Raw genomic sequence first — 217320 nt, 5'->3', positions numbered from 1 at the left:
AGTTGGGCCAGGCGAGTTGGGCCAGGCGAGTTGGGCCAGGCGAGTTGGGCCAGGCGAGTTGGGCCAGGCGAGTTGGGCCAGGCGAGTTGGGCCAGGCGAGTTGGGCCAGGCCGGGTGGGTTGGATTGGCCGGGCGACCCAATACCAAGACCGGCCCTAGCCTGAGCCAGGACCGGACCGGGTTGGGTTGGACTCAGCCGAGCTGAGCTGGCACCGAGCCGACCTGCGCCAGGATCCGGGGCCGGGCCGGGCCGGGCCGGGTTGGGATGGGCTGGGGCTGGGCCTGATGGGGCCGAGTTGAAAAGGGCCGGGTCGAGGTTAGGCCGGGTCTGGGGCAGAGGCCAGGCGCGCTGAGTCAGGGCCGGGGATCGAGCCGGAACCCGGTCCCCTGCCACGGCTGGGCCAGGTTCGGGCCGAGCTGAGCGGGACCCAGGGACCGGGCTGGGCTGGGCTGGGGCGAGCTGAGCCAGGACTGAGGGCCGGGCAGGGCCAGGCCAGGACCGGCTGAAGCTAGTAGCGCGGCGGCTAGAAACGTTCACCGGGCCGGCGTCGGAGTCCCGGCCACCATTTGGACAGGAGTCCCGAACAACAGACAGCCGTCTTAACCACCGGGCCAAAGCTCCCAACCCTCGGACCGTCGGCCTCCCAACCCGAACAGCGGGCGGCCGCGGTTCGTGGGTTTGGTTTTGGGGAGCACGGACCTGGCAGGGTGGGGGTGGCCGCTCATGAGCCGCCAGGCGATTGGCCGCCCCCGCCCGGTCTCGGCGTGAGCGACGGTCAGCACCCTGCACCCAGGCACGACATGGTCCTGCTGTTATGGGTCCTGCCGTTGATCTTTACCGGGCGGCCCTGACTGTCGATCTTCGAAGCCTGGCCGTTGATCTTCATTGGGCGGATACGAAAAGGCCCGGCCTGGAAGGAGCCAGGATCCGGGCCTTTTGCGGTTGTCGGTTAGCGGACGAACTGGGCGGCGTCGTTCGTGAGATCCAGGAGGGGTGCCGGGACGACGCCCAGGATCAGGGTCACGACTACGCCGATCACCAGGGCGGCCGAGGTGAGGAAGCCCGGGATCGAGACCGACGGCGTCGTCTCGCCTGGTTCGGAGAGCCAGACCATCACGATCACGCGCAGGTACGGGAAGGCCAGCACCATGCTGGTGATCACGCCGAAGATGACGAGCCAGGTCTGGCCGCCGTCGACCGCGGCGCCGAAGACCGCGAACTTGCTCGTGAAGCCGCTGGTGAGCGGGATGCCCGCGAAGGCCAGCATGATGAACGAGAACGCGGCGGCGAACAGCGGGCTCTTGCGGCCCAGGCCCGCCCAGCGGGACAGGTGGGTCGCCTCGCCGTCCGCGTCGCGGACCAGGGAGACGATGCCGAAGGCGGCCAGGACCGAGAAGCCGTACGCCACCAGGTAGAACATCGTGCTGGACAGGCCCTCCTTGTTGAGCGCCAGGACGCCCACCATCAGGTAGCCCGCGTTGGCGATCGAGGAGTACGCCAGCAGCCGCTTCATGTCCGTCTGGGTGACCGCCAGGACGGCGCCGACCAGCATGGTCAGGACGGCGATCACGCCGAGGATCGGCTGGAAGTTCCAGCGGACGCCCTCGAAGGCCACGTAGAGGACGCGCAGCAGGGCGCCGAACGCCGCGACCTTGGTGCACGCCGCCATCAGGGCGGTCACCGAGGTCGGCGAGCCCTGGTAGACGTCCGGGGTCCAGACGTGGAACGGGACCGCCGCGCACTTGAAGAGCAGGCCGATCGACACCAGGGCCAGGCCGCCGAAGAGCAGGGCCTCGCTGTGTGTCGGGTTGGCCACCGCCGCGTGGATGGCGGCCAGGTCGATCGCGCCGGCGAAGCCGTAGAGCAGGGCGACGCCGAACAGGAAGAACGCCGAGGCGTACGAGCCGAGCAGGAAGTACTTCAGCGCCGCCTCCTGGCTCAGCAGGCGCCGGCGGCGGGCCAGTGCGCAGAGCAGGTACAGCGGCAGGGAGAAGACCTCGAGGGCCACGAACATGGTCAGCAGGTCGTTCGCGGCCACGAACAGCAGCATGCCGCCGAGCGTGAAGACGGCCAGCGGGTAGACCTCGGTCGCGCCGGGCTCGCTGCTCGCCTGCTTCAGGTCCTTCTCCGAGCCGACGGTGATCGCCGCCTGCGAGACGAACGCGCCGCCATTCTCGACGGAGCGCTCGCCGATCAGCAGCAGGGAGACGAGGCCGAGCAGCAGGATCGAGCCCTGCAGGAACAGGGTCACGCCGTCGATCGCGACCGCGCCGCCGATGGTCAGCGTCCGGGTGTCGCGGCCGATGATCACCGCGATCAGCGCGGCGACGACGGCGACCAGGGCCAGGATCAGCTGGATCATGTTGCGGCGGTGGCGGGGCAGGATCGCCTCGAGCAGGATGCCGAGGCAGGCCGCTCCGAAGAGGATCAACATCGGCGACAGGGCGCCGTAATTGATCTCGGGTAGTTGGAGGTCTCCCATGGCTACGGCGCCACCTTTCCGTTCGCGACCGCCGTCGGTGCGGGATCGGTCGTGCCGACGTCCTGCATGGTTGCCTCAACCGCCGGATTGATCACATCGGTGACGGGCTTCGGGTAGAAGCCCAGGACCAGCAGCAGGATCACCAGCGGCGCGACCACGAACTTCTCGCGCAGCGTGATGTCCTTGTGCATGGCCGGGTACTCGGTCAGTGTCGGGTTCAGCGTGCCCTGCGTGGTGCGCTGCACCATCCAGAGCACGTACGCCGCGGCGAGGATGATGCCCGTGGTGGCGATGACCGCGTAGGTCTTGTGCACGGTGAACGTGCCGATCAGCACCAGGAACTCGCTGACGAACGGCGCGGTGCCGGGCAGCGCCAGCGACGCGAGGCCGGCGAAGAACAGGATTCCCGCCAGCACCGGAACCAGCTTGCCGGCGCCGCCGAAGTCGCTGGTCAGGGCCGAGCCCCGGCGGGCGACGAACATGCCGACGACCAGGAAGAGCAGGCCGGTCGCGAGGCCGTGGTTGACCATGTACAGCACCGAGCCGGTGCCGGCCTGGGTGGTGAAGGCGAAGATGCCGATGCCGATGAACCCGAAATGCGCGATCGAGGTGTACGACACCAGCCGCTTCAGGTCGTTCTGGCCGACCGCCAGCAGGGCCGCGTAGATGATGCCGATGACGCCGAGGACCAGGGCCGCCGGCGCGAACCAGCGCGACGCCTCCGGGAACAGCGGCAGGCAGTACCGCAGGATGCCGAAGGTGCCGACCTTGTCGAGCACGCCGACCAGCAGCGCCGCGGCGGGCGCCGGGGCCGCGACACCGGCGTCGGGCAGCCAGGTGTGGAACGGGAAGAACGGCGCCTTGACCGCGAACGCGATGAAGAAGCCGAGGAACAGCCAGCGCGCGGTGTTGGTGTCGAACGCCGCCGAGACGTCGCTGAGCTTCTGCCAGTCGAACGTGTGCCCGCCGATGACCCAGAGGCCGATCACCGCGGCCAGCATGAAGAGGCCGCCGACCAGCGAGTAGAGGAAGAACTTGACCGCCGCGTACTGCCGCCGGGCGCCGCCGTACGAGCCGATGATGAAGTACATCGGCACGAGCATGACCTCGAAGAACACGTAGAACAGGAACACGTCGGCGGCCGCGAAGACGCCGATCATCGTGCATTCGAGGACCAGCAGCAGGGCGAAGTACGTCGGCACGCTCCGGGTGGTTTCGTCGACGTCGTGCCAGGACGCCAGGATCACGGCCGGCACGAGGATCGCGATCAGCATGAGCATCACCAGGGCGATGCCGTCCGCGGCGAACGTGAAACGGACGTCCCAGGTCGGGATCCACGGCTTCGACCAGTAGAACTGGAAGCGGTCGCCGCCGACCTCGAAGGCGATCCACATGACGATGCTCAGCAGGAGCACGACCAGCGACCAGCCCAGGGCGATCGTCTTGGCCAGTTGTGCCTTGGCCTTCGGGATGCAGGCCACCACGGCCGCCCCCACCAGGGGGAGCACCGTCAAGATGAGCAGAAACGGAAAGTCGGTCACGCCAACCATCCCAACTGAATTGCGAGGAAGGCACCGACGACCAGGACTACGCCGGTGAGCATGGACAACGCGTACGAGCGGACGAAACCGGTCTGCAGCCGGCGCAGGCGACCCGAGCTGCCGCCGACGGTGGCCGCGAGGCCGTTCACCGCGCCGTCGATGCCCCTGTTGTCCAGGAAGACCAGCGCGCGGGTCAGGTAGATGCCGGGCCGCTCGAACACCGCCTCGTTGACGGCGTCGGTGTAGAGGTTGCGGCGCGCGGCCGTGACCACGACCCCGGCGGGCTGCTCCTGCAGCGCGGTGCCCCTGCGGAACAGCGCGTACGCCAGGCCCGCGCCGGCGACGGTGAGCACCAGCGAAAGGACGGTGATCACGGTGTGCGACAGCACCGGCTCGTGCTCCGCGACCTCCGGGCCGAGCACCGGCTCCAGCCAGTGCGGCACGCTGGTCTTCATCAGGAAGCCGGACGCGATCGAGCCGACGGCCAGCAGCATGAGCGGGATGGTCATGATGTAAGGCGACTCGTGCGGCTCCTTGATGTCCTCGGTCCACCGCTTCGGGCCGTGGAAGGTGAGGACGAAGAGCCGCGTCATGTAGAAGGCGGTGAGGCCGGCGCCGAGCAGGGCGGCCCCGCCGTACAGCCAGGAGGTCCAGTCGCCGCGCTCGAAGGCGGCCACGATGATCGGCTCCTTGGTGAAGAAGCCGGACAGCGGCGGGATGCCGATGATGGCGAGCCAGCCCATCATGAAGGTCAGCCAGGTCCAGCGCATGTACTTCGACAGCGCGCCGAAGCGCCGGATGTCGACCTGGTCGTGCATGCCGTGCATGACCGAGCCCGCGCCGAGGAACATGTTGGCCTTGAAGAAGCCGTGCGCGAGCAGGTGGACGATGGCCAGCGAGTACGCGCCGCCGCCGAGCCCGACGCCGAGGAACATGTAGCCGATCTGGCTGACCGTCGACCAGGCCAGGACCCGCTTGATGTCGTCCTTGGCCGCGCCGATGATGCAGCCCATCAGCAGCGTGAGCGCGCCGACGCTGACCACGATCGTCTGCAGCGTGGTGTTCGCCGAGAAGATCGGGTTGGACCGGGCGATCAGGTAGACGCCGGCGGTGACCATCGTCGCGGCGTGGATCAGGGCCGAGACCGGGGTCGGGCCCTCCATCGCGTCGGGGAGCCAGGCCTGGAGCGGGAACTGGCCGGACTTGCCGGCCGCGCCGAGCAGCAGCAGGATGCCCAGCACCAGCACGGTGCCGCCGGACAGCGCGCCGACGCCGTTGAACACCTCGTCGTACTGGGTGGTGCCGAGCGTGGCGAAGAGCAGGAAGATGCCGATGGCCAGGCCGGCGTCGCCGACCCGGTTCATCAGGAACGCCTTCTTACCGGCGGTGGCCGCCGACGGCCGGACGTACCAGAACGAGATCAGCAGGTACGACGCCAGGCCGACGCCCTCCCAGCCGAAGTAGAGCATCACGTAGTTGTTGCCGAGGACCAGCAGCAGCATCGCGGCGACGAAGAGGTTGAAGTAGGCGAAGAACTTCCGCCGCTCCGGGTCGTGCTCCATGTAGCCGACCGCGTACAGGTGGATCAGCGAGCCGACACCGGTGATCAGCAGGACGAAGACCGCGGCCAGCGGGTCGAAGAGCAACCCGAATTCCACGTGCAGCCCGCCGACCGCGATGAAGTCCCACAGGCTCTGCTCCGCGGCGCGGGTCTCGGGGTCGAGGCCGCGCAGGCTGAAGAACATCGAAAGGCCGAGGACGAACGGTACGGCGACCGCCAGGACGCCGAGCCAGTGCCCCCACTTGTCGGCCTTCCTGCCCAGCAGGAGCAGGACCGCCGCGCTGGCGAGCGGGATGGCCACCAGCAGCCACATCCCGCTCAGCAGCCCGGTCGCGTGGGCATACTCCACTGTCTGTTCCACGTGAAGGCCCCTTTAGTACTTGAGGAGGTTGGCGTCGTCGACGCTGGCCGAGCGCCGCGTCCGGAAGATGGACATGATGATGGCCAGCCCGACCACGACCTCGGCCGCCGCGACCACCATCACGAAGAACGAGATGATCTGGCCGTCGAGCGTGCCGTTGATCCGGCTGAAGGTCACCAGCGCGAGGTTCGCGGCGTTCAGCATCAGCTCGATGCACATGAACAGCACGATCGCGTTGCGGCGCACGAGGACGCCCGCGGCGCCGATGGTGAACAGGATCGTGGCCAGCACAAGGTAGTAGTCAGGTGTCACTTCTCTGTCCTCTTCGGTGCGGCCTCGCCGGCGGTCAGCTCGCGCACGGGCAGGATCGGCGAGATGCTGCGCTCGGTGCCGTTACCGTCCGGCAGCCGGGCGGGCACAGCGACCGACATCGTGTTCGCGTAGACGCCGGGGCCGGGTTTCGGTCCCGGATAGGTACCCGGCCGGAAGCGCGCCTTCATGCGCGTGACCTGGTCGGCGATCTCTTCCTTGGCGCGCTCGACGTGCGCGAGCACCATGGCACCGACGGCCGCCGTGATCAGCAGCGCGGAGGTGACCTCGAACCCGAACACGTACTTGGTGAACAGCAGCCGGGCGATGCCCTGCACGTTGCCGCCGTTGGCGCTGTTCGCCTCGGCCAGGCCGACGAACTCGGCGCCGCCCAGCGAGCGGGCGAGGCCCGTCGCGACGAGCACGCCGAAGGCGACGCCCAGCAGGATGGCGGCGATCCGCTGCCCGCGCAGGGTCTCGATCAGCGAGTCGGACACGTCGCGGCCGACCAGCATCAGCACGAACAGGAAGAGCATCATGATCGCGCCGGTGTAGACGATGATCTGCACCGCGCCGAGGAACGGCGCCTCGTTGATCACGTAGATGAAGCCCAGATTGAGCATGGTGACGATCAGCCACAGCGCGGAGTGCACTGCGTTGCGCGCCATGACCATGCCCAGCGCGCCGATGACGGCGAGCGGAGCCAGGATCCAGAAGGCCCACGCCTCGCCGGTGGAGACCTGACCGGCGGCCTCGGCCGCGATGGCGATCATCGGGCCACCTCGCCCAGCGCGTCCTTGACGACCGCCGGCGTCAGCGGCGCCCGCTCGGCGCCGGCGGAGGTGCCCGGGTTGGTCAGCGCGCCGAGGTAGTAGTCCTTGTCGGTCTCGCCGAGCCGCATCGGGTGCGGCGGCTGCTCCATGCCGGGCAGCAGCGGCGCCAGGAGCTCCTTCTTGGTGAAGATGAGGTCCTGGCGGCTGTCGCGGGCCAGCTCGTACTCGTTGCTCATGGTCAGCGAACGGGTCGGGCAGGCCTCGATGCACAGGCCGCAGAAGATGCACCGCGCGTAGTTGATCTGGTAGATGCTCGCGTACCGCTCACCGGGCGAGAAGCGCTGCTCGTCGGTGTTGTCGCCGCCCTCGACGTAGATCGCGTCGGCCGGGCAGGCCCAGGCGCACAGCTCGCAGCCGATGCACTTCTCCAGGCCGTCCGGGTGCCGGTTGAGGATGTGCCGGCCGTGGTAGCGCGGCGCCGGCTTCGGCGGCGAGAACGGATAGTCGGTCGTGATGACCTTGCGGAACATGTGCGCGAAAGTTACGCCGAAGCCTTTGAACGAGCCCGTGAAAGTTCCCACGTCACACCTCCTTGTCTGACGTGTCGGCCGGGCTGGGGGTGGTGCCGCCGACCGTGGCCGGCTGGCGTTCCGCGACCGCGCGGCGCGCCCGCGGGCTGGGCGGCACCTGCAGGTCCATCGGCGGCACCGGGAAGCTGCCCGGTGGCCGGGCGGCGAGCTGTTCCTCGATGGAGTACTCGCGTGGCTTCTTGCTGGCCGGCCAGAGCAGCGCGATGCCGAGCACCAGCACCGCCGCGACCAGGTAGACCACCCAGCGGGCGCCGCCGTCGACCCGGGTGTTGGTGACCCGGACGCCGGCCAGGAAGAGGATCCAGACCAGGTTGACCGGGATCAGCACCTTCCAGCCGAAGCGCATGAACTGGTCGTAGCGCATCCGGGGCAGGGTGGCCCGCAGCCAGATGAAGCCGAACAGCAGGATCAGCACCTTGCCGAGCCACCAGAGCAGCGGCCAGTAGCCGGAGTTGGCGCCCTCCCAGAAGGTGGTGATCGGCCAGGGCGCCCGCCAGCCGCCGAGGAACAGCGTCGTCGCGAACGCCGAGACGGTGATCATGTTGATGTACTCGGCGAGGAAGAAGAGCGCGAACTTGAACGACGAGTACTCGGTGTGGAAGCCGCCGACCAGCTCGGACTCCGCCTCGGGCAGGTCGAACGGCGCCCGGTTGGTCTCGCCGACCGCCGCGATGCAGTAGATGATGAAGCTGGGCAGCAGCAGGACCGCGTACCAGCTCGGCGGCGTCGGGTTCCAGCCGAGGATGTCGAACCGCGTCGACGGGTCGCTGCCGGCCTGCGCGGCGACGATCTGCGAGGTCGACATCGTGCCGGCCGTCATGAAGACCGCCACGATGGACAGGCCCATCGCGACCTCGTACGAGATCATCTGCGCGCTCGACCGCAGGCCGCCCAGCAGCGGGTACGTCGAGCCCGACGCCCAGCCGGCCAGCACGACGCCGTACACGGCCATCGAGGAGCAGGCGAGCAGCACCAGCACCGAGACCGGCACGTCGGTGAGCTGCAGCGCGGTCTTCTGCCCGAACATCGTCACGACCGGCCCGAACGGGATCACCGAGAACGCGGTGAACGCGACGGTCGCCGAGATCACCGGCGCGATGAAGTAGACCACCTTGTCGGCGGTCTTCGGGATGATCTCCTCCTTGAACGGCAGCTTCACGCCGTCCGAGAGGCTCTGCAGCCAGCCCTTCGGCCCGACCTGATTGGGGCCCGGGCGGACCGCCATCCGGGCCACGACCTTGCGCTCGTAGTTGATCGTGAACAGCGTCAGCAGCAGCAGGATGACGAAGACACCCAGCAGCTTGATGAGCACGATCCACCAGACGTCGTTCTCGAACGTCTCGAGCGTCGGGTCCTGTGCGTTGGCGAGGAACGCCGAGGTCATCATGAGTTCGCCCCCTGAGCGAGGATCGGACCCGGCTTGCCGGCGCTGAGCCGGACCACCGCACCCGAGGTGACGCCGAGGCTGCGACGCAGCGTCGAGCCCGGCGAGTTCGTGGGCAGCCACACCACCTGCGGGGGCAGATCGGTGATCGCCGCCGGCAGCGTGATCGCGCCGCGGTCGGTGCCGACGGTGACGGTGTCGCCGTCGGCGATGCCGAGCGATTCGGCGAGGTCCTTGCCGATGCGCGCGAGCGGGGCGCGGGCCGTGCCGGCCAGCACCTCGTCGCCGTCGAGCAGCGAACCGAGGTCGATCAGGTGATGCCAGGTCGCGAGGACCGCCTCGCCGGCGCCGGGCCTCGCCGGCTCGGCCGCGGCGACGGTCGGCGCGGCCGGACGGCCGCTCTGGCTCGCCGGGATGCTGCCCAGCTCGCGGCGGATCGAGGAGACGTCGCCGGTACCGAGCGCGACGTCCATCAGCGCCGCGATGGCCTCGAGCACCCGGCCGTCGGTCATCGCGGTGGTGTTGAGCACGGCCTCGAAGGTCCGCAGCCGGCCCTCCCAGTTCATGTAGGTGCCGGGCTTCTCGGCGGCGGGCGCGACCGGCAGCACCACGTCGGCGCGGCGGGTGACCGCGCTCTGGCGCAGCTCGAGGCTGACCACGAACGGCACGGCGTCGAGCGCCTGCTCGGCCAGGCGCGGATCGGCCAGGTCGGCCGGGTCGACGCCCGCGACCAGCAGCGCGCCGAGCGTGCCGTCGGCGGCGGCCGCCACGATCGCGTCGGTGTCGCGGCCGGCTGCGCCGGGCAGCGCGCCCTCGTCGAGGCCCCAGGCCCGGGTCAGCTCGGCCCGCGCGACCGCGTCGGCGACCGGGCGGCCGCCGGGCAGCAGGTTGGGCAGGCAGCCGGCGTCCACCGCGCCGCGGTCGCCCGCGCGCCGGGGCACCCACACGAGGCGGGCTCCGGTCCGGGCGGCCAGCGCGGCGGCGGCGGACAGGCCGCCGGGCGCGCTCGCGAGCCGCTCGCCGACGATCAGCAGGGCGCCGGGCTCGCTGAGCGCCCCGGTCACCGTCGCGTCGGTGGCCAGCAGCCGGGCCTCGTCGCCGGGCACGGCCGCGACCAGGGTCGCGCCGATCTTCTCAAAACCGCGGCTCAGGTACGGCGCAACGGCCGTGACCTTGAGCTTGTTCTTGCCGTGGCCCTTGCGCAGCCGCAGGAAGAGGATGGGGCACTCCTCCTCCGGCTCGAGGCCGACGATGACCGCCGCCGAGGCGTCCTCGACGTCCTCGTAGGTCACGTCGCTCCCGGCGGCGATCGAGGCGGCGAGGAACTGCGCCTCCTCGTCGGTGCCGAGGGAGGAGCCCGCGGCGCGCAGCGGGCGGGCCCGGAAGTCGATGTCGTTCGTGCCGAGCGCGACCCGGGCGAACTTCGCGTACGCGTACGCGTCCTCGACGGTGAGGCGGCCGCCGGTGAGCACGCCGACGCCCCGGTCCTTCGCGGCCTTCAGGCCCTCCGCGGCGGCCAGCAGCGCCTCGCTCCACGAGGCCTCGCGCAGCTCGCCGGTGCCGGCGTCGCGGATCAGCGGGGTGGTGATGCGGTCGAACGCGGTGGCGTAGCGGAAGCCCCACCGGCCCTTGTCGCAGTTCCACTCCTCGTTGACCGCCGGGTCGTCGCCGGCGAGGCGCCGGAGCACCTTGCCGCGCCGGTGGTCGGCGCGCTGTGCGCAGCCGGCCGCGCAGTGCTCGCACGACGTCGGCGAGGAGACCAGGTCGAACGGGCGGGCCCGGAACCGGTACTGCTCGCCGGTCAGCGCGCCGACCGGGCAGATCTGGATGGTGTTGCCGGAGAAGTACGAGTTGAAGGGCACGTCGCCCGGGTCCTCGCCGGCGTCGCCGTCGCCGTAGCCCTCGCCGCCGAAGAAGTCGTCGCGGTAGACGTTGATCTGCTCGCCGGACGAGCGGTCCATCAGGTCGATGAACTTGTCGCCGGCGATCTCCTCGGAGAAGCGGGTGCAGCGCTGGCAGAGGATGCAGCGCTCGCGGTCCAGCAGCACCTGGCTGGAGATGTGGATCGGCTTCTCGTACTCGCGCTTGTGCTCGTGGAACCGCGAGTCCGCGCGGCCGTTGGACATCGCCTGGTTCTGCAGCGGGCACTCGCCGCCCTTGTCGCAGGTCGGGCAGTCCAGCGGGTGGTTGGCGAGCAGCAGCTCCATCACGCCGGCCTGCGCCTTGGCGGCGACCGGCGAGCTGAGCTGGGTCTTGACCACCATGCCGGGCGCCACCGTCTGGGTGCAGGAGGCGACCGGCTTGCGCTGGCCCTCCACCTCGACCAGACACTGGCGGCAGGCGCCGGCCGGGGCCAGCAGCGGGTGGTCGCAGAACCGCGGGATCGCGATGCCCATCCGCTCGGCGACCCGGATGACCAGCTCACCCTTGGCGGCGGTCACCTCTACACCGTCGACGGTCAGCGTGACCAGTTCGGTCTTCTTGGCAACGTCCGTCATATCAGTGCGCTCCTACCAGGGCCTTCTCGGACAGCCGCGGAGCGGTCCGGCCCTCGATGTAGTCCAGGTAGTCCTGGCGGAAGAACTTCAGCGTCGACATGACCGGCGTCGCGGCACCGTCACCGAGGCCGCAGAACGAGCGGCCGAAGATGTTGTCGGCGGTGTCCAGCAGGGTGTCCAGATCCTGGTGGGTGCCCTGGCCGGAGAGGATCCGGCGGTAGGTGCGCACCATCCAGTAGTTGCCCTCGCGGCACGGGGTGCACTTGCCGCAGGACTCGTGGTGGTAGAACTCCAGCCAGCGCCAGGTCGCGTAGACCGGGCAGTCCTGGTCGGAGAAGATCTGCATCGCCGTCGTGCCCAGGATCGAGCCGGCCGCGGCGACGCCCTCGAAGTCCATCGCGGTGTCGATGTGATCGGCGGTCAGCAGCGGCGTCGACGATCCGCCCGGCGTCCAGAACTTCAGGTTGTGGCCGGGCTTCATGCCGCCCGCGAGCTCGATCAGCTCGCGCAGGGTGATGCCGAGGCCGCACTCGTACTGGCCCGGGTTGGCGATCCGGCCGGAGAGCGAGTAGATCATCGGGCCGGACGACTTCTCCGTGCCCATGCTCTTCCACCAGTCCGCGCCGCCCAGCACGATGTACGGCACGCTCGCGATGGTGCCGACGTTGTTGACCACCGTCGGGCTCGCGTACAGGCCGGCGACCGCGGGGAACGGCGGGCGCAGCCGGGGCTGGCCGCGGAAGCCCTCGAGCGAGTCGAGCAGCGCCGTCTCCTCGCCGCAGATGTACGCGCCCGCGCCGCTGTGCACCACCAGGTCCAGGTCGAACCCGGAGCCGAGGATGTCCTCGCCGAGGTAGCCCTTGGCGTAGGCCTCCTTGACGGCGTTGCGCAGCCGGCGCGCGGCGTGCACGGCCTCGCCGCGGATGTAGATGAACGCCCGGCTGGCCCGGATCGCGTAGGACGCGATGATCGCGCCCTCGATCAGCGAGTGCGGGTCGTAGGTCATCAGGGGCAGGTCCTTGCAGGTGCCCGGCTCGCCCTCGTCGGCGTTGATGACCAGGTAGTGCGGCTTGCCGTCGCCCTGCGGGATGAAGCTCCACTTGAGGCCGGTCGGGAAGCCCGCGCCGCCGCGGCCGCGCAGCCCCGAGTCCTTGATGAGCTGGATCAGGTCGTCGGGGTGCACCGCGAGGGCCTTGCGGACCGCCGCGTACCCGTCGAGCCGCTCATAGGTGTCGATCTTCCAGGCGTCCGGCGAGAGCCAGCGCTTGGTGAGGACCGGAGTGAGCTTCTCGAGAACCTCGCGCCGTGGCTGGGTCACTTCTTCTCCTCGTTACCGACGCTGTCACCGGCGGGCTTGCCGTCGCCGGCGGCCGGGTTGTCGGCGACGCCGGCGGCCTCGGCGGGATTCGACGGGACGGCGGTGGCGTCCGTCTTCGTCGCGTCCGGTGTCGGCGTCGACGCGTCGGGGTTGCGCTGCTCGGCGGTGCGTACCTGCGGGTCCTTGACGTCCCCGCCGCCGGTGCTGGTGCCCGCGGCGCGGTGCTCCACCTTGTCGGCCACCGTCGCGGCCACGGCCTTGACCGCACCGGCCGCCTTACGCCCGGCGGCGGCGAGCTTGCCGGTCTGCGCGGGCTTCTCCCGAACCGGCCCCGGGTCCTTGACGGCCTTGGCCGACTCGTCGCGGGCCGGCTTGGTCGTCGTGATCGGGGCGTCGATGTTGAAGTTCGCGACCGCGATGCCGTGCTCCCGGGCGAGGTTGACGCCGCGCAGCGTCGGCGCGCCGGCCGGGCCGTCGGCGACCGCGCCGTCCCGCTCGTCGGCGAACCCGGCCAGCTGGTGCTGCATCTGCTTGAGCGAGCAGATCCGCGCGCCGCGGATCGGCGCCGGCCGCTCGTCCTTGCGCAGCTGCTCGACCAGGTCGACCGCCGCCTGCGGCGTGGTGTTGTCGATCGCGAAGTCGTAGTTGACCGTCACGACCGGCGCGTAGTCGCAGGCCGCGAGGCACTCGGCGTGCTCCAGCGTGATCTTGCCGTCGGCCGTGGTCTCGTCGTGGCCGACGCCGAGGTGCTCGACGAGCCCGTCGTAGACCTCCTGGCCGCCCATGACGTTGCACAGGGTGTTGGTGCAGACGCTGACCAGGTACTCGCCGGTCGGCCGGCGCTTGTACATGGTGTAGAACGTCGCCACCGCGCCGACCTGTGCCTTGTTGATGCCCAGGACCTCGGCGCAGAACGCGACGCCGCGGGGGCTGACGTGCCCCTCCTCGGTCTGCACCAGGTGCAGCAGCGGCAGCAGCGCCGAGCGCTGGCGGCCCGCCGGGTAGCGCGCGATGATCTCGAGAGCCGGTTCCAGGAGCTTCTCGGCCAGCGGTGCGGCGGCCGGGGAGAAGTCCACCGTGGTTTCTGACATTTAGCGGTCACACCCACCCATCACGGGGTCCAGGGACGCGCCGCCGGCGATGACGTCGGCCAGCAGCGCACCTTCCGCCATCGCGGGGATGGCCTGGAGGTTCACGAAGCTCGGGTCGCGCATGTGCACGCGGTAGGGATGCGTGCCGCCGTCGGAGACCGCGTGCACGCCGAGCTCGCCGCGCGGGTGCTCGATGCCGACGTAGACCTGGCCCGCCGGCACCCGGAAGCCCTCGGTCACGAGCTTGAAGTGGTGGATCAGCGACTCCATCGACTGACCCATGATGTTGGCGACGTGCTCGAGCGAGTTGCCCAGGCCGTCCACGCCGACGGCGAGCTGGGCCGGCCACGCGATCTTCTTGTCCGCGATCATGACCGGGCCGGGCTTGAGCCGGTCGATCGCCTGCTCGACGATCTTCAGCGACTCGCGGATCTCCGCCATCCGGACCAGGTAGCGGCCCCAGACGTCGCCGGTCTGCGCGGTCGGCACGTCGAACTTGTACGTCTCGTAGCCGCAGTAGGGCATCGTCTTGCGCAGGTCCCAGGCCAGGCCGGCCGAGCGCAGCACCGGGCCGGTAACGCCCAGCGACAGGCAGCCCGTCACGTCCAGCACGGCGACGCCCTTGGTGCGCTCGTGCCAGATGACCTGGCCGGAGAGCAGCGCCTCGTACTCCTTGAGCTTCTTCGGCAGGTACTTGATGAAGTCGCGGATCTTCTTGATCGCCGAGTCGGGGATGTCCTGCGCGACGCCGCCCGGGCGGATGTACGCCGCGTTCATCCGCAGGCCCGAGGTCTCCTCGAAGATGTCGAGGATGTACTCACGCTCGCGGAAGCCGTACAGCATCATCGAGATCGCGCCGAGCTCCATGCCCGTGGTGGCGATCCAGACCAGGTGCGACGAGATCCGGTTGAGCTCCATCATGAGCACGCGGATCGTGTTGGCCCGCTCGGTGATGTCGTCGGTGATGCCGAGCAGCTTCTCGACCGCCAGGCAGTACGCGGCCTCGTTGAACATCGGCGCGAGATAGTCGGCGCGGGTCACGAACGTCGTGCCCTGCACCCAGTTGCGGTACTCCGTGCTCTTCTCGATGCCGGTGTGCAGGTAACCGACGACCGGGCGCACCTCGGTCACTGTCTCGCCTTCGAGCTCCAGGACGAGACGCAGCACGCCGTGCGTCGACGGGTGCTGGGGACCCATGTTGACGACGATCTTCTCGTTGCTGAGCGGGTCGACGCCGGCGGTGATGGTGTCCCAGTCACCGCCGGTGACGTTGAAGACCCGCCCCTCGGTGGTCTCCCGCTCGGTCGCGTATCCCGATGTCGTCATTGGTAGACCCTCCGCTGGTCCGGCGGCGGAATTTCGGCGCCCTTGTACTCGACGGGCACGCCGCCGAGGGGGTAGTCCTTGCGCTGCGGGTGGCCCTCCCAGTCATCCGGCATGAGGATCCGGGTGAGGTTGGGGTGGCCGGTGAAGATGACCCCGAACATGTCGTAGGCCTCCCGCTCCTGCCAGTCGGCGGTCGGGTAGACGCCGGTCACGCTGGGCAGGCTGCCGCCCGCCGGGATGGCCGCCTCGAGGCGGACCCGGCGGCGGTAGGTCATCGACAGCAGCTCGTAGCAGACGTGCAGCCGGCGCGCGTCGGAGGCGAGATAGTCCACGCCCGACACCGACGAGCAGAGCTCGAAGCGCAGCGACTCGTCGTCGCGCATGATCTGGGCGACCTCGGCGATCCGCTCCGGCGCGATGTGCAGGGTCAGCTCGCCCCGGTCGACCACGACCTTCTCGATCGCGTCGGCGAAGGCGGGGTACGCCTCCTCGAGGGCGTCGTGCACCTCGTCGAAGTAGCCGCCGTACGGCCGCGGGGTACCCGCGACGGCCGGGTGCGGGCGGGCCAGGCCGCCGAAGCCGGACACGTCGCCGGTGCCCGCGATGCCGAACATGCCCTTCTGCGGGTTGTCCGGCAGCTCCGCCGGCGAACCCAGGTGCGCCCCTTCAGGATTCTGCGAGATGCTCACTTGCCACCCTCCCGAAGGTGCGGCTGCAGCTTCATCCAGTTCTCGATGCGGAGCTGCTCCTCGCGGCCCTCCTTGACGGCCTGCGTCCACTCGGCCCGGCGTACCTTGTCCGCCCGGTACGAGGACGGCATCGCGCCGGGCGCGACGATCGGCAGCTTGCCCTCGGCCCGCCGGGCCTCGAGCATCTTGCGGCCGTTCGGGCCGAGCGGCGCGGCCATGACCTTCTCGCGCATCTTGAGGATCGCGTCGATGAGCATCTCGGGGCGCGGCGGGCAGCCCGGCAGGTAGATGTCGACCGGCACGATGTGGTCAACGCCCTGCACGATCGCGTAGTTGTTGAACATGCCGCCCGACGAGGCGCAGACGCCCATCGAGATGACCGAGCGCGGCTCGGGCATCTGGTCGTAGATCTGCCGCACGACCGGCGCCATCTTCTGGCTCACCCGGCCGGCGACGATCATCAGGTCGGCCTGGCGGGGCGAGGCCCGGAAGACCTCCATGCCCCAGCGGCCGAGGTCGTAGTGCGGGCCGCCGGAGGCCATCATCTCGATGGCGCAGCAGGCGAGCCCGAAGGTGGCGCCCCAGAACGACGACTTACGGGCCCAGTTGGAGAGCTTCTCTACAGACGTCAGCAGAACGCCGGCCGGCAGCTTTTCTTCGATTCCCATAGCCCGCCCCCTCTCAGTCCCAGTTGAGTCCGCCGCGTCGCCACACGTAGGTGTAGGCGATGAAGACGGTGACGATGAACAGGACCATCTCGACGAAGCCGAACAGGCCGAGCGCCTCGAAGGACACCGCCCACGGGTAGAGGAAGATGGTCTCGATGTCGAAGATGATGAAGAGCATCGCGGTCAGGTAGAACTTGACCGGGAAGCGGCCACCGCCGATCGGCTGGGGTGCCGGCTCGATGCCGCACTCGTAGGCCTCGAGCTTGGCGCGGTTGTACCGCTTGGGGCCCACGATGGGCGCGATCGACACCGAGAACAATGCAAAGAGCGCACCGAGGATCAGCAGACCGACGATCGGTACGTAAGGATTGAGCGTCATGCCGTCTCCTGCTCGACTGTTAGCCGCTTCACACTATTAATCCGGTTTCGCGTGGCCCCGACCGGGGTGGGCTGGTTTTCATACCGCAGGTGCGACCTTCGTCAAACCGTTGATGATTCGGTCCATGGCGTCTCCGTCCCGCGGATCCGTCAGGTTGGCCAGGAGCTTGAGCACGAAGCGCATCAGCGTCGGGTGCGGCATGCCGTGCCGGGTGGCGATCCGCATGATCTGCGGGTTGCCGATGAGCTTCACGAAGACCCCACCGAGCCGGTAGTACCCGCCGAATCGATTCTTCAACTCCGCCGGGTAAGCGCTCAGCGCGCGCTCGCGGTCGGCGCCGGCCGGGCGGGCGAGCGCCTGGACGGCGACCTCCGCGGCCAGTTCGCCAGACTCCATCGCGTACGCGATGCCCTCGCCGTTCATCGGGTTGACCATGCCGCCGGAGTCCCCGACGAGCATCATGCCCCGCGTGTAGTGCGGCACCCGGTTGAAGCCCATCGGCAGCGCGGCGCCGAGGATCGGGCCGTCCGCGTTGTCCTCGCCGCGCATGCCCCAGTCGGCCGGCGTGGTGTTGAGCCAGTCGGTGAGCATCGCCCGGTAGTTGGTCTTGCCGAAGGCGCTCGAGGAGTTGAGGATGCCGAGGCCGACGTTCACCCGGCCGTCGCCGAGGCCGAAGATCCAGCCGTAGCCGGGCAGCAGCCGGTCGCGGTCCTGCGCGCTGCGCAGCTCCAGCCAGGACTCCAGGTAGTCGTCGTCGGTCCGCGACGGCGAGTGGTAGTAACGCCGCACGGCGACGCCGATCGGCCGGTCGTCGCGCTTGGCGAGCCCCATGGCCAGCGGCAGCTTGCCGGACACGCCGTCCGCCGCGACGACCAGCGGCGCGAGATACTGGACGGGCTCCTTACCGGGGCCGACCTTGGCCTGCACTCCGATCGCGTAGCCGTCCGCGTCGAGCACGGGACCGGTCACGTTGACCCCGGTACGCAGCAGCGCGCCGGCTTCCACCGCGCGCTTGGCCAGCATGTCGTCGAAGTCGAGGCGGGTGCGCACGAGACCGTAGTCGGGGAAGCTGGCCAGCTCGGGCCAGTCCAGCTCGAGGCGCACGCCGCCGCCGATGACCCGCAGCCCACGATTGTGGAGCCAGCCGGCCTTCTCGGAGGTGTCCACACCCATCCGGATGAGCTGGCGGGTCGCACGTGGAGTGAGGCCGTCACCGCAGACTTTCTCGCGCGGGAACTCGGTCTTCTCCAGCAGCAGGACACGCAGGCCGTGCCGCGCCATGTGGTAAGCGGCGGCGGAACCACCCGGCCCGGCCCCTACCACGATCACGTCGGCCTCGTCGGCGACGGTTCCTCCTGTGTAAGCGAGGTCGTTCACGGCTCACCTCCGTCAAGCGCAGGCTCGTGAAACAGTTCACAAGCTAGCCCAGTCCGGAGTCTAAGACGGCCATTGAAGCGAATAGGGGTTAGGCAACCCTAACTGTTCTAGGCGGTGAAGTGGCCGCTTCGTGGCCGTTCCTGCTCTTCAGGATTACCCGCTCCGCGGCCTCGCGGGCGGCTCCGTCCAAGTGCTCCGAAAATGTACCGCCCAACGCGACGTCAAGCCGGACGATCAGCTCATCCACCAGCCGTTGTGCCTGTTCCGGATCCACGAGGGCCACCGTCCGGATACGATGCGCCAGCTCCTGCGCCCGGCGCTCGCCCTGGTCCCGGTCGTCGATGGGAACGTCGATATCGGAATCGACGATGTCGGAGTCGTCGACAAGATTGTCGATTGTCGTCATACGTCCGAGCTAAACAGTCTCCACCGGAGAGAATCGGGCAAACGCCTTTTTTCAGCTCTTCGTGGCCCGGTGCAGGGCGACGATGCCGCCGGTCAGGTTGCGCCAGCCGACCCGCGACCACGGGCCCGCCGCGGCGATGCGGTCGGCCAGCCCCCGCTGGTCCGGCCAGGCGCGGATCGACTCGGCCAGATAGACGTACGCGTCGGGGTTGCTCGAGACGCCGCGCGCCACCGCCGGCAGGCTGCGCATCAGATAGGACAGGTAGACCTTCCGGAACGCCGCGCCGGTCGGGTGGCTGAACTCGCACACCACCAGGCGGCCGCCCGGCCGGGTCACCCGGGCGAGCTCGCGCAGCGCCGCCGGGGTGTCGACGACGTTGCGCAGGGCGAAGGAGATCGTCACCGCGTCGAACGCCTCGTCGGGGAACGGCAGCCGGAGCGCGTCGCCGGCGACCAGCGGCACGTCCCGTCCGCTGCGCCGGCCCGCCCGGAGCATCCCGGTCGACAGGTCGGCGCCGACGGCGAAGGCTCCCGAGCGGCGCAGCTCCTCGGTCGAGACCCCGGTGCCCGCGCCGACGTCGAGGACCCGCTCGCCCGGCCGCAGCGCCAGCGCCGCCCGGGTGGCCCGGCGCCAGCCGCGGTCCTGCCCGAAGGAGAGCACCGTGTTGGTCAGGTCGTACCGCTCGGCCACGCCGTCGAACATCTCGGCGACCTCGTGCGGCTGCTTGTCCAGGTCTGCGCGCGTCACGCCTGCCTACTCTGCCCCATCCGGGCGCACGCAGAGCGGGCGGGATGGATACCCATCCCGCCCGCGCCTTTGTGCGTTATATATACGACCGCCATCGGTCGGGTCCGACCCCGCCGCCGACGGTCATGAGTCGTGGCGACGCTTCAGAGTTGCGGTGTTACGCAGGCAACGTAACAGCGCAAACACGCCTGGCCAGGGACACGCGCAGCTCGTTACCGAGGAGCAATCCTCCCCTGCACGCTCCGCCGAGCCTCACCTGACCGATCGGCCGATCCGGACGGTCATACGGCCCATCGACACCCCTCAGTCCGGGGTCGGCTCAGTCCCACCAGAAAGACCAGTGATCGGCCGGCACCTGCTTGCGCGCGACGTCGATGGAATCGCCGACCAGCTGCCCAAGATCGCCACAGTAGACGAGCTGCTCCACCGCGCACCGGGCAACCTCGTCCGGTTCGACCGGCGGCCGGGTCACCGCGACTTCGAGCTTCGAACCATTGGCGAAGTAGAGATCGGCGCCGTGCCGCTCGTGCCACAGCCGCAGCACCGCGAAGTGGTCGGCCGGCTCCAGTTTCGGGTGGGTAGGTCCGCCGAACCAGTTGGCGGGCTCGATCAGGCCGGGTACCAGGATTGGCACCTCGTAGCCCGACTCGGCGGGCACCAACAGCACCTCGTCCGGCGGGTAAGCCGAGGTCTCCCGACGGCGACCGGGCGGCGGTGCCGTGACCGGCGTCAGCCGGCGGGCCAGGGAGATCACGTCGTAGGTCTCCGCCCAGGCCTCCGCCCGAAGTGCCGGGTCGAGATCGCTGAGCTCGTCCTCCCACCGGGACCGGGTCAGCACCGCGACCCGCTCGGCCGGATCCAGTGCTCGAACCTGCCGGAGCGCGTCGACGCCCTGCGCCTCCACCGAGTAGTCGTAGGTGGTCCGGTACGCCTCTCGGGCCGACCAACTCAGCACCGGCCACATTCCCGTCCGACCATGGTCCGCCCGTAGCGCGCGCCACACATGGTCGTGGTCCTGCGGGGGTAGGGCCGCGCTGAGCAGCCGTACCCCACCCGCCGTCGACGACTCCCTGACCTCCGTGAGCCCGTAGCCGGCTAACAACCGAGCACCCAGTCCCAACCCTCGCAATCGAGGTCCTCGTTGATCGCCTGCAGCGGCGCCGACACCTCGCCCATGATCTGGACCTCCCGCAGCGACTGCACGTCCCTGTTTGCGGACATCCGGTAGAAGTCCCCGTGCACTCGCTTCACAGTCTCTGCCTCCGTGTCCTCGCCAGTGTAGAGGTAGAGGCGGGTGGCGTGTTGTTTGTTCGCCGAGCTGTAGATGTTTCTGAGCGTATTCTTGCTGTTCGAATTGGTGCTCTTGAACTCCGACCGGACGTCATCGACGTAGGCGTCGAACACATTATCGTCAGGATTACCGACGGTTTTCAAACTCTCGTCCCGCGACTCCACGATCCGTCCCGTATCCGCGAGTTGGAAAGCGATGATGAACTCATCGTCGTCGAAGGCGACGCTCCCCCTGTTTTTGTGCTTGCTGTCGTGCCGGGACTCGTCGATCCGCGCCAGCGCCGCGTCGATCCAGGCCTCCACCAGCGTGTTTTCCTGGAAGTGTTCCAGGATCTCCTTGACCCCTTTCCCCAAGCCCGTCTGCTGCTCGCTTCCCAGGGTGTTCCTTTCCGCGGCGTCGTTTGCCGCGTCTGCCCTCTCCATCAGTGCGACCAGGATGCCGAACCTACCCTTCATGATCTGTCGCTTCCGCAGGGCCCGGATCCGTTCCGCCTCGGCGGGGTTGCCGGTCGCCTGGCGCTCGTCATAGTCGCTCTTGTAAGGGTTGTTTTTCTTCTCCCCTTCCTGCGGACTACTGCCCTTGCGGAAATTGTTGCCGCAGCTCTTCGGCGTACACGGTTCGCCGTCGCCGACCGTGGGCATCAGGCCGCTCGGGTCACTCTTGGTCACCGGGCTGTTGTTCGCGTACGAGTAGCCCTGGATCTGCTGCGGATCGCTGAAGTCGACGATCGGGTCGACCGAGACGAACCGGCCGATCGCCGGGTCGTACATCCGGGCGCCCAGGTGGGTGAGGCCGGAGTCGTCCTTGGTGCCGCCGACCAGGCCCTTGTCCATCGCGCTCGGCCACGCCGTGCCGGTCACCGCACCCCGCGCGTTGCCGTACGGGTCCTGCCGCCGCAGCGAGAACGCCTGCGACACCGCGTCGATGGCGATGTTCGACGTGCCCTGATGGTCACCGGCCAGCCAGGTGACACCGGCCAGAGTCCGCATCGCGACCGAGGTACCCGCGTGCTGGTAGTAGCGGGTGCAACCGAGCCGCTGCCCCTGCGGGTTCACCCGCAGTTCCTGGCCGGGCAGGTAGAGCGTCGTGCCGCTCGGATCCTTGCGGATCAGCCGGCCACCGTCCGCGTCGTAAAGGTAGGTGGTGATCCCCGTGCTGTCGGTGCTGCTCTCCATGCGTCCCTCGGCGTTCCAGCCCAGGGTCTGAGTCCCGGTGGCCGCCGGGCGGGTGATGGTGTTGCCCGAGTTGTCGTAGCCGTAGGCCGCCGTCTTTGTGCCGGTGTTGTCGGTAGTCGTCGTACCGGTCATCGCGTGCGGCCGCGCGGCGGTCTGCACCGGATAGGTGTACGTGGTGGTCCGCTCCCCGGCCGCCGTCCGGTGCTCGATCTGCGCCGTCCGGTTTCCCGCCGTGTCGAAACGCCAGGATGTCCAGTACGGCGCCGGGCCGGCGAGCTCGGTCGAGGTCGACGGGGCAATCTTGCAATCCGGGTTGGTCGGCGTCCAGGCCTCGGCCAGGCGGGCGAGGTAGTCATACGAGAAACACTGGTTCTCGGCACCGGCGGTGGTCGACGACTCCTTTGCCGAGATCACGTTGCCCATGTCGTCGTAGCCGAAGTACAGGTCCGAGACGCTGGCTGGGTTCTGTTCCCGCGTGGTCCAGATCCGGTTCAGCCTCCGGGTCTTCGACTCGTAATACCTGCCGACCTGGGCCGTCCGGCCGCTGGCGTTGCGCAGCGTCATCAGCCCGGTCTCGCCGTACTCGGTGTAACCGGTCGAGACCACGTAGCTCGAGCCCAGCGTCGTGGCCAGGGTGGTGCCCAGTCCGGTGGCCTGGTAGCCGTACGTCAGCGTCTCCGTCCCCAGGCCGCCGCTCCCGCCGATGGCGGGCAACCGGGTGGTCGCCAGCGAACCGTCGGCCTTGAAGGTCGACTGGTACTCGTAGGTGCCCGCCAGGCCGGTGGCGGCCGAGGGGATCGTCACGGTCGACTTGCTGGCCCGGCCCGCACTGTCCAATGCGGTCGTCGCCTTGCGATAGGCAGCGCCGCCGGCGGCACCGCCGACGTAGCGGGTGCTGGACGTCTGCATGCCCCGCGAGATGCTCTGGCCAGCTGTGTCGAGCACCTCGTCGTAGGCCCAGGCTGCCAACTGCTTGGCCGGGGTGATCTCGGTACCGTCGTAGAGCCCGGTCCTGCGGCCCAACGGGTCCACGTAGGTGTGGGTCAGGGTACGTTCGCGACCATCTGTCGTCGTGACAACACGACTCTCATCGTCGTAGGTTGTGTGCGACTCACCCTTGTCCGGGTCCGCCGCGGAGGTCTGCCTGCCCCGCACGTCCCAGCCGAACCTCCACTCGGTACCCGCCTGGTTGCGGACCTTGGTCTGCTTGCCCTTGCGGTCGTATGAGTAGACGGTGCGGTCGTAGCCTCCGACGAGGTCCCGTGACTTGTACTGCCACAGCTCCGAGGTACGGCCGGACGCGTCGGTGACCGTCGCGGTCGCCGTGCCACCCAACGGCGGGACGATCGTAGTCCGGTCACCCGCGTACGTCGTGGATGTGCGCCACGTCTCGGTCAGCCGGCTGAACTGCACGTCCTGGCTGACCCGGCCGGCCGCGTCGTAGAACTTGCGGTTCCAGATGTCGATCTTTTCGCTTGCGTCCTCCGGAACCCACAGGGTGCGTTCGACGGCCTTGGTCTCCTCGTGGTACGGCCCCCAGGTCAGGTATTGCCGGCCGGCCGAATCGTAGAAGGTGTCCGACACGATCCGGCCGATCCCGGTCGCCGAACCGTACTGCCGCTGCCGCACCCGCAGCAGAGCGTCGTAGAACTCGACCATCGGCACCTGCGCCCCGGCCGGGTTCAGTGTCTTGGTCTCAACCCAGCTCGCCGAGGTGTTGTTGATGCCATAGGCGTGCGCGTAGTTCGGCGTTGAGCCGGTGCTCCGGCCCGGCAGCCAGACATCGGTGAGGCGGCCCAATCCGTCGTACTTCTTGGTCGTCACCCGGTCGTTGGCATCCTGGATCCGGGTGGCGTTACCCATCGGGTCGGACTCGGTCGTGTCGGTCCATCCCATCGGGTTGGTCACCACGACCTTGCTGAGGGGACCGCCGACGGTCGGGGTGTACGCGGTCCGGGTGCGGCGGCCTGCGACGTCATACAGGTCGGTCACGCGGCCGTAGTCGTCGTAAACCGCGGTCTTGGTCGTCAGGTACTCGGGGGCGTTGTTGCGCCAGGCCTTCAGCTCCTCGACCTTGGTGGTCTCACCGCGCGTCGGCGCGACGCCCCAACCCTCGTCGTCGAAGTACGTACGCACGTCACCGATGACATCCGCCTCGGTGAGCACCCGTCCGGACTGGGTCGCCTCGTCACAGGTCAGGGCGATTTGCCGTTTCCGGGACGGATATGACACCAGCCAGGCCGCCGTCGTGTTGCGGGCATAGTCGGTGAGCGTGCACTCCTCGTCGCCCGAGGCGCCCGTGTCGCCATGGTCGGTCGATCGAACCACCATGCCGAGGTCGTCGAACTCCTGAACCGACCGCGTCCATCGATCGGGGCGCCCACCGTCCAACGCGGCCCAGGAACGGGTCTCTCCGGTGCCGACGAATCGGGCATGGACGGTCTGACCCTCGAGGGTGCGCGTGGCGGTCGGCTCGCCGCGCTTCGGCCACTCGAGCTCACCCGAGATCGGCTTGCCGGGGCCGTTGTAGGTGATGCTCTCCCGCCGCATCCCCGCGTACTCGTCGAGGTCGTCGAGGGTTGCGACACCCTTCGAGTCGGTGATCTGGGCGACCTTGGTGCCGCCGTTCTTGTCCTTGCGGTCGCCGTGCATGCCCCGGAAGTAGCGGCTCTCGCTCATGTTCTGCTCACCGGCATCACCGATGGTCGTACGGACCCGTTCGTAACCCCGGAACTGGTTCCAGGTGCGGCGGTTGCTCTTCGTCAAGCCGTCGTCGTCCGCGTACCGCCAGGCGGCGCCGCCCTCGTAGGCGAAACTGGTGGTGGTGGCCAGCGGGCTGCCGGTGGGCCCGCTGGTGGCGTCGTTCTCGATGACGTTGTCGATCACGTACTTGTGGAACCAGTCGGTGATCTCGGTGCCGGGTGCCTGGCCCAGATCCTCGGGCGCCCAGCGCACCGGGTAACACCTCTTGGTGTTCGTCTCCGGGGTGGGCAGCGAGCCGGCCACGCAATCGACCGGCTTGTAGTTGACGTCGATCTTCGCGCCGGTCTCGGTGACGATCGTGTCGATTCGCGGCCTGCGCATCGGGCGTAGGCCGTTCTGCAGTGACGTATCGACCCGGTTGTCCATCGCCACCGGGTTGAACACGATGTTCGGCACGGTGGCCCGGGTGCCGAGCAGGCCCTCGTGCGCCAGTTCGCTCAGCCAGAGGCTGCCCGGGGTGCCGTCACCGTTGTCGGGGAAGCGGTGGGTGAGTGTCCAGCGCTCCACCTCCCGGTAGTCCGAGACGGCCGGGTTCCAGACCTTCGTGGTGACGGTCGACAGCCGCTTCGTGGACCAGAACGTCGGGCTCCAGTTCAGACATTGTTTGCCGGTGACGCACTCCTGGTCGTACGGCGTGTCCTGCCAGTTGGCCCGGTCGGTACAGGTGGTGAAGCATCGGTCCGCCGGTACGAAGACGACCTGCATCGGCGACTTGGTAGCGGTGTAGACGGTATCCGTGGCGATGCCGCCGACCTTGTCGCGCTGGTGAGTGCCGTACTCGATGCGCTTGAGGTAGCCGTCGCGGTCGTAGGTGGCGAGATCGGTCTGTGACTTGATGCGGCCGTACTTGTTGGTGTCCTTGCCGTACCACATCGACATGGTGTTGCCGTGCTGGTCGACGACGTAGTCGAGGTTCCACCGGTAGGCCTGGTTGCAGGCGGAGGCGGCGAAGGTGGCCGCCCGGCAGGGCTCGTCCGGATTGTTGCCGTAGACCGGCGACGTCTGCACGGAACCGGTCTCGGCCTTGTCCGCGGTCCAGCCCTGCAGGCGGTTCAGCCCGAAGTAGTACTTGGTGCCGTCGGTCGTCGTGACGACCCAGTACTCACCCTTGTCGCCTTCCTTGCCATCCTTGGCGGCCTCACCGTCGTCACCGTTGACGGCACCGACCTTGCGTTCGATCCGGGCGCCGTTCTCGTTGCGCCCGTGCCAGCGCTTCTCGCTGCTGTTGTAGATCAGCTCGGTAGCCAAGCCGTTGAGCGCCATCGTGGCGTTGTCGGTCTTCCAGCACTGGTCGTACACCTTTTCGGTGTTGTTGTGCTCACCCGACATGTCGTCACTACAGGAGACGTACCGGCGCTCGATGAAGCCGGGTGAGTAGTCGAAGCCCTCGCCGGCCCAGGACGCCTGGTTGTTGGTCGCCACCATCCGGCCGTCGACGGCCTGCGAGGAGTAGCCCAACTTCACCTCCGGCGCGGGACCGCCCAGCGAGGGCGACGTCCGCATCGCGTATGACCAGGTGAACCCGCCGGTCGCGCCGCCGACGGACCAGGCCGCCGACGGGGAGAGCGAGGTGGCCGCATAATCGCCTGAGTTACCCGAGGAACCGGACACAAGCGCTACGACGGTGCTCCCGCCGGCCACCAGGCTCACCGGGGCGGAGACGCTCGAGTCGCGGTTGACGGTCGGTAGCGGCTCGGCCGAGCATCTCGCCGCAGCGGTGAGATCACACTCGGAAACCTCAACCAGGCGGAGCCGGTCGGCCCAGTTCGCCCCGTACGCCGCGGCAAAGGTGGAGTAGTCGATGCGGACATCGACGGCATTCGTACCGCCGGATGCGGACAGCCGTACGGCCAGTTCGTGACCCGCCTTCATCGACGTGTCCCGGGGCAGCATCTCGACCCGGACCTTGGTCGGCTCGGCGGCCGCGGTCTTGGCCGTGCCGCTCGTGGCCTGCTTCACCGGCGTGAGGTAAACCGGCATCGACCCGGCCCGGGTGCCGGCCGCGTTCGCAGCCTTTACCGCCGGCCCGGACGCCGGGGCCAGTTCGACCTCCGTGACGGCCGCGGCCGGCCAGACCACCTTCGGTGGCGTGAACTGCTTGAGCCTCGGCGAGATCACCGACTTCGGCCGTGCCGGCGAGCCCGGAACGGAAGGGATCTTCTGGTTGTACTGCTTGGGTTGATCCGGCTTTGCGGCGTACGCCGGGATTTCCGGGGCGAAGGTCACCGCAAGCAGAGCGACCAGCCCTGCGGCCAGCCGACGGGTGGTCGTACGCATCAGAGCTGTCCATCCATGGTGTCGTGAAGGCGGGCGACGAGGCTCGGGGTGAGGGCGCCGGCGTACACGCGGGTCGCGTCGACGCTCCCGCTCAGGAAGTCGGTGTTGTAGGGAGCGGTGTTGTACCAACGGGACCGGCCGACGGTGAGCGCGCCGGCGGCGTTCCAGCGGGCCGGCCTGGCGATCGACTTCGCCAGTACCCCGTCGACGTACAAGCGGATCTGACCGGCCGCGGCGTCGTAGACGCCGACCAGGTGCACCCAGGAACCGATGTCTTCGTCAACCAGCGGCGAGGCCCCCTCCGCATGCACCATCGGGCTGGACGCGGTGGTGTCGCCGTCGATCAGAGAGAAGGACCACTTGAACCCAGCGGTGCCGAATCCGCGCACGCCCAGGTAGAAGCCGGACCGGTTGACACCGTCCTGGGCCACGACTGTCCGGTTGCCGTTCGGCATCTTCGACAGATTCACCCAGCTCGCGACGGTGAACGACTGGTCCGTGCGGATCGGCGACGGGGCGGCGGCCAGCGACCGGGTGCCGTCGAAGCGGGCGGAACCCGGATCGCTCTCCAGGTGGCCGACCTCGAGCCACCACTCGTCGTTTATCGCCGGGTCCTCGAGATCCCGGGGCGCCGGCATGGACGACATGTCCAGGCCGTTGCCGTCGAGCTCCCACCGGCCGGCCTCGGTGACGGCCCCGGCCGCGATCTCCTCGGGGTGCAGCGTGCGGCTCCACACCCGGACATCGTCGATCTCTCCCTTCCAGGAGCCGGCACCGAGACTCACCTCGGAAGGCCACGGCTGAAGCGGCACCGCCGCGCGGGCAGTGCTGGACACACTGGCCTTCACACCGTTGACGTAGAGGTCGAGCGTGCTGCGGGAGCCGTCGAACGTCGCAGTCAGGTTGGTCGAGACTGAGGGCAGGACCGGCACGCCGGAGCAGACGGTGGTCGCTGAGGTCCAGGTATAGGTCGGGGCAGGCAGGAACTCGGGACGCGTCACCTCGGAACGCTGCGCACACCACCGGTCGAACCCGGTGGCATAGAAAATGAAGAAGAAGGCCTGGCGGCTGCCGCGTTGCACACTGTGCCTGAAAATCACTCGGTTCACGCTCTTGTCGCTGCTTATCCGGACATCGGCACTGACCGTGTGGTTATCCATAATGTCCAAGAAGTCGGGCACTGTGCTGCGGCCGGTGGTCCCGTCGAAGGTGAAGGCGGTGCCACCGTCGCCCTTGGTCAGGTTCGTCTTCGTCACGCCGCCACTGATGGTCAGGTCCCGGTTGTTGCCCGAGGAGTCGACCATCGTGGTGCCCGCCGGATCGTCCATCCTCCAGCGCGCGACCTCGTTCTGCGCGGTGCCGACCAGCATGTTGTAGCCGACCGCCTCGTCCGGCTGCACCAAGCTGCGGTACTCGGCGCTGCTGCGCCCGGCCTGGTCGACGCTCTCGACGTGCAGCACGCGCTGACCACCGATCCCAAAGTCCTCGATATGCAGGGCGTTCGGCAACGGCGGCGGGGCGACGCGCACAGGCACCCGGACGTCGGTGCCGGACACAAGCGCGGTCTCGATCTTCGGCTGACCGTCGAACCAATAGCGGAACTTCTTCACGTCCGAGACGCCGTTCGCGCCGAAGATGAAGGTTCCACTGGCGCCCACGCTGCCGGCGGTGTCGCAGACGGTCGGCAGGCACTCCGGATACTCGCTCGAGACGACCGTGGGCGGCTTGGCGGGCCCGGCGCTGTCGATCGTGAACTCGCAGGTCGCCGACCAGCCCGAGGTGTCCAGCCCATCGGCGGTCGATGCCCGTAGCACGTAGGTGACGTTCTCCTTCAGGCCGAAGTCACTGCGGATCGCCTTGGACGCGAACGTGCCGTTGGTCGCCGTGTCCGACATGGTTGGTGAGGTGGGGTAGGCCGTGCCCTTCTCGGCGAGGTAGAAATTCCCGGTCAGGGTGCGCTCGCTGCCGTCCGGGTCGGAGACCTTGGCCTGCACGGTCGGGTAATACGGCGTCCGCGAGACGAAGACCTGCGGATCGCCGGGCTCACAGCTCTTGCCGCCGATGGTGACATCGGTGGGCGCGTTCGGCTTCGAGTTGTAGGTGATCGAGACGTACGGGTCTTTCGCGCCCTCGGCGGAGGAGAACTTCTTCCAGGTGCTCTGGTTTCCGTTGTCCTCATCAGCCTGGGTGGCCCGGATGCCCGTCGTAAGGGTGGACACGTTGTTCTCGGCCGCCCAGGTGAAGGTGCTTTTGACGTTGGCGGTGACCCAGCCGTCGCCGCAGTTGCCGGTGCCGTAGCCCTTGGTCATGGTCGACTCGACGACCGGCTTGCCTTCGCCGCCCCAGGCGGGCTGCCTGTCCCAGTTCGTCGAGGTGCCGACGCCGCCGGTGATCCAGACCTGCCACTTGGCGGCATTGCAGGAGTACGACCAGTGATTCCAGAGGTACATCGTCGCCGCGGTAACCCGCTTGCCCTTGAACGCGGAGGTCGACCAGCGCAGGAAGGAGCGAGCCTTGAACGTCCCGTTCTCCTCGACGTAGCCCAGCTTGAGCTCCTTGTCCGAGGATTGGTCACTGTTGAAGCTGTTCTGCACGAACGCGTCGAAGCCGGGCTTCAGCGTCGGGGACGGGTCGATGATGACCGGGTACTTCGTATCCGGGCTTTCGAGGAAGTCGGGCTCCGGGGCGAGCGCCAGCGCGGAGGCTCGCGCGGCCTTCTGCACCGCCATCCCCACCGGCGCCCGCCGGATGTGGTCGCCGGTCTTCCTGCCCACGGTCGAGTCCCACATCTCGGCCGCAGGAACGTGCCCCACGTAGCGGCCCTGCGCGTCCTCCAGGTTGAAGCCACCGTCCGGCGTCGAGACCGGTGTCATGCCGTCCGTGCGCCAAGGCATCGTGAGGTTCTTGACCGCGGCGGCCGCCGCCCGGTTCTTGACCACCAGGAACTGCTCGAATCCGGTACGGGTCACCTCGACGACCAGGTCAATGCCGGGCCGGACCTCCGCGTATGTGGCCTTCTCACCGCTGAGCACCGGATCGGGCAGCGTGCCGGTCCAGCCCAGCGACAGCGCGGACGCACCGCTGGCCAGCCGGGCGAGGTCGTGGTCGCCCGGGCCGGCGGCGCCGGACAGGACGAGGCCGCGGGGGTGCGCCTTCGGCGCGACGGTGCCGTCGGCGCGCTTCTCCAGCGCAAGGTCGACCGCGCGCCACGCGCCGTCCGGACCCCGGAAGCGGCTCGGCCCGACGTGGACGTCGGCGGTGAAGCTGCCGTCCGGGTTTGCGACCACCCGGGTCGACTCGGTACCCAGCGCGTCAACCTCGACCGACTTCCCGCTGGCGCGGGCTTGGAGGGATGCGATCGTCTCGGGGTCGGTGGCCGCTGCCGGTGTGGCCGGCGCGGCTTGTGCTGGGGAGCCGGTGGAGGTCCCGGCGAGAGCGGGGATCAGGGTGACGACAAGGGCCGACACGACGGCGGACGCGAGGCGAGGCTTAACAAACCGGATCACGGCTCGCGACGATACTGGTCAATGTATTCGCGTGCCGCCCCGTTACGCGTCCGCTACATCCGCTATGGGCGGCCTGGCACCGGTTCCGGTTACCCTCATCGGGGGCTTCTGGATCCGTCAAGATGATCTTTGTGGCCGACCAGCCGAACTTCGCCTCGACCGAACGGCCGATCGAGGCGGAATTCGGCTACTTAACGTCAACCAGCGGGAGCTCGGTGCGGGCGGCGCCGCCGCCGGGGATCGCGATCGACGAGAAGTGCGAGACGACGCGCTCGTCCGTCGGGTCGTCGGCCTCGGTCGCGTGCACCGCGAGGTGCCGGTAGAGCGTGTCGCGCTGCGCCGGGATGCGGCCCGCCGTGCGGATCATCCAGATCAGCTCGTGCAGGTTCGACCGGTGCCGCGCGCCCGCGGAGGAGATCACGTTCTCCTCGAGCATGATCGAGCCGAGGTCGTCGACGCCCAGGTGCAGGGCGAGCTGGCCGACGTCCTTGCCGGTGGTCAGCCACGACGCCTGCAGGTGCGCCACGTTGTCGAAGAACAGCCGCGAGACCGCGATGAAGCGGAGGTACTCCAGGGTCGTCGCCTGGGTGCGGCCCTTGAGGTGGTTGTTCTCCGGCTGGTAGGTCCACGGGATGAACGCCCGGAAGCCGCCGACGCCGCCGTCGGCCTCGACGGCCGAGTCGACGTAGCCGTTCGCCACCGCCAGGTCCTGCACCTCGCGGATCATCCGGATGTGCTCGATGCGCTCGGCGTTGGTCTCGCCGGTGCCCATCATCATCGTCGCGGTGGAGCTCAGGCCGTTGCGGTGCGCGACGGCCATGACCTCGAGCCAGCGGGCGCCCGACTCCTTGAGCGGGGCGATCGCCTTGCGCGGCCGGTCCGGCAGCATCTCGGCGCCCGCGCCGGCGATGGAGTCGAGGCCGGCCGCCTTGATCCGGACCACCGCCTCCTCGATCGAGACGCCGGAGACCTTCGCCATGTGCAGGATCTCGCTCGGGCCGATCGAGTGGATCATCAGCTGCGGGTAGGCCTGCTTGACCGAGGAGAAGAGGTTCTCGTAGTACTCCACGCCGTAATCGGGGTGGTGACCGCCCTGGAGCATCACCTGCGTCGCGCCGAGGTCGACCGCCTCGGCGCAGCGGTGCAGGATCTCCTCCATCGGGTGCGACCAGCCCTCGGCGTGCTTCGGCGCCCGGTAGAAGGCGCAGAACTTGCAGGCCGTGACGCACACGTTCGTGTAGTTGATGTTGCGGTCGATCAGGTAGGTGACGATCCCGTCCGGGTGGCGCCGGCGCCGGACCGCGTCCGCCGCCTCGCCGAGGGCGTGGAAGGGCGCGTCGGTGTAGAGCAGCAGCGCCTCCTCGGGCGAGATCCGCCCACCGTCGGCACCGCGCTGCAGGATGCTGTCGATCTCCTGATTCGCCGTCACGCCCCGAAGCCTACGTGCCGCCTGCCGCGGGCGTCAGCGGCGCGGGTCACTGGTCCCGCCCCAGGCGTCACATCGTTAACCTCGACAGGTCGATCGGAAATCGGAGTGCCAGTGCTCGTAGTGCATGGGGTGTGGATCGCCGGTGAGGCCGCGCCCGGGCGGCTCGCCCTCTGGGCCGAGGATCCCGCGCTCCCGCTGACCACCTCCTCGCGGGCCCGTCGCCGCCCGCACCCCTTCGCCGTGCCGGCCGAGGCGCTGACCGCCGCGCTGACCGGCTCGTCGGACGAGCTTCGCGACGCCCTGGCCAAGGCGGCCGGCGCCGCGGTGACCCTGCACCTGCCGGGCACCGCGAAGGGCCCGCTCCCGTCGCCCGAGACCGGCAGCGAGGTGCCGGGCCGGGGCCTCCGGCTCGGCGCCTGGGAGACGCCGGCGCTGGTCCTGCCCGCCGAGAGCGCGCTGGCCGCGCTGGGCGCGCTCGCCGATCCGGATCCCGAGGGGCCGTGGAGCGCGGCGGCGTCGCTGCGCTACCTGTGCGTGCTGGCCGGGCACGCCTGCGACCTCGCCCGCCGCGGACGGATGCTGCCGCAGCTGGTGACGGAGTCGGGCGTGCCGGCCGCGCGCTGGCGGCCGGTGCTCACCGGCGCCGACGCCGCCTCCTACCGGGACTTCGCCACCGCGTTGCCGCCGGTCTGCCGCGCGGCGTCGACCGGCGGCGCCGCGGACCAGGAGGCGTCGGGCGGCGCCGGGGTCGGGCGGACGCTGCGGGACGCCGTCGAGGTGCTCGTCGACGCCGCCGCGCGGGCGCTGCTGCCCGAGCGGCTCCTGGTCGGCATGCGACCCGGACCCAAGGCTCCCCTGCCCGACCGCTGGATCGCCGCGCTCACCGCCGCCGACCCCGCGCTGCCGCAGTCCCGGCCCGCCGACGTCGCCGCCCTCGCCAAGCCGCTGGTCGCCTGGCTGCGGGCCGCGCACGAGGCCAACGGCCCGATCCGGGTCAGCTTCCGGCTGGCCGAGCCGCCGGTCGGCGAGGACGACTGGGCGCTGGACTTCGCCCTGCAGTCCGCCGACGACCCCAGCCTCTACCTGCCCGCCGCCGGCCTCTGGTCCGGCACCCGGATACCCGGCCTGCCGGCCCGTCCCGACGAGACCCTGCTCGCCGGGCTGGGCCGCGCGGTCCGGCTGTTCCCGGCGCTGCACGAGGCCCTGCTGCTCGCGCAGCCCGAGGGGATGTCGCTGAGCACCGGCGAGGCGCACGGGTTCCTCCGCACATCCGCTCCCCTGCTGCAGGCGGCCGGCTTCGGCGTGCAGCTGCCGGCCTGGGCGGGGCGCAAGGCGGTCGGGCTGAAGCTGACCACCCGGACCCGCGGCAAGACCCCGTCCGGCAAGGCCGCCGCCGACTCCGGCTTCGGCCTCGACCAGCTGGTCGACTTCCGCATCGACCTGGTGATCGGCGACGGCACGGTCAGCGCCGACGAGCTGGCCGAGCTGGCCCGCCTCAAGGTGCCGCTGGTCCGGGTACGCGGTCAGTGGGTCGAGCTGGACGACCGCCAGCTCAAGGCCGCGCTGAAGGCCGTCGGCCGGCGCCGCGAGGGCGAGCTCACCGCGGCCGAGGTGCTGCAGCAGGTGGTCGACGGCGGCGAGGAGGACCTGCCGCTCGTCGAGGTGGACGCCGACGGCGCGCTCGGCGACCTGATCTCGGGCCGGGCCGCGGAGCGGCTCACGCCGGTGCCGACGCCGCCGGGCTTCCAGGGCACGCTGCGGCCGTACCAGGAGCGGGGTCTGTCCTGGCTGCACTTCCTGGCGCGGCTCGGGCTGGGTGGCATCCTGGCCGACGACATGGGCCTCGGCAAGACGGCGCAGACGCTGTCGCTGCTGCTCGCCGAGCGCTCCGATCCCGGCGCCGAGGTCGCGCCGACCCTGCTCGTCTGTCCGATGTCGCTGGTCAGCAACTGGCAGAAGGAGGCGGCCCGCTTCGCGCCCGCGCTGCGGGTGCACGTCCATCACGGCGGCGGCCGCAAGCGCGAGGACGACTTCCGCGCCGCGGTCGCCGCGTCCGACCTGGTCATCACCACCTACGGCACGGCGCTGCGCGACCTCGACGCGCTGCGTGAGGTCCAATGGGGACGGATCGCGTGCGACGAGGCGCAGGCGATCAAGAACGCCGGCACCCGGCAGGCGCAGGCCGTCCGGGCGATCCCGGCACGTACCCGGCTCGCGCTGACCGGCACGCCCGTCGAGAACCACCTCGCCGAGCTGTGGTCCATCATGGAGTTCTGCAACCCGGGCCTGCTCGGTCCCGCCAAACGCTTCCGGCGCCGGTTCCAGGAGCCGATCGAGGTGCGCGGCGACGCCGACGCGACCGCCGCCCTCAAGCGCGCCACCGGCCCGTTCGTGCTGCGCCGCCTCAAGACCGACAAGTCGATCATCTCCGACCTGCCGGAGAAGAACGAGATGAAGGTCTGGTGCACGCTCACCGCCGAGCAGGCGACGCTCTACCAGGCCGTGGTCGAGGACATGATGGCCGTCATCGAGAACAGCGAGGGCATCCAGCGGCGCGGCAACGTGATCGCCGCGATGACCAAGCTCAAGCAGGTCTGCAACCACCCCGCCCACCTGCTCAAGGACGGCTCCCGGCTGCCGGGCCGGTCCGGCAAGCTGGCCCGGCTCGAGGAGCTGACCGAGGAGATCATCGAGGACGGCGACAAGGCCCTGATCTTCACCCAGTACGCGGAGTTCGGCACGATGCTCCAGCCCTACCTGGCGGCACACCTCGACCGCCCGGTGCTGTGGCTGCACGGCGGGCTCAACAAGGCCCGGCGCGACGAACTGGTCGAGCGCTTCGAGAGCGACACCGAGCCGCTGCTCTTCCTGCTGTCCCTCAAGGCGGCCGGCACCGGCCTCAACCTGACGGCCGCCAACCACGTCATCCACGTCGACCGCTGGTGGAACCCCGCGGTCGAGGACCAGGCCACCGACCGCGCGTACCGGATCGGGCAGTCGCGCAACGTGCAGGTGCGCAAGTTCATCTGCACCGGCACCCTCGAGGAGAAGATCGACGCGATGATCGAGCGCAAGAAGGCCCTGGCGTCCGCGACGATCGGCACCGGCGAGGACTGGGTGACCGACCTCGACACCGACCAGCTGCGCGAGCTCTTCTCGCTCGACACCGCGGCGGTGAGCTGACATGCCCGTCGACCCCGAGGGGCGCTGGTTCGAGACCAGCGGGCCGATCCGCGTCGACGGCGGCATCGCCGTGCGGGCCAAGCGCGGCAAGATCGGCGAGCAGTGGTGGTCGCGCCGCTTCGTCGACATCCTCGAGCAGACCTGCGACGGCGGCCGGCTGGCGCGCGGGCGCGCGTACGCCCGCAAGGGTCAGGTCATCGACTTCGAGCTGACCCCGGGCCGGGTCGCCGGGCGCGTGCAGGGTTCGCGGCCGGAGCCGTACCGGGTCGTCATCGGCATGCCGGCGTTCGACGAGCCGGAGTGGACCCGGATCCTCGCCGCGCTCGGCTCGCAGGCCCTGTACCGCGCCGCGCTGCTCGCCGGCGACATGCCGCACGAGCTGGTCGACCTCTTCGACGAGCTGGGGCTGCCGCTCTTCCCGGCCCGGCTCGACATGGACTGCTCGTGCCCGGACTGGGGCAAGCCCTGCAAGCACGCCTCCGCCGTGCTGTACGTGCTGGCGGAGGCGTTCGACGACGACCCGTTCCTGGTGCTGGCCTGGCGGGGCCGCGGCCGGGCGGAGCTGCTGGCGGCGCTGCGCGGCCTGCCGGAGCCCGTCGAGACCATCGATCCGCTGGCGGTCGAGGAGGCGCCGCTCGACTCCCGACTCGGCGACTTCTACACGCCCGCCATCTCGCTCGGCCGGCTGCGGGAGCGCCCCGGCCGCGTGACGGTCCCGCCGGAGCTGCTACTGAGGGTGCTGGACTCCCCGCAGGTCCGGGTCCGGCACATCCCCCTGGTCGACGTCCTCCGCCCGGCATATCGGGACCTCGCCGCCGGGTCGTGATGAGCTAATGTCCGTCCGCCCAATGTGGAGGTACGGACATGATGAGGCACGGTGCGGCGGCGGCCCTTGGCGCCGTCTTCGGCGTCCTTCCGGTCAGCCCGGTCGAGGCGGCGCCGCCGGCCAGCCACGACGAGACCCTCTTCGTCGAGGAGGACCGCCAGGGCAAGATCGAGCCCGGCGGCTTCATCAACCTGGTGGTGGCGGCGTCGTACTACCCGTCGACCGTCGCACAGCACCGGACCGTCGTGCTGAAGCTTCCGGCGGGCGTCACGTTCCGCAGCGCGGAGAACGACTACGCCGCCGGCCCGTGCGTGCCGGACGCCACCAAGCGGGTCGTCACGTGCACGACCCAGGACCCGGTCGACGAGCGGCCAGCGCTCAACGCCACCTGGTTCGTGACCGCGGACCTCGCCGAGGATCTGCCGGCCGGCGAGTACGTCACCGTCAAGACCACGATCAACACGGAGATCCCGGACCCCGACCTGTCGAACAACGTCGGCACCTGGAAGTTCTTCGTGCCGGGCCCGGGCGACATGTCCGCCGCCGTCAGCGCCCCGCCGGGACCCTGGCAGGCCGGCTCCGAGTTCGACGCGAAGCTTACGGTGCGCAACGACAGCCGGTACGGCTCGCCCGCGCAGCTGTACGTGCGGGTACAGCCCGTCCAGCGTCACCCACAGCGGCTGGCCCACCGAGTGCAAGCCGATCCGGGGCACGATGAGCTGCGACGTCGCCATGATCAAGGCCGGCGCGACCATCGAGTTCACCGCGCACTTCAAGGTCACGAAGTACGACGCCGGTGGTCTGGAGATCGTCTCGACGGTCCTCCCGGTGGCGCGGGACACCGACAAGGGCAACAACGACGCGGCCTACCGCGCCGACCTGAAGCCGTCCGGTTCGCCCACGCCGACACCGACCGGCGGCACCGGGGGCGGCGAACCGTCCCTGCCGATCACCGGCCCGCCGACCACCCTGCTCGCGCTCATCGGGCTGGCACTGCTCGTCGCCGGCGCGGGCACCCGGTTCCTGCTCGCCGGCACGCCTGACGAAAGAAGCGGCGGGCCCGACCGGGCCCGCCGCCTCATCGCTATCTGTACCGGGACCTGGCCGAGCCGGGCGCCTGAAGGCCGGTCGACGGCTGCGGTGTCTCGCCCTCCTGGTAGCGGGCGCTGGCCGCGTATCCCGGAACGCGCGGAAAGGGCGCGGGAGCCTGTCCGCTCCCGCGCCCTGACCGTCAGCGTGCCCCTCGGCCGGCCGTCACGCGGCCTTCACGAAGTACTGTGCGCCCGATCCGTTGCAGTCCCAGATCTGCAATCGCGCGCCGTCCGCCGTCGAGCCCGACGGGGAGTCCAGGCACCTGTTGGAGTTCGGGTTGCGCAACCGGTTACCTTCCTGGACCCAGTTCTGTGCGCCGCTGCCGTTGCAGTCCCACAGCTGCACCAACGTGCCGTTGGCCGTACCCGCGCCGTTGACGTCGAGGCACCGGCCCAACGTCCGCAGGGTCTGGCCGTTCCAACTCCACTGCTGGTCCTTCGAAACAGAAGGCCCCTGGCACGTCCACAGCTGCACGGCCGCGCCATTGCCGCCCGTGTCGTTTCCGGCCACGTCCACGCACTTGCCACCCGGCCCGTTGACCTGCGTCGCGGGTCCGCCCGTGGAAGGCGGCGGCGTGGTCGGTCCGCCGGCGCCGAACGGGGTCAGGATCAGGCCCGCGGAGCGGGGGTCGCCGTCGTGCACCAGCGACTCGAAGGCGCCGACGTCGTCGAAGGCGAACGCGTACGCCTTACCGTCCGCCATGTTCTGGTGGATGATCTTCGCGTACTGGTTCGTCGGGCTGTTCTGGTAGAACTGCGCCGCGTTCGTGCTCGGCTGGGTGTCGACGGTGCCCAGCGTGCCGCGGTTCAGCGCCGCGCAGAGCGTCCGCGAGATCGGGCCGACCACCAGGTCGTTCGGGGCCGGCAGGTCGCCGTCGCAGCCCCAGACGCTGGCCGACGACGGCTTGTTGAACGACGCCACCCGGGTACCGGCGCTGTTGGTGAAGTTCATGACGTTGCCCGACGTGCGGCCGAAGTACTTGGTGTTCGGCTGGTCCCCGAACGGCACCACCGTCAGCGTCTTGGTGGTGTACGCGTTCCACGCCGACGTGATGTACGAGTCCAGGTAGTTGGCGCTGAGCAGCCCCGCGCCCGCGGCCTTGCCCGGCGCCAGGGCCCGCAGCACGGTCCCGTCGGAGCGGGTGTAGACCGTGTTCGCCCAGCCCGGCTGCGCCTTGATCGCGTTGATCACGTTGTTGCGGCCGTTGTTGACGGGCTCGCCGGTCTTCTTCGTCGCGCCCGAGGCACCCGTGACGGTCACCGCGTGCGGCACGGAGAACATGTCGACCTGCGAGCTGTTGAGCCACAGGCCGGCGTCGTTGTACGTGAACTCGCTCCAGTCGAACAGAATGTTGTAGTTCGCGTCGCCGCTGGCCCACGGCGCCGGCTGGACCAGGCCGTCCGGCGTCAGGAAGAACTTGAGCTTCTCGCCGAGCGAGAAGTAGACGCGGCCGGAGAAGCCGCGCGGGAAGTTGACGGTCGTCGCGCCGCCGTTGCCGGGTCCGCCGATCGCCACGTCGGGTGCGGGCGTCGGCGGTAGCCCGCCGGCCGGCCAGGGCGTGAACGTGCCGCCCTGGTTCACGTAGCCGAGGCGGTTGGTGTTGAGGTTGATGCCGATCACGTACAGGTAGACGGCGTCGCCGCGGCCGGTGTTGTTGGTGACGGTGACCGGCAGCAGGGCCGGGCCGATGGCCTGCGCCGGCGCGGCGGCCGAGACGGCCGCCACCGGCGCGGCCACCACGAAAGCGGCCAGCAGGTGCAGGAGTTTGGATCTGGTACGCACGAGGACTCCTCGGGGCGCAGGAGGTACGGGGGAAGGCCCCGCGGCGGGCTGGGGACGGCCCTCCGCGGGGTTGGAGACGGGTGCGCCAGAGAGCGCTCTCACAGAGTCGAATAGTTAACTCGGTGTGTCAATAGAAAGCAGCCGATGTGTTAACGGATTATTTCCGGCCCCCGGCGCGACGTAGGGTTCCGAATCATGAGTGACATGACCTACCGCCGCCTCGGCACCTCCGGACTGGTCGTCTCGGTCGTCGGCATCGGCTGCAACAACTTCGGCCGCAAGCTGGACGTCGACGGCACCCGGGCGGTCGTCGACGCGGCGTTCGACGCGGGGATCACCCTCTTCGACACCGCCGACATCTACGGCACCCCGCACGGCGGCTCCGAGGAGTGCCTCGGCGCCGCCATCAAGGGCCGGCGCGACGAGATCGTGCTGGCCACGAAGTTCGGCATGGACATGGAGGGCCTCAACGGCGCCGACCGCGGCGCGCGCGGCGCCCGCGGCTACATCGTCCGCGCGGTCGAGGCCTCCCTGCGCCGGCTCGGCACCGACTACATCGACCTCTACCAGATGCACGAACCCGACCCGGCGACGCCGATCGAGGAGACCCTGTCGGCCCTCGACGACCTGGTCCGCAGCGGCAAGGTCCGCTACCTGGGCAACTCGAACTTCGCCGGCTGGCAGATCGCGGACGCGGACTGGACGGCCCGGACGGCGGGCCACACGCCGTTCATCAGCGCGCAGAACCAGTACAGCCTGCTGCACCGCGAGGTCGAGGACGAGGTCGTGCCGGCCTGCGAGCGGTTCGGGCTCGGCCTGCTGCCGTTCTTCCCGCTGGACAGTGGACTGCTCAGCGGCAAGTACTCCCGCGGCCAGGCGCCGCCCGCGGGCACCCGACTCGCCCAGGAGCGATACCAGCGCTGGCTCGACGGCGCCGACTGGGACACCATCGAGGCGCTGACCGCGTTCGGTGAGGAGCGCGGGCACGGCCTGCTCGACGTCGCCATCGCCGGCCTGCTCGCCCAGCCCGCGGTCGCCTCCGTGATCGCCGGAGCCACCTCCGCCGAGCAGGTGCGCGCCAACGCCGCGGCCGGCGCGTGGCGGCTGAGCACCGCGGACGCGGTGGCGCTCGACCGGGTCTTCGCCGGCTGACCGTGGCCGGGTCGACGCACGAGGAGACGGCCCGGACGGTCCTGCCCGCGGCCGTCTTCGCCTACTACCGCGACGGGATCGGCGACCAGGTCAGCCGGGACGAGGCGGCGGCCGCGTGGCGCGACTGGCGGTTCGTGCCCCGGCTGTTCCGGGACGTCTCGCGGGTCGACACCGAGATCGAGCTGTTCGGCGCGCGCCTGGCCGGGCCGGTGCTGGCCGGGCCGACGGCCCTGCACACCCTCGCGCGGCCCGAGGGGGAGGCGGCCACCGCCCGCGGCGTGGAGGCGGCCGGCTCCCTGCTGGTGCTCAGCTTCCGGTCCGGCCGGCCGCTCGAGGAGATCCCGCTGACCCGGCCCTGGTGGTTCCAGGCCTACGTGCTGCGGGACCGGAGCGTCACCGAGCGAGAGGTACGCCGGGCGGTGACGGCCGGGGCGCGGGCGATCGTGCTCACCGCCGACGCCCCGTACGTACCTCGGCGGGGCGTACCGGAGGCGGGTCCGCTGGCGCCGGCGAACCGGCCGCCCGGGCTCGAGCAGGATCCGGCGCTCGGGCCGGACGCGATCTCCTGGCTGGCCGAGGTATCGGGCCGGCCCGTGCTGGTCAAGGGCGTGCTGCGACCGGAGGACGCCGTCGCGTGCGTGGCCGCGGGCGCGGCCGGGGTGATCGTCTCCAACCACGGCGGCCGCCAGCTGGATCGGGTGGTCGCCACCGCGCACGCACTCGGCCCGGTCGCCGAGGCGGTCGGCGGGCACGTCCCGGTGCTGGTCGACGGCGGCATCCGGGACGGCGCCGACGTGCTGACCGCGCTGGCGCTCGGCGCGCGGGCCGTGCTGATCGGCCGGCCGGTGCTGTGGGCGCTGGCGACCGGCGGCGCGGACGGCGTACGGGATCGTCTGGATTCTTATCGCGAGGGCCTGGCGCGGGCGATGGCGCAGGCCGGCCTGGCGACCCTCGCGGACGTCGACGCCACGACCGTGCGGTACGTCTCTCCGGTACGGGGCCACCAGGGCCCCGTACCGGATCCGGGGTCTATTCGGCGACCGTGACGATCCGGCGGCGCCGGGCCAGCACGAAGGCGATCACCCCGCCGATCAGCAGCAGGGCACCGCCGCCGGCCAGCAGCCCGGCCGGCGCGCCCGTCACGGGCAGGCCGCCGCCGGAACCGCCGCCGGAACCGGTGACCGACACGTCGATGAACGCCGTGTTGTTGGCGGTCTTCGGGTCCTGCGCACCGCCGTTGACGCTCAGGACGCCGCCGTCCTCGTTCCGGCCGTTCTCGATCTTCGCGGTGAAGGAGAAGCGAGCCTCGGCACCCTTGGCGAGGCCCTGCCGCGGGACGCAGGCGTAGTAGTGGCCCGAGATCTTGCCCCACTGATCCCAGTCGGGCTCGCCGTCGGCGCTCGGGACGCAGTTCCTGTCCACCTTGGTCAATTTCAGGCCGGACGGGATCGTCACCGATGTCGACAGATACCCGCCGGGGACCGGCTCGACGCTGTCCGCCGGGCCGTCGTTGCGGACACCGACCTTGATCGTCCTGGTGTCACCGATCTCACCGGTGAACGTGCCGCCGATCGCGACGAGGTCCGCCGGGTTCGCGGAGACCTTGACCAGGAACGAGGTGACGTTGTCCCAGTCGTTCAGATCGCTCTCGTATACGGTCACCGCCTTGGCGGAGCGGGCCGGAACCAGCACCAGCCGGTCGCCGGACCGCTTCGCCGCCGACTTGCGCGCCGCCGCCACGGCGGAATCGGGCCGGTCGACGTCGAAGGCGAACACGCCGGCGAGGTAGTCGGCCGGGCCGGCCGCGTTCGCGGCCACCTTGACGTTCATCGGCTTCGACTCGTCGAAGGTGAGCACGTCGCCGGGTGCGAGGGCCTGCTCGAAGAAGCAGATCACGCCGGCCAGCTCCTGCTCGTCGACGCAGTTGCGGTAGCTGTTCGGGAAGCTGAGGTAGCGGTCGCCGGGGAACGCGACGACGAAGCCCTCCACGGCCTTGTTGCCGTTGTTGCGCACGGCCAGCGGAATCGGCGCGGACTTGCCCGGCGCGAGGCTGACGTCGTCGATGTCCGCGACCTCCAGGTCGACGCCCTGCGCGGCGCGGACGACCGTGATGGTGGTGGACGAGCGGGACGCACCGGAGCCGTCGCGCACCGAGATGTCGAAGCTCGAGCCCAGAGCGGGCAGGTCGGCCGTTGGGTCGACGGTGAAGTGGTAGCGCTTGCGGGTGCTGGGCGCCATGTCTCCGAGCTCGCAGCTGTCCGCGTCGCATCCCGCCGGCGCCGCGAAGCCGACGCTCGGGTCGATCTTCGAGTCGACGCCGTTGTATTCGACGACGAGGCCCTCGAGCCCGACGTCGCCGTTGTTGAACACATCGAAGAGCACGGACTTGGCTCGGCCGTCGGTCGTGACCACGCGAGTCGGGGCGACGATCACGACCGACGCGATGCCGGAATCCGGGGCGGCGTGCGCGGGGGCGGTCGCGCACAGGCCGGTCACGCCGATCATGGCTACGGGCAGGACTAGCCGGCCCACCAGGGAGTGCAGACGCATGGTCACCACTTCGAATTCGTCCAGGCGAACAAGGTTCGCAGAGACTAGGTAGGCACCCGGGCCCGGCGCCACCCCCCGAAGATCAAAGTCGGCTATACCTGGGCAAAAGCAAGACCGTCGGCGGGCAGCGCGGGTGCCTCGCCCCGCGCGGCGGCCCGGCGGGCGAACTCGCGGATGCCCGCGATCTGCCGCTCGCCGAGCGAGAAGTCCAGCGCCCGGAAGTAGGTGGCCAGCGTCGCGGCGTCGAACGGCTCCCAGCGGGCGGCCGCCTCGGCGACGTCGTCCAGCTCGCCGAGGCACAGGTCGCGGGAGCGCTGGAACGCCTCGTGCACGTCCTTGACCACGCCCGGGTTCGCCTCGGCGAACTCCCTGCGTACCGCCCAGACGGCGAAGACCATCGGGAGGCCGGTCCACTCCTTCCAGGCCTGCGCCAGGTCGGTGACGTGCAGGCCGAGCGCCGGGGCCTCGTACAGGGCGCGCAGGGCCGGGTCGCCGATCAGGACCGCGGCGTCGGCCTCGAGCAGCATCTGGGTGAGGTCCGGCGGGCAGCGGAAGTACTCCGGCTCGGCGCCGTGGCGGTCCGCGAGCAGCATCTGGGCGAGCAGCACGCCGGTCCGCGAGGTCGAGCCGAGCGCGACCGGACGCGCGTCGAGTTCGTCGAGGGGCCGGGTCGAGACCAGGTTGACCGAGAGCACCGGGCCGTCGCTGCCGACCGCGAGGTTCGGCAGCAACAGCAGGTCGTCGGCGTTGCGCAGGTACTCGACGAGCGAGATCGGGCCGATGTCGAGGTCGCCGGCGACCAGGGCGGCGTTGAGCCGGTCCGGGGTGTCCTTGCGCAGGTCGACGTCGAGCAGGGCGCCCGAGCGCATCAGCCCCCAGTAGATCGGCAGGCAGTTGAGAAACTGAATGTGCCCGACCCGAGGTCGCTGTACTACGTCGCTCATGCCGGAACGCTATCCGGGCCGAGCGCTTCCCGCGGAACTTCCGGTTGCGGTAAGGGACCTATCTCACGTCCGGCGCGCCGCACGGCCGGCAGGCAGAACACGACCGCGACCAGGCCCGCGAGGCCCGCGGCGGCCGGCACCATGAGGCCGGTGGCGGGATCCGGGCTGAGCCGACCCGCAGCGGAAAACCCATGCAAGATCGCTATTCCCGCGTATCATCGAACGCTCGCCCGCGGGGACCGCGCGCGCCTCAGCCGGGCACAGCCGATACCGCTTCCGCAGCCGGAGAGTCGGGCGGCCCAGGTCAGCCGAACAAAGACACCGATGCCGAAAGGTCGCTCGGATGACGCTGCCTGCCCAACCCGATCTCGATCACGAGCTGCACGCCGAACGTACCCATCTGAAGGAGTCCCGGGCCGCGCTGGGCCGGATGCGCGGCCGGGCCGAGTCGCTCTTCGCCGCCGGCGCGGACGTCGCCGGCGACTCCTACGGCGCGGAGGCGCTCGGCCGCACGCTCTCCCGCCGGGTCGCCGAGCTGGCCGACGACCCGTCCACCCCGCTCTTCTTCGGCAAGCTCGACATCGAGGAGGCGAAATACCACATCGGACGGCGGCACGTCACCGACGACGCCGGCGAGCCGATGGTGCTGGACTGGCGGGCGCCGCTCTCCCAGTCCTTCTACCGGGCCAGCGTCCGCGACCCGCAGGGCGTCTCCACCCGTAGGCGGTTCGGCTTCGTCAGGGGCGAGCTGACCAGCTTCGAGGACGAGCACCTGGACCGCGGCGAGGAGCTGGGCACCAGCAGCCGGATCCTCACCGCCGAGATCGAGCGGCCCCGCGTCGGCCCGATGCGCGACATCGTCGCCACCATCCAGCCCGAGCAGGACGAGCTGGTCCGCGCCGAGCTCGAGGACTCGATCTGCGTGCAGGGTGCGCCCGGCACCGGCAAGACCGCGGTCGGGCTGCACCGGGCCGCGTACCTGCTCTATCTGCACCGCGAGCGGCTGCGCCGCTCCGGCGTGCTCATCGTCGGGCCCAACACCGCGTTCCTCTCCTACATCTCGGCGGTGCTGCCGGCGCTCGGCGAGGTCGAGGTGCAGCAGGCCACGGTCGACGACCTGATCGCCCGCGCCCCGGTACGCGGCCGCGACGACGAGGCGGCGGTGCTGCTCAAACACGACCCGCGGATGGCCGAGGTGCTGCGCCGGGCGCTGTGGGGCCGGCTCGGCAAGCCGGTCGAGCCGATCATGGTGTCGGACGGCTCGTACCGGTGGCGGATCGACCCCGAGCCGCTGCGCCGGATCGTCGACGAGGCCCGCCGCGAAGGGCTGCCGTACTCGGTCGGCCGCGAGCGGGTCCGGGCCCGGGTCGTCGGCCTGCTGCAGCGGCAGTCGGAGTACCGCACCGGCAACTCGCCCGGCGAGACCTGGCTGCGCCGGATGAGCAGGATCGCCCCGGTCCGCGACTTCCTCGACTCCTCGTGGCCGGCCGTGACGCCGGAGGCGCTGGTCGTCGCGGTGCTCACCGACGCCGAGCTGCTGGCCTCGGCCGCGGCGGGCATCCTCAGCGACGCGGAACAGGCCGCCCTGCTCTGGCACCGGGTGCCGCGCACGGTCAAGGCGGCGAAGTTCAGCCAGGCCGACCTGGTGCTGATCGACGAGGCGGCCGGCCTGCTCGAACGCGAGTCGAGCTTCGGCCACGTGGTCGTCGACGAGGCTCAGGACCTGTCGCCGATGCAGGCCCGGGCGATCGCCCGGCGCAGCGAACACGGCTCGATCACCCTGCTCGGCGACCTGGCCCAGGGCACCGCGCCGTGGGCCGCCGCCGACTGGCGCGACACCCTCGGCCACCTGGGCAAGCCCGACGCGGTCGTGGTGCCGCTGACGGTCGGCTTCCGGGTGCCCGCGGTCGTGGTGGAGCTGGCCAACCGGCTGCTGCCGGCGCTCGGCGTCGACGTGCCGGCGGCGGTCTCGCTGCGCCGCGACGGCACCCTCGACATCGTGCCCGCGGCCGACGAGTCCGCAGTGGACGCCGCGATGCTGGTCGAGGTGACCGCGGCGCTGGAGCACGAGGGGTCGGTCGCGGTCATCGCGGCGGACGCGTCGGTGGGCCGGCTGCGTGCGCACCTCGAGGCCGCCGGCCTGACGGCCGCGACGCCCGACGAGGTCGACTCCGAGGCGCGCGTGACGGTGGTGCCGGCCACGATCGTCAAGGGCCTCGAGTACGACCACGTCATCGTCGTCGAGCCGGCCGAGATCGTGGCGGCCGAGCCGCGCGGCCTGCACCGGCTGTACGTGGTGCTGACCCGGGCGGTGTCCCGGCTGTCCGTCGTGCACGCCGGACCGCTGCCGGGACCGCTCGCGCCGTGACGCTCAGAGCGCCCTGACCCAGCGGGACCACTCTTCCTGGCGGCGATAGCCGCCGGCCGCCCAGCTGCGGTGCGCCTGCTCGTTGTCGTCCAGGACCATCGCGTCGATCCGGGTGGCGCCCAGCGCCCGGGCGCGGTCCTGCGCCGCCGCGATCAGGGCCCGGCCGATGCCCGCGCGGCGGCGGTCCGGGTGCACGGCCAGGCGGTACAGGTGGCAGCGCCAGCCGTCCCAGCCGACGATGATCGTGCCGACGATCCTGTCCCCCTCGACGGCCAGGATCAGGGCGTCCGCGTCCCGCAGGTGCAGCGCCGCGACGGCCGCCGGGGTGTCCGCCGAGCGGCCCGCGTTCTCGGCGGCGATCGCCCAGAACGCCATGACCGCCGCCAGCTCGCGGGACTCGGCGGACCGCAGCACAAGATGATCACTCACGCCCGCGATGCTAATTGAGTTGAACTTCCGACTGATTGAGGCCGTACCTCGCATTGCGGTGCAACGATCTATCTATCGTCTGCCGCAGTCCCCCTGAGGAGCAGGTCATGAACCCACCGACGCCCGGTGTGCCAAGCTGGGTCGACCTGGGTACCGCCGATCTCGACGACGCGATCCGCTTCTACTCGGCGCTGTTCGGCTGGGAGGCCGAGGTTTCCGGCGAGGAGTACGGCGGCTACACCACGTTCCGCCTCGGCGGGCGCGCCGCGGCGGGCGCCGGGCCGCTGTACGGCGAGGGCCAGCAGACCGCCTGGAGCACGTACATCGCGGCCGACGACGCCGACCTGATCGCGGCCCGGGTCGAGGCGGCCGGCGGAAAGGTGCTGGTCGCGCCGTTCGACGTGATGTACCAGGGCCGGATGGCGGCGTTCCTGGACCAGGCCGGCGCGCCGTTCAGCGTCTGGCAGTCGGGCACGATGCGCGGCGCGGACGTCTTCGACGCGCCCGGCGCGCTGACCTGGAACGAGCTGACGACCCGCGACGTGGAGGGCTCGGCGGCGTTCTACGGCGAGGTGTTCGGCTGGGTGGCGCGGGAGAGCGCGATGGGCGACGGCACGCCGTACATCGTGTGGGAGCTGGACGGGCACCCGATCGCCGGCATCAAGCCGATGGACGGCGACGAGTGGCCGGACGACCTCCCACCACATTGGATGATCTACTTCGCGGTGGCCGACTGCGCCGACTCGGCGGCGTACGCGCAGGCGCTGGGCGGCCGGGTCCTGCAGCCACCGATCGACCTGCCGATCGGCTGCTACGCGGTGCTGTCCGACCCGCAGGGCGGCACCTTCTCGATCCTGCAGAGCGCCGCCGGCGCCTAGCGGACCGGCACCACCAAGGGGCCCTGCTCGCCCTCGATCACCTTGACGCGTACCCGGTAGTGCTTGGCCAGTAGTTCCTGGGTCAGCACCTCCCGGGCGGTCCCGGCCGCGACCACCCGGCCGCCGGCCAGCAGCACCATGCGGTCGGCGTACTCGCCGGCGATCGACAGGTCGTGCATGGTCGCCAGGACGGTCAGGCCCCGCTCGCCGCGCAGCCGGTCGACCAGGTCGAGGACCTCCTGCTGGTGGCCGATGTCCAGGGCGCTGGTCGGCTCGTCGAGCAGCAGGGTCCGGGCGCCCTGCGCCAGCGCCCGGGCCAGGAAGACGCGCTGCCGCTCGCCGCCGGAGAGCGTGTCGAGCCGCCGGGCGCGCATGTCGACCAGGTCGAGCGCGGCCAGCGCCTCGTCGACCGCGGCGAGATCGGAGGCGGACTCCCTGCCCAGCGCCGGCACGTACGGTGTGCGGCCGAGCAGCACGTAGTCGAAGACCAGCATCCCGGGCGGGACCACCGGCGACTGCGCGACGGTGGCTACCGTGCGGGCGCGTTCCCGGCGCGGCAGCCGCTCGAGGGCGGTCCCACCGAGGCTGATGTCGCCGTGGAACGGCAGCAGGCCGCCGATGGCCCGCAGCGCGGTGGACTTGCCGGCCCCGTTGGGTCCGATGATCGTGACCCATTCCCCGTCGGCGACGTCGAGGTCGATGCCGTCGACGATGACGGTGCCGCCGAGCAGCACCCGCAGGCCACGAACGGTGATCACGACGAGATCCTGCTCTTGCGGAGCACTACCGCGAAGAACGGGGCGCCGAAGAACGCCGTCACCACCCCGATCGGTAGCTCGTTCGGGCTGGCCACCGTGCGCGCCACCAGGTCGGTCAGCGCGAGGAAGGCCGCGCCGAACAGCACCGACAGCGGCAGGATCGACCGGTAGCTCGGACCGGCCAGCAGCCGCAGCGTGTGCGGCACGATGATGCCGACGAAGCCGATCAGCCCCGACACCGAGACCGCGGCGGCCGTGCCCAGCGAGGCCGCGACGATCAGGAGGTACCGGCTGCGCTGCGGATGCAGCCCGAGGCTGGCCGCCTCCTCGTCGCCGACGGTCAGCACGTCGAGCTCGCGGCGCTGCGAGAGCACGATCGCACCCGTCACCGCCGCGTACGGGAGCACCAGCAGCACGTCGTGCCAGCCGGCGGTGGCCAGCCGGCCGAGCAGCCAGGAGTACACCTCGCGCAGCGTGTCGACGTGCTGCTGCATGAGGTAGGTCTGCGCCGCGGCGAGGAAGGCGGAGACGGCGACGCCGGCGAGGATCAGCGTGGCCGGCCCCCGGGCCCGGCCGCCGGCCGCGCCGAGCAGCCAGGTCAGGATGACGGCGACGATCGCGCCGACGAAGGCGGCCAGGGGCACGCTCATCGGCAGGTTCGCCGTGGCGTCGCCGGTACCCGAGCGGAGGGCGATCACGGCCGTCACGCCGAGCCCGGCGCCGGCGGCGACGCCGAGCAGGTGCGGGTCGGCCAGCGGGTTGCGGAAGACGCCCTGGTAGGCGGCGCCGGCGAGGGCGAGCATCGCCCCGACCAGCAGGCCGAGCACGACCCGCGGCAGCCGCAGCTCGGTGATGATGGCGACCTCGCGGGCGTTGAGGCCGCTGTCGATCCGCACGCCGGGCAGCAGGTTGAGCAGCTCCGCCGCGACGGCGGCCGGCGGCAGGCTGACGGGCCCGAAGGCGATGCCCGCCACCAGCGCGAACAGGACGGCGACGACACCACCGGCGAACCAACCGGGCCGCAGCCCGGCGGGTCGCATCCGCGCCGGGCCGCCGGTGGCCGCCGGCGTTGGGGCGGTCGGCCGCCCTACGGTCACGCCGGGACCTTGGCCACCGAATCGGCAACCGACTGCACGAGGTCGACGACGCGCGGGCCCCACCGCGACGCGATGTCGTCGTCCAGCGCGACGATCTGGTCCTTCTGCACCGCCGTGATCGCCGACCAGCCGGTGCGGGCCTTGACCGTCGCGGGCGACTGCTTGCAGCAGTTGGCGTCGGCCAGGAAGATCAGGTCCGGGTTCGCCTTGATCAGGGCCTCCGGGGACAGCTGCGGGTAGCCGCTCTTGGCGCCGTCCGGGTCGGCGGCGTCCGCGACGTTCTTGAGCCCGAAGAGCGAGAAGATCGAGCCGATGAACGTGCTCGACGTGGCCGAGTAGAGCGTCGGGTCGAGCTCGTAGTAGTAGCTGAGCGGCGCCCTCCTGGCCGGCACCGACTTGACGATCTTCTCGATCTGGGTACGCATGCGCTCGGTGAGCGCCGCCGCCTCGTCGCCGTTGCCGGTCAGCGCGCCCAGCTCGTCGATCTGCCGGTAGGTGTCGTCGAGGGTCTTGGCGGCGGGCGCCAGCAGCACCGGGATCTTGAGCTTGGTGAGCTGGTCGACGATCTTGTTGAGGTCGTCGGAGAGGACCACCAGGTCGGGGTTCTTGGCCGCGATGGCCTCGGCGTTCGGCTTGAAGCCGGACAGCTCGCTCTTCGGCGCGTCCGCCGGATAGGTCGACTGGTCGTCGACGGCCGTGACCTGCGGCCCGGCGCCGATCGCGAACAGCATCTCGGTCGCCGTCGGCGCCAGCGACACGATCCGCTCGGGCCGGCTCTCCAGCGTGACGCCGCCGGCGGTCACGGGATATGCCGCGCCGCCGCTGGGCGCGGTGCCGGTCGGCTCGTCCGATCCGCCCGCGCACCCGCCGAGCAGCAGGGCGGTCGCCACGACGGCAGCCGTCAACATACGTTTCATTCTGGTCCTCCTGTCGGCCGAGGCTGTGGTGCTTCGCCGACCGGAGTGAAAAACCGGCCTGCGAGGCGCCCCTCCCCGAGAGCGCTGAATCGCGACCGACGCCCAGGCGACCTGGCTTAACCCCCGGCCACGCGGGGGTTCACAGTTGCGGGACAGCGCCGGAATCACACCGGCTTCGCTGCGACGCGGTCGAGACGAAACTAGCTCACGGTCCCGGCGGACAGCGGATCGCGGTCCCGAAGAGAAATTAAGATCACCTGCTCAAGGGCGGTCGCCGCCGCCGGCCGAGATCTGAGCCTCGTGGGCGGCGAAGTTGGTGATGTTGGCCCGGAACTCGGTGAGCCACTCGGCCGTCTCGCCGTCGATCAGGTCGGCGACGTCGGCGGCGAACTGCTCGATCAGGTCGAGACCGGCCTTCACGGTTGTCGCGTCCGCGCCGAACGCGGCGTCCGCGTTCACCGAGGTCCAGGCGAAGCGGAACCGCTCCAGCCGGCGCTCCAGCGCGCGGGCCGTCGTGATGTCGCGCATCCAGCCCGACGACAGCCCGAAGAAGTGATCGAACGCCACGCAGCCCGCGGCGAGCGCCAGCATGACGTAGCCCCAGTTCGCGCTCCGGCCCTCGGTGGCGGCCAGCAGCGGCGCGACGCCGCCGACGATCGCGAAGAGGATGGCGAGCGCGCGCAGCGACCGGGAGCCGACCCGCTTCGCCGCCTTGTCCCGCAGGTACCAGTCCCGCGCACCGGCGGCGTTCGCCTCGGCCCAGACGCGCAGGCGTTCCAACGTCGCCGCGGGGTCCCGCCATTCATCCACTGTCGGCACCGGCATTTCTCCGGGCTGCAGATCCCGCTTGCGACGGTCGGCCATCGGGCACCACCCCTTCCCATCAGGGATTGACTCACGTCAACCTAACCCGTGACAAGACAGGCGCCCTTGGCAACCTTCCGTGTACTGGCGCCTACTCTGTGCAAACTCTACGATTGTCTGCACGGAAAGCGAATGGGCGAACTCGGAGGGTGACATGAGCTTCATCCTTCACCTCTCCGACCTGCATCTATCCCCGCCCGACGATCGCGAAACGGTCGGTGACCACAAGATCAACCTAATTCCACTTCAGGATCGGGTACGCCGGACCGAGCTGATCCGGACGACGCTGCGTGAACTCGGCCGCGCACTCGAGAACGGGCGCCGCCGGCTCGACGCGGTCGTGATCAGCGGCGACGTCACCTATCAGGGCCGCGCCGACGGCTTCGACCTGTTGCCACGCACCCTCGCCGAGCTGGGCCGCGTCCTGCCCGATCCCGACAAGATCCTCATCGTGCCGGGCAACCACGACGTCCGGTGGTACACCGCGCCCTCCAGCGAGGAACGCTACGAGCAGTTCCTCCGGCTGCGGCGGCACGGCTACCGCACCCCCCTGCTCGAGGGCATCGACTTCGACCGGTACGGCGAGATGCACCGCGCGCCGCCCGGCCCGCCGACGGTGGTCGCCGACGACGACAGCTTCATCCTCGTCGGGCTGAACACGGCCAACCACTGCGGCGTCGAGATGGAGGTGCCGCCCGAGGTGCAGGCCGCCTACGACGCGCTGTCCGGCCGCGCCCACACGGACCCGCACCTGCGGACCATCCTGGACGACTGGCGGCTGCGGGGCCGCTTCGACGTCGCCCGCCTCGGCCCGCACCAGCAGCGGCACGCCTCGGACGCGCTGCGCGAGTACGCGCCGCCCGGCGCCGTGCGCATCGCCGTCATGCACCACCAACTGCTGCCGCTGAGCCCCGACGAGGAGGTCAAGCCGTTCGAGTCCCTCACCAACCTCGGCGAGGTGCGTGACTTCCTGGCCGGCAACGACATCGATCTGCTGCTGCACGGACACAAGCACGTCGAGCACATGTACGCCGACCGCTACCGCCCCAACCTGCGCGGGCTGAACGACGGCGAGATCCGCAAGCTGCTGGTGTGCTCGGCCGGCACCATCGGGCTCGGCCAGTCCTACACCGGCGAGGTCGCGAAGCTGCTCACCATCGACGCCGGGCACGTCGCGGCCCGCCGCGTGACGATGGAGAGCGTGCCGGCGACCCGCAACGGCATCCCGCTCAAGGTCAGCGCGTTCCGCAGCCAGTCGTACCGGATCGCCAACGACGAACCGGCCGAGACCGGCGAGATCGTCGGCGCCACCGCGCAGGACGTGCACGAACAGCTCATCGACCTGTACGTGAAGGGCCGCGTGCCGCCCCGGTCCCCGCTGATCTGCCGGTTCACCGACGGCCGGTCCGCGCGGGCCCGGCCGGCCTCGTACCCGCCCCTGCCGCTCGGCCGCGCCGACAACGACGACTGGTTCGAGCGGATGACCGGCCTGTGGCAGCGGCAGACGCCGATCCGCGGCATGCCGTTCAACCACGGCTCGCGCATCTACAACTTCGGCGGAAACCGGGACCAGCTCAGCGCCGCGGCGGAGACCCTGGCGCGGGATCCCGCCAGCGGCAAGGCGCTCGTGATCCTGCTCGACCCGCTGCGCGACCACGCCGAGGGGCAGGACCAGCGCTACCCGGCCTTCTGCCTGGCGCAGTTCGTGGTCAACGGCGAGACGCTCGAGGTGGTCGCCTACTTCCGCAAGCAGGAGATGCGCTACTGGTGGGCGATAAACGTTGCCGAGCTGGCGATCCTGCAGGAAAGGATGCTCGAGGAACTGCAGGCCCTCGACGCCCACTACGGCCCCGGCGAGATCACCACCATCACGGCGATACCGGTGGTCGCGGAGAAGGTGCCCCGGGTCGCCGTGCCGCGGATCGACCAGGTCGCGGACGAGCAGCCCGGCGAGCTGGTCCGGCTCGCGCTGTCCGTCTGCGCCCGCGACCTGCCCGGCCGCGAGACGTTCGTCGACCAATGGTCCGCGGTCGTCGACGACTGGAAGCCGGGCATGACCGCGACCGTGGACGGCGATCCCGTCGCGACGTTCGGCCTGCGCGCCCTCGCCGAGGTGATCGAGAACGTCTCGAAGGCCATCGGCACCGAGGACCGGGTCGAGGACGTCATCAGCTGCCTGAAGCAGATGCATCAGCACAACGTCGACTTCGCCACGAAGATGCAGAGCAAGACGAACTACAAGCGCACGCACGAGGAGTGGCGACGGGAGGTGCAGCCGCTCGTCGCCCGCCTGCTGCGCACGGTGAACCACATCCTGCGGGGCCCGGACCACCCACATCTGGTGCTCGGCCAGGACCTGCCGCCGCCCGAGCTCGGGCGCGGGCTCAGCGCCTGACGGGTTCCTACACGTCGTGTCCGGCGGCCCTCAACCGGTCCACGACGGGCACCTGCCCCGGAGGCCGCAGCCGGTACTCCCGCTTCTCGTTGATGACTATCAGGTACGCCGAGACCCGCTGGCCCACCCGATAGTCATCGTCGTCGTCCACGTAGAGCACGTCGATCAGCCCGACGCGGGAGTCGCCGAGATCCACCACGATCCCCCACCGAAACACCGCGGTCACGATGCCCCGCATCAGCGTGCCGATCAGCGCCTGTTCCTCGGATTCGGACATGCTCACCATCGTTCCAGAGGGCATCGTCATATAAGATCTTGAATCCGCGCGATGCTCCGATCGCCGGATCTACGGGGGTCCCTCTTGTTGCGTTCCGCCTGGCTGACCAGCGTCGGCACCGTGCTGCTCACCGCGATCTCCGCGGGCGTGCTCGCCGCCCCCGCCCAGGCGGCGACGGCGGGTGTCGTAACCGTCGTCGAATCGACCAAGGTGCGGTATCAGGCGGCCAAGGGCAAGCAGAACAGGGTCGTCGTCACCCGCTCCGGCAACACCATCACCGTCGACGACAAAGTCGCCGTGAAGGCCGGCAAGGGCTGCAAGGCGGTCAAGGGCGACAAGACCAGGGTGCGGTGCACCACGAAGAAGGCGCCGACCCGGATCCGGGTATACACCTACGACCGCAACGACTCGGTGGTCAACCGGACGGGTCTGGGGATGACCGCGGACGGCGGTACCGGCGCCGACGCGCTCACCGGCGGCCCGCGCAGCGACACGCTGCGCGGCGGCTCAGGCGCGGACAAGCTGTACGGCCTCGGCGGCACGGACTGGATGACCGGCTCGGACGGCAACGACCGGCTCGACGGCGGGGACGGCGACGACTCGCTGGACGGCGGCTCCGGCAACGACACCCTCGTCGGCCGCAACGGGCACGACCAGCTGCTCGGCATGGACGGTAACGACAAGGAGTACGGCGGCACCGGCGTCGACACCTTCTACCAGGACTACGACCCGTCGCGTTCGGACGCCGACCTGTTCTCCGGCGGGAGCGGCGAGGACACCGTCACCTACATCTCGCGCGCCAAGGCGGTGGTCGCCGACAACGACGGCGCGAAGGGCGACGATGGCGCCAAGAACGAGCACGACAGCATCGGCGCCGACGTCGAGAACATCGACGGCGGCGACGGCAACGACAGGTTGACCGGCAACTCCGCCGGGAACGTCCTGCGCGGGCTGGGCGGCAACGACAAGCTGATCGGCGGCGGCGGGAACGACGCCCTCGACGGCGGCATCGGCAAGGACCACCTGAACGGCGGCGCCGGCGACGACGGGCTCTACGGCGACGACGGCTACGGGGGCGCCCGGGCGGCGGACGTGCTGCTCGGCGGGGCGGGCCGGGATCTGGTCAGCTACCTCGGCTACACGAAGGCCGTGACGGTCGATCTCGACGGCTCCGCCGGCGACGACGGGCAGTCCGGCGAGCGCGACACGGTCGGCGCGGACGTCGAAGACATCCACGGCGGCACCGGCAACGACCGGCTGACCGGCAACGCCGCCGACAACCTCATCTACGGCCATGAGGGCGACGACATCGTGCGTGGCGGCGCGGGCGACGACGAACTGGACGGCTTCGACGGCCGTGACCAGCTTTACGGCGAGGCCGGCGACGACTCGCTGAGCGGTGCCGACGGATACCGGTACGACGTACCGGACCGGCTGGACGGGGGCGCCAACTCCGCGATCGGCGACATCTGCCAGCCGCTGGAGAACGACGAGACCGTCGATTGTGAACGCGACCGACCCTAGGGCCTGTCCTAGGCGCCGATGACCTCTTCGGACAGACGCTCGTTGGCGACTGTCGAGATCTTGATGCCGAAGATGAAGATGTCGGCGATCCGGTTGTTGATGAAGTCGTCGCGCTCGTGGCCCTCGATCGCGTCGAGCAGCAGCGCCGTCAGCTTGGTCAGGTGCAGGGTGAAGTGCCGCAGCTGGGCGTACTTGGGCATGCCGGCGACGTCCGGGTGGTAGACCATGTCGTGCCCAAGCTGCGCCCGCTGTAGCTCCAGCAGGGTTTTGCTGACCCGGACGGCGTCGCCGCCGTCGAAGGCGCCCCCGCCCGCCAGCGGGTGCCGGGACTCCAGCATGTCGAGGCGTTCGGCGTACCGCTGGCGCAGGTCGGCACCGGAGGCCGCGGCGAGTCGCCATCCCATGGCGCGCAGTTCGGCGGCGGCGCCGAGCAGTTTCGCCCGGTCGACCTGTTCATTGTGTTCGGCGCGATCACAATGGCGGGCCAGCTCGGCCGCCGTACGGATCAGGACCGGGAGCTCGGCTTGGAGCGCCAAATCGCCATTGACTGACACGTCTGACATTATTCGCCTAAGAGTGAGGTTTACGACTCAACTTTGCGGATGTCCGGGGGAGTACCACTCGGCTGAATTACCGGGCGGCGCGGCGGTCGATCGCCTCCGCCCACGCGACCGCGACGGCGGCCACCTGAATCAGCTCGTTCCGGAGGTCACCCGGCTCCGCCTCGGCCGCGGCCTCGGCGACCTCCTCGAGCAGGATGTGCCGCCAGCTCAGGCTCCCGGTCTCGGCCGCCTGCTCGCACTCCTTGCGGGCCAGCGCCGCGTCCGCCGCGTGCCAGTGCCCGGTGCCGTCGGGGTGGTTCTGCTGGCCCCAGCGCTCGTCCTGGCGCCGGCGCTCGGCCGCGACCTCGGTCAGCACGGCGGCAAGACCTTCACCGATTACCTGAGACGCCACGACACGAACTCCTTCTCGCCGTAACTCCCCCACCTGGGGAGAACGAATGGTAAACCCCTTCCGCCGCATCGCGGTTACTTCGTCGCCCACATGAGACTGCGAAAGGCGCCCCACCAGCAGAGCCGGCGGGGCGCCTTTACGTGCAGACAATGATCAGCAGTACGTCGACTGCTTACCGATGACCTTGTAGGGGCAGTCCGCCGCCTCGGCGAGGAGCAGCACCGCCTCCTTGTTGCGGGTGGTCTCGCGGGTGATCACGCTGGCCGGCGGGTAGAAGCCGCCCGCCGACGAACTGGTCGGGTACATCTCGAAGACGTACCCGAAGATCTTGTGCTGTCCCCACAGCCAGTCGAGCGAGTCACCGTCGGTGATGTAAAGGTCGCTGGACTGCTGCGGCGTGTACCGGTTCGTCGCCGCCAGCTGCCGGCCGAGCGTCGCGAACGTGTTGTTCTGGTCGGCGGTCATGCCGGTCCCGGTGTCGGCCGTGGTGTGACCGAACGGCCACAGCACCAGCTCGGAGTAGGTGTGGAAGTCGATCGCGGCCTTGATCTGCTGCACGCCGCCGACGACCCGGCTGTTGACGAAGTCGCGGATGACCCGGGTCTCCGGCGCGGAGAACGCCGCGGTGCCGCGGTAGGTGTCCGACGAGGTGCTGCCGGACGAGCCGCCGCAGCAGCCCCACCGGTAGCCGTAGTTGCGGTTCAGGTCCGTGCCGACGTACGAGGAACCGGAGTTGGGCTGACGGTTCTTGCGCCACGAGCGGTAGCTGCCGGTCGCGACGTCGTACTCCGAGCCGTCCGGGTTCACCGACGGGATGATCCAGATCTCGCGGCTGTTGACCACGTTGCGGATCCGGGTGTCGGTCGCGTAGTTGTCGGCGTACAGGTGGAGCAGGTAGACGGCCATCTCCACGGTGAGGTGCTCACGGGCGTGGTGGTTGGCGTCGTAGAGGACCTCGGGCTCGCTCTCGTCGGTGCCGACGTTGTCGGAGATCTTCACGGCGACGATGTTGCGGCCCTGGTAGGTCTGGCCGAGCACTCGCTTGCTCGCGATCGCCGGGTACCGCGCCACGATCGCGTCGACCTCGGCGACCATCTCGGCGTAGTTGTGGTAGGCGGCGTCCCGGGAGGGGAAGTCCAGGGTGGACACGTCCTCGGTCGGCAGCGGCACCGTGACGGCGTTGACCGTGAAGCCGAGCGCGCGCAGGGCCTTCACCTCGCTGCCGGTCGCGGTGATCTCCACGATCGAGTGCTCGGCGCCGTTGATGGCCGCGCCGGTGCTCGCGATCGCGTTGCGCTGGGCGAGGGTTCGCACGTCGTAGACCTCGTACTGCGCCGAGGTGTCCGCGCGCGCGACCGCCGTGGCGGGCGGCGAGGCGGCGGATGCGGCGATCAGGGCCAGGCCGACCGTTGCGGCAGAGACCAGGGCATTGAGGCGTCGTCGTCTCATGAACGACCTCCGGGGGGTGTCAGAGGGGTTCGGGCCCCGTCACTGCACCACTCGGAATCGATGTTTGGCAATGAATTCGGCCTCGGCCGACCATGCCAAAGTGCCCCCTACCTCGGCGTGATGACCGCCGAGCGCAGGTCAGGAGGCCTTCTTGCCCTCACCGTTCTCGGCGGATCCCGCGGCGGCGTGGCCGGAGCCGGCGGCGCGATCGTCCGCGGCGCGGTCACCCGCGGCGGCCGCCGCCTCGTCGCCGGCGAGGGCCGCGCGCAGCCGCCGCTTCTCCGCCTGGCGGCGCTCCGCGACCGAGCCGAGCTGCTCGGCCATCTCGTTGCGCCACTTGGCCAGCAGGAAATAGGAGAACGCCGCCGAGGCGACCAGCGCGATCATCGCCTTGACCAGGAAGTTCAGCGGGACCGGCAGCAGCAGCGCGAACACGACGACGAAGAGGCCGATGCGGCCGAGCGTGTACTTGACGGCGGGACTCATTTTTCGAACTCCTGTCAGCCCGCGCGGTGGCTCAGCCACCGGAGGCCGTAGAACCAGATCAGGCAGTAGACGACGGTCAGGCCGAGCGCGCCGACCGCGCCGCTGACCAGCGGCGGGAAGACGGTGGCGGCGAGGCCCGCGAGGGTCATTCCGACCGCGACGCCGAAGCCCGCGCCCAGCCCGGCGACCACGAACCGGTACGCGCCGTGGCGGGCCGCGCGGAACTCCTCGGTGAACAACCACACCGGCAGGATCAGCGCGAGCCAGCCGCTGGAGTCGCCGAACTCGAACGCCTCGGCCAGCGACATGACCGCCTCGAAGACGAGCAGGACCACGACGCCGGTGACGAGGCCGGCGAAGGCCACACCGAGCAGGTCGCCGATGGTCACCAGGCGTCCGTCGGCGTCGCGGCGGGGGCGGCGCTCATTTCTGGTCTCGGCCATAACAACGAGAGGGTACGCCGAGGCGCCCGCTCCCTACGCCCAGACCTGCTGCGGCTCGCTGCGGCGCTCCGCGAGCGGGGTCGGCTTGGCGTACTCCCGGACGACCTCGTAGCGGGTGTTGCGCTCGACGGGCTGGAAACCCGCGTCCCAGATGATGTTGAGCAGGTCGTCGCGGTGCATCGTGGTCGGCGTGCCGTAGTCGTCGGCGTCGTGGGTGATCTTGTACTCGACGACCGAGCCGTCCAGGTCGTCGGCGCCGAAGTTCAGCGAGAGCTGAGCCACCGACAGCCCGTGCATGACCCAGAAGTTCTTCAGGTGCGGCACGTTGTCGAACATCAGCCGGGAGACCGCGAACGTGCGCAGCGACTCGGCCGGCGAGGCCATCGTGGTGCGGGCCTGGATCCGGTTACGGATCTTTCCGTCCGCCGAGTCGACGAAGTCGTGCTGGTAGCGAAGCGGAATGAAGACCGCGAAACCACCCGTCTCGTCCTGCAGCTCGCGCAGGCGCATGACGTGGTCGACGCGGTGCCGCGGCTCCTCGATGTGGCCGTACAGCATGGTCGCGGGGGTCTTCATGCCCTTGGAGTGCGCGAGCCGGTGAATCCGGGACCAGTCCTCCCAGTGGCAGGCGTGGTCGACGATGTGCTGGCGGACCTCCCAGTCGAAGATCTCCGCGCCGCCGCCGGTCAGCGACTCCAGCCCGGCGTCCATCAGCTCGTCGAGGATCTCGGTGGCCGGCAGGCCGCTGATCTTCTCGAACCACTGGACCTCGGTCGCCGTGAAGCACTTGAGCTTGACGTTGGGCAGCGCCGCCTTCAGCTCGCGCAGCACCTTGGGGTAGTAGCGCCAGGGCAGCGTGGGGTGCAGGCCATTGACGATGTGCAATTCTGTGAGTTGTTCATCTTCCATCTCCTTGGCCTTGCGAACGGCCTCGTCGATGCGCATGGTGTATGCGTCCTTCTCGCCCGGCTTGCGCTGGAAAGAGCAGTACGCACAGCTTGCGGAGCATACGTTGGTGAGGTTGAGATGGCGGTTGACGTTGAACATCACCCGGTCGGCGTTCATCTCAGTCCGCTTGTGATGCGCCAGCCGGCCGAGCCAGGCGAGATCGTCGGACTCGTAGAGGGCGACGCCGTCCGCACGGGTCAGCCGCTCCCCCGCGTAGACCTTGGCCTCCAGCTCACGCTTCAGTCCGACGTCCATGTGTGCCCCTCTCGCATCGCTCACCGCCGAGCCTACGTCCTGCCACCGGCGGCGATGGGAGCGCGGCGGCTTCGGGGCGGCGCGGATCACGTAGTCGGGCATACGATTCTCAGGCTCCTCTCAACTGGAATCGATCGACAACGGTGCACGAATTGGGGTAAGAACCTAGAAGGACGACGCGGACCGGGGAGCGCACGTTGACGAATTGGCAGCACGGCCGAGGAGGCTCGCGGCGAACGCGCCCATGGTGGCGCCCGCTGGCGTACTCCGCCGCGACCGCCGCCGCCATCGCCATGTTGTTCAATCCGCTGCCGGCCTCCGCCGCACCGGGGACACCGCCCGCGGTGCCCGACGCCGGCTCCCGGCCGCTGCCGCTCGGCACGGTCACGATGCCGGGGCAGACGGGCCTCACGCCGACCACGACGACGCCGATCGTCTCCACCGGCGTCGCGATGACCCCGCTGTACGCCAAGGTCGAAAAGGGCCGGGACGAGCTCGCCACCCTCGGTGAGAAGCTGACCCGTACCAAGGAGGACTTCGACCTCGCCACCCAGCAGCTGACGACCGCCGATCAGAAGGTCGCGCAGACCTCGGTCACGCTCGCGGCGGCCCAGCAGGAGGCCGCGGACGCCGCGGCCGCAGCCGTGCGTGACGCCGCCGCCATGCCGCCCGGCACCATCGGCTCCGGCCTGGAGGATCTCGACTCGCTCGCCCGGATCAACCGCGGCGACTCCGCCACCGAGCAGGCCGCCGGCCGGCAGCTCGCGATCGCGCAGGACGCCAACACGGGCGCGCTCGCCGAGCAGCAGTCGGTGCGGGCGCACCTCGACCTGGTCACCGTCGACCGCAACAAGCTGCAGGCCGAGGTCGACAAGAAGTCGGCCGCACAGCAGAAGCTCGAGCAGAAGCACGCCGACGAGGTCCGCGCCGCCGACGCCGCTCAGGCGGCCCGCGACGCCCAGGCCGGCGCGGGCTACCTCGGCGGCGAGAACGCCGGCCGCGGCGCCGACCCGCGGGCCATCGCCGCGCTGACCTTCGCCCTGGCCCAGCGCGGAGACCCGTACGTCTGGTCCGAGGAGGGCCCGGACGAATACGACTGCTCCGGCCTGATGTACGCGGCCTACCGCTCGAACGCCGCGGGCAACTTCCCGCTGACCCGGGTGTCGAAGGACCAGTACTACCAGACCCGCGCCAAGGCCGTTGACCGCTACTCGCTGCTCCCGGGCGACCTGCTCTTCTTCAGCTCGAACAGCAGCTGGACGGGCATCCACCACGTCGCGATGTACGCGGGCGAGGGCATGATGGTCGAGGCGCCGCGGACCGGCCTCAACGTCCGCCTGACCCCGGTCCGCTGGACCCGGCTCTTCGGCGCGACCCGCATCTACGGCTCGATCGAGGGCGAGGTCGAGGGCCCGGTGCTCCCCGACCCGGACCCGGAGACGCCGAGCGACAACCCGCCGACGACGAAGCCGCCGACCACCAAGCCGACGACGAAGCCGCCGACGACCCCGCCGACGACGAAGCCGACCACGAAACCGACCACAAAGCCGCCGACGCCCTCGACGGACCCGACGACCCCCAGCACGCCGCCGACGAACCCGGACCCGGACCCGACCGGGACCCAGTCGGCCGCGCCGACGCCGACCGGGTCCGCGGCGCAGTCCTCGGACAGTTCGCCGTCGCAGTCGCAGGGCAGCTCTTCGTCGGCGTCAGCGGCGGCCGCCTCGAAGTCGGCCGCGCCTTCGTCCGGGTCCTCGGGGTCGGCATCGGCCTCCGCCTCGAGCGACGGCGACTGACCCGGTTTCGCGATCTTCGGCGCGGGGAAACGCCTAACCGCTGGATGCGCTTATGTGCGCTGATATGGCACCGTAGTCAGCAGCGCCCGGCCCCACCTGCCCGGCGTTCGGTATTTGGCGTCGTCACGCGGGTGACGGCGATCGGGAGGATCCATGGACGAGCAGCAGGCGAAACCGGACAGCGACGGCGGGAAGCCGCACGCTGCGCGGACGCCCGCGAGCAGCGCCGGGCCTCAGAACGATCAGGGATACGAGCCGCCACCGCCGCCCGCACCCGGTGCCCTGTGGGCTCCGGCCGCCGCGAGCACCCCCTCCGCCCCGTCCGGCAAGGCCGCGGCGAGCGTCGCCGTGCCGGCTGCGTCGGTGAGCTCCCCTCCCGCCGCCACGGCCTCGGCGTCCGTGAGCTCTCCGCCCGCCACCAGCGGTTCGACCGGTGGCGCCGCCCGACCGGTTTCCGTTCCGCCCGGCGCCAACGCCGCCCGCGCCGCCGTGCCCGGCTCGATCGATCCGGCCGCCGCCCGCGCCGCCACCTGGCCCAGCGGCCAGGCCAAGGTCTACGGCGCCCGCAGCTCGGACCAGGTCGCCGAAAAGCCGGCCGCCGACAAGCCGACCGCCGACGACAAGCCGGCTACCACCGAAAAGCCGGCCGGCGCCGCCGAAAAGCTGGCCGCCGTTCTCGCCGCCGAAAAGCCCGCTGCCGCCGCTGAAAAGCCGGTCGAGGCGGACAAGCCCGCGGCCCCGGCAGTGCCCCAGGAGGCCGGCAAGCCGGCCGGTGTCAGCTGGATGAGCGTCGCCGAGAAGCGTCAGGCCGCGCCGGAACCGGATCTGCCCGAGCCCTCGACCCCGGAGCCGCCGAAGCCGGCGCCGCCCAAGCCCGAGCCCACCCGGCCCGAGCCCGCACCGCTGCCGACGCCGACGCCGACCCCGCCGCTGCCTCCGCCGCCGGTGCCCGCGCCGAGCCCGGCCCCTCCCGGCCCAGTTCCGCCCGGCCCGGGACCCAGCCCGGTGCCACCCGGACCCGGTCCTACGCCCGTGCCGCCCGGACCCGGCCCTTCGCCCGTGCCGCCCGGCCCGGGACCCGACCCCGTCCCGCCGGGACCCGGCCCCTCACCCGTGCCCGGCCCGCCGCCGGCTCCGTTCCCCGGCCCGCCGGTGATCCCCGCGGCCGGCAGCGCCCTGCCGGCGTACACGATGCCGCCCTCGGCCGGTTCCGCCGCCGCGGGCGGACCCATCCACGTGGGCGGCGGTGCCCAGCACGACCACCAGCCCCGCAGCGGTTCGACTCCGTACGGGTTAGGCGCATCGGGCGGTGCCGGGCAGCCGTTCGGCGGATCGGCCGCGCAGGCCGGCAGCGCCCCGACACGGCCGACGACGTATGGGTCGGGATCCGGACAGCAGCCGGCCGCCGTGCCGCAGCAGCGGATGCAGGGCACCGTCTACGGCGGCCTCGCCGACTACGCGCCGGCCGACATGACCATGCCCGTGAGCACCAACCCGGTCGAGAATTCCGGCTCGCTGACCGGCCACATCCTGGCGCAGGGCTGGCGCGACGGACCCGACACCCAGCGGCAGAGCAACGTCAAGGTGATCATCGCGATGCTCGTGGTGCTGCTCCTGCTGGTCGGCGTCAGCCTGGCCTTCCTCTTCACCGTCGGCGACGCCTTCAGCGACATGATCGGTGGCGTTTTCAAGGATTAGGTTGTCGGAATCCGCCCGGCCCCCTAAGCTGGCGAGGTTGCGCCGAAGGGTGAGCCTGCCCACTACCGGCGCGGAATGCGGGCGATGTCGACCACGTTGACCCGTACACTGATGGAAGTAATTGACCTGGCGTGCCCTCAAGGGGCACGCCACGGGCGTTCTTGCGGTCATTTCAGCGGCCGGCTGTTCGTAGCCGCGGCGGGCCATTCGCGAGCATGCGCCCCCGTAGAGAGGTTCTCTTGACCACTTTCGCTGACCCCAGCACGTTCCCGTCCGTCTTCGAAGTCCCCACCGAGGCGGCCGAAACCCCCAGTACCGACGCCATCGAGGCCGCGCAGGAGACCCCCGCCGCCGCCGAGGTGGAGCTGACCGAGACGGTCGTCGTTCCGACCTTCGCCGAGCTGGGTCTGCCCGCCGAGCTCGTCCGCGTGCTCAGCCGCGAGGGCATCAACACCCCGTTCGAGATCCAGGCCGCCACCATGCCCGACGCCCTCGCGGGCCGGGACGTGCTCGGCCGTGGACAGACCGGCTCCGGCAAGACGCTGGCGTTCGGCCTGCCGCTGCTCGCCCGGGTCGCCAAGGGCGGCCGCGCGCTGCCGCACCAGCCGAAGGCCCTGATCCTGGTGCCGACCCGCGAGCTGGCCATGCAGGTCGCCGACGCGCTGATGCCGCTCGGCCGCTCCGTCGGCGTCTTCCTGAAGACCGCCGTCGGCGGCGTGCCCTACGACCGGCAGATGGACGCGCTGCGGCGCGGCGTCGAGGTCATCGTGGCCACCCCGGGCCGCCTCGGCGACCTGATCGAGCGCGGCGCCTGCAAGCTCGACGCCGTCGAGGTCACCGTCCTGGACGAGGCCGACCAGATGGCCGACATGGGCTTCCTGCCCGAGGTCACCGAGCTGCTCGCCAAGACCCCGGCCGACGCGCAGCGGCTGCTCTTCTCGGCGACGCTCGACGGCGACGTCGACGCGCTGGTCAAGCGGTTCATGAACGACCCGGTCACGCACTCGACGGCGCCGGCCGAGGCGAGCGTGTCCACGATGGAGCACCACATGCTCCTGATCCCGCCGCACGACAAGTTCCCGATCACCGCCTCGATCGCCAACCGGGACGGCAAGACGATCGTCTTCGCCCGTACCCAGATGGGCGTCGACCGGCTGGTCGACCAGCTCGCGGCGGTCGGCGTCCGGGCCGGGGCGCTGCACGGCGGCAAGACCCAGCGGGTCCGCACCCGCACGCTGGCCGAGTTCAAGGAGGGCCGGACGAACGTGCTGGTCGCCACGGACGTCGCGGCCCGCGGCATCCACGTGGACGGCATCTCGCTGGTCATGCACGTCGACCCGCCGAAGGACCCGAAGGACTACCTGCACCGCGCCGGCCGTACGGCCCGCGCGGGCGAGTCCGGCGCGGTCGTGACGCTGGTCCTCCCGAAGCAGCGCCGCACCACGGCCTCGATGATGCTGAAGGCGGGCGTCACGCCGGCCGAGTTCCGGGTGCGCCTGGGCGACGAGCAGCTCGCCAAGGTCACCGGCGCCCGCGAGCCCAGCGGCGTCCCGGTGCGGCTCGAGCCCGAGCCGCGCGAGCGCGGCGACCGGCCGCGTCGTTTCGGCGACCGCCCGCAGCGCGGCGGCTACGGCGACCGGCCCCGCAGCGGCGGCTACGGCGACCGGCCGCAGCGCAGCGGCGGCGGCGACCAGCGTTCGTTCGGCGACCGCCCCCGCAGCACCTTCGGCGGCGGCGAGCGCACCTACGGCGACCGCCCGCGCGGCGGCGAGCAGCGCTCGTTCGGCGACCGTCCGGCGCGCCCCTACGGCGACCGCCCGACCGGCGACCGCGGATACGGCGACCGTCCCACCGGCGGCGGATACAGCGACCGTCCCACCGGCGGCGGCGACCGCGGGTATGGCGCCCGGCCCACGGGCGGCGGCGACCGCTCCTACGGTGACCGGCCCGCCGGCGGCGGCGACCAGCGTTCGTTCGGCGACCGGCCGGCGCGCAACTACGGCGACCGTCCCGGTGGCTTCCGGCGCGAGGGCGGCCGCAACGACCGCTACTCGACCGGTCGTCCGGCACACACCCACTGATCGACCGCCGTTTGACAAGGCCCCTGGCGCTCCCCCGCCGGGGGCCTTTCGGCGTTTGCGGCCCGGCTCAGACCTGGTCGCGGATCCAGGCGACGCAGGCCTTGTCGACGGTCGCGAACGGCTTGCCGAACGCCTCCCAGGAGGCGGGCTCGAGGTCGCGGTCCTCCCGGAGATAGAGCCGGACGAAGTCGAAGAGCGCCCGCTGGCCGTACTTGCGGGCCATGCAGTCGGCGGCGAAGTGGCCTAGCCCGTAGAACGCGTCGCTGGCGTCCGGGCTGGCGTCGCCGGCCAGGGCCCGGGCCGCGATCGACTTGGGCCGCTTGCTGCTCTGCACCACGGAGCGCACGCTCGAGCGCCGCCAGCTGGCGGTCGCGGGCTTGGGGTACCAGCCGATGTACTCGGCGATGCCCTCCTCCAGCCACATGTCGCCGCCGTCGCCGGAGCGCTCGGCGCCGCCGAGCGTCACGACGTGGCCCAGCTCGTGCTGGATCGTGCTCGCCATGACCGTCGAGTTGTTCTTCACCTGGGCGACGTTGACGACCACGTCGCTGCCCGCCTCGTTGAGCGGCATCGCGTACGCGATCACCCAGTCGTCGTTGACGCCGCCGTACCAGCTCTTCCACTGCTTGGCGCCGGCCAGGTAGATCCGGTACTTCTTCTGCGGGTTGCCGATCATGCCCGCGAAGCGGTCGTTGACGGCCGCGGCTTTCTCGGCGACCGGCATGATCCGCTTGAAGTACTTCCGCTCGCTGCTGCTGCCGATCAGCGTCACCCGCTTGCCCTGCTGGAAGACCAGCTCGCCGGACTCCCACGGGGTCGGCTGCTGCTCCGCGCGGCTCTTCTTCACGCTCACGGCGGTGATCAGCCACTTGCCGCCGACGGACTTGAAGGTCAGCTCCTGCTTGATCCAGGGTCGGCCCTCGGAGCCCTCGTCGGGGCATCGGTCGGTGCTGAAGCAGTACTCGGTGTGCGTGGTCAGGGCGATCGTGCCGTTCTTGCCGCTCTTCGTGTCCGAGCTGGTGTGGTATTCGAAGCGGCTGACGCCCAGCGCCCGCAGCGACTTGTACATCGAGTGGTACTTCGTCCGCAGCTTGGACTGGCTCGGGTCCAGGGCGGCGATCCAGCCCTTCTCCTCGCCGCGCAGCAGGGCCTCCGACTGGGCCTTCAGCGTGGCGTCGGCCGCCTCGTGCGGCGTCTGCGGCTTGGCCTTCGGCTTGTCCGTCGCGGCGGCGCCCTCGGCCAGCGCGTCACGGGCGGCGACGACGTAGGCGAAGCCGGCGCCGACGCAGAGCACCGCGACGAGCGCCAGCACGCCGCCGACCAGCAGGGCGGTGCTTCCCCGGCGCCGGGGCGGCGGGGGCGGCGGCAGCGGAATGCCGGGCGCCAGGACCATCGGCGGCAGCTGGCCGAACCCGACGGGCATGCGCTGGTGCGGGATCAGTGGGCCGGGTGGTGCGACCGGGTAGTCCTGCGGGGCTGGGTATTCTTCGGCGTCGCGCACTGTGCTCCTTGAGCCCGAAGCGAACCCGAGTCCCGTTCGCTACCGTCTTGATTTTCGCAGGTTCCCGCGCGCGACGCTGCCCCCGGTTTTTACGAGCCCGGCCACCGCCCCGTCGCCAGGAAGGCGTCGATGGCGGCGCGGTACGGCTCGAGGTCCAGGCCCTGCCGCGCCACCCAGGCGTCCGAGTAGTACGTGTCCGCGTACCGCTCGCCGCCATCGCAGATCAGGGTGACCACCGATCCGGTACGCCCGGCCGCCAGCATCTCGGCGATCAGGGCGAACGCGCCCCACAGGTTCGTACCGGTCGAGCCGCCGACGCGGCGGCCGAGCACCGCCGAGCCGGACCGCATCGCCGCCAGGGACGCGGCGTCGGGCACCGCCATCATCCGGTCCACGACCGCGGGCTGGAAGGACGCCTCGACCCGGGGCCGGCCGATGCCCTCGATCCGCGAGCCCCGGCCGGTCGAGAGCGTCCAGTCGCGGGCCACGTAGGCGGGCCAGAACGCCGAGCCCTCCGGGTCGACGACGCAGAGCCGGGTGGGGTACCGCCGGTAGCGGGCGAACCGCCCGATCGTCGCGCTGGTGCCGCCGGTGCCGGCTCCGACGACGATCCACGCCGGTACGGGATGCCGCTCGAGTGACAGCTGCGCATAGATGGACTCGGCGATGTTGTTGTTGCCCCGCCAATCAGTGGCCCGCTCGGCGTGGGTGAACTGGTCCATGAAGTGGCCGCCGAGGTCGGCGGCGAGGGCGCGCGCCGTCGCGACGACGGCCGTCGGGTCGTCCACCAGGTGGCACTTGCCGCCCTGGAACTCGATCAGCGAGATCTTCTCGGGCGACGTGCTCGCCGGCATGACCGCGATGAACTCGAGCCCGAGCATCCTGGCGAAGTAGGCCTCGCTGACCGCTGTCGACCCGGAGGACGCCTCGACGACCGGGGTCTTGGGGCCGATCCAGCCGTTGCAGAGGGCGTACAGGAAGAGCGAGCGGGCCAGGCGGTGCTTGAGCGACCCGGTGGGGTGCGAGGACTCGTCCTTGAGGTAGAGGTCGATGCCCCAGGACCGCGGCAGCGGAAACGGCAGCAGGTGGGTGTCGGCGGAGCGGTTGGCGTCCGCCTCCACCAGCGCGATGGCGACGCGTTCCCATTCGCGGGCTGCGTCGTCGCAGCGGTCGAGCTGTTCCATGGTTCAACCTACCGCCGGATCGAGGCCCGGCTGCGGTCGGTTCTCCCACTTGGTGGAGAGCGCGATCGCCGTGCGCGTCGAGGCGACACCCGGCGTGCGGTTGATCCGGACGATCAGCTGCTCGAGCTTGGCGATGGTGCCGACCCGGACCGTGAGCTGGTACGACTCGACGCCGGCCATGAAATAGCAGGATTCGATCTCGGGCATCACCCGCAGCGCGGCGAGCACGTCGTCGGTGTCGGCGCCGGAGTCCTCGACGATCCCGATGAGCGCGGTCACGCCGAGCCCGATCGCATCATGATCGATCTCGGCCCGGTATGCCCGGATCGTCCCGGCAGCCTCCAGCTTACCGACCCGCTCGTGCACGGCGGGTGCCGAGAGGCCCACCTGCCGGGCCAATTCGGCGTACGACGAGCGGGCGTTGTCCCGCAGCAGGTCGATCAGGCGCAGGTCGATGGCGTCCATGGGTTCAGAGGTTAGTGCGACACGTCCGGGTACCTCACGCCCGGTAGCGAGCGCGGATGCCTTGGCGGGCGCAAGGATAATGGTCAACGTCGCAATCGGGGCTTTTTCCGCATTTCAACGACTTGCTGTTTTTGGCGATGCTCTAATGGCACTACGTCCCGATCGAGCACGCCGACACTCACCGTGACCACCGGCGCTCCAACACGACGCGAGGAGAGGGCCGTGGACACAGGAGATCGACTGCTTACGCCTGGGGAGGTGGCCGCGCTGTTCCGGGTGGATCCGAAGACGGTCACACGCTGGGCGGCCGCCGGACGTATCGGCAGCATCCGTACTCCGGGTGGCCACCGCCGGTTCCGCGAATCAGAGGTGCGCGCTCTGCTCGAGGGCGACGGAGTGGTCGAGGAAATGCGCGAGGACGACGCCGCGAACCGACCGCGCAACGGCGGCCCGGCGAACCCGGGCACCAGTTACGGACCGCCGAACGGACTGCGCTGAAGCTTCGCATAGGGCATTAATACCCCATTAAAGGCAGCTAGTCCTGGCGTCCGGACCCGAGATCACCGGTCCAGCGGGTAAAAAGCTCATGGGGTACGCCGAGAGCGTCGAGTACCTTGCCCGCCACGAAGTCCACCAGCTGCCCCGCGGTCGCCCGCGCGCCGGCGCCGTAGAAGCCCGGGCTGGCGGGCAGAACCACCGCCCCGGCGTCGTGCAGGGCGATCAGATGCTCGAGATGGCTCCGGGTCACCGGCGTCTCCCGCGGCACGATCACCGTTCGCCGGCGCTCCTTGAGGTTGACCTCGGCGGCCCGCTGCAGCAGATCCTTGGAGAGCCCGATCGCGATGCCCGCGCACGCGGCCGTACTGGCGGGCACGACGGCCATCCCCCGCGCCGGATACGAGCCGCTGCTCGGACCGGCCGCCAGGTCACCCGCCGGCCAGTAGGCCAGATCGCCCAGCTCCCGGCCCAGCCAGGCCGCGACGTCGTCCTTCCAGTGCGCGTCCCGTACGGTCGCGCCCGTCTCGTCCAGCAGGGTCAGCCGGGCGGCCCTGGAGACCATCAGGTCCACCGGCTCGCCCGCGTCCAGCAGCGCCCGGATGACGGCCCTCGCATAGGGCGTTCCGGAGGCTCCCGAGACGCCGACGATCCAGGGGGTCCGCATCTCGGCCTACCGCAGGAACAGGTCTAGGACGGCGAAGACGAACAGCGCGATGCCCACGAAGCCGTTCGCCGTGAAGAACGCCCGGTTGACCTTGGAGAGGTCGTCGGGCGTGACGACGACGTGCTGATAGCCGAACGCCACAGCGGTCAGCGCCAGCCCCACCCACCACAGCCAGCCGAGGCCGACAAGCTGTCCGAACCAGACGAAGAGGGCGAACGTCACCACGTGGGTCGCGGTCGAGATGTGCAGCGCGGTGCGTACCCCGAAGCGCGCCGGCGTCGAGTGCACGCCGATCCGCCGGTCGACCTCGACGTCCTGGCAGGCGTAGATGATGTCGAAGCCGCCGATCCAGAGCCCGACCGCGACGCCGAGCACCCACGCGGGGCCGGAGCCGGCGAAGGTGCCGGTGACCGCGAGCCAGGCGCCGACCGGCGCGACGGCCTGCGCGAGCGCCAGCACGTAGTGCGGGAAGTTCGTGAACCGCTTCGCGTAGGGATAGACGATCAGCGGGATCACCGCGAGCGGCGACAGCACCAGGCAGAGCGGGTTCAGCAGGCCCGCGGCCAGGAACAACACGACCAGGGAGATGGCCGCGCCGGTCCAGGCCGTGCGGACGCTCACCGCGCCGGTGACCAGCTCACGATTGGCCGTACGCGGATTCTGCGCGTCGATCCTGCGGTCCAGGATCCGGTTGGCCGCCATGGCGAACGTGCGCCCGGACACCATCGCGATCGTGATCAGCAACAGGTCGACCCAGTGCACCCCCGTGCCCTCGCGGTCCATCGCGACCAGCGCCGACAGGTACGCGAACGGCAGCGCGAAGACGGAGTGTTCGATGGCCACCAGGCGCAGGAAGGCCTTGACCCGGCCCGGCTGCTCCGGTGCGGACGCGACGGCGGTCACGAGATCCCGTACTCCTTCCAGCGCTTGTCCACCAGGGCGGTCACCTCGGGTGCCATGGTCATCTCCTCCGGCCAGCCCCGGGTGTAGCCCTCCGCAGGCAGCTTACGGGTGGCGTCCAGGCCCGCCTTGCCGCCCCAGAACTGCTGGTAGGAGGCGTGGTCGAGGTGATCGACGGGTCCCTGGGTCACCAGCAGGTCGCGGTCGTAGTCGACGTTGCCGAACGCCCGGAACGCGACCTCGTGGTAGTCGTGCACGTCGCAGTCCTCGTCGACGACCACGATCAGCTTGGTGAGCGACATCAGGTGCGCGCCCCAGATCGCGTTCATGATCTTCTGCGCGTGCTTCGGGTACCGCTTGCGGATCGAGACGATCACGCAGTTGTGGAAGACGCCCGCGGCCGGCATGTCGTAGTCGACGATGTCCGGGATCAGCATCTTGAGCAGCGGCCGGAAGATCCGCTCGGTGGCCTTGCCCAGGCCGTGGTCCTCCTGCGGCGGCTTCGACGTGACGATCGAGTGGTAGATCGGCTGCTTGCGCATCGTCATGCACTCGATGTGCAGCACCGGGAAGGGCTCGACCGGGGTGTAGAAGCCGGTGTGGTCGCCGAACGGCCCCTCGGGCATCCGCTCGCCCGGCTCGAGGTAGCCCTCGAGCACGACCTGCGCCTGCGCCGGGACCTGCAGCGGCACGGTCAGGCAGTCGACCATCTCGACCCGCTCCCCGCGCAGGAAGCCCGCGAACAGGTACTCGTCGATGTCGCCCGGCAGCGGGGCGCTGGCCGCGTAGCTGACCACCGGGTCGCAGCCGATCGCGATCGCGACGGGCAGCCGCTCGCCGCGCCGCTCGGCGACCGCGTGGTGCGCGGTCGAGTCCTTGTGGATCTGCCAGTGCATGCCGAGCGTGTTCTTCGAGTGCTGCTGCAGCCGGTAGAGGCCGAGGTTGCGCTTGCCGGTCTCCGGGTGCTTGGTGTGCGTCAGCCCGTAGTTGTGGAAGATGCCGCCGTCGCCGGGCCAGACCCGCAGGCCGGGCAGCTTGTTCAGGTCCACCTCGTCGCCCTTGAGCACGACCTCCTGGCAGGGCGCGCTCTTGACCTTGCGAGGCGGTACCGACTTGAGCTGCAACACCTTGCCGATGCCCTCGCGGATGCCGGACCAGCCGACCGGCAGCTCGGGCTGGATCAGCGAGCCGATCCGGTCGCCGACCTCGTCGAGCGAGTCGACGCCGAGCGCCATGGCCATCCGCTTCTCCGTGCCGAAGAGGTTGACGACGATCGGCATCTCGCCGCGGGTCGGGCGCTCGAAGAGCAGGGCCGGCCCGCCGGCGCGGACGGTGCGGGTGACCACCTCGCTGATCTCCAGCGTCGGATCGACCGGCACGCCGACCCGGCGCAGTTCGCCGGCCTGTTCCAGGGCGGTGATGAAGCTTTGCAGGTCGTGGTACGGAAAGCCCTTCGAAGCCATGAACCCAGTCTCGCACCACGGGACGGGCAGTGATCACCGGGCGGGAACCGTCACCGGAAGATCTGCTCCGGCGTTGAGCCAGCGATTCGTTATCGGGCTGGGCAGGGCGAGGTGGGCGACGTGAATTTCCGGTCCGTGGCGCGGTGGAGCGCCCTCGGCGGCCTGGTCACGGCCCTCACCCTTGCCGCGCCGGCCGCGTCGCACCGCCGCTACCTGCTGCCGGCGTGCCCGGCGGGTGCGGCGTCGACCACACCGCCGACGGGGCCGGCCGGACGGGACGCGCCCGGCGCCTGCCGGGCGACCGGGCCGATCCTCGAGTCCGCGGTGCGGCTCGACACGATGCGCTCCAGCGCCACCCCGAGCGGCTACCACCACCTGGGTGCGGGCACCGCCGGCGAGTGGCGCGGCGTCTCCGGCCGCATCTCGATCGTGGACGGTGGGGTCCGGCCGAACACGTACGACTTCGTGGCCGGCCGCTTCATGGTCAAGCGCGACATGGGCGGCGGCAGCATCGCCTGGCTGGAGGCCGGCTGGGCCGAGACCGGCTGGGCGGGCGCCGGCCGGCAGCACATCTACACGTTCAACACCAACACGAAGACCTGGCAGTTCTACGACCAGTACCAGCTCAGGCCGGGCGACCGGGCCTGGCTGGACCTGCACACGGACGCGGACAACGTGTGGCAGGCGTGGCTCTGGTGGAACGACCGCTGGAACCTGCTCACCGCGCAGCGGCTGCCGATCGGCGCGAGCGCGTACGTCGAGCAGTACGTGGAGGTGCACGTCGACTCGAGCCGGGCGGCACGGGTGCCGGTTCCGCCGGTGACCGTGGACAACGTGCAGCTGCGGGCGACGGGCGACGGCGCGCCGCGCTACTGGCGCGAGGACGTCGCCACCCAGATCGGCGGCACGGCCCAGCAGCGCTCCGCCGGCTTCTGCCTGGACTGGGTGACCCAGTACGACACCTGGCGGGCCGGGGACTGCCCGGGCGGCATCGGTGGCGGTCTCGGCGACGGCCTGGTGGCCGACCCGCTCCCGGCGACCTCCGGCAGCGCGGTCGTCGTGTCGGATCCGGAGCCGGCGGCCTCCGCCGGCGCGGACGCCGTGGCGGAGCCGGCGGCCTCACCCAGCCCGAACGTCGTCGGAAACCTCCTCGGCCCGGTGCTGGGAAGCTGAGCGACACTCTGCGTATCGGACCGGGCGGGACGTATCACACCGCGGAGTCGGGGATACGACACTCGGACACACCCGTCATGGCTACCGGAAATTTTCCGCAACAGTCTCACTTCAAGAACGCGACACCTCACCCTGAGTGACATTCGGTTGCGCTATTCGGGATTAGACCTTCATGATGACTTTACCGTTCAAAGACGCCATAGCGGACCCACGCAGCCTGTCTTGATCAGCCCCGAAACAGCACGACACTCAAGTGTCCGAGATGGCGAAATAGAGCGTGCAACCGGCACCACGGTTCATTGACATTGCGAGTTAGCCCTGGTGGAGACGTTTCCCGAAGCGATTGAGTGGCCGACGACGCGTGCAATTACGAGACGCCGACTCCTTTATCAAACCCACTCACGGGTAGGCCCCTTGGTAAATAAACTTCACCGTGACTCCCGCATGCAACTTGCATCTACAGGCCACCCTTAACCCTCGCAATGTGACGACGGAGAGTGGTGGAATACGTCGACGCCCTGGGGCACAATCAATCTCGACTATGCGACCTGCTCAACCATCACGTCGCATCAGCTCGCCGGCTCCAGGCCCGAGATCACGTCATTCCCACCACTTGCCGAAAGAGGCTCATCGGTGACTTGCAGTTACATTGACCACAGACCGGCGTCGCAACCCGGACGGCCGGTGTGATGACCCGCGCAGCCGACGGACCGGGCGGGACCCGCGGCGGCCGGCACCGGGCCGAGTGCTCCACCCCCGGAACGCAGACCGATCCGGCCGGCACGACGGGCCGCCCGTCGAACGCCGCCCTCGCCCGCGAGCACGAGCTGGCGCGGATGCGGGCCAAGCTGATGGACCCGGAGACCGCCGCCCGGGAGCTGGCCGAGCGGCTGACGTTCGCGCACGTGAACGCGGGCAAGCCGGCGCTGGGCGCGCTGGGCGAGGCCGTGCACTACAGCAAGGCGACGCTGTCCAAGGTGTTCGCCGGCAAGATGGTGCCGTCCTGGCCGCTGGTCGAGAACCTCGCCGTCGCGCTGCGGGTGCCGCCGCAGACCGTCGTGCAGGAGTGGCTGCATCTCTGGACCGCCGCCAACACCCTGCGCCGCGGCCCGGACCCGGCCGCGCCCGGCACCGCGGAGACCGAGTCGACCCGGACCGGCTACACCTGCCCGAAGTGCGGTAGCTGGGTGGTCGACACGGCCCTGCACACCGCATGGCACATGCAGATCGAACCGTCCGGCCGGGCCGCGCCGGCGCGCGAGTCGATCGGCGGCTGGAACGCGGAGTCCCACGAGATCAGCCTGATCCAGGAGGCGCTGGCGCCCGAGGCCGAGTGAACCCAGGCCCCGGCGTCAGCCGGCGTTGGCGTAGGAGTGCAGACCCTCGAAGAACAGGTTGACGCCGAAGAGATTCATCAGCATGGTCGCGAACCCCACGAGCGCGATCCAGGTCGCCGTCGTGCGCTTGACGCTCGGGGTCGCGCGGGCGTGCAGGTAGGCCGCGTAGACCACCCACGAGATGAACGCCCAGACCTCCTTGGGGTCCCAGCCCCAGTAGCGGCCCCACGACGCCTCGGCCCACAGCGGGCCGGCGATCAACGCACCGAACGTGAAGAGCGGGAACGCGAACGCGTGCAGGCGGAACGTCAGCCGCTCGAGCGTCGCGGCGGCCGGAACCTTGGCGCCCAGCGGGTACGGGAAGCGGCGCTTGCCCTGGTCGTGGCCCGCCTTGATGAGGAACATCGCCGCCGGCACCGCACCGATCAGGAAGATGCCGGAGGACAGGATGATCGTCGAGACGTGCACGATGTACCAGTACGAGTTCAGCGCCGGCACCAGCGGGCCGACCGGCGTGTAGGCGATCAGTCCGGCCGCGCCGAGCAGCACCACCAGCGCGAGCATCGCGAACAGGCCCAGGTGCCGGACCGCGGGCCGGCGGGTCAGCACGCCCAGCCAGACCGCGGAGCCGACGAGCGTCACCGCGAGGATGAACTCGTACATGTTGCCCCACGGCATGCGGTCGGCGGCGAGGCCGCGGGTCACCGTGGCGCCCAGGTGCAGGGCGAAGGCCAGCCAGTTGATCCCGACGCCGATGAGGCCGAACAGGACGCCCCGGTCGCGCCGCGGCGGCGCCCCGGTCGTGGCGTCGTCCGCGGGCGGTTCGACCGGCGCGCCGGCGCCGACCAGCTGCCGGGCCGGGCGCGTGGCGGCGCGGCCGATGTGGCTGCGGTCGCCGAACGCGTACTCGGCCGCGTAGCAGATCATCGCGGCCAGGTACGCCACCACGGTCAGCGCCATCAACTGGTTGGACCAATCCGCCATCACGGCGTCCTCTCATCCCGCACCGCGGCCACGATCTGCTCGAACTCCTCGGCGAAGCCCGGATAGTCGGTGCGTGGCAGGCCACCGGCCTCCATCAAACTACCGCCGCCGCCCGGCTCGGACGCCTCAGGGTGCGAGACCCGGAACCACACCCGGCGGCGATGCCCGGCCAGCGACAGCATCAGCCCCAGCAGGCCGACGGCCGCGCCGCCGAGCACCAGCGGCTGGGTGGGGTCGTAGCGGACCGCGAGGGTGGCGAACTGCAGGGTGCCGAGGAACTCGAGCTTGCTGCCGTCGTCCAGCGTCCACGACTGGCCGGCCGTCAACCGCTGCGGCCGCTCGCCGCTGACCTGCTTGAGCTGGCCGTTGGCGAGCTGCCCGCGGTCCAGCGCGTACACCGACCCGGGCAGCCCGGCGTCGACGCCCAGATTGCCCCGGTACGCCGTCAGGAACAGCGCCGGCGAGCGCTCCGCCGGGAACACCGACGTCGGGCCGCCGTGCGGGTCGACCGTCGGCAGGTAGACGCCCTCGAACGCGACCTGCAGGTCCTCGTCCCGCTTGTTCGTCTTCGGGTCGATGTTGACGTCCGGGAACTGGACGACGCCCTCGCTGGTCAGCATCTGGTCGCGGGGCAGGAACGGCACGGTCTTGGTCTGCTGCTCGCCGTAGCGGTCCGTGTAGCGCAGCACCGGCGCGTAGCCGTGACCCAGCAGGTGCACGTTGGCCTGCGACAGGCGCAACGGATGGTTGACCGTGAACTCCGTCGGTCGCCACGGCCCGTCCTGCTCGGTCTGCACGTCGACGTGCGCGCCGAACGACCTGGGCATGCCGCCGTCCTGGTAGCTCGCGGAGAAGTCGGTCAGCCGCAGGCAGAAGTACGGCAGGTCCGACGCGTCGATGCGCGGGCCGAGCGAGGACTCGTCGTACTGCGTCACCGAGTTGCAGAAGCCCCGGTCGGCGCCCTGCACCAGCAGGCGGTTGCCGTGCCAGCCGTACCAGTGGCCGAAGCCGACCCCGACCAGCACCGCGAGCAGCGCGAAGTGGAAGAGCAGGTTGCCGGTCTCCTTGAGGTGGCCCTTCTCGGCGGAGACCGTCCAGGTACCGTCCGGCCGCTCGCGCACGACCGTGCGGAAGCGCCGGCGGCGCAGGATCGCCGCCGCCGCGGCGGCAGCGGCGGCCGGGTCGTCCGGTCCCGCGACCTGCGCCGCATGCTGCGGCAGCCGCTCCAGGCGGCGAGGAGCGTCCGGGGGTACGGTGCGCAGCGCGCGCAGGTGTTCGAGCAGGCGCGGCACCACGCAGCCCACCAGCGACGTGAACAGCAGCAGGTAGATGGCCGCGAACCAGGGCGAGGCGTAGACGTCGAACCCGCCGAGCCGGTCCAGGAACGGCGCCAGGTCGGGGTGATCGCGGAAGTAGCCGGCGACGTTCTCCGCGTTGACCGCGCGCTGCGGCAGCACCGAGCCCGGAATCGCCGCGACGGCCAGCAGGAAGAGCAGGACCAGCGCCGTACGCATGCTGGTGAGCTGCCGCCACGAGTTGCGCAGCAGGGCCCAGGCCCGCCAGGGCCGGCGCGGCGGCTCGGCGGCGGGCGCCGGGCGCTCTTCGACCACCGTCACAGCAGGGTCCCCGCGTCGAAGTTGAAGGTGGTCACCAGCCAGATCAGGAACGTGTTCCAGCCGCCGGTGACCAGGGCGATCCCGACGCCGATGAGCAGCGCCCCGCCGATCCGGGTCACCCACCGGCTGTTGCGCCGGACCGCCTTGAAGACGCCGAGCAGCCGCCGGAAGAAGAGCCCGAACAGCACGAACGGAATGCCAAGGCCCAGGCTGTACGCCAGGGCGAGCACCACCGCGCGGTCGGTCTGCCCGCTGGTGGTCGCCAGGCCGAGGACCGCGCCGAGCGTCGGCCCGGTGCACGGCAGCCAGGAGAGGCCGAAGAGCGCGCCGAGCAGCGGCGCGCCGGCCAGGCCGGCGTTCGGCAACCAGGTGATCCGGGCCTGCCCCTGCGTGCCGGGCAGCACGCCGAGGAACATCAGGCCGAGCACGATCACCAGCACGCCCAGCACGACGTTCAGGGCACGCTCGTGGGTCTTGAGCGCCAGGCCGATGTTCGCGACCAGCGTGGCGAGCAGCATGAAGACGACCGCGAAGCCGACCACGAACAGGACGGTCCCGGCGAGCACCCGGCCCCGGCCGGCCCTGACCCGCGGCGGCCTGGTCGCCACCGCGACGGATCCGCCCGCGGGCTCCGGCTTCGGCGCGACGCCCAGCGCGGCGTCGAGGTCCGCGCCCGCCAGCCCGGTCACGTAGGACAGGTAGCCCGGCATCAGCGGGAGCACGCACGGCGACAGGAAGCTGACCAGCCCGGCGATCGCGGCGGCGCCGATGGCCAGCAGCAGCGGCCCGCTGCTCGCCGCGTCGGCGAAGGTCTCGCCCATCAGCCGTTCCGTTCGGCGGCGATCCGCTCGACCAGCGGCTGCAGCTCGCCGACCGTCGTGGCCCGCCGCATGCCGGCCGCGATCCGGCCCTGCCGGTCCAGGATCAGCGTCGCCGGGGTGCCGACCTGGGTCACGTCGAACTTCAGCGCGACGCTGCCGTCGTCGTCGAAGATGCTCGGGTAGGTGACCCGGCCGCGCTCGAACGCCTTCGCCGAGTCCCGGTCGTCGCGCGAGTTGACCCCGATGAAGGTCACGTTCTTGTCCCTGGTCGCCTGGTATGTCCGCTCGAGGTCGTCCGCCTCGGCGCGGCACGGGTTGCACCACGAGCCCCAGAAGTTGACGACGACGACCTTGCCACGGTCCTGCGACACGTCGTAAGTGCCGCCGGCGAGCAGCTCACCGGTGACCTCGCGGGCCTCCGGGCGCTTGTCCGGGGTGCACTCGATCACGCCCTCGGCGTTCGTCGTGCACTGCTTCTCCCAGCTCTCACTTCCGCAGCCGGCCAGCGCGCCGGCCGCCAGAACGGCCACCAGTGCGCTCGTTGCGACCAGCCGGCGCGGCATCACGCCCCCTTGGCGGTGCGGGCGCTCGGCGACATCGCGATGAGGGCGGCGGCGGGCTCGGCGTACTCGATCCCGACGATCTTCGCGTCCTCGAAGACGAAGGACGTCAGGCTGGCCAGGCCGCACTGGCGGCGGCGCGGGTCGTGCCAGAGGCGCTTCTTCTCCACGTACCGGCGCAGGGTCCAGATCGGCAGCTGGTGCGAGACGCAGACGGCCTCGTGCCCCTCGGCCGCGACCCGGGCGGCCTGCACCGCCGCGAACATCCGCTGCGCGATGACCAGGTATGCCTCGCCCCAGGACGGGGTGATCGGGTCGCGCAGCACCCACCAGTGACGCGGATTGGTGAACGCGCCGTCGCCGACCGACACCTTCTTGCCCTCGAAGTAGTTCGCGCTCTCGATCAGCCGGGTGTCGGTCGCCGTCTCCAGCCCGAACTGGGCCGCGAAGGGCTCGGCCGTCTCCTGCGCGCGCTCCAGCGGGCTCGCCACCACGTGGGTGATGTCGCGGTCGGCGAGCGCCTCGGTGGCGGCCTTCGCCATCTGCACGCCCAGCTCCGACAGGTGGAAGTCGGGTAGCCGGCCGTACAGAATCTTGGCCGGGTTGAAGACCTCGCCGTGCCGCAGCACGTGCACCGTCGTCCTGGTCGGCTTGCTCATGCCTTCTCCCCCGATGCCGCTGCCGCGGCCGCCCGCGCCGCCGCCGGCAGCGCCGCGCCGATCTGCTCCAACGCGGCGTCGTCCAACGCCGTCGACACGAACCACGACTCGAACGCGCTCGGCGGCAGGTAGACGCCGCGGGAGAGCATCTCGTGGAAGAACGCCTTGAACGCGGCCGTGTCCTGCTTCTTCGCCGAGTCGTAGTCCACCACGTCGGCGTCCGCGAAGAAGATCGAGAACATGTTGCCGGCGAACGACAGCCGGTGCGGCACGCCCGCGGTGTTCAGCGCGTCCGACGTGAGGGCGCCGATGGTCGCGGAGAGCTCGTCCAGCCGCTTGTACACCGCGTCGTCGGCGAGCCGCAGGCTGGTCAGGCCGGCCGCGCAGGCCAGCGGGTTACCGGAGAGCGTGCCGGCCTGGTAGACCGGCCCGGCCGGCGCCAGCCGGGACATGATCTCGGTGCGGCCGCCGAAGGCCGCGGCGGGCAGACCCCCACCCATGACCTTCCCGTACGTGAACAGGTCGGCGTCGACGGGCTCGAGCCCCGCCCAGCCCCCGGCGGAGACCCGGAACCCGGTCATCACCTCGTCGACGATGAGCAGCGCACCGTGGGCGTGCGCGATCTCGGCGATCCGCTGGTTGAACCCGTCGCGCGGCGCGATCACGCCCATGTTGCCGGCCGCCGCCTCGGTGATCACCGCGGCGATGTCGTCGTTCTCCCGGAACGCGGCCTCGACGGCGGCGACGTCGTTGTAGGGCACCACGATGGTCTCGCTCGCCGCCGCCCCGGTCACCCCGGGCGAGTCGGGCAGCCCCAGGGTCGCGACGCCGGAGCCGGCCGCGGCAAGCAGCGCGTCGACGTGCCCGTGGTAACAGCCGGCGAACTTCACGATCTTGCTGCGCCCGGTGAAGCCCCGGGCCAGGCGGATCGCGGTCATCGTCGCCTCGGTGCCCGAGCTGACCAGGCGCACCTGCTCGACCGGCGTACGCCGGACGATCTCCTCGGCCAGCTCGACCTCGCCCTCGGTCGGCGTGCCGAAGCTGGTCCCGCGCGCGGCCGCGGCCTGCACGGCGGCGACGATCTCCGGATGCGCGTGCCCGTGGATCAGCGGCCCCCACGAGCAGACCAGGTCCACGTAGCGGCGCCCGTCGGCGTCGACCATCCACGGGCCCTCGCCGAGCGCCATGAACCGGGGCGTCCCGCCGACGGCCTGGAACGCACGCACGGGTGAATTGACCCCGCCGGGAACGATGGCCTTGGCGCGGTCGAACAGTGCCTGGGAGACCGGGGCCTCGTCCGGGTACGGACTGCCCGCGGTGCGGTATGAGGTGGTCACGGTGGATCCTATTCTGTCAGCGCCGTCCGGCGACCGCCTTAGCAGCCCCGGACCAGGGTTGTACAGGTCACGATCGGGGCCCGGGCGCGCCGCACCGGACCGTGTCCCACAAGCCTGGTTTCTCCTCTCGCGATAGGCTCGTCCGGTGGAGCGACCGGAGCTGTCCATCGCGGTTCAGCGCGCACCCGACGAGGTGGTCTTTCAACTCGCCGGGGAGATCGACGTGCTCACGGTGGCCAATCTCACGGCCATGGTCAACGAGGTCCTCGTCGAACCACCGGCCCGGATCACGCTGGACATGTCGGGCGTGACGTTCTGCGACTCGCAGGGCCTGGGCACGCTGGTGGTGCTCAGCCGCAAGGCCCAGCATGCCCGCGCGGTGCTCTCCCTCGCCAACGTCGGCGACTTCCTGCTCCGCGTCCTGGACATCACGGGCCTGCGCAGCGCCCTGATGATCTCCACCCCGACCGCACCGGCCCGCGAGGCGGGCTAGTTACCCCAGCGGGCCTTCTCGAGCAGTTCGAGCGCCTCGCCCGCGGCGTCGTCGCCGCCGACGCGCAGGGTGCGGGCCGCCTCGTCCACCAGGTCGGTCAGGCGCTGCCACTGGGCGTCGCGCTCGCGGCTCGCCTCCGCTTGGGCCTTGAGCTGCTGGGTCTTGGTCCACAGCTCGACGAAGACGGACACCTTCGCGCGCAGCACCCACGGGTCGAACGGCTTGGTCAGGTAGTCCACCGCGCCGACCGCATAGCCACGCAGCGCAAGCTGGGCATCACGGTCCGCAGCCGTCAGGAACAGTATCGGCACGTGCCGGGTGCGTTCGCGGCGCTTGATGTGCCCGGCCGTCTCGAAACCGTCCATATTGGGCATCTGCGCGTCCAGCAGGATCACCGCGAAGTCGTCGACCAGCAGCTGCTTCAGCGCGGCCTCGCCGCTCTCCACCGCGACCGCCTGCACCGGAAGGCCCTGCAGGATCGCCTCCAGCGCCAGCAGGTTGTCGCGGCGGTCGTCGACCAGTAGGGCCTTGGCTCGCTCAGCCACCCCGTCCAACCTCCCCGCCCTTGACCCGACTAAAGGCCATGCTCACTCTCCGTCCCGGAGCTGTCGGAGGCGTTGACCCACCGGGCCATCAGCTCGATCAGCTCGTCGAGGTCGACGGGCTTGGTGATGTAGTCACTCGCGCCCGCGGCGAGCGCCGACTCACGATCGCCGGGCATCGCCTTCGCCGTAAGGAACACTACCGGCAAGTCCGCAAAGCGCTGGTTGCGGCGGATTCCCCGGGTCGTCTCGTAGCCGTCCTGCTCCGGCATCATCGCGTCCATCAGCACGATGTCCACCTCGGGGTGCTCGGCCAGCAGCCGGACGCCGTCGACGCCGTTGTCGGAGTAGAGCACGTTCAGGCCGTGCATCTCGAGGGCGCTGGTCAGCGCGAAGACGTTGCGGACGTCGTCGTCGACGATCAGCACCGTTGCGCCGTCGAGCTGGCGGCTGGCCGGGCTGACCTGGTGGCTCTCCCCCTCCGGGTGGCTGGTGATCAGCGGCAGGTCCAGGGAGGTCATCGTCGCGCGGCGCGGCGGCGTGGCCGGCGCCGGCGACAGGTGCGGCAGGGTCGGTGCCGGGATCACGTCGGCGACCAGCGCGTCCGGCATGTAGAGCGTGAAGGTCGAGCCCTCGCCGGGCGCGGAGGAGACCACGATCGTGCCGCCGAGCAGCGCCGCGAACTCGCGGCTGATCGACAGGCCCAGGCCGGTGCCGCCGTACTTGCGGCTGGTCGTGCCGTCGGCCTGCTGGAACGCCTCGAAGATCAGGCTGAGCTTCTCGTCGGAGATGCCGATGCCGGTGTCGGACACCGCGAACGCCACCACCTGCCCGGCCGCGGCCAGGCCCGGGATGTCGAAGTCGAGGTGCTCCGGCGCGGGGTAGATGCTCAGCGTCACCGAGCCCTGGTCGGTGAACTTCACCGCGTTGGAGAGCATGTTGCGCAGGATCTGCTGCAGCCGCTGCGCGTCCGTGACGATCGAGTCCGGCAGGTCGGGCGAGACGTCCACCCGGAACTCGAGGCCCTTCTCCTCCGCCTGCGGCGTGAAGGCCTGCTCGACGTAGCTGCGTACGCCGTCGAAGTCGACCTGGTCGGGCTCGACGTCCATCCGGCCCGCCTCGATCTTGCTGAGGTCCAGGATGTCGTCGATCAGCGACAGCAGGTCCGAGCCGGCACTGTGGATCGTGCGGGCGAACTCGATCTGCTTCTCGGTCAGGTTGTGGTCGGAGTTGTCGGCCAGCAGCCGGGCCAGCAGCAGCAGCGAGTTGAGCGGCGTGCGCAGCTCGTGGCTCATGTTCGCCAGGAACTCGGTCTTGTATGCCGACGCCCGGGACAGCTGCTGCGCCTTCTCCTCGAGGCCGAGCCGGGCCAGCTCGATCTCCCGGTTCTTGGTCTCGATGTTCGCCTTCTGCTCGCTGAGCAGCTGCGCCTTGTCCTCCAGCTCGGCGTTGGTGCGCTGCAGCTCCGCCGACTGGTCCTGCATCTCGCGGGCGAGGCGCTGCGACTGCGACAGCAGCTCCTCGGTGCGCCGGTTGGCCTGGATGGTGTTGAGCACGACGCCGATCGTCGCGACCAGCCGCTCGAGGAACGTCAGGTGCAGGCCCGAGAACGCCGCGACCGACGCGAACTCGATCACGCCGAGCATCTCGCCCTCGAAGAGCACCGGCAGGACCACCAGGTCGTTCGGCGGCATCGCCATGAGACCCGAGCGCATCGTCAGGACGCCGTCGTGGGTGGCCCGGACCCGGATGGTGCGGCGGGAGACGGCGGCCTGGCCGACCAGCCCCTCGCCGGGACCGAACGTCACCTCGTGGTTGCGGGCCACGTATCCGTACGAGGCGGTGAGGCGCAGCCGCATCACGGCCTCCTCGTGGTCCACCATGAAGAACGCGCCGAGCTGCGCGTCCACCAGCGGCGTCACCTCAGTCATGATCATCCGGCAGACCTCGCCGAGGTCGCGCTGACCCTGCAGCAGGCCGCCGATGCGGGCCAGGTTGGAGTCCAGCCAGCCCTGCTCGGCGTTCGTCTTGGTGGTCTCCCGCAGCGTCACGATCATCTGGTTGATGTTGTCCTTGAGCTCCGCCACCTCGCCCTGCGCCTCGACGGCCACGCTCTGGGTCAGGTCGCCGCGGGTCACGGACGTGGACACCTGCGCGATGGCGCGCAGCTGGATGGTGAGCGTCGAGGCGAGCTGGTTGACGTTGTCGGTGAGGTCGCGCCACGTACCGGAGACGCCCTTGACCTCGGCCTGGCCGCCGAGCTTGCCCTCGATGCCGACCTCCCGGCCGACCCGGGTGACCTCGCCCGCGAACGAGGAGAGCTGGTCGACCATCGTGTTGACGGTGTCCTTGAGCTCGAGGATCTCGCCGCGGGCGTCGACCGTGATCTTCTGCGACATGTCGCCCTTGGCCACGGCCGTGGTGACCGAGGCGATGTTGCGGACCTGGGCGGTCAGGTTCGAGGCCATGTAGTTGACGTTGTCGGTGAGGTCGCGCCAGGTGCCGGCCACGCCGCGCACCTGCGCCTGACCGCCGAGCTTGCCCTCGGAGCCGACCTCGCGGGCCACCCGGGTCACCTCGTCGGCGAACGACGACAGCTGATCCACCATCGTGTTGACCGTCGACTTCAGCTCCAGGATCTCGCCCTGCGCGTCGACCGTGATCTTCTGCGACAGGTCGCCGCGGGCGACGGCGGTGGAGACCTGCGCGATGTTGCGGACCTGCGCGGTCAGGTTCGAGGCCATCGAGTTGACGTTGTCGGTGAGGTCGCGCCAGGTGCCGGCCACGCCGCGCACCTGCGCCTGACCGCCGAGCTTGCCCTCGGTGCCCACCTCGCGGGCCACCCGGGTCACCTCGTCGGCGAACGACGACAGCTGATCCACCATCGTGTTTACCGTCGACTTCAGCTCCAGGATCTCGCCGCGGGCGTCGACCGTGATCTTCTGGCCGAGGTCGCCCTTGGCCACCGCGGTGGTGACCGAGGCGATGTTGCGGACCTGGCTGGTCAGGTTGGAGGCCATGTAGTTGACGTTGTCGGTGAGGTCGCGCCACGTACCGGAGACGCCCTTGACCTCGGCCTGACCGCCGAGCTTGCCCTCGGAGCCGACCTCGCGGGCCACCCGGGTCACCTCGTCGGCGAACGACGACAGCTGATCCACCATCGTGTTCATGGTGTTCTTCAGCTCGGCGATCTCGCCGCGGGCGTCGACCGTGATCTTCTGCGACAGGTCGCCCTTGGCCACCGCGGTGGACACCTGGGAGATGTTGCGGACCTGGTCGGTCAGGTTGGCGGCGAGCTGGTTGACGTTCTCGGTGAGGTCGCGCCAGGTGCCGGAGACGCCGCGCACCTGCGCCTGACCGCCCAGCCGGCCCTCGGTACCCACCTCGCGGGCCACCCGGGTCACCTCGTCGGCGAACGACGACAGCTGATCCACCATCGTGTTGACGGTGTCCTTCAGCTCGAGTATCTCGCCCTGCGCGGCCACGGTGATCTTCTGCGACAGGTCGCCCTTCGCCACCGCGGTCGAGACCTGTGCGATGTTGCGGACCTGGCTGGTCAGGTTGGACGCCATCGAGTTCACCGAGTCGGTGAGGTCCTTCCAGGTGCCGGCCACGTTGGGCACGTCGGCCTGGCCGCCGAGCTTGCCCTCGGTGCCCACCTCGCGGGCCACCCGGGTCACCTGCTCGGCGAAGAGCCGCAGGGTGTCGGTCACGCCGTTCATCGTGTCGGCCAGCTCGGCCACCTCGCCGCGCGCGGAGACCGTGATCTTCTGCGACAGGTCGCCGCGGGCCATCGCGGTGGCGACCTGCGAGATCGAGCGGACCTGGTGAGTCAGGTTCGACGCCATCGTGTTGACGGAGTCGGTGAGGTCCTTCCAGGTGCCGGCGACGCCGCGGACGTCGGCCTGGCCGCCCAGCTCGCCCTGCGTACCCACCTCGCGGGCCACCCGGGTGACCTCGTCGGCGAAGGAGGACAGCTGGTCCACCATCGTGTTGACGACGCGCCCGATCCGGAGGAATTCACCCCTGAGTGGTCGCCCGTCCATCTCGAGTGCCATGTGCTGCGACAGGTCGCCGTCCGCGACGGCGACGATGACCCGGGAGATCTCGGTCGTCGGCCGGCCCAGGTCGTCGATCAGCGAGTTGACCGAGCGGGCGCTGTCCGCCCAGGCGCCGTCGAGGCCCTCCTCGTCCAGGCGCTCGGTCAGCCGGCCGTCGCGTCCCACGATGCGGCTGATCCGGCGGACCTCGAGGTTCTGCCGCTCCTGCAGCGACACGACCTCGTTGAACGCGTCCGCCACCTCGCCCGCGATCCCGCCCCGCCGGGGCAGGCGGACCTTGAGATCGCCGCGTCGGACACGGCTCAGCGCCTCGGCCAGTTCGCCCAGTACGGCGGTCTCGTCCGGCGCGCCGACATTGACCGGTTTGGTCGCAGTCATGCTGTCCTCACTCGGTGTCCAACGGTTGGGGCGCTCCATCATCCCTCGTACCGGTAGGTCAACGCGAGGTGCGGCTTTGTGCATCCACCCCCGGCGGGGGAGGATGCAGACGTGTCGGTGGAGGCGGGCCATGCTTCGAGCGCCCTCGTGCGCCGCGTCAGGCTGCCCAACGACCGGCGTACGCCCGCCGCGGCGCGCGCCCTGGTCCGCACCGTGCTCGAGGAGGCCGGGCTGGATGCCCTGGTCAACGAGGCGTTGCTGCTGACCACGGAGCTGTCCACGAACGCGGTCGTGCACGCCGGCACCGAGCTGGACATCGAGGTGGAGGCCGACAGCGGCGGGCTGACCGTCACGGTCACCGACTTCGCGCCGGGCCCGGTCGAGCAGCTGGCGGTCGGCCCGCGCAACGAGAAGAGCGAGATCGGCGAGGTAGCGGAGCGTGGTCGCGGCCTCCTGCTCGTCGACCACTTCGCGAGCCGCTGGGGCACCGTGCACGAGGGCAGCGGCAAGGGCGTCTGGTTCCGTTTGGTGCGAAAAGGCCCACCCGGCACCGAGCTCACCGCCGCCGACGGCGTGGTCACCCCGACCGTCGGCGAGCTGACCACGCTGCTGCAGATCGGACCCGAACGGCAGACCGAGGACGGCCTCGCCGAGTTCGCCGCCGAGCTGCTGTCCCGGCTGGCCCGGCTCACCGGCGCGACCGGCGGCGTCGTCCGGCTGGACCACGGCGACGGCGGCGGCCGGCAGCTGCTGGCCCGGCACGGCCGCGCGCCCCGCGACGACGCCGAGACGATCCGGGTGCCGCTGACCGTCCAGCGGCCGTACTCGGGCGAGCTCGAGCTGGACGCCTCCCCCGCCGGCTACGCCCAGCCGCTGGCCACCATCGTCGCCGAGCGCTTCTCGCTGCACCTGGAGAACGACCGGCTGCGCCGCGCCGACCTGCGCCGGCAGACCTGGCTGACGTTCCTGGCCGAGGCCAGCGAGCTGCTCGCGCAGTCCCTCGACGTGAACCTCACGATGGCGCTGATCCCGCGGCTGGTGGTGCCGCGGCTCGGCCAGTGGTGCGCGGTGCACACCACGGACGCCTGGGGCCGGCTCCAGCTCGCCGCCGCGACCCACGCCGACGAGGAGGCGGTGCCGCAGCTGCACGCCGCGCTCGCCGAGACCGGGCCGGACTCGATCCTGGCCCGGCTCGAGGAGGCGTCGCGGCTCGGCCAGCAGGCCATGTTCGGCACGCCGCACGAGGGATTCGCGGTGCCGCTGGTGGCGCGCGGGCAGCCGCTCGGCACGCTCTCGGTCGGCCGGCACCTGCGGCACCGGCAGGACGGGGACGAGGTCGCCGTCCTGGAGGACGTCGCCCGGCGCGCGGCGCTGGCCATCGACAACGCGCGGATCCACGACGAAAGACGCAAGGTCGCCCGTACGCTGCAGGCCTCGCTGCTGCCGCCGGCCCTGCCGCACGTGCCGGGCATCGGCTTCGCCGCCGAGTACGTGCCGACGGGCGCCGAGGTCGGCGGCGACTTCTACGACGTCGTCGGCGCCGGCGACGACAGCTGGGTCGTGGTCGTCGGCGACGTCTCCGGCAAGGGCGTGCAGGCCGCGACGGTGACCGGCCTGGTCCGTGACGTGATCCGGATCCTGGTCGACGACGGCAAGCCGATGACGGAGATCCTCTGCCGGGTCAACCGCACGCTGGTGCAGCGCGGCGGCGGCCGCTACTGCACGCTGGCCATGGCGTCGGTCGTCCAGGTGGGCGACAACCTGGACGTCTGCCTGCACCTGGCCGGCCACGACCGCGCCGTCCTGGTTCGCGCGGACGGCAAGACGTCCTTCGTCGGCGAGGGCGGTACGGCGCTCGGCCTGCTCGAGACGATCACCTCGCCGGACGCGCCGGTGACGCTGTACCCGGGCGACTCGCTGATCTTCTACACCGACGGCGTCACCGAGCGGCGCCGCGGCCGCGAGCTGTTCGGCACCGGCCGCCTGCGCGACGCGGCGGCGCCGCTGGCGGGCTACCCGGCGGACGTGATGGCGGCCCGGCTGCGCTCGACCACGATCAACTTCTCGGTCGAGGAGCCCCGCGACGACATCGCCATCCTGGTGTTGCGCAACGACGCCTGATTCTGTCGTACCCGACTGGCAAGCTGGTCAGCGTGGCAAAGACGCAGTTCTACACCGCGACCACGATCGACGGATTCATCGCCGACGAGAACAACTCGCTGGACTGGCTCTTCGCGGCCGACAGCGATCCCGGCAGCAACCCGTTCGCCGCCTTCTTCGCCGAGGTCGGCGCGTTCGCGATGGGCGCGACCACCTACGAGTGGGTGATGGAGCACGACCGGCTCGAGCAGGAGCCGATCAAGTGGAGCGACTACTACGGCGCCGTGCCGGCCTGGGTCTTCACCCACCGCACGCTGACGCCCGTTCCGGGCGCCGACCTGACCTTCGTGCAGGGTGACGTCCGCCCGGTGCACGAGGCGATGGTCTCGGCGGCCGCCGGCAAGAACATCTGGCTGGTCGGCGGGGGCGAGCTCGCGGGATCCTTCGCGGACGCGGGCCTGCTCGACGAGATCATCCTCGGGGTGGCGCCGGTGGCGCTGGGCGCGGGCGCGCCGCTGCTGCCGCGGCGGATCGAGTCGTCGCGGCTGACACTGACCGGGGTCGAGCAGCGCGGCCAGTTCGCCTACCTGACCTACGCGGTGGGCCCGCCCGCCTAGGGCAGGGCTAGAAAAGGTCCCGGCGGCCGGCCATGTCGATGTTCGTGCTGATCGGCGACGGCGCCGTGATCACCACGCACCGGCCGCCCCGGGCCAGCAGCACCCCGCGCACGGCGTCCAGTATCCCCTCGACCCGCTCGGGGGCCAGCGTTCCCGGCAGCACCGCGTGCACGGTGCCCCGGCCCGCCGAACCCCGCACCGGCACCGACTCGCCGGTCGCGTCGCGCAGCGCGTAGACCGCCGCGTGCAGGTCCGCGATCGCGACAGTGATCCGCAGCGCCACGTCCTCGCGCCCGAACGGGTAGCGGCCCCACCATTTCGGCGCCGTCGGGGTGACCGTCGCCGTGTCGCCCAGCGCCTTCGCCACCTGCTCGGCCCGCCCGGCCACGTCGACCGCGCCGCCCTCGAGCAGCACGGCCACCGACCCCGGCGGCTGTGCGCCCGGGCGGCCACCCCCGGCCGGCGTCGGCAGGTCGACCTCGATCGCGCTCGGCTCGGCCCGCTGCGACAGCGCCTCCTCGACCAGGTGGTGCACCTGCAACGGCGTCGAGACCGGCACCAGCACCCAGCGGCGGGCCGCCGGGAGCGGCCGCAGCCGCATCCGCGCCGACAGGATCACGCCGTCCACCTCGGCGATGCCGGGCCGGCCGTCCTCGCCGTCCGACTCGCCGGCCACGCCCTCACGGTCGACGTAGGAGATTCGCTCGACCTGCGCCGCCGGCGTGCCGAAGCGGTGGCGCAGCGGACCCGACTCGTTGACCGCGAGCATGCCGCCGATCGTCGCGCCCTCCGACGGCGGGTCGACCGCCAGCCGCTGGCCGCGCAGGGCCAGCGCCGCCTGCACCGCCCGGACCGGTGTGCCGGATCCGATCTCCGCCGTCGGACCGTCGGGGTGGTGGTCCCAGATGCCGTCCAGCCGGCCGGTGTCCAGCACCATGTCGATGCCGCGCGGCGGCGCGCCCCAGTCGAGTTTGGATCCGGAGCCGCGCGGGACGACGGCGAGGCCGCGCTCCGCGGCCAGGCGCAGCGTGTCGATCGCCGCGTTCGTCGTGGCCGGCGCCGCGACGAAGCTGGCCAGATGGCCGGCGACCAGGTCGGCGGCGCCCGCCTCCCGGGCGAAGTCCGGACCACAGATGTCCATCAGCGCGCGGAGCAGGGGCTCCCGGCCGGGCAGAGCAGTCACCATCAGCTACCCCTCACCTGGTTGCACCCCTGAAGATCGTCCACTCTGGCATATCGTACACATGTTCGAATGGCCTGGGGAGAGCCGCATGTGCGGGCGGCGATCAGTGACCTCCCGGTAACGTGGTTCAGCGTGACCACCGACATGCCCACGACCCCGCCCGCGGTCCGTCAGGTGCCCTCCGAGCGCACCTTCCACGGCGACGCCGTCACCGACGAATTCGCCTGGCTCGCCAAGAAGGACGACCCGGAGACGATCGCGTACCTGGAGGCCGAGAACGCCTGGACCGAGGCAGCGACCGTACACCTGGCCGACCTGCGCTCCACGCTCTTCGAGGAGATCAAGGGCCGCACCCAGGAGACGGACCTGTCCGTGCCGAGCCGCAAGGGCGGCTACTGGTACTACACCCGCACGGTCGAGGGCAAGCAGTACGGCATCCAGTGCCGCGTCGCGGCCGCCCCCGGCGACGTGGACCCGCCCGCCACCGGCGACGGCGCGCCGCTGGCCGGCGAGGAGGTGCTGCTCGACGGCAACGAGCTCGCCGAGGGCAAGGAGTTCTTCGCGCTCGGCACGTTCGACGTTTCGCCGGGCGGCGACCGCCTGGCGTACTCGGTGGACTTCGACGGCGACGAGCGGTTCACGCTGCGGTTCAAGGACCTGCGCTCCGGCGAGGTGCTGGCCGACGAGGTGCCGGACACCTTCTACGGCAGTGCCTGGTCGGCGGACGGCTCGACGCTCTTCTACACCACCGTCGACGACGCCTGGCGTCCCAGCAAGGTCTGGCGGCACACGATCGGCCGGCCCGCCGCGGACGACGTCGTGGTCTACGAGGAGACCGACGAGCGCTTCTGGGTCGGCGTCGAGCTGAGCCGCAGCGAGAAGTTCCTCATCATCGACTCGAACAGCAAGGTCACCAGCGAGGTCCGGGTCATCGACGCCGCGGCGCCGACGGCCGAGCCGGCGCTGATCCGCGAGCGGGTGCAGGGCGTCGAGTACTCGATCGAGCACCACGGACATCGCTTCCTCATCCTGCACAACGAGAACGCCGAGGACTTCGCCGTCGCGTACACGTCGGTGGACAATCCCGGCGACTGGGTGGAGCTGATCGCGCACCGGCAGGGCACCCGGCTCGAGTCGATCGACGCGTTCCAGCGGCACATCGTCATCTCGCAGCGCCGCGACGGACTCACCGGCCTGCGGGTGATGGCCGACGGCAGCACCGACAGCTACGACATGGAGTTCCCGGAGCCGATCTACAGCGTCGGCCTGGCCGGTAACCCGGAGTACGACACGAACATCGTGCGGATCAGCTACACGTCGATGATCACGCCGGAGTCGGTCTACGACGTAAACCTGATCACCCGGGCGATGGTGCTGCGCAAGCAGAAGCCGGTGCTCGGCGAGTTCGACCCGGGCAACTACGAGCAGTTCCGCGAGTGGGCGACCGCGGCCGACGGCACCCGGGTGCCGATCTCGGTCGTCGCGCGCAAGGGCACGCCGCGCAACGGCACCGCGCCGCTGCTGCTGTACGGCTACGGCTCGTACGAGATCAGCATGGACCCGTACTTCTCCATCGCCCGCCTGTCGCTGCTGGACCGCGGCGTCGTCTACGCCATCGCGCACATCCGCGGCGGCGGCGAGATGGGCCGGCGCTGGTACGAAGAGGGCAAGCTGCTCACCAAGAAGAACACGTTCACCGACTTCATCGCCGCGGCACACGCGCTGGTGGCGGCGGCGTGGACGGCGCCGGACCGGCTGGTCGCCCGCGGCGGCTCGGCCGGCGGGCTGCTCATGGGCGCGGTCGCGAACCTGGCGCCGGAGGCGTTCGCGGGCATCGTCGCGCAGGTGCCGTTCGTCGACCCGCTGACGTCCATCCTGGACCCGTCGCTGCCGCTGACGGTCACGGAGTGGGAGGAGTGGGGCAACCCGCTCGAGAACGCCGACGTGTACGCGTACATGAAGTCGTACAGCCCGTACGAGAACGTCGCGAAGCTGAAGTATCCCGCGATCCTCGCCGTGAGCGGCCTGAACGACACCCGGGTGCTCTACCACGAGCCGGCCAAGTGGATCGCGCGGCTGCGCTCGGTGGCGCCCGACGGCTCGTACCTGCTCAAGACCGAGATGGGCGCCGGGCACGGCGGCCCGAGCGGGCGGTACGACGCCTGGAAAGAGGAGGCGTTCGTGACCGCCTGGATCCTCGACCGGGTCGGCCTGGCCTGAGGCATCGTGGCCCGGCCGGGCTCCGGCCGGGCCACGAGCCCTAGGCGATCCGGAGCTCGTCGAGGTCGGTGCTTCGGCGCAGGAAGATCAGACCCACGCCGACCACGAGCATCATGAGCAGGAAGGCGCCGCCGCCGAGCACGAGAAGATCGCCGAAGGGTACCGGCACCTGCATCGTCACCTCGGGATCCATCTGCCAATACGGCGAGTTCGGGTCGGCGCACTGCTCCGCGGTCCCCGCGCAGCTTCCGCCCCCGCCGCCGGTGACCTTCGTGCCCATGCCCCGCAGCAGGCTCGCCCCGACCGTCAGCGCCACCAGGATGGCCGGCACCAGCGGCGTGAGCGCCTGCCAGGCGATGGATTCGCCGAGTGTCCGGCGCGGGACGCCGGCCGCCACCAGCGCCGCGTACGTGCGGCGCCGGGACACGATGCCTTCGGCGAGCGCGACCATGATCCCGGCCGCCGCGACGACCAGGCCGGCGACGACGGCGATCCGGACCAGGTCGACGGAGTTCAGATAGAAGTCGTCGTTCTCGGCGTAGTTCTCGGCGTCGTCGCTCATCCGGTGCGCCGCCGCCTCGGCCGCGAACTGGGTGGTCATGAATGCGCGGTAGCCGAGCACCCCGGCGCCGACGACCAGCGCGGCGAGCAGGGCCGACAGGGTGCGGCTGCCGTTCCACGGGTCGGCCATGAGCTGCCGGCCGGCCAGCAGGGTCGCGGGCCGGCGGCCGAAGCGGTGCAGCAGGCGGCCCGAGGTGTAGCTGATCCAGCCGGTGCCGACGATGACGCCGACGACGGCGAGCAGCACCACGAGGAAGCCGACGACGAGGGTCAGGTCGGCACCGATCCGGCCGACGGTGTGTGACAGGTAGCTGCCGAGCGGCCGGATCACGAACGGCGCGAACACCCCGACGATGATCAGCACTCCGGGCCAGAGGCGCGGCGACTTCGACCGGGTGCGGCGCACCACCCCGAGCGGGGTGATGATGACCCGGCGCAGCAGGAACGCGCCGATCAGCGCGGCGAGCAGCGGCACGAGCAGCAGCACCAGCGCGAAGGCGAGCGCGGACGGCATGACGTCGGTCGGCAGCCGCAGCAGGCCGGCGGCGTCGCGCCCGTCGAGCAGCGTGCGCATCAGCAGGAAGACGCCGGTGCCGAGGACCGAGCCGAGCAGCGCAGCGGCGGCCGTCTCCGTCGCCGCGATCAGGACGGCCTGCCCCGGGGTCGCGCCGGCCAGCCGCATGGCGGCGAGCCGGCGGTCGCGGGCGGGGCTGCCGAAGCGGATGCTCTGCCCGGCCAGGAACAGCACCGGGACGGCCAGCAGCAGCAGGGTGGCGACCACGCCGGGCCGCAGGCCGGGCTCGACGAGGAGCGGGTTGGCGTACTGCTGGTTCCAGGAGTCGGAGCCCCCGTCGGGGCTGCCCAGCTCGGGCACCGCGACCACGGCCGCGGCGGCGAGCAGCACCACGGCGGCCAGCGCGGAGCTGGCCGCGGTGAACGTCATCCGGAGCAGGTCGGTGCGGCCGCCGGCGACCGCGAGGCGGCTCAGCGCGTACGGCGTCATGAGCTGACCTCGAGACCCAGGCCGGTCGGGTCGAGCACGCCGTCGCGGAGCCCGATCTCGCGGTCCGCGTACGCGGCGATCTTCGGCTCGTGGGTGACCAGCACGACCGAGGTGCCCTGCTCGCGGGCGATGTGCACGATTTCGGTCAGCACCTGCTCGCCGGTGAGCACGTCCAGCGCGCCGGTCGGCTCGTCGGCGAAGAGCACCTTGGGCTCGGTGACCAGCGCCCGGGCGACCGCGCAGCGCTGCTGCTCGCCGCCGGACATCCGGCCGGGCAGCTGGTCGGCGAGGTCGCCGACGCCGAAGCGGCCGAGCCACAGCGTCGCGGCCTTGCGCGCGTCACGCCGCCCCGAGCCGGCGAGAAGCAGGGGAAGGGCGACGTTCTCGGCGGCGGTCAGCTCCGGCACCAGCTGGCCGAACTGGAACAGCACCCCGAATTCGGTACGCCGGAGCCGGGAGCGGGCAGCCTCGTTCCACAGCCCGATGTCCTGGTCGCGGTAGCGCACCTCGCCGGCGTCGACCTTGAGGATCCCGGCGAGGCAGTGCAGGAGGGTCGACTTGCCGCACCCGCTGGGCCCGGTGACCGCGACGATCTCACCCTCGCCGATCTCGATGTCGATGCCCCGCAGGGCCGGCGTCGCCCCGTACGAGCGATGCAGCCCTGTTCCCTTGAGTAGCGCGTTCATGCGTTCACCTCTCGGTGCAGCTCGGCGACGCGCAGCAACGTGGTCTGCAACCAGGTCAGGTCCGCGTCCAGGTGGGCGATGGCGTAGTCGGCGGCGACGACGTCCCCCGCGGAGGAGTCGGGCGCCGTCTTGACCGCGGTCAGCTCGCGCAGCCGGGTGCTGTGCGCGGCGCGCTGGGCGACGAGGTAGTCGGTCGCGGCGGTGGTGCCGGCGGCGAGCAGGCTGACGATGACCTTGGCGAAGAGGTCACTCGTCACGTACGGCGCCGGCGGCTCGACGGCGGCCAGCCACTCGCCGAGCTTGTCGCGGCCGGCGTCGGTGAGGGCGTAGGCGGTCCGTTCGGGCCCGCCCTCCTGGTCCTGGCCCGCCTGCTCGACGAGCCCGTCCCGCTCGAGGCGTCCGAGCGTGGCGTAGACCTGCCCGTACGCGAGCGGTTTCGCCCTGGGTAGTCGTTCGTCATGCACCCGCTTGAGCTCGTAACCATGCTGAGGGCCGGCGGACAGCAGCCCCAGCAGTACGTGCGACGTTGACATACCGACCACTATTCACTGAGTGAATAGCCAGGGTCAAGCCCTCGCCCGCCGGACCTTTCGTTACTTGTCGTGCATCAACTAAAATCTCCGGGGCACAACCGCGCTCCCGTTCCACACGCGCCTCCCGGCGTGGAGTAGCGTTCGTGGCATAACTGGAGGTCCTGAATGTCCCTGACGGTACAAACGGAACAGCGCGGCGACATGGTCGTCGTGTCGGTCGCGGGTGAGCTCGACATGGCCACCGCACCACAGCTTCAGGACCAGATCAGCGACCTCCTGGAAAAGGGCCGCACGCAGCTGGTCTTCGACCTGGCCGAGGTCTCCTTCTGCGACTCGACCGGGCTGTCCGTCTTCGTGCGCGCGAAGAACAGCACCGACGATGCCGGCGGCGTCGTGCGCCTCGCCGCCCCGCAGCGCGGGGTGCTGCGCATCCTCGAGGTCAGCGGCCTGGTCGAGGTGCTGCACACCTACCCCTCAGTGGACGAGGCCGTGACGGCGGGACAGCCCGCGCTCGACTGAGCGCGTGCCCGTCATTTTCGCGTGTGATCCGATCGGCGTAGTTTGTCGCTGACCGGCAGTGGGCAATCCCTGCCGGCAACCCCCTCGGCCCACGCGCGCAGGAGCGACTCTTGTCAATGGTCAAAGGCTTCAAAGACTTCATCATGCGAGGCAACGTCGTCGACCTCGCGGTCGGCATCGTCATCGGCGCCGCCTTCACCACCGTCGTCACCTCGTTCACCAACGCCTTCCTGAAGCCGCTCATCCAGCTGATGGGCGGCAACAGCAGCGCCTCGGCCGGCGTCTGGAAGGTCGGCGAGGTCGAGTTCCAGTGGGCCGTCTTCGTCAACGCGGTCATCACCTTCCTGCTGACCGCCGCGGTCCTCTACTTCCTCGTGGTCTACCCGCTCAACCGCCTCGCCGAGCGCCGCAAGCGCGGCGAGGAGCCGCCGCCGGAGAACCCCAGCGAGGAGATCCGGCTGCTCACCGAGATCCGCGACGCGCTGGTTCAGCAGCGGGTCTCGCCGGGCTCGGCCGACGACCTCCTCGGCCGACGCCAGCAGCAGACCCCGCCGCAGCGCTGACTCCGAAAAGATCAACCCCGCCCGGCACTGTTCGAACAGATGTTCGATACAGTGCCGGGATGGAGCAGCGCAAGCACTGGTGGAACGGCAGATGGGGACACGTCGCGCGCAAGGACGTCTACCTGCGTACCAGCGGCGACCAGTGGTATGTCGAGCAGCGGGCCGGCGGCGCGGACGGCGTCTCGCACTTCTTCGAGTACGACAGCGAGGACGCCGCACTCGACATGGTCCGCGCGCTGCTGGTCGGCCCGGACGAGTGGCGCGAGCTGTCGGTCCGCCCGCCGTCGCGCTGACCGCTTGGTCCGAAACTAGGCGGCCCGGCGCCCGGCGCCCGGCGGGACCGCCGCGGAGGCGGTGAGCGGGCCGCGCGGCACGAGGCGGAGCCCGGGCACCGCCGGCTCGCCGGCCTCGTCCTCCTCGACGAGGTGCCAGCCGCCGCCCGCCGCCCGGTCGCCGGGCGGGCTGGCCGACTCGCCGGTGACCCGCGACAGCGCCACGACGATCAGGTATCCGAGGATCACGAAGCCGTGGCTGACCAGCCGCTCGCCGTCGACCCGGGCCGCCGACAGGTCGTTGACCGAGAGCAGCAGCAGCATCCCCACGAACGCGGTCAGCATCGGGACCAGGCCGGTCGGCCGGCTGCGGCGCAGGGCGATGAAGAGGAAGCCGGCGCCGACGGCCACGTTCCAGGCCGCCGACTCGTGCCACAGGTGGCCGGGGGTCGCGTCCAGGCCGGAGTGCACGTGCAGGCTGCTCGCGCCGCCGCCGACCTGCGCCAGGCCCAGGATGAGCTGCACGGCGCCGACCGCGGCCAGCGCCACGTAGAGCGGCCCGGCGGCGAGCAGCCGGCCGCGCCGGCGCCCGGGTGCCGGCGGCAGGGCCGCGACGATGGCGGCGCTCAGGTCGGGCACGTCCGCGACCAGGCCGGTACTCGTCAGCCGGTTGACCGCCGCCGCCCGTTCGAGCCACTCCCGGCAGCCCGCACACCCGGACAGATGCTCGTCGACCCGGTCCCGGTCGGCCGGATCGTCCTCGCCGTCCAGTTGTGCAGACAGCATCTCGCGCCACCGCTCACACGCCATACCCCCATAGTCGCCCGGCGGGGTGCATTGGTTCCCGGGCGGTCAGCGCAGATCGGGGCGCTGCACGCCGGGGCCGCCGAGTTGGCTGCCGGAACCGCCCATCAGTCGCTTTCGCTCCCGGAACGCCCGCAGGTTCGCCGTGTTGCCGCAGGTGCTGACGTCGTGCCAGACCCCGCTGTTGTTGCGGGAGGTGTCGAAGAACGCCGCCCGGCAGTCGACGTTGTGGCAGAGCTTGAGCCGGGCCCAGAGGCCGGCCTGCTGGGCGAGCAGGGTCTCGGCCCACAGCGCGGAGGCCAACCAGCGGGTGCCGCGACCGGCGGGCACCATCCGGACCCAGCCGTCGGCGTCGGGCACCAGGCTGACCGGCACGTCGGCCGGGGGCAGCGCGCCGTCGGGCTCGGGCCGGCGACCGCCGGCCAGGATGACACCCTCGAACGTCGAGCGCAGCCGGCGCAGCGAGCGCATGTCGGTCGACGACAGCAGGATGACGGGCGCCGGCAGGCCCACGACCCGGGCCCAGGTGGTGAGCGCGTCGGTCAGCCATGGCTGGGCGTCGTCCGCGGTACCGAGCAGGTCCGGGGCGTATGACATGGACGCCCGGGTGTTCAACAGATCCTGCAGGAGGGCGAGGCCGGCGGGCGCCTCGCGTACGCCGTGCCGGGCACTTGCCTTCCATGACATAGGCGAAGGGTACTTGATTCTTTTTCACACCAGCATCCACCGGTCGCCTGATCGGCGCGTCCACGCAGCGTCTTGGCGTGCTGACCCATTGTTGATCAAGACTCCATCAGCACTTATATTAACTATTAGGGTTCTTAACCTTGTGCCGCAAGGCATCGATGACTGAGGATGTATGGCAGCGGCGCCGCCCCCACCGCCCCCATCCCCAAGGACATCCCGTGGCTCGAAAACTGCTCAGGCGCGCCCTCGTGGCCGCGCTCGGAATCCTCACGGCCGGCTCCGCCGGCATCGCCGTCACCAGCGACGCCGCCGCGGCCGCGGCCGCCCCGTTCAAGGTGCTCGCGTTCTACAACGGCACCTGGGACGCCGCGCACATCGACTTCGACTCCGAGGCCCGCGACTGGTTCCCCCGGGCTGGCGCGCAGCACGGCTTCACCTGGGAGGCGACCACCGACTGGAGCCGCCTCAACGCCGGCGAACTGGCCCAATACAAGGTCATCATGTTCCTGGACGACGCGCCGCCCGCGAATCGCCGGGCCGCCTTCCAGCAGTACATGCAGAACGGCGGCGCCTGGATGGGCTTCCACGTCAGCGCGTTCACCACCGACGCGAACTCGTGGAGCTGGTACCACAACACGTTCCTCGGCTCGGGGAACTTCGCCACCAACACCTGGGGCCCGACCGCCGAGACGCTGAGGATCGAGGACCGCGAGCACCCCTCCACCGCGGGCCTGCCCGCGACGATCACCTCCTCGGTCAGCGAGTGGTACTCGTGGAGCCGGGACCTGCGGCAGAACCCGGACATCGACGTCCTGGCCTCGGTCGACGCGTCCAGCTTCCCGGTCGGCACCGACCCGAACCAGCAGTGGCGCAGCGGCTACTACCCGCTGATCTGGACGAACAAGAACTACCGGATGCTGTACGCGAACTTCGGCCACAACGGCATGAACTACGAGACCAACACCCGGACCTCGTCGACGTTCGCGAGCGCACAGCAGAACCAGTGGCTGATCAACGGCCTGCTCTGGCTCGGCGGCGCGACCGGCACCCCGCCGACCACTCCCCCTCCCATCAACCCGTCCGCCTGGTACTCGATCGTCAACGCGGGTAGCGGCAAGTGTGTCGACGCCCGTGGCGGCGGCACGACCAACGGCACGGCGATCCAGCAGTACGCCTGCAACGCCGGCAACGCGCAGCAGTACCAGTTCGCCGCGACGAGCGGGAACTACGTGCGGATCAACAACCGGGGCAACAGCGCACAGGCGCTGGACGTGACGAACGTGTCGACCGCCGACAACGCGCCGATACAGACCTGGTCCTACTCGGGCGGCGGCAACCAGCAGTGGCAGCCGGTCGCCGAGGCCGGCGGCGCGTACCACTTCGTGAACCGCAACAGCGGCAAGTGCCTGGACGTGCCCGCAGCCTCGACCGCGGACGGCGTGCAGCTCGTGCAGTACACCTGCAACGGCACCGCGGCGCAGAGCTTCCGGCTCACTGTGCGTTAGGTCGCGGACGCGCAGACGGCCTTGACGACGCCATGGTCACACTGAATTGTTCTCGCGTGTGACCATGGCGTTGTCGAAGGGAACCTGGTGCGGAGAGCTCTGACGTATGCGGCCACGGTGATCGCGATCGCCACGCTGGCCTCCGGCTGCGACGGCGGCGACTCCCAGTCGACTGCGGCGCCCTCCCCCGTACCGTCGACGGCGCCCGCCTCGACCCCCGCGACGGCGCCGCCTTCCGCCGAGCCGGCGGCACCGACGGCCTCGCCGACACCGTCGGCACCCGCGAAGCCGCGGAAGCTCAAGAGCGGCGCGAAGGGCGCCGAGGTCCTGGCGCTGCAGAAGCGGCTGAACGAGCTCGGCTACTGGAACGGCGAGGCCGACGGCAAGTTCGGCGGGCAGACCCAGCAGGCGGTCTTCGCGCTGCAGAAGGCCGCGGGCCTGGGCCGCGACGGCGTGGTCGGACCCAAGACCAAGAAGGCCCTGGACGAGGGCGTACGCCCCGAGGCGAAGAGCACCAGCGGCCGCGTCGTCGAGATCAACCTGAAGCGCCAGCTGCTGATGCTGGTCGACGACGGCAAGGTCAGCCAGATCTTCAACACCTCGACGGGCTCGATGGAGCACTACGAACAGAAGGGCCAGACGTACCTGGCCGACACCCCGAGCGGCAAGTTCAAGGTGTCCCGGCAGATCGACGGCTGGCGGCACGCGCCGCTCGGCCTGCTCTGGCGCCCGAAGTACTTCAATGGCGGCATCGCCGTACACGGCGCGAACAGCGTGCCGCCGTACCCCGCGTCGCACGGCTGCGCGCGGGTGTCGATCTCGGCGATGAACTGGCTCTGGAAGAACGACGAGCTGCCGCTCAAGACCCGGGTCTGGGTGTACTGAGCGATCAGCCGTCGATCCGGGTGATGTTGCGGATCTTGTTGCTCGCGTCAAGCGCCGCGACCTTGTAGGCCTCCGACAGGGTCGGGTAGTTGAACACCGTGTCGACCAGGTAGTCGACCGTGCCGCCGCAGCCCATCACCGCCTGTCCGATATGCACGATGTCGGTGGCCGCGGTGCCGAAGACGTGCACGCCGAGCAGCCGGCCGTCCTCGGGCGAGACGAGCAGCTTGAGCATCCCGTACGAGTCGCCGACGATCTGCCCGCGCGCCAGCTCGCGATAGCGGGCGATGCCGACCTCGAACGGGGTCGCGCTGTCGGTGAGCTGGTCTTCGGTCTTACCGACGAAGCTGATCTCCGGAATCGTGTAGATGCCGATCGGCTGCAGCTCGTGCATCTCGCGCACCGGCTCGCCGCACGCGTGCTGGGCCGCGAGCCGGCCCTGCTCCATCGAGGTCGAGGCGAGCGCCGGAAAGCCGATCACGTCGCCGACGGCGTAGATGTTCTCGACCGCGGTGCGGTAGCTGGTGTCGACCTCGATCCGGCCGCGCTTGTCCGCGCTCAGCCCGGCGGCCTCCAGGGCCAGGTCGTCGGTCTGCCCCTGCCGGCCGGCCGAGTACATGACGGTGTCGGCGACGATCTTCTTGCCGCTCTTGAGGATGCAGAGCGCGGCGGTCTGGTGCCGCTCGACGGCCGCGACCTCCTCGCCGAAGCGGAACGTCACCGACAGGTCGCGCAGGTGGTACTTCAGCGACTCGACGATCTCGTCGTCGCAGAACTCGAGCATCTTGTCGCGCCGCTCGACGACGGTGACCTTGGTGCCGAGCGCGGCGAACATGGAGGCGTACTCCATGCCGATCACCCCGGCGCCGACCACGACCATGCTGCGCGGCACGGCCTGCAGGTTGATGACGCCGTCGGAGTCGACGATGGTCCGGTCGTCGAAGTCGACGCTGTCCGGCCGGGCCGGCCGGGTGCCCGCGGCAATGATGATCTTGTCGGCGCTGACCTTGGTGTCGCGGCCACCGCCGCCGTCGATCCAGAGCGCGTGCGCGTCGGCGAACCGGCCGGTGCCGGTCAGCATCGCGACGTGGTTGCGGGCGAGCTGGTTGCGGATGACGTCGGTCTGCCGGGTGATCACGTGCTGGGTCCGGGCGGCCAGGTCGCTGACCGTGATCTCCTCCTTGACCCGGTAGCTGCTGCCGTAGAGGTCGCGCTGGCTCAGGCCGGTCAGGTAGAGCACGGCCTCACGCAGGGTCTTGGACGGGACGGTGCCGGTGTTGATGCACACCCCGCCGATCATGTCGCGGCGGTCGATGATGCCGACCCGCCTGCCGAGTTTGGCCGCGGCGATCGCGGCCTTTTGTCCGCTGGGCCCGGAGCCCAGTACCAACAGGTCGTAGTCGTACACAGTGCTCAGCCTGGCAGGATCTCACTGCCAGCGCTATTGCGCGTTTTCGCACATCACCTTGATCGGCACGTCGACGTCCGGCGCGTGCCCGGGCGGCCACGGCGAGCCGTAGAGCTCGGCACACATCACCACGGTCATCCACGGGACCCACGGGCCGCGCAGCATGATCGGCTGGGCACCCTGGAAGTAGAGGTTCACCGACCAGTCGAGCGGGTTGGGCTGCACCAGGATGAGGGAACGGAAGTCGTACGACGCCCCGGCGAGCACCAGCCGCTGACTGGTGACGATCGCCGCCTGCCGCCCGTCGCCGCGCCAGCCGTCCCGCTTCTCGGTGCTGTGCCCGGTGAAGAAGAGGCCGCCGCTGGCGAAGATGCTGCTGGAGTAGTCCACCTTGGTGGACAGGTAGGCGGACACGTCGACGAGGAACGAGCCGTACTGCTTCTCCCCGGGGCCCAGCTCGATCGTCTGCGCGACGGCGGCGGGGTGGCCGCCACGCTGCACGAGCCGGACCAGCATGGACATAGAACGCCAGCCCGCATCGGTCTGCTCGGCGTTGTACACCCGGGTTGGCACCTTGGATTTCACAAGGAACACCCTGGCATGCCGAAATAGGCGATCACCAGTCACTTCGCCCGGCCGTGAGCTGAAATGTCCGTAGCGTGGAGGTTAGCTGGCCGAACGTCCGGTGCGTGCCAACGATGGACGGGACCGCCGACGGGGGACACCCGGCGTGTCACGGTTGATCATCTGGCCGCCGTGTGAGCAGCGCCTACGCGCGGGCGGCCCGGCGCAGGAACTCGGCGTTGGAGCCGGTCGTCCGCAGGTGGTCGAGGAGCTGCTGCAGGCTCTGCTTGCGGTCCTGACTGCCCAGCGCCCGGCGGAGCTGGTGCATGAGGGCCAGTTCGGCGGGCGCGACGAGCGTCTCGTCGTGCCGGGTGCCGGAGCCGGTGACGTCGATAGCCGGGAACAGCCGACCCTCGGCCAGCGCCCGGTCGAGCTTGAGCTCGGCGTTACCGGTGCTCTTGAACTCCTCGAAGATGACGGTGTCCATCGCCGATCCGGTGTCGACCAGCGCGGTCGCCAGGATGGTCAGCGAGCCGCCGTTCTCGATGTTGCGCGCCGCGCCGAGGAACCGCTTCGGCGGGTAGAGCGCGGTCGAGTCGAGGCCGCCGGACAGGGTGCGCCCGCGGCCCGGCGCCGCCAGGTTGTACGACCGGCCGAGCCGGGTGATCGAGTCGAGCAGCACGACGACGTCCCCGCCGGCCTCCACCAGCCGCTTGGCGCGCTCGATCGCGAGCTCGGCCAGCGCGGTGTGGTCGGTCGGCGGCCGGTCGAAGGTGGCCGCGATGACCTCGCCCTTGACCGAGCGCTGCATGTCGGTGACCTCTTCGGGCCGCTCGTCCACGAGCACGACCATCAGGTGGCACTCGGGGTTGTTCTGGGTGATCGCGTTGGCCATCGCCTGCAGCACCATCGTCTTGCCGGCCTTCGGCGGCGAGACGATCAGGGCGCGCTGGCCCTTGCCGATCGGCATGACCAGGTCGATGACCCGGGTGGTGAGCAGGTGCGGTTCGGTCTCGAGCCGCAGCCGCTCCTGCGGGTACAGCGCGGTCAGCTTGTAGAAGTCGGGGCGGCGGACGGCCTGCTTCGGGTCCTCGCCGTTGATGGTCGCCACCTCGAGCGTCGCCGGCCGGTGGCCGCCCGGCACGCGGGCGACGCCGGTGACGTGATCACCGCGGCGCAGGCCGTGCGTCCGGAGCTGTCCCGACGCCAGTGGGATGTCGTCGGGGCCGGGCAGGTAGCCGTCGGCGCGCAGCCAGGCCTTGTCGTCAACGATGTCGAGCAGGGCGTCGACCGCTACCTCGGCGGCCGGCGCACCGGGACCGTTGTCCACCGGCCGGTTGCGGGGCCCGGTGCCGGCGGGCCGGCGACGGGTCTGTGCGGTACGGCGTCCGCCGGAGCGAACGTCGGTTTCAGTCATGGGGGTAACTCCTCATTTCAGGGTGCGCGGAAAACGCGCGAGCGAGGCTGCGGAAATACCCACTACGCCTCAGGAAGAAAAGAAAACCGGGGCCGGTCTTTCGAAACTCGGCTGATTGGGGACTCCCAGGGGGCGGCTCTGCCGCCTACGTCCAGGTCCCGACTGCGTTAAAGGTAGCGCGCCGGGCCGGACCCTACAACCCGCCGGGCGGCCGGCGTCCCGTAAGCGCCGTCGTGTCCAGTAAATCGCGTTGAAACCGTTTGCGGGCGGGGACATACTCGCGCCCATGCTGGATGAGCCGGACGGCCTGGATACCGCCGAGCTGCTGGCCGGGCTGGCGGAGGGCTGGGGAATTCGGGCCCGGTCCGCGCGGTACCGGCCCGTCGGGTTCGGCAGCTACCACTGGACGACCGACGACAACTTCCTGACCGTCGACCGGGTCGACGACGACCGGGCGTTCGGGTCGCTGCGGCGGGCGCTCGACGCCACCCTGGCCCTGCGCCGGACCGGGCTGGAGTTCGTGGTCGCGCCGCTGCCGGCGCGGACCGGGTCGGCGGCGCTGCGGCTCGGCCCCCGCTACGCCCTATCGGTGTACCCGCTGGTCGACGGCGAGGCGGGCCGCTTCGGACCGCACCGGCCCGAGGACGTGCCCGAGGTGCTCGGGCTGTTGGCGCGGCTGCACCGGACCGCGGCACCGGCCACCGCCGAGCGCCTCGACCTGGCCCTGCCGGGCCGGGCCGGGCTCGTCGATCTCGGCCGGCCGTGGACGGGCGGCCCGTTCGCCGAGCGGGCGTGGCGGCTGCTGAGCGACCATTCCGTACGCCTGAGCGACATGCTCGCCGAGTACGACGGGCTCGTCGCCAAGGCGGAGGCGACGCCGCAGAGCTGGGTGGTGACCCACGGCGAACCGCATCCCGGCAACCTGATGCGGACCGCGTCCGGCCTGGTCCTCGTCGACTGGGAGACCGTGCGGATCGCCCCGCCGGAACGGGACCTGTGGCTGGTCGACGGCGACCACGGCGACCCGGCCGCGTCGGCGCTCTTCCGGCTGCGGTGGCAGCTCGCCGACATCGCCGGGTACGCCGACGAGCTGCGGCGGCCGCACGAGGCGACCGAGGACATCACCGCGGCCTGGACATACCTGCGGAGCTACCTCGCCTGAATCGGCGCCGGACGCTACCCTCGCCGCAATGATTGACACCGATGCTGCCACGGTCCGCTGCACCCAGCGCGCGTACCTGTTCCTGGAGCGCGACGTCGTCACCGGCGACCCGCCATACACCGCGGACGAGCTGGAGCTGATGGCCTTCGAGCCGGACGAGGTGACCCGGCTGGCGGGCCTGCGGCCGACCGCCATGTGGCGGCGCGGCGACCCGCATCCCCGCTTCCGGACGCCGCGGCGCTTCAGCGGCTGGCACTACGAGCTGCCGGCCCGCGAAACCCACATCACCGAGCACGTCCTGAAGGAGCTGCTCGACGCCGTCGAGCCGTACGCGGAAGGCATCGCCGCGGCCCGCGACGGCCTGGGCATGCGCGCGGGCATCATGATCCTCATCGAGATGCAGGGCGACCGCGACGAGGACGGCGACGTCTCGGTCTCCACCGCGACGATCGCCTACAGCGCCGCAACCCTGCACCGGCTGGCCGCCCTCGACCTGAGCCTGGAACACGACCAGTACGTCCTGGTCGACTGAGGAGGACGGGCCATCGTCACCCTTGGACGGTTCGGGCCACGCGGCGCGACTCGATCGCCGCCTGGCGGAGCATCCCGCCCAGCGTGACGTCGTACCCCATGAAGAACAGGCCCGGGCGGGCGGCCGCGCCCCCGTGCACCAACGGCACGCCGGTCTCGTCGAACAGCGACGGGTCGTCGAACAGCTCGTTCAGCCCGGTTCCGTACCCGGTGGCCGCGATGACCACGTCCGGCTCGATGCTCGTGCCGTCCGCCAGCACCACCGACGTCTCGGTGAAGCTCTGCACGGCGGCGACCGGGCGCACCCGCCCGGCCACGACATCCCGGACGATGCCGACGTCCTGCAACGGCACGTAGCGCTGGGTGCGCAGCCGGGTCTTCAGCCCCTCGGCCGGGCGGTCGATGCCGTACGGCCGCAGGTCCGGCATCTCCATCCGGGCCATCGTGGCGGCAATCGCGTTGAAGGCCCGCTCCGGCAGCAGGCGACCTAGCAGGAGACCGTTCAGCTGCGCCGGCCAGCCCGCCGTCTCGCGGCGCACGATGTGCGGCGGGGTACGGATCGCGAGGCTCACCGAGGCGGCGCCGCCCTCGGCCAGGTCTGTGGCGATCTCCGCGCCGCTGTTGCCCGGACCGACCACCAGGACGTTCTTGCCCCGGAAGGGCTCGGCGTTGCGGTACTGCGCGGAGTGAACCAGCGTGCCCGTCCACGTCTCCCGCCCGGGCCACGGCGGCACCACCGGCGTGTGCAGGTATCCGGTCGCGACGACCAGAGTCCGCGAGGACAGCTCGGAGCCGTCCTGCAACCGCAGCGACCAGCGGGCGGCGCCGGGCTTGACGCCCTCCACCGTCGTCCCGGTCCGCACGTCGATCCCGAAGCGCTCCGCGTACGCCTCCAGGTAGCGCACCAGGTCATCCCGCCTGACCCAGCGGCCGTACGACCGGGGGATGGGGAATCCGGGCAGGCCGGACAGGCTGCGGATGGTGTGCAGGCGCAGCCGGTCGTACCGGCCGCGCCAGCTGGTGGCCACTCCCGGGCCGCGCTCGAGGACGACGCAGTCCACGCCGCGGGCCTTCAGCTGAGCAGCCACGGCGAGGCCGGCGGCGCCGGCCCCGAGCACAGTCACGTTTTCCATGCGCAGCAGTGTGCTCGACGGCTGAGTCGCAAGTCACGCAGGGTGCTCACATTGATGATCTCCGAAGCCCGCTTCGGTACCCTCTTACCCGCTCTGACGACGAACGTCTGACTTGGGAGACGGATGGAAGACCAGGATGGCACCGCCGCCGAGAGGTTCGCCGAACAGCTGCGAACGCTGCGGACCGCCGTGGGCAACCCGTCATTCCGGAGGATGGCCGGGCGATCGGGCCGGATCTCCCACACGACGCTGCACGAGGCCGCCGCCGGGACCCGGTTCCCCTCCTGGGAGACCACGCGCGAGTTCGTCCGGGCCTGCGAGGCGGACGAGGTCCAGTGGCGGCGCCGATGGGAGGACGCTCAGCCCCTTGGGCCGGCGCCCGCCGTCGAAGAGCCCGTCCTGTCCGGCGTCGTGGTGCCGATGAACCGGGGCGCGCTGCAGACGGCGGACCGGGACGAGGTCACCGATGCGCGCCGGCAGCGGTTGCCGTGGCTCGTCGCCGCGGCCGCGGTGGCGGCGATGATCGTCGTCCTGGGCGTCACCGTCCGCGGCAACGCATCCCGGGACGGCGCCGGTGCCGGCGCCGGCGTCTTGCCGCCGTCACCCTCCAAGTCGTCGGAGACGTTGATTCCCGGGGACGCCAGCAGATTCGTCGCCGACGTCACGATCCCCGACGGCACGCGGGTGAAGGTGAACGCCCGCTTCGTGAAGGTGTGGGCGATCGCCAACGTGGGATCGGTCGCCTGGCAAGGCCGGTACCTGGCGCCGGCGAACCCCGGCGGCGACGACGAAGGCTGCCTGGTGCCGGACCGGGTGGCGATCGGCGACACGGCACCCGGCGAGCAGGTGATGATCAGCGTCCCGGTCACCGCGCCGAGCCGGCCCGGCCAGTGCTGGGTCGCCTGGAAAATGGTCGACGAGCACGGGCGGCCCTACTTCCCCAGCCGCCGGCCGGTGTACTTCCAGGTCACCGTCACCGCCTGACCAATCTGACAACACCGCGTCCGCCGAGGTCAGCGGCGGTCTGACGGATCTGACAGAACGACGGGGGTACCGAACAGCAGATCTCTTCTCGCAGGGTGGTGTCCGTTCCCAAACGCGACTCCACACCGATGAGGAGGATCGACCATGCGCCGTACCTGGATGGCCGCCGGGCTCGCCGGGCTCTGCGTGGCCGTCGGCGGCCCGGCCCACGCTTGGGCCACGGCCGCGCAGCCCGTCGTTGACATGGGTGCCACCGTCCTGGCCGCACAGATCGACCCACGCCGTGCCGACCACACGCTGACCCCGGGCGCGAAGAGTTCCGTGCTCGCGGTCGAGCAGGCACTCCAGGCCCGGAATCTGCTGAACGCGCAGTGGGTCGACGGCTACTTCGGCACCGAGACCGTCTCGGCGTACGCGGCCTATCAGCGCTCGCTGGGCTACACCGGCCTGGCCGCGAACGGGCTGCCCGGCACGACGTCGCTGACCAAGCTCGGGCAGAACCGGTACACCGTCGGCAACACGATCGGCCCGGGCGCGAAGGTGCAGCGCGACGGGTTCGTCGTCGACGCCCGTACCCAGGCGATGCTGGCCGAGGCCCAGCGCCTGCTCGGCCAGACCCTCGTGCTCGAGCAGGGCTCGTACAACCCGGGCGGCGACCCGACCTCGGCCGGTACGCACGACGGCGGGGGCGTGGTCGACATCGGGGTCACCGGCATGACCGCCGCCAGGCGCACCGCCGTCGTCCGGTCCCTGCGCCAGGTCGGCTTCGCCGCCTGGGTCCGCGACCCGAGCCAGGGCGACTGGCCGTGGCACATCCACGCCACGGCGATCAACGACACGGACCTGTCCAGCCAGGCGCAGCATCAGGCCGGCGACTACTACCTCGGCATGAACGGCCTGGCCAACCGGGGCCCGGACGACGGCCCCCGGATTCCGATCAAGACCTGGGAGCAGTACCAGCGCGGGCAGTGACCCGCAAACCACCCCTCACCGTCCACGAGAGGACACCATGAACATCCGCAAGAGCCTGGCCGCAGTCGGCGCCGCACTCGCCGTCACCACGTCCATCCTCGGCGCCGCCTCGCCGGCGTCGGCCGCGGCCCGCGACGGGGACTGCGACAGCGGCGAGTTCTGCTACTACTACAACAGCAACCAGGAGGGCTCCGTCTCCGACTTCACCGAGTCGGTCGAGGACTACGGCACGACGCAGCCGTCCTGCTACGAGTTCAAGGGCGCCGGCAACGGCCAGGGCGTGTGCGTGAAGAACAACGCGGCGTCGGTGTGGAACCGCACCGGCAAGACCGTGCGGGTCTACTTCAACAGCGACTTCGCCGGCGCGACCCAGGACTTCGCGTCCGGCGCCAAGGGCAACCTCAACGCGACGCTGAAGAACAACAACGCCTCGCACAACATCGGCGCCTCCGGCGGCAGCACCTTCCCCGCCGACCCGCGCGCGTCCGAGGCCGTCGCGTTCGCCCGGGCCCGGCTCGGCGCCACCGACTGGAACAACGAGTGCGAGCTCTTCGTCGAGCGGGCGTTCGGCACCAGCGGCCGATTCGCCTCGGCAAAGACCCACTACCAGTGGCAGCGCGACAACGGGCGCATCCACACCGGCTCGGTGCCGCCCGCCGGAACCGCGGTGTTCTTCACGTCCACCTCGCAGTACGGACACGTCATGCTCTCCATCGGCGGCAACAGCGCCATCAGCACCGGGCCGACCGTCTACCAGACCAACACGTTCCGGAACCGGTCCGACTACCTGGGCTGGGCGTACGTCCCGAGCGGCTGGTGACCATGCTGAGGAGGATTCCGGCCGCGCTGGCCGTCCTGGTCGCGGCGCTCATCGGCGTCGCGGTGGCGCCGGGTGCGGCGTCCGCCGCCGACCGCGACGGCACCTGCGACAGCGGCGAGTTCTGCTACTACTTCAACAGCGACCAGGCCGGCTCGGTCTCCGACTTCACCGAGTCCCAGGACGACTACGGCACGACCCAGCCGTCCTGCTACGAGTTCAAGGGCGCGGGCGAAGGCCAGGGCGTGTGCGTGAAGAACAACGCCGCGTCGGTGTGGAACCGCACCGGCCGGACCGTGCGGGTCTTCTTCAACAGCAACTTCGCCGGCGCGAGCCAGGACTTCGCGTCCGGGGCGAAGGGCAACCTCAACGCCACGCTGAAGAACAACAACGCCTCGCACGAGCTGCTCAGCACGGGCGGCCCGACCGGCTGCACCACCGACGGCACCAACAGCAAGCTGCCGAGCACCATCCTGGTCTACCGGGTCGGTCTCGGCCGCGTCGACCGGGTCGACTTCAAGACGTACGTCAAGAACGTCCTCCCGAACGAATGGATCACGAGCTGGCCGGACGCCTCGCTGGAGGCCGGCGCCATGGCCGTCAAGAGCTACGGCTGGTACTGGGCGCTGCACTCGACCCGCAAGACGTCCGGCGGCCAGTGCTACGACGTCCGCGACGACACCGGCGACCAGGTATACCGGCCGTCGTCGGCGCAGGCTTCGACGTCCTCCGCGGTGGACCGCACCTGGTCGACCCGGATGGCCCGGAACGGCAACATCCTGCGGGCGCACTACTGCGCGACCACGACCGCCTGCGGCGGCTGGGTCGACGGGGACTGGCTCTCGCAGTACGGCTCGCGTGACCTCGCGAACGCGGGCAAGAACTACCAGGCGATCCTGCGCCACTACTACAGCGACGTGGCCATCTCCTGACGCGTTGCGCGCCGTCCACCGCGGACCCGCGGTGGGCGGCGTGCCGGGTTAGTATCGCCGTCCATTGATTAATCGTCGGGGGCGATGATGCGAAGACTTACCGCGCTAATGGCTGCGGCCACGGTGCTGCTGCCGGTCACCCTGGTGAGCGCGCCCGCTTCGGCCGCGACCGCGACCGCGTACCTCACCGTCATCACATACGACCGCAGCGGCGCGAAGCTCAAGGCGCCCTTGCACCTGATCAACCTGGACAACGGCCAGGAGTACCGGGGCACCAGCCTCAAGGCCAAGAAACTGAAAAAGGGCAAATACGCGGTCCTCACCAACGTCTACTCGACCAAGGACGGCACCGACACGCTCGGCGCGCGGGTGCTCAAGGTCTCGGGCAGAACCACCACGACGATCGACGCCCGCCGTGGCAAGCCGGTCAAGCTGGCCCTGGACAAGAACCCGGGCGACGCGTTCCGGCAGGAGCTGCGCGCACAGATCTGTGCCGACTCGGACAGCTCTTTCACCGAGATCGGGGCTTGGAACGTGCCCGGCAAGCTGTTCGTCATCCCCAACTCGTCGAAGCGCCTGCAGTTCGCCTACAGCTCCAACTGGTCGGACGGGGCGATGGGCAACCTGTGGATGGTCGCCGGTGCCACCAAGTCCGCCGTGCCCGCGGGTGTCAGCCGCACCTACCGCACCGCCTCGCTCGCCACCGTCACCGGACGGGTCAAGCGCGGCCCGGCCGGCAGCGACAACGTCAGCCTGACCCTGGAGGAGCACACCCCGTGCCACGCCGGATACGGCGCCTCCGCCTTCTCCGGGATCAGCCCGGTCGTCGCCAAGATCCATGCCAGTCCGGGCAGATGGCGCCTGGAGGCCGACTGGTGGGGCACGGAGAGCGGCGGCGCCAGCGCCCACATGGGCTTCGACGTCCGCAATCTCACCCTGGCCGCGGGCAAGTCGTACTCCCGCAGCTTCTTCAGCGCCGCCTGGGGACCGGGCCGAAACCTGCCCGGCATGTACTCCAGCACGCTGAGGTTCGACACGTCGCTGATGTTCACCGACCCCTCGTACGACGAGTACTCCGAGGCCAGCGAGCGATCACGGGTGACGCTGTACAACGGCGCGAACAAGGTGGTAAAGGCGCAGTGGCGCACGGATTGGGAGGGTAAGGGCCCCGAGTTCAGCACGAAGATCAAGAAAAAGGGCTGGTACCGGCTGGAGGTCGACGCTAAGCGGTACCGGCCCGGCATCAAGCACCCGGCCGACATGCTCTCGCCACGCGCGCAGGTGACTTTCGGGATGAAGCTGAACCCCAAGGCGAAGTCCCGCCACGCCGACGTGATCCTGCCGCGGATGGTCCCTGCCGGCCTGGACATGAACAACCGGGCGAAGGCGAACTCCAGCACGGTCCTCGAGATCCGCCCAGACCGCCGCAGGAACACCCCGGACCTGAAGCTCGGGAAGGTCACCGCCAAGAAGGTCACCGCGCAGGTGTCCTTCGACAACGGCAAGACCTGGCGATCCGTACCGGTCAAGAAGGTCGGCGGCCGCTGGCAGGCCACGATCCAGAACCCGGCGAGCGGCGCGGTCGCGCTGCGCAGCCGGATCACCACCACGAAGGGCGAGTACGCGCAGGTGACGATCTACCGGGCGTACACCGTCGGCTGACCGGTGAAGGGCCGGCGGGTTCGTCCCTGCCGGCCCTCCCACTCAGATCTTCGTCTCTGCCGGCCGTTCCGCTCAGACCGCGGCGAGGATCCGGGCCAGCTCGGCCGGCCGCGTCACCATCGGCCAGTGTCCGGAGTCGATGTCGACCAGGTCGACGTGCTTGGCCCGGGCCAGCTCGGGAAGCTCGCCCGCGGCGATCCACTCCCGCGCCTGCGCCGGCGTGAACTCCGGGCAGACCAGAACGACCGGGACGTCGAATCGCCGCTCGTCGCTCAGCGCCACGACACCTCTGGCCACGCCCTCGGGAACCGGGATCGCCGCCGCCGCGAACGCCCGCCGGGCCGGCTCATCGAGGTCGGCGGCGTCGGCACCCTCGAACGGCGCCCAGCCGGGAAACGGCATGACGCCGCCGGCGATCTCGAAGAAGTCCGCGTACGGCTGCCCGCCGGCCGACGGGAACCCGCCGATCAGCACCACCTTGGCCACCCGCTCGGGCCGCGCGTCGGCCGCCATCCAGGCCAGGGTGCAGGCGGCGGAGTGCCCGACGACCACCGACTCTCCGGCACCGGCGTCCACGGCGGCGAGCACCGCGTTCATCTGGTCGGCCAGCGTCGCCGCCGTGTTCCCGTCGCCCTGACCCGGCAGTGTCACCGCCACCGCACTGCGGCCTGCCCGTGCCAGCTCGGATACGACGCCGGCCCACGCCGACCCGTCGAGCCAGAGGCCGCCCAGGAGCACCAGCTGTTGTTCGCTCATGACGCCAACCTAGAACCGATTCCGGACGATCCGCTTCCGGTACCGTTTTCGCTGTGCGAACCGTTCCGAGCCCTACCGCCCGCGCCCTGCGCACGCTCGAAATCCTGCAGGCGGCCCCCGGCACCACGGCCGATCAGCTCGCCGCGCAGCTGGGCGTGACCGAGCGGGCCGCGCGACGCTACGTCGGAATCCTCCGCGAGGCCGGCATCCCGGTCGAGCCGAGCCGCGGTCCCTACGGCGGCTACCGGCTCGGCCGCGGCACCCGGCTGCCGCCGGTCGTCTTCACCCAGGAGCAGGCCCTCGGCCTGGTCATGGCCGTGCTCGACGGGCAGCCGTCCGCCATCGACGCCGACGACCTGGTCGGCGCGGCGCTCAGCAAGGTCATCCGGGCGCTCCCGGACAGCGTCGGACGGCAGGCGGCCGCGCTGCGGGACCACGCCGCGGCCACCCCGGACCGGCACTCGGCCCGCGCCGACCCCGCCACCACGAGCACCCTGGTCGCCGCCGTCGCCGACCGCCGCCGAGTCCTGCTCACCTACCGGGGCGAGAGCGGCGAACAGTGGGACGCCGAAGTGGACCCGTGGGCGGTCGTGGTGCGCCACGGCCGCTGGTACCTGCTGTGCCACTCGCACCGCGCGGACGCGATCCGCACGTACCGGATCGACCGGATCCGCGCGGCGCGGCAGCTGCCGCACGCCGCCACCGCGCCCGACCACCTGGACCCGGTCGCCATGCTCGAGGAGAACCTGGGCAAGGGCTGGCGATACCCCACCCGCGTCCTGTTCCACGCCCCGCGAGCCAAGGTCGCCCCCTGGATCCGTCCACCGATGGGCCGCCTCGACCCCGACGGCGACCGCTGCATACTCGTCGGCAGCACCCAGAACCCGGCCATGTACGCCCAGGAATGGCTGAGCGTGATCCCGTTCGACTTCACCGTGGAAGAAGGCCCCGAACTACGTGACGCCGTGGCCGCCCTCGCGGCCCGCTTCACCGCGGCACTCCCGCCCCCTCCTGTGGACGGGCCTCAGCCTGCTGAGTGAAGGCTCATCCGCTGGCAGGTCGTCCGCCGCCCGATCGTGTCCCCACATCGGGTTCAGCGACAGATAGACGTTGATGAAGAAATGGCTTCCTCATCGGTCCACATTTCGACGAAATTGCCACTGCACTAATCACTGGAATCGCCCACGTAGACAGAAACGAGCACACTCGGTCGCATTCGACCCGGTAGGCTCTGGTGCAGGCGGCGATATACCCAGCAATGGCGGCGCCATCTATGCTGCCGCGATGATTGATCTTGGCGACGTCGGCGAACCGCGGCGCTCCCGGCTCCGCACCTACGTCGCCGTGACCGCGGCCGCCCTCCTGGCGGCCGGCGGCACCGCCTACCTGGTACGCAGTTCCGGCGGCAGCGTCTATTCGGCGCAACAGCTTCCCGGGGCGCAGGTACGTTTCGAGGTGGAGACGGCGAGCGGCAGCGCTCTGCAGATTGCGTGGGACATCGGCCCCGCGCACATCGGCCGCAAACTCGGGGAGCCGAAGGGCGAACCGTTCCCGACGCCCTGGTCGACCACCGTGACAGTGGACGACGACCAATTCCTGGAGCTCGCGCACATCGGGGCCATTTCTTCGGACACCGACAAGGTGACGTGCCGCATCTTCATCGAGGGCGATCTCGTCTCGGAGGACGCCGCAGATCGGGCCGCGATCTGCAACCTCGGCATCGAGAAGCTCAAGGAGCTTTTCGGCTGACGATCCCGCCGGGCCGTTCAGCGCGGCACTCATGCGGCCCAGCGCCTATTCACACAACCCGTCGGCCACCTGGCGCGCGGTCATCGCGCGCGGCAGCGTCTCGGGCTGGCCGTCGGCGAGCGGCCGGTCCGCGATGTCGGCCCAGACCTCGGCGAAGGCCTCGAACAGCGCGGGCGTGAGGCCCGCCGCGGCCTGCGACCGCGCGATCTCCCGCATCTCGGCGACATAGCGGTGCGCCTTGGTCGCGGCCAGGCCCACCTCGTACGGCGTTCCGAAGCCCTCGCCGAGGTCGGCCATCACCGGCTCGAGTACGCCATGCGCCGACGCGGACCGGATCGCCTGCGCCATCAGGCCCATAAGTCCCTTGTAGACCGAAGCGGTGGACATCTTCACCGCGCTCGCGGCACCGATGCGGTCGCCGACCACCACCGGTCTGGCGTGCGTCCAGCGCAACGCCGCGACCTCGGCGGCCCGGGGACCGGAGAGGTAAAGCGTCGCTCCGGGCCGTACCGTCGGCGGCGGACCCGAGATGGAGCCGTCCACGAAGTCGAAGCCCGCCGCGGTGACCACCTCGGCGGCCGCGGCCGCGGTCGTCGGCGAGACGGCGTTGAGGTCCACCACGAGCGGCCGGGCTCGGGACGCCCCGGCCATCGCGGCGATCTCGGCGGCGGCGTCGGCCGCAGCCCCCGGCGGCGTGACGACGAGGATCACGTCCGCCTCCGCCACCACGTCCGCCGGCCGGGCCACGACGCGCAGCCCGGCGGCCTGCGCCAGGCGCGCCGTACGCGCCGACCGGCCCGCCAGCGAGGTGACGACGTCGTGCCCGCCCTCGCGCAACGCCCAACCGAGCCCCGAGCCCATGTGTCCGGCACCGACCAAGCCAACGATCTCCATCCGCGCAATCTAGCGTGTTTATGCAGGTCATTGGCAATAGCAGCATTGTCGCACGACAAGGGGAGCACGTAGGATCAATTCATGGCCGAGCACCCGCACCACCACGGCGGCGTGTGGCACCGCGTCCGCCATGCGATCACCCCGCACTCGCACGACAGCGCGGACAAGGTCGACCCGGCCCTGGAGGCCTCCCGCGACGGCATGCGCGCCCTGTGGATCTCCCTGGCCGTCCTCGGGGTGACCGCCGCGCTGCAGGCGCTGATCGTCGCGTCCTCCGGATCGGTCGCCCTGCTCGGCGACACCCTGCACAACGTCGCCGACGCGTTGACCGCCGTCCCGCTCGGCATCGCGTTCTGGCTCGGCCGGCGAGCCGCTACCCGCGCGTACACCTACGGCTTCGGCCGGGCCGAGGACCTCGCCGGCATCGTGATCGTGCTGGTCATCGCCGGCTCGGCGATCGCCGCCGGCTGGCTCGCCGTCGACCGGCTGCTGGACCCGCGGCCGATGACCCACCTGCCCTGGGTGCTCGCGGCCGGGCTGATCGGCTTCTGCGGCAACGAGCTCGTCGCCCGGTACCGAATCACCGTCGGCCGGCGCATCGGCTCCGCCGCGCTGGTCGCCGACGGCCTGCACGCCCGCACCGACGGCTTCACCTCCCTGGCCGTCGTGCTCGCCGCGGCCGGCACCTGGCTCGGCTGGAGCTGGGCCGACCCGGTCATCGGCCTCGCCATCACCGTCGCCATCGCGTTCGTGCTCAAGGACGCCGCCCGCGAGGTGTACCGCCGGCTCATGGACCGCGTCGACCCGCGGCTCGTCGACCGGGCCGAGGCGGCCCTGCGCGCGATACCCGGCGTCCGCGACGTCGGCGGGCTGCGGCTGCGGTGGATCGGCCACCGCCTGCACGCCGAGGCCACGGTCGTCGTCGACGCCCAGCTCACCCTGCTCGCCGCGCACGAGATCGCCGCCGACGCCGAACACCAACTCACCCACCAGGTCCCCCGGCTGACCGGGGCCACCGTCCACGTCGACCCGGACAGCCACCCCGGCGGCCAGCACCACCCGGGCCTGTCACACGCCCGCCGCGACCGCCTCGCTCACGCCGGACACTGAACCGAGCCCGTATCGGATCGTCTCGGCCGTTCGGCACCGGTCAGCACCTTGGCGACGCCGCCGCTCGGATCGGGCCGGTAGAAGATGTCGATGTCCACCTCCTCGCCACCGACGTTGGCGGTGTCCCACTGTCCGCCCGCGAGCAGCGTTCGCAGCGTCGCGGCCTGCAGCTGTCGCAGGTGTTCCCGAAGCGTCGTGTCGTCGGGCAGGTCCGGGATCCGCGACGCCAGCCGGCCGCGGATCGAGCGCAGTCGAGCCATGAGCTCGTCGATGTCGGCTTCTTTCCCTGCGGCATCGGTGTCGGCGGTATCCTGCGCGAACGCATCCTTGATCGAGCGCGTGACGCCCTGCTCGTCGGTGATGACCATGGCCTTCCACGCGCGGCTCTTGTGGCGGTACTGCAGCATCGACATCGCCGCCTCGTGGCGGATGAAGTCGGCGTCACGGAGCGGTCTGCCACTCCAGGTGTTACCGAGCGAGCGGGCCAGAGAGATGGCCGACGCCAGCCCGCTGTTGAGCCCCCGTCCGGGCCAGAAGTGGATTGCATTGGCGGCGTCACCGAGCAGGAACGCGTACGTGCCGGGAGCATCGGCGGTGGCGGAGGACAGCTGGGCGGTGAACTTCGCCCGCTGCACCATGTCGAGCCGGAACGCGGTGACGGCGCTCAGGTCCTCCTCGGCCACGCCGAAGTAGCGCAGTCCCTCGAGCACCTGCCGCCAGAGCGCCGATCGCTTGATGAGGGAGGGCAGGAACAGGGTTTGATGGGTCGGGCAGCCGAAGTCGCCTTCGGCGTCGCGTGCCATCACGCACGGCCGGGACGCGATGCAGTCGGCGAAGACGCGACGGACGGGGTCTATCCCGACGACCTCCTGCGCCTCGGCGTCGGTGAGGCGCATGTTCAGGAAGCCCTCGCCGCGCAAGGAGTTCAGCAGGAATCTGTTCTGCGCCACCGTCAGCAGCACACTCATGGAGTCGGGCAGTGTGGACTTGACCTTCAGTCCAAGTACGACGTCCTGGAGATGTTCGCCGTCGAGCGAATAGATCGACTTGTCGGGACTGCCGAACTTGTGGACCAGGCGTTCCCGGGTGCGGGACCGGCCACCCTCGCAGATGGCGAGCACGTGGTCCCGAAGCACCGCGTCACGCCGCTCGTCGAGATCGAAGCGCTCCGGTATGAGCGTGATGCGCTGGGGCTTGGTGTTCGCGAGCTCGAGGAGCTTGTCCTCGACGTGGGCGATCCGGATGTTCCGCGGTCCATAACCGCGGATGGAGTCCGGACCGGCGGGCCACATCTCGGAGTATGAGTCCGTGTCGAACAGATGCGCCTGCACCTCCTCGGGAAGGTTCAGGTACTGGCGGCTCTGCAAGGTGACGACCTGTTGCCGCCGGTTGTTGCCCTGCGACTCGTCCTTCCAGACCACGCGAGACCCGTCCCGGGTCCAGCGGCCGTCGTACACGGTCACGGACACCCGCTCGCCCATCAGCCGGGTAAGCAACAGCGCCAGCGTCAGCCCTACCGGACCTCCGCCGGCAATCGTCGCCCGCAGGACCGGCATAGGTGTACGGCCGGCGGGCAGCACCGCGGGCAGACCGAGGACGGTGTCCATGACATCGGCCATCTCGAAGCAGAACGTCTCCTGGTCGATCGTGATGAGGTCGCCCGGCTGAAGCGCACGCGTGGTGACCCGCTCGCCGTTGACGAATGTCCCGTTGCTGCTGTTGTGGTCGTGCAACACGTGGCCACCGGACTCCGGACGGATCTCAGCATGCCGACGGGAGGCGCAAGATCCGGACAGCACAACGCTGTTGCCCGCCCGGCGCCCGAATGTCAGCGGCGTCGCGCCGAGCGGAAACCGCCGCCCGGTGAGCGGACCTTCACGCCCTACGATCTCGGGTGTCACTGCGTCCGTCCTTCCTCCGGGTCACAATCGACGCGGTGCCGTTGCTCACCTGCATCACGACAAAACCTGGAAGGCGGTTCATCTCTCCTGCACCTTGGTGCGGTGGACGACGTGGCGGAACTGCTGGACCGGATCTGGCGTACAGACGCGGCCGGCATGCTCGGCGCGCTCAGCCGGCGACTCGGCGACTTCGACCTGTGGTTATGACGGGACCGCAACCACCGCCCAGCGACCTCCGGAACCCGCTGACCTACGCGCCGATCAGAGTGCCACCGGCCCGCAGCCAGGCCCCTCCAGGCGCACGCACCTCCAGGCCCACCACCGGCGCGCCCGGGCTGTCACCGTCGCGGACGAACCGCACATCAGGGCAGCCATCCACGGCCGGCCACCAGCCCGCGGCCGGATCGTGCACGGCATGCCGGCGGCAGTGCTGCTCGTCCACGTAGCCCCAGGCCATCAGCACCTCCCGGCCCTGGAACACGTAGCGACCCACCGAGGCGATCCGGTCGCCGTCGTTACGCCGGTAGAAGTCAGCGCGCAGGCCGGGCACCGCCGTGCCCTCGAACTCCGCATCTGGCATCGAGCGGTGCAGGGCATAGCCGGTCAGATCAGGCAGGGCCACCATGGTTCCTTTCAGCCGACGGACTCGCTTCGGATGTCAGTCGCCGTCCCGACCTGTCCAGTTCCCGCGAACCCACCAACAGGTGACCAACGACCACGAAGCTCGGCGGCGGCCGCCGGCGCGGCTAGGCTGCGCGCCCGGCGTGGTAGGCGTTCCGCCGGCCACCGAGCAGGTCGGGCGAGCGGGATCGCCAGTCGATGATCAACTCACGTATCGTCCCGGGGCGGAAAATGACGACTACGGGGGTGAAGACCACCACACGTACCTGGCGACGCTGATCGCAGCGCGTTGCAGCGCCCGGTTCCTGCTGTCCGCGATCCATTTAGGGGATGAGACTAATGAGTTCCCTGGGCGATTTCGTCCGGTTGGACGCCACGACCTTGGAGCACATCCGGACCGGTCCGGATGACGCCTACGACGTCTTGAGCGCGCTGGAACCCCCAGAGAAGCTAGAGCTCGATGGGGCGTGGCGCCGACTGGGCGCCCTGCTCGACGCCGTCGGCCTCCCGCTCAACCCGATCACCGCGGGGGCACTCTTCCCGGACGAGCACTCGGCCTGGGGACAGAATCTCGATAGCCGGTCCCTGACGCCGGACGAAGTGGACCGCGCCGCGGCCGGACTCCGGCAGACGTCGTTCGCCGACCTCGAGGCGCACCTGCCCGTGGTGCTGGCAGCCGAGGACTGGGTGTACTTCGACGATAACCCCGAATCGCCGACCTTCATGACGCCGATCCCGCGTGAACAGTCCAGTCCGGTCGTCATCCCCGAGGAGACCGTCCGCAACATCAGCCTGACGCTGGCCAGAAGCTTCGTCGCGCTGGTGGCCTTCTTCGACGAGGCATCGACCAAGGCACAAAGCACCGTCTTCTGGGCGGCCTGACAGGTCCTGGTAGTGCTTTGACAGGCCGGGACGGCAGGGTCGAACGGTGCGGCTCGCGCCGCCCGATCGAGGGTGTCGCCTACGCCCGGCCGGTGTCGAGGCTGCGCAGGTACATCAGCGCGGCGAGGACCCGCACGTTGACCTGTGGGCGGTCACTGTCCCTGGCCGCTGGTAGGCGCAGCTTGTCGGCGATCACCGAGACGTGTTTCTCCACGGTGCTGATGCGGTTGCCGAGGACCTGGGCGATGCCCAGGTTGGACCGGCCCTCGGCCACCAGGGCCAGGACCCGTCGTTCGTGTGGGCTGAGCGCGGCCAGGGGGTCGGGTGCTCGGCGGCGGCCCATCAGCCGGTCGATGATCAGGCGGTCGATGACCACCTCGCCGGCCGCGACGCGGCGCAGCGCCTCGGTGAGTTCCGCCAGGTCGCCGACGCGCTCCTTCAGCAGGTACCCGATCGCCCGGGACTCGTCCTGCATCTGTAGCAGGCGCTCGGCGAAGTCGACCTCGGCGTACGAGGACAGCACGAGGATCGCCACGGCCGGGTAGTGCTCGCGTACCTGCTCCGCGATGACCAAGCCCTCGTCGCTGAAGGTGGGCGGCAGCCGGATGTCCAGGATGGCGACGTCCGGTGCGGCCGCGTTGATGGCGGCCAGCGCGCCCTCGGCGTCGGCGACCTTGGCGACGACCTCGACGCCGCGCCCGGCGAGCCCTTCGGCCAGCACGTCGCGCAGCAGGCCCTGATCCTCCACGATCACGATGCGCATCTGGCGTCCTTCCGTTCGTGGTGGCACGGCCGGGGCAACGGGAACTCGGCCGCGACCACTGTGCCGCCGGTTTTCCCTGCGGCGACGGTGAGCACGCCGCCGACCGCGGACACCCGGTCGGCGAGGGCGCGCAGGCCCGCGCCGTCCGGGTCGGCGCCGCCGCTCCCGTCGTCGCTGACCCGCACGACCAGCGCACCGCCGCCGCACCGGATGGAGAGCCGGACTCCCGCGGCGTCCGCATGCTTGTAGACGTTGCCGAGGGCCTCGGCCACCACGAAGTACGCGGTGCTCTCGATCTCCGGCTCGTGCCGGCCCGCGTGGGCGTCCACCGTGACCGGGATCGGGGCGCGGTCGACGAGGTTCGTCACCGCCGGCACCAGCCCGTGCTCGACCGGGTAGATGCCCTCGGTCAGCAGCCGCAGCGAGCCGATCGCGTCGCCGAGCTGGCGATGCGCCCGGTGCACCAGGGCTCCCGCCGGATCCGTGTCCCCCATTCGGTCGCGGGCCATGTCGAGCAGCACCAGGACGGCGAAGAGCTCCTGCTGGGCACCGTCGTGCAGATCGCGTTGGACCCGCCGGCGCTCGGTCATCGCGCTGCTGGCGATGCGGAGCCGGGAGTCTCGCAGCTGCCCGATCTGTGCGTGCAGGGTCGCGTACAGGTGTGCGTTCTCCAAGGCCAGCCCGGCGGCGGCGCCGGCCGCCTCGGCGACGGTCCGTTCGTTGTGCAGGGCCTCGTCGTGCTCGATGAGCGCCACGAGGACGCCGCGCCGGTCGACCCTGGTGACCGCCCGGCCCGACCCGGGACCCGGCAGAGCCCCACGCGGGCGGCCCGCACTGTCGACGTATCCGCCGCCGGACGTCGGGTACAGCAGTCGCAGGGTCGGGTCGCCGACCGCGCGGGCCAGGGAGCGTTCCAGGCGGCCCGGCGCGGGAACCTCGGCCGCCGGCTCCCCGAGCTCCAGGGCCACCCGAGCCACCCGCCAGGTGGCGGTCCGGCTGCGGCTCCGCTGCACAAAATGGATCACCGGTACGACCGGCAGGCTGATCACCATGGCGGCCAGCATGAGCGCCGCCTCGACGCGGACCGGCAGGTCGAGGAGCGCGATCAGGCTGACCGCCATGCCCATCCCGCACGCCACGACGATGAAGGTCCAGACCGGCTCCGCGGAGCGCCGCCGCATCCCGCTGGATCGCCACCACCGCTGCGCCATGATCAGGACCATGGCCGCGGCCGAGACCGCGAAGACCACGCTGCCGACGTCGGTGGCGGGGGTCCGCTGCTGCGAAAGCCCGAACGCCTGCGGCGCCGACGGGTGGTCCACCAGGTACGCCAGCACCTGCGTGGAGACGGAGGTGAAGTAGCCACCCAGCGCGAGCACCCGGGCCACCGGGTTGGTGAACCGGCCGGTCGGCCACGTGTACAGCAGATGACCGACCAGGGCGGTCCACGCGTACGCACCGCAGAAGCCGATAGCGAAGACCAGCGGCTGGGTACTGCCGCGCAGGAAGTTGACGTGCCACAGCGCCGCCGCGGCGACCATCATCCAGCCCAGCCGCGGCTGTGGCGCCCGGATCCAGACCACCACGCCGACCACGATGCCGACCAGTCCCCAGAGGCGCAGCCCGACATCCAGCCAGAGGCGCCCCGACGAGACCTGCCACGACACGGCGATGGCGGCGATGCCGAACGCCAACGCTGCCGCACCGACGCCGACGGCGGCCCGTACCCGTCCCACGCTCGACCTCCGGTCCGCCGTTGCGGCCCTGAGTATGCGGGGTGGTGGCCACGGTCTCGACGGCAGGTTTCCGGGCCGCGTCACACCCAGGTTCCTGCCTGCCGGGCGCGGCTCGGCGCCGTTAGCGTCCAGCGTTGCGCCCCGCGACACCACCACCGCCGGGCGGTCAGGACGCCGCGCGCCGCGCGGCCGCCCATCGACAACACGGAGGTATCGACGTGAAACCGTCCCGCATCGCGACCGCGGTCACCAGCGTGCTGCTCGCCGTCGGCACGCTGCTGGCCCCGACGGCCGCGCCCGCCAACGCCGCGGTGCCCGCGCCCTGCCAGGCAGACCACGACCGGCTGACGGGGCTCAACGCGCGGCTTGCCAGCCTGCAGGCGGCCCTACGCAACGCGCCCCCGTCGGAGAAGCCTGACATCGTGGAGCGGATCCGCGAGGTCCAGGCGAGCATCGCCGTGGTGAAGCCCCGCTACGAGCAGTGCCTGCGCGACAACAACGGATCCGCGCCGGCCCTGCTGGCCACGTTCACCGGACGCGTGACACTGACCACCACCGACAGCCGGGTGCCCGGGCCCCTGGTACGCGACGTCTCGTTCAACCTCTACTTCGATGGAGTGAACCGTGAGTCGGTCAGCGTCCGGTCCTGGCCGGACATCACCAGCGACGTGATCGATGCGGGGCCGGTGCAGTTCCGGGTGACCGTGCGCCTCGAGTCGGCCGCCGGCTCGTTCGACCGCTCCACGGGCGGCATGTCCCTCTCCCTGCGGCTGCTGTTCGACGAGAGCCTCTCGTTCCCGGCGGACTCGGACTCCCGCCTGCCGATCATCCTGCGCACCGACCAGCCGGGCGGCAGCCCGATGAACGCGGCTGGTTCCGTCGCCCTCGCCGGTACGGGGCGCTTCAGCAGCGGGCACCTCGGCGGCAAAGACGCCACGCTGACGGTGACCGGCACCGTGACGCCCAGGCCGTAGCGGACGCCACCACCTGTCCTGCTCGCCGGCGTACACCCGAGGGGTGTGCGCCGGTCAGGGTGTCCGGCGATCCACCAGGACCAGGGCGCCGCCGCTGGACCGAGCGGACAGACCAGCATGGTGCAGTCGTGGTCGGCGTCCTCGATCCACCAGCTGCGGGGCTGTGGACCGGCATCGGAAGGTACGGATAGCGTCCGGTGGCATGAGCCGGGCGATCACGGCTCGGACGGCTTCGCCCACGGCCGCTGTGTCGGCAGCGGCGATTAGCGCGGCGCTCCCTGCCGCAACCCGCGCTCACGCGTCAAGACCCGGCCACAGCGGCTGCACGATGTCACTCACCAGCACACCCACGGCACCGATGACCAGCAGCGCGGCCGAGCGGATTCTGGCTCACGGCGACCAACGGGCGGGTGACAACCGCGAGGTGCAGCAGGGCTCCGATGACGTACGCCCTGGGGATGTTTCCGATCTGGCCCGCATCGCCGATGACGACCACCCAGACCATCAGCAGCGTCGAGCACGCGAGCGCGAGTAGGTCGATGAGCCGTGCCCGGTCGACGAGAATCGCACCGACGCGGGTCAGTTGCGGCAAGCAACAGGCAAGCAACAGGCAAGCAACACGAACATGGCGTTGGCCGACCTGACCGAGGTTCACCTCTGTGCGCCCCATCGGCCATATTGAGTAGACGTCGTTCTATATCTGCAGGTCATGAGCCAATTATGTGGGCCGCCGGGGATTCGAACCCCGAACCTAAGGATTAAAAGTCCACAGAGGACACCGTGTCTGATCAATGGTCGGCGATAAGCAACCGACCCTTGACCTGGGCAAACTCGAGCGCCGAGGCGGGGAAGCGAGTTCTGTGCGGACCGTGGGTGCTCCTGGGGTGCTCGTCTGTCTGAGACGGCTCCAGTCCGGCGGTGTGCCGAACAAGCCCAGAGGGCTATCCAGAGTCGTTCCGTCTGCAAGGTCGACTATCACTCAAGCGGACAGCGCGCGTCCCATGGGAGTGAAACGCAGCTTGGGAACTCGCGTGGGAGATCGAATCCGCGCACCTCAACGCTCCGCGCTCCAGGTCAGAGAGGTCTGCGCTCCCCCGGCTCCCCGTGGTTCTCCGTCGCTACGAGCACGAAGGGGCACGGCGGTGTCCGGTCGCAGAAACACGCCGCCCAGGGCGACCCGCTGATTCGGTGGCAAGCCGGCGGAGCCGGTACGGCAGCGGATCGCCGGTGGTCGTGCGGTGGGCGACCGTTGATGCGATCGTCACGGCGCCTTGGTCCTGGGCGCGGTTCCGGCGGGTGTCGGCGGCTTCCCGCCCCGGTGCCGAAGGCTGACCGGGGCGGCTTGCCGCCGGCCGGCTCGCCGCGCCCGCACCGCGGAGCCTTGATCCAGAAAAGAGCAATTCGGCAGTGTCGGACCAACGGCCAGTGTCCCGTCACGGCTGATGCTTGACACTGGCGTCCCACCTGACGCTTGACATGATCGATATGCCAGCCTCCGAGCAACTACACAGCCGTACTGTGCCGACTGTGACCAGGTTGCTCTCGGCCCTCGGCCGCCATCGGCGACTCATCCTGGCTCTCGGCCTCGCCGGGGCCGTCGCGTACGTGCTGGCCAGCTGCTGGGTACCGAGCCTGGCTGGCCGGGCATTCCCTGCCTTGATCGTGCTGGCCCTGTCTGCCCTTGCGCTGGCGCTCCTGTTGTCCGCGCTATGGCGGCATCGGGCCTTCGAGGTACGCCCCACGGTGCCCGCCTTCAGCGCACCACCCCACCCAGCTGCCGCCCTCTACGCGCTCACGATGCTAATCCTCGCCATGGGGACGACCGGCTTCGTCGTCCGAGACATCAGAACGACCGACACCTTCATGGAGTGGCTGCTCGGCCTCGTCATATGGATTGCCGCCGTACCGACCTACGTCGGAGCATGGCGCGAGGGAGGCATCGAGCTACGCCCCCGACGCGCTGCGAGACCGGGAATGGGCCGGCACGCTGATCGTGCCGTGGGACGCCCTGCCCGTGGTACCGCTACCCCTCCCCGCCGATGATCGAGGCACGCTACCTGTCCGCTACGCCCGCCCGGAACTCGTCCGCCGACACGGGCTCGTCACAAGCCGACGCCACCTCCAGACCGCCAACATCGACCACGACCTGGCGGCCCACGTCATCCGCTACTACACCAATCCCCCCGAATACCGCCCGGCCATCGGCACCCAGGACGAATACGACCGACTCATGAGCGAGATCAGCGAACCGCCGTCATCCCCGCCCGAACAGAGTTGTCTAGGCCAAACGTGAAGCATGAGCTGGGACGGATTTGTCAAGCATCAGCTGGGATTAGGCACGGACCGACGGCCAATGTCGCCAGCAGCCAAGCATTGCTATGGCGCCCGTGTCGCACATTAGGCGGCGGTGATCTGTCGCACGTGTTCACCCGCCCGGACGGCCTTCCCCCCACCCGAACTATTTCACGAAACGCCTTCGCTTCCTCACTGACCTGTGCGGCCTACCACCGGTGCGGTTGCACGACCTGCAAAATGGGGCGGCCAGCCTCGCGCACACCGCCGGCGCCGACCTTAAGACCGTCCAGGACCAGCTCGGGCACGCCAGCATCGTGCTCACCGCCGACACCTACACCAGCGTCCTGCCCGCCGCCCAGCACAAGGCCGCCGAAGCCACCGCCCGGCTCATCCTCACCACCGCCCGCAACGCCCGCGCCAAGATGACCGCCAAGAACCGGCGCCGCCGCCCGTCCGGACCGCCGCCGCGGCCGGCCCAGACGTCCACCACACCACCCCGCGCTAACACCGCTACCGCCGGCAAAACCCCAGGTCAGAGAGCAGAAACGAAGCAGCATCAGGCATAAATGCCTACGAAACGGTCCAAGCGACGATGAGTGACCAACAAGCGTCCACGCACCACAACGGATAGTCGCGTCCGGGGAAACCGCAGGTCACCAGGGTGGGCCGCCGGGATTCGAACCCCGAACCTAAGGTAAAAAGTCAGCCGTTCACCCTCGACGAGATTCCAGGCTTGACTCCAATTCTTTGCTGTGCCCGCTCTAGGCTCAGCGACAGCGCATCGGCGGAAAGAACGATTTCGACTTCGACTAGCGATCCCTTCGCTCCGTAGAAGACGGGATCGAAGGGGGAGAGTCCCAGTGCTTGACAGTACTGGTTCAGAACATCGCTCGTGAATCTGTCTTTGATCCGCCGAGCGGAGTAGTGCGAGATGTCCTCGAAGTCTTGTATCGTACCGCCAGCTTCGAATTGCCATCGACTTCCGTCATGTGTCACGGATATCGTTCGGACGTAGTTCAAAAATTCAGTGTCCTCCGGGCCAAGTAGTTCGAACTGCACGGCGCCGAGGCGTCCAGGTTGTTCGAGCTTGGTACCGAAGGTGTGAGGGATCGAGGAAACGATCACGCCACGGCACTTCAGAGTTCGCGTCAAATGGCCAACGAAGGAAACTCCGTCGGTTCCGTCGGCGCCACAGTCGAAGTATGCCGTCCAGTCCGGATTTGCCGTCTGAACGAGAAGTTCGCGTGGCCTCGCATGAGTGGTTAGCGGTGCGAGCATGGCAATCATTTGCGGTAGCGTGCCACCAATTTGTCGCACGCCAACTCTACCAGGGTTCAACTCTTTTCGCCACGACTCCAACCCGGCCGTTGCAACGGGCAACGGTAGGTTCAAGAATGCCACAGTGGATGTCGTGGGAGCGAGTTGATCGGACAATAGCGTTAGCACTTGTCTGCCTCTCTACGGCAGTTCGTGTAGTTCGACGTTGCCGGCCTTTGGATCATTCGCCCGGATACGCTTTTCATGGCCGGGTCCGCGGCCGGAGCGTGGCGAATCCCATTCTTCATAGTATCGCTTCTGGTTGAGGGTGTACTGGAGGTCCGGTCGGTTGGTGCCTACTCGTACGCCTGCAGCGTTGATCTGCTGTTGATTGAGACGGATGTCAGTCGCACCCTGCGCTTGGAGGTCTTTGATACGAGCTTGGACTGCGCGGTCGTGTGAAGCCCGTCCGATGGACCGGTTCCTCAACGGCAGAGGTTTCGGCGCTAGAGGGTTGACCCTAACGTCTTGAGGAAGCCTTGTTGGCCCTGTACCTCGAAGCCCTAGGCCGAGGTATAGCAGGGTTCCAGCGGTATTGGCAGTGTTGTAGTAACCGTCGTACGCGATGGTGCAGTCGGCGCCGAAGCCTTGGCGTACCGCCTGGGAAATACCCAGGGTGACTGCGTCACCGAAGCCAGCACCTGCGCTGAGTGCGTGTTTCGTCATGGCTGCGTTGGGGTGATGTGCCATCAAGGCGACGATGGGGCCGGTGAGAAAGTCTGCCGCTGGGCTTTGTACGAAGTTTTCGAACCAGTTGCAGTCTGCGCACAATCCAGTGGGGTCAGTGTCCTGCAGCGGGTTGTTGTTGGTGTAGGCGTATGGGGTCAGGGTGCCGTCGATGATCGGGTCGATGGTGAGGAATTGTCCGGTGGTGGGGTCGTAGTCGCGGGCGCGGAGATAGACCAGTCCGGTGGTGGGGTCGGTCCAGGCGCCGGTATAACCGATGTTGCTGTGTGCTGCGCCGTCCCGGTTGAGCAAGCGGCCATAGGGATCGTAGGTGTTGGTCCCCGTGACGTCGCCGTCAGTGTTGGTGATGTGGGTGACGGTGCCCTGTTGGTCGGTGTGTAGGTACTCGGTGGTGCCGTCAGCGGCTACCTGGGCGTACGGGGTTAGGCCGGGTCCATAGAGGTATCGGTGTGTGCCGTCGGCGAGGAGTAGGGGCATGTCGCCGGCAGTGGACCAGACGAATGACGTCGTGTCGTCGTCCGCGGTACGGGTGACGCGGAGGCCGTTGCCGTTATAGGCGTAGCCGACCTGCTGGGCATCCTGCTCGCCGCTGCTGGGCAGGTTGACGCCGGTAAGCCGATTGGCCAGGTCGTAGGTGTAGGTCTTGGACTGGCTGTCGAGGTCGGCGGTGGTGCGGTTGCCGCGTGAGTCGAAGCCGTAGCTGGTGACCGCCCCGTTCGGGGCGGTGCTGGTGGTGAGTTGTTGCTTGGTGTCGTACTCGTGCGTGGTGCCGTCCGGAATGCCCTTGATCAGGCCGCCTGGGGTGACGGTGTACTGGCCGGTGTCACCCAGGCCACTGGTGGTGGTGATCGATGCGATCTGGCGGGTGCCGGTGTAGGTGTAGGTATGTGCGCTGCTGGGCTTGGTGCTGCTGGTGAGCTGGCCGGCGTCGTCGTAGCTGTAGCTGAACGTGCCGAGCGTCGTCTGGCCGTGGGTGAGTTTGATGTCGGTGACGGCGCCGTTGTTGTCGTAGTCGGTGTTGCTGACTACTCCGTCCGGGGTCGTTTGGGTGTCGAGCTGGCCATCGTCGGTCCAGGTGAACGATGTGATTTGGTCGTTCCAGTCGGTGGCGTCGGTCATGCGGCCGGCGCCGTCGTACTTGTAGGTGACCTTGTCCCCGCCGGGGTAGGTGAGCTCCTTGAGCAGTCCGGCGTGGTCGTAGGTGTAGCCGACGGCGCCCGCACTGTTGGTGGCGGTGTGCAGTCGTCCGGCGTCGTCGTAGAGGTACGAGGTGGCGCCGGTGCCGTCGGTCATGAGGGTGCGTCGACCGGTGCTGTCGTACTCGTAGTGCACCGACGGCGTCGCGCTGTCGCTGTACTTCAGGTCGGTCATGCGGCCCGCGTGGTCGTATTCGCGCGTGACGCTGGTGTCATCGTTTTCGATGGTGGCCCTGGATCGGCCCACTTCGTCGTAGGTGTACTTGGTGACCGCGCCGCCGGGTAACGTGCGCTTCTCGGTCTGGCCGGCGGCGTTGCGGTCGTAGCTGGTGATGCCACCGTCAGGGTTCTTGACGGACTTCAGGGTGCCGTCGTCGTAGTACTCGTAGTCGATCGTGCCGGTGTCAGGGTTGGAAACGACGTCGAGCTGACCGTCCGCGGTGTACGTGCGCTTGGTGACCCGGTCGTTGGGGTCGGTGGTGTCGAGCAGGCGGCCGACGCCGTCATGGGTGTAGCTGGTCTTCTTCTCCCGGGCGTCGATGGTGCTGTCGACTTCGCCGGCGTCGTTGTACTTGGTCCGGGTGATGTGTTCGTCGGGCGTTTTCGTGGCTACGAGCCGGTCCTGCAGGTCGTAGGTGTAGCCGGTGATGCCAGCCGCGGTCTTTTCGGTGAGCATGTTGCCGCGGCCGTCGTAGGTATAGCTGACGGTGTTGCCGTTGGGTTTGGTGACCTTGTCCAGCCGGTCGGCCGCGTCGTAGTCGTACGTGGTCTCTTTGCCCGCCGTGTCCTTGGTGGCCTCAAGCCGGCCGGCCAGGTCGTAGATGGTGTAGCTGGTGTCTTCTTCAGCGTCGGTGGTCGAGTACGCGGTGCCGTCCGGGTAGTAGTCGAACTTGGTGATGTGCTCCAACGCATCCTTGACGGTCTTGAGCCGTCCGGCGCCGTCGTAGGTCTTGTGGGTGGTGTGCTCCAAGGCGTCGGTCATGTCCTGGACGCGGCCGTCCAGGTCGTAGGCGTACGTGGTTTCCCGTTGCACCGGGTCCTTGACCGACTTCAGATCTCCGTTGGCGTAGTAGTCGTAGGTCGCCGCTGGTCGTCCGGGCAGTGCGGCCGACTTGAGAGTGCTGTCGGAGTTGTAGGTGAAGGTCGTGACCTTGCCGCTGGGCGTGGCAGCGGAAAGCCTGTTCCCACGCGCGTCATAGGTGTATTCCGTGGGGCTCTGGCCGGGCAAGGATTCGGACAGCAGATCACCGGCGCTGCTGTAGCTCCACTTCGTGAGCCGCTCCAGCGGGTCGGTGTGGGTGAGCTTGTTACCGGCCGCGTCGTAGGTGTATCGGTCGATGGTGTCGTCGGGCCCGATGATCGTCACCGGTCGTGAAGTGACCGGGTCGTACTCCCAGCGCGTGGTGGCGGCGTCCGGGGTTCCGACGGCCTGGATCTGCTTGCGTAGCTGCCCGTCGACGTACTCCTCGTAGGTCTTGACGTCGCCGGGGGCGGTGATGGTGACCGTGGAGGTACCGACCTCGTCGCCGTCGGTGTAGTCGAACTTCCACACGCGGTTCAGCGCCTGGGTCTGCTTCACCACCCGGCCGGCCGTGTCGAACTCGTTGGACACTTCTGCAAGGCGGGGGTTGGTCTTCTTAGTGAGCAGATGCCGAGTGTCGTAGTCGTACAGCCAGGGGGCCTGTGTGGGGTCGACGACCTTGGTGAGGTTGCCGCTGGCGTCCTGGGTATAGACCGCCTGGGCACCGGACGGCGCCGTGACCGTCTCGAGGTAGCCGGCTGCGTCGTAGGAGAACGCCAGTGCGCGGCCGGATGCCCCGGTGACCGCGGTGAGCTGGCCGCTGCCGTTGTAGGTGAAGTTCAGAACCCGGCCGTTACGAGCGACCTGGCGGGTGATCTTCCCTGCCGCGTTGAACGTCATGGTGATCTGCTGCCTGCGGGCGAACGTCCACGTGCCGTCCGCGTTCTTGACCAGGGTGGCCTGCAGACGCGGGGCGCCCTTGTAGGTGCCGTCGGCCTGCTTGGTGAACGTTGCAGCGCTGCCGTTCTCCTGGCTGACCACCACCGTGGAGTACTGCGTCATGTCCTTGACGTTCATGCCGAACGGCCAGGCCCAGCCGTAGCCGACGACCGACTTGATGTTCGCGGTAGCCGAGCTGTAGGTGCGCGACATCGACAGCTCGCCGCCGTGGTCGAGCACGCTCAGGTCGGTGGCCGGCTCGAACAGGGCACCAGTGTCGGTCTGGATCGGGTCGGCGTAGGAGGCGTTGCAGTTGCACTCGGCCGGGTTACCACCGCCAGCGGTCTCCCACGGCAGTGTCGGGCCACCCAGGTCAACCGGACGCTTGATCTTGCGGATCTTCCGTAGCCAGGCACCGATCGCGCCGCTATCCGCGGCGTACAGGTGCTTGCCGTCAGAGGCGATGCCGGTGACACCGGCGAACTGCGCGTCGTAGAACGCACCATCTGCGTGACCTGCCGAGAAGCCGGCGATGAGCATCTTGGTGCCATCGAGCTTGTTGATGCGGACGATGGACAAGGCGGTACTGCCGGTGCTGTCGCGCTGGGCGGCATAGAGATAGTCACCGACGGAGACCATCGCCATGATCGGCAGATAGCCGAGGCTGTTGGTGATCAGGGTCTTGGCGCCGGTGACCGGGTCGATGCGGAAGAGACTGCCGGACCAGGCCGGCGAGCCGTACAGGTAGGTGTCGTCGGCGGCGATCGCGTTGGCTTCGTTGTAGCCGGAGTTGATGACGTTGTAGAGCAGGGTGGGGGCGCTGCCGCTGGTCAGGTCGAAACGCCAGATGATCGCGTTGGTGGTGCTGCGCCGAGTGCACCGTCCGCGGTGACACTCGAGACCGCGCCGGCCTCCATCACCGGCGCTGATGCCGGCGCGGTGACCGGGGTGGCGGCGACCGGAGTCAGTGCCTTGAGCCAGGCGCCATCGGCACCGCCGTCGGCCACGTACAGCTTGTCGTCAGCGGCAGCCAGACCGGTAACCCCGGACAGCCCGGTCGTACCCGTGCCGGTAGGCGAGACCAGCAGCGTGGTGCCGTCGGTCTTGTTGATGCGCACGATGGACAAGGCGGTGCTGCCGTAGGTGTCGCGGAAGGCGGCGTAGAGATAGCCACCGACGGAGACCATCGCCATGATCGGCAGGTTGTTGAGGGTGTTGGTGATCAGGGTATGGGTGCCGGTGACGGGATCGATGCGATAGAGACTGCCGTTGGAGGCGCCCACACCGTAGAGGTAGGTGTCGTCGGCGGCGATCGCGTTGTACCCGGATATGAGGTTGTTGTAGAGCAGGGTGGGGGCGCTGCCGCTGGTCAGGTCGAAACGCGAGATGATCGCGTTGGTGGTGATGAGGTAGAGCCATTTGCCGGCGATGGTGCCGTGCTGCCACGGGTTGGTGGAGCTCGGCTGGGCGGCGATGGTGCTGCCGGCACCGGTGGCCGGGTCGATGCGGCGTAGGCCGCAGCCGTCGATGAGGTAGACGAACCGGCCGTCGGCGCCGACAACCCGGGTGATGGCCTTGAAGCGGACCTGGTCGCCGGTGGAGCCGTTCTGGCAACTGGCGGAGCCTGCGACACCCGCGACCACACTGCTGGCACCACTGGCCTTGTTGACCTTGAGCAGCTGAGTGCCCTTGTTCAGATAGGCATACCCGCCGAGCACCGCAACACCGTTTGTGTCCGACGCGGGACCCAGCACCCCGTTAGCGGTCACCGTGGTGAGCTCACCCGCCTCCATCTCTGAAAGCGGAATGGGAGCCGCCGTGACGGCAGGGCTGACGGTGAGATCCCAACCCGAGCTAAACGGCTTACTGGCCAGCGAGCTGACCGGGGAGGCAATCAACGAACCTGTTGGCGTTGCCGCCAACGACTGGTTCACGACCGGGGCGGCCTTGGCTTTCACCGGAACGGCCCGTTCGGTACCGGCCATCGAAGCCGCTTTACTGACGGCCGGTAGGCCTGCAGCGTGCGCCGGTGGGGCGACGACGAACCCGGCCAGCACCGCCGTCGCGGACAACAGCGCCAGCGTCGTCAAACGACGTGGCTGCCCGCCGCCCGATGACGCCTGCCGCGTGAACCTCGAACGCACCCCGTGACCAGTCATGCCGACCTTCCGCTGAGAGAGACTCAACGAGAGTCCGCTACGCGGCATATGACTGCATTACCCAGAGGGTGTGGCTTGTTCCCCATGCGGAGTGCCGCAGATGCGGGCGGGTTGTTACTCAGTAGCCGTTCGGAGGATCCCCAGAGTCGGTGACCGCTCTGCGCATGCGGAAGAAAACGGCACGGTCGAACACGTGAGTCACACCAGTCGCACCAAAGCGCTGAGCTGGTCAGCCGTTAGGTGAAACACACACAGGAATCCTCGTGACGAGGTGGTCCGGTCGGTCGTGGAGGCGGTGCCGGAGTTGCGCGAGGCGCTGGTGGAGCACGTGCGGGACTACGACGAGATCTTGCAGCACGTCTTCTTCGGTTCTGTTCTGGTGCCGTTCGTCGTGGCGGCGTGGAAGGCGGGCAACTCCGAGCTGGTTGGCCGGTGTCTGGAGGTGTTGGAGGATTTGACAGGGCCCAGTTCCACCCTGACACCGTGCAGTCCGGCCAGCTTGGCAATCACCGCCAGGCCCACCGCATCGTCGACGTCGATGCGCCTCGCCGACGGGTTGGCCAGGCGCTCATTGACCTCCCGTAGCTGCTCGGGGCTGATGCCGAGCCTCGGTCCACGACCGAGAGCAGCACAAAGTCGCCCAGCCGTGTGGCGTCGACAGTGACCGTCGAGTTAGGCGGGAATACCGGGTCGCGTTGTCGAACAGGCCGGCGACCACCGATTGGATACCAGGCTCGATCAACGTCAGGCCGTCGAGGAGGTCAGCGAGTTCCGTGCCAGTACCCAGGCAACGACCCGAATTTAGATCGGTCAACGCCGCGGGTGTCTACCGTGGCGACTCGCTGGTGGAGGCGCTTAATGAGATCAGCGGCGCCGACATGATCCCCGCCAGCGCGCAGAAGGCTTGCGACTTGGTGGTGCAGAGCCTCGCTGTAGGGGTCGATGCTGGTGGCACGTTGTAGCAAGCTCAACGCTTCGTCGGGGTCGGCGTGTTCAGCACGGGTGGCGTAGGCGTCTATGACGGTGCGGCGAGTCTGTTCGCGGACGGGGGTGACCCAGTGCCAGGTGTGTTCGGCGGCAATTTCACCGCGGTACAGGTCGATGACGGCTCGGCAGGCCCGATCTCGTTCGGTGGTGCCGACGGCATGGGTCATGGCGTTGACGGCGGTTCGCCATGGGTGCAGGTCGGTGCTGATGACGCGGGCGTTGAGTCGGTACCGGTCCTCGTGGCGGTTGATGGGGTCTTCGCTGAGCAGGGGGCGTAGTTGTTGTCGGAGGTCGGCCAGGGTGGTGTGCAGGCGTTGGCTGATGGTGGCGGGTGGCAGATCGGGCCAGATGGCGTGGGTAAGTTCGGTGCGGCTGGCGCCGTGGGGATGGATGGCGAGGTAGGCCAGAATCTGCAGGCTGGCGGTGCGTCGAAGGTGGACTGGTTCGCCGTCGGCGGTCAGGTGGCAGTCGCCGAGCAGGGTGAGGCGCGCCTGGGTGGCCGTGGCTGGCTGCACGCGGGGAGCGGGTGGCGTGCGGGGCGCGGTCTTGGACGGTGGGTTCGCTCTAGGTGCGGGCTGCTTCGAGCGCTGAATGAGGGTCAGCAGGGCAGCGGTTGTTTGTGAGTCGAGGGTGCAGAGTCGGCGTGGCTCGGTGAGGTCGGGGCCGGTGGCGGTGCCGTCGGTGGTGACGTGCCAGCGATGGGTCGCTGCGATGGGTTCCTCGCTGAGCACGATGATGGTGCCCGCCACGGCGTCGTTGCCGGCTCCCGTCATGAGCTCGGCGATGGTCGGGGTGACCGGGTCACCGGGCGGCAGCAGCGCTGCGAGATCATCGGATTGTACGGCCACTGTGGAGGTGTTGCTGAGTGCGGCCTCGACGATGATGCCTCGGGCGGATGCGGCGGCGCCGGGTCCGGTCAGCAGCAGGACCCCGTCGGGTAACCGCTGCGCCAGCAGCGGTGGCGGTGTGCGGTCGGCTCCCGTGGCGTCGTCGGTGAGCGCGTCGGCAACGGTGCCGACGGTGTCGGGCAGTGGTTGCAGGTCGGGGTCGTTGTGGTGGTCGCGGGGGTGCTGGGGGTCGGGCCGGTAATGGCGGCGCCGTTGGAGCCAGAGCGCGGCGGCGAGCGCGGTGATCGCGGCGGCGGTGCGGTACGGGATCCAGCCACCACCAGGCAGGGCGACGCCTGGCGGCTCGACTTGCGTCGGGCGGTCGGTGTGGTGGTCGGAACGTGCCGGATCCGAGGGCTGCGGTGTGTCGGTCGCCGCCGGTAGCGGTTGGGGGTGGCCGACGCTGGCGGTGGGCAGGGTGAATGCGACGACGCCGGCCATGGAGCTGGCGGTCATCTGGGCGGCTGTGGGTACGGCCGGGCGGCGCATGCGTCGCAGCCGGCGGCGCAGCACGGCCAGAGCGCGCCGGGTCAGGTGGGTCAGGAGCAGGAGCCAGGCGAGTCCGGCGACGGCGAGGCATCCGGCGATGATGGTGCCGGCGGTCAATGGCTGCTCGGCCCATGCCGTGATCTGCGCGCGGGTCGGCGTTTGCCACCGGTGCTGCAGCCAGATGCCGGCGAGCAGCGGCGGGCCGGCGATGACGGCGAGCACGAGTAGCACGGTGGCAAGTCGGTTCATCCAGCGCATGACCACAGGTGTCCCAGGTCAGCGCCGGATCGGCGGGATGCGCAGCAGCGTCCAGGCGTGCACGCCCCACCAGCAGGCGACGGCGAGCGCCCAGATGACGGCCAGCGGTGCGGGCCCGGTGCGGGAGATGATCACGGTGAAGAAGCCGATCGGGACGATCAGCGCGAGCCGGGCGCCGGGATGCCGCACCAGGGTGCAGGCGGCGGCGACACCGATCAGCAGGCCTCCGGCCAGGCCGATGCCGTTGGCCCAGCCGGCGAACCACCACGGCCAGGCGACGGTGTACCAGAGGTTCACGGCGACGATCCCGGCGACGGCGATGATCATCGGGCTGGCGGGGAAGGTGAGGAAGCCGTCCCACCCGCCGGTCGGGGTGACGTCGCGCCGCCAGGCGAGCACGGCGACGACCGCGGCGAGCACGGCGATCGGCAGGACTGTCAGCAGGATGCCTTGCGCCAGACGTGGAATGGGTTGGTTGAAGTACAGGCCCGCGGTGATCGCGTACATGGTGGCGGTGGCCAGCCCGCCCAGCAGCGCAATGGTGATGCCGCCACTGATCCTGCCGGTCGGCTGGTCTGCCGAGGTGGTGTGGGTGTTGTGGTCGAGCAGGGCGGCAAACAGCGCGGCGGCCTGTAGCAGGCAGATCATGGCGAGGGTGGCCGCGATTGCGGGCAGGGCCCAGTTCGCCAGGGGGGCAGTGGTGTTGTCGTAGTCGAGGCGGTAGTCGTCGGAGAAGAAGATGTAGGACGCGAACAGCGCCAGTGACACCACGCCGGGAAGGGCGAGGGTGATCAGTCTGCGCACCGGTGGCAGCGGCAGCGGTTCCTCCGCTGCGGTCGTCTCGGTGGTGTCGGCGTCGGCGGCGCCCAGCACCGCCGCGGTGTGGGCAGGCTCCACCTGCACGGGGGTGGCGCCGAGTTTCGCCGCGATCAGGTCGCCTGCGCCGGGCGTGGCGGCCGCGGCGCCGATCAGGTGCACGCCGCTGACCTGTTCCAAGGTGAGGTCGGCGTTGTCGAGGGCCTGCGCGGCCAGTTCACCGGCGCGTTCGAACACCGACCGTGCGACCTCGGCCACCTGATTTGTGTTGACGACCATGGGTGGCTGGCCGTCGGGCATCGGCATGGTCACCGCGACCTGCTCGGACAGCGCGTGTCGGGCGGTGCGGATGTTGGTCAGCATCGGCCACCGCTGTTCAGCCGGCATGTCGTGCAGGTCGGTTGCGGTGAGCGTCTTGACCAGGGCGGTGTCGAGGCGGTCGCCGCCGGCGTCGGGATCGGCGAGGGTGGACACCACTTCGGCGCCGGCCGGATCGCGCTGCACCACGGTGACCTCGCAACCCGCGCCGACGTCGATCACCAGGGCCGGACCCTCGGTAGCCGGCAGCCCGGCTGCTGCGGTGCGGGTGTCGAGCCGGGCGATGGCGGCGACCGGGGCCTCGACCAGGCGGGACACGGCCAGACCGGCGGCGCGTGCGGCGTGGCGCATCCAGGTGCGGCGCCGTGGTCCCCACCCGGCGGGAACGACCAGGCGCACATCGTCGACCGGCTCGCCCGTGATGCGCTGTGCTTCGGCCGCGACCTGCCGCAGGGTCGCGGCGACCAGGTCGACGACCTCGACCTGCTGTCCTCCGGCGGTGACCTGGCCGGTGCCGGCGCGGAGCGGCGAGACCACGAGGCCGTCCGGGTCGGTGGCGGCCTGCCGCCACGCCGACGACCCGGTCACCATCCCACTGGTGCTGATGTGGGCGGCGGTGGACATCTCGCCTGTCCCGTCGAGGGTCAGGGTTGTCGTACCGCCGGGCGCGACCAGGACCGCTCGCACCGTGGCAGCGCCGTAATCGATCGCCAGCCGTGAATGCACGACAGCTAGTGAAGCAGAAGATCGACGATCAGTCACTCCACATTCGCCGACCGTGTGCGTCCGGCGATCGTGGGGCTGCAGGGTTCTGACCTGCGGTTGTAAGTCTGTGTGAGGTGTTGTGAGTGGTTGTGAGCGCTCGAAAGCCGCTTTCGGGGTCGGCGTCTGCTTAGCCTCGCAGCACCGCTTCGCTCTCCGAGCGCGGTCGGCGATCGCGCCGACCGCGGCTGCCGACCGAATGGCCTTTCGGATCCGGAGAGCCGCGAGGCGACGGCCGGTGAAGGGGTAGGAGATGATCCGACTGATGGCGGCGATCCGCACGACGGTCGCCGTCGTGACGCTGCTCGCCGCGGTCCCGCTGCTGCTGGCCGAGATCGGCGGGAACCCGCTGCCGGATCGGGTGCCGTCCACCGTGCAGATCCAGAACTGGCTGGACGACCCGCTGCAGCCGCAGTACGTCGCGGCGACCGCAGAGGCGGCCGCGTGGCTGATCTGGGCGCTGCTGGCCGCCACGGTCCTCGGCGTGATGGGGACCCGGGTGCGGCGCTGGCGGTGGGCTCGCCTGGCGATCTACCTGCCAGGCCCGGTGCAGGGATTGTCGGCCACGCTGCTCGGCGCCGCCACCGTCACCACCACCGCCGTCGGTGTGCCGCAGCCACACGCCGCCGTCCCGACCGCCGCGGAGGAAAGCGTCCCACCCGGCCCTGAGGCCATGGTCAAGACCGCCGACGCCACGACGGTCCACGTGCACCGTGGTGAGCACCAGCCCGAGCATTCCTCATCGACGGTCACAGTCCGGCGTGGCGACACCCTGTGGGCTATCGCCGCTGATCGACTCGGCAGCGCCCAACGCTGGAGGCAGATCCACCGGCTCAACACCGACCGCTACCCGCGCATGCGCGGCGGTGACCACATCGAACCCGGCTGGACACTCACCCTGCCCGCCCGCGCCGGCAAGTCCGCACCCGAGCCGACCCCACCTGCCACTGCGGCCCCAGGGCCGACCTCTCCGCCAGCGCACCCGAGTCCGGCCGCGTCACCAGCCGGTGAGCGCGACAGCGTCGGCGAAGCTTCCGTCCCCACCGGGACACCCGCATCCCCGTCCCCCGGCGAGGCTGCGGCACCGCAGCCCCGGGCCGGCCACGGGCGCAGCCCGCAGACCGGGGTGTTGCTGGCCAGCGGCGGCTGGGTGGACCTCGGGCTGGCGCTGGCTATCGCCGCTGCGGCCAGCATGGTGTGGCGGCTACGGCGGCGCCGCTACACGCCCCGGCCGGTCTCCCCCGAACTTCGCCTCGACGACCCCAACCTCATCCCGATGCCGCCGGCGGTCACCGAGATCCGCCGCCTGCGTGCCGATGAAGAGCCGGACGACAGCGACACCGCGACCACCGACACGTTCAGCTTCACCGGCACCGACCCGTCGCCCGACACCTCCGACGACGACCTCGACGCCGCGGACGAACCCGTCCGCGCGGACACCGACGACATCGGCGAGTCCCAGCAGGACGAGCCGACCCCGGAAACCGGCGATGTCAGCCCGACCCGGGCACCGCAGCAGCTTCGCCCTGTGGTGCCGACACTGGACAGCCCGGCCACAGTCGCATGGCCGTCGTCCGGACTCGGCTTGACCGGGCCCGGCGCCGAGGCCGCCGCCCGCGGATTCCTGGCCGCCGCGCTCGCCGACACCGGCGCGCCGCCCGGCCAGGTGGTGCTGCCCTCGACCGTGGCGGCCACGCTGCTCGGCGCCGCCGCCGTCACCCTGCCCACCACGCCCCGCCTGATCGTCACGGATGACCTCGGCGACGCCCTCGCCCTGCTCGAGCAGCAGATCCTGCACCGCAGCCGGCTGGTCTACGCCCACGAGGTCGACACGGTCGCCGCGATGCGCGCCGCCGACGCCTACGAGGAACCGACACCGCCGATGCTGGTGATCGCCGACGCCGGGAGCAGCCACGAACGAACCCGGATCAGCGCCCTACTCGCTCAGGGACAGAGGCTCGACGTCCACGGCGTACTTCTCGGCGACTGGCCGGACGGCGACACCATCACCGTCGACACCGACGGCACCACCAGCACGAGCGACCCAGGACGGCACGGCCGGCACCCCGCCGACATCGGTCGGCTCGCCGTGCTCACCCCCGCCGAGACCGTCGCGGTCATCACCACTCTGGCCGAAGCACACACCGGCCTGCCTCAGCCGATCCCACCGGTCGAACCCTTACCTGACCCGCTACGCGCCGACCCGGAGAACACAACGACGGACACCGCCGAGCCGGTACCGGCGCTCGACGACACCGCCCGCGTTCTGCTCGCGCTGGCCGAGCTCGGCGAGGCAACCGCCGCCGCGATCGCGGCCCACGTCGGCATCCCCTTCCCGACCGTCACCCCGAAACTCGTGGCCAGCGAGCACACCGGTCACGCCAAGACGAGCCGGACAGACACCGGCAAGATCCTCTGGGGGCTCACCGACACCGGGCGAGTCGCCGCCGGTATCTCCACGAATCCCGACGAGCCGCAGGCCGCGACCGAGCAGATGGCACCGGCCCCGGACGCAGCCGGCGCCGAAGCACCTGCTGACGACCGCTTCGTCGACGTCGACACCGCGCTGCGCTGGCCCGATCCGGACACCGAGTTAACCAGCGAACCGCAACCACAGCCCGCGACCGTCACGGACGACGACGCCCGGCAGCGCGGGCACGTCGACGTCACCGTGCTCGGAGAAGCGGGCATCGTCGCGACCAACCCAGACCGGCGTCCCCGCAAGAAGGCCCTCGAACTGCTGGTCTACCTGGCGGTGCACGACGGCAGCGCCACCGCCGAAGCCATCCTCGACGACCTGCTGCCCGACGCGCCCGCCAGCAAAGCCCCCGAACGGCTCTACACCTACGTCTCCGACCTGCGCTCAGTCATGCGCCGCATCGGCGGACCCGCCACCTACCTCACCCACCCCCACCGCCGATACGTGCTCAACCCCGACGCCATCGACGTCGACCTGTGGCGCATGCGCGCGGCCCTGCGCGACGCCACCCAGACCTCCGACCATATGCAGCGCTTGGGCGCGCTGCGCCGCGCGGTCGACACCTACCGAGGCCCGCTCGCCGACGGCACCGACTACGAATGGGCCGAACCGTACCGAGAGGCCATCCGGCAACAGGCCCTCGACGCCCACCTCGCCCTAGCCGACGCCCTCACCGACGACCCGGCGGCACGGGCCCAAGTGCTCGAGGCCGCCATCGGGCACAGCCCATACAGCGAACACCTGTATCAGGAAGCGATGCGGGCCCGCGCCCAGCTCGGTCACCTAGACGTGATCCGCGCCCTGCGCCGTTCCCTCGACCGGGCCCTAACCGAGATCGACGCGGAAGCCAGCGACGACACCATCACACTCGCCGAGCAACTGATCGCCGACCTGCAACACCCCGGACGGCGCAACGAAGTCCAGCAGACCACCGGAACCAGCTAACAGCTTGGTTGGCATCCCACGCCAGGTCGCCGCCATCGTCGCTGCGCTGCCGGACTAGCTGCGGCCAACTGGGTACGTCATGTTGGTGTTGGCGAGTCATTGTCGGGCGTGCGGCGAACCGGACGGGCGCGCAGCTGTTCGACGTACGCCATCACCACCGGGACCGCTACCGGCACCGCAAGCACCCACCACAGGTCGTAGGCGAAGCCTAAGACGACGGCGATCGGCAGACCCAGCCCCAATGTCAGGCATCCTGCATAAAAGCTCGGTGGCATGGGTGGCGCGCTGTCGCCCTCCGCTGTGCTGGCCTCCTGGACGACCGGCGGCGGAAGTTGTGGATGCGGGGCAGGCAGATCCGCGAAGATCCGCAGCAGCTCTGCCTGGGTAGAGGCTCGATCGCAAGCGTCCGACCGACGTTCGTACTCGGTGGGGTCCAGCCGCCGCGCGGTCAGATGGGCCTCCAGCGCTTCCAGCGCCCGCTGCCGCTCGGGAGTACCGATCCGCAAGTCGGAAGAACTGTCCGAGTCGCCGCTCCGCCCGTCCCCGCCGTCGTTGACCATAGCCGGCAGCGTAATGATCACTTCGAGCCAAGGCTGAGCAACCGATCGGTCAGATCATCCGCTTGACCGGACCGACAACGCGTCCGTCGGACCGCTTCCGCGACGCCCAGGCGGGCTCAGGAGTCCCCCAAATCGTCGGGGATTGCCCACACACGCGAGAGGATATGACTGCTCGTCGCCGTGTGCCTGGCCCGATCGCGGTCATCGTCCAGAACGTCAACTCGGTGGTCGGTAGTAGCGTTCCCGTACGGGTGATGACCATGAGTCAGTCGTCGACCTGGATGGTGTCGTGGGCCTCCCGCCGCGGCGATATCGGCAGCGCCTCGTCGGAGTCGACGTAGCCGAGCCATACGGTCAGGAACGGCTCGCCGGCGTCGGGCCATCCGCTGCGGCAGCCGGGGCCATGCCACCTCGACGGTCTCGCTGATCGGCGCGGTGGCGACGCCCGGCCCGGATGAGCAGGGTGGCCAGGCTGACACCTCCGGATAAGCCGTCTACCACGCTGCCTGGATCAGTCGCGCGAAGACGTGCCGGGTGCTGCGAAGCCACCGAGCAATCCGTCCGTCCGGGCCCTGATGGTCACTCACGAAGATGCCGACGGTGGTTTCTACCTGCCGCAGCGGAGGTCAGAGAGCGTGAAGAGGCTGCCGCGGGCGGTGAGGGCTTTGCTGAGGAAGGCAGCGGTCTGGGCGGGTTTGAGGTCGACTGCGGCTAGGGCTGCGGCAGTAAGTGGCAGACGGTCGAGTTCGTACGTGCCACCGTCGTGTCGGCTGATCCCTGGTCCGGTGCGGTCGGTGAAGGACCAGTGGGTGATTCTGGCCAGATAGAGGTACTGGCGGTCGTGGGTGTCGCCGGTGATCTGGATGAGGCGGTCGATCTCGGGTTCGCCGGCGAGTCCTTCGTGGATTTCGCGGCGCAACGCGTCCTCGGGGCTGGCGTCGCTGTTCGCGCGCTGACCGCCGGGCAGCACCCAGTAGGGGGCTGCGCCGGCGCGGGTTCGGCGGATGAGCAGGATTTCCGTCGCGGGGGTGATCAGTGCGGCGCGGACGCGTTCGGTCATCGGCTTCTCCTGTTGCGGGAACGAGACGTCGTCTGGCGTCACGACTGTCGACGGTCTAGCGAAGCCGTCCGCGCTGTTCCTTGAGTGGCCGGTGCGGGTCGTCTCCCGCGTGTCGTGGGGAAGGAAATCGCACCTGCAACGTTGTGCCTACTTGTGCAGTTGCGAAACTCTTCAAGTTGAATGGCTCACATATTTACTATCTCCGACAGTCGCCTGTAGGTACCGGACAGCATGTGCGTTTCGCTTTCGCTCACCGCAGCCATCCTCGAGGCATCACGACACACGAGCTCTGAGGAGTCGGACATGGCAGAGATGGATGTGGCACTCAAGGACACGATGCAGATCGACGGGGCGTTGGGAGCGGCGCTCGTCGATCACACCAGCGGCATGGCGCTGGGTACCGCCGGCGGCAGCAGGGACCTCGACCTGACGGTTGCCGCGGCGGGCAACACGGACGTGGTGCGCGCGAAGCTACGCGCTATGGAGATGCTCGGCCTCACGGAGAAGATCGAGGACGTCCTCATCACCCTGGACACCCAATATCACCTGGTCCGACCCTTGACCAGCCGATCGGGCAAGGGCTTGTTCCTGTACCTGGTCCTGAACAAGGACCGGGCGAACCTGGCCATGGCCCGCCATCAACTGCGCGCGATCGAAGGCACGCTCGATCTTTGATCACAGATGCCGTCACGGAGCCATCCGCCGACGAGGACGAACGTGGAAGGGTCACCTCGTCCTTGTCGTGGCACCTCCGTGATGCTCGCCTAGGCCGGGACAGCCGACCGCCTTGGCACGTGCAGGTGGACAGCACCGGAGGTCTTCCACTGCTCGCCATCGTGCCCGCCGCGACACGAGCGCAGCCCCAGGGTCAGGGACGAGGCTCGACTCGATCCTGTAACTCGGCCAGCAGTCCCTTCCTGTCGGTCAAGACCTCACCGAGAATCCGCCGGCCGGCCGCAAGTAGATCCAGCACGGCCGGTGTACTGAGTGCGTACATGACCGAGCCGCCCTCACGGTACGAAACCACGATGCCGGACCGGCGCAGGACGGCAAGTTGCTGCGACAGACTCGACGGCTCGATGTCGATCTCCGCAAGAAGATCACGCACCGGACGTGGCCCAGGCTGGAGCAACTCCAGGACCCGAATACGGACGGGATGCCCCAGGGTCCGGAACAGCTCTGCCTTCGCCTGGTACAGGGGCACCGACACGACCGCCCCCTGCCTGGTCGGCCACCACGCGTAGCTGGCCTGACCGCCACCAACCTGCTTCTGGATCGCAGGAAGTCACCTACAGGTTATACGGCCGGCAAGGCGCTCCTCACCGCGGCGACACCCGGCTGGTCGATCGCTGCGAGGTCGCGTGCCCAAGGCGCGGCGACGAACGCGAGACCTGCCCGGTTGGCGTGGAGCTTGTCGGACCGAACGGCAAGGCCACCCCTGGTTTGAGGGTACGCCGCGACATACCTAAACGACTTCACGCGGGATCGGGTCATGGCAACACCTCAGAGGGTCGGTGTGGGGATCACCGCTGTAGCCGAGAGCCCGGGTGAGGCCGTGGCCTCGTCATGTGACGGGGTCGAGGATCAATATGGGGCCGGCCAGGCTGGTGCCGGCTGTGGTGGTGGCGGGGCCGATCAGCAGCTGCACCGCGGCCAGGTCGGCGTTGCGGACCTGGACCGCTTGTTGCACCGAGTCGTGGTAGTCGTGGAAGTGGGCGAACGCGTATTCAGTCGTCAGGACCACGATCCTGGCGTCGTCGGGCACCGCGCACGCCGTGGCCCTGATCGCGCCCAGGCCGAGGGGCGGACCGCCGGGGCCGGGATCGATGACCGTGTACGTCATCGGGTCCGGGCCGGCGGTGGTGGCGGATATCGCGAGGATCTGCGGGCCGCCGCAGCGCAGCACGTGGGTCGCCCCGGCCGGTGAGACGTGGACCAGGGTGGCGCTGATGTACCCGCCGGGCGCGTACCAGCGGGTGACCGGCTCCAGGGCGGCCACGACGTCGGACAGTGCGACGCCCGGACGTGCCGCCACGGTGCGGAACACGCGTTCGACCTCCCGTACGCAACGCCTGCGGTCGGGTGACTCTGCCATCACCATGCCGATCAGAATCCGCAGGCCGTTGCCGGGCACGGGCACGGCGACGGCGAGCTCTGCGGGCAGCCGCGACGTCGCGAGCACGATCGGGCGGGCCACCTGCCCTACTCCGACGTCGGTGATGCTCGGAGGCTCACCGCGTCGCTTGGAGGTTCGGGCACGTTGACGCAGCCAGGACACCCCCGGCATCAGGGCCAGACAGATACCCGAGCTGGTCAGCGACCAGACGTCACCGCGGTGACCCGGGACCATCGGCAGCGCCACCGATGTCAGGATGAGGACGCTGGCCCAGCCGGCCACCAGCGCTGACACCCGCGGCCGTAACGACATGCCCGCCACACCGGGCACCAACAGCCACCCGATCGGTGCGCTGATCCCAGAGACACCCATGAGCACGGCGTTACCGGTCACGGCCAGCATCGCCGCACCCGCCGGCGCCCTCACGCGCCTGCCCGCCGATTCGCCATCACGCCAGCCGCCTCTTGCACGCCCCAGTCGTTCTCAGCCTAACTCGGCGACGGCTCCGCGCGGCGGCTCTGCGGCGTTGCGGTGCGGCGGCGCACGAACGCCTTGAACCACGAGTAGTCGGGCAGCCGGGCCAGGGCCGGCCCGGTAACCACCGTGATCAACACGTACGCGGTCGCCAGCGGCGCCAGCCCCGGCTCCACACCGGACGCCACGGCCAGGCCGGCGATCACGATCGAGAACTCTCCCCGTGGCATCAGCGCCAGGCCCGCGCGTAGCCGCCCCGGCACCGCGATGCCGGCCCGCTTGGCGGCGACCCAGCCCGTGATCACCTTCGTCGCCATGGTGAGCACCGCCAGCGCCAGGGCCGGCAGCAGCACCGGCGGGATGTCCGCCGGGTCGGTGGCCAGGCCGAAGAAGACGAAGAACACGGCCGCAAACAGGTCCCGCAGCGGCGAGAGGATCTCGGTGGCATGGTGCGCCACCGGCCCGCCCAGTGCGATACCGACCAGGAAGGCCCCGACCGCGGCGGACACCTGCAGCTGCGCGGCCACACCCGCCACGAACAGGGTCAGCCCGAGCACACTGAGCAGCAGCGCCTCCGGGTCCTTGACGGACATGAAGGAGCTGATCGCGTGGCCGTACCGGATCGCCACGACCAGCACCACGATCACGGTGACCACCGCGATGCTCAGCGCCTTCGCCCCACCGAGCAGCCCGGCTCCGGCCAGCACCGCGGTGACCAGGGGCAGGTAGAACGCCATCGCCAGGTCCTCGATGACCAGCACCGACAAGATCACCGGGGTCTCCCGGTTACCGAGCCGGCCGAGATCGCCGAGGACTTTCGCGATCACCCCGGACGACGACACCCAGGTGATGCCGGCCAACACCAGCGCGGCCCGCCAGTCCCAGCCCATCAACAACGCGAACCCGGCACCAGGCAGCGCGTTGAGCAGCCCGTCGATCAGCCCGGCCGGCGCGGCCGAGCGCAGGTTGCCGACGAGTTCGCTCGCCGAGTACTCCAGGCCCAGCATGAGCAGCAGCAGGATCACGCCGATCTCGGCGCCGACCTCGATGAACTCCTCACTGGCCGGCAGCGGTCGTAGCCCGCCATGGCCGAACGCCAGACCGGCGAGCAGATACAGCGGTATCGGGGAGATCCCGAACCGGCGTCCGATACGGCCCAACATGCCCAGGCCGAACAGCAGGATGCCGACCTCGACGAGCAGCACGGTGGTGCTATGCATGGCCTCAGCCGCGCGTCCGGTCGGAGGCGAAGATGGCGGTGACCCCGTCCAGACCCTGACGGGTACCCACCACCACGACCACGTCGTTGGCCTCGAACACGAATGTCGGATCCGGCGAGACGATGACCTCCCGATCCCGCAGCACCGCCACGATCGAGGCCCCGGTCCGCGAACGCGCCTGGGTGTCACCCAGCCGACGCCCCACGAACGACGAACCCGCGCTGATCCCGACCTGCTCGGTGAGCAGACCGGCGGCCTGCTCCCGCAGCCCGGCCAGCTGCCCCAGCATCAACGACGCACCCAACACGTCCGCGAGTGCTTCCGCCTCGTCGTCGGTCAACGGGATCGACGCTACCGTCGCGTCCGGGTCATCGACGTCATACAGCACCAGGTCCCGGCGGCCGTTTCGGTGCGACACCACCCCGAGCGTGCGGCCCGCCGACGTCACCAAGTCGTGACGCACACCGATACCCGGCAACGTTGTCTGTTCCACCCGCACTCGCACTCCGCCACCCTATGTGATCTCCGCCGGGCGTCGGTCTGCCGGTACTTGAAGAATTTCGCAACTGATAAAGTATGCATGGCTGGGGGTGTGAATGAGGACGGGTGTCGATGTGTCGGTGCCGCTGTATCAGGCCAAGGCGGAGCTGTTTCGCACGCTGGGCCATCCGGTGCGGATCCGGGTGTTGGAGCTGTTGCAGGACGGCCCGAAGGCGGTGCGGGACCTGCTGGTCGAGGTCGAGGTGGAGGCGTCGAACCTGTCACAGCAGCTCGCGGTGCTACGACGAGCCGGTCTGGTGGAGTCGACCCGCGACGGCGCATCGGTGATGTACGCGCTGCGTACCCCGGCCGTGGCGGACCTGCTCACCGCCGGCCGCCGGATCCTGGGCGCGGTGCTGTCCGGCCAGGGCGGGTTGCTGGTGCAGCTGCACGCCGACCGGCGGCAGCGGTGAGCGCTACCCGGGCCGCCTTGGCACGGGTCGGCGGACTGCTGCCGCAGCGTTCGGACTGGGCAGCGGTGCGCCGCAGCCCGCGCCGGGATGTGCTGGCGGGGCTGACGGTGGCCGTGGTGGCGTTGCCGCTGGCGTTGGCGTTCGGGGTCACCTCCGGGCTCGGCGCGCAGGCGGGACTGGTCACCGCGGTCGTCGCCGGTGCCGTCGCCGCGATCTTCGGCGGGTCGAACCTGCAGGTGTCCGGGCCGACCGGGGCGATGACCGTGGTCCTGGTGCCGGTCATCGCGCGGTTCGGCGCGACCGGGGTGCTGATGGTCGCGGTGATGGCCGGGGTGGTCCTGATCGCCTTGGGGCTCGCCCGGCTCGGCCGTTACGTGCGCTACCTGCCGACCCCGGTACTCGAGGGCTTCACCGCCGGGATCGCCGTGGTGATCGCCCTGCAACAGGTCCCGGCCGCGCTCGGCGTCGCCGACGCGCACGGAGAGAAGGTGTGGGCGGTCGCCGCCGACGCCGTGACCCACTTCGCCGCGCACCCGAACCCCGCCCCCGTCGCGGTGGCGCTCGGCGTGGCCGCGGTGATGCTGCTCGGCGCCCGCTGGCGTCCCGGCCTCCCGTTCTCCCTGATCGCGGTGGCCGCCGCGACCCTGCTCGCCCAGGCCCTGCCGCTGAAGCTGACAACCATCGGTGCGCTGCCGGCAGGACTGCCCACCCCGTCGCTGGACTTCCTCGACCTGCACGCCATCCAGGCATTACTTCCCTCAGCGCTGGCCGTGGCGGCACTCGCCGCGCTGGAGAGCCTGTTGTCGGCCACCGTGGCCGACGCGATGAGCGTGGGTGAACGCCACGACCCGGACCGGGAACTGTTCGGTCAGGGCCTGGCAAACCTGGTCGTCCCGGTGTTCGGGGGGATCCCCGCGACCGCCGCGATCGCACGCACCGCGGTCAACGTGCGCGCAGGTGCCGGCTCGAAACTCGCCGCACTGACCCACGCGGTCGCCCTGGCCGTGATCGTCCTGGCCGCCGCGCCGCTGGTCTCGGCCATTCCCCTCGCCGCGCTGGCCGGGGTGCTGCTGGCCACCACCGTACGCATGGTCGAGGCCAGCGCCCTACTCGCGCTGGCCCGCTCGACCCGCGGCGACGCCCTGGTGCTGGCGCTCACCTTCACCGTGACCGTCGTGTGGGACCTGGTCACCGCCGTCGCGGTCGGCCTCGGCGTGGCCGTCGTCCTCGCCCTGCGCGCAGTGGCCCGCACCGCACGACTCGAGCAGGTCCCGCTGGAAACCGGTGACCACAGCGCCGAGGAACACCAACTGCTCGCCGAACACATCGTCGCCTACCGCCTCGACGGGCCGCTGTTCTTCGCCGCCGCCCACCACTTCCTGCTCGAGCTCACCGAGGTCGCCGACGTGCGCGTGGTCATCCTGCGCATGTCGCGGGTGTCCACCATCGACGCCACCGGCGCCCACGTGCTCGGCGACGCCATCACCCGGCTGCAACGACGCGGCATCACCGTGCTGCTGTCCGGCATCGCCCCCGGCCACGAACAGGTCCTGACCGCCCTCGGCGTCGCCGCGCAACTCCGCCGCGACGGGCACGTCTTTTCCGACACGCCCACCGCCATCACCTACGCCCGCATCCACCTGCTGCAACCGCACCATCAGGCGGACCGGGCACCCTCCAAACACAGGGACGCGCCGAACGGGGCCGCCCAGCTACCAGGACCCGCGCAGGTGCGCACCGCACCCCCACAGCCCCAGACACCCGCCGCACCGCACCACCCACCACCCCGCGGAATCTCCCCCTGCGACTACCCCTGATCGGGCCGCCACGGCTACGGTTTCGGCGCTCGGATCTTCGTCCTGAAGCAGGCCGACCGCCAGCCATCGGCCCACCCGCGCCCTGGGTCCGGGCCGCATCGCTACAGCCGACATCGACGTGGAACAGCCGGAGAGGGACTGTCTCGCTAACGGTGTTTCCGGCGGTGGTGGGTCAGTAGGTTTCAGCGGCTGGGAAGCGGTCGCTGAAGGTGATGGCGAAGGCGTTCAACGCGGGTTTCCAGCGCATCGTCCATCGGGTCCGGCCGGTCCCGGTCGGGTCCAACGACCGGGTCACGAGATACAGGCACTTTAGCGCTGCCTGCTCGTTCGGGAAGTGCCCGCGGGCCTTGACTGCCCTGCGGTAGCGGGCGTTCAACGACTCGATCGCGTTCGTCGAGCAGATCACCTGGCGGATCTCCACGTCGTAGTCCAGGAACAGGATGAACTCGGCCCAGGCGTTGTCCCACAACCGGATCACCGCCGGATACCGGCCGCCCCACTTCTCGGCCAGGTCGTCGAACGCCGCCCGCGCGGCGGTGGCGTTGACCGCCGTGTAGATCGGCTTGACGTCACGTTTGAGCTCGTCCCAGTAGCGGCGAGACGTCAGCCGGAACGTGTTGCGGATCAGATGAATGATGCAGGTTTGCACCACCGTGCGGGGCCACACGTTCGTGACCACCTCCGGTAGCCCTTTGAGGCCGTCACAGACCAGGAAGAACACGTCCTTCACACCGCGGTTGCGCAGGTCGGTGAGCACGCTCATCCAGAACTTGGCGCCCTCTCCTCCGGTGCCGGCCCAGAGCCCGAGGATGTCCTTGTCACCGTCCAGGGTGACCCCGATCGCGGCGTAGAACGGCCGGTTCGCGACCTGACCGTCACGGACCTTGACCACGATGGCATCGATGAACACCGCCGCGTAGATCTCATCCAGAGGGCGGTGCGACCAGTCGGTCATCTCCTCGATCACCTTGTCGGTGATCCGCGAGACCGTCTCCCGGCTCACCGAGGCGCCGTAGATCTCGGCGAAGTGCGCGCTGATCTCCCCGGTCGTGAGTCCCTTGGCATACAGCGACAACACGATCTCGTCGACGCCGTTCAGCCGGCGCTGCCGCTTACGGACGATCTGCGGCTCGAACGTGCCGGCCCGGTCTCGTGGCACGTCGATCTGCACGTGACCCGTGGCGTCGGTCAGCACCGTCTTGGCCCGGGTGCCGTTACGGATGTTGTCCGTCCCGGCACCCGCCGGGTCGTGTTTCTCGTAGCCGAGGTGCTCGGTCAACTCCTCGGCCAGCGCGGTCTCCAGGACCGTCTTGGTCAGCTGCTTGAGCAGCCCGTCCGGGCCGGTCAGCGACAGGCCCTGTTCCTTGGCCAGCCGGACCAGCTCCACCGCGGCCTGCTGTTCCGCCGACAACTCCGGCTTCCTCTTGCGTGGGGTCACATCGTCCAGTGTCGTTGTCATCACGACGCCTTCCTCACCCAGGCTCACCCTGGGCGGTCAGGCCGGAAACACCGAAAGATCCACAGTCCCGCCGGAGAGTCCACCCTGTCGTCGATGCCTTCTCAGACCGCCGTGGTGGTGTCGCCGGCGAGCACCCGTCCGAGGTGGTCGATCGCGCGGCGGGTGCCGATGGTGACCAGGGTGTCGCCGTGCCGCAGACGCCACCGCTGTTCCGGATGGAGCTGGGGGTTGCCGTCGCGCAGGATCGCGACGACGCAGCTGTGTTGCCTGCCGAGGCTGTTCAGGGTGCGGCCGTCGTAGCCGCTGCCCGCGGGGATCGGTAGCCGGGCGACCGTCACGGTGTCCTGGTCCGGGTCCTGCTCGCCGTCGGGGATGAGGTCGATGACGGCGGTCGACCGCAGTACCTCGGCCAGGTGATGTGCTTCGAGAGTCGACAGGGTGGTCGCGGCACCGACGGAGTCGGGATCGTCGTGGTCGTACAGGGTGAGGTCGCGGCTGCCGTCGGGGTGACAGATCACGCCGAGTCGACGGCCGTCACGGGTGACGAACGAGTATGAGACGCCGACGCCGGGGAGGCTGCTGCGTTCGATTTCCATGCTGGTCTCCTCGATGGTTTCGCGGGCGGTTGCGGGTGGCCGTAGTCGCCGTGCCAGTGGGCGAGCCGGCCGGTGCGGCTGACGGCGCGCAGCCGGCGTTCGGTGGCCTCGCGTACCGGCGGTGTGGTCAGGACGAGCAGGTCGTCGCCGATGCGTAGCCGAGTGTCGGCGGCCGGGACGAACACGACGTCGTCGCGGATCATCAGCGGGGCGACGGCGGGCTGCGGTAGCCGGAGCTCGTCCAGGTAGGTGCCGTGCAGTTTCGAACCCTCGGGGACCGTGACGTGGAGGACATCGGTACGGAGGTGGCCCAGCGGCGCGGTCTCGATCTGAAGTTCCGACCCGACGTGGGGTGGGGTCAGTCCGAGGCGGCGGGTGAGCCAGGGCAGCGGCGGAGCCTGGATCACCGTGAACAGCACGACCAGCACGAGGACGATGTCGACTACGGCTGGGCTGCCCGGGGTGCCCGCCATGACGGGCACCGTGGCGAGCGCGATCGGCACGGCGCCGCGCAGGCCTGCCCAGGAGAGGAACATCTGCTCGCGCAGCGGTACCCGCGATGGCAGTAGCGTCAGCCACACGCAGGCGGGCCGGGCGAGCAACAGCAGGGCGGCGCCGGTCAGCAGTGCCGGGACGACCGCCGATGGCAGGTCCGCCGGCGAGGCGAGCAGGCCAAGCATGACGAACAGGCCGACTTGCGCGATCCCGCCGAGTCCCTGCGCCAGCGAGAGCGTGGCCTGACGGTGCGGCAGCCGGGCGTTGCCGAGCACCAGCGCGGCGAGATAGGCGGCGAGGAAGCCGCTGGACTGGGCCATGCCGGCGGCGGCGAACGCGAACATCCCGCAGGCGAAGACGGCGATGGAGTACAGGCCGCCGGCCGGCAGGGTCAGGCGGCGCAGCAGCCACGCGGCGGCCGTCCCGACGCCGGCGCCGACCAGCACGCCGGCGAGGAGCTGGTATGGCAGCGTGGCGAGCACTCCGGCCGGTGACAGCGAGCCCGGACTCGTCGCGCTGAACGCCAGCACCAAGATGAGGGCCGGCGCGGCGTTGAGCCCCGACTCCGCTCGCAGCAGATCGCTCAACTTCCGGGGCAACGGAACACGACGCAGCACTGCGAACACTGCGGAGGCGTCCGTGGCCGACAGCATCGCGCCGAGCAGCAGTGCGAGCTGCCAGTCCAGGCCGAGCAGGTAGTGCGCCGCGGCGGCGATGACAGCAACGCTGACGAACACCCCGATGGTGGCGAGCGCGCACGCCGGACGCCACACCTGCCGCACGTCGCTGATTCTCGTGCCCAGGCCACCACCGATGAGGATCACCGCCACCGCGGCCAGCCCGAGCGTCTGTGCCAGGGCCACGTCGTCGAACGGCAGCCCGAGGCGGTCCTCGCCGAGCAGCAGCCCGACACCCACGCAGGTGAGCGGCACCGCCGGGCCCGCCCGGGCACCGATCTTGGCGACGGCGACGCCGGCCAGCGCCACCAGGGCTCCAGTGGCCAGCAGCAGGTTCAGCACCGACGGTGTCACGGCGCGCCGCCGACCCGGTCGGCGGCGATCAGGGCGCAGGCGAGGGCGAACACCGCCACCACTGCCCAACCGCCGACGTCCTTCACCACTCCTCCATCCAGCCCTCACCCGGGCGCGCTCGTCCCTTCCACCCTCGTCAAGTACGGATACTCCTGACAATCCGGGCCGGCCCTCATTCGGCCCGGGGCCTGGACCCGCGTCATGGGGGTCAGCCCTCATGGACGGCGCGCCGGCAACCGCGGGATGCTGGATGACGGAAAGGGTGCCTTTTGACGGATCGGCCCGGCGCAGGATGGTGGGAGAGCAGGAACGACGAGGAGGCCGGCACGGTGTCGCTGTTCTGGCGGGTCTTTGCGATCAACGCCGCGGTCCTCACCGCGGCGACCGTGCTGGTGCTGCTGGGACCGGTGACCGTGTCGACTCCGTTCGTCCTCACCGAGGCGTTGATCCTCAGCGCCGGGCTGGTCGCCATGCTCGTCGCCAACGGGCTCCTGCTGCGGATCGGGCTGGCGCCGCTGCAACGCCTCACCCGCGCCATGACCACCATCGACCTGCTGCGTCCCGGTCCCCGCCCGACGGTCACCGGGCACGGCGGCGTCGCGGATCTGATCAGCGCGTTCAACGCCATGCTGGACCGGCTGGAGGCCGACCGCGCTTCCAGCAACGCCCGTGCCCTGTCGGCGCAGGAGAACGAGCGTCGGCGCATCGCCCAGGAACTGCACGACGAGATCGGTCAGACCCTTACCGCGGTGCTGCTGCAGATGAAACGGGTCGCGGACCTCGCCCCACCGGAGCTGCGCGGTGAGTTGTATCAGGTGCAGGAGTCGGTCCGGGACAGCCTCGACGAGATCCGCCGTATCGCGCGGCGGCTGCGGCCCGGCGTGCTGGAGGAGCTCGGGCTCATCGCCGCGCTGCGGTCGCTGTTCGCCGAGGTCGTCGAGCACAGCGGCCTGCAGATCCGCCGCGACTTCGCCCCCGACCTTCCCGCCCTGAGCGAGGAGGCCGAGTTGGTGCTCTACCGGGTCACCCAGGAAGGCCTGACCAACGTCGCCCGGCACGCGGCCGCGCACCGGGTTGACATCACCCTTGCCCCGCGCCACGACGGCGTGCGGTTGCAGATCCGCGACGACGGGCGCGGTATCGACGGTGGCAGCGAGGGCGCCGGCATCCGCGGCATGCGCGAACGGGCGCTGCTGGTCGGCGCCCGGCTCAGCATCGGCCCGCGCGGCGACGGCGGCACCGAGGTCACCCTCGACATTCCCGCGGGAGCCCGGCAGGCCCTGACATGACCGGGCCCACGCGCATCCTGCTCGCCGACGACCACGCCCTGGTACGCCGCGGTGTGCGGCTGATCCTCGACGGTGAACCGGACCTCACCGTGGTCGCCGAGGCCGGCGACGGCGCCGAGGCCATCGAGCAGGCCCGGCTACACAAACCGGACCTGGCCATCCTGGACATCGCGATGCCCCGGCTGACCGGCCTGCAGGCCGCCCGCGAGCTGATCCGACAGCAGCCGGAGCTGCGGGTGCTGATCCTGACCATGTACGACAACGAACAGTTCTTCTTCGAAGGGCTCCGCGCCGGTGCGAACGGGTACGTGCTCAAGTCAGTCGCCGACCGCGACCTCGTCGAGGCCTGCCGAGCCGCCATGCGCGACGAGCCGTTCCTCTACCCCGGAGCTGTCACCGCGCTGATCCGCAACTACCTCGACCGGATCCGCAACGGCGAACCGGTACCCGAGCAGGCCATCACCGACCGGGAAGAAGAGGTCCTCAAGCTGGTCGCCGAGGGGCACTCCTCGAAGGAGATCGCCGACCTGTTGTTCATCAGCGTCAAGACCGTCGAGCGCCACCGCAGCAACCTGCTGCAGAAGCTGGGCCTACGAGACCGGCTGGACCTCACCAGGTACGCCATCCGCGCCGGGCTGATCGAACCCTGACCGGCGCAGACCCGCCGCAGGAAGAACCGCACTCGACCCCCGGCCGACCTCGAAATACCGCCCCGGTCTGACTACCGCGTGCTCTGGGACGGGACCACAAAATTGCGTGGGTGTCCTGCCCGGATATGGGTGGTGGCACGGATGGAGAACACGCACTTCCCTCTCCAGACTTGGTGGCAGCTGGTCTTCAGACCCGCCTGAGGGGGTACCCAAGAATGGACACGACAAGCACACGGGCCACACTGCTGGACAGCCACCTCGAATGGGCAGGTCTCATGGAAGCTCGCGACATCACGGTGCAAGTCCCGACCGTCACGGTCGACGACTCCGTGGTCAGAGCCGTACAAGTGATGGCGGTCGGAAGATTGCCCGGACTCATCGTCGTAGACGATCAGAAACGCCCCAAACTGGTGCTACCCGGCACACAAGTGCTACGCCTCGCCGTCCCCAACGAGTACCAGGAAGATCCAGCCCTGGTCCGAACCATCGATGAGGACCACGCGGACCGGTTCTGGTCGGAACTGGGCGACCGGATCGTCGGCGACTGCGTGCCCCGCCCAGCACCACGGCCCGTGACGGTCCACGCCGATGCGACCCTGCTCGAGGTAGCCGCCGTCATGGCCCGCCAGCGCAGCCCGCTCGTCGCCGTCGTGGACGCCACCGGCGAGCTCCTCGGCGCGATCACCCTGGATCGCCTGATCACGAGCCTGGCGGTATTCGGCCCGGACGAGTGACCGTGCCCGGAGGTCTCGCCCTGGCGATCTTCGTGGTCGCCTTCACACTCATCGCATCCGAACGGGTCAACAAGGTCAAGGTCGTCCTCATAGCGGCCGGCCTCATGGCAGTACTCCAGCTGATCCCGGGCGCCCAGGTCTTCTACTCCGAACACGAAGGCATCGACTGGAACGTCATCTTCCTGCTGTTCGGGATGATGATCATCGTCGGGATCATCCGGCAGACCGGCGTCTTCGACTTCCTGGCCATCTGGGCCGCGAAGAAATCACGCGGACGGCCGTACCGCCTGATGGTGATGTTGATGGTCATCACCGCAATCGCATCGCCGTTCCTCGACAACGTCACCACCATCATGCTGGTCGTGCCGGTCACGATCGTCGTCTGCGACCGGCTCGGAATCTCCGCCAAGCCGTACATCATCGCCGAGATCCTGGCCTCCAACATCGGCGGCGCCGCCACCCTGATCGGCGACCCGCCGAACATCATCATCGGCAGCCGCGCCGGCCTCACCTTCGGCGACTTCCTCGTCCACATGGCGCCGATCGTGACCGTCGTCTTCGTGGTGTTCGTGCTGATGACCCGGTTCCTGTTCCGCAGATCGTTCCAGTACAACCCCGAACGGGTAGAGGCCGTGATGGCGCTCAAAGAACGCCGCGCCATCACCAACCCGGCCATGCTGCGCCGCTGCCTGGCAGTGATGGCCCTGGTCATCACCGGCTTCTCGCTGCACGCCGTGCTGCACCTGGACGCGTCGATCATCGCCCTGCTCGGCGCCGGAGTGATGCTGCTGGTCACCGGCGTCGACTTCAACGAGACGATGCGCGAGGTCGAGTGGCAGACGCTGGTGTTCTTCAGCGGACTGTTCGTCATGGTGGCCGGACTCGTGCACACCGGCGTGATCGAGACCATCGGCACCTGGGCAGTCGACGCTTTCGGCAGCAACTACTTCCTGGCCGCGACCGTGCTGCTATTCGGCTCGGCCGTCGTGGGAGCGTTCTTCGACAACATCCCGTACGTCGCGACGATGACCCCCATCGTCGAGGAAGTCGCCGCGGCCGCACCCGACCCTGAGACGGGCCGCGCTCTGTGGTGGTCGTTCGCGTTGGGCGCCGACTTCGGCGGCAACGGCACGGCCGTGGCCGCGAGCGCCAACGTGGTGGCGCTCGGCATGGCCGCCCGCACCAAACACAAGATCACTTTCTGGGAGTTCACGAAATACGGCATCATCGTGACGCTCTTCAGCTCCGTGCTGGCCTGGATCAACGTCTGGCTACGGTACTTTCTCTAAAGGCCCACGGACGGATAGCCGCCGACCACTGGGTGCACCACACAGCGCGTGAAGTCCTGACCGAAGGAGGCTGGCGTCATCAGCACAGTGCCCGCCTCCCCGCGGTGGGGACCGCCGCGCGGCGCGACGCCGATCGGACCCTATGGCGTAGCCGTCAAGGAGGTGACCGCCGCGATGACCTTGCTCGGCGTCAAATCCTCGAGGATCACATCGGGCCGGTGCTGAGCCAACTCGTCCCAGGTAGTGCGGTGCGTGACCACCGCAACATGGAACCCGGCGTGGCGGGCGCAGGCGACATCGTTCGGGGCGTCACCGATCACCACAGCGCTGCTTGGTTCCAGCGGATGCCCGTAGACGGCTCGGAAACGCCGCCCGATGACGGCGGGCAACGCGAAACGGTCCCGGGCGTCGGAGCCGAAACCGCCGATTTCCAGATCGAGATACTGTCGCAAGCCGGCTGCGGCGAGTTTGATGTCGGCGGCGGATCGCAGGTTGCCCGTCAACACGGTCTGTCGGAAACCGGCACGATGAAGCGCCTCGAGCGACTCGCGCGCGCCCGGATAGGCAGGCTGAACCCGTGCCAACTCGTCCCATCCCTCGCTCATGACCTCCGCGAGGACGCGGTGGAACCGGGAGACTCCCGTCTCGGCCGTACTGCGCGGCACCCCTGAACAGACTGCGGTGTCGATCACGATCGCCTCGTCGGTATAGCCGTGGACCTTCGCAGCCGGGAACTCGACTGCCGACTCCGTGATTCGATAGGTCCTGGCGACGGCCCTGCGCAGCCAACGCAGGTCAGCAGGGACGAGGGTACCGTCAACATCCCACACCACCAGGCCAACACCCTCTGTCCTCACCCACGAATCATCCCATGGTGCGCCCGCGCCCGCCGCAGACCTTCGTGGACGCAGCCACGGCCACCACTGCCGTACCTTCCGCACTACGCCCCGCACAGCGGGCGTATTAGAACGCAAAGAGATGGCCCGCCCACGCCAGGCGGAGACGGCGGGATCGAACGGGGCGGCTCGGGCCGCTGGGACCGATTCGGGTCAGGACACCTGGACGGCCTGCTAGCTGCCGTCCGGACGTCAGACTTGCTCGAGCGCCGTTGGCACCACGCAAACATCCGGGATAACAACCGGGCCGGGCCGCACTCTCATGAGTCCACCTGCGCGCGGTTGCTCAATTGGTCGGCCCCGGTCAACGTTGGCGGACGGTGACCGGGGCCGGGTCGAGGGCGGCAGCGCACGCTGGACTGAGACTTGCCGCTACCGGAGCACCCGTTCCTACCATCTTCTGATCAACGCGGCTCGGTGTGGTGCTCGGGCGACGCTCCGAGTACCAAGATGAATGTCCCTGCTCGATGCTGTCTGCAACCGGGAGGAACCGATCAGGTCGATTGGGTTGCCCATCCCTGCGAACGGCCGGGGATTCGGATAGCCGCCAGGACCGACGGTTCCGGGGAGATGAATAACCTTCACGGTGCCCGCTTGCACCCACAGCAGGTAGAGGACCGTGTCGAGGCCCCATCGTCCACGCGTCGTTGCACTGTTCAGTTATGCGTATTGCTGGCCTGCGACATGTCGAGGCAGGCCACCGATGTCGGCGCGGAGAGCGCCCGCATCGGTACGCCCCCGCGCCGACCGGTGGGGGCTCCGATGTTCTGCGTCCGGCATGGCGCCCGGCACGCGATCGCATGACAGTTGTATGACAGAAGCCCTGGGTCGATGCCAGAGCAAGTCAGGCGCCGACGGCCCACAGCAAGACTGTCATCGAACTGTCATGTCGCCGCTGACCCCGCGTCATATCCCGTGACCAGGGTTTCCATGACAGCCGAACCAGGGGAGGCATCGGGAAACCGGTTCGGTACGTCAGGTCACCCACCCAGGCACGATGCCGGCGCGCTCCCACCGTTGACGGCCGCTGATCGTATCCACGAGGTGCCGCCCAGGTGCCTGCTCACGAAGGATCCGGCATAACGGCATCCGGGTGGGCATTGTGCTCCATCGCCACACGCTGGAGGTGCGTCATGTCCTTGTCCACCGATGACCTTGTGGGCCGTGAGCTGCGTGACAGTGGCGATCGGTCGGTCGGGACGATCACCGCCGTCTACCGCTACCCCACTGACATGTATGCCCCGTGGGGAGCCGCCGCGGTTACCCACGGTCACGTCTTCACATTCACACACCTGGTCGACCTGGAGGACGCCGATCTCGATCGGGAGGCGGCGGTGCAGGTGCCGCACACCAGCCGCACCATCAAAACCGCTCCCAACTACACGCCGTTGATCGGTGACACGCTGGCCAACGGCGACGCGGAGAATGTGCGCGCCCATTACTGGGGTGCCGCTCAACCAGCCTGACCTGGCCGCACTGCGACGTTTCATACCTGTGGGGTCGCTGTGAAGGCTGACGGTATGCGCGGCCTCAGCTAGCACGCCGCTGAGCAGATCTGCCCCGAACCGATCTTCCGCCGTGGAGTCCCTGATAGTGGTGTAACGCGGTTGGCGTGATCAGCGGGCGGCCCTGGCTCCCCTGTCTGTCAGGGGCTGAGCGCCTGGGCAGCCCGTCAGCGGGGACGTCTTCTGTGAGTCGTTGTGGGCCTGGATCGCGGCCGGCGGGGTTTGGCGATGTGGCGCAGAACGGGGGTCGAGAAGAACCACCAGGCGAGCCTGACGTGTCGCGGCGGGACACAGGAGGCCCTTCGTGGTGTGTCCACGTCACGGTTCCGTTCGGCTGTTCAGCGGTCGGACCCCGTGCGGATCCACGCCCGGATCGGCGGTGCTGTCGACTACCGTGACCGCTTGGCCGAGCGTGGCGAATGTGCGGAAGGCCGTGTGCAGGCGCATGGTGCGCAGGACGGTCTGGATGAACCGGGACGGTGCGGCGAGCAGGAGTTCGCCGTGGTGGCGACGCGCGGCGTGGCGGGCGCGGACCAGGGTGCCGAGGCCGAGCGGGTCGATGGTGCCGGCATCGGTGAGATCGGCGATGACGTACGGCCGTGACGCCGCAGCCGTTTGCAGTACGGACCCCAGTTCGCCGGCGAGGCCGGCGTCGATATCGCCGGCGATGTGTACCACGGCCACGGTCGCCGTGGTCCGCATCGTGACCCGGCCGAACGGCCCGGCGCAGGCGGCGGGCCGGGTCGTGCCGCGCCGCGCCGCCGGCACGGCGATGCTGCAGCGTGGGCAGCGGTGCGGTCCTCGCGCGAATGCCGAGCCTGTCCATCCGATCCCGGTGACCGCGACGTACACCACGTCGGCGTCGTGCAGTCCCCCACCATCGGTCGTCGCGACCTCACCGCATCCGTCGCAGATCAGCTGTACTCCTGAGCTGTACGTACCAGGAACCGCCGTCATGGTCGATCCTCACCCCTGCCCCGCGCCGGTCGCCTGCTGGCAGCCCCCGACTCGTTCACACGTCCACAGCCTCGACGGGCTCTGCGTCCTCGACGTCGAACACCTGATCCAGTCGCGCCAGCTGCAGGATCCGCTGGACCCGGCTCGCGGGTCCGCGCAAGGTCAACCGGCCGCCCGCGTGCATCAGCGCGCGATGCGCATGCAGCAGGATCGCGATCGCGGCGGCGTCCACCACGGGGCTGGCGTGCAGGTCCACGATCAGCCGGCGCGGGGTGAGCGCCGCCGTCTCGGCGATCAGCCGTGCCCACCTGTCGACGTTGACCCCTTCGAACGCCTCGGTCACCACGACGACCGCCTCCGGGATCGGCTCCGACATCGCTGACCCCCTGCTGGACTCGGCCCTGGTGATCACAGCGTGGCCGTTCGGCATGGCGACGGCTCCGCGGCTATATGACAGTCTCGTGACAGTCCGTGCTGATCCGCCCCGAGGATTCGCCGTCGGTGTGCCGCGACGGAGATGATGTGAGCGTGTCCGCGGTACTGGTGATCGAAGACGACGACCGGATCCGACTCTCGCTCGTCCTGGCCTTGGAGGACGAGGGCTACACGGTGACCGGTGCGCCCACCGCCGAGGAGGGCCTCCTCGCGCAGCACCGCAGCCCCGCCGACACCGTGCTCGTCGACCTGATGCTGCCGGGCATCGACGGCTTCGAGTGCATCCGGCAGCTGCGACGCGACGATGACGTGCCCATCGTGGTGATCAGCGCCCGCGAGGACACCCACGACATCGTCGCGGCGCTGGAGGCCGGCGCCGACGACTACCTGGTCAAGCCCGTGGCCGTACCGGAACTCGCCGCGCGGTTGCGGGCGTTGCGCCGCCGCGCGCGCACGGCCGGGCCGGACGCGATCCCGGTAGCGCGTTTCGGCGACCTCGAGATCGTGCCGGCCGCCGGCGAGGTACGCCTGCGGGGCGAGCCCGTCGCCGTGACCCGCACCGAGTTCCAGTTGCTGTGCGAACTCGCCGACCATCCCGGCCGGGTACTGTCGCGCCAACAGCTGCTGCAACGGGTGTGGGGATACGACGTCGGCGACGAACGCCTCGTCGACGTGCACGTCGGCCGGCTGCGCCACAAGATCGAGGACGACTCGGGGGCGCCCCGGCACCTGGTCACGGTCCGCGGCCTCGGATACAAGCTGCAACGATGATCCGCGCCGGGCTCCGCACACGGGTCGTCGCCGGGTTCGCCGCCGGCGCGCTCGCGTTGTCGGCGACCATGGCGTTCGTCTCCTACCAGATCACCCGGCACTCCCTGCTCGCCGAGCGGGAGAGCACCGCGGTCAGTGCGGCCTACTACGACGCGGCCGTCGTGCGCGCCGGCATCACCAGCGTCGTGTGGCCCGACATCGTCGCCGTGCTGCGCTCGCTCGACACCGGCGAGGACCGCCGGGCGCTGCTGCAGCGCGGCGACACCTGGTACGCACGCAGCGCCGACACCGGACTCACCGGCGCGATCCCGGCGGCCCTGCAACAGCGGGCCCGCGCCGGCGTCCCGGCGACGCAGCGTGTCGTCGCGGACGGCACCCCCACCCTCGTGATCGCCCTGCCCATTGCGGACGACACCGTCTTCTACGAGGTCGACTCGCTGCGGGAGCTCGACCACACACTGCAGCTGCTCACGATCGTGCTCACCGCGGTCGCGGTCGGCACCGCACTGGCCGGGGCAGGCCTGGGCTGGTACGCCAGCCGCTACGTCCTGCGGCCCCTGGTCCGCGTGGCCCAGGCCGCACAGGAGATCGCCAGCGGAGCCTCCGACGCCCGCCTCGACCCGGCGCAGGAACCCGACCTGGCCCGCCTCACCACATCCTTCAACCACATGGTCGAGCAACTGTCCGCGCGCCTCGAACGCGACCGGCGCTTCGCCGCCGACGTCAGCCACGAACTGCGCTCACCACTGCAGACCCTCGCCGCCGCGGCCAGCGTGCTCACTCGCCGCCGGGACGCCCTCGACGAGCGCTCCGCCACCGCCGCCGGGTTGGTCGCCGACGAGGTCACCCGGTTCCAACGCCTCGTCGACGATCTGCTCACCCTGGCCCGCGCCGACCAGGACCCCGACCGGACACCCGTCGACATCCACGAACTGGCCCGCGCAGTCTGCCGGGAACGAGGCGTCGCCGACAGCATCGTGTCGGCCGAAGGCACCCCGGTGTGGTGCGTCGACCGGCGCCGGATCCGTCAATTGCTCGGCAACCTCCTCGACAACGCGAGCGCCTACGGCGGCGGCCCGACCGCGGTCCGGCTGAGCCTGCACGAGCAGAACGGGTGCATCGAGGTCGACGACGAGGGACCCGGCATCGGCCCGGATGACAAGGCCGTGATCTTCGACCGGTTCGTCCGCGGCCGCGCCGCCGGCACCCGCGGCGACAACGACGGCACCGGGCTGGGCCTGGCGATCGTCGCCCGGCACACGTCAGCGCACGGCGGCACCGCGACCGCACTGGACCGCCCCGGCGGCGGCGCCCGGTTCAGGATCGAGCTGCCAGGATGCGCGCCGTGACCCGCACCAGCCGCAGCCTGCTCGCCCTCGTGGCGGTCTGCCTGTCGGCCGGCGCGTGCGGCGTACCCGCGGACCAGACACCACGCGACCTCGACCGCCCACGCCCCGCATCAGGCTCCAACACCCCGGCCCCCGACGGCTTCGGCACCGCCATCGAACGGCTCTACCTCATCCGCGACGGCAGCCTGGCGCGGACCCTGCGGCGCGTACCGGCCCCGCCGACCCCCCAACAAATGCTCACCGACCTGCTCGCCGGCCCCACCACCGCCGAGCAGCAGGACGGCCTGTCCAGCGCACTGAGCACCATGCGGATCAACGGCATGACAGTCAACCAGCGACGGGCCACCGTCGCCATCAACGAACCACCGGATCAGGCCGCACGCAGCGACGAGATCCTCGCCTACGGCCAGATCGTCTGCACCCTGACCAGCCAGGGAGCCGACGTCGGCACCGTCTCCTTCACCAGCGCCGGCCGCCCGCTCGGCGTGCCCCGTGGCGACGGCTCACTGTCCACCCAACCCCTGACAATCGCCGACTACGCCAGCCTGCTCGACCCCTGACCGCTCGCCAGATTCACGCCGACATCTCCCACCGACGAAGCCGGAAACACCGTTAGCGCGGCTCTGTCGCACTTTCGGTGGTGACGCTCGCACGGCTCCGGTTGGGCGGCACTTGCGGTCACCAGGAGGCGCTGAAAGCTGACGGCCAGGGCCGGACACGTGAGGTCGGGGTCGACGAAGGTTCCTGATCCTATCTCTGAGCTGCCGGTTCAGCTGTGGTTCACGGATGGCTGGGTACGTCTGCGCCAGGGTCATGTGGCCCTGATGATGGTGCGGCTTGTGGATCATGCTTGGCGCATGTGTGGCTCGCCGCCGATCTCGCTCCCCGTTGTCGTCCCTTATCATGATCATCTAGGTGGGTCGACTCTTCGAAGTGGACGGTCGGCCTGTTCACGAGTCTTGACAGCACTTTGCGGGGCGGTGCTTGATGGGGTGCCGGACCGATCGGCGGCAACAGGGGTGACGATGACGGGGAGGCGGCGGTGTCGGCCTCGGCGGATCTGACGCGCGGGTTGAGCGACCTGACGGCGTCGAAACTGCTCTCTCCGCTGGTGCGGGCGGGTACCGTCCGCCGCCGGGCGTTGCTGGAGCGGCTCGTCGATACCGATTCCCGCCGGATCGTCTCGGTCGTGGCGCCTGCGGGCTACGGCAAGACGACGCTGCTGTCGCAATGGGCAGAGCGCGAGGATCAGGTGTTCGCGTGGGTGTCGATCGACGAGGCGGACAACGATCCCAAGGTGCTGCTGAGGTACATCGCGGAAGCGCTGAATGCCGTCGAGCCGCTGGGCTCGCGGGTGTTCGACGCGCTCGCCTCGCCGACCAGCTCGATCCCCGGCTCCGTGGTCCCGCGGCTGGCATCGGCCTTCGCGTCGATGAGCAGACCGGTGGTGCTCGTCCTGGACGACGTGCATCTGCTTGATGACCGGACCTGCCGGGACGCGCTCTCGGTGCTGGCGGAGAACGTGCCGGGCGGCTCGCGCCTGGTCCTGGCCGGCCGGACTTCGCCGCCGCTGCGGATCGCTCGGTTGCGGGTGGAGGGCCGGGTCCTGGAGATCGGCATCCCCGAGCTGTCGTTCACGGTCGAGGAGGCCGGCTCGCTGCTGCGTGAGGCGGGCACGACGTTGCAGTCCGACGAGGTGGTCGCGCTCTACGACCGTACGGAAGGATGGCCGGTCGGCCTGTACCTCGCCGCGTTGTGCCTGCGCGAAGGCGGCTCGTTCGACCGGGCGGTGGCCTCGTTCGGCGGTGACGACCTGGTGGTGAGCCAGTACATCGAGTCGGAGTTCCTGGACCGTATCTCCCACCGGCAACGAGAGTTCCTGACCAGAGCGGCGGTGCTGGAACGAATGTCCGGCCCGCTGTGCGAGGCGGTCCTCGGCGTGGACGGCGCCGCCCGGACGCTGGCCGAACTGGCACGTTCGAACGTGCTCCTGGTGCCGATGGATCGCCGTGGCCGGTGGTACCGGTACCACCATCTGTTTCGCGACATGCTGCGCTCCGAGTTGGAACGCGACGACCCCGAACTGCTGCCTGCCATCCAGCGCCGTGCCGCCGGATGGTGCCTCGATCACCAGCAGCCGGAGGAGGCGCTCGAGTACTCGATGATGGCCGGGGACGCCGAGACCGTGGCCCGCCTCGTCGAGCAGCTGTGGCTGCCGGTCTACTGGCGGGGCCGCCTCGAGACCCTGGTTCGCTGGCTCGCCTGGCTGGAGCGGCGTGGCGCGATCGAGAAGCACCCGATGATCGCCGTCATGGCGGGCTTCCTGCACGGTGCCACCGGGCGGCCGGCGGAAGCCGAGCGGTGGGCGAGTCTGATCGACCATTGGCAGTACGAGCAGCCCGGCTGGCCAGGCGATCCCGCCACCGAGGCGTACGCGGCCACGCTACGAGCCGTCCACTGCCGTGGCGGGGTCGAGCAGTTGCGGGCGGATCTTGAGGAAGCGGCACACAAGTACGCGCTCGCCGGAATCGTGTCGCCGACCCCGGCCACCTACCACGGGTTGGCGTGCGTCATGGCCGGCGATTCCGGCGGCGCCGACGCGTATTTCCGAGAAGCGATCGCCGTCGCGGAGCAGACAAAGGCCCTGGAGGTCCTGCACGGCGCCCTCTACTCGCGATCGATGCTCGCCATGGACCGCGGGGACTGGGACCTTGCGCAGTCGCTGGCCGATCAAGCGGTGGCGGCGGCCCAGGTCCAGCAACCCGGGCTCGAGGAGATCATGCTCTGGACCACACAGGCCCGTCTCGCGCTGCACCGGGGCGACACGGACGCCACCCGCCGGGCGCTCGCCGAGACGCAACGCCTGCGACCGATCCTCACCTACGCGTTTGCCTGCTACGCCACGCACGTCCGCCTCCAACTCGTTCGTATCCACATCGCGCTCGCGGACACGGCGGCGGCCAGGGCCGTGATGTCGGAGATCGACGACGTACTCCGGCAGCGGCCCCACCTGGGCGTCCTGGCCGAGGAGGCCGACCAGCTGCGGGCGAGGCTGTCGGCTGACCGGTCGCCGGCGCTGTTGAGCGCCTCCGCCCTCACCGGCGCCGAGCTGCGCGTGCTGCCCCTGCTCGCGACGCACCTCTCGCTCTCGGAGATCGGCGCGCAGATGTTCGTCTCGGTGAACACCATCAAGGCGCACACGAGGTCGATCTACCGCAAGCTCGGGGCCTCGTCACGCACCGAGGCCGTCCAACGCGCCCGCCTGCAGGGTCTGCTCGAGGGGTAGCGGGCCGGACGCGCAAGGAATTCGACCGGAGCCCATACGGCAAACAGCGGAAGGAAGCCGGCCTGGCCGAACGGCCAGTGCGCTGGAACCGGCACTGAACGCGTACTCGATCACCTTCAGCGGCCGGGCGACGTGGAATGGCCGACGCTGGTGTTCTTCATGGGTCTGTTCGTCATGGTCGGCTCGGTGGTAGAGACCGGTGTGATCAGCGCACTGGTCACCTGGGCGGTGGAGCGGCAGCTGCCGGGTGATGGCGCACATGACGTGGCGCTCCCGCAGGAAGTGGGTAAGCCCGCGCCTGCGGAGCGGCCGGTGCACGCGGCCCGGTGATCAGGCGCTTTCGAGGGCGGTGACGGCGGCGTCGGCGATGCGGGTGGCCGCGTCGACGGGGTCGGCGACGGTGATCGTGGTGGTGTCGCTGAAGGTGTGCCAGGCGTGGCCGTCCGGGTGCAACCACAGCACGGCACAGCCGGACTTGTGGAGGGTGGTGATGAGTTTCTGCGCGGCGGGTTTGTCGGCGAGGGCGCCGTCGGAGACTACCGCGCACAGGCGCAGGGTGCACCCTTGGCGCAGGTCGAGGAGCTGGTCGGCGAGTTTCACCGCGTCGCAGAACGTGTGGGTGCCGCCGCCGATCTGCATGTGCAGCACCTGCCGGGGCCGACTGTGGGGCGGCACGAGCAGGGTCGTGCTGGAGGCGAAGCCGATCGTGGTGGTGACGGCTTCGCCGCGGCGGGCGGCGTGCGCGAAGATCCACGCCGCGGACGACAGTTCGGCCGCGTAGGAGGACATGGAGCCGGACAGGTCCACCAGGACCGCGAGGTGCAGGATCGGTTTCGGTGGCGGCTGCTGTGCGCGGTGCTGCCACGGCTGCGCCGTGGGTGTCTGGCCTGCGGCGGCCTGGGCGTCGGCGGCGATCGCGTGCCGGGTCCGTAGCCTGCCGGGCGGCAGCACGGCACCGCGCCGCACGTTCTCGGGGTTGTGGGTGCGGGCCTGTTGGAGGCGTTCGGCGAGGCGCCGGGCGGCGGCCTGCTGTTCGGCGGTCGGGTCGGTGCGCGGCCACTGGCTGGGCGGGCTGTGCCGGTGGGCAAGGATCTGTGCCCGGTAGTCGGCGGGGGCGAGCCCGGCCATGATGCCGAGGAAGTCGGTCAGCGCCTGGTCGAGGCGGCCGGGGAACACCCCGGCGTCCGCGACGGGCACCTGCCACTGCCGTCTCGGGTCGATCCCCAGAACCGTGCACCACCGACGCGCCAGGTCGATCATGGTCGCGGCGTCGGTGTCGTCGACTGTGTGTGCCTGTTTCCAGATCTCGCGCAGCTGCCGCAGCCGGGGCCGGCCGATGACCGTGGTGACGGCGGCCCGGATGGAACGCACGTCTTTGCTGGTCAGGATGCGGGCGTCGACCCGGGCGAGGAGCAGGGCTGCGAGGACGCCGGCGTGCCACGGGTCGTCTATCGGGGCGGCGCCGGGATGCACCACGATGTTGATCATTTGGCGGAGCCAGCGGCGGTCCGCGCGGCGGCGGCCTCGCTGCCGGCCTTCGGCACGGGACTCCTCCAGGAGCTCGGCGACCTCGGCGAGGGTCGGCAGCGTGCCGTCTGGGGCTCTCCACAGGCTGTGGGCGGCGTGCGCGGCGCCATGCACGAGCAGCCCGTAACCGACGGGGACGACCTTCTTGTGTCCGGCTTTACGCGGGTCGGTGACATCCGGTGTGTCGGCGATGTAGCGGGCGTCGACTTCGATGCGCCGTAGATCCGGGTAGAAGCATTCTGGGGCGCCGCCGCCGGCGCCGGGGGCGACGTGCACGGACAGATCGGTGCGGCCGGTCAGGACCGGAATGTGCTTGGTCCAGGCCGCAGACCAGGGCTTCCAGTCCGGGTCCGGGGCGGCCGGGACGCTCGGGGTCGGCGGGCGGTGGGTGTTCGGATATGACATCGCGGTGCCTCCTTACTGGGTCAGCGTTTTCCGAGGGCGAGCGGGGTGATCGGTTTGCCGGTGTGTTTGGACAGCGCGGCTGTCACCTCGGGGCGGGCGTCGTCGGGGGCGATGCCGGCGAGGTTCGACAGGGCGGCGTTCATGCCGAGGGTGTCTTTGACCTTGACGAAGCCGAGCAGCTCGCGTAGCTGCGGCGCCCAGCCGGTCCGGCCTGCGGCGAGTTCGATGTTGAGGTCGATCGCCGCGTCCACGACGGCGCGGGGGACCTTGAGGTCGCGGGCCAGGTCCCAGTCGGTGGTGACCTCGATCTGCACGGTGAAGCGGGAGGCCAGGGCCTCGGTCAGGATCGCGCCGTGGACGCCGGGGTTGTGGCCGCCGCATATGTAGAAGCCGTCGCCGGCCTCGATGGTCTCGACGCCTTTCGGGGTGGTGACGGTGATCTTGCCGCGGCCGTCCATCACCGGGTACAGCACGGCGAGGACCCGGGGCGGGATGAGGGTGGCGTCGTCGACGAGCAGGGCCCGGCCCTCGGTCATCGAGACGGGCAGTGGCCCGTACTTGTAGTCGTAGCCTCCGCCGGGCATCGGGACGTAGGCGCCGAGGAAGTCGTCGACGATCGTGTCACCGGTGCCCGCCACCGTGAGCAGGTCCGGAAATGCGGCTTCGAGCATGGCGGTCTTGCCGGTGCCGGGCGGCCCGTACAGCAGGACCGGAACCTTCTCTTGGCGCAGTTTGCGCAGGACCTCGATGTCCCAGCCGCCGGCGAGCCGGCGCGGGAAGTACTCCTGCCCGCCGGGCCGCATCACCGGGACGGGGCGACCGGACCGGTTCCGGGTCCCGCCACCGCGGCCGCCGCCGGTGGGCGGCGGCATGCTGCCGGCGGCGTCGATGCCGGCCTGGGTGATCTGGAACCGGTGCGGTCTGGTGTGGTGGGTGGCGTGCCCGGCGGCTGCCATCTTCTTGCCGACCTCGAACACCGCGCCGGTCGACGGGGCGCCGATGGCCTTGGTGATCTCGCCGACCTTGAGGATCTCGTCGGGGTGGTCGCGTAGGTAGAGGGCGACTTTGCGGTACAGGTATCCGGGGGCGCCGCTGCTGGCAGCGCCGGCGTCCGGGGTGGGTGTTGTCATGGGTAGGCCTTTCGCAACAGGACAGGCCTGCACACCCGTCTCCGGGTGCGCAGGCCTGTGGGCCGCACAACGGAGACGGGCAGGGCTGCCCTGGTGCCACGATCACGACGGATCGCCGGCTCTGAGGAGGCCACACCCGTGGCAGTGCCTTCGAGAACGGAAGGCAGATTTCGATAGCCGGCACGTCGCCTACGGCGGGGCCGGCCAGGGGGTCGCTGGCGCGTCACCGATGACGCGCAGCCCGGGGTCAGGGCTGAGGCTTGGGCGGCGGGTCGACGTCGTCGAACCCGAAGAGCCGACCGATCAGCTGCAGCGCCTGGGTGGAGTACCGGTCGAAGAAGCCACGGCACACCGCGGGCTGGACCCCGTCGGGCGCCATGCCGGGCAGGGTGCTGTGGCACACGATGTAGCTCTGCGCCTCCCGCGCCTGTTCGACGAGCTCACGCAGCCGCCCCTTGGCCAGGTGCATGCGGTTGTCCGGGTGGAAGATGCAGGTGTCGCACATCCGCGACAGCCGGCGGGTCCGCATCGTCGCCGGATCACCGACAGGCAGGCCAGCGGGATCGCTCACGTCGTCCTCCCGGCGCCGCGATCATGCTGGGCGGCCTGGCGTGCGGTGACGCAGCGGTCCGGGTCGGGCCGTAGGTGGGTGCGCGGATCTCCGGTGAATTCCAGGTCGGATCCGTTGGCCGGCCTGGTAGATCATTGGCCTGCTGTCCTTTCCTGGTCGGGTGTGTGCGGGGTGTCCGGTGCGCTCCAGGCGAAGTTGTGCAGCCAGTACCGGTGGTCCGGGTCGGGCAGCAGCCACCGGCTGGTGCCGTCGTGGTCGAGGCGGGCGATACCGACCTGGGTTCGTCGCAGGGCCGGCACGCCCGGTGCGGGTCGGATGCGGAGCTCAGCGAGTTGGTTGATCAGCCGCTGGTCGGCTTTGACGAGCGGCCACGGCGCGACGTCGGCCGGCACGGCGACGGTGCACGCCTCGGTGAGGCCGTGGCCGACAAGCCGGACGTCGCGCCATTGCCGGTCGGCGGGTACGAGCAGGCCGCTTTTCAGCCGCTTGCAGGCTTGCAGGAATTCGCCGTGCGCGGTGGCGCGGGCCTCGCGGAGCCTGCGGTGGTGGTCCAGCAGCTGGTGCAGGTTCGCGGTGTACCCGAGAAGCTGCTCGGTGTCCTGGTCACTGGTCGGTGCCAGCTCGCGACGCATCCAGTCGATGGGCCGCTCCAGCAGTCGCAGCTGGTAGTCGGCGGTGCTGTAGCGACCGGCCGCCGCCAGCCAGGCCAGGATCACCTGAGGCAGCTCGGCGAGAATCCCGTCGAATTCGTCCTCGGCGATGAAGTAGCCGGCGTGTTCGGTGAGGTCATGCACGGTCTGATCGATGGTGAGCGACCGCGGCAGCGGCCAGTCGTCGATGTCGAGCAACGGATCGTCCTTTCCGAGAAACGCGAAGATCCGCGACCGGCGGTCGCGGATCTGGAAGGTCGGATCGAGTGGCCCGCGCGTGGGCGGGTCGATGTGCGGATCGGTCAGGCCGGCGTGGTGGAGCCGGGCAGGGTCCGCCACGAGCGGCCCGTCCAGAACTCCCAGCTGGTCGCGACGCCGGTGTCGTTGTCGGCGCCGGCGACGGATTCGCCGAGCGCACGCAGCGCGTCCCAGCCGCGCGGAGCGGGGATGACCGGCCGGATCGCCAGGGTGCGACCCGTGTCGTCGATCAGCCGGATCAGGACGGCGTCGGCATCGGCAATCCGGGTGAACGCCTCGCCCACGGCGGTCTCAGTGACCAGGGCGTCCAGCAACCGCTGGGCGGTGACCGGCTGGCCGAGGTCCCTGCTGCCGGCTACGTAGGCATCCCAGCCGGGCGGTACTCCCTGATCGATCAGGTGGGTCTCGGTCTCGGCGCTGTCGTTGCCGAGGGCGCCGACGACCATGCCGTCGAGGGTGAGCGTGGCGGTGAGCCCCATGACGCGGTTGCCGGTGGCGTGCCAAGCGATATCGGTGAGCTGCCACCGATCGTGGGGCACCCGCATCCCCGGGGTATGGCGCAGCGGCACGTACTCCTGCTCGCTGCCCGCAGCGGGAAGCTCACCGATGACCTGGCCGCAGTCCATCGGATCGACGGCTTCCCAGGTCCAGTTCCAGCCCATCACCACGTACCGGCCGTCGGCGTCCGCGGCGATGCGCTCGATGGCCTGCGGATCGTCGTACTGCCGCCGCTGGTCGGCCACGATGACGTCGCCGTCGAAGTACAGGTGGCAGTAGGCGTCGTCGACGGCGTGGCCGAGGTCGTCGCCGGACATGTCCTTGCCGGCCAGTTCGGTGCGGTACCGGTCGCGTTCGCGTTCCTGGTCGGCGACGATCGCTTCGGCGACCTGCCGGGTGCAGGAGAACACCGCCCAACCGTTCCACCGGTCGACCAGCGTGCCGGCGTAAGCGATCCGGTAGTGCCCGGGACCGTCGTCCTCCTGCCACGTCCAGTCACCGGCGAACACCCCGGCCCGGCCGATGCTGATCGTGTCGGGGTGCAGGTGGGACAGGTCCCGGCCGTCGCCGGTCGGGCTGATCAGCATCCGGCACTGCTGCGCGATGTGGTCGAGCAGCGCCTCGTGGAAGCCGTCTCGGTAGGTGGAGACGGCCTGCGCCCAGTCGTCGGTGGGGACGGTCACCAGCACGTCGGCGTGCGGGCCGGCCCTCATGACGATGAGGTCGGTGTCGCACGGCGGTTCCACGAACCGCGACGCGTTGCCGGTGTCATAGAGGGGCAGCCCGTCGATCAGCTCCGGGTCGTCATCGTCGATGGCTTGCAGGATCTTGCGGACACGGGGTTTAACGTCGCCGGTAGCCCTCCCGCCGATGGTGTCCTGGCACCACCACTCGGCAGCGGTCGTTCCAGCCGCCACGCCGGCGGCACGGACCGCCCCCAGGGCTTGCTCCCAGCTGAGACCGGTGCCGGCGGCGGGTACCCAGGTGCTGGTCAGCGGGATGAACGGCGCGCTGTACTCGACCGATTGCTGGATGCCGTTGTCCCAGTCGATGACGACGGACGCCGTGGTCGGGTCGCAGCTGCGGATGCTGCCTTCGGTGCCGGGCTGAATCGGGTTGTCGGCATCGCCGTGATGGAACTGCAGGACGCGCTGTCCAGGGACAAGAGGGTTCACTTCTTCTCCGATCTGTCTAGTGGTGCTTGAGGGTTGGGGGCGCCCTTGCTTGCAAGGCGCCCCGGTGTGGTGTTGCGCGAGGTTGACCAGTTCGCGCGCGCAGGGTGGTCAGGCGGGCGGTGGGCTGATCCCGGGCCTTGGCCGGCCGGCGCGGTGCGCGGTGCCTGCTGGGATGCAGGGCGGGTGGCCGGCAGGCCGGTGAGGGACAGGCGGAAACGGGTGGTCCGCCGGGCCTGACGCCGCGCGGCAGCCGAGGATTAGCGGCAGCTGCGGCGCCGATGTCTGTGCGGCCGGCTATGCCGTTGGCTCGAGCAGGGTCAGGAGGTGGCGAGGCCGAGTCGGCGGCGTTCGACGGCCACGAGCGTGCGGGCGGGGGTGTGCCAGCTCTCGTCGTCGAACGGGGCAGGGGTCGTCCCGTCAGCGAGTGCCTGCAGCGCAGGAACCTGCTCGGCATATAGGCCGCCGAGCTTGTTGAGGTCGGAGCACGCCTGATTCACGGCTTCGCGCATCCTTGCCGCCCATGGTCCGGGCCGGCCCCAATACTGGCGCTGGCGGCCGCGGATCGGGCCTTCGCACAGCTGGTAGGCGATCCATACCACCGGCGGGTGCAGGCCGGTGGCCTCGGCGAGCAGGGCCACCTTGTCGTAGTCGCCGGCCTGGTCGCCGCGGGCCGTGCGGTAGCCGATAGGGCGCGGCCTGGTCAGGGTGCGCCAGTAGCCCGCAAATACCGCGGTGGAATCCACCAGCTCTTTCACGGTGCGGAAGCCGCCGGCGGTGAGTGCGTGCGGGAGCTGGTCGAGCAGCAGGTGGGCCAGCTCGCGGCGCACGGCGGGGACGCCCGGATCGTCGGCCCGCCAGTTCCGGCCTCGATCGGTGGGCGCCTCGGCGATCGGGTCGAGCTGCGGTAGCCCGGTGCCGTCGGCCAGCAGCCCGAGCAGCCGGGCGCCGAAGTCGCTGAGCATCGTCTCGAAGCCGCGGCTGCGGTCGTAGTAGTCGGGGATCGATGACCAGTGGCCGCCGCCGCGGTGCGCGACCCGGTGCGCGGCCTCGTGCAGCAGCACCAGCAGTGTCCGGTGCCGGTCGGTGAGCACGTCGCGGTGGATGGCCACGTCTCCGGTCTGCGGGCTGTAGAAGCCGTCGGCGCACGGTGACTCGTCGCTCTGGTCGTACACCTTCACCTCGTTGAGGGCGAACGGGCCGATCGCGCGACGCACCAGCAGGCAGCAGTCGTCGAGCAGGGTGCGTTCCGCGCTGGTGAGCGCCTGCTGCTTGACCCATCGGGTCTTGTTGCGGGTGCGGGTGTAGTGCCGCGTCTGGCTCGCTTTGGCCGGTTCCACGCCCAGCAGGTGCATGACGGCCGTCTGCTGGTGCCCGTTCAGCCCGGCGGTGGCCAGCTCGGTGTAGCCGTTGTCCTTCAGGTCGAGTGCTGCTTCTTCGCCACCGGGCATGGTGTAGTAGGCCTGGTCGGGGAGGTGGGTGCGGCCCCAGGAACGCCACCCGGCCCGGGGGCGGGGCAGTTGCACCACGTCGAAGAACTGTTCCTGTTCCCGCAGTTTCCCGCCGCCCAGCACGTGCCGGGCGAACAGGTCGATGATCTGCGGGTCGTCGCTGGCGGCGAGGATGTCGCGGACCGCCGTGCGCAGGGCGCCGGCCTCGACGACGGTCCGGTCCCGGTTCTGCAGCGCCTTGTGGTTCAGCGACAGGTCGTAGGAGGCGAGGAAGCCGGGCATGCGGGTGACCAGGACTCCGCCGATCCACACCCGGCCGGATTCGCCGTCGCGCACGCACTCCCCGGGTGCGGTCGGCGGCCGGTAGCCGGGCTCGGCCAGGGCGCGGAAGCGTCCGATTGCCTCCTCCGCCAGGTCGCGGGGGCATTCGACGGTGAAGACCGTGCCGCCGGTACGGGTATTGGGGTGGAAGCGGTAGACGAGGACTTCGCTGCCCTGCTCCGAGCGCGATGGGATCAGACCACCGAGCAGCTTTCGACGCTCGACTGTGGGCACGAAACCGTACCCGACCGTCTCGCAGCGCACTCTGCCGATCTCCGCGCTGCGGGCCAGCACGAGGCAGGCGAGTTTTTTGCCCTCACCGAACTGCCCGATCTGCGTACCGGTCTTGGTGGAGACCCCCAGGATGAGGCCCTCCTCGGGGATGCCCGGGCCGTCGTCGGCGATGGTCAGGACCCCATCGGCCCACCCGACCCGCGCCTGGGAGTCTTCGTCGAGCGCGTTCGCAATCAGTTCTGACACCGCGCGCACGGGCGTCCACGACTTCACGTACTCCGGAGAGATGGGGTAGGCCAAGCTGTCGGTGTCAGCTGTGTCCCTGTTGTGGGCCGGGCCCACCCTGGTGGTTGAGGCGCGGGCGGCGCTGTTGTTGTCGGGCACGATGATTCCTTCCAGGAATGGGAAGATCCGCGACCGGAACTGGTCGCGGATCAGCGGATGTCGAGGCTGGGATCGCGGTGGTGCGGCACATCGGCTATGCCCAAGGGTTTGCCGCTGCCCCGCCGGGCCGGCTGCGGCCTTTCGCGGTGGGCGGCCCGCATGGGTGGCGAACGACGTGTCCGCGTCGGTGGTCGTGGAGGCGTGGCGCTGTTGCTGTGAGCGCGGTCGGCGATATCCGTCGATGCCGTAGCGTCACCGGTGTGGGTTTGCTGTTGGTGCTGCGCCATCCGATGCCGCGTCCGAAGAGCCTGCGTCGAGCTACCCGGGCACAGCGGCGTGAGCGCCGCCAAGCTGACGCCGAGGAGTGGACCACGACGGAGGAGCGCGGCTTGCTGCTCGACGTGTCTGTGGACGAGCTGCTGCGGTTGGTGAGTGCGGCTGGCGGAAACCGGCTTGTGATCTTGGGTCAGCTCGACCCGTGGTCCGATGGCGTGCTCGGCCGTGAGGACCTGCCGCAGCTTGTTGCCGAAGTCGATCACCTGGAGGCGGCGGCAGGTAACGACGTGGCGCGTGAGCTGGTCGCGTCGCTACGGGCGTTGGTGGCGCGGTGGCGTAGCGAGCCCGACCTGGCGCTTCACTGGTACGGAGACTGAGCGGGCTTGCTTTCTTGCACCGCAGCTCGGCGAGTCTCAAAGGGCTGTCATCCGGGCGTGCCCAACGTTCGTTGAGCCTGCCGAGAGGGGCAGCGGGAATGGTCGCCTAACGCGCCCGGTCCAGGCCGGTCACCGGCTCGTGTCGCCCAGGGGCGTGGGGCCGTCAGGGCAACCATTCAGCCGAGCGGAGCCCCGACAGATCGCATGAAGACGACCGGGTCGACCGCTGAGCCGGCACGGTGATCGCCGTTGAGGTGGACCTCGTAGTGCAGGTGGGGTCCGCTGGAGTGGCCGCTGCTGCCCGACAGGCCGATGACGTCCCCGGCATTGATGTGTTGGCCGACCTGCACGTAGGGCCGGACGAGTTGGTGGCAGTAGCGGGTGACGATCCCGCCGGCATGGTCGATGTCGACGTACCAGCCGCATCCGGAGGTCAGGTCGGGATTCCCGTCGCGGTCGCAGCCCCAGTCACCGCCGGTGCGTTTGTCAACAGCGTTGCAACGCATCCGGCTGACCGTTCCCGCCGCGGCGGCGTGGATCGGGGTGCGTTTGCCTGCGATGAGGTCGACGCCGTCGTGACCAGGGCGGTCCGCCGTCCGGAATCCGGAACCGACCTCGGCGCCGGGAGCCGGGTTGGTCCAGCCGGAAGCGGAGACGGCCACCGCGCAGCCGAGCCCGGACCGGTCGACGCCGGTGAGCGCGGCGACAAGGCGGGTCGCGTCCGGCTCCCACTTCGCATACGCATCCGGGTAGGCGCTGACTTGCACCGCCTGGGCTGCCATGGTCAAGGGCATCGTCTGCCATCCGGTGATCGACTGCAGTTTGGTGTAGAACTTCGTCGCCGCGTACTCGGGATCGTGCAGTTGCGCCGGTGTCCCCCAGCCTTGGCTGGGCCGTTGTTGGAACAGGCCGATCGAGTCGCGGTCCCCGCCGGCCAGGTTGATCAGGGAGGACTCCTGTATGGCGGTGGCCACGGCGATGACCTGCCCGCGGACCGGGATCCCGAGGCGGGCGCCGACGGCCATGATGATGGCGGCGTTGCCGACCTGCTCGGTGTTCCACGATCCGATCGGCCCGAGCGGAGTCGGCTGGCTCGGCCTGGTGGTCGCGCTGGCGGAGGCCGGTGACGGGTCGGCGGCGGTGATGCTGCAGGCGCCGGCTGCGGCGGCGCCGCCGAACAGCTGGGTCAGCCCGGAGCAGGCCAGCAGGATCACCGCGACGAGGGCGGCGACCGCGGTGAGCACTCGTGTGGTCATGGTCGCTCACCTCCCGCTTCGCAGGCCGGGACGGCATCGGGCTGGTGCGCGGCGGAGTGGGTGCCACCTCGTGGCCGATCCGCATGCGGGCCGGCCCACAAAGTGGCCGGTCCCAACGCGAGCGGCTGGGCGCCGGCCAGCGGGCCGCCGCTGATGTGCACGGCGATCGTGTCCGCGATCGGGTCGAGCAGGTAGATCCATTGGGCGACGACCGTGACCGGCGTCGGCGGCAGTAGCCGGCCGGTGGTGAAGTCGGCGGCGGCGATCGTCATGCCAACTTCGGGGACCGGCAGCTCACCGATGAACGGCGGATCGTCGGTCTCGCTGGCGGCGATGTTCAGGTGGTCCCAGTCGTGCTCGAGCAGCAGGGTGATCAGGAGGCGGGTGTCTCGCTGCGCGGTGGTGGCCCAGGTCTGTCGGACCGCCGGGAGTGTCCAGCCGGGGTGGCCGTCGGTGTGGACGTAGCGCAGGTAAACCATGCCGGGCTGCTCGGGGTCGCGGGTGCCGATGTAGGAGCGGGTGCTCATGCTGGTTGTCTCCGTGTTCTGTCGGTTCGGCTCGGGCCGGGCGGGGTCCGCGAGGTCTGAAACGGACGGGCCACGCCTGCCTTGGTGGTCAGGCGTGGCCGTGACAGTGCTGGGTTGGGGTTCAGCGGGCGAGGACGGCGACCTTCTCGCCGTGCAGCAGCGGCGCGCCGTCAGGACCCTTGATGTGCGCGTGGATCCAGATCCGGTAGGGCCGGCCGTTGGGGTCGATCAGCCGCCGCCAGTGGCCTTTGACCATGAACCGGACCCGGTAGTGCCACTTGGGGTTGCCGTCGCCGGGTTCGGTTAGAGGGCTGCTGCGGCGCAGCATGACCACGCGGGTGTCGTGCTTGATGCCGGCGCGCATGGCGCGGCGGCGGGCGGGCCGGTCGATCGGGGCGGCGGCGACGCTGGCGAGGGGCTGGGCTTGGATGCGCCAGAAGGCGTACGCGACGGCGGCGCACGCCCCGATGGTCTTGCCGGTGTCGCTGAGGCAGTACCGGCCGTCGGGGGCGGGTTCCCAGTCGTGTTCCTCGTCGTCCATGACCAGTAGGCGCGGGTACGGCTCGATAGGCCGGCCGATCGGCAGTTCGGCGAGTGTGACCAGCACGTACGGGGGCATCTGCCGGGCCACGTCAGGCCGTTCCTTAAGGCTCTGACGGCGGCGGGTGGCGGCCGGGTCGAGGGGGTCGTGGTGGTCGGCCCAGCCGGCGATGAACCAACTGCGTCCCCCGGTGACGGTGTTGACCGTGTGGGCCCAGGTGATCGCGCCGAGGGAGGTGACCGCGCCGTTGGCGCCGCGCTGGTAGATCGGTTCGGGCAGGAACAGCACGCCACCGTTGTCCGGGGCGATGTCCTCGGGCAGCACCTCGTCGGTCAGGTCGAGCGCGTCGGCAGCGGCGGCGACGATCGCGGTCATCGCGGGGGCGAGCACGTAGGGTTCGCCGACCTGCCACGGCAGGCTGGTCATCTGCCGGGCCGCGTCGAAGACCCGGTCGGGCGCCTGCGGGTCGGCGGCTTGGCCGGGCTGGTAGTCGCGGGTCCGGTGCTCGAGGAACGCAGCCAGCCAGTGGTGCGACAGTCGGCTGGCGTGGTATTCGCCCATCCGCAGGCGCAGGTCGACGGCGGCACGGGCGTATTCGGCGAGGGTGGCGTTGGGCAGGAAGTTCATGGGCGGACCTCCGGGATGTCGGGGTCGGCGGCCCGGACGCCCGGCCGCCGGAAACTGGCGAAGACGCTCTTTGGTGCGGGCCGCGCCCGCGGCGTCGCGGGGGCGGGTACCAGGGCCGCGAATCCGCTCGGCCCGGTGGGGACGGTCGCGCGCCCGCGCGCCGGTGGCGGCTGGTGGACCGGGGCCGTGCCGGGGTCGGCGCGGGCGAGCTGGGCGGCTCGGTAGGCGGCGCAGGCGGCGGCACACGGGGCGCGCTGGCCCCGGCATTGCAGGTTGGTGCAGGTTCCGTCGGGGCCCTGGCGGTGAGCGGCGGCGACGTCGGCGGCGCAGGTCCACAGCAGCGGGTCCGTGACGTCGTCCGGTGCCGGCAGGCGGGCGATGGATGGCTGCCCTTGGTGATCGGGCGGGGCGGGTGATGCCATGGCGGTGACCTCCGTCGGCAGGCGCATGCATGCGACGGCCGCCCTCCAACCCCGCCTTCCGGAAGGTGTTTCTCCTGTTCAGGCGGCACCGGGCAGCGACCATGTCCGATGGAGGCGTGCGGGTTGTCGAAGGTCAAGTCATGCGACGATCTGGGCCTGTGCGCCCATGCCACGAGGCTGGCCCTTCGGCTGGAGGCTCCTGGCGTTCACCGCAAGGGGTCCGAAGGAACTCGCGTTGCTAGGGGCACGCGAGTTCTTCGGACTGCCGCGCGGCCGGGTTCTCTGCTCAGCTGTGGCGGTGCGCGTCGCGGCAGCGGATGCGTGCCGGCAGCGCCGGTGGCGCGGTGACGGCGGTGCTGTCGCAGACGCCACCGCCGGCGGCTTTGGCCTGGTACATGGCCGCGTCGGCGCGCGTCAGCAGGTCGCGGGCCGAGGTGCCGTCGGTGGCGTAGCCGACGCTGGCGCGCACCTTCCAGTCGGTGCCCTGCGCTACTGGGATCGGCTGGCTGATGATCGCCCGCCAGGCGGCGCGAGCACTGGCCCGGGTCTGTTCGGTGTCGCCGGCCACCAGGAGCACGAACTCGTCGCCGGAGAGCCGGGCAGCGAGCCGGACCGGTGCCGGTAGTCCGGCAAGGCGCAGACCGACGCCGGTGAGCAGATCGTTGCCGGCCTCATGGCTGAACGTGTCGTTGACGGTTTTGAAGTCGTCGAGGTCGATCATGACGACCCCGATCGGGTCACCGACAGCGAGAGCCCGCTGGAGCTGTTCGAGGAAGGCACGCCGGTTGGGCAGGCCGGTGGTGTCGTCGCGGCGGGCTTGGTCGGCTGCGATGCCGGCGATCTTCTCGGCTGCCGCGGCGTGCCAGCTTGCGCGCTTGAGTTGCTCATAGAACCAACACAGCGGTATGGCAGCCATAGCCAGGCCGCCCAGAATGCCGCCGAGGGCAGTGAGGATCAACGTCCAGATGGGAGACAATTGGTTCGCTCCTTAAGCAGCAAGGAGCACCGGGGCGGGTGGGGTCCTCCACGACTTGCCGCCCGTCCCGGGCTACCTGACGGGATTGCGGTCAGTCGGTGGTGGGCGCGAGCTGGAAGGTCGCAGCCTTGCGGCCTTCGACGCGAACCGCCTGGTTCTCGCGGGCGAGTTTGTCAAGCGCGTTGGACGTGGCGCCTTCGCTGGCCCTCGGGTATCCGGTGGCGGCGTCGGCTTGGTCGATCGCCGCTTTCATCTCGCCGACCTTGAACTCGGTGCCCGGGTTGGCCCGCAGGATGCTCAGCGCGGTGGCCTCCAGCGCGCCCTTGGGACGCCTGAGTTTGGGCTGGGTGCCGGCCTCGCTGGTGTCGCCGTCGCCGTCGCCGTCGCCGGGAACGGGCTGGTCATCGGCGGCGGCGACGGGCGGCGCGTCGGCCGGGTCGACTGCGGGTGTGGCGGCAGTCGATGCGGCCGTGGGCTGGGTGCCGTCGTCGGGGGCGGTGTCCGGCGGGGGTGTCGGTGCTGTCGGGTCGCCGTCGTTGGATTGCACCGGATCGGAGGCGTTCGGCTCGTCGGTGCGGCGTTGCTGGTCGGGCTCAGCGGCGGTCGCCGCGCGCTTGCGCTTGGCGGGTTTCGCCGGGGCCGATGCCGGATCGGTGCCGCCACCGGTAGGTGCGACGGCGTGTTGGGCCGGGGTGGCGGTGGTGGCCTTGCCGGCGTCGGTCAGCCGCCACAGCCTCTGCGATGTGGCTTGGTTGTGGTACATCTCGGCCTGTCCGGCGCTTTCCCAGGCGCGCAGCTTCGGGGTGACGGTGGAGTAGCCGAGGCCGGCTTTCTCTGCGATCGCGGCTGCGGTGGCCTCGCCGAGATCGGCGAGCGAGGCCAATACCCGGAATGCGGTGTTGGCCGGTGGCGGGTCGGTGGGTTCGTCGGTCATCGGTTGGTTCCTTCCTGCTGGAGGTGGGTGATCGAGGGGTCGCACTGATCCACGCTTCGTCGCGTGCATTGATCAAGTCGGATGCGCATCTGGTGGCGTTCTCGGGTGGCGAGGCCGAGGCCAGCCAGCGGAACGACGTTGGCTGGGGTCAGCGGTGGGCGGGGATGCGCACGGCTGGGTCCGGCCTTGCGTGCCGTGGTACGGCATCGGTCGCCGCTGGCGTTTCCGCCGTCGGATCAGAAATTGGGAGGTCCGGGCACGGCCGGCCACAGCCGCGCCCGGAAAGCACTGCGGTGAGCTGACACGCGTCGCTCGGCGTTGCGCGTGCCGCTCAGGTGGCGCGGTGGACCATCAGCCGTGGATCCGTGGGCCGCAGGTCATGCCCCCGGTGCCGGATCGGCGGGCAGGTGAGGGGGGCGGGAGGTCACGTCGGTCCAGGTGCCTGTGTCGGCGTTCCAGGTCTGCCACCATGCGAGGGCGTGCGGGGCGAGATCTGGGTCCGCGAGCAGGAAGGCGCGAAGTCGCGCGTGGTCGGCGGCGAGGGCGGGCGGGGCCTCGGTGGAGGCGCCGGGGCTGGGCCAACCCATCGGGCCGTCGCCGAATTCGTGGTCCTGCATCATGCGCAGCAGGATGTGGCCGCCCTTGGCGGCTCGGGCGATGTCGCGGCTGGTCTCGTACTCGGTGACCAGGTCGCCGAGGACCGCTTCCAGCGTCGGCGTGCCATCGCGCGCATCGGTGCAGAGCGCGGCGAACGCCTCCAGGGTCTCCATCTGCTGGCGGTAGCCGCAGGCGGAGTTCGGGTAGAACGTGTCGGGTCCGCCACAGCCGTGGTTCTCGATGCGGCCGATGATCTTCTTGTTGAGGCGCAGGGTGGCGGTGAAGGCGATGCCGTCGTGGGTCTCGTGCCCCTTGAACGAGGTCACGGTGTAGCCGGTGTGCGGGACGGTGAGTCCGCTGTGCGGAAGCCGGATCGATGTGGGTCGCACAGTGCGGTCCTTCCTTACAGGCTCGCCCGCCGGCCGGGAAGCGGTCGGCGGTGATGAAGATCGGGTGAGCCACCGTCCTCTGGGCCGGTGGCGTGTCAGAGGCTGGGGCCGCACGAACGGCGCAGTGTGGCTAGGACAGCTGGGCGGCCCGGAAGGCAGCTTTCACCTGATGCGGGATGCTCCCGCGCTCCTTGAAGGCGGGCAGGTCGAGCTGCTGGTTGGCTGCCCACCAGGCGCGGATGGCGCCGGCCCTCGATTCCCGTGTGCTGCCGGCGGCGGTCCTGCTGGTGCTGCCGGCGCGGCTCTTCGGCAGCCTGCGGGCGGCGGCCAGGAACGGACGCAGGGCGGCGGCGAACCTGTCGAAGTTGTGGTCGGCGAGGTCGATCTCGTACTCGACGCCGTCGAACGCGAACCGGTACGTGCCGACCTTCTGGTCGGTGCCGTCGACGTCGTCGACGACGATGTGCTGGATGCGGGTGGCCATAAGGCTGTTCCTCCAGATGAACGGGATAGGGGCGGACCACCCGGGCACGGGCCGTTCGGCCGGGCCCGGGATGCGCGGGGTTGTGCGGGTGGCCGGGCAACGGCCGGGTCGTGCGAGGTCACGAGGTGTCGGAGCGGGTCACGCCCCAGCGGTCACTCACCGCGTGGACGCAGCCGGTGGGAAGAGGAAAGGGCGGCCGTGTCGCCGGCCGGGTTCGCGTGATGCCCCAGCCCGGGGCGCTGGGCCTGTCTCGGCCGCCAGGCGGTTTCAGCCGGGCCGAGCGGCTTGGTGGTCCTCGGAGTCGAGGTATGTGTCCGTAGGTGGCCGGCGGTGGTCGGTAGCCATGCGACAGAGCAGGTCTTGCGTGCCCGGTGTCCGCAGGTGTCACGTGCACCCGTCGGCGTTGTCTGGGCGTACGGCTGCGGTTGACGGGCTTGGTCGGGCGCCGGTGAGAGGCTGGACCGCGCACCCGCTGCGGGTGGGCGGTTCAGGCGGGGTTCAGGCCGGTCGGCCGTGATGCGGTCGTGCCAGCTTGCGTGCGCCGATGATGCGGCCTTCCAAGTCGCGTACGTATTCGTGCAGGGCCAGCAGGTCGCCGCGATGATGCGCGGCGACGCCGACAACCAGGGCCACCACGTACCAGGTGTTGTCGAGCGGCGGCGGCAGCTCGGTGACATCCGTGGTGCCGGAGCCGAAGGCGACCAGATCGGTCGGTATGCCGTCGACCGGCGCCGCTACGTCGATCACCTGCTGTCCGAGCCGGGCCGGACGGTGATCAGGCGACGGTTCGAGGATCCGCCAGGGGGTGACGCTGCCTGCGTCGACGTTGTCCGGTGTGTCCGCGGGGAAGATGTACAGCGGATGCGGGGTCAGATTGATGATCATGTTATTCCTCTCGTTGACGTGCCGTCGCACCTGCCGACGTTGCGGGCACGCGCGTGGGTGCGCGCAGGTGGTCACGGTGAAGGTGGAGCCGGTCCGGGCTGTCGCTGGTCCCTTGGGTTCAGGGGCGCTGTGGCAACAGGTGTCCGGACCGGTTCCGCAGGGTGTGTCAGAGGGAGACCGCGATGAGCCGTTGGTCGGTGGCCGCGATGGCGTCGAGGTACCGGATCGCTTGCTCGAGGTAGGTCACCCGGTCGTCGAAGGCATCGCTGGCCGGGGCCAGCTGGCTTCCTTCGGCGGTGAGCAGTGCGTCACCGCAGGTGGCGGTCATCGCGCTGTGGTGCTGGTAGGCCATGGTTCCGGCCTGCAGCATCTCCAGCTGGTCGACCGGGAGCGGGGTGCCGATGTTGGCGGCGTTATGCACCCGCATCGCGGTGATGCGCGGCTGCTGCCAGAAGTCGGCGGCGGCCTGCTCGATGCTGTACTTTTCCGGCTCGGTGACGTGCCGGGTGTGGAAGTGCACCCACGGCTGGGCAGGGCGCGTGCCTTGCACGGCCTGCTGCCACAGCTGGTGGCGGATGCCCGAGCCCACACCGGCGGCGTGCCGCATACCAGCCAGGTCCAGGAAGCGGGCAGGTCCGCCCACGCACCAGACAGGCTGGTTCTTCACGGCTTTGCTGCGGCCGATCAGGCGACGCCCCTGCCACAGGTACAGGTCGGGCTTGGCCCAGAACCGCGGCTGCAGCGTGCCGGAGACACCGAAGTGCCGGTCGAGCTGGTGAGCCGTGAGCGACTCACTCGACAGCCCGTCGGGCAGGCACACGATCATCGTCGTGATGGTCGCGGTCGGCCTGGCCGGCGGCTGGTGCCCGTTACTGCTGGGCTTGGTGCCCGGCTGCGACGGCGGGTTCGGGACGCGCTGTCCGGTACGGGCGGCGGTCGAAGCAGTCATGAAAGGTCCTCCTTCACTGGGGCGCGCGGAAAGGGGCGCGCGGAAGTGACCGGCCCACGGGGTGCATGGGTCGGTTCACAGGAGATGGGTGGGGGTGGTGCAGGTTTGGTGCGGTGCGACCTTGGGTCGCCGCGCGGCGCGGGCGCCGACCGGCCTCGAAAGAGGGCGGTGGGTACGGGCACCGGTGGGTGCGGCGGTGGTTCCCGAAGGCGGGACCAGACCAGGGGTGGAGCGATATATAAGGAAGGTGTTGCCGTAAAAGGTAGCGTCCGGGTCTGTCAGCCCCAGCCGTTTGCATGATCGCCTGAGACGGCGTTGACCTGCGCTGTCAGATCGACGGCGAGTGCTGGCGCAAGCGCAGTCAGATTCCGCGTTTCCGACAGAGGGGGCCGCGGGTCACTGTTCGTCGAGGTCGTCGGGGAAGCGATGCGGGTTGGTGGCCGGGCTGTCGGGTCCGTGGTCCGACGGCAGTTCGTGCAGCCAGCGACGTGAAGGCGGATCGTGGGTCAGTGTCCAGACAGGGCCGGCGGGGTGCTCGGTGTGGATGCCGGTGGCGACCGGCATCGCCAGCCGCGCCCCGGCGAGGACTTCGAGCAGGTGTCGCTCGCGGCGGCGTCCGGGCACCCGCAGCAGCACCGGGTAGCGGGGGCCGCCGTTGATCACCAGGCGGGTGTACGCCTCCAGCTTGCGCACGACGGTCACGAGCTTTTCAGTGCCGTTGTCGTGCTCGAGGAAGAAGCCGATCTGCCGGCCGCCGGCCTCCCAGACGCCGTGCCCGTCCGGGCGGATTCCCGGGCCGTCGCTGTTCGCGCTGGGAACGGCTCCGTACACGGCGGTGGCGTGTTGTTCGGACCACCAGCGGGCTAGCCGGGCGTTCGGATCGGTGCGGGTGTAGGCGTGCAGGTCGACGAAGAGCTGGTTGGTGCCGATTAGGTGGCCGAGTTTGCGGCTGCCGATGATCCGCTCGGTGCGCTCCACGTTGGAGCGCGGATCGCGAGCGTCGGGGCGCAGCGGGTCGTTGAACTGCGTCGGGTAGGGCACAGCGCCGAGCGGGCCGAGGGTGTACAGGTACTGCTGGCTGCCGGTGGTGAGGTCGGCGAATCGGGTCACGGCCTGCATCGAGGTCAGCGCGGCCAAGCGCAGCCGGGCGGTACGCAGCGACGGGAACAGGGCTGTGGCGATCTGGCTGGTGGTCAGCACGTAGTGCTCGGCGAGCCATGACAGCAGCCGATGATCACGGGCGGTGAGACGCCGTAGCAGATCCAGACGTTGCAGACGGCCGGACGAGGGCTGACGGGACGAGGACGAGGAGGAGGACGACTTGCGGGGCTGAGGCTCAGGACCGGGGTTGTGATTCGCGGACATGCTGGTGCTCCTTTAGGGCGACGAGGTTGTCCCTCCGTTGGAGGGGTGTCGCAGTTGCCGAGGTGCCGGTCAGGGCCGGTGCTCGGCGGTGTGCAGGGGAAACAGCGAGCGTCCGGCGGTTCTGTCAGAGCGCCGAACGATCAGTGGTGAAGGGCGGGTGAAGCCCGTAGGGAAGGGCTGACGAAGCCCTGTCAGCTGCGCTGACAGACTTTCGCCGCCTGCCGAACAACCGAGCCGAGGTCTGTCACCGGTCCTCGGGGTTCAGCGGTCCGGCTTGTCGCCGTTCTTGCGCCGGCCTCGGCCGTTGTCCTCGGCAGGTGCCGAGAACCGGTCGACGAGTTCGTCGATCGCGCTGGTGTCCTGCGCCGGGACCCGCGCGGCCGCGGCCTGCCGGATCGCGGTCGCTTCCCCCACGACCGGCTTAGGAGGCCGCGTCTTGAACGTGAACGCCGCGGTCTGTCGGCCGGCCACCACCAGGCGCGCCACCGCGGTGTAGGCGTCCAGGTGCGCGAGGTCGTGCTCGTCGAGCTCCGGCAGGGTGTGCCGGGCCAGGACCCGGGCGTCCTCCGGCGCCACCGAGAAATAGATCTTGTTGCGGGCGTTCGCGGACGCCGCCGCCAGCAGCTCCTTCGGGAACTGGGCGAGGTCCTGGTGCGCCAAGGTGAGGGCCATCCGGTATTTGCGGGCCTCAGCCAGCATCGTGTCGAGGCTGCTGGCCAGGGTGAGGAAGTTCTGCGCCTCGTCGATGATCACGCTGCAGTCGCGGCGCCGCTCGGGCTCGACGGTGGCGCGGGCGGTGGCGGCCTGCCACACCTGCGCGAGGATCAGTGAGCCGAGCAGCTTGCTGGTGTCCTCCCCCAGCTGCCCTTTCGGGATGCGGACGAGCAGGGCGCCGCCGTCGAGGATCTTGCCCATGTCGAAGCTGGACTTCGGGTAGCGCATCGTGCGTTTGACGAAGTCCCGCAGCAGGAACGCCCGCAGCCGGGCCAGGACCGGGCCGATGACCTGCGAGCGCAGCGCCGGGTTGAGGGTGTCGTACCACTGCCAGAACCCGGACAGGCCGGCCGGATCGTCGAGGCCGACGGTCATCGCCGAGCGGAACTGCGCCGAGTTGAGCAGGGGCGGGATGTGCTGGAGCGTCACGTTCGTATGCCGCAACAAGGTGAGACAGCTGACCCGCATGACGTCGTCCATCCGCGGCCCCCAGGCCTTGGCGAAGATGTTGCCGAAGATCGACACCAGGTTGTCGACGACGAGGTCCGGGTCGTCGCCTTCGAGCGGGTTGATCGTGGGCGGGTTCTCCTGGTCCGGGTCGAAGATCACCACCCGGTCGGCCACGCTCGCGGGGAGACGGTCGAGGATGTCCAGGACCAGGTCGCCGTGCGGGTCGATGACCACGGTGCCCCGGCCGGCGAGGATGTCGTCGACGGCCATGTTGACCAGCAGCGTCGTCTTGCCGGAGCCGGTTGAGCCGACCACGTGCGTCTGGTAGCGGGCATCGGATACTGCGAGCGCGACTGGGTGGCCGCCGACCTCGGCGTCGCCGAGGATCTTCATGCCACGCCCGCCGGACGGGATCGCGACAGGGGCCGGCATCGACTTGGCGCGGGCCCGGTCCAGGCCGGGAACCGCCAGGTCCTGTGGTAGTGCGGCCAGCACCGCGAGCTCGGGCGTGGAGGCGAGGAAGCCGGCGCCGAGGCGCCGGGCCGCGGCGACGGCGACCGGTTGCCGCATCCGGGTGCGGTGGGCGAGCCGGTTGCGGGCGGCGAAGACGGCGTACGCGGAGGCGATCGTGTCGGCGATCCCGCGTAGCCGGTTCTGCGCGTGGTTGCCGCCGCGGGCGGTGTCCTTGGCGACGACGTACCGGATTCCGATTGTCCACAGGCTGTGGACGGTCTTGTCGAGGATCGCGCGGACGTCGCGTTCGATGCCCGGGTCACGGCGGGTCGCCGTGGTGGTGCTGCGGCCGGTCGGAGCGCTGCCGGGCAGGAACACGTCCAGGATCCACAGCAGCGGTGCCGCCGGATTGAACACCGGCAGGGCGGTCTTGCCGTCGCGTAGCCGTCCGGCGGCCCGCCGGGCCCGTGCCGCCCGCCGTGGCGCGGCGGGCCGGGCCAGGATCTGCACGCAGGCGTACTCGTCGTTCTTGAGCTGGGAGCCGGCCGACATCAGCGCCCGCAGGGGGTCGGCGTCGTGATCGGTCTGCAGGGGCAGCCACTCGGCCGCCTGTGGCAGCAAATGGCCGCCGGTGCCCATGCGCGCGTCGAGCGGGATCGGTGGCCGGGCTTGGCCGGTGGTGCAGGCGGAGCCCGGCCAGGCGGCACGGATCGCGGCCTCGACCGCGCCCTGCGGGACGGTGCCGGGCACCCACACGCTGATGATCAGCTGCCGGCCGGTCCAGGTGTACTGCCAGACCAGGTGCGGGCTGCCGTACAGCAGCCGCCGGCGCCGCGACGGGGTGAGGGTGCCGTGCAGGTTCGCCCACACCGCGGTCGCGTTGTGCGCATCGACCTCCGGCGGCGGCGCCACTGTCACGAGGCGGGCACCTTCGGCGTGCCGCTGGTGCCGCCATCCGGCGATCAGGTTGCGGGCGGCGACCCAGGCGACGAGCAGGCCGGCGGCGACGGCGAGCAGCCACGGCCGCTGGGCGGCCCAGTCCATCGCGTGCAGGAGCCACTGCGCGGGTGTGCTGGGGGCGGAAAGGAATCCGGCGCCCGGTCCTGACGGACCGGGCGCCGGAGAAGGCGACAGAAGGACGGTGGGTGGCGACGCTGTCATAGGTCGGTCTCCTCGTCGTCGAGGCTGGCGAGATCGGACGGCTTGGTCGTCGCGAGGGTGTGCTCGGCGCGCGAGGAGATCGCCTCGAATCCGGTCCGGTTCGCCCCGGAGATCAACAGGCCGTGCCCGACCCGGGCGGACAGCAGCATGCGCCGCTCACCGGCCGTGAGGCCGAACGCGTCGGCGACCTGGCCGATCGCCTGTGGCGCCTGCTTGAGCAGGACCTGGGTGGCGGCGTTGGCCACTACCGCCTGGCCGAGGTCGGTGCCGAGCACGTCGGCGACGTCCTGGGTGACCACGCTGAGGCCGGCGTTGCGTTTGCGGCCCGCCTTGCTCATGCGGAACAGGAACTTCGCGCCCTCGCCGTCGCGCATGAGCAGCCACGCCTCGTCGACCACCACGAGACGGCGCACCCCCAGCCCCGCCCGGCCGGGGGCGTCGACGCTGCGCCAGATCGCGTCCAGTGCCAGGAGGGTGCCGACGGTGCGCAGCTCGTCGGGCAGCTGCCGCAGCGACCAGACCACCAGGTGCCCGTCCGGGCGGGTGGTGGTCGGCGCGTCGAACAGGCCGGCGAAGGAGCCGTGGACCCAGGGGGCGAGCCGGGCTGCCAGCTGCGCGGCGGCCGGATCCGTGTCTGCTTCCAGCACGGTGGAAAGGTCGCGTAGCAGTGGGGCGGGCCGGCGGTGGGTGGCTGGGTCGGCGGTGATCCCGGCCTGCCGGTATACCGCGAGGATGGCGCGGTCCAGGGCGGCGCGTTCGGCCGGTGGCGGCGTCTCGGCCAGTAGGACCGCGATCAGGGTGTGCAGGAACAGTCCGCGGCGGGTGAGCACGTCGGGGCGGGTGTCACCGACCGGCAGGTCGAAGGGGTTGATCTTCACGCCGGGGCTGCCGAGCCGCACGATGGTGCCGCCGACCGCGTCGGCGAGGCGTAGGTACTCGTCCTCCGGGTCGACGACCGCGACACGTACCTGCTGGTACAGCTGGCGCAGGACGTCGAGCTTGACGAAGTAGGACTTCCCTGCGCCGGAGCGGGCCAGGACGATCGAGTTGTAATTCTCCTGCGCCCACCGGTCCCACCAGACGATGCCTTGCGAATCCGGGTTGATGCCGTAGAGAACGCCGCCGGTCTCGGCGGGGTCGCCGGGCAGCGGTGCCGGCAGATCCGCCGACGCGAGGGGAAACGCGGCGGCGAGGGCCTGGGTGTCCATGGTGCGGCGCATCTGCAGCGAATCCGTGGCCAGGGGCAGGGTGGTGGTCCAGCCGGGCAGGTGCCGCCACGTCGCCGGCTGCACCTCGATCAGCGTGGACGCGGCGGCGGCTTTCACCTGTGCGCACGCTTCGAGCAGTTCGGGCTCGGTGCGCGCGTGCACGGTCAGGTACAGGCCGACGCGGAACAGCTTCGCCGCGCCGCGGGCCAGGCGTTCGGCGAGGTCGGCGGCGTCCTCGGCGGCGGCCTCCACGTACGGGTCGGACAGCTTGCCCTTCACCGCGTCGGCCCGCCTCGATGACTCGAACCGGGCGCGCTGGGTGCGTAGCCGGGCCGCGGCGGTCGGGGCGGGGATCGGGTCGATGTGCAGGGCCAGGTCGAGCCGGCCCGGCCAGGACAACAGGGGTTCGAGCCACGCCGGTCCGACCTCGGCCGGGTATCCGGTGACCACCAGGGTGGCGGCGTAGCCGTCCCCGATCCGCAGGCAGCGCGGGGTGACCTCGACCGAGGCCGGGGCGGTCGTGGTGGCCAGCGCTGAAGAGGCGCCGGTGCGCGGCGTGTCCTGGCGGGTGGTGCGGGTACGTGTCTTCACAGTCGTCTCCTGGAGGGGGCCTGGCTGGGGCCGGTGATGACGGTGTCCGGTGCCGCGAGGCCACCGGGGCGCGGCGGCCGGTACGGGTCCGCCGCCGCGGCCAGGGCCGCGGTCGCGGCGTGTCCGTCGAGGACGCGGGTCGTGACCCCGAGGCCGGACAGCGCGCGGACGGTGCCGTCCGCACGGCGGCGGGCGGCGTGCTCGCCGCGCTCCCCGGTGCTGGTGCGGGCGACGATGAGGACCTGCCTGCGCAGCGGATCCCTGCGTTCGGCGAGATCGTCGAGGAACTTCGCGTGGTCGGCGGCGGCCTCCGCCAGCGCCGGGTGCGGCAGCTGCTCGGCGGCTGCCGCCAGGGTGCGGGCGTGTGAGTGCAGGTCGACCGGCTGCGCGGACACGACGATCTGCGTCGGCGTCGACAGCGAGTTGAGCCACCGGCCGAAGGCGTCGATCAGCGCGGTCTGCTCGTCGCTGGTGCGCAGCGCCAGGTTCACGGTGGTCGCCGCGACCATCGCCGCCGTGCCGCCGCCGAGGCTGATCTCACCGTCGTCGCTGATCGCGTCCGCGGGAAGTTTCAGCGGCGCGGGCAGCATCACCCGCGCCGCCGGCGCCTCGACCCAGTCCGGGATCTTCGCGGTGGTGTCGGTGGTCGACAGCGCCCGCGGCGTCCGAGAGTGGCGGACGGCGGCGAGCAGCCACACGTCCAGGCTCAGCCCGTCGCGGCGGCCGCCCGCGATCCCGAAGACCAGGCCGCCGCCGATGACGGCGGCGCCGAGCAGCACCGGCACCGGCACCCGGTCCTGCAATCCCCGCCAGGCGCCGTAGAAGATGACGGCGGCGACCGCGAGGATCGCCAGCTGCCGAAACGTCAGCCCATAGGCGACTTTGTCCGGGGCGTCCACGTCAGCGGGCATCCGAGCCCTGCCGTCGGTGTCGCGGCGTTCGGTCATCGGGCACCTCCGACGCCCGGCAGCAGCCGGGTCAGCTGCTGCACTGCCACGACCCGGATCACCATGGCAAGGAAGTTGGTGCTGCGGCCTCCGTCGGTGGCGAAACGGCGGACCAGGCCGGGAACCTTTACACAGGTCCACAGCAGAACCATCACGACGAACAGGTTCAAGATGCTGCCGGGCTCGACCGGCAGGCCGAGCGCCGGCAGCATGGCGTCCGGGTCGATCAACATCCACTGCGCGGCGAACAGCACGAACCCTTGCAGGATCGGGATCGCGAGGACGCCGGCGAGCGAGCGCCACCACAGCCGGGCGACCGGGTCGGTCTGCGGCAACGCGTGGCAGGCCAACGCGATCGGTGCGGCGGCGGCGAGCACCAACGCGATCGCGAACCTGACGATCGAGGAGCAGCAGGTGACGGCCAGCAGGAACAGGATGATCGCCACGCAGACCAGGAACAGGATTCCGCCGGTCTCGCCGGAGTTGTCGATGTGGTCGCGCATCGCCTGGACCGTGCCGGCGTGGTCCAGGTCCTGTTCGGTCAGCGCCGCGGTCAGCGCGTTGGCCAGGTCGATCATCTGGCCGGCGATCAGCTGCGAGAAGTGCGCGGCGGTGAAGCCGACCACGCTGCGTGGCAGCAGGTCCTTGACGGTGTAGCGGGAGCGTTCGTCGCCGCCGGAGGCCATCGTCAGGACGCCGATGGCCAGGAACACCAGCACGAAGACCGTGTCGACGATCCAGACGGCGCGGCCGGTCAGTGCCTGCACCTGCGGCAGCGCGGTCACGTTCGGGGTTACCAAGAAGATCTTGGTCATCAGGGCGAACAGTCCGTCGAGGGCGTCGACCAGCAGGCCGGCGAACCAGTCCAGGACGCCGTCGAGCATCCATCCCATGATCAGCCCCCGACGATGCCCTTGACGACCTGCAACAGGATCGGGGCGAGCACGGCCAGGCCGTAGCCGACCAGGGCGTTACGCAGGGCGCCCTTGGCCTTGTCGACCTGGGCCGGGTCACCGCCGGCGGTCGCCCAGTACACCCCGGCCAGGACGAGGAAGAGGGTCGCCACGGCGGCGAGGATCCCCATGACCCACGCCTGCAGGTTCGCGACGACCTGCGGCAGAGTGTTCGCCGCCAGAATCATGGCGCCGCCGGGATCGGCGTGCGCGGCGGACGGGGCGAACACGATCAGCGTGACCGTGGTGACGGACGCGGCGGCGAGCCGGATGTGGCGCCGCGGAAAGGAACGGTGGGTGTTCTGGGCACGCGGACGTGCCCGCTCGATGCGGGACATGGCGGGGTTCACCTCCCGCCGCGCACCGCGCTCGAAGGCGCGGTGCGCGGCGATGCTCGAAACAGCGGATGGGAACCGCCGCCGGGCAGCGCAGGACGCAAGGCGATGTCGACGCGTGTCCGCAGGGTTGCCTCGGGAGGAGCTCGTCCTCCCATTCGGGTTCGGCATTCGATGTGGTGTCAGCGCATCAAAGGGCGCGGCACCCGAGGCACCCTGGCTCGCGTCAGCCCTGTCCCAGGCTCGGCGGCGAGCGGAAACCGCGTCTTCGGCGCCAGCTCTCCCGGCGTCTTCGCGGTTCCGCACACCCACACCGGGGTTTGTCGGCTATGGCGAACACTCACCGGTCTGACACCGGTCCGACAGCACCGGACCGGGTCTGACAGTGCAGGTGTCTCGTCTCAGCGAATCTGTCTGCGTCCCATTGGGTCTGTCCTCGCTGTCAGAGAAATCAGCAACGCCGCGATCCGGATCCGATGAGACAACCGCGCCCATCCGTCTCGCTCGGCCAGCCCTCCGCTGGGCAGGTGGACCGCTACCGTCCGCCGGGGCCTGCTCGATCCCTGCAGCGCACCCGGCTCGCCGAGACGGGCGTCTCGCTGTATCTGGACGCCGACCTACCCGACCCCGCCGGCACCAGCCCGACGCCACCGCACACCTGGAGGCTCGGCCATGAGCGTGCGCAGCGTCAGCGCGACTCGGGGCGGCACCACGGGCACAACGCCGACGTCGCCGCAGTGCAGTTACACAGTATGTGATCAACTCAGTACGCTAAGCTTCGCGCCCATCGATGGCAGTGGACGAGAAGTGCCGAGGTTAACCATGTGGACATGGATGAAGGGCAATACCGCGGCGGCCACCGCTCTAGGTGTCATTCTCACCGCCCTGACAGGCGTCATCGGCGTCTTGGCGCTGGGGCGCGATATCGCCGACTGCACGCTCAATGGTTGCGGCGAAAACAAGCGGCCTCCAACGGCTGCGGTCGCCACTCCGCCACCCACGTCGAACGGCCCGGCGATATCCGAGACGTCGTCCGCTCCGACCACAGCGCCGTCATCGCCGGATGCGCCTGAGCCTCCCGAGGGCGAGAACGTCGACGACCCGCCCCCCGGAACAGGCGAGACGCCGCCGGGCAACGAGTCGCCCTACCTGGCCGACCTGGAAGCTGTCACCTCGAACAGTTTCAAGAAAGGCCCGGTCGGCCTGGCCGACAAGACCTTGTTGCACTCGCTCACGCGCAACATCAACAACTGCACGACCGACGGGACCGCTTCCTACGCTCTCGGTGGACGCTACGCGAAGATGACCGGGCAATTCGGGTTGAGCGACCGCACGCCGAGGGCGGACGCCCGGATCGCGCTGGAGATCCAAGGCGACGGCAAGGCGCTCAAGTCGTTCGAGTTCACCCTGAACGACGGTGCCGTTCCGGCGACCATCGACGTGCAGGACGTGAGCCGGCTGGAACTCCACTGGACGTATGTGAATCCTCAGCTGTGCGTCAGTGCACGTCCCGTCGCCCAGCTCGTCATCGGCGATGCGAAGCTGGCTGCGAAGTGACCTTCATCGGCGAAACCATGAGGCGCCGATGCGGCTCCATCGAATCCACCTTCGCAACGGTTCGGCTCCGCACGAAGGTCACGAAGGGTGCCGGCAGCGCGGGCCGCCGCCTTGGCGATGGTCTTCAAGCTGGTGGAGTCCGCCCAGCAGCAGTGGCGGGCCGTGAACGCACCCCACACCTCGTTGCCCTGGTCCGCGTCGGGGCCCGCCTCGCGTGAGGCGTCCTGGTCGAGCGACCCGCAGCCCGGGCGGCATGAACACCACCGACTGACGCCGGAGGAAAACCGGTGGCAGACCCGGCCCGCCAATGGTCAAGATCGCGGCATGTCCACCTTCCTGGCGACCGACCGGCTCATCCTGCGCGCGTTCACAGCGGCCGACACCGACTAATCTGCTCGCCCTGGACGACGACCCCGAGGTCATGCGCTTCATCAACGGTGGCCAACCCACCAGCCGCGAGGCGATCGAGACGCGGACCCTCCCGCGACTGTTGCACGACTACCCGTGCTGGCAGACCCGCGGTTACTGGGCCGCGCAGGAGAAGACCACCGGCACCGTCCTGGGGTAGTTCGAGTTCCGCCCGTTGCAGGAGCACAGCCCCGCCGTGGTCGAACTCGGTTACCGGCTGAACCAGGCGACATGGGGGCGCGGTTACGCCACCGACGGCTCCCGGGCCCTGATCCAAAGGGTTCACGGACCTGAAGGTCGAGCGGGTCACGGCGAACACCATGGCCGTCAACACCCGTTCCCGTCGCGTCATGGAGAAGTCGGGCCTGTCCCTCGTCTGGACCTTCACCGGAGACTGGCCGGAAGCGATCGAGGGTTCCGAACACGGCGAAGTCGAGTACGAACTCACCCGGGCTGAGTGGGAAAGACTCGGTAGACATCAACGACCCAAATCCACAACTCTTGACAATTTCTCGCGTGTCGGCAGGGGACTAGGTCTGCCGGCTCGTGGCGCCGGGCCGGTCGGCGCAGTCGCATCCGTCGTCAGTCGCGACGGCCGCCGGGGACGGGGTTGCCGTGCGGACCGGACTCAACGGCAGCGGCGGGCTGGCCTGTCAGCGCGAATCTGGGGGCCACCACGACAGCGGGCCCGACACGAGGTGTCGGGCCCGCGAGAGGGACGGCGTTTCGCTCAGGCGACAAGCAACTGCGTCGTCGCCGCGGGAATCCGGCGACCGACCCGGATCCGCTGACGCTGCTGTGCCTTGCGCGCCCATTCCTCACGCAGCTGAGGCGAGGTCGCCTCGGTGAGGGAGCCGTCGCTGACCGCCTCGGCGATGCGAGCGTCGAGGCGCTCGATCCGGCGGCGCAGCGTGTCCACTTCCAGGCCCAAACGGGCGGCGATCGGTTCGATCGCCCGACGCCCCAGGCGAAGGTCGATGTAGGGCTGCTCATCGTCGGCGTCGACGATGCCCAGCTGCACCGCGCGCCGCACCAACAGATCCGGATGGCCCCAGGGCCGTTTCGGCGTGCGGGGCCCGGTCACATGCTCGAGGAGCTCCTCGGGCAGCGGAATGGCTTCGACACCGTCGCGCTGGCGCAACTCGTACCCGGCACGCCACGCCGCTTTGCACAGTGCCGCGTACGGGGCCGGCCGGACGAGGTCGACCCGGTCACGCAACGCGGTCAGATACCCGGTGAGGATCTCCGCGTCCAGGTCGTAGCTGTCGTGCGCCCAACCCCGGGCGAGCTGGCCGGCGTAACGGCGCAGCGCAGGTAGGGCGAGGGCGGTCGCGGCGATCACCCAGGCCGGGCCGTCGAGGCGGGCACGCCGGATCAATTCCCGCCACACCGCGTCCCGGGCTTCGTACGAGCGCGGGTGTTCGAGCAGCCAGCGGTCCAACGCGAGAAGAGTGATCCGGTCCTCGGACAGGTCTGTGCCCTCACGTATCGCGTCCAGGTCCAGCATCAGTGGCTGCGGCCCGGTGGTCAGGGCGGTGAACGCGGCGTCGAGGGCGTCCAGCGGCGAGTCGGGCCAAACGGTGGCGGTCATCCACGAACTCCCATGATCAATGGCGGCGAAGTCAGCGACGACGATCCCCTTGCCCGGGAGCGCCGCGCTCTGGTGTGCCGTCGATTGGGCCACGACCGTCCGACAGGGCCCCGACAGCGCAGGTCACCGACCATCCGTGGACGGATTCCGATGTTTCCGACAGCGGGGATGCGATAGACCAGGACAGGCTGACATCGTGCCGACACATCGCCGCTGGCCTGGGCCGTCATGGACACGATGGTCGGTGAACGCCCCTTCGCCGAGCCGTCGCGCCCAGTTCTGACAACGGTCGCGCAGGCGTCACAGACCGACGAACGGCGTCTCACAGCGGTCCGACGCCGACCCAACACGCCGCTGCGAGTGGTGGTGAGCGTGAAGCACGCCGAGCACGGCGTTTGCTGGGGCCTGGCGTCGGCAAGCACAGCCAGGCATACAGTCGCCGCTGCCTGTGCGCGTTATCCCCCACGCGACCAAACCGGCGACGAACCTCCGTACACCACTGCGTTGATCGAACGAACTGACCAGCGTGAACAAGCGGCAGAACACGGCGAGTGGGGCGTGAAGCCCGAAATAATCCTGCGAAGAAGGCGCCGCAGGCCTGTGACTCAGTCGTCGGGGTCGGGGCCTTCCGAGCCAATGGTCAGCTTGTTGCGGTTCCCTCGCATCAGGTGATTGATGCCGACGAAGACGTTGTCTCTGTCGGGAAGCTCACCGGGCGGAACGGTCGGCTGCGGCAGGCTCTCCCGCCGGTCGACGATCTCCGAGTCGTCACCAACCATCATCGATCCGATGCCGGAGTATGCCGACGTCCCCTGCGCTCCTGGCACTCCGGCAACCGGTTCCGTGGCAAGCCGTCCGGATTGGTCTACGGGAGGGCGCCGGCCGTCGCCGCGCGCGTACGCGTGCACCCCGAGACCGAAGGCCAGGATGGATACCAGGAAGCTGCCGACGCTGGCGTAGCCGTCGGCCGCACCGAGCGGCTGGACGATCAGGACGGCGAGGGCGGCGACCGCCAGCACCACACCGACGGCCATCGGCGGTACCCACTTACTCATGCGCTTGTCCCTTCCTCGGACCACGGGTTACCAGCCGCCAGGGCCCGCTATGTCGGTGCGCATCGACGGTGCGGCGGCAGGGTTCGGCGGATACACCAAGCCGAGACGCGGCGACGCGGGAGACACCCGGACCGGCGTGACGGGCGATACCGGTGTGGGAACCTCGGCGACCCGCAGGCCTGCGATCGCTGTCTCCAAGGTGGCGACGTTCCACCCGGGGCGCTGCAGTTTCAAGGACTGGTGCAATTCGTTGTCGACACCGACCATGACCACCGCGGCGCTGGTGACCGCCGTGGTACCGAACAGGTGCCCGATCATCGTGTCCGGGCGGCCGGGGGCGGCGGCCTCGATCAGGGCGAGATCATCCGTGCGGCCAGCCAGATTCAGCGTCTGTGTCAGGAACCGCGCGGTGTGCGGGCCCGGCGCGGGCTCCTGCAGGGCCGTGACGAACGCCGTCACATAGTCACGGTGCTCGGCGAGCAGTCCCGTGATGGGGATCTGCGATCTGTCCAGAACGAAGCTGTCGTTGATGGTCATCCGGTTGTGGTCACCCACCTGCACTCCCTTGCAGGACACCACCCTGAGGTGCTCGGGGCGGTTGATCTGCTGGTGCAGCGAGGATGGTTCGGCTCCCGCGGGTCCGAGGAACTCGGCGAGGGCCTTCTGGAAGTCCCTGATCGCTGCGCCGCTCGGGGCTTTCCCGGCCGCGTCGTGCAGCAACCGGTTCAATGCCCGCATGAGCGGACCCGAGGTGAAGTCGCTCAGCGAGATCTCCAGGCGCCTGATCCGGTAGCGCTCCTTGAGGTCGACGCGGTTGTCGTCGCCGCTGACCACGGCGGTCGCATCGCGAACGGCGAGGCGGTGTTCGCGCCAGGCCAGGCCAGCGGAGCGCCGGCCGCGGGGGTCGATGTGGGCGCCGGTGTGGGCCGTGACGTCGAGGACGACGGGCAGGATCGGCCTGCTCGGCGCCGCCGTGCGCGGCCGCGCACGGCCTGCCGGCGCCGCGAAGGCGTCGGGGGCCGGGGCCATCCGAGCCGGCACGGCGGCGAAGTCGGCGTCTGCTCGGGTCACCGAGGACGCGGTGGGCCTTGCGACGGGACGTGTGGAGAGGCTGTCGAATGCGATCGAATCCGCCGCCGGACTCCTCCTGGTCGGGACACGCGGCACCGCCGAACCACCTAGTGCGGTCGTATTCGCCGCAAGGCGTCGCAGGGGCTCGGCAGGCGGCTGCGTGGCCATCGGCGTCACCGGCGCCGGCGCCGGTCGCAGGGTGGCCGTGCTGCCCCAGACGGGACGTGCGGCCGGAGATGGTTGCGCGCGGCGGCGGAACCACAAGTGCAGGCACCACAGCATCAGCACCACGCCGAGCGCGATGACCACCGGCAGCCAGTAGGAACGGCCTCCGGTGATCAGCAGCCAGCCCGTTGCGGCGAGCGAGACGACGACGCCTGCGTACGGTCGGGCGCGGGCCGGCCGCCGCGCACCCTCGTCCGGGAACGACAACAGCAGATGCCAGGCCAGACCGGTCAGCAGAAACACCCGCAAGACCGCCCCGCCGGTGAACGCCGCCGGCAACGCCAGCACCAGCAGGAGAAAGGTAAGCGGCCGGCCTAGCCGGGCGCGCCACGACCGCGCGAGCACGACGACCGTCCACACCGTCACGGCGACGAGGATCAAGAACCCCTCCGACATGGACCAAGAGTAGCCATGCACACACCGAACGTAACCTCTCGTCGTGTCGGACTTGGGCTCGCGGCTGTCAGCTGGAGCGCGGCGGCTGACAGGTCGGGCAGGACAGATGGCAGCGGTTCTCATCAGGTCTTGATCGCGGCGTTGCTGTCTGACAGTGAGGACAGTCCCATGGGACGCGGTCAGATTTACTGAGCCCGGACAACAGACACCGGTCCGGTGTCGGAGTTCTGTTGGACCGCTGACAGAACGGTGAGTGTTCGTCACAGCGCACAAACGGCGTTGTGAGGGTGTCAGCGCATCACGGCGCGGCGCGGAGCCGACCACTTCATGAGCGAGCACACGCCGCAGCACCACACCGAGAAGTCCGAGTCCATCGAACAGCCCGCGATCGGCGCGGCGCAGACCGATCTGGTCGCCGGTGACCCGCCGGTCCCGATCACCGTCTGGCGCACCGCCCGGACCGAGGCCGACGCCGGTCGCTCCATCGGCGCCCGCCTCGCCAGCCGGCTGATCGCCGCCTACTCCCGCCCCGGTGAGATCGTCGTCGACCTTACCGACGGGCACGCCCTCACCCATGCCTGCACGATCGGTGGCCGCGAGCACAGGGTGGCATGGTTCACCGACGCCGCCAGCATGATCATCGGCCCGGTCAGTCCGGCATCGATCGACGATGACCCCTCGCTCGAGGTCGCCGACGGCGAGCACGACGACGAGGTGGATCCGCCGGAGGTGTCCGTCTGGTTCGGTGACGACCTCACCGACCCGGCGCTGCACCCGACCGGCACCCCGGTCGACGTGCCCGCCGACGGGTCGCTGTACGGCGTCACCAGCCTGGTGGTCGCCGGATGGCCGCTCGACGCGACCGGCGAGGCCGCCAACCGGGTCCGCCTCGCCTGGCTGCTTGCCGCCTGCGCGCAGCTGCTGCGCCCCGGCGGCTGCCTCATCCTCGTCGTCACCGTCCCGGCCGGCGCTGCGCCGGCGCCGGCGGACTTCACCTCGGTGGTGCAGGCTGCGGCCGGGGTCCGGCTCGGCTACCTGCAGCACATCGTCGCGGTCGCCGCCGACACCGACGGCGACGCGTTCGTCTACCACCTGGCCACCGACGAGGAGCTGCTGGCCCTGACCGGCGCCACCGACGGCTGGCAGGCAGCGCATCTGCGCGTGCACGCCGACCTGCTGGTGTTCAGCCAGATCCCGCAGCCGGGATCCGCCCGCGGCCGGCGTGGCGGCACGGGGCGGCAGGGTGGTGGCCGCCGTGGCTGAGCCGCGAGAGACCACCTCCGGAACGCAGAGCCCCGCGCAGAATGAGCGCGGCGGGCGACACCGCACGTATGACGGCCGGCACCGCACCACTGAGTCGGACGGCCTGAGCGTGTGGGCGACCGCCCAGTCGACCGGGCCGGTGCAGCGCAAGGGCCGGTACGTGGCCGAGTCGGTTAAGCACCCCGCCCGGATGCTGCCGGCGATCGCCGCGCACGCCATCGCCCACTACACCCAGCCCGGAGACCTGGTCCTGGACCCGATGTGCGGGATCGGCACCACCCTGGTCGAGGCCGTGCACGCTGGCCGCGACGCGTTCGGCGTGGAGTACGAGTCCCGCTGGTCCGATATCGCCGACGCCAACATCAAGCACGCCCACACCCAGGGGGCGACCGGCCGGGCCGGGGTCATCCGCGGCGACGCCACCCAGATCCTGTCGCTGGTTCCGGCCGCCCTGACCGGGCAGGTCGCCCTCGTGGTGACCTCGCCGCCGTACGGGCCGACCGTGCACGGCCTGGTCCAGCCCGGCGACGACGGCGTCCAGAAATCCGACAACACCTACAACGACGGCACCGACCGCGGCAACCTCGCCTACCGCGACCTGACCGGCCTGGCCGACGGGTTCGCGCAGATCCTCGCCGGCTGCGCAACGCTGCTGCGACCCGGCGGGTTCGTGGCCGTGACCGCCCGGCCGTGGCGCAAGAACGGCCAGCTCGTCGACCTGCCGTCCGCCGTGATCGGCGCCGGCATGCGGGCCGGGCTCACTCCGGTGGACCGGTGCGTCGCCCTGCTCGCCGCAGTCCGCGACGGCGGCCTGGTGGCGCGGCCCAGCTTCTTCCAGCTGCAGGCGGTCCGCAAGGCCCGCACTGCGGGCACGCCGATGCACCTGATCGCCCACGAGGACGTCCTCGTGTTCCAAAAGTCCGAGACGCCCGATGGCGGGGTGGTGGTGTGACTGCACCTGCCGCCCGAATTCTTTCGCTCGGCGCCGGCGTCCAGAGTTCGGCGCTGCTGCTCCTGGCGGTCCAGGGCAACATCCCGCCGTTCGACGCGGCGGTCTTCGCCGATACCGGGTGGGAGCCGGCCGTGGTCTATTCGCATCTGCGTCGACTGCAGCCCGTGGCTGCACCGGCCGGCATTCCGATCGTTCGGGTGTCGGTCGGCAACATCCGCGACGACGCCCTCGATCCGGTGCACCGGTTCGCGTCCATGCCCCTGTTCACTCTCGGCCCGAACGGCGAGAAGGGCATGGCGCGACGTCAATGCACCAGCGAGTACAAGATCCGACCCATCAAGCGGGAGGTTCGCCGAAGGCTCGGCTACCCGCATCCGATCCGGGTTCCGGACGGGGTGCACGCGGAGGTGGCGATCGGTATCTCCCTCGACGAGTTGATGCGGGCGCGGGACTCCGACGTGCGGTACATGCGACACGTCTTCCCGCTGCTGGACCTGAGATGGCGGCGCGACGACTGCATCGCCTACCTCGCCGAACACGGGCTCGGTGACACACCCAAGTCGAGCTGTATCGGATGCCCATTCCACGACGACGGATTCTGGGCCGACCTCAAGGCCCGCAGTCCCGCCGAGTTCGCCGACGCCGTCGACTTCGACACAGCGATCCGGCACGGGTCGGCGCGCGCCAACGCCGACGGCCACCCGCTACGCGGCCGGTACTACCTGCACGCCCAGCGAGTGCCCCTCGACCAGGTGGTCCTGCGTCCCCGCCGCCGCAGCACCCCCGACGACACGCCGGGGTGCGGGCCGTTCACCTGCCCCCACCCCAGCGAGGCCATCGACCCGGAGCCGGCGGCCGGGCTGGGGGTGGCGTGAACAGTGCCGATCTGGCTGACCGCTCCACCCGATCCGGCGCACCGGTGCGTATCGGGTCGTTGTGTACCGGGTTCGGTGGACTCGACCTGGCCATCGAACTGGTGCTCGGCGGCCAGCTCGCCTGGTACGCCGAGACCGAACGGCATGCCTGCACCGTCCTGGCCCACCACTGGCCCGACGTCGCGAACCTCGGCGACATCCGCACCGTCGACTGGAGCACCGTCGCCCCGGTCGACATCATCACCGCCGGATTTCCCTGCCAGGACATCTCCAACGCCGGGAAACGCGCCGGCATCACCGGCGTCCACAGCAGCGTGTGGACAGCCGTCGCCACAGCCGTTCGCGCGCTTCGACCGGCGTTCGTCTTCGTGGAGAACGTGGCCGCGCTCCTGCGCCGCGGGCTCGACGTCGTCCACGCCGACCTGGCCACGCTCGGGTACGACACGAGCTGGGTATGCCTACGCGCATCCGACATCGGCGCAGCCCATCGACGCGACCGCGTGTTCCTGCTGGCCGTCCGGGCCGATCTCCTCACCGCAGACGCCCACCCTGCCGACGCCGTGCGCCCGTGACGGCAAGGGCCCGGGTCTGCCCCGCAGTCTGCCGGACCTCATCGAGCCCGGCGGTAGTCGGCACGCTCTGCTGCCGACCCCCACAGCGGCCAGTGCCGATTCGAACCGGCCACTATCGCCGGGGGCTGCCCGCAGGCCCAGCCTGCCGCAGTTGGTCCGCGAGCAGCTCTCGGCCGGGAGGTTGCTGCCCACCCCGACGGTGGCAGACTCCCGCTCCTCGGCGAATGCCACCGCCCGGCGGACCAAACCCACGGTCGAGCATGTCGGTCGTACTCTGACCGACGCCGCCCGGTTGCTGCCCACGCCGCGGGTCAGTGACACCGGCACTCCCGGCCGGCGAGCCGGGAAGGGGTTCCGTCCGCCGCTGTCGCAGGTGCTGCTGCCCACCCCACGCGCCACCGACGGCGCCAAGGGCTGCCCTGGACAACGGGGTTCGTACGGCGATCTCACGCTGCCGTCGGCGGCGGTCCGAGTACGCACGTTGCCGACGCCGCGTGCCTCGGACGGGCACGGGCCCTGGCGGCACGGCACCGGCGGTGTCGACCTCACCACGGCGGTCGCCGACCTCGGGATGATCGACCAGCAGCGCTGGGGCGGTTACGCCGAGGCGGTCGCCCGCTGGGAGGTGCTGCTCGGCCGGCCGGTTCCGGAGCCGACTCAGCCCGGCCGGCACGGCAAACCGGTGCTGGCTCCCCCGTTCGTCGAGTGGCTCATGGGCCTCAGAAGGGGCTACGTCACCGATCTGGGGCTTCCGCGTACCGCCGCGTTGCGGGTGCTCGGCAACGGGGTCGTCCATCAACAAGCGGCAGCCGCGTTGCGGCTGTTGCTGTGCCCCGACCGGTGGGTGCGCCGATGACCGTCACCCGGTCCAGCCCTTGGCATTTCCTGACCTGCCCGCGCAGGGCCCGCGTCTCTCGGATCTTGGCGCGCGCCGCGCTTCCCGTGCCGACGGCCCTCCCGCACGGGCCGGCGGCTTTCCCTCCCCTTCACGTCTCCGGAAAGGACGCCCTGCCATGACGATGCCCGACCACGACACGGCCGACCACCCGACCCAGCCGAGCGATGTACACGAGCGATCGGGCGACACCATCTGGACCGTCGAACGGATCCGCGCCCTCGGCCTGGTCACCGACATCGCCACCGCAGCGCGGATCTTCGGCTTGTCCCGCGCCGCCGCCTACGACCTCGCCAAACGCGACCAGTTCCCGGTCACGGTGCTCCGGTTCGGCACCCGCTACCGCATACCGGTCGCGGCGATCCTCCAGGCCCTGCACCTGCCCGTCGACGACGAGCAACCGCCCGACCCGCTTCCGCCGGCGGCGACTTGACCCGGTCCGGAAGGCACGCGTCGATCACCCACGACGAATCCGCAGCATCCGGCTGCACCACAACCCCGAGGAGCCACCCACCATGGCGGAAGGACCCGTCCACAAGATCTGCACCTGCCGCAACGCCAACGGCAAGAAACTCGGCACCAAGTGTCCCCGGCTGCGCCGCGCGGGCGGGTCCTGGAGCGCCACCCACGGCCGGTGGGGATACCAACTCGAACTGCCACCGAAAGCCAACGGAACGCGCCGGCAGCTGCGCCGCAGCACCTTCGACAGTTCCAAGCAGGCCGAGGCCGATCTGACCAAAGCCAAAGACCTCCTCAGCCTCGCCGGCGAAGACGCCACCCTCGCGAGAGAGATCGCCGACCTACTCCAGACGGTCAAACCGGGACACCCCCTGCCCGACCGCGACGTCATCGCCAAACGAGTCCGAGCCGGTATTCCCGCCACCGCCGACATGACCGTCGGCGAATACCTAACCCAATGGCTCGCGTCCCGCCGCAAGATCGAACCGGGCACAAGGCGTGCCTACGCCTCGCACATCCGGGTGCACCTCATCCCGCACCTCGGCGCCGTCGGCATCCAACAACTACGCGTCGAGCACATCGCGGCGATGTTCACCAAGATCGCCGAATGCAACACCACGATCGAGATCTCACGGCAAAGCGGCGACCCGGAGATCCGGGCCAGTGTCCGGGGTATGCGGACCACCGGCCCGGCAACCCAGGAGCGCATCCGCGCGACGTTACGCAAAGCACTCAGCGACGCGATCAGCCAGACCAACAACCGGCTGCTCGACTTCAACCCGGCCGCCCACGTCGAACTGCCCTCGGCGAAACAGCCCAGACCGCGGGTGTGGACGGCCAAAGCCGTCCAACAATGGCAGGAGACCGGCGAGAAGCCCAGCCCGGTCATGGTGTGGACACCCGAACAGGCCGGCGCGTTCCTCGACTACGCCGAAGCCCACGACATCGCCCTCTACCCCGTGTTCGTCGGCATCCTGCACCGCGGCATGCGCCGCGGTGAAGCCCTCGGCCTGCGCGACGCGACCGTCGACCTCGACTACGCCCTCGCCACGGTCGACCTGCAACGCACCACCGACGGATACGAGCCGGTCGACAAGAAGGTCAAGTCCGAGTCCGGGAACCGCACCTTCGCCCTGGACAGCTTCACCCTCGCCGCGTGGCGCGCCTACCTCGCGCACCGCGCCCGTTGGCAGCTGGTCAGCGGCCCCGCATGGCCGGTCCACGGGCACTTCTTCGTCCAACCCAACGGCGACAAATGGCATCCGGACACCGTCACCAAACGCTTCGACCGACTCGTACGCGACTCCGGGCTCCCCCCGATCCGCCTGCACGACCTGCGACACTGCGCCGCGACGTATCTCAAGGCCTCGGGGGCCGACCTCAAAGACGTCCAGGAACTGCTCGGCCACTCCACCTACACCATCACCTCAGACACCTACACGTCAGTGATCGTCGAACTCCAGGTGGAACGGGACAAGCACGAAGCTGCCGCAGCCCTGGTCCCCAGGAAACGACGAGGAGGTCGGGCCGCGTAGCCCGTCGGACGCAAACCCACCGAGGTCAGCGCCGACCGATCTATCGGCGCCGAGTCGGCGACATCTTCGCCCAGCTCGACAGCTCCGGCGGGACCGCATCGAGCATCCGCTGCAGCATCGTCCGGGCGTCAGCCTCGTCGTCGAAGTAGTGCGCCACCTCGCGGCCGTCGGCGCCGCCCTCACGGCCGAGGACCTGCCAGCCTATCTCAGTACGGATGAGGAAGACGTCGCGCCGGTTGAGGCCGAATCGGCGGTTGAAGTGGTGCTCGACGCGCGTAGCCATGCCGAGCACATTAGAACGTAGGTTCGAATCACCCAAACGGGAAACTACACCGCGGTAGTTCGTTTTCGCAGGTAGAAGCCTTGATCGACGTGACGTAGCGTCGATCAAGTGGAGCCCGAGGTCGAGTTCGCGATGCAGACACCGGACGGCGCCTGGCGCATCGAAATCATCAAACGCGGGCGGACTCGGTGGTACCGGATCGTCCACGACGACAACATCCTCGACTGGCTCAGCATTGCCGCCGTGCAGCGACTTCTCCGCGAGGCAGGCGTGGACATGGCCGACCTGACCGAGATCCACCCCCGCGAACCAGCCCAGGGCAATGATCAGCACGGCGTGGCCTGATCTTCGTCGCACCTGCGGCTCCGACAGCTAAACAGCCTCGCCCTCGACACACGCAGTCTCGTCCGCGCGGCCCGCCACACCCGGCTGCACATACCTCGCCGTCGAGGTGCCGAAAGCACCAACACTTCACCTACGTGCATCAATTAGATGCTGCTCTATTTTTGCAGGTCAAGGGCAGGTTTTGGTGGGCCGCCGGGGATTCGAACCCCGAACCTAAGGATTAAAAGTCCTCAGCTCTGCCATTGAGCTAGCAGCCCGCGGGCATCAGATTACCCGACAGGGTCTGCTGGGGCCGGGCAGTGGCATGCGCCCTGGCCGTGCCGACACCTGCCGTCTCCGGCCTGCGCCAACGGCACACCTGCGGCGGCTCGGCCTGTGCTCGAGGGTGATTAGCGTGGCGGGTCGTCGTCGGGACGAGGGCTTGGTCGGCATGACTAGCATCGCAGCGATGCACGTCGTTGCGACCGTCTCGGCCGCCACGCTCGGCGCCGGTGTCGGCATGCTCCTGCCGCTGCCGACCTACCGGCTGTCCGTGTCGGGCGACAGTGCCCCGGCCGCCGATTGTCCTCATTGCCAGACACCTCTGCCAGCCGGACTGCGGGGTTGGATCGGACGTACCACGTGCTCGTCCTGTGGTATTCCGGTCACCGCCTCACCGTGGGGTTACGTCGCGGTCACGGCGTTGGCCTTCGCGCTGCTCGGCTGGAGGCTGCCGCACCGCAGCCCGGCAGAGGTCCTACTCCTGGCCGCCTGGCTTGTCCTGGCGGCCGCTGGCATCTGGCTCGCTGCCATCGATCTCCACGTACGACGCCTGCCGAGGAAGGTCATCACAGCGGCTGCCGCCGTATGCGGGTCGCTGATCCTCGCCGCCGCGGTCGTGAGCGGCCGGCCGGGGCTCGCGGCAACCGCCGGCATCGCTGCGGTGGTGTCGGGACTGGCCAATCTGGTACCGGCGCTGGTCGCCCCCAGACAACTCGGGATGGGCGATGTTCGCCTGTCGGCCCTGTGCGGCCTGCTGCTCGGTACGCACGGATGGGCAACGGTCGCTCTCGGCGCCGCATTACCGTGGGTGCTGGCCGCGATCGTCGCCGCGGCGCTGCTGGCCACCCGACGCGTCCGCGGCGACACCCTGATACCGCTCGGCCCGTACCTTATCGCCGGCACCCTGGCCACTGCGATCGTCGCCGCCAGCGGCTGATCGCCCCGAACCGAGCAGACCTCACCAAACGCGTGCCGCAGCGACCACGCAGAGCGGCCGCGAGCCGCCGATGTTCGGCCTTGGATCATGGCGAGGCGGAGGGCGAGGAGGTTGTCGCCGTCGCGGCAGCCGGCTGGCTATCTCCGCGGCTATCGGTTGCGACACCAGCGGCTCGTGAGTTTTGACTCCATTGATCGGTTTGGCCATTGATCAATCTCCGCGAGTTTTGCCCGCTGTTCCGTCCGCTGTCGCGAGCCGGTCAGGCTCGCCGAGCAGCTACCGCGCGTATGCGACTTTCTCCGGGGTCATCGCCGGCGGCCGGCCGAGGCGCTGGCCGGCTGCACGCGCGGCGGCTAGGCCCTCGTTTGAGTTGGCCACGATGATGGTGCGGATGAACTCGGACAGGGCGACGAAGACGTGGAAGACGAACATCCCGCCCGGCGTGGTGGTGTCGAGCTTCTCGTGCAGAGTGTCGGTTTCTGAAGTCGTGTGCATGGATTTTCGTACTCGACTGCACAGCAGTCGAGTACGGGCGGGACCACCCGTGAACCGTGGCCCCGCCCGTCCCCGAGTCAGGCGCCGACGTGGGTAATCAGCCAGTCGACGACCGCGCGGATGGCACCGGCGAACAGGCCGGTGATCGCGGCGAGGGTGATGCGGGTGCGGCGCTGGTCGGGGCCGCTGGGATGCTGCGGGGATCGAGTCATCGGTTGCTCCCTCGGTATCTCACGAAAGCGGAGCCGGCGCTGGCTTGCGTGTTCAGCCTCGGGCTGCCGCCAGGGGTTCGACCTCAGTCCCGATGGCTGTCGGGCCAGTGCCGGCGCGGACGCTGGTGGGGCATCATCGGTTGCGATGGATGCCGACGAGTCCCGATCAGTGCGCCGCCGCCCGCCTGCGGGTGGCCCGCGGCGTGAGCCGGTGCGTCGTCCGCGGAAGCTGGCTCATCCCGATCTTGATGCCGGGCCGCAGCGGGAAGTCCGCGACATGCTCTACGGCCTGCATGAGAAGGCCGGCCGGCTGGCGCTGGAGGTCCTGGAGAAGCGGATCGCCGCAGATGACCGGCTGGAGGGTTCACCGAAGAAGGACCTGATCCGCAGGATCATCTGCGAGGGCGGGCCGGCGAAGCTCGTCGATGTCCGTGCGGTCGCCCAGACGTTGGCCCGGGCCTGCGGGCAGGACGAGTACGCGGCCGCCGCGCGGGTCGCGCAGTTGATGGATTCATCCGGGCAGCCATCTACCGCCCCGGTGCACCGGCCGGCCCAGCCGGTGCACCGGCTAGGCCGGCCCGTCGATGCGTGTGATCCGCTGGTGTTGGAGGTGCACCCGGCCATCCAGGTACCCGGTAGCGGCAAGGCTGAAGGGCTGCCGGGCTACGTGCCGCGGGCCCATGACGTGCGGCTGCGGGAGCTCGTCGCCGCGATGATCGCCGACGGCCGGTCGCGCCTGGTGATGTTGGTAGGAGGGTCGTCGACCGGCAAGACCCGCGCTGGCTGGGAACTCGCCCGCTATCTGGAAGAACAGCAGCCGGGGCGGTGGCGGCTGTGGCATCCCTACGATCCGACTCGGCCGCGGGCTGCGCTGGCCGATTTGAAGAAGGTCGGCCCGGACACGATCGTGTGGCTGAACGAGGCCCAGCATTACCTGATGCCCCCCGATCCCGCCCTGGGTGAGCGGATCACCGCCGGCCTACGCACCCTGCTACAGGACCGCGAACGCGAGCCGGTACTAGTGCTGGCGACCCTGTGGCCGAACTACTGGACCACCCTGACCGCCCGGCCCACCGACAGTCCGGATGTGCACGGGCAGGCCCGGGAACTGCTAGCCCTAGGCACCGCCGTCACCCTCACCGACACGTTCACCCCCACCGAAATCGCCGACCTGGCCGGGCCGGGTATCGACGCGCGGCTGCGGTACGCCGCCGAACACGCCGAGCACGGCCGGATCACCCAGTACCTGGCCGGCGCCCCCGCGCTCGAAGACCGCTACCGCACCGCACCACCAGCGGCCCGGGCGCTCCTGCAGGTGGCCATCGACGCCCGCCGGCTCGGCCACCCCCTCGACCTACCCCACGCCCTGCTGGAACAGGCTGCGCCCGGCTACCTCGACGACCACGACTGGAATGCCCTTGACGACGACTGGCTCGAATCCGCTCTCGCCTACACCGCCCAGCCGTGTAAAGGCGCCCGCGGCCTGCTGACCCGTATCCGTCCCCGGGGCAGCGAACCGCCTCGGCCCGACGGGGAGCCCTGCTATCGGCTGGCCGACTACCTCGAACAGCTCGGCGGCATCGAACGCGCTGCCGTATACCCGCCCGACAGCCTGTGGCGGGCGTTCACCGCCACCGTCACCGACCCCGATCTGCTCCGAAACCTCTGTAGGGAGGCTGGCCAACGTGGCCGCTACCAGCACGCGGTCTGGCTGAACCGGCAGGCCGCCGACCTCGGCGACATCGATGCGCTGCGGGCGCTGGCCGAGCTGATGGAGCAGGCGGGTGACAGGGCCGGTGCCGAAGCCCTGTACCCCCGGCAAGCCGCTGACCAAGGCGACACGACCTGGCTGTTGGACGACCCTGAGACCGAAGAAGTGCTGGCTGTACGGCGGGAGCAGGCGGGTGACCAGGACGGTGCCGAAGCCGTGGCGGTGCAAGCCGCCGACCGCGGCGATACCGGGGTGCTGTGGGTGCTGGCCGAGCTGAGGGAGCAGGCGGGTGACCAGGACGGTGCCGAAGCCGTGGCGGTGCAAGCCGCCGACCGCGGCGACGCCGGGGTGCTGCGGGCGTTGGCAGAGCTGAGGGAGCAGGCGGGTGACCAGGCCAGCGCCGATGCCCTGTACCGGCAGGCCGCCGACCGCGGCGACACCGGGGTGCTACGGGCGCTGGCCGTACGGCGGGATGAGGCAGGTGACCAGCACGGCGCCGAAGCCCTGTATCAGCGGGCCGCCGATCGCGGCGACACCGATGCGCTGCGAGTGCTGGCCGTACGGCGGGATGAGGCGGGTGACCAGCACGGCGCCGAAGCCCTGGCGGTGCAAGCCGCCGACCGCGGCGACACCAGGGTGCTACGGGCGCTGGCCGAGCTGAGGGAGCAGGCGAGTGACCAGCACGGAGCCGAAGCCCTGTACCAGCAGGCCGCCGACCGCGGCGACACCGAGCTGCTGCTAGACCTGGCCGGGTGGCGGGAACAGGCGGGTGACCAGGCTGGCGCCGAAGCCCTGGCGGTGCAAGCCGCCGACCGCGGCGACACCGGGGTACTGCTGGCGCTGGCCGAGCTGAGGGAGCAGGCGGGTGACCAGCACCGCGCCGAAGCCCTGTATCAGCAGGCCGCCGACCGCGGCGACACCGATGCGCTGCGGGCGCTGGCCGTACGGCGGGATGAGGCGGGTGACCAGGACGGCGCCGAAGCCCTGGCGGTGCAAGCCGCCGACCGCGGCGACACCGGGGTGCTGCTGGCGCTGTTCTGGGGGCGGGAATGGGCGGGCGACCAGGCCCGCGCCGACGCCGCGGCGGTGCAAGCCGCCGACCGCGGCGAAGCCGACCTGCTGCTAGACCTGGCCGGGTGGCGGGAACAGGCGGGTGACCAGGCTGGCGCCGAAGCCCTGGCGGTGCAAGCCGCCGACCGCGGCGACACCAGGGTGCTGCGGGCTCTGGCCGGACTGAGGGAGCAGGCGGGTGACCAGGACGGCGCCGAAGCCCTGTACCAGCAGGCCGCCGACCGCGGCGACATCGGGGTGCTGCGGGCGCTGGCCGAGCTCAGGGAGCAGGCGAGTGACCAGCACGGCGCCGAAGCCCTGGCGGTGCAAGCCGCCGACCACGGCGACACCAGGGTGCTGCGGGCACTGGCCGAGCTCAGGGAGCAGGCGGGTGACCAGGCCAGCGCCGAAGCCCTGTACCAGCAGGCCGCCGACCGCGGCGACACCACCGCGCTGCGGGCGCTGGCTATACGGCGAGAGCAGACGGGCGACCGTGCTGGCGCCGAAGCCCTAGCAGTACAAGCCGCAAACCGCGGCGACACCAGGGTGTGGCTAAAACTGGTCGTGCGGCGGGAGCAGGCGGGCGATCGGGCCGACGCCAATCGGATCCAGCGGTTCGGGTTGACGGGATCCGGTGAAATCGCGACCGCGTTGGACTTCGATTCGTAGTCCACGGTGCATCTGGGGTACACCTGCTCGGCGACACCGCATGAGCCCAGCGTCAGCCGTTCCGACGGAGTCGATGTGCTCCGGCCAGTTCCCGCCCTCACCGTCTCGATGGGCAGCACCTGTGGCGCCGGGATGTACTCCAGAAGGACACACGGGGAGGCTACGAATCGAATTTCAGAGCGGTCGCGACTTCGCCGGATCCCGCGAGCCCAAACCTGCGTATCCGACGAGCGCCGGAGGCATCACCCGTCCGCCCTCGTAGTTCGGCCAGGTTTTGCAGTGCGTCGGTGTAACCGCGATCGGCCGCCTGCATGGCCAGGGCCTCGGCGCCATGGGCATGCACTCAACGGGTCATTCGGCAGCGACTCGCCGCGCCCTGCCGGCTCATGGAGGCGTCGAGGACCGGATTGGCGTCTGTCCGGATCGGAGACCGTGCCCTGGGCGGTGCGGATCGAGATCGGACCCGCCCTGGCGGCCAGGGCCGGGTGCCTATCACGGTCGTCAATTGGACAGCGGGCCCGCAGCGCGCCGGCGGGGCTGAAACGTGAGGTGGTATCGGGATACCTTGTGCGGGTCCGTGTCCGCGACCACATGGGGGCGATTCGGCGGTGGGGTATCCGAGCCCGGTAGAGGTGGACCCAGCGGCGTTGCGCGCGGTGGGCTCCCAGGTGGCGGAAACCGCCGACGCCCTGCGTACGGCGTCGGACCGGCACGCCGGCGCGCTGCCGGTCGCGGGCGGCGCCGGCTGGGCCGCCGTCGCCGCGGCGCGGGCCGCCGGCACGGCGTGGGCGGCCTTCCTGCCGCGGCTGGCAGGCCAGGTCGACGGGCTGGCGGGCGACCTACGGGAGACTGCGACCGCGTACGAGCAGTCGGATCAGGCGGCGGCGGGCCGGCTGGGCGGGCCACGATGAGCGCGATCACCCTCGGCGATCTGCTCACCGTTGATCCCGAGACGTTCCGCCGCTCGGCGACGGAGTGGCAGGGCCTGGCCGAGGACATCGACAACGCCGCCGAGCAGCTGATCCGCGACACCCGCTCCCTGGAGGACGCCTGGCCGCAGGGCCCGGCTTCGCGGGCGGCGTACGAGAAGGCCGCCCGGCTGCGCGCGGAGCTGAGCAACGCCTATCCCCCGGCGCGGCGTATCTACCAGGCGCTGCTGCACCACGCCGATGCCGTCGCCGACCTGCGGCACTTGGCGCAGGAGCTGATGGACGCGGCCGGACGTGCCGGGTTCCGGGTCGACAAGACGACCGGCGCGGTGTCCGCACCCGAGGTCACGGCATTGGCGCCGGGTACCGACCCGGCGGCGGCGATGCGGGCCTACGCCGACGAGATCGCTGCCCTGCTCGGCAACGCGCGGGCCCTGGACGACTCCACCGCCAACGCGATCACCGTGAACATGCCGGACCCGCGGACCGGATTCGGCAGCCTGTCACTGGCGGCCGTGTCGCGCGACGACCTGCTCGCGCAGAAGGGCCGGGATCCGAAGCAGGTGCATGCCTGGTGGCTGAGCCTGACCCCCGAGCAGCAGGAGGCGGCCATCGCCGCCCACCCGGACCTGGTCGGCTGGCTCGACGGCGTGCCGGCCACCGACCGCGACACCGCGAACCGCCTCGTCCTGGGTCAACGTCAGCAGCTGCTGCAGGAGGCGGAGGACCAGTACCGGCGGCGCATCGCCGAGCTGGAGGGCCAGGACCCGACGAACAACTCCGCGGTGAGCAACGAGCTGGCCAACCTGCGGCAGATTGTCTCCGGGATCGACGCCCAGCAGGGCCGCCTCGGGCAGATCGACGCCGCCCTGACCAAGCTCGGCGACAAGGGACTACTCCTGGGCGTCGACCCGATCGGTGACGGCAAGGCCGTCATCGCGGTCGGCAACCCCGACACCGCCCGGCACACCGCGGTCTGGGTACCCGGCCTCGGCACCACCCTGGACAGCACCCACAGCAACGTCAACCGGGTCATCAACCTGCAACAGGCCGCCGACGCGATGACACCGGAGGCGGCCGGCGACGTGTCGACGGTGATGTGGCTCGGATACGACGCGCCGGAGCTCGACGCCTCCGTGGCGCTGGAGGAACGCTCCCGGCAGGGCAGCACCCCGCTGAGCCAGTTCGTCGGCGGGCTGCGCGCCACCCACGACCCCGGCGACTACCACCTCACGGCCATGGGCCACTCGTACGGCTCGACGGTCGTCGGCGAGGCCGCGCTCAGCGGCCGGCTGCAGGCCGACGACATCGTGACCGCCGGCAGCCCCGGCACCCACGCCGACAACGCCGGACAGCTGATGGCCGACCCCCGACACGTCTGGTCCGGTTCCGCCGCCGACGACCCGGTCTCCAAACCCGAAGTGGTGGGCAACTGGGTGACCGGCGTGCCCATCATCGGCCCGTTCATCGCCGAGGGCTACGCCGACGGGCACGGGATCAGCCCACACGAACCGGAGTTCGGGGCGAACCAGTACGTCGTCGACACCGCCGGGCACAGTGCGTACTGGACGCCCGGCTCGCAAAGTTTGCAGAATCAGGCGGCCGTGATAGTCGGCCGCTACAGCCTGGCCGGGCTCGAACACGGCCAGGCACCACCGAACATTCCGTAACGACAGGACACGCCACATGCGACCACGATCACGGCCGGCCCGGCTCGCTGCTCTGATCATGGCTGCCTGCGCCCTGGCCCTGGCCGCCACGGGTTGCGGCGGCACCGACGACAAGGACGGCAACAACGTGCAGGCTGCCACCGAGGCAGACATCACCCGCCAGGTCAACGAGCTGGCCGACCAGATCGTGGTGGTCATCGGGGAGGCGAAGATCAGCAACCCGACCTCCAACGCGGCACCCTGCGAGAACGACATCGGCGACGACTCCGGGACGGTCAACTACGTCCTCGGCACCTACCAGATCCGACTGCCCAACGACCGGCATCAGGCGGCCTTCACGCAGGTCCGCGACCACTGGCGCGGCCTCAACTGGACCATTACCGCCGACCGCTTCAACCAGGAGACCCGCGAGGGCAGCGTCTCCGCCAAGGAACCCACCAGCGGATCCACGTTCACCCTCACCAGCTCTGCGTCGCCCGAGTGGCTGACCCTGCTGATCACTTCCGCCTGCTACCGAGACTCAGCAGCCGGCTGATCCCGGTCGGCGGCACGTTTGGGTGGTCTCGTCGCCCTCGGCGGTCGTCGTCGCGAAGTAGCGGTGCCACGGCGGTAGGGTGCGTCGGGCGTGATCCGCTGACGTGGATTTCCGGCACGCGAGCCGGGACGCCGATCTCGCATTTTCTTGGCGATAGGGGCTCACAGTGACAGCGAGGCCGACCACCGCGGCGCTGGCGATCGTGACGACGGCTGCGGGCGAGGTGGTGTTCGTGCGCCAGCAGCGTGGCCCGTACGCGGGGTGGCTGCTGCTGCCGGGCGGCAAGGTGGAGTTCGGTGAGTCGGCCGAGGATGCGGCCCGCCGGGAGACTGCCGAGGAGGCCGGCTTCGAGGTCGGTGCGCTGGCCCCGACGGGGGTGTACGAGATCCGGGGCGCGGATGGTTCGTACCACTTCGTGATGTTCGCGTTCCGTGCCGGCGACGCTGCGCGGGTGGCGGTGGGCGGGCATCACGTGGACGAGGTGATGCAGGCAGCGGTGCACGACGTGCAGCCGCATCCGACCGTGATGCAGATCCTCAATGACGCCGGTGTGGCACGGTACCCGGTGGCGGACATCGAGGCGGGTCTGCGCCGCGATCACATCGTGATGCGCGGCTTCCCGATCGGTTCCCCGGTGAGCGTGCGCTGAGGCTCTCATCGGTCGGGATCGGTGGCCTGCCCGCCCCTGACCTGCCCCGCGCATACCTTCCGGCACGTCGCGGCGCCGGAGTTCAGCCACCCGGTCGCCTGATCCGGGCCACCTTCACCAAACCATGATCAATCGGCGGGACCCGGTACCCATGATCGCAACGTGCGCGCATCGACCAGGACCACCCTGCCACCGCGCGTGGAGCCGATGCTCGCGACCGCCGGCGCCGTGCCGACCGGACCAGGCTGGTCGGCAGAGTCCAAATGGGACGGCATGCGCGCCTTGACGAGCGCAGCCGGTACCACCTGGCGGCTGCTGACCCGGACCGGCCGCGACGCCTGCGACGCCTTCCCCGAACTGGCGGTTCTGCCGCAGCTGATGGCCGGCCGCGACGTCACCCTCGACGCGGAAATCGTCGCACTGGACCCAAGCGGCCGGCCGAGCTTTACGCGCCTGCAACAGCGCATGGGCGTGCGCCGCCCGGACCCGGCGCTGCTGCGCCGGGTCCCGGTCACGCTGTACGTCTTCGACGTCCTGCACCTCGACGGCCAGGCGACCCTCGCCGAGCCCTACCTGCGACGCCGGGAACTGCTGGCGGGCCTGAACCTGCACACCCCGGCGATCGACACCCCGCCACACTTTCCCGACGCCGGCACCGAGGTCCTCGCGGTCGCCACCGACCGGGGCCTTGAGGGCGTGGTGTGCAAACGCGACGACAGCCGCTACACGCCAGGCCGCCGCTCGCAGGCGTGGATCAAGACCGTCATCCCGCACACCGCCGACGTCGTGGTCTGCGGCTGGCTACCCGGCCGAGGCCGCCTGCAGGGCTCGCTCGGCGCCCTGCTGCTCGGCGCCTACGACCGCAACGGGCGGCTGCACTACGTCGGTCGGGTCGGCACAGGCCTGACCGGCGCCGAACGGCGCCAACTGCAGAACGAACTCGCCTCAGTACGCCGCACCACCGCCCCGGTGCACGCCGAAGCCGTCAACACCACAGCGGTGACCTGGGTCGAGCCGGTCCTCGTAGCCCGGGTGGCCTACCGGACCTGGACCGCCCAGGCACAGCTGCGCCACCCGTCGTGGCGCGGACTCCAACCCGATCACGAACCGAGTCAGGCGCTGCTACCCGACGAGACCGAGCACTCCGATGCCTGACTGAGCCCGGGCCGAGCTCAGCAACAACCTCACGGTCGGCGACGATGACGAGTTCCTGCTGACCGCGCGGGAACTCCTGCGCTGTTTCGAGATGCCGCCCCTGGAGCTATCCCATCGTCCCGGTGCTCGGTCACCCGACTACGCGTCCGGCCACCGCAGCAGTGAGTGCCGCGCCGGTCGCCCGCAAGGCGTCTTTCAGAGCCGGCCTGGCGACACTCATCGCATCGTTGTCTTCCTCGCGGGGGTCGGCGCGACGACCCGTATCGGCGCGACCGGCAGAAGGCGGCACCGCGGACCGACCGTCTACTCGATCAGATGACACCTGGCCGCGCGGGCCGGGTGATTTGGCGGGCGACGCCGGTCCAGTAGTAGGCGGCCTCTGGGTCGTCCGGCGGCGCCTGGGGTCGCCAGGCCAGCACCGGCACCAAGCCCGGCTGGATGAGGTCCCAGTCGCCGAACATCTGCGTGACCTGCTCCTGGGAGCGAGGTACGAAAGTCATCCCGGCGCTCCTGGTGACGTCGACGACAGCGGCCATGGCTACGGGGTTGAGGTCGGCGGTGGGGTGGCTGATCGCGAGGTAGCTGCCCGGAGGCGCCCACTCCCGCAACGTCGCGAGAATCGCGGGCGGGTTGTCGTCGTCGGTCAACAGCATCAGCACCGAGGCCAGGATGATCGCGACGGGCTGGGCCAGGTCGAGGGTGCCGGCCAGGGCCGGGCTGGTCAGGATCTGGTCGACGTCGCGCAGGTCAGCGTCGACGAATTCGCAACGCCCTCGGGGGTCGCTGGTGAGCAGGGCCCGGGCGTGGGCCAGGACGAGGGGGTCGTTGTCGACGTACACGACCCGGCAGTTCGGGGCGATGTCCTGCGCGGCCTGGTGCAGGTTCGGTGTCGTGGGGATCCCGGTGCCGATATCCAGGAACTGGCGGATCCCTGCCTGCCGGGTCAGGAACCCGGTGACGCGCAGCATCCACTCCCGGTTCGCACGGGCCATCATCGGGACCTCTGGCTCCGCGGCCTTGATCGCCTCGCCGACGGCGCGGTCGACGGCGAAGTTGTCCTTGCCGCCGAGCAGGTAGTCGTATACCCGGGCCGGGTGCGCCACGTTCACGTTAAGACCCCCCGTGCCTGCTCGGAACCAGGCCGCCGCAGCGGCGCCGGCCGTCGGCTCGTCGGAATCGGCCGTTTCACCGACCGGTCGGGGAGGCGGTGTGCCGTGCGGGGCAGGGGTCATGGTGTGGCTCTCGGATTCTGCGTCGTCGCGATGGCGTGGGTGGTTGGTGCGCTGCCTGCCACGGCCAGCGGCTTCTGTTGGTCAGGGGAAGAACGCGCACCAGGCAAGCGCTCGCTGGGTGTTGGTGCCCGGCAGGTTCTCGCGGCGGCGGCACCGGCCGGAGATCGTTACTCGGCGCGTTTGTCCTGGCGGCCGGGGCGCCACATCGGATGGAGCAGCGGGCCGCCGTCGGCGACGGGGAACGGTTCGAGCGCGGTGTAGCCGTGCCGCTCGTACAGGCGACGGGTGCGTGTCCCGGTTGCTTCCAGGTAGGCGGGCCGACCCGCGGGGTCGAGTTCTGCGTGGCGGTGTGCGAGCAGCCGGCTTCCCAGGCCCTGGTTCTGCAGAACGGGGTGCACGGCCAGGAATGCCAGATAGTCGTGTTCGTGGCCGGTCGGGTGATGCCGGTGCAGGGACGTGTCGAGCGCGGCGAATGCCGACAGGTAGGGGCCGACCGCAGCGGCCAGACGCTGGTCGTAGCCGGGCATGTCGGCGGTGAGGCCGTCAGCGCCGACCGGGTACCAGATCGCGGCGGCAGCGGGCATCGCACCTTCCGGGTCCATGATCAGATCGATATGGGCGGTGGCCAGCGCCTGCGCGGTGATGATCTCGAAGTAGGGGAAGTAGCGGCCGGCGCGGTCGGCGACCTCGGGAATCAAATACGGGGCGAGGTCGCCGTGGAAGAACGCAGCCACCAGCAGCATGATCAGGATCTGATCGTCGCTCGGCTGCGCACGGCGGATGTCCGGCAGGGGCTGCGTGGCGAGGGTCATCGGGCACCTCGCCGGCTCTGGCGGGCGACGCCGTTGCCGATCCGCGCGTACGCGGCCGGCCTTGCTGCCTTGAGAACCGCCGCGACGACCACGCCCAGCAGGGCGAACACGGCGATCGAGGCCGGGAAGTACCAGTGCAGTGTGTTGTCCGGGTCGACGCCGAGCAGCAGATGGAA

At 70.1% G+C, this 217320-nt stretch carries 182 protein-coding genes, 2 tRNA genes, 5 pseudogenes and 1 riboswitch; of the genes and pseudogenes, 72 read left to right on the top strand and 117 right to left on the bottom strand.

Translation table 11 applies throughout. The features are described 5' to 3' along the window. Positions 1–950: 950 nt before the first annotated feature. The 21 genes from nuoN to mqnC all read right to left on the bottom strand — a co-directional run bounded on the left by nuoN (position 951) and on the right by mqnC (position 31942). Positions 951–2483 (bottom strand): NADH-quinone oxidoreductase subunit NuoN, encoded by a 1533-nt coding sequence (gene nuoN / locus ACIBSW_RS25610; protein WP_354727770.1) that lies wholly within the window; start codon positions 2481–2483, stop codon positions 951–953. A 2-nt stretch (positions 2484–2485) separates the two neighbouring features. Next, complete coding sequence (locus ACIBSW_RS25605) at positions 2486–4024, bottom strand: NADH-quinone oxidoreductase subunit M (protein ID WP_354727772.1); 1539 nt, start codon at positions 4022–4024, stop codon at positions 2486–2488. Then, positions 4021–5898 (bottom strand): NADH-quinone oxidoreductase subunit L, encoded by a 1878-nt coding sequence (gene nuoL, locus ACIBSW_RS25600; RefSeq protein ID WP_354727782.1) that lies wholly within the window; start codon positions 5896–5898, stop codon positions 4021–4023. Before nuoL ends, ACIBSW_RS25605 begins: the two co-directional genes overlap by 4 nt. Before the next feature lie 60 nt (positions 5899–5958). Further along, positions 5959–6258: an NADH-quinone oxidoreductase subunit NuoK gene (nuoK, locus tag ACIBSW_RS25595; RefSeq protein ID WP_184998052.1), complete on the bottom strand. Its 300-nt coding sequence runs from the start codon at positions 6256–6258 to the stop codon at positions 5959–5961. Beyond that, complete coding sequence (locus ACIBSW_RS25590) at positions 6255–7028, bottom strand: NADH-quinone oxidoreductase subunit J (RefSeq protein ID WP_354727774.1); 774 nt, start codon at positions 7026–7028, stop codon at positions 6255–6257. The genes nuoK and ACIBSW_RS25590 overlap by 4 nt, the downstream gene beginning before the upstream one ends. After that, entirely contained in the window at positions 7025–7609 is a 585-nt protein-coding gene (gene nuoI / locus ACIBSW_RS25585; protein WP_354727776.1) for an NADH-quinone oxidoreductase subunit NuoI, read from the bottom strand. The genes ACIBSW_RS25590 and nuoI overlap by 4 nt, the downstream gene beginning before the upstream one ends. A 1-nt stretch (position 7610) precedes the next feature. Next, positions 7611–9002 carry an NADH-quinone oxidoreductase subunit NuoH gene (gene nuoH / locus ACIBSW_RS25580; protein WP_354727784.1) on the bottom strand — a complete coding sequence of 464 codons (1392 nt, stop codon included), beginning with the start codon at positions 9000–9002 and terminating at the stop codon, positions 7611–7613. Continuing rightward, entirely contained in the window at positions 9002–11500 is a 2499-nt protein-coding gene (locus tag ACIBSW_RS25575) for an NADH-quinone oxidoreductase subunit G (RefSeq protein ID WP_354727778.1), read from the bottom strand. Before ACIBSW_RS25575 ends, nuoH begins: the two co-directional genes overlap by 1 nt. Position 11501: 1 nt before the next feature. After that, positions 11502–12818: an NADH-quinone oxidoreductase subunit NuoF gene (nuoF, locus tag ACIBSW_RS25570; protein ID WP_404799455.1), complete on the bottom strand. Its 1317-nt coding sequence runs from the start codon at positions 12816–12818 to the stop codon at positions 11502–11504. Continuing rightward, entirely contained in the window at positions 12815–13909 is a 1095-nt protein-coding gene (gene nuoE, locus ACIBSW_RS25565; RefSeq protein WP_354724598.1) for an NADH-quinone oxidoreductase subunit NuoE, read from the bottom strand. The genes nuoF and nuoE overlap by 4 nt, the downstream gene beginning before the upstream one ends. Continuing rightward, positions 13910–15235, bottom strand: a complete 1326-nt coding sequence (locus ACIBSW_RS25560; protein WP_354724600.1) for an NADH-quinone oxidoreductase subunit D — start codon at positions 15233–15235, stop codon at positions 13910–13912. Further along, the gene (locus tag ACIBSW_RS25555; RefSeq protein ID WP_354724602.1) at positions 15232–15924 is read right to left on the bottom strand and encodes an NADH-quinone oxidoreductase subunit C; all 693 of its coding nucleotides are present in this window, start codon (positions 15922–15924) and stop codon (positions 15232–15234) included. Before ACIBSW_RS25555 ends, ACIBSW_RS25560 begins: the two co-directional genes overlap by 4 nt. After that, the gene (locus tag ACIBSW_RS25550; protein WP_184998059.1) at positions 15921–16592 is read right to left on the bottom strand and encodes an NADH-quinone oxidoreductase subunit B family protein; all 672 of its coding nucleotides are present in this window, start codon (positions 16590–16592) and stop codon (positions 15921–15923) included. The genes ACIBSW_RS25555 and ACIBSW_RS25550 overlap by 4 nt, the downstream gene beginning before the upstream one ends. Before the next feature lie 13 nt (positions 16593–16605). After that, positions 16606–16971: an NADH-quinone oxidoreductase subunit A gene (locus ACIBSW_RS25545; protein ID WP_023357563.1), complete on the bottom strand. Its 366-nt coding sequence runs from the start codon at positions 16969–16971 to the stop codon at positions 16606–16608. 78 nt (positions 16972–17049) lie between these two features. After that, positions 17050–18348 carry a geranylgeranyl reductase family protein gene (locus ACIBSW_RS25540; RefSeq protein WP_354724604.1) on the bottom strand — a complete coding sequence of 433 codons (1299 nt, stop codon included), beginning with the start codon at positions 18346–18348 and terminating at the stop codon, positions 17050–17052. Between the two features lie 88 nt (positions 18349–18436). After that, the gene (locus ACIBSW_RS25535; protein ID WP_354724606.1) at positions 18437–18754 is read right to left on the bottom strand and encodes a hypothetical protein; all 318 of its coding nucleotides are present in this window, start codon (positions 18752–18754) and stop codon (positions 18437–18439) included. Positions 18755–18805: 51 nt separating this feature from the next. Continuing rightward, on the bottom strand, positions 18806–19501 hold the full coding sequence (locus ACIBSW_RS25530) for a demethylmenaquinone methyltransferase (protein WP_354724608.1): 696 nt from the start codon (positions 19499–19501) through the stop codon (positions 18806–18808). A gap of 319 nt (positions 19502–19820) precedes the next feature. Next, positions 19821–20456, bottom strand: a complete 636-nt coding sequence (locus ACIBSW_RS25525; protein WP_354724610.1) for a DUF4253 domain-containing protein — start codon at positions 20454–20456, stop codon at positions 19821–19823. A 140-nt stretch (positions 20457–20596) separates the two neighbouring features. Beyond that, positions 20597–27007: an RHS repeat-associated core domain-containing protein gene (locus tag ACIBSW_RS25520; protein WP_354724612.1), complete on the bottom strand. Its 6411-nt coding sequence runs from the start codon at positions 27005–27007 to the stop codon at positions 20597–20599. Then, entirely contained in the window at positions 27007–30513 is a 3507-nt protein-coding gene (locus ACIBSW_RS25515; protein ID WP_354724613.1) for a LamG-like jellyroll fold domain-containing protein, read from the bottom strand. Before ACIBSW_RS25515 ends, ACIBSW_RS25520 begins: the two co-directional genes overlap by 1 nt. Before the next feature lie 187 nt (positions 30514–30700). Then, positions 30701–31942, bottom strand: a complete 1242-nt coding sequence (gene mqnC / locus ACIBSW_RS25510) for a cyclic dehypoxanthinyl futalosine synthase (RefSeq protein WP_354724615.1) — start codon at positions 31940–31942, stop codon at positions 30701–30703. Between the two features lie 111 nt (positions 31943–32053). Here mqnC and ACIBSW_RS25505 point away from each other — a divergent pair, with 111 nt between their 5' ends. From ACIBSW_RS25505 to ACIBSW_RS25495, 3 genes are read left to right on the top strand one after another with little or no spacing between them, the layout of a single operon-like run. Then, complete coding sequence (locus ACIBSW_RS25505) at positions 32054–35125, top strand: DEAD/DEAH box helicase (RefSeq protein ID WP_354724616.1); 3072 nt, start codon at positions 32054–32056, stop codon at positions 35123–35125. Between the two features lies 1 nt (position 35126). Continuing rightward, positions 35127–35951 (top strand): SWIM zinc finger family protein, encoded by an 825-nt coding sequence (locus tag ACIBSW_RS25500; protein WP_354724617.1) that lies wholly within the window; start codon positions 35127–35129, stop codon positions 35949–35951. Between the two features lie 38 nt (positions 35952–35989). After that, the gene (locus ACIBSW_RS25495) at positions 35990–36994 is read left to right on the top strand and encodes a hypothetical protein (protein ID WP_354724618.1); all 1005 of its coding nucleotides are present in this window, start codon (positions 35990–35992) and stop codon (positions 36992–36994) included. 211 nt (positions 36995–37205) lie between these two features. Here the strand turns inward: ACIBSW_RS25495 and ACIBSW_RS25490 are convergent, their stop codons facing one another. Next, entirely contained in the window at positions 37206–38825 is a 1620-nt protein-coding gene (locus ACIBSW_RS25490; protein ID WP_354724508.1) for a beta-1,3-glucanase family protein, read from the bottom strand. A gap of 195 nt (positions 38826–39020) precedes the next feature. Here ACIBSW_RS25490 and ACIBSW_RS25485 point away from each other — a divergent pair, with 195 nt between their 5' ends. Both ACIBSW_RS25485 and ACIBSW_RS25480 read left to right on the top strand, forming a co-directional pair. Further along, a complete protein-coding gene (locus tag ACIBSW_RS25485) occupies positions 39021–39977 on the top strand; it encodes an aldo/keto reductase (protein WP_354724510.1) in 957 nt (318 codons plus the stop codon). Positions 39978–39979: 2 nt separating this feature from the next. Further along, positions 39980–41023, top strand: a complete 1044-nt coding sequence (locus ACIBSW_RS25480; RefSeq protein WP_354724512.1) for an alpha-hydroxy-acid oxidizing protein — start codon at positions 39980–39982, stop codon at positions 41021–41023. Here ACIBSW_RS25480 and ACIBSW_RS25475 read toward each other — a convergent pair. Together ACIBSW_RS25475 and ACIBSW_RS25470 are read right to left on the bottom strand one after the other, a co-directional pair. Then, the gene (locus tag ACIBSW_RS25475; protein WP_354724514.1) at positions 41007–42527 is read right to left on the bottom strand and encodes a hypothetical protein; all 1521 of its coding nucleotides are present in this window, start codon (positions 42525–42527) and stop codon (positions 41007–41009) included. The genes ACIBSW_RS25480 and ACIBSW_RS25475 overlap by 17 nt on opposite strands. A 92-nt stretch (positions 42528–42619) precedes the next feature. Then, positions 42620–43471 carry a menaquinone biosynthesis protein gene (locus ACIBSW_RS25470; protein ID WP_354724516.1) on the bottom strand — a complete coding sequence of 284 codons (852 nt, stop codon included), beginning with the start codon at positions 43469–43471 and terminating at the stop codon, positions 42620–42622. A gap of 343 nt (positions 43472–43814) precedes the next feature. Between ACIBSW_RS25470 and ACIBSW_RS25465 the strand changes: the two genes are divergently transcribed. Continuing rightward, entirely contained in the window at positions 43815–45839 is a 2025-nt protein-coding gene (locus tag ACIBSW_RS25465; RefSeq protein ID WP_354724518.1) for an AAA family ATPase, read from the top strand. 3 nt (positions 45840–45842) lie between these two features. Here ACIBSW_RS25465 and ACIBSW_RS25460 read toward each other — a convergent pair whose 3' ends face one another. Next, a complete protein-coding gene (locus tag ACIBSW_RS25460; protein ID WP_354724520.1) occupies positions 45843–46268 on the bottom strand; it encodes a GNAT family N-acetyltransferase in 426 nt (141 codons plus the stop codon). Between the two features lie 107 nt (positions 46269–46375). Between ACIBSW_RS25460 and ACIBSW_RS25455 the strand changes: the two genes are divergently transcribed. After that, positions 46376–47146, top strand: a complete 771-nt coding sequence (locus ACIBSW_RS25455) for a VOC family protein (RefSeq protein ID WP_354724522.1) — start codon at positions 46376–46378, stop codon at positions 47144–47146. Here ACIBSW_RS25455 and ACIBSW_RS25450 read toward each other — a convergent pair. The 4 genes from ACIBSW_RS25450 to ACIBSW_RS25435 all read right to left on the bottom strand — a co-directional run bounded on the left by ACIBSW_RS25450 (position 47143) and on the right by ACIBSW_RS25435 (position 50782). After that, positions 47143–47901, bottom strand: a complete 759-nt coding sequence (locus ACIBSW_RS25450) for an ABC transporter ATP-binding protein (RefSeq protein ID WP_354724592.1) — start codon at positions 47899–47901, stop codon at positions 47143–47145. The two genes, ACIBSW_RS25455 and ACIBSW_RS25450, sit on opposite strands and share 4 nt — an antisense overlap. Beyond that, positions 47901–48944, bottom strand: a complete 1044-nt coding sequence (locus tag ACIBSW_RS25445) for an iron ABC transporter permease (protein ID WP_354724594.1) — start codon at positions 48942–48944, stop codon at positions 47901–47903. The genes ACIBSW_RS25450 and ACIBSW_RS25445 overlap by 1 nt, the downstream gene beginning before the upstream one ends. A 53-nt stretch (positions 48945–48997) precedes the next feature. Continuing rightward, positions 48998–49918, bottom strand: a complete 921-nt coding sequence (locus ACIBSW_RS25440; RefSeq protein ID WP_354724524.1) for an ABC transporter substrate-binding protein — start codon at positions 49916–49918, stop codon at positions 48998–49000. A 110-nt stretch (positions 49919–50028) separates the two neighbouring features. After that, positions 50029–50092, bottom strand: a riboswitch (cobalamin riboswitch). An 87-nt stretch (positions 50093–50179) separates the two neighbouring features. Continuing rightward, a complete protein-coding gene (locus tag ACIBSW_RS25435) occupies positions 50180–50782 on the bottom strand; it encodes an SLATT domain-containing protein (RefSeq protein WP_354724526.1) in 603 nt (200 codons plus the stop codon). Positions 50783–50936: 154 nt separating this feature from the next. Between ACIBSW_RS25435 and ACIBSW_RS25430 the strand changes: the two genes are divergently transcribed. Next, on the top strand, positions 50937–53177 hold the full coding sequence (locus tag ACIBSW_RS25430) for a metallophosphoesterase (RefSeq protein ID WP_354724528.1): 2241 nt from the start codon (positions 50937–50939) through the stop codon (positions 53175–53177). A 7-nt stretch (positions 53178–53184) separates the two neighbouring features. On the opposite strand, the gene ACIBSW_RS25425 is transcribed toward ACIBSW_RS25430, so the two are convergent. Further along, entirely contained in the window at positions 53185–53454 is a 270-nt protein-coding gene (locus tag ACIBSW_RS25425; RefSeq protein ID WP_354724530.1) for a S1 RNA-binding domain-containing protein, read from the bottom strand. An 84-nt stretch (positions 53455–53538) separates the two neighbouring features. Here ACIBSW_RS25425 and ACIBSW_RS25420 point away from each other — a divergent pair, with 84 nt between their 5' ends. Then, positions 53539–54978 (top strand): calcium-binding protein, encoded by a 1440-nt coding sequence (locus tag ACIBSW_RS25420; RefSeq protein WP_354724532.1) that lies wholly within the window; start codon positions 53539–53541, stop codon positions 54976–54978. Between the two features lie 8 nt (positions 54979–54986). On the opposite strand, the gene ACIBSW_RS25415 is transcribed toward ACIBSW_RS25420, so the two are convergent. From ACIBSW_RS25415 to mqnE, 6 genes and pseudogenes are all read right to left on the bottom strand, one after another. Continuing rightward, on the bottom strand, positions 54987–55532 hold the full coding sequence (locus ACIBSW_RS25415; protein ID WP_354724534.1) for a hypothetical protein: 546 nt from the start codon (positions 55530–55532) through the stop codon (positions 54987–54989). 76 nt (positions 55533–55608) lie between these two features. Beyond that, positions 55609–55932: a hypothetical protein gene (locus ACIBSW_RS25410; RefSeq protein ID WP_354724536.1), complete on the bottom strand. Its 324-nt coding sequence runs from the start codon at positions 55930–55932 to the stop codon at positions 55609–55611. Between the two features lie 156 nt (positions 55933–56088). After that, positions 56089–57381 (bottom strand): annotated as a pseudogene (locus ACIBSW_RS25405) (M14 family metallopeptidase); the annotation flags it as partial. A 138-nt stretch (positions 57382–57519) separates the two neighbouring features. Further along, entirely contained in the window at positions 57520–57867 is a 348-nt protein-coding gene (locus tag ACIBSW_RS25400) for a DUF4229 domain-containing protein (RefSeq protein WP_354724538.1), read from the bottom strand. A gap of 14 nt (positions 57868–57881) precedes the next feature. Continuing rightward, positions 57882–58310, bottom strand: a complete 429-nt coding sequence (locus ACIBSW_RS25395; RefSeq protein ID WP_354724540.1) for a hypothetical protein — start codon at positions 58308–58310, stop codon at positions 57882–57884. 33 nt (positions 58311–58343) lie between these two features. Next, positions 58344–59513 (bottom strand): aminofutalosine synthase MqnE, encoded by a 1170-nt coding sequence (gene mqnE, locus ACIBSW_RS25390; protein ID WP_184998090.1) that lies wholly within the window; start codon positions 59511–59513, stop codon positions 58344–58346. A 197-nt stretch (positions 59514–59710) separates the two neighbouring features. Here mqnE and ACIBSW_RS25385 point away from each other — a divergent pair, with 197 nt between their 5' ends. From ACIBSW_RS25385 to ACIBSW_RS25375, 3 genes are all read left to right on the top strand, one after another. Next, positions 59711–61309 (top strand): C40 family peptidase, encoded by a 1599-nt coding sequence (locus tag ACIBSW_RS25385; RefSeq protein ID WP_354724542.1) that lies wholly within the window; start codon positions 59711–59713, stop codon positions 61307–61309. A gap of 153 nt (positions 61310–61462) precedes the next feature. Next, on the top strand, positions 61463–63007 hold the full coding sequence (locus ACIBSW_RS25380) for a hypothetical protein (RefSeq protein WP_354724544.1): 1545 nt from the start codon (positions 61463–61465) through the stop codon (positions 63005–63007). Between the two features lie 239 nt (positions 63008–63246). Then, entirely contained in the window at positions 63247–65088 is a 1842-nt protein-coding gene (locus ACIBSW_RS25375; protein WP_354724546.1) for a DEAD/DEAH box helicase, read from the top strand. A gap of 67 nt (positions 65089–65155) precedes the next feature. On the opposite strand, the gene ACIBSW_RS25370 is transcribed toward ACIBSW_RS25375, so the two are convergent. The 3 genes from ACIBSW_RS25370 to ACIBSW_RS25360 form a co-directional block, all read right to left on the bottom strand. Continuing rightward, positions 65156–66589: a hypothetical protein gene (locus tag ACIBSW_RS25370; protein ID WP_354724548.1), complete on the bottom strand. Its 1434-nt coding sequence runs from the start codon at positions 66587–66589 to the stop codon at positions 65156–65158. A gap of 89 nt (positions 66590–66678) precedes the next feature. Next, positions 66679–67773 (bottom strand): PLP-dependent cysteine synthase family protein, encoded by a 1095-nt coding sequence (locus ACIBSW_RS25365; RefSeq protein WP_354724550.1) that lies wholly within the window; start codon positions 67771–67773, stop codon positions 66679–66681. 3 nt (positions 67774–67776) lie between these two features. Then, positions 67777–68238 carry an Lrp/AsnC family transcriptional regulator gene (locus tag ACIBSW_RS25360; protein WP_354724552.1) on the bottom strand — a complete coding sequence of 154 codons (462 nt, stop codon included), beginning with the start codon at positions 68236–68238 and terminating at the stop codon, positions 67777–67779. Between the two features lie 222 nt (positions 68239–68460). Between ACIBSW_RS25360 and ACIBSW_RS25355 the strand changes: the two genes are divergently transcribed. Continuing rightward, positions 68461–68736: a BldC family transcriptional regulator gene (locus ACIBSW_RS25355; protein ID WP_354724554.1), complete on the top strand. Its 276-nt coding sequence runs from the start codon at positions 68461–68463 to the stop codon at positions 68734–68736. Between the two features lie 37 nt (positions 68737–68773). Here the strand turns inward: ACIBSW_RS25355 and ACIBSW_RS25350 are convergent, their stop codons facing one another. Genes ACIBSW_RS25350 through ACIBSW_RS25340 form a run of 3 tightly spaced genes read right to left on the bottom strand, consistent with a single transcriptional unit; the run spans position 68774 to position 71763 of the window. Then, on the bottom strand, positions 68774–69400 hold the full coding sequence (locus tag ACIBSW_RS25350; RefSeq protein WP_354724556.1) for a UbiX family flavin prenyltransferase: 627 nt from the start codon (positions 69398–69400) through the stop codon (positions 68774–68776). A 6-nt stretch (positions 69401–69406) separates the two neighbouring features. Further along, positions 69407–70303 (bottom strand): menaquinone biosynthesis prenyltransferase MqnP, encoded by an 897-nt coding sequence (mqnP, locus tag ACIBSW_RS25345; protein ID WP_354724558.1) that lies wholly within the window; start codon positions 70301–70303, stop codon positions 69407–69409. Further along, entirely contained in the window at positions 70300–71763 is a 1464-nt protein-coding gene (locus ACIBSW_RS25340) for a menaquinone biosynthesis decarboxylase (protein WP_354724560.1), read from the bottom strand. Before ACIBSW_RS25340 ends, mqnP begins: the two co-directional genes overlap by 4 nt. A gap of 120 nt (positions 71764–71883) precedes the next feature. Between ACIBSW_RS25340 and ACIBSW_RS25335 the strand changes: the two genes are divergently transcribed. After that, the gene (locus ACIBSW_RS25335; protein ID WP_354724562.1) at positions 71884–72936 is read left to right on the top strand and encodes a hypothetical protein; all 1053 of its coding nucleotides are present in this window, start codon (positions 71884–71886) and stop codon (positions 72934–72936) included. Positions 72937–73625: 689 nt separating this feature from the next. Further along, positions 73626–74273 carry a helix-turn-helix domain-containing protein gene (locus ACIBSW_RS25330; protein WP_354724564.1) on the top strand — a complete coding sequence of 216 codons (648 nt, stop codon included), beginning with the start codon at positions 73626–73628 and terminating at the stop codon, positions 74271–74273. A gap of 15 nt (positions 74274–74288) precedes the next feature. Here ACIBSW_RS25330 and ccsB read toward each other — a convergent pair whose 3' ends face one another. The 6 genes from ccsB to hemL are packed head-to-tail and all read right to left on the bottom strand — an operon-like array spanning position 74289 to position 80250. After that, positions 74289–75257 carry a c-type cytochrome biogenesis protein CcsB gene (gene ccsB / locus ACIBSW_RS25325; protein WP_354724566.1) on the bottom strand — a complete coding sequence of 323 codons (969 nt, stop codon included), beginning with the start codon at positions 75255–75257 and terminating at the stop codon, positions 74289–74291. Beyond that, positions 75257–76873: a cytochrome c biogenesis protein ResB gene (locus tag ACIBSW_RS25320; RefSeq protein WP_354724568.1), complete on the bottom strand. Its 1617-nt coding sequence runs from the start codon at positions 76871–76873 to the stop codon at positions 75257–75259. Before ACIBSW_RS25320 ends, ccsB begins: the two co-directional genes overlap by 1 nt. After that, positions 76870–77694 carry a cytochrome c biogenesis protein CcdA gene (locus ACIBSW_RS25315; RefSeq protein WP_354724570.1) on the bottom strand — a complete coding sequence of 275 codons (825 nt, stop codon included), beginning with the start codon at positions 77692–77694 and terminating at the stop codon, positions 76870–76872. Before ACIBSW_RS25315 ends, ACIBSW_RS25320 begins: the two co-directional genes overlap by 4 nt. After that, on the bottom strand, positions 77694–78257 hold the full coding sequence (locus tag ACIBSW_RS25310; RefSeq protein ID WP_354724572.1) for a TlpA disulfide reductase family protein: 564 nt from the start codon (positions 78255–78257) through the stop codon (positions 77694–77696). The genes ACIBSW_RS25315 and ACIBSW_RS25310 overlap by 1 nt, the downstream gene beginning before the upstream one ends. Next, the gene (locus ACIBSW_RS25305) at positions 78257–78913 is read right to left on the bottom strand and encodes a histidine phosphatase family protein (protein ID WP_354724574.1); all 657 of its coding nucleotides are present in this window, start codon (positions 78911–78913) and stop codon (positions 78257–78259) included. The genes ACIBSW_RS25310 and ACIBSW_RS25305 overlap by 1 nt, the downstream gene beginning before the upstream one ends. Beyond that, positions 78910–80250 (bottom strand): glutamate-1-semialdehyde 2,1-aminomutase, encoded by a 1341-nt coding sequence (gene hemL / locus ACIBSW_RS25300; RefSeq protein WP_354724576.1) that lies wholly within the window; start codon positions 80248–80250, stop codon positions 78910–78912. Before hemL ends, ACIBSW_RS25305 begins: the two co-directional genes overlap by 4 nt. Before the next feature lie 145 nt (positions 80251–80395). Between hemL and ACIBSW_RS25295 the strand changes: the two genes are divergently transcribed. Beyond that, a complete protein-coding gene (locus ACIBSW_RS25295) occupies positions 80396–80743 on the top strand; it encodes an STAS domain-containing protein (protein WP_354724578.1) in 348 nt (115 codons plus the stop codon). Here the strand turns inward: ACIBSW_RS25295 and ACIBSW_RS25290 are convergent. Both ACIBSW_RS25290 and ACIBSW_RS25285 read right to left on the bottom strand, forming a co-directional pair. Further along, positions 80740–81288 (bottom strand): response regulator, encoded by a 549-nt coding sequence (locus ACIBSW_RS25290; protein WP_354724580.1) that lies wholly within the window; start codon positions 81286–81288, stop codon positions 80740–80742. The two genes, ACIBSW_RS25295 and ACIBSW_RS25290, sit on opposite strands and share 4 nt — an antisense overlap. 29 nt (positions 81289–81317) lie before the next feature. Beyond that, positions 81318–85724: a HAMP domain-containing protein gene (locus ACIBSW_RS25285; RefSeq protein WP_354724582.1), complete on the bottom strand. Its 4407-nt coding sequence runs from the start codon at positions 85722–85724 to the stop codon at positions 81318–81320. Positions 85725–85835: 111 nt separating this feature from the next. Here ACIBSW_RS25285 and ACIBSW_RS25280 point away from each other — a divergent pair, with 111 nt between their 5' ends. Together ACIBSW_RS25280 and ACIBSW_RS25275 are read left to right on the top strand one after the other, a co-directional pair. Then, positions 85836–87845: a SpoIIE family protein phosphatase gene (locus tag ACIBSW_RS25280; protein WP_354724584.1), complete on the top strand. Its 2010-nt coding sequence runs from the start codon at positions 85836–85838 to the stop codon at positions 87843–87845. A 32-nt stretch (positions 87846–87877) separates the two neighbouring features. Then, positions 87878–88441, top strand: coding sequence for a dihydrofolate reductase family protein (locus ACIBSW_RS25275; protein WP_354724586.1), 564 nt, complete (start codon positions 87878–87880; stop codon positions 88439–88441). Between the two features lie 7 nt (positions 88442–88448). Here the strand turns inward: ACIBSW_RS25275 and ACIBSW_RS25270 are convergent, their stop codons facing one another. Beyond that, positions 88449–89627, bottom strand: a complete 1179-nt coding sequence (locus ACIBSW_RS25270; RefSeq protein WP_354724588.1) for an FAD-binding oxidoreductase — start codon at positions 89625–89627, stop codon at positions 88449–88451. A 129-nt stretch (positions 89628–89756) separates the two neighbouring features. Between ACIBSW_RS25270 and ACIBSW_RS25265 the strand changes: the two genes are divergently transcribed. Continuing rightward, positions 89757–91844: a S9 family peptidase gene (locus ACIBSW_RS25265; RefSeq protein WP_354724590.1), complete on the top strand. Its 2088-nt coding sequence runs from the start codon at positions 89757–89759 to the stop codon at positions 91842–91844. Positions 91845–91884: 40 nt separating this feature from the next. Here ACIBSW_RS25265 and ACIBSW_RS25260 read toward each other — a convergent pair whose 3' ends face one another. The 3 genes from ACIBSW_RS25260 to ACIBSW_RS25250 are packed head-to-tail and all read right to left on the bottom strand — an operon-like array spanning position 91885 to position 94627. Beyond that, entirely contained in the window at positions 91885–93408 is a 1524-nt protein-coding gene (locus ACIBSW_RS25260) for an FtsX-like permease family protein (RefSeq protein WP_354719156.1), read from the bottom strand. Beyond that, complete coding sequence (locus ACIBSW_RS25255) at positions 93405–94094, bottom strand: ABC transporter ATP-binding protein (protein WP_354719154.1); 690 nt, start codon at positions 94092–94094, stop codon at positions 93405–93407. The genes ACIBSW_RS25260 and ACIBSW_RS25255 overlap by 4 nt, the downstream gene beginning before the upstream one ends. Then, positions 94091–94627 carry a PadR family transcriptional regulator gene (locus tag ACIBSW_RS25250; protein ID WP_354719152.1) on the bottom strand — a complete coding sequence of 179 codons (537 nt, stop codon included), beginning with the start codon at positions 94625–94627 and terminating at the stop codon, positions 94091–94093. Before ACIBSW_RS25250 ends, ACIBSW_RS25255 begins: the two co-directional genes overlap by 4 nt. Before the next feature lie 165 nt (positions 94628–94792). Here ACIBSW_RS25250 and ACIBSW_RS25245 point away from each other — a divergent pair, with 165 nt between their 5' ends. The 3 genes from ACIBSW_RS25245 to ACIBSW_RS25235 all read left to right on the top strand — a co-directional run bounded on the left by ACIBSW_RS25245 (position 94793) and on the right by ACIBSW_RS25235 (position 96002). Continuing rightward, entirely contained in the window at positions 94793–95146 is a 354-nt protein-coding gene (locus ACIBSW_RS25245; RefSeq protein WP_184998120.1) for an STAS domain-containing protein, read from the top strand. A 116-nt stretch (positions 95147–95262) separates the two neighbouring features. Then, entirely contained in the window at positions 95263–95709 is a 447-nt protein-coding gene (gene mscL, locus ACIBSW_RS25240) for a large conductance mechanosensitive channel protein MscL (RefSeq protein WP_354719162.1), read from the top strand. Positions 95710–95768: 59 nt separating this feature from the next. Next, positions 95769–96002, top strand: coding sequence for a hypothetical protein (locus ACIBSW_RS25235; RefSeq protein ID WP_354719150.1), 234 nt, complete (start codon positions 95769–95771; stop codon positions 96000–96002). 15 nt (positions 96003–96017) lie between these two features. Here the strand turns inward: ACIBSW_RS25235 and ACIBSW_RS25230 are convergent, their stop codons facing one another. Together ACIBSW_RS25230 and ACIBSW_RS25225 are read right to left on the bottom strand one after the other, a co-directional pair. After that, positions 96018–96791 (bottom strand): zf-HC2 domain-containing protein, encoded by a 774-nt coding sequence (locus ACIBSW_RS25230; protein ID WP_354719148.1) that lies wholly within the window; start codon positions 96789–96791, stop codon positions 96018–96020. A gap of 42 nt (positions 96792–96833) precedes the next feature. Further along, a complete protein-coding gene (locus tag ACIBSW_RS25225) occupies positions 96834–97472 on the bottom strand; it encodes a CGNR zinc finger domain-containing protein (RefSeq protein ID WP_354719146.1) in 639 nt (212 codons plus the stop codon). 218 nt (positions 97473–97690) lie between these two features. Here ACIBSW_RS25225 and ACIBSW_RS25220 point away from each other — a divergent pair, with 218 nt between their 5' ends. Then, complete coding sequence (locus tag ACIBSW_RS25220) at positions 97691–98977, top strand: RICIN domain-containing protein (protein WP_354719144.1); 1287 nt, start codon at positions 97691–97693, stop codon at positions 98975–98977. A gap of 87 nt (positions 98978–99064) precedes the next feature. Beyond that, positions 99065–99862, top strand: coding sequence for a L,D-transpeptidase family protein (locus tag ACIBSW_RS25215; RefSeq protein ID WP_354719142.1), 798 nt, complete (start codon positions 99065–99067; stop codon positions 99860–99862). 4 nt (positions 99863–99866) lie between these two features. Here ACIBSW_RS25215 and sthA read toward each other — a convergent pair whose 3' ends face one another. The 3 genes and pseudogenes from sthA to rho all read right to left on the bottom strand — a co-directional run. Then, positions 99867–101270 carry a Si-specific NAD(P)(+) transhydrogenase gene (gene sthA / locus ACIBSW_RS25210; protein ID WP_354719141.1) on the bottom strand — a complete coding sequence of 468 codons (1404 nt, stop codon included), beginning with the start codon at positions 101268–101270 and terminating at the stop codon, positions 99867–99869. Between the two features lie 33 nt (positions 101271–101303). Then, positions 101304–101855, bottom strand: coding sequence for a hypothetical protein (locus ACIBSW_RS25205; RefSeq protein ID WP_354719139.1), 552 nt, complete (start codon positions 101853–101855; stop codon positions 101304–101306). A gap of 184 nt (positions 101856–102039) precedes the next feature. After that, a pseudogene (rho, locus tag ACIBSW_RS25200) lies at positions 102040–103245 on the bottom strand (transcription termination factor Rho); the annotation flags it as partial. A gap of 292 nt (positions 103246–103537) precedes the next feature. Here rho and ACIBSW_RS25195 point away from each other — a divergent pair. Beyond that, entirely contained in the window at positions 103538–104413 is an 876-nt protein-coding gene (locus ACIBSW_RS25195; protein WP_354719138.1) for a phosphotransferase, read from the top strand. Positions 104414–104441: 28 nt separating this feature from the next. Beyond that, on the top strand, positions 104442–104945 hold the full coding sequence (locus ACIBSW_RS25190; RefSeq protein WP_354719136.1) for a DUF4279 domain-containing protein: 504 nt from the start codon (positions 104442–104444) through the stop codon (positions 104943–104945). 16 nt (positions 104946–104961) lie between these two features. On the opposite strand, the gene ACIBSW_RS25185 is transcribed toward ACIBSW_RS25190, so the two are convergent. Then, the gene (locus tag ACIBSW_RS25185; protein ID WP_354719134.1) at positions 104962–106077 is read right to left on the bottom strand and encodes an NAD(P)/FAD-dependent oxidoreductase; all 1116 of its coding nucleotides are present in this window, start codon (positions 106075–106077) and stop codon (positions 104962–104964) included. A gap of 123 nt (positions 106078–106200) precedes the next feature. Here ACIBSW_RS25185 and ACIBSW_RS25180 point away from each other — a divergent pair, with 123 nt between their 5' ends. The 5 genes from ACIBSW_RS25180 to ACIBSW_RS25160 all read left to right on the top strand — a co-directional run bounded on the left by ACIBSW_RS25180 (position 106201) and on the right by ACIBSW_RS25160 (position 111444). Then, a complete protein-coding gene (locus ACIBSW_RS25180) occupies positions 106201–107061 on the top strand; it encodes an NBR1-Ig-like domain-containing protein (RefSeq protein ID WP_354719132.1) in 861 nt (286 codons plus the stop codon). A gap of 144 nt (positions 107062–107205) precedes the next feature. Next, positions 107206–108033 carry a peptidoglycan-binding protein gene (locus ACIBSW_RS25175; RefSeq protein ID WP_354719130.1) on the top strand — a complete coding sequence of 276 codons (828 nt, stop codon included), beginning with the start codon at positions 107206–107208 and terminating at the stop codon, positions 108031–108033. 37 nt (positions 108034–108070) lie between these two features. Continuing rightward, positions 108071–108853 carry a peptidase inhibitor family I36 protein gene (locus ACIBSW_RS25170; RefSeq protein WP_354719129.1) on the top strand — a complete coding sequence of 261 codons (783 nt, stop codon included), beginning with the start codon at positions 108071–108073 and terminating at the stop codon, positions 108851–108853. A 2-nt stretch (positions 108854–108855) separates the two neighbouring features. Beyond that, entirely contained in the window at positions 108856–109782 is a 927-nt protein-coding gene (locus ACIBSW_RS25165) for a SpoIID/LytB domain-containing protein (RefSeq protein ID WP_354719127.1), read from the top strand. Positions 109783–109890: 108 nt separating this feature from the next. Then, complete coding sequence (locus tag ACIBSW_RS25160; protein WP_354719125.1) at positions 109891–111444, top strand: hypothetical protein; 1554 nt, start codon at positions 109891–109893, stop codon at positions 111442–111444. Positions 111445–111516: 72 nt separating this feature from the next. On the opposite strand, the gene ACIBSW_RS25155 is transcribed toward ACIBSW_RS25160, so the two are convergent. Further along, positions 111517–112200 carry an alpha/beta hydrolase gene (locus ACIBSW_RS25155; RefSeq protein WP_354719123.1) on the bottom strand — a complete coding sequence of 228 codons (684 nt, stop codon included), beginning with the start codon at positions 112198–112200 and terminating at the stop codon, positions 111517–111519. Between the two features lie 53 nt (positions 112201–112253). On the opposite strand from ACIBSW_RS25155, the gene ACIBSW_RS25150 reads away from it, so the two are divergent. Next, a complete protein-coding gene (locus tag ACIBSW_RS25150; RefSeq protein WP_354719122.1) occupies positions 112254–113240 on the top strand; it encodes a WYL domain-containing protein in 987 nt (328 codons plus the stop codon). Between the two features lie 304 nt (positions 113241–113544). Next, complete coding sequence (locus ACIBSW_RS25145) at positions 113545–113949, top strand: hypothetical protein (RefSeq protein WP_404799454.1); 405 nt, start codon at positions 113545–113547, stop codon at positions 113947–113949. Positions 113950–113994: 45 nt separating this feature from the next. Here the strand turns inward: ACIBSW_RS25145 and ACIBSW_RS25140 are convergent, their stop codons facing one another. Continuing rightward, positions 113995–114843 carry an NAD(P)-binding domain-containing protein gene (locus ACIBSW_RS25140; protein ID WP_354719118.1) on the bottom strand — a complete coding sequence of 283 codons (849 nt, stop codon included), beginning with the start codon at positions 114841–114843 and terminating at the stop codon, positions 113995–113997. A gap of 81 nt (positions 114844–114924) precedes the next feature. Between ACIBSW_RS25140 and ACIBSW_RS25135 the strand changes: the two genes are divergently transcribed. Further along, complete coding sequence (locus ACIBSW_RS25135) at positions 114925–115953, top strand: cation diffusion facilitator family transporter (RefSeq protein WP_354719117.1); 1029 nt, start codon at positions 114925–114927, stop codon at positions 115951–115953. On the opposite strand, the gene ACIBSW_RS25130 is transcribed toward ACIBSW_RS25135, so the two are convergent. After that, positions 115938–117854, bottom strand: a complete 1917-nt coding sequence (locus ACIBSW_RS25130; RefSeq protein ID WP_354719115.1) for an FHA domain-containing protein — start codon at positions 117852–117854, stop codon at positions 115938–115940. The genes ACIBSW_RS25135 and ACIBSW_RS25130 overlap by 16 nt on opposite strands. Before the next feature lie 250 nt (positions 117855–118104). Further along, entirely contained in the window at positions 118105–118476 is a 372-nt protein-coding gene (locus ACIBSW_RS25125) for a hypothetical protein (protein WP_354719113.1), read from the bottom strand. Positions 118477–118814: 338 nt separating this feature from the next. Here ACIBSW_RS25125 and ACIBSW_RS25120 point away from each other — a divergent pair, with 338 nt between their 5' ends. Further along, positions 118815–119357, top strand: coding sequence for a DUF1877 family protein (locus ACIBSW_RS25120; RefSeq protein WP_354719111.1), 543 nt, complete (start codon positions 118815–118817; stop codon positions 119355–119357). A 79-nt stretch (positions 119358–119436) separates the two neighbouring features. Here the strand turns inward: ACIBSW_RS25120 and ACIBSW_RS25115 are convergent, their stop codons facing one another. Together ACIBSW_RS25115 and ACIBSW_RS25110 are read right to left on the bottom strand one after the other, a co-directional pair. Continuing rightward, positions 119437–120120 (bottom strand): response regulator transcription factor, encoded by a 684-nt coding sequence (locus ACIBSW_RS25115; protein WP_354719109.1) that lies wholly within the window; start codon positions 120118–120120, stop codon positions 119437–119439. Continuing rightward, positions 120108–121856 (bottom strand): histidine kinase, encoded by a 1749-nt coding sequence (locus ACIBSW_RS25110; RefSeq protein WP_354719107.1) that lies wholly within the window; start codon positions 121854–121856, stop codon positions 120108–120110. Before ACIBSW_RS25110 ends, ACIBSW_RS25115 begins: the two co-directional genes overlap by 13 nt. A gap of 218 nt (positions 121857–122074) precedes the next feature. On the opposite strand from ACIBSW_RS25110, the gene ACIBSW_RS25105 reads away from it, so the two are divergent. Continuing rightward, positions 122075–122830: a hypothetical protein gene (locus ACIBSW_RS25105; RefSeq protein ID WP_354719105.1), complete on the top strand. Its 756-nt coding sequence runs from the start codon at positions 122075–122077 to the stop codon at positions 122828–122830. 331 nt (positions 122831–123161) lie between these two features. Here ACIBSW_RS25105 and ACIBSW_RS25100 read toward each other — a convergent pair whose 3' ends face one another. Together ACIBSW_RS25100 and ACIBSW_RS25095 are read right to left on the bottom strand one after the other, a co-directional pair. After that, positions 123162–123485 (bottom strand): hypothetical protein, encoded by a 324-nt coding sequence (locus ACIBSW_RS25100; protein WP_354719104.1) that lies wholly within the window; start codon positions 123483–123485, stop codon positions 123162–123164. Between the two features lie 68 nt (positions 123486–123553). Further along, positions 123554–123646 (bottom strand) — tRNA-Ser (locus ACIBSW_RS25095). A 1694-nt stretch (positions 123647–125340) separates the two neighbouring features. Between ACIBSW_RS25095 and ACIBSW_RS25090 the strand changes: the two genes are divergently transcribed. Then, a complete protein-coding gene (locus tag ACIBSW_RS25090) occupies positions 125341–125691 on the top strand; it encodes a hypothetical protein (protein ID WP_354719103.1) in 351 nt (116 codons plus the stop codon). Positions 125692–125827: 136 nt separating this feature from the next. Here ACIBSW_RS25090 and ACIBSW_RS25085 read toward each other — a convergent pair whose 3' ends face one another. The 3 genes from ACIBSW_RS25085 to ACIBSW_RS25075 form a co-directional block, all read right to left on the bottom strand. Continuing rightward, on the bottom strand, positions 125828–126412 hold the full coding sequence (locus tag ACIBSW_RS25085; RefSeq protein WP_354719101.1) for a hypothetical protein: 585 nt from the start codon (positions 126410–126412) through the stop codon (positions 125828–125830). A gap of 171 nt (positions 126413–126583) precedes the next feature. Then, positions 126584–130930 carry an RHS repeat-associated core domain-containing protein gene (locus ACIBSW_RS25080; RefSeq protein ID WP_354719100.1) on the bottom strand — a complete coding sequence of 1449 codons (4347 nt, stop codon included), beginning with the start codon at positions 130928–130930 and terminating at the stop codon, positions 126584–126586. 185 nt (positions 130931–131115) lie between these two features. Further along, positions 131116–132375 carry a DUF6923 family protein gene (locus ACIBSW_RS25075; RefSeq protein WP_354719098.1) on the bottom strand — a complete coding sequence of 420 codons (1260 nt, stop codon included), beginning with the start codon at positions 132373–132375 and terminating at the stop codon, positions 131116–131118. Between the two features lie 355 nt (positions 132376–132730). On the opposite strand from ACIBSW_RS25075, the gene ACIBSW_RS25070 reads away from it, so the two are divergent. Then, the gene (locus tag ACIBSW_RS25070; protein WP_354719096.1) at positions 132731–133108 is read left to right on the top strand and encodes a hypothetical protein; all 378 of its coding nucleotides are present in this window, start codon (positions 132731–132733) and stop codon (positions 133106–133108) included. A 97-nt stretch (positions 133109–133205) separates the two neighbouring features. Here the strand turns inward: ACIBSW_RS25070 and ACIBSW_RS25065 are convergent, their stop codons facing one another. Together ACIBSW_RS25065 and ACIBSW_RS25060 are read right to left on the bottom strand one after the other, a co-directional pair. Further along, a complete protein-coding gene (locus ACIBSW_RS25065) occupies positions 133206–135056 on the bottom strand; it encodes an alpha/beta-hydrolase N-terminal domain-containing protein (protein ID WP_404799476.1) in 1851 nt (616 codons plus the stop codon). Between the two features lie 27 nt (positions 135057–135083). Beyond that, entirely contained in the window at positions 135084–136925 is a 1842-nt protein-coding gene (locus ACIBSW_RS25060; protein WP_354719092.1) for an Hsp70 family protein, read from the bottom strand. Between the two features lie 289 nt (positions 136926–137214). Between ACIBSW_RS25060 and ACIBSW_RS25055 the strand changes: the two genes are divergently transcribed. Then, a complete protein-coding gene (locus ACIBSW_RS25055) occupies positions 137215–140385 on the top strand; it encodes a BTAD domain-containing putative transcriptional regulator (protein ID WP_354719090.1) in 3171 nt (1056 codons plus the stop codon). Between the two features lie 77 nt (positions 140386–140462). Here ACIBSW_RS25055 and ACIBSW_RS25050 read toward each other — a convergent pair whose 3' ends face one another. Together ACIBSW_RS25050 and ACIBSW_RS25045 are read right to left on the bottom strand one after the other, a co-directional pair. Continuing rightward, positions 140463–140945 (bottom strand): DUF1707 domain-containing protein, encoded by a 483-nt coding sequence (locus ACIBSW_RS25050; protein ID WP_354719088.1) that lies wholly within the window; start codon positions 140943–140945, stop codon positions 140463–140465. Positions 140946–141552: 607 nt separating this feature from the next. Continuing rightward, complete coding sequence (locus ACIBSW_RS25045; protein ID WP_404799453.1) at positions 141553–142005, bottom strand: NUDIX domain-containing protein; 453 nt, start codon at positions 142003–142005, stop codon at positions 141553–141555. 303 nt (positions 142006–142308) lie between these two features. On the opposite strand from ACIBSW_RS25045, the gene ACIBSW_RS25040 reads away from it, so the two are divergent. Further along, entirely contained in the window at positions 142309–142680 is a 372-nt protein-coding gene (locus tag ACIBSW_RS25040) for a hypothetical protein (protein WP_354719084.1), read from the top strand. Positions 142681–142873: 193 nt separating this feature from the next. Here ACIBSW_RS25040 and ACIBSW_RS25035 read toward each other — a convergent pair whose 3' ends face one another. The 4 genes from ACIBSW_RS25035 to ACIBSW_RS25020 all read right to left on the bottom strand — a co-directional run bounded on the left by ACIBSW_RS25035 (position 142874) and on the right by ACIBSW_RS25020 (position 146320). Continuing rightward, entirely contained in the window at positions 142874–143215 is a 342-nt protein-coding gene (locus ACIBSW_RS25035; protein WP_354719082.1) for a metalloregulator ArsR/SmtB family transcription factor, read from the bottom strand. 354 nt (positions 143216–143569) lie between these two features. Next, positions 143570–144202 carry a hypothetical protein gene (locus tag ACIBSW_RS25030; protein ID WP_354719080.1) on the bottom strand — a complete coding sequence of 211 codons (633 nt, stop codon included), beginning with the start codon at positions 144200–144202 and terminating at the stop codon, positions 143570–143572. A gap of 407 nt (positions 144203–144609) precedes the next feature. Beyond that, complete coding sequence (locus ACIBSW_RS25025; RefSeq protein ID WP_354719078.1) at positions 144610–145815, bottom strand: cation:proton antiporter; 1206 nt, start codon at positions 145813–145815, stop codon at positions 144610–144612. Between the two features lie 4 nt (positions 145816–145819). Beyond that, positions 145820–146320, bottom strand: coding sequence for a cation:proton antiporter regulatory subunit (locus ACIBSW_RS25020; protein WP_354719076.1), 501 nt, complete (start codon positions 146318–146320; stop codon positions 145820–145822). Positions 146321–146429: 109 nt separating this feature from the next. Between ACIBSW_RS25020 and ACIBSW_RS25015 the strand changes: the two genes are divergently transcribed. Next, positions 146430–146768 carry a metalloregulator ArsR/SmtB family transcription factor gene (locus ACIBSW_RS25015; protein WP_354719074.1) on the top strand — a complete coding sequence of 113 codons (339 nt, stop codon included), beginning with the start codon at positions 146430–146432 and terminating at the stop codon, positions 146766–146768. Continuing rightward, complete coding sequence (locus ACIBSW_RS25010; RefSeq protein WP_354719072.1) at positions 146765–148585, top strand: SulP family inorganic anion transporter; 1821 nt, start codon at positions 146765–146767, stop codon at positions 148583–148585. The genes ACIBSW_RS25015 and ACIBSW_RS25010 overlap by 4 nt, the downstream gene beginning before the upstream one ends. Positions 148586–148757: 172 nt before the next feature. Here the strand turns inward: ACIBSW_RS25010 and ACIBSW_RS25005 are convergent, their stop codons facing one another. The 3 genes from ACIBSW_RS25005 to ACIBSW_RS24995 form a co-directional block, all read right to left on the bottom strand. Further along, positions 148758–150044, bottom strand: a complete 1287-nt coding sequence (locus ACIBSW_RS25005; RefSeq protein WP_354719070.1) for an IS256 family transposase — start codon at positions 150042–150044, stop codon at positions 148758–148760. Positions 150045–150145: 101 nt separating this feature from the next. Then, a complete protein-coding gene (locus ACIBSW_RS25000; protein ID WP_354719069.1) occupies positions 150146–150640 on the bottom strand; it encodes a TrkA C-terminal domain-containing protein in 495 nt (164 codons plus the stop codon). Then, complete coding sequence (locus ACIBSW_RS24995; RefSeq protein ID WP_354719067.1) at positions 150559–152166, bottom strand: potassium/proton antiporter; 1608 nt, start codon at positions 152164–152166, stop codon at positions 150559–150561. Before ACIBSW_RS24995 ends, ACIBSW_RS25000 begins: the two co-directional genes overlap by 82 nt. A gap of 269 nt (positions 152167–152435) precedes the next feature. On the opposite strand from ACIBSW_RS24995, the gene ACIBSW_RS24990 reads away from it, so the two are divergent. The 4 genes from ACIBSW_RS24990 to ACIBSW_RS24975 all read left to right on the top strand — a co-directional run bounded on the left by ACIBSW_RS24990 (position 152436) and on the right by ACIBSW_RS24975 (position 156128). Next, positions 152436–153455, top strand: coding sequence for a sensor histidine kinase (locus tag ACIBSW_RS24990; RefSeq protein WP_354719065.1), 1020 nt, complete (start codon positions 152436–152438; stop codon positions 153453–153455). Continuing rightward, positions 153452–154105 (top strand): response regulator transcription factor, encoded by a 654-nt coding sequence (locus ACIBSW_RS24985; protein WP_354719064.1) that lies wholly within the window; start codon positions 153452–153454, stop codon positions 154103–154105. Before ACIBSW_RS24990 ends, ACIBSW_RS24985 begins: the two co-directional genes overlap by 4 nt. A gap of 215 nt (positions 154106–154320) precedes the next feature. Then, positions 154321–154839, top strand: a complete 519-nt coding sequence (locus ACIBSW_RS24980) for a CBS domain-containing protein (protein ID WP_354719062.1) — start codon at positions 154321–154323, stop codon at positions 154837–154839. Positions 154840–154841: 2 nt separating this feature from the next. Further along, complete coding sequence (locus tag ACIBSW_RS24975) at positions 154842–156128, top strand: ArsB/NhaD family transporter (RefSeq protein WP_354719060.1); 1287 nt, start codon at positions 154842–154844, stop codon at positions 156126–156128. A 140-nt stretch (positions 156129–156268) separates the two neighbouring features. On the opposite strand, the gene ACIBSW_RS24970 is transcribed toward ACIBSW_RS24975, so the two are convergent. Further along, on the bottom strand, positions 156269–156985 hold the full coding sequence (locus ACIBSW_RS24970; protein ID WP_354719058.1) for a haloacid dehalogenase-like hydrolase: 717 nt from the start codon (positions 156983–156985) through the stop codon (positions 156269–156271). A gap of 1172 nt (positions 156986–158157) precedes the next feature. Here ACIBSW_RS24970 and ACIBSW_RS24965 point away from each other — a divergent pair. Continuing rightward, complete coding sequence (locus ACIBSW_RS24965; RefSeq protein ID WP_354719056.1) at positions 158158–158490, top strand: hypothetical protein; 333 nt, start codon at positions 158158–158160, stop codon at positions 158488–158490. 357 nt (positions 158491–158847) lie between these two features. Here the strand turns inward: ACIBSW_RS24965 and ACIBSW_RS24960 are convergent, their stop codons facing one another. Together ACIBSW_RS24960 and ACIBSW_RS24955 are read right to left on the bottom strand one after the other, a co-directional pair. Then, the gene (locus ACIBSW_RS24960; protein WP_354719055.1) at positions 158848–159486 is read right to left on the bottom strand and encodes an STAS domain-containing protein; all 639 of its coding nucleotides are present in this window, start codon (positions 159484–159486) and stop codon (positions 158848–158850) included. Between the two features lie 55 nt (positions 159487–159541). Then, the gene (locus ACIBSW_RS24955) at positions 159542–159862 is read right to left on the bottom strand and encodes an STAS domain-containing protein (protein ID WP_354719053.1); all 321 of its coding nucleotides are present in this window, start codon (positions 159860–159862) and stop codon (positions 159542–159544) included. Positions 159863–160014: 152 nt separating this feature from the next. Here ACIBSW_RS24955 and ACIBSW_RS24950 point away from each other — a divergent pair, with 152 nt between their 5' ends. The 5 genes and pseudogenes from ACIBSW_RS24950 to ACIBSW_RS24930 all read left to right on the top strand — a co-directional run. Next, positions 160015–160692: a response regulator transcription factor gene (locus tag ACIBSW_RS24950; RefSeq protein ID WP_354719051.1), complete on the top strand. Its 678-nt coding sequence runs from the start codon at positions 160015–160017 to the stop codon at positions 160690–160692. Continuing rightward, complete coding sequence (locus ACIBSW_RS24945) at positions 160689–162041, top strand: HAMP domain-containing sensor histidine kinase (protein WP_354719050.1); 1353 nt, start codon at positions 160689–160691, stop codon at positions 162039–162041. The genes ACIBSW_RS24950 and ACIBSW_RS24945 overlap by 4 nt, the downstream gene beginning before the upstream one ends. After that, positions 162038–162601 (top strand): GerMN domain-containing protein, encoded by a 564-nt coding sequence (locus tag ACIBSW_RS24940; RefSeq protein WP_354719048.1) that lies wholly within the window; start codon positions 162038–162040, stop codon positions 162599–162601. The genes ACIBSW_RS24945 and ACIBSW_RS24940 overlap by 4 nt, the downstream gene beginning before the upstream one ends. Before the next feature lie 482 nt (positions 162602–163083). Further along, positions 163084–165327, top strand: a complete 2244-nt coding sequence (locus ACIBSW_RS24935; protein ID WP_354719046.1) for a LuxR C-terminal-related transcriptional regulator — start codon at positions 163084–163086, stop codon at positions 165325–165327. A gap of 93 nt (positions 165328–165420) precedes the next feature. Next, positions 165421–165657, top strand: a pseudogene (locus ACIBSW_RS24930) (SLC13 family permease); the annotation flags it as partial. On the opposite strand, the gene ACIBSW_RS24925 reads toward ACIBSW_RS24930, so the two are convergent. The 6 genes from ACIBSW_RS24925 to ACIBSW_RS24900 form a co-directional block, all read right to left on the bottom strand. After that, positions 165658–167259: a VWA domain-containing protein gene (locus ACIBSW_RS24925; RefSeq protein ID WP_354719044.1), complete on the bottom strand. Its 1602-nt coding sequence runs from the start codon at positions 167257–167259 to the stop codon at positions 165658–165660. It lies immediately after the preceding pseudogene. Positions 167260–167279: 20 nt separating this feature from the next. After that, positions 167280–168389: an AAA family ATPase gene (locus ACIBSW_RS24920; protein ID WP_354719042.1), complete on the bottom strand. Its 1110-nt coding sequence runs from the start codon at positions 168387–168389 to the stop codon at positions 167280–167282. Positions 168390–168636: 247 nt separating this feature from the next. Continuing rightward, the gene (locus ACIBSW_RS24915) at positions 168637–168960 is read right to left on the bottom strand and encodes a hypothetical protein (protein ID WP_354719041.1); all 324 of its coding nucleotides are present in this window, start codon (positions 168958–168960) and stop codon (positions 168637–168639) included. A gap of 131 nt (positions 168961–169091) precedes the next feature. After that, the gene (locus ACIBSW_RS24910) at positions 169092–169949 is read right to left on the bottom strand and encodes a hypothetical protein (RefSeq protein WP_354719039.1); all 858 of its coding nucleotides are present in this window, start codon (positions 169947–169949) and stop codon (positions 169092–169094) included. Beyond that, positions 169913–171541 carry a hypothetical protein gene (locus tag ACIBSW_RS24905; RefSeq protein ID WP_354719037.1) on the bottom strand — a complete coding sequence of 543 codons (1629 nt, stop codon included), beginning with the start codon at positions 171539–171541 and terminating at the stop codon, positions 169913–169915. Before ACIBSW_RS24905 ends, ACIBSW_RS24910 begins: the two co-directional genes overlap by 37 nt. Positions 171542–171858: 317 nt before the next feature. Beyond that, the gene (locus tag ACIBSW_RS24900) at positions 171859–173790 is read right to left on the bottom strand and encodes a hypothetical protein (RefSeq protein ID WP_354719036.1); all 1932 of its coding nucleotides are present in this window, start codon (positions 173788–173790) and stop codon (positions 171859–171861) included. A gap of 398 nt (positions 173791–174188) precedes the next feature. Here ACIBSW_RS24900 and ACIBSW_RS24895 point away from each other — a divergent pair, with 398 nt between their 5' ends. Then, positions 174189–174581 carry a hypothetical protein gene (locus ACIBSW_RS24895; RefSeq protein WP_354719034.1) on the top strand — a complete coding sequence of 131 codons (393 nt, stop codon included), beginning with the start codon at positions 174189–174191 and terminating at the stop codon, positions 174579–174581. Between the two features lie 176 nt (positions 174582–174757). Here the strand turns inward: ACIBSW_RS24895 and ACIBSW_RS24890 are convergent, their stop codons facing one another. The 16 genes from ACIBSW_RS24890 to ACIBSW_RS24815 form a co-directional block, all read right to left on the bottom strand. After that, the gene (locus ACIBSW_RS24890; RefSeq protein ID WP_354719032.1) at positions 174758–175837 is read right to left on the bottom strand and encodes a M23 family metallopeptidase; all 1080 of its coding nucleotides are present in this window, start codon (positions 175835–175837) and stop codon (positions 174758–174760) included. Beyond that, positions 175834–176364 carry a hypothetical protein gene (locus tag ACIBSW_RS24885; RefSeq protein ID WP_354719031.1) on the bottom strand — a complete coding sequence of 177 codons (531 nt, stop codon included), beginning with the start codon at positions 176362–176364 and terminating at the stop codon, positions 175834–175836. The genes ACIBSW_RS24890 and ACIBSW_RS24885 overlap by 4 nt, the downstream gene beginning before the upstream one ends. A 121-nt stretch (positions 176365–176485) precedes the next feature. Then, a complete protein-coding gene (locus ACIBSW_RS24880; protein WP_354719029.1) occupies positions 176486–177532 on the bottom strand; it encodes a hypothetical protein in 1047 nt (348 codons plus the stop codon). After that, positions 177529–177954 (bottom strand): hypothetical protein, encoded by a 426-nt coding sequence (locus tag ACIBSW_RS24875; RefSeq protein WP_354719028.1) that lies wholly within the window; start codon positions 177952–177954, stop codon positions 177529–177531. The genes ACIBSW_RS24880 and ACIBSW_RS24875 overlap by 4 nt, the downstream gene beginning before the upstream one ends. A 286-nt stretch (positions 177955–178240) precedes the next feature. Continuing rightward, complete coding sequence (locus ACIBSW_RS24870; RefSeq protein ID WP_354719026.1) at positions 178241–178930, bottom strand: GGDEF domain-containing protein; 690 nt, start codon at positions 178928–178930, stop codon at positions 178241–178243. A 91-nt stretch (positions 178931–179021) separates the two neighbouring features. Further along, positions 179022–179864 carry a hypothetical protein gene (locus ACIBSW_RS24865; protein ID WP_354719024.1) on the bottom strand — a complete coding sequence of 281 codons (843 nt, stop codon included), beginning with the start codon at positions 179862–179864 and terminating at the stop codon, positions 179022–179024. 377 nt (positions 179865–180241) lie between these two features. Further along, positions 180242–180850, bottom strand: a complete 609-nt coding sequence (locus tag ACIBSW_RS24860; protein WP_354719022.1) for a hypothetical protein — start codon at positions 180848–180850, stop codon at positions 180242–180244. A gap of 130 nt (positions 180851–180980) precedes the next feature. Continuing rightward, the gene (locus tag ACIBSW_RS24855; RefSeq protein WP_354719020.1) at positions 180981–181334 is read right to left on the bottom strand and encodes an Lsr2 family protein; all 354 of its coding nucleotides are present in this window, start codon (positions 181332–181334) and stop codon (positions 180981–180983) included. 498 nt (positions 181335–181832) lie between these two features. Further along, positions 181833–182249, bottom strand: coding sequence for a hypothetical protein (locus ACIBSW_RS24850; protein WP_354719018.1), 417 nt, complete (start codon positions 182247–182249; stop codon positions 181833–181835). 136 nt (positions 182250–182385) lie between these two features. Then, positions 182386–183045 carry a hypothetical protein gene (locus ACIBSW_RS24845; RefSeq protein ID WP_354719017.1) on the bottom strand — a complete coding sequence of 220 codons (660 nt, stop codon included), beginning with the start codon at positions 183043–183045 and terminating at the stop codon, positions 182386–182388. Positions 183046–183564: 519 nt separating this feature from the next. Beyond that, the gene (locus tag ACIBSW_RS24840; protein ID WP_354719015.1) at positions 183565–184533 is read right to left on the bottom strand and encodes a replication-relaxation family protein; all 969 of its coding nucleotides are present in this window, start codon (positions 184531–184533) and stop codon (positions 183565–183567) included. A gap of 261 nt (positions 184534–184794) precedes the next feature. Next, entirely contained in the window at positions 184795–187311 is a 2517-nt protein-coding gene (locus ACIBSW_RS24835; protein WP_354719014.1) for a type VI secretion protein, read from the bottom strand. After that, entirely contained in the window at positions 187308–189110 is a 1803-nt protein-coding gene (locus ACIBSW_RS24830; protein ID WP_354719012.1) for an ATP-binding protein, read from the bottom strand. The genes ACIBSW_RS24835 and ACIBSW_RS24830 overlap by 4 nt, the downstream gene beginning before the upstream one ends. Beyond that, positions 189107–190021 (bottom strand): PrgI family protein, encoded by a 915-nt coding sequence (locus ACIBSW_RS24825; RefSeq protein ID WP_354719160.1) that lies wholly within the window; start codon positions 190019–190021, stop codon positions 189107–189109. The genes ACIBSW_RS24830 and ACIBSW_RS24825 overlap by 4 nt, the downstream gene beginning before the upstream one ends. A gap of 32 nt (positions 190022–190053) precedes the next feature. Further along, on the bottom strand, positions 190054–190950 hold the full coding sequence (locus ACIBSW_RS24820) for a hypothetical protein (protein WP_354719010.1): 897 nt from the start codon (positions 190948–190950) through the stop codon (positions 190054–190056). Between the two features lie 2 nt (positions 190951–190952). Next, positions 190953–191348, bottom strand: coding sequence for a pilin (locus ACIBSW_RS24815; protein ID WP_354719008.1), 396 nt, complete (start codon positions 191346–191348; stop codon positions 190953–190955). An 831-nt stretch (positions 191349–192179) separates the two neighbouring features. On the opposite strand from ACIBSW_RS24815, the gene ACIBSW_RS24810 reads away from it, so the two are divergent. From ACIBSW_RS24810 to ACIBSW_RS24795, 4 genes and pseudogenes are all read left to right on the top strand, one after another. Then, complete coding sequence (locus tag ACIBSW_RS24810) at positions 192180–192902, top strand: NPCBM/NEW2 domain-containing protein (RefSeq protein WP_354719006.1); 723 nt, start codon at positions 192180–192182, stop codon at positions 192900–192902. A gap of 23 nt (positions 192903–192925) precedes the next feature. Beyond that, positions 192926–193120: pseudogene (locus ACIBSW_RS24805) on the top strand (IS256 family transposase); the annotation flags it as partial. Positions 193121–193323: 203 nt separating this feature from the next. Further along, positions 193324–193470, top strand: a complete 147-nt coding sequence (locus ACIBSW_RS24800; RefSeq protein WP_354719004.1) for a hypothetical protein — start codon at positions 193324–193326, stop codon at positions 193468–193470. Between the two features lie 36 nt (positions 193471–193506). After that, positions 193507–193767: a hypothetical protein gene (locus ACIBSW_RS24795; protein ID WP_354719003.1), complete on the top strand. Its 261-nt coding sequence runs from the start codon at positions 193507–193509 to the stop codon at positions 193765–193767. A 273-nt stretch (positions 193768–194040) separates the two neighbouring features. Here ACIBSW_RS24795 and ACIBSW_RS24790 read toward each other — a convergent pair whose 3' ends face one another. The 3 genes from ACIBSW_RS24790 to ACIBSW_RS24780 form a co-directional block, all read right to left on the bottom strand. Next, positions 194041–194901, bottom strand: a complete 861-nt coding sequence (locus ACIBSW_RS24790; RefSeq protein WP_354719001.1) for a hypothetical protein — start codon at positions 194899–194901, stop codon at positions 194041–194043. Positions 194902–195506: 605 nt separating this feature from the next. Continuing rightward, positions 195507–195935, bottom strand: a complete 429-nt coding sequence (locus ACIBSW_RS24785) for a hypothetical protein (protein WP_354718999.1) — start codon at positions 195933–195935, stop codon at positions 195507–195509. A gap of 48 nt (positions 195936–195983) precedes the next feature. Next, positions 195984–197648, bottom strand: coding sequence for an RIP homotypic interaction motif-containing protein (locus tag ACIBSW_RS24780; RefSeq protein WP_354718997.1), 1665 nt, complete (start codon positions 197646–197648; stop codon positions 195984–195986). A gap of 327 nt (positions 197649–197975) precedes the next feature. On the opposite strand from ACIBSW_RS24780, the gene ACIBSW_RS24775 reads away from it, so the two are divergent. The 7 genes from ACIBSW_RS24775 (at position 197976) to ACIBSW_RS24745 (ending at position 204199) form a co-directional block, all read left to right on the top strand. Beyond that, positions 197976–198911, top strand: a complete 936-nt coding sequence (locus ACIBSW_RS24775; RefSeq protein ID WP_354718995.1) for a hypothetical protein — start codon at positions 197976–197978, stop codon at positions 198909–198911. Then, positions 198895–199863 (top strand): DNA methyltransferase, encoded by a 969-nt coding sequence (locus tag ACIBSW_RS24770; protein ID WP_404799452.1) that lies wholly within the window; start codon positions 198895–198897, stop codon positions 199861–199863. Before ACIBSW_RS24775 ends, ACIBSW_RS24770 begins: the two co-directional genes overlap by 17 nt. Further along, positions 199860–200738, top strand: a complete 879-nt coding sequence (locus ACIBSW_RS24765) for a hypothetical protein (protein WP_354718991.1) — start codon at positions 199860–199862, stop codon at positions 200736–200738. The genes ACIBSW_RS24770 and ACIBSW_RS24765 overlap by 4 nt, the downstream gene beginning before the upstream one ends. After that, on the top strand, positions 200735–201310 hold the full coding sequence (locus ACIBSW_RS24760) for a DNA (cytosine-5-)-methyltransferase (RefSeq protein ID WP_354718989.1): 576 nt from the start codon (positions 200735–200737) through the stop codon (positions 201308–201310). The genes ACIBSW_RS24765 and ACIBSW_RS24760 overlap by 4 nt, the downstream gene beginning before the upstream one ends. 151 nt (positions 201311–201461) lie before the next feature. Further along, positions 201462–202166 (top strand): hypothetical protein, encoded by a 705-nt coding sequence (locus ACIBSW_RS24755; RefSeq protein ID WP_354718987.1) that lies wholly within the window; start codon positions 201462–201464, stop codon positions 202164–202166. A 157-nt stretch (positions 202167–202323) separates the two neighbouring features. After that, complete coding sequence (locus tag ACIBSW_RS24750; RefSeq protein WP_354718985.1) at positions 202324–202638, top strand: helix-turn-helix domain-containing protein; 315 nt, start codon at positions 202324–202326, stop codon at positions 202636–202638. A gap of 82 nt (positions 202639–202720) precedes the next feature. Further along, a complete protein-coding gene (locus tag ACIBSW_RS24745) occupies positions 202721–204199 on the top strand; it encodes a tyrosine-type recombinase/integrase (protein ID WP_354718984.1) in 1479 nt (492 codons plus the stop codon). A gap of 40 nt (positions 204200–204239) precedes the next feature. On the opposite strand, the gene ACIBSW_RS24740 is transcribed toward ACIBSW_RS24745, so the two are convergent. After that, entirely contained in the window at positions 204240–204482 is a 243-nt protein-coding gene (locus ACIBSW_RS24740; protein ID WP_354718982.1) for a hypothetical protein, read from the bottom strand. A gap of 108 nt (positions 204483–204590) precedes the next feature. On the opposite strand from ACIBSW_RS24740, the gene ACIBSW_RS24735 reads away from it, so the two are divergent. Further along, positions 204591–204827 carry a hypothetical protein gene (locus tag ACIBSW_RS24735; protein ID WP_354718980.1) on the top strand — a complete coding sequence of 79 codons (237 nt, stop codon included), beginning with the start codon at positions 204591–204593 and terminating at the stop codon, positions 204825–204827. Positions 204828–205009: 182 nt separating this feature from the next. Here ACIBSW_RS24735 and ACIBSW_RS24730 read toward each other — a convergent pair. Next, positions 205010–205084, bottom strand: a tRNA-Lys gene (locus ACIBSW_RS24730). A gap of 191 nt (positions 205085–205275) precedes the next feature. Here ACIBSW_RS24730 and ACIBSW_RS24725 point away from each other — a divergent pair. Further along, entirely contained in the window at positions 205276–206025 is a 750-nt protein-coding gene (locus ACIBSW_RS24725; protein ID WP_354718978.1) for a prepilin peptidase, read from the top strand. Positions 206026–206301: 276 nt separating this feature from the next. Here the strand turns inward: ACIBSW_RS24725 and ACIBSW_RS24720 are convergent, their stop codons facing one another. Next, complete coding sequence (locus ACIBSW_RS24720; RefSeq protein WP_354718976.1) at positions 206302–206520, bottom strand: recombinase family protein; 219 nt, start codon at positions 206518–206520, stop codon at positions 206302–206304. A 77-nt stretch (positions 206521–206597) separates the two neighbouring features. Beyond that, complete coding sequence (locus ACIBSW_RS24715) at positions 206598–206732, bottom strand: hypothetical protein (protein WP_354718974.1); 135 nt, start codon at positions 206730–206732, stop codon at positions 206598–206600. Between the two features lie 145 nt (positions 206733–206877). Between ACIBSW_RS24715 and ACIBSW_RS24710 the strand changes: the two genes are divergently transcribed. From ACIBSW_RS24710 to ligD, 6 genes are all read left to right on the top strand, one after another. Next, on the top strand, positions 206878–210162 hold the full coding sequence (locus ACIBSW_RS24710) for a hypothetical protein (RefSeq protein WP_354718972.1): 3285 nt from the start codon (positions 206878–206880) through the stop codon (positions 210160–210162). 608 nt (positions 210163–210770) lie between these two features. Beyond that, positions 210771–211073 carry a type VII secretion target gene (locus ACIBSW_RS24705; RefSeq protein WP_354718971.1) on the top strand — a complete coding sequence of 101 codons (303 nt, stop codon included), beginning with the start codon at positions 210771–210773 and terminating at the stop codon, positions 211071–211073. After that, entirely contained in the window at positions 211070–212761 is a 1692-nt protein-coding gene (locus ACIBSW_RS24700; protein WP_354718969.1) for an alpha/beta hydrolase, read from the top strand. The genes ACIBSW_RS24705 and ACIBSW_RS24700 overlap by 4 nt, the downstream gene beginning before the upstream one ends. Positions 212762–212777: 16 nt before the next feature. Further along, a complete protein-coding gene (locus tag ACIBSW_RS24695; protein ID WP_354718968.1) occupies positions 212778–213296 on the top strand; it encodes a hypothetical protein in 519 nt (172 codons plus the stop codon). A gap of 166 nt (positions 213297–213462) precedes the next feature. Beyond that, entirely contained in the window at positions 213463–213945 is a 483-nt protein-coding gene (locus tag ACIBSW_RS24690) for an NUDIX hydrolase (protein WP_354718966.1), read from the top strand. A 162-nt stretch (positions 213946–214107) separates the two neighbouring features. Further along, positions 214108–215100: a non-homologous end-joining DNA ligase gene (gene ligD / locus ACIBSW_RS24685; protein WP_354718964.1), complete on the top strand. Its 993-nt coding sequence runs from the start codon at positions 214108–214110 to the stop codon at positions 215098–215100. A 311-nt stretch (positions 215101–215411) separates the two neighbouring features. On the opposite strand, the gene ACIBSW_RS24680 is transcribed toward ligD, so the two are convergent. From ACIBSW_RS24680 to ACIBSW_RS24670, 3 genes and pseudogenes are all read right to left on the bottom strand, one after another. Further along, positions 215412–216203 carry an SAM-dependent methyltransferase gene (locus ACIBSW_RS24680; RefSeq protein WP_354719158.1) on the bottom strand — a complete coding sequence of 264 codons (792 nt, stop codon included), beginning with the start codon at positions 216201–216203 and terminating at the stop codon, positions 215412–215414. A gap of 296 nt (positions 216204–216499) precedes the next feature. Then, positions 216500–217144 (bottom strand): GNAT family N-acetyltransferase, encoded by a 645-nt coding sequence (locus tag ACIBSW_RS24675; protein ID WP_354718963.1) that lies wholly within the window; start codon positions 217142–217144, stop codon positions 216500–216502. Then, positions 217141–217320, bottom strand: a pseudogene (locus ACIBSW_RS24670) (amino acid permease); the annotation flags it as partial. The pseudogene ACIBSW_RS24670 and the gene ACIBSW_RS24675, both read right to left, overlap by 4 nt.

Source organism: Actinoplanes sp. NPDC049668 (assembly GCF_044465445.1).
Classification (GTDB): Bacteria; Actinomycetota; Actinomycetes; order Mycobacteriales; family Micromonosporaceae; genus Actinoplanes.
The sequence above is the reverse complement of the archived record's forward strand: the minus strand, read 5'-3'. Positions and strand labels throughout refer to the sequence as shown.

Coding starts and splice junctions, on each gene's coding strand:
- ACIBSW_RS24920 (WP_354719042.1), bottom strand. CDS start 168,389: ATGACAACACCCACCCCGGACGCCGGCGCTGCCAGCAGCGGCGCCCCC.
- ACIBSW_RS24875 (WP_354719028.1), bottom strand. CDS start 177,954: ATGGCATCACCCGCCCCGCCCGATCACCAAGGGCAGCCATCCATCGCC.
- ACIBSW_RS25560 (WP_354724600.1), bottom strand. CDS start 15,235: ATGACGACATCGGGATACGCGACCGAGCGGGAGACCACCGAGGGGCGG.
- ACIBSW_RS24965 (WP_354719056.1), top strand. CDS start 158,158: ATGTCCTTGTCCACCGATGACCTTGTGGGCCGTGAGCTGCGTGACAGT.
- ACIBSW_RS25080 (WP_354719100.1), bottom strand. CDS start 130,930: ATGGCGATGGTCTCCGTCGGTGACTATCTCTATGCCGCCCAGCGCGAC.
- ACIBSW_RS25435 (WP_354724526.1), bottom strand. CDS start 50,782: ATGGCCGACCGTCGCAAGCGGGATCTGCAGCCCGGAGAAATGCCGGTG.
- ACIBSW_RS24715 (WP_354718974.1), bottom strand. CDS start 206,732: ATGACTCGATCCCCGCAGCATCCCAGCGGCCCCGACCAGCGCCGCACC.
- ACIBSW_RS25160 (WP_354719125.1), top strand. CDS start 109,891: ATGGCTGCGGCCACGGTGCTGCTGCCGGTCACCCTGGTGAGCGCGCCC.
- ACIBSW_RS25195 (WP_354719138.1), top strand. CDS start 103,538: ATGCTGGATGAGCCGGACGGCCTGGATACCGCCGAGCTGCTGGCCGGG.
- ACIBSW_RS25085 (WP_354719101.1), bottom strand. CDS start 126,412: ATGATTGCCATGCTCGCACCGCTAACCACTCATGCGAGGCCACGCGAA.
- ACIBSW_RS25055 (WP_354719090.1), top strand. CDS start 137,215: ATGATCCGACTGATGGCGGCGATCCGCACGACGGTCGCCGTCGTGACG.
- ACIBSW_RS25400 (WP_354724538.1), bottom strand. CDS start 57,867: ATGAGTCCCGCCGTCAAGTACACGCTCGGCCGCATCGGCCTCTTCGTC.
- ACIBSW_RS25065 (WP_404799476.1), bottom strand. CDS start 135,056: ATGAACCGACTTGCCACCGTGCTACTCGTGCTCGCCGTCATCGCCGGC.
- mqnE (WP_184998090.1), bottom strand. CDS start 59,513: ATGGACGTCGGACTGAAGCGTGAGCTGGAGGCCAAGGTCTACGCGGGG.
- ACIBSW_RS25305 (WP_354724574.1), bottom strand. CDS start 78,913: ATGAGCAAGCCGACCAGGACGACGGTGCACGTGCTGCGGCACGGCGAG.
- ACIBSW_RS25485 (WP_354724510.1), top strand. CDS start 39,021: ATGAGTGACATGACCTACCGCCGCCTCGGCACCTCCGGACTGGTCGTC.
- ACIBSW_RS24775 (WP_354718995.1), top strand. CDS start 197,976: ATGAGCGAGCACACGCCGCAGCACCACACCGAGAAGTCCGAGTCCATC.
- ACIBSW_RS25180 (WP_354719132.1), top strand. CDS start 106,201: ATGGAAGACCAGGATGGCACCGCCGCCGAGAGGTTCGCCGAACAGCTG.
- ACIBSW_RS25005 (WP_354719070.1), bottom strand. CDS start 150,044: ATGACAACGACACTGGACGATGTGACCCCACGCAAGAGGAAGCCGGAG.
- ACIBSW_RS24695 (WP_354718968.1), top strand. CDS start 212,778: ATGCGACCACGATCACGGCCGGCCCGGCTCGCTGCTCTGATCATGGCT.
- ACIBSW_RS25315 (WP_354724570.1), bottom strand. CDS start 77,694: ATGGGCGAGACCTTCGCCGACGCGGCGAGCAGCGGGCCGCTGCTGCTG.
- ACIBSW_RS25440 (WP_354724524.1), bottom strand. CDS start 49,918: ATGAAACGTATGTTGACGGCTGCCGTCGTGGCGACCGCCCTGCTGCTC.
- ACIBSW_RS25455 (WP_354724522.1), top strand. CDS start 46,376: ATGAACCCACCGACGCCCGGTGTGCCAAGCTGGGTCGACCTGGGTACC.
- ACIBSW_RS25000 (WP_354719069.1), bottom strand. CDS start 150,640: ATGGAAATCGAACGCAGCAGCCTCCCCGGCGTCGGCGTCTCATACTCG.
- ACIBSW_RS24885 (WP_354719031.1), bottom strand. CDS start 176,364: ATGAGCACCCGCTCCTACATCGGCACCCGCGACCCCGAGCAGCCCGGC.
- ACIBSW_RS25475 (WP_354724514.1), bottom strand. CDS start 42,527: ATGCGTCTGCACTCCCTGGTGGGCCGGCTAGTCCTGCCCGTAGCCATG.
- ACIBSW_RS25040 (WP_354719084.1), top strand. CDS start 142,309: ATGGCAGAGATGGATGTGGCACTCAAGGACACGATGCAGATCGACGGG.
- ACIBSW_RS25365 (WP_354724550.1), bottom strand. CDS start 67,773: ATGGAACAGCTCGACCGCTGCGACGACGCAGCCCGCGAATGGGAACGC.
- ACIBSW_RS24820 (WP_354719010.1), bottom strand. CDS start 190,950: ATGGGATGGATGCTCGACGGCGTCCTGGACTGGTTCGCCGGCCTGCTG.
- ACIBSW_RS25135 (WP_354719117.1), top strand. CDS start 114,925: ATGGCCGAGCACCCGCACCACCACGGCGGCGTGTGGCACCGCGTCCGC.
- ACIBSW_RS25590 (WP_354727774.1), bottom strand. CDS start 7,028: ATGATCGCCATCGCGGCCGAGGCCGCCGGTCAGGTCTCCACCGGCGAG.
- ACIBSW_RS24980 (WP_354719062.1), top strand. CDS start 154,321: ATGGACACGACAAGCACACGGGCCACACTGCTGGACAGCCACCTCGAA.
- ACIBSW_RS24785 (WP_354718999.1), bottom strand. CDS start 195,935: ATGGCCGTCGGTGTGGTGCTGGCGGTCGCCGCCCTCGCCGTCCTGATC.
- ACIBSW_RS25425 (WP_354724530.1), bottom strand. CDS start 53,454: ATGTCCGAATCCGAGGAACAGGCGCTGATCGGCACGCTGATGCGGGGC.
- ACIBSW_RS25310 (WP_354724572.1), bottom strand. CDS start 78,257: ATGCCGCGCCGGCTGGTCGCAACGAGCGCACTGGTGGCCGTTCTGGCG.
- ACIBSW_RS25175 (WP_354719130.1), top strand. CDS start 107,206: ATGCGCCGTACCTGGATGGCCGCCGGGCTCGCCGGGCTCTGCGTGGCC.
- nuoN (WP_354727770.1), bottom strand. CDS start 2,483: ATGGGAGACCTCCAACTACCCGAGATCAATTACGGCGCCCTGTCGCCG.
- ACIBSW_RS25285 (WP_354724582.1), bottom strand. CDS start 85,724: ATGACTGCGACCAAACCGGTCAATGTCGGCGCGCCGGACGAGACCGCC.
- ACIBSW_RS24825 (WP_354719160.1), bottom strand. CDS start 190,021: ATGCCCGCTGACGTGGACGCCCCGGACAAAGTCGCCTATGGGCTGACG.
- ACIBSW_RS25255 (WP_354719154.1), bottom strand. CDS start 94,094: ATGAACGCGCTACTCAAGGGAACAGGGCTGCATCGCTCGTACGGGGCG.
- ACIBSW_RS24955 (WP_354719053.1), bottom strand. CDS start 159,862: ATGTCGGAGCCGATCCCGGAGGCGGTCGTCGTGGTGACCGAGGCGTTC.
- ACIBSW_RS25045 (WP_404799453.1), bottom strand. CDS start 142,005: ATGACCGAACGCGTCCGCGCCGCACTGATCACCCCCGCGACGGAAATC.
- ACIBSW_RS25235 (WP_354719150.1), top strand. CDS start 95,769: ATGGAGCAGCGCAAGCACTGGTGGAACGGCAGATGGGGACACGTCGCG.
- ACIBSW_RS25495 (WP_354724618.1), top strand. CDS start 35,990: ATGATGAGGCACGGTGCGGCGGCGGCCCTTGGCGCCGTCTTCGGCGTC.
- ACIBSW_RS25380 (WP_354724544.1), top strand. CDS start 61,463: ATGGACGAGCAGCAGGCGAAACCGGACAGCGACGGCGGGAAGCCGCAC.
- ACIBSW_RS24810 (WP_354719006.1), top strand. CDS start 192,180: ATGAAGGGCAATACCGCGGCGGCCACCGCTCTAGGTGTCATTCTCACC.
- ACIBSW_RS24780 (WP_354718997.1), bottom strand. CDS start 197,648: ATGTCGGAGGGGTTCTTGATCCTCGTCGCCGTGACGGTGTGGACGGTC.
- ACIBSW_RS24880 (WP_354719029.1), bottom strand. CDS start 177,532: ATGAACTTCCTGCCCAACGCCACCCTCGCCGAATACGCCCGTGCCGCC.
- ACIBSW_RS25165 (WP_354719127.1), top strand. CDS start 108,856: ATGCTGAGGAGGATTCCGGCCGCGCTGGCCGTCCTGGTCGCGGCGCTC.
- ACIBSW_RS25245 (WP_184998120.1), top strand. CDS start 94,793: ATGTCCCTGACGGTACAAACGGAACAGCGCGGCGACATGGTCGTCGTG.
- ACIBSW_RS24745 (WP_354718984.1), top strand. CDS start 202,721: ATGGCGGAAGGACCCGTCCACAAGATCTGCACCTGCCGCAACGCCAAC.
- ACIBSW_RS25350 (WP_354724556.1), bottom strand. CDS start 69,400: ATGCGGACCCCCTGGATCGTCGGCGTCTCGGGAGCCTCCGGAACGCCC.
- mscL (WP_354719162.1), top strand. CDS start 95,263: ATGGTCAAAGGCTTCAAAGACTTCATCATGCGAGGCAACGTCGTCGAC.
- ACIBSW_RS25185 (WP_354719134.1), bottom strand. CDS start 106,077: ATGGAAAACGTGACTGTGCTCGGGGCCGGCGCCGCCGGCCTCGCCGTG.
- ACIBSW_RS24720 (WP_354718976.1), bottom strand. CDS start 206,520: ATGCACACGACTTCAGAAACCGACACTCTGCACGAGAAGCTCGACACC.
- ACIBSW_RS24800 (WP_354719004.1), top strand. CDS start 193,324: ATGCGCTTCATCAACGGTGGCCAACCCACCAGCCGCGAGGCGATCGAG.
- ACIBSW_RS25430 (WP_354724528.1), top strand. CDS start 50,937: ATGAGCTTCATCCTTCACCTCTCCGACCTGCATCTATCCCCGCCCGAC.
- nuoH (WP_354727784.1), bottom strand. CDS start 9,002: ATGACCTCGGCGTTCCTCGCCAACGCACAGGACCCGACGCTCGAGACG.
- ACIBSW_RS25445 (WP_354724594.1), bottom strand. CDS start 48,944: ATGCGACCCGCCGGGCTGCGGCCCGGTTGGTTCGCCGGTGGTGTCGTC.
- ACIBSW_RS24725 (WP_354718978.1), top strand. CDS start 205,276: ATGCACGTCGTTGCGACCGTCTCGGCCGCCACGCTCGGCGCCGGTGTC.
- ACIBSW_RS24710 (WP_354718972.1), top strand. CDS start 206,878: ATGGATGCCGACGAGTCCCGATCAGTGCGCCGCCGCCCGCCTGCGGGT.
- ACIBSW_RS25025 (WP_354719078.1), bottom strand. CDS start 145,815: ATGCATAGCACCACCGTGCTGCTCGTCGAGGTCGGCATCCTGCTGTTC.
- ACIBSW_RS25340 (WP_354724560.1), bottom strand. CDS start 71,763: ATGGCTTCGAAGGGCTTTCCGTACCACGACCTGCAAAGCTTCATCACC.
- ACIBSW_RS24845 (WP_354719017.1), bottom strand. CDS start 183,045: ATGATCGTGTGCCTGCCCGACGGGCTGTCGAGTGAGTCGCTCACGGCT.
- ACIBSW_RS25050 (WP_354719088.1), bottom strand. CDS start 140,945: ATGGTCAACGACGGCGGGGACGGGCGGAGCGGCGACTCGGACAGTTCT.
- ACIBSW_RS25575 (WP_354727778.1), bottom strand. CDS start 11,500: ATGACGGACGTTGCCAAGAAGACCGAACTGGTCACGCTGACCGTCGAC.
- ACIBSW_RS24855 (WP_354719020.1), bottom strand. CDS start 181,334: ATGGCCACCCGCATCCAGCACATCGTCGTCGACGACGTCGACGGCACC.
- ACIBSW_RS25395 (WP_354724540.1), bottom strand. CDS start 58,310: ATGGCCGAGACCAGAAATGAGCGCCGCCCCCGCCGCGACGCCGACGGA.
- ACIBSW_RS25250 (WP_354719152.1), bottom strand. CDS start 94,627: ATGTCAACGTCGCACGTACTGCTGGGGCTGCTGTCCGCCGGCCCTCAG.
- ACIBSW_RS25225 (WP_354719146.1), bottom strand. CDS start 97,472: ATGTCATGGAAGGCAAGTGCCCGGCACGGCGTACGCGAGGCGCCCGCC.
- ACIBSW_RS25170 (WP_354719129.1), top strand. CDS start 108,071: ATGAACATCCGCAAGAGCCTGGCCGCAGTCGGCGCCGCACTCGCCGTC.
- ACIBSW_RS24790 (WP_354719001.1), bottom strand. CDS start 194,901: ATGACCGCCACCGTTTGGCCCGACTCGCCGCTGGACGCCCTCGACGCC.
- ACIBSW_RS24700 (WP_354718969.1), top strand. CDS start 211,070: ATGAGCGCGATCACCCTCGGCGATCTGCTCACCGTTGATCCCGAGACG.
- ACIBSW_RS25260 (WP_354719156.1), bottom strand. CDS start 93,408: ATGACGCCGTACGCGCTGAGCCGCCTCGCGGTCGCCGGCGGCCGCACC.
- ACIBSW_RS24925 (WP_354719044.1), bottom strand. CDS start 167,259: ATGTCATATCCGAACACCCACCGCCCGCCGACCCCGAGCGTCCCGGCC.
- ACIBSW_RS25535 (WP_354724606.1), bottom strand. CDS start 18,754: ATGACGACAATCGACAATCTTGTCGACGACTCCGACATCGTCGATTCC.
- ACIBSW_RS25155 (WP_354719123.1), bottom strand. CDS start 112,200: ATGAGCGAACAACAGCTGGTGCTCCTGGGCGGCCTCTGGCTCGACGGG.
- ACIBSW_RS25550 (WP_184998059.1), bottom strand. CDS start 16,592: ATGGGAATCGAAGAAAAGCTGCCGGCCGGCGTTCTGCTGACGTCTGTA.
- ACIBSW_RS24835 (WP_354719014.1), bottom strand. CDS start 187,311: ATGACAGCGTCGCCACCCACCGTCCTTCTGTCGCCTTCTCCGGCGCCC.
- ACIBSW_RS25120 (WP_354719111.1), top strand. CDS start 118,815: ATGAGTTCCCTGGGCGATTTCGTCCGGTTGGACGCCACGACCTTGGAG.
- ccsB (WP_354724566.1), bottom strand. CDS start 75,257: ATGGCGGATTGGTCCAACCAGTTGATGGCGCTGACCGTGGTGGCGTAC.
- ACIBSW_RS25545 (WP_023357563.1), bottom strand. CDS start 16,971: ATGACGCTCAATCCTTACGTACCGATCGTCGGTCTGCTGATCCTCGGT.
- ACIBSW_RS25360 (WP_354724552.1), bottom strand. CDS start 68,238: ATGGACGCCATCGACCTGCGCCTGATCGACCTGCTGCGGGACAACGCC.
- ACIBSW_RS25230 (WP_354719148.1), bottom strand. CDS start 96,791: ATGGCGTGTGAGCGGTGGCGCGAGATGCTGTCTGCACAACTGGACGGC.
- ACIBSW_RS24890 (WP_354719032.1), bottom strand. CDS start 175,837: ATGACCACACGAGTGCTCACCGCGGTCGCCGCCCTCGTCGCGGTGATC.
- ACIBSW_RS24750 (WP_354718985.1), top strand. CDS start 202,324: ATGACGATGCCCGACCACGACACGGCCGACCACCCGACCCAGCCGAGC.
- ACIBSW_RS25270 (WP_354724588.1), bottom strand. CDS start 89,627: ATGGTGACTGCTCTGCCCGGCCGGGAGCCCCTGCTCCGCGCGCTGATG.
- nuoE (WP_354724598.1), bottom strand. CDS start 13,909: ATGTCAGAAACCACGGTGGACTTCTCCCCGGCCGCCGCACCGCTGGCC.
- ACIBSW_RS25330 (WP_354724564.1), top strand. CDS start 73,626: ATGACCCGCGCAGCCGACGGACCGGGCGGGACCCGCGGCGGCCGGCAC.
- ACIBSW_RS24675 (WP_354718963.1), bottom strand. CDS start 217,144: ATGACCCTCGCCACGCAGCCCCTGCCGGACATCCGCCGTGCGCAGCCG.
- ACIBSW_RS25140 (WP_354719118.1), bottom strand. CDS start 114,843: ATGGAGATCGTTGGCTTGGTCGGTGCCGGACACATGGGCTCGGGGCTC.
- ACIBSW_RS25470 (WP_354724516.1), bottom strand. CDS start 43,471: ATGAGCGACGTAGTACAGCGACCTCGGGTCGGGCACATTCAGTTTCTC.
- ACIBSW_RS24740 (WP_354718982.1), bottom strand. CDS start 204,482: ATGGCTACGCGCGTCGAGCACCACTTCAACCGCCGATTCGGCCTCAAC.
- ACIBSW_RS25520 (WP_354724612.1), bottom strand. CDS start 27,007: ATGCGTACGACCACCCGTCGGCTGGCCGCAGGGCTGGTCGCTCTGCTT.
- ACIBSW_RS24815 (WP_354719008.1), bottom strand. CDS start 191,348: ATGTCCCGCATCGAGCGGGCACGTCCGCGTGCCCAGAACACCCACCGT.
- nuoL (WP_354727782.1), bottom strand. CDS start 5,898: ATGTGGCTGCTGGTGGCCATCCCGCTCGCCAGCGCGGCGGTCCTGCTC.
- ACIBSW_RS24960 (WP_354719055.1), bottom strand. CDS start 159,486: ATGACGGCGGTTCCTGGTACGTACAGCTCAGGAGTACAGCTGATCTGC.
- ACIBSW_RS24840 (WP_354719015.1), bottom strand. CDS start 184,533: ATGTCCGCGAATCACAACCCCGGTCCTGAGCCTCAGCCCCGCAAGTCG.
- ACIBSW_RS25190 (WP_354719136.1), top strand. CDS start 104,442: ATGATTGACACCGATGCTGCCACGGTCCGCTGCACCCAGCGCGCGTAC.
- ACIBSW_RS25465 (WP_354724518.1), top strand. CDS start 43,815: ATGACGCTGCCTGCCCAACCCGATCTCGATCACGAGCTGCACGCCGAA.
- ACIBSW_RS24985 (WP_354719064.1), top strand. CDS start 153,452: ATGACCGGGCCCACGCGCATCCTGCTCGCCGACGACCACGCCCTGGTA.
- ACIBSW_RS24945 (WP_354719050.1), top strand. CDS start 160,689: ATGATCCGCGCCGGGCTCCGCACACGGGTCGTCGCCGGGTTCGCCGCC.
- ACIBSW_RS24865 (WP_354719024.1), bottom strand. CDS start 179,864: ATGACCGACGAACCCACCGACCCGCCACCGGCCAACACCGCATTCCGG.
- ACIBSW_RS25115 (WP_354719109.1), bottom strand. CDS start 120,120: ATGCGCATCGTGATCGTGGAGGATCAGGGCCTGCTGCGCGACGTGCTG.
- ACIBSW_RS25500 (WP_354724617.1), top strand. CDS start 35,127: ATGCCCGTCGACCCCGAGGGGCGCTGGTTCGAGACCAGCGGGCCGATC.